201 protein-coding genes, 1 other RNA gene and 2 pseudogenes are annotated in these 226,691 nt (G+C 62.9%); 115 read left to right on the top strand and 89 right to left on the bottom strand.

What is annotated here, in order from left to right; all coding sequences use genetic code 11:
- Positions 1-61: 61 nt before the first annotated feature.
- The gene (locus AC3RCM_RS26840) at positions 62-1,492 is read right to left on the bottom strand and encodes an aminotransferase-like domain-containing protein (protein ID WP_162497232.1); all 1,431 of its coding nucleotides are present in this window, start codon (positions 1,490-1,492) and stop codon (positions 62-64) included.
- A 178-nt stretch (positions 1,493-1,670) separates the two neighbouring features.
- Between AC3RCM_RS26840 and AC3RCM_RS26835 the strand changes: the two genes are divergently transcribed.
- On the top strand, positions 1,671-1,901 hold the full coding sequence (locus tag AC3RCM_RS26835; protein WP_017148026.1) for a DUF1127 domain-containing protein: 231 nt from the start codon (positions 1,671-1,673) through the stop codon (positions 1,899-1,901).
- Between the two features lie 200 nt (positions 1,902-2,101).
- On the opposite strand, the gene AC3RCM_RS26830 is transcribed toward AC3RCM_RS26835, so the two are convergent.
- Positions 2,102-3,394, bottom strand: a complete 1,293-nt coding sequence (locus tag AC3RCM_RS26830) for an NAD(P)/FAD-dependent oxidoreductase (RefSeq protein ID WP_104886907.1) — start codon at positions 3,392-3,394, stop codon at positions 2,102-2,104.
- Positions 3,395-3,537: 143 nt separating this feature from the next.
- Between AC3RCM_RS26830 and AC3RCM_RS26825 the strand changes: the two genes are divergently transcribed.
- Entirely contained in the window at positions 3,538-3,891 is a 354-nt protein-coding gene (locus AC3RCM_RS26825; RefSeq protein WP_003253518.1) for a YkgJ family cysteine cluster protein, read from the top strand.
- 2 nt (positions 3,892-3,893) lie between these two features.
- Here the strand turns inward: AC3RCM_RS26825 and AC3RCM_RS26820 are convergent, their stop codons facing one another.
- The gene (locus AC3RCM_RS26820; protein WP_003253520.1) at positions 3,894-4,382 is read right to left on the bottom strand and encodes an Lrp/AsnC ligand binding domain-containing protein; all 489 of its coding nucleotides are present in this window, start codon (positions 4,380-4,382) and stop codon (positions 3,894-3,896) included.
- Positions 4,383-4,538: 156 nt separating this feature from the next.
- Here AC3RCM_RS26820 and dadA point away from each other — a divergent pair, with 156 nt between their 5' ends.
- The 5 genes from dadA (at position 4,539) to AC3RCM_RS26795 (ending at position 10,362) form a co-directional block, all read left to right on the top strand.
- The gene (gene dadA / locus AC3RCM_RS26815) at positions 4,539-5,843 is read left to right on the top strand and encodes a D-amino acid dehydrogenase (protein WP_064493073.1); all 1,305 of its coding nucleotides are present in this window, start codon (positions 4,539-4,541) and stop codon (positions 5,841-5,843) included.
- A gap of 144 nt (positions 5,844-5,987) precedes the next feature.
- A complete protein-coding gene (gene alr, locus AC3RCM_RS26810) occupies positions 5,988-7,061 on the top strand; it encodes an alanine racemase (RefSeq protein ID WP_064493072.1) in 1,074 nt (357 codons plus the stop codon).
- Between the two features lie 107 nt (positions 7,062-7,168).
- Positions 7,169-7,717, top strand: coding sequence for a cupin domain-containing protein (locus AC3RCM_RS26805; RefSeq protein ID WP_003253526.1), 549 nt, complete (start codon positions 7,169-7,171; stop codon positions 7,715-7,717).
- Positions 7,718-7,871: 154 nt separating this feature from the next.
- Positions 7,872-8,276 (top strand): c-type cytochrome, encoded by a 405-nt coding sequence (locus tag AC3RCM_RS26800; protein WP_033723760.1) that lies wholly within the window; start codon positions 7,872-7,874, stop codon positions 8,274-8,276.
- Between the two features lie 226 nt (positions 8,277-8,502).
- Positions 8,503-10,362 carry an acetyl-CoA hydrolase/transferase C-terminal domain-containing protein gene (locus AC3RCM_RS26795; protein WP_064493071.1) on the top strand — a complete coding sequence of 620 codons (1,860 nt, stop codon included), beginning with the start codon at positions 8,503-8,505 and terminating at the stop codon, positions 10,360-10,362.
- Positions 10,363-10,472: 110 nt separating this feature from the next.
- Here AC3RCM_RS26795 and AC3RCM_RS26790 read toward each other — a convergent pair whose 3' ends face one another.
- Entirely contained in the window at positions 10,473-11,045 is a 573-nt protein-coding gene (locus tag AC3RCM_RS26790; protein ID WP_003253535.1) for a xanthine phosphoribosyltransferase, read from the bottom strand.
- Between the two features lie 111 nt (positions 11,046-11,156).
- Positions 11,157-13,166, bottom strand: coding sequence for a DNA helicase Rep (gene rep / locus AC3RCM_RS26785; protein ID WP_003253537.1), 2,010 nt, complete (start codon positions 13,164-13,166; stop codon positions 11,157-11,159).
- A gap of 296 nt (positions 13,167-13,462) precedes the next feature.
- Here rep and AC3RCM_RS26780 point away from each other — a divergent pair, with 296 nt between their 5' ends.
- Positions 13,463-15,130 (top strand): putative bifunctional diguanylate cyclase/phosphodiesterase, encoded by a 1,668-nt coding sequence (locus AC3RCM_RS26780; protein ID WP_014592838.1) that lies wholly within the window; start codon positions 13,463-13,465, stop codon positions 15,128-15,130.
- 152 nt (positions 15,131-15,282) lie between these two features.
- Here the strand turns inward: AC3RCM_RS26780 and AC3RCM_RS26775 are convergent, their stop codons facing one another.
- Complete coding sequence (locus tag AC3RCM_RS26775; RefSeq protein WP_003253541.1) at positions 15,283-16,671, bottom strand: NorM family multidrug efflux MATE transporter; 1,389 nt, start codon at positions 16,669-16,671, stop codon at positions 15,283-15,285.
- A 157-nt stretch (positions 16,672-16,828) separates the two neighbouring features.
- Here AC3RCM_RS26775 and AC3RCM_RS26770 point away from each other — a divergent pair, with 157 nt between their 5' ends.
- Positions 16,829-17,755 (top strand): LysR substrate-binding domain-containing protein, encoded by a 927-nt coding sequence (locus AC3RCM_RS26770; RefSeq protein WP_014592836.1) that lies wholly within the window; start codon positions 16,829-16,831, stop codon positions 17,753-17,755.
- Positions 17,756-17,853: 98 nt separating this feature from the next.
- Here the strand turns inward: AC3RCM_RS26770 and hglS are convergent, their stop codons facing one another.
- Together hglS and AC3RCM_RS26760 are read right to left on the bottom strand one after the other, a co-directional pair.
- Positions 17,854-19,248 carry a 2-oxoadipate dioxygenase/decarboxylase HglS gene (gene hglS, locus AC3RCM_RS26765; RefSeq protein ID WP_019436536.1) on the bottom strand — a complete coding sequence of 465 codons (1,395 nt, stop codon included), beginning with the start codon at positions 19,246-19,248 and terminating at the stop codon, positions 17,854-17,856.
- A gap of 175 nt (positions 19,249-19,423) precedes the next feature.
- A complete protein-coding gene (locus AC3RCM_RS26760; RefSeq protein WP_010955772.1) occupies positions 19,424-20,314 on the bottom strand; it encodes a LysR family transcriptional regulator in 891 nt (296 codons plus the stop codon).
- 135 nt (positions 20,315-20,449) lie between these two features.
- Here AC3RCM_RS26760 and amaB point away from each other — a divergent pair, with 135 nt between their 5' ends.
- Together amaB and amaA are read left to right on the top strand one after the other, a co-directional pair.
- On the top strand, positions 20,450-21,940 hold the full coding sequence (gene amaB, locus AC3RCM_RS26755; RefSeq protein ID WP_003253547.1) for an L-piperidine-6-carboxylate dehydrogenase: 1,491 nt from the start codon (positions 20,450-20,452) through the stop codon (positions 21,938-21,940).
- Between the two features lie 157 nt (positions 21,941-22,097).
- Complete coding sequence (amaA, locus tag AC3RCM_RS26750) at positions 22,098-23,384, top strand: L-pipecolate oxidase (RefSeq protein WP_014860498.1); 1,287 nt, start codon at positions 22,098-22,100, stop codon at positions 23,382-23,384.
- A 108-nt stretch (positions 23,385-23,492) separates the two neighbouring features.
- Here the strand turns inward: amaA and AC3RCM_RS26745 are convergent, their stop codons facing one another.
- Complete coding sequence (locus AC3RCM_RS26745) at positions 23,493-24,920, bottom strand: mechanosensitive ion channel domain-containing protein (protein WP_409314253.1); 1,428 nt, start codon at positions 24,918-24,920, stop codon at positions 23,493-23,495.
- 320 nt (positions 24,921-25,240) lie between these two features.
- Between AC3RCM_RS26745 and ycaC (AC3RCM_RS26740) the strand changes: the two genes are divergently transcribed.
- The 4 genes from ycaC (AC3RCM_RS26740) (at position 25,241) to AC3RCM_RS26725 (ending at position 29,337) form a co-directional block, all read left to right on the top strand.
- Entirely contained in the window at positions 25,241-25,870 is a 630-nt protein-coding gene (gene ycaC / locus AC3RCM_RS26740; RefSeq protein WP_003253552.1) for an isochorismate family cysteine hydrolase YcaC, read from the top strand.
- Positions 25,871-25,987: 117 nt separating this feature from the next.
- Positions 25,988-26,296 (top strand): putative antibiotic biosynthesis monooxygenase, encoded by a 309-nt coding sequence (locus AC3RCM_RS26735; RefSeq protein WP_409263509.1) that lies wholly within the window; start codon positions 25,988-25,990, stop codon positions 26,294-26,296.
- A gap of 40 nt (positions 26,297-26,336) precedes the next feature.
- The gene (locus AC3RCM_RS26730; protein ID WP_492629281.1) at positions 26,337-27,155 is read left to right on the top strand and encodes an alpha/beta fold hydrolase; all 819 of its coding nucleotides are present in this window, start codon (positions 26,337-26,339) and stop codon (positions 27,153-27,155) included.
- Between the two features lie 199 nt (positions 27,156-27,354).
- Positions 27,355-29,337, top strand: coding sequence for an amidohydrolase (locus AC3RCM_RS26725; protein WP_492629280.1), 1,983 nt, complete (start codon positions 27,355-27,357; stop codon positions 29,335-29,337).
- A 178-nt stretch (positions 29,338-29,515) separates the two neighbouring features.
- On the opposite strand, the gene AC3RCM_RS26720 is transcribed toward AC3RCM_RS26725, so the two are convergent.
- The 3 genes from AC3RCM_RS26720 to AC3RCM_RS26710 form a co-directional block, all read right to left on the bottom strand.
- Entirely contained in the window at positions 29,516-31,114 is a 1,599-nt protein-coding gene (locus tag AC3RCM_RS26720) for an MFS transporter (protein ID WP_180689087.1), read from the bottom strand.
- 1 nt (position 31,115) lies between these two features.
- Positions 31,116-32,378 carry an OprD family porin gene (locus AC3RCM_RS26715; protein ID WP_492629279.1) on the bottom strand — a complete coding sequence of 421 codons (1,263 nt, stop codon included), beginning with the start codon at positions 32,376-32,378 and terminating at the stop codon, positions 31,116-31,118.
- Between the two features lie 203 nt (positions 32,379-32,581).
- Complete coding sequence (locus AC3RCM_RS26710; protein WP_010955764.1) at positions 32,582-33,493, bottom strand: LysR substrate-binding domain-containing protein; 912 nt, start codon at positions 33,491-33,493, stop codon at positions 32,582-32,584.
- Between the two features lie 229 nt (positions 33,494-33,722).
- Between AC3RCM_RS26710 and ycaC (AC3RCM_RS26705) the strand changes: the two genes are divergently transcribed.
- Positions 33,723-34,352, top strand: a complete 630-nt coding sequence (ycaC, locus tag AC3RCM_RS26705) for an isochorismate family cysteine hydrolase YcaC (RefSeq protein ID WP_064491280.1) — start codon at positions 33,723-33,725, stop codon at positions 34,350-34,352.
- A gap of 176 nt (positions 34,353-34,528) precedes the next feature.
- On the opposite strand, the gene AC3RCM_RS26700 is transcribed toward ycaC (AC3RCM_RS26705), so the two are convergent.
- The 3 genes from AC3RCM_RS26700 to AC3RCM_RS26690 form a co-directional block, all read right to left on the bottom strand.
- Complete coding sequence (locus AC3RCM_RS26700; protein WP_019437354.1) at positions 34,529-34,822, bottom strand: hypothetical protein; 294 nt, start codon at positions 34,820-34,822, stop codon at positions 34,529-34,531.
- 689 nt (positions 34,823-35,511) lie between these two features.
- The gene (locus AC3RCM_RS26695; protein WP_492629278.1) at positions 35,512-37,299 is read right to left on the bottom strand and encodes a monovalent cation:proton antiporter-2 (CPA2) family protein; all 1,788 of its coding nucleotides are present in this window, start codon (positions 37,297-37,299) and stop codon (positions 35,512-35,514) included.
- Between the two features lie 198 nt (positions 37,300-37,497).
- Entirely contained in the window at positions 37,498-38,484 is a 987-nt protein-coding gene (locus tag AC3RCM_RS26690) for a GlxA family transcriptional regulator (RefSeq protein ID WP_014592824.1), read from the bottom strand.
- A 180-nt stretch (positions 38,485-38,664) separates the two neighbouring features.
- Between AC3RCM_RS26690 and AC3RCM_RS26685 the strand changes: the two genes are divergently transcribed.
- The gene (locus AC3RCM_RS26685; protein WP_020192890.1) at positions 38,665-39,027 is read left to right on the top strand and encodes a helix-turn-helix domain-containing protein; all 363 of its coding nucleotides are present in this window, start codon (positions 38,665-38,667) and stop codon (positions 39,025-39,027) included.
- Positions 39,028-39,098: 71 nt separating this feature from the next.
- Positions 39,099-39,725 carry an isochorismate family cysteine hydrolase YcaC gene (gene ycaC / locus AC3RCM_RS26680; protein ID WP_003253573.1) on the top strand — a complete coding sequence of 209 codons (627 nt, stop codon included), beginning with the start codon at positions 39,099-39,101 and terminating at the stop codon, positions 39,723-39,725.
- Between the two features lie 93 nt (positions 39,726-39,818).
- Here the strand turns inward: ycaC (AC3RCM_RS26680) and AC3RCM_RS26675 are convergent, their stop codons facing one another.
- Entirely contained in the window at positions 39,819-44,867 is a 5,049-nt protein-coding gene (locus tag AC3RCM_RS26675; RefSeq protein WP_064491277.1) for a trifunctional serine/threonine-protein kinase/ATP-binding protein/sensor histidine kinase, read from the bottom strand.
- 239 nt (positions 44,868-45,106) lie between these two features.
- Between AC3RCM_RS26675 and AC3RCM_RS26670 the strand changes: the two genes are divergently transcribed.
- Both AC3RCM_RS26670 and AC3RCM_RS26665 read left to right on the top strand, forming a co-directional pair.
- On the top strand, positions 45,107-46,099 hold the full coding sequence (locus tag AC3RCM_RS26670; RefSeq protein ID WP_104886913.1) for a response regulator: 993 nt from the start codon (positions 45,107-45,109) through the stop codon (positions 46,097-46,099).
- Positions 46,096-46,464: a response regulator transcription factor gene (locus AC3RCM_RS26665; RefSeq protein WP_177410005.1), complete on the top strand. Its 369-nt coding sequence runs from the start codon at positions 46,096-46,098 to the stop codon at positions 46,462-46,464. The genes AC3RCM_RS26670 and AC3RCM_RS26665 overlap by 4 nt, the downstream gene beginning before the upstream one ends.
- 68 nt (positions 46,465-46,532) lie before the next feature.
- Here the strand turns inward: AC3RCM_RS26665 and AC3RCM_RS26660 are convergent, their stop codons facing one another.
- Entirely contained in the window at positions 46,533-48,023 is a 1,491-nt protein-coding gene (locus AC3RCM_RS26660; protein ID WP_064491287.1) for a YifB family Mg chelatase-like AAA ATPase, read from the bottom strand.
- A 262-nt stretch (positions 48,024-48,285) separates the two neighbouring features.
- On the opposite strand from AC3RCM_RS26660, the gene AC3RCM_RS26655 reads away from it, so the two are divergent.
- The gene (locus AC3RCM_RS26655; RefSeq protein ID WP_409322505.1) at positions 48,286-50,355 is read left to right on the top strand and encodes a DUF4034 domain-containing protein; all 2,070 of its coding nucleotides are present in this window, start codon (positions 48,286-48,288) and stop codon (positions 50,353-50,355) included.
- Here the strand turns inward: AC3RCM_RS26655 and AC3RCM_RS26650 are convergent.
- Both AC3RCM_RS26650 and AC3RCM_RS26645 read right to left on the bottom strand, forming a co-directional pair.
- On the bottom strand, positions 50,309-50,662 hold the full coding sequence (locus tag AC3RCM_RS26650; RefSeq protein ID WP_020190994.1) for a gamma-glutamylcyclotransferase family protein: 354 nt from the start codon (positions 50,660-50,662) through the stop codon (positions 50,309-50,311). The two genes, AC3RCM_RS26655 and AC3RCM_RS26650, sit on opposite strands and share 47 nt — an antisense overlap.
- Entirely contained in the window at positions 50,663-50,929 is a 267-nt protein-coding gene (locus AC3RCM_RS26645) for an accessory factor UbiK family protein (RefSeq protein ID WP_014592818.1), read from the bottom strand.
- A gap of 536 nt (positions 50,930-51,465) precedes the next feature.
- Between AC3RCM_RS26645 and glnK the strand changes: the two genes are divergently transcribed.
- The 3 genes from glnK (at position 51,466) to sutA (ending at position 53,941) form a co-directional block, all read left to right on the top strand.
- Entirely contained in the window at positions 51,466-51,804 is a 339-nt protein-coding gene (gene glnK, locus AC3RCM_RS26640) for a P-II family nitrogen regulator (protein ID WP_002555808.1), read from the top strand.
- A 46-nt stretch (positions 51,805-51,850) separates the two neighbouring features.
- Positions 51,851-53,182, top strand: a complete 1,332-nt coding sequence (locus tag AC3RCM_RS26635) for an ammonium transporter (protein ID WP_010955751.1) — start codon at positions 51,851-51,853, stop codon at positions 53,180-53,182.
- Positions 53,183-53,611: 429 nt separating this feature from the next.
- A complete protein-coding gene (gene sutA / locus AC3RCM_RS26630; RefSeq protein WP_003253643.1) occupies positions 53,612-53,941 on the top strand; it encodes a dormancy-specific transcriptional regulator SutA in 330 nt (109 codons plus the stop codon).
- A gap of 181 nt (positions 53,942-54,122) precedes the next feature.
- Here sutA and AC3RCM_RS26625 read toward each other — a convergent pair whose 3' ends face one another.
- From AC3RCM_RS26625 to lptM, 6 genes are read right to left on the bottom strand one after another with little or no spacing between them, the layout of a single operon-like run.
- On the bottom strand, positions 54,123-54,818 hold the full coding sequence (locus AC3RCM_RS26625) for an HAD family hydrolase (protein WP_010955750.1): 696 nt from the start codon (positions 54,816-54,818) through the stop codon (positions 54,123-54,125).
- A complete protein-coding gene (xerC, locus tag AC3RCM_RS26620; RefSeq protein ID WP_064491273.1) occupies positions 54,815-55,714 on the bottom strand; it encodes a tyrosine recombinase XerC in 900 nt (299 codons plus the stop codon). The genes AC3RCM_RS26625 and xerC overlap by 4 nt, the downstream gene beginning before the upstream one ends.
- Positions 55,714-56,424, bottom strand: coding sequence for a DUF484 family protein (locus tag AC3RCM_RS26615; protein ID WP_014592815.1), 711 nt, complete (start codon positions 56,422-56,424; stop codon positions 55,714-55,716). The genes xerC and AC3RCM_RS26615 overlap by 1 nt, the downstream gene beginning before the upstream one ends.
- Positions 56,425-56,437: 13 nt before the next feature.
- On the bottom strand, positions 56,438-57,268 hold the full coding sequence (gene dapF, locus AC3RCM_RS26610) for a diaminopimelate epimerase (protein WP_014592814.1): 831 nt from the start codon (positions 57,266-57,268) through the stop codon (positions 56,438-56,440).
- A gap of 4 nt (positions 57,269-57,272) precedes the next feature.
- Positions 57,273-58,520: a diaminopimelate decarboxylase gene (gene lysA, locus AC3RCM_RS26605; RefSeq protein WP_010955746.1), complete on the bottom strand. Its 1,248-nt coding sequence runs from the start codon at positions 58,518-58,520 to the stop codon at positions 57,273-57,275.
- 9 nt (positions 58,521-58,529) lie between these two features.
- Positions 58,530-58,748: an LPS translocon maturation chaperone LptM gene (gene lptM / locus AC3RCM_RS26600; RefSeq protein ID WP_010955745.1), complete on the bottom strand. Its 219-nt coding sequence runs from the start codon at positions 58,746-58,748 to the stop codon at positions 58,530-58,532.
- 239 nt (positions 58,749-58,987) lie between these two features.
- Between lptM and cyaY the strand changes: the two genes are divergently transcribed.
- The 3 genes from cyaY (at position 58,988) to rnk (ending at position 60,103) form a co-directional block, all read left to right on the top strand.
- On the top strand, positions 58,988-59,320 hold the full coding sequence (gene cyaY, locus AC3RCM_RS26595; protein ID WP_004575827.1) for an iron donor protein CyaY: 333 nt from the start codon (positions 58,988-58,990) through the stop codon (positions 59,318-59,320).
- A 1-nt stretch (position 59,321) separates the two neighbouring features.
- On the top strand, positions 59,322-59,546 hold the full coding sequence (locus AC3RCM_RS26590) for a DUF1289 domain-containing protein (protein ID WP_064491272.1): 225 nt from the start codon (positions 59,322-59,324) through the stop codon (positions 59,544-59,546).
- A gap of 146 nt (positions 59,547-59,692) precedes the next feature.
- Entirely contained in the window at positions 59,693-60,103 is a 411-nt protein-coding gene (gene rnk, locus AC3RCM_RS26585; RefSeq protein ID WP_003253652.1) for a nucleoside diphosphate kinase regulator, read from the top strand.
- Between the two features lie 69 nt (positions 60,104-60,172).
- Here the strand turns inward: rnk and AC3RCM_RS26580 are convergent, their stop codons facing one another.
- Positions 60,173-63,028 carry a class I adenylate cyclase gene (locus AC3RCM_RS26580; protein WP_104886914.1) on the bottom strand — a complete coding sequence of 952 codons (2,856 nt, stop codon included), beginning with the start codon at positions 63,026-63,028 and terminating at the stop codon, positions 60,173-60,175.
- A 166-nt stretch (positions 63,029-63,194) separates the two neighbouring features.
- Here AC3RCM_RS26580 and AC3RCM_RS26575 point away from each other — a divergent pair, with 166 nt between their 5' ends.
- Complete coding sequence (locus AC3RCM_RS26575; RefSeq protein ID WP_014592810.1) at positions 63,195-63,647, top strand: YaiI/YqxD family protein; 453 nt, start codon at positions 63,195-63,197, stop codon at positions 63,645-63,647.
- A 203-nt stretch (positions 63,648-63,850) separates the two neighbouring features.
- Here AC3RCM_RS26575 and elbB read toward each other — a convergent pair whose 3' ends face one another.
- Positions 63,851-64,510, bottom strand: coding sequence for an isoprenoid biosynthesis glyoxalase ElbB (gene elbB, locus AC3RCM_RS26570; RefSeq protein WP_104886915.1), 660 nt, complete (start codon positions 64,508-64,510; stop codon positions 63,851-63,853).
- Positions 64,511-64,622: 112 nt separating this feature from the next.
- On the opposite strand from elbB, the pseudogene AC3RCM_RS26565 reads away from it, so the two are divergent.
- Positions 64,623-65,201 (top strand): annotated as a pseudogene (locus tag AC3RCM_RS26565) (sterol desaturase family protein); the annotation flags it as partial.
- 549 nt (positions 65,202-65,750) lie between these two features.
- On the opposite strand, the gene AC3RCM_RS26560 reads toward AC3RCM_RS26565, so the two are convergent.
- Positions 65,751-66,395, bottom strand: coding sequence for a DedA family protein (locus AC3RCM_RS26560; RefSeq protein WP_177410006.1), 645 nt, complete (start codon positions 66,393-66,395; stop codon positions 65,751-65,753).
- Positions 66,396-66,608: 213 nt separating this feature from the next.
- Between AC3RCM_RS26560 and ppk1 the strand changes: the two genes are divergently transcribed.
- Positions 66,609-68,852, top strand: a complete 2,244-nt coding sequence (gene ppk1, locus AC3RCM_RS26555) for a polyphosphate kinase 1 (RefSeq protein ID WP_014754802.1) — start codon at positions 66,609-66,611, stop codon at positions 68,850-68,852.
- Here the strand turns inward: ppk1 and ppx are convergent.
- Positions 68,839-70,341, bottom strand: a complete 1,503-nt coding sequence (gene ppx / locus AC3RCM_RS26550; protein ID WP_198748052.1) for an exopolyphosphatase — start codon at positions 70,339-70,341, stop codon at positions 68,839-68,841. The two genes, ppk1 and ppx, sit on opposite strands and share 14 nt — an antisense overlap.
- A gap of 253 nt (positions 70,342-70,594) precedes the next feature.
- Between ppx and trxA the strand changes: the two genes are divergently transcribed.
- The 5 genes from trxA to AC3RCM_RS26525 all read left to right on the top strand — a co-directional run bounded on the left by trxA (position 70,595) and on the right by AC3RCM_RS26525 (position 75,946).
- Positions 70,595-70,924 carry a thioredoxin TrxA gene (trxA, locus tag AC3RCM_RS26545; protein WP_003253660.1) on the top strand — a complete coding sequence of 110 codons (330 nt, stop codon included), beginning with the start codon at positions 70,595-70,597 and terminating at the stop codon, positions 70,922-70,924.
- 227 nt (positions 70,925-71,151) lie between these two features.
- A complete protein-coding gene (gene rho, locus AC3RCM_RS26540; RefSeq protein WP_003253661.1) occupies positions 71,152-72,411 on the top strand; it encodes a transcription termination factor Rho in 1,260 nt (419 codons plus the stop codon).
- Positions 72,412-72,614: 203 nt separating this feature from the next.
- Positions 72,615-74,081 (top strand): 4-hydroxy-3-polyprenylbenzoate decarboxylase, encoded by a 1,467-nt coding sequence (gene ubiD, locus AC3RCM_RS26535; RefSeq protein WP_020192776.1) that lies wholly within the window; start codon positions 72,615-72,617, stop codon positions 74,079-74,081.
- On the top strand, positions 74,081-75,049 hold the full coding sequence (locus tag AC3RCM_RS26530) for a CDP-6-deoxy-delta-3,4-glucoseen reductase (protein WP_003253665.1): 969 nt from the start codon (positions 74,081-74,083) through the stop codon (positions 75,047-75,049). Before ubiD ends, AC3RCM_RS26530 begins: the two co-directional genes overlap by 1 nt.
- Before the next feature lie 246 nt (positions 75,050-75,295).
- Entirely contained in the window at positions 75,296-75,946 is a 651-nt protein-coding gene (locus tag AC3RCM_RS26525; protein WP_012054059.1) for a gamma-glutamylcyclotransferase, read from the top strand.
- Between the two features lie 165 nt (positions 75,947-76,111).
- Here the strand turns inward: AC3RCM_RS26525 and AC3RCM_RS26520 are convergent, their stop codons facing one another.
- A complete protein-coding gene (locus AC3RCM_RS26520; RefSeq protein WP_198748051.1) occupies positions 76,112-77,089 on the bottom strand; it encodes an NADPH:quinone oxidoreductase family protein in 978 nt (325 codons plus the stop codon).
- A gap of 157 nt (positions 77,090-77,246) precedes the next feature.
- Here AC3RCM_RS26520 and AC3RCM_RS26515 point away from each other — a divergent pair, with 157 nt between their 5' ends.
- Positions 77,247-77,651: a flagellar basal body-associated protein FliL gene (locus AC3RCM_RS26515; RefSeq protein ID WP_003253671.1), complete on the top strand. Its 405-nt coding sequence runs from the start codon at positions 77,247-77,249 to the stop codon at positions 77,649-77,651.
- 55 nt (positions 77,652-77,706) lie between these two features.
- On the opposite strand, the gene AC3RCM_RS26510 is transcribed toward AC3RCM_RS26515, so the two are convergent.
- The 4 genes from AC3RCM_RS26510 to AC3RCM_RS26495 form a co-directional block, all read right to left on the bottom strand.
- Positions 77,707-78,819, bottom strand: coding sequence for an ABC transporter permease (locus AC3RCM_RS26510; protein WP_492629277.1), 1,113 nt, complete (start codon positions 78,817-78,819; stop codon positions 77,707-77,709).
- Between the two features lies 1 nt (position 78,820).
- Complete coding sequence (rbbA, locus tag AC3RCM_RS26505; RefSeq protein WP_492629276.1) at positions 78,821-81,541, bottom strand: ribosome-associated ATPase/putative transporter RbbA; 2,721 nt, start codon at positions 81,539-81,541, stop codon at positions 78,821-78,823.
- The gene (locus AC3RCM_RS26500) at positions 81,538-82,497 is read right to left on the bottom strand and encodes an HlyD family secretion protein (protein WP_492629275.1); all 960 of its coding nucleotides are present in this window, start codon (positions 82,495-82,497) and stop codon (positions 81,538-81,540) included. The genes rbbA and AC3RCM_RS26500 overlap by 4 nt, the downstream gene beginning before the upstream one ends.
- A 95-nt stretch (positions 82,498-82,592) precedes the next feature.
- Entirely contained in the window at positions 82,593-83,042 is a 450-nt protein-coding gene (locus tag AC3RCM_RS26495; protein ID WP_003253680.1) for an EVE domain-containing protein, read from the bottom strand.
- A gap of 178 nt (positions 83,043-83,220) precedes the next feature.
- On the opposite strand from AC3RCM_RS26495, the gene AC3RCM_RS26490 reads away from it, so the two are divergent.
- Positions 83,221-83,373 (top strand): hypothetical protein, encoded by a 153-nt coding sequence (locus AC3RCM_RS26490; protein WP_003253683.1) that lies wholly within the window; start codon positions 83,221-83,223, stop codon positions 83,371-83,373.
- Positions 83,374-83,393: 20 nt separating this feature from the next.
- Here the strand turns inward: AC3RCM_RS26490 and AC3RCM_RS26485 are convergent, their stop codons facing one another.
- The 4 genes from AC3RCM_RS26485 to AC3RCM_RS26470 form a co-directional block, all read right to left on the bottom strand.
- Entirely contained in the window at positions 83,394-84,002 is a 609-nt protein-coding gene (locus tag AC3RCM_RS26485; RefSeq protein ID WP_010955727.1) for a 5-formyltetrahydrofolate cyclo-ligase, read from the bottom strand.
- A gap of 124 nt (positions 84,003-84,126) precedes the next feature.
- Positions 84,127-84,306, bottom strand: a non-coding RNA gene (gene ssrS, locus AC3RCM_RS26480) — 6S RNA.
- Between the two features lie 17 nt (positions 84,307-84,323).
- Positions 84,324-84,644, bottom strand: a complete 321-nt coding sequence (locus tag AC3RCM_RS26475) for a cell division protein ZapA (RefSeq protein ID WP_010955726.1) — start codon at positions 84,642-84,644, stop codon at positions 84,324-84,326.
- Complete coding sequence (locus tag AC3RCM_RS26470) at positions 84,641-84,823, bottom strand: TIGR02449 family protein (RefSeq protein WP_029886233.1); 183 nt, start codon at positions 84,821-84,823, stop codon at positions 84,641-84,643. Before AC3RCM_RS26470 ends, AC3RCM_RS26475 begins: the two co-directional genes overlap by 4 nt.
- A 181-nt stretch (positions 84,824-85,004) precedes the next feature.
- Here AC3RCM_RS26470 and AC3RCM_RS26465 point away from each other — a divergent pair, with 181 nt between their 5' ends.
- The 10 genes from AC3RCM_RS26465 to gcvP all read left to right on the top strand — a co-directional run bounded on the left by AC3RCM_RS26465 (position 85,005) and on the right by gcvP (position 97,425).
- Positions 85,005-85,559, top strand: coding sequence for a YecA/YgfB family protein (locus AC3RCM_RS26465; protein WP_010955725.1), 555 nt, complete (start codon positions 85,005-85,007; stop codon positions 85,557-85,559).
- A 21-nt stretch (positions 85,560-85,580) separates the two neighbouring features.
- On the top strand, positions 85,581-86,915 hold the full coding sequence (gene pepP / locus AC3RCM_RS26460; protein WP_003253692.1) for a Xaa-Pro aminopeptidase: 1,335 nt from the start codon (positions 85,581-85,583) through the stop codon (positions 86,913-86,915).
- A complete protein-coding gene (gene ubiH / locus AC3RCM_RS26455) occupies positions 86,912-88,111 on the top strand; it encodes a 2-octaprenyl-6-methoxyphenyl hydroxylase (protein WP_014592796.1) in 1,200 nt (399 codons plus the stop codon). The genes pepP and ubiH overlap by 4 nt, the downstream gene beginning before the upstream one ends.
- Positions 88,108-88,590: a DUF4442 domain-containing protein gene (locus AC3RCM_RS26450; RefSeq protein ID WP_010955722.1), complete on the top strand. Its 483-nt coding sequence runs from the start codon at positions 88,108-88,110 to the stop codon at positions 88,588-88,590. Before ubiH ends, AC3RCM_RS26450 begins: the two co-directional genes overlap by 4 nt.
- 9 nt (positions 88,591-88,599) lie before the next feature.
- A complete protein-coding gene (locus tag AC3RCM_RS26445; protein ID WP_177410038.1) occupies positions 88,600-89,817 on the top strand; it encodes a 2-octaprenyl-3-methyl-6-methoxy-1,4-benzoquinol hydroxylase in 1,218 nt (405 codons plus the stop codon).
- Between the two features lie 115 nt (positions 89,818-89,932).
- Positions 89,933-90,934 (top strand): extracellular solute-binding protein, encoded by a 1,002-nt coding sequence (locus AC3RCM_RS26440; protein WP_064491263.1) that lies wholly within the window; start codon positions 89,933-89,935, stop codon positions 90,932-90,934.
- Between the two features lie 153 nt (positions 90,935-91,087).
- Positions 91,088-92,710: an ABC transporter permease gene (locus AC3RCM_RS26435; protein ID WP_129931909.1), complete on the top strand. Its 1,623-nt coding sequence runs from the start codon at positions 91,088-91,090 to the stop codon at positions 92,708-92,710.
- A 127-nt stretch (positions 92,711-92,837) separates the two neighbouring features.
- On the top strand, positions 92,838-93,920 hold the full coding sequence (gcvT, locus tag AC3RCM_RS26430) for a glycine cleavage system aminomethyltransferase GcvT (protein ID WP_020191592.1): 1,083 nt from the start codon (positions 92,838-92,840) through the stop codon (positions 93,918-93,920).
- Positions 93,921-93,971: 51 nt separating this feature from the next.
- Entirely contained in the window at positions 93,972-94,355 is a 384-nt protein-coding gene (gene gcvH, locus AC3RCM_RS26425; protein WP_020191591.1) for a glycine cleavage system protein GcvH, read from the top strand.
- Between the two features lie 196 nt (positions 94,356-94,551).
- Positions 94,552-97,425, top strand: coding sequence for an aminomethyl-transferring glycine dehydrogenase (gcvP, locus tag AC3RCM_RS26420; RefSeq protein WP_492629274.1), 2,874 nt, complete (start codon positions 94,552-94,554; stop codon positions 97,423-97,425).
- Positions 97,426-97,490: 65 nt separating this feature from the next.
- Here gcvP and AC3RCM_RS26415 read toward each other — a convergent pair whose 3' ends face one another.
- The 3 genes from AC3RCM_RS26415 to AC3RCM_RS26405 form a co-directional block, all read right to left on the bottom strand.
- Positions 97,491-97,805, bottom strand: coding sequence for a DUF2388 domain-containing protein (locus tag AC3RCM_RS26415; RefSeq protein WP_004575834.1), 315 nt, complete (start codon positions 97,803-97,805; stop codon positions 97,491-97,493).
- Positions 97,806-97,893: 88 nt separating this feature from the next.
- On the bottom strand, positions 97,894-99,567 hold the full coding sequence (locus tag AC3RCM_RS26410; RefSeq protein ID WP_457251874.1) for a GspE/PulE family protein: 1,674 nt from the start codon (positions 99,565-99,567) through the stop codon (positions 97,894-97,896).
- A 158-nt stretch (positions 99,568-99,725) separates the two neighbouring features.
- Entirely contained in the window at positions 99,726-100,031 is a 306-nt protein-coding gene (locus AC3RCM_RS26405; protein ID WP_064491258.1) for an ACT-like domain-containing protein, read from the bottom strand.
- Positions 100,032-100,157: 126 nt separating this feature from the next.
- Between AC3RCM_RS26405 and AC3RCM_RS26400 the strand changes: the two genes are divergently transcribed.
- The gene (locus AC3RCM_RS26400; RefSeq protein ID WP_003253717.1) at positions 100,158-100,628 is read left to right on the top strand and encodes an Lrp/AsnC family transcriptional regulator; all 471 of its coding nucleotides are present in this window, start codon (positions 100,158-100,160) and stop codon (positions 100,626-100,628) included.
- A 114-nt stretch (positions 100,629-100,742) separates the two neighbouring features.
- On the opposite strand, the gene AC3RCM_RS26395 is transcribed toward AC3RCM_RS26400, so the two are convergent.
- Positions 100,743-102,110 carry a CYTH domain-containing protein gene (locus tag AC3RCM_RS26395; protein WP_064491257.1) on the bottom strand — a complete coding sequence of 456 codons (1,368 nt, stop codon included), beginning with the start codon at positions 102,108-102,110 and terminating at the stop codon, positions 100,743-100,745.
- Positions 102,111-102,226: 116 nt separating this feature from the next.
- Between AC3RCM_RS26395 and argE the strand changes: the two genes are divergently transcribed.
- Together argE and argA are read left to right on the top strand one after the other, a co-directional pair.
- On the top strand, positions 102,227-103,369 hold the full coding sequence (gene argE, locus AC3RCM_RS26390) for an acetylornithine deacetylase (RefSeq protein WP_020193884.1): 1,143 nt from the start codon (positions 102,227-102,229) through the stop codon (positions 103,367-103,369).
- Positions 103,370-103,493: 124 nt separating this feature from the next.
- On the top strand, positions 103,494-104,792 hold the full coding sequence (gene argA, locus AC3RCM_RS26385; protein ID WP_003253723.1) for an amino-acid N-acetyltransferase: 1,299 nt from the start codon (positions 103,494-103,496) through the stop codon (positions 104,790-104,792).
- 136 nt (positions 104,793-104,928) lie between these two features.
- On the opposite strand, the gene AC3RCM_RS26380 is transcribed toward argA, so the two are convergent.
- Both AC3RCM_RS26380 and AC3RCM_RS26375 read right to left on the bottom strand, forming a co-directional pair.
- Entirely contained in the window at positions 104,929-106,305 is a 1,377-nt protein-coding gene (locus tag AC3RCM_RS26380) for a glutamine synthetase family protein (protein ID WP_010955711.1), read from the bottom strand.
- A 272-nt stretch (positions 106,306-106,577) separates the two neighbouring features.
- A complete protein-coding gene (locus AC3RCM_RS26375; protein WP_020193883.1) occupies positions 106,578-106,838 on the bottom strand; it encodes a hypothetical protein in 261 nt (86 codons plus the stop codon).
- Between the two features lie 41 nt (positions 106,839-106,879).
- Between AC3RCM_RS26375 and AC3RCM_RS26370 the strand changes: the two genes are divergently transcribed.
- The 7 genes from AC3RCM_RS26370 (at position 106,880) to AC3RCM_RS26340 (ending at position 115,186) form a co-directional block, all read left to right on the top strand.
- Positions 106,880-108,238 carry a glutamine synthetase family protein gene (locus tag AC3RCM_RS26370; RefSeq protein WP_492629273.1) on the top strand — a complete coding sequence of 453 codons (1,359 nt, stop codon included), beginning with the start codon at positions 106,880-106,882 and terminating at the stop codon, positions 108,236-108,238.
- A 48-nt stretch (positions 108,239-108,286) separates the two neighbouring features.
- Positions 108,287-109,648: an aspartate aminotransferase family protein gene (locus AC3RCM_RS26365; protein ID WP_010955709.1), complete on the top strand. Its 1,362-nt coding sequence runs from the start codon at positions 108,287-108,289 to the stop codon at positions 109,646-109,648.
- 168 nt (positions 109,649-109,816) lie between these two features.
- A complete protein-coding gene (locus AC3RCM_RS26360; protein ID WP_014592782.1) occupies positions 109,817-110,914 on the top strand; it encodes a polyamine ABC transporter substrate-binding protein in 1,098 nt (365 codons plus the stop codon).
- A gap of 156 nt (positions 110,915-111,070) precedes the next feature.
- Positions 111,071-112,165 (top strand): polyamine ABC transporter substrate-binding protein, encoded by a 1,095-nt coding sequence (locus tag AC3RCM_RS26355; RefSeq protein ID WP_492629272.1) that lies wholly within the window; start codon positions 111,071-111,073, stop codon positions 112,163-112,165.
- A 71-nt stretch (positions 112,166-112,236) separates the two neighbouring features.
- A complete protein-coding gene (gene potA, locus AC3RCM_RS26350) occupies positions 112,237-113,379 on the top strand; it encodes a polyamine ABC transporter ATP-binding protein (protein ID WP_010955706.1) in 1,143 nt (380 codons plus the stop codon).
- Positions 113,376-114,296: an ABC transporter permease subunit gene (locus AC3RCM_RS26345; RefSeq protein WP_003253736.1), complete on the top strand. Its 921-nt coding sequence runs from the start codon at positions 113,376-113,378 to the stop codon at positions 114,294-114,296. Before potA ends, AC3RCM_RS26345 begins: the two co-directional genes overlap by 4 nt.
- The gene (locus AC3RCM_RS26340) at positions 114,293-115,186 is read left to right on the top strand and encodes an ABC transporter permease subunit (protein WP_010955705.1); all 894 of its coding nucleotides are present in this window, start codon (positions 114,293-114,295) and stop codon (positions 115,184-115,186) included. Before AC3RCM_RS26345 ends, AC3RCM_RS26340 begins: the two co-directional genes overlap by 4 nt.
- Positions 115,187-115,292: 106 nt before the next feature.
- On the opposite strand, the gene AC3RCM_RS26335 is transcribed toward AC3RCM_RS26340, so the two are convergent.
- Together AC3RCM_RS26335 and AC3RCM_RS26330 are read right to left on the bottom strand one after the other, a co-directional pair.
- Positions 115,293-115,748 (bottom strand): REP-associated tyrosine transposase, encoded by a 456-nt coding sequence (locus AC3RCM_RS26335; protein ID WP_492629271.1) that lies wholly within the window; start codon positions 115,746-115,748, stop codon positions 115,293-115,295.
- 303 nt (positions 115,749-116,051) lie between these two features.
- Positions 116,052-116,816 (bottom strand): RHS repeat-associated core domain-containing protein, encoded by a 765-nt coding sequence (locus tag AC3RCM_RS26330; protein ID WP_081273158.1) that lies wholly within the window; start codon positions 116,814-116,816, stop codon positions 116,052-116,054.
- Between the two features lie 318 nt (positions 116,817-117,134).
- On the opposite strand from AC3RCM_RS26330, the gene AC3RCM_RS26325 reads away from it, so the two are divergent.
- The 11 genes from AC3RCM_RS26325 (at position 117,135) to AC3RCM_RS26275 (ending at position 129,340) form a co-directional block, all read left to right on the top strand.
- Positions 117,135-118,223, top strand: a complete 1,089-nt coding sequence (locus tag AC3RCM_RS26325; protein WP_014592777.1) for an efflux RND transporter periplasmic adaptor subunit — start codon at positions 117,135-117,137, stop codon at positions 118,221-118,223.
- The gene (locus tag AC3RCM_RS26320) at positions 118,220-119,287 is read left to right on the top strand and encodes an efflux RND transporter periplasmic adaptor subunit (protein WP_020192410.1); all 1,068 of its coding nucleotides are present in this window, start codon (positions 118,220-118,222) and stop codon (positions 119,285-119,287) included. Before AC3RCM_RS26325 ends, AC3RCM_RS26320 begins: the two co-directional genes overlap by 4 nt.
- Positions 119,284-122,337, top strand: a complete 3,054-nt coding sequence (locus tag AC3RCM_RS26315) for an efflux RND transporter permease subunit (protein ID WP_492629270.1) — start codon at positions 119,284-119,286, stop codon at positions 122,335-122,337. Before AC3RCM_RS26320 ends, AC3RCM_RS26315 begins: the two co-directional genes overlap by 4 nt.
- Before the next feature lie 233 nt (positions 122,338-122,570).
- Complete coding sequence (gene oscA / locus AC3RCM_RS26310) at positions 122,571-122,753, top strand: sulfur starvation response protein OscA (RefSeq protein ID WP_003248957.1); 183 nt, start codon at positions 122,571-122,573, stop codon at positions 122,751-122,753.
- Positions 122,754-122,803: 50 nt separating this feature from the next.
- Positions 122,804-123,811 carry a sulfate ABC transporter substrate-binding protein gene (locus tag AC3RCM_RS26305; protein ID WP_064491250.1) on the top strand — a complete coding sequence of 336 codons (1,008 nt, stop codon included), beginning with the start codon at positions 122,804-122,806 and terminating at the stop codon, positions 123,809-123,811.
- A 185-nt stretch (positions 123,812-123,996) separates the two neighbouring features.
- Entirely contained in the window at positions 123,997-124,815 is an 819-nt protein-coding gene (cysT, locus tag AC3RCM_RS26300) for a sulfate ABC transporter permease subunit CysT (RefSeq protein ID WP_010955699.1), read from the top strand.
- An 11-nt stretch (positions 124,816-124,826) separates the two neighbouring features.
- A complete protein-coding gene (cysW, locus tag AC3RCM_RS26295) occupies positions 124,827-125,699 on the top strand; it encodes a sulfate ABC transporter permease subunit CysW (protein WP_010955698.1) in 873 nt (290 codons plus the stop codon).
- 3 nt (positions 125,700-125,702) lie between these two features.
- Positions 125,703-126,692 carry a sulfate/molybdate ABC transporter ATP-binding protein gene (locus tag AC3RCM_RS26290; RefSeq protein WP_003248965.1) on the top strand — a complete coding sequence of 330 codons (990 nt, stop codon included), beginning with the start codon at positions 125,703-125,705 and terminating at the stop codon, positions 126,690-126,692.
- 210 nt (positions 126,693-126,902) lie between these two features.
- Positions 126,903-127,484, top strand: a complete 582-nt coding sequence (locus AC3RCM_RS26285; RefSeq protein WP_020191300.1) for an alpha/beta hydrolase — start codon at positions 126,903-126,905, stop codon at positions 127,482-127,484.
- A gap of 64 nt (positions 127,485-127,548) precedes the next feature.
- Positions 127,549-128,379 carry a sigma 54-interacting transcriptional regulator gene (locus AC3RCM_RS26280; RefSeq protein ID WP_010955696.1) on the top strand — a complete coding sequence of 277 codons (831 nt, stop codon included), beginning with the start codon at positions 127,549-127,551 and terminating at the stop codon, positions 128,377-128,379.
- Positions 128,380-128,554: 175 nt separating this feature from the next.
- A complete protein-coding gene (locus AC3RCM_RS26275; protein ID WP_010955695.1) occupies positions 128,555-129,340 on the top strand; it encodes a MetQ/NlpA family ABC transporter substrate-binding protein in 786 nt (261 codons plus the stop codon).
- 209 nt (positions 129,341-129,549) lie between these two features.
- Here the strand turns inward: AC3RCM_RS26275 and AC3RCM_RS26270 are convergent, their stop codons facing one another.
- On the bottom strand, positions 129,550-131,916 hold the full coding sequence (locus AC3RCM_RS26270; protein WP_064491249.1) for a penicillin acylase family protein: 2,367 nt from the start codon (positions 131,914-131,916) through the stop codon (positions 129,550-129,552).
- A gap of 86 nt (positions 131,917-132,002) precedes the next feature.
- Here AC3RCM_RS26270 and AC3RCM_RS26265 point away from each other — a divergent pair, with 86 nt between their 5' ends.
- Positions 132,003-132,554 carry a sugar O-acetyltransferase gene (locus AC3RCM_RS26265; protein WP_492629269.1) on the top strand — a complete coding sequence of 184 codons (552 nt, stop codon included), beginning with the start codon at positions 132,003-132,005 and terminating at the stop codon, positions 132,552-132,554.
- Positions 132,555-132,592: 38 nt separating this feature from the next.
- Here the strand turns inward: AC3RCM_RS26265 and AC3RCM_RS26260 are convergent, their stop codons facing one another.
- The 4 genes from AC3RCM_RS26260 to AC3RCM_RS26245 all read right to left on the bottom strand — a co-directional run bounded on the left by AC3RCM_RS26260 (position 132,593) and on the right by AC3RCM_RS26245 (position 136,113).
- Entirely contained in the window at positions 132,593-132,868 is a 276-nt protein-coding gene (locus tag AC3RCM_RS26260) for a bacteriocin immunity protein (RefSeq protein ID WP_492629268.1), read from the bottom strand.
- Positions 132,869-132,993: 125 nt separating this feature from the next.
- Positions 132,994-133,269, bottom strand: a complete 276-nt coding sequence (locus AC3RCM_RS26255; RefSeq protein ID WP_409313298.1) for a bacteriocin immunity protein — start codon at positions 133,267-133,269, stop codon at positions 132,994-132,996.
- On the bottom strand, positions 133,266-135,464 hold the full coding sequence (locus tag AC3RCM_RS26250) for a pyocin-S2/colicin E7-DNase domain-containing protein (RefSeq protein WP_492629267.1): 2,199 nt from the start codon (positions 135,462-135,464) through the stop codon (positions 133,266-133,268). Before AC3RCM_RS26250 ends, AC3RCM_RS26255 begins: the two co-directional genes overlap by 4 nt.
- Positions 135,465-135,549: 85 nt before the next feature.
- Positions 135,550-136,113 (bottom strand): DUF6436 domain-containing protein, encoded by a 564-nt coding sequence (locus tag AC3RCM_RS26245; RefSeq protein ID WP_492629266.1) that lies wholly within the window; start codon positions 136,111-136,113, stop codon positions 135,550-135,552.
- Between the two features lie 280 nt (positions 136,114-136,393).
- Here AC3RCM_RS26245 and bipL point away from each other — a divergent pair, with 280 nt between their 5' ends.
- Complete coding sequence (bipL, locus tag AC3RCM_RS26240; RefSeq protein WP_492629265.1) at positions 136,394-137,320, top strand: phospholipase BipL; 927 nt, start codon at positions 136,394-136,396, stop codon at positions 137,318-137,320.
- Here the strand turns inward: bipL and AC3RCM_RS26235 are convergent, their stop codons facing one another.
- Positions 137,321-138,073 (bottom strand): DUF2059 domain-containing protein, encoded by a 753-nt coding sequence (locus tag AC3RCM_RS26235; protein ID WP_409319905.1) that lies wholly within the window; start codon positions 138,071-138,073, stop codon positions 137,321-137,323.
- A 113-nt stretch (positions 138,074-138,186) separates the two neighbouring features.
- Between AC3RCM_RS26235 and AC3RCM_RS26230 the strand changes: the two genes are divergently transcribed.
- Both AC3RCM_RS26230 and AC3RCM_RS26225 read left to right on the top strand, forming a co-directional pair.
- A complete protein-coding gene (locus AC3RCM_RS26230; protein WP_049588366.1) occupies positions 138,187-138,819 on the top strand; it encodes a 2OG-Fe(II) oxygenase in 633 nt (210 codons plus the stop codon).
- Positions 138,806-139,309 carry a 2-thiouracil desulfurase family protein gene (locus AC3RCM_RS26225; RefSeq protein ID WP_198748344.1) on the top strand — a complete coding sequence of 168 codons (504 nt, stop codon included), beginning with the start codon at positions 138,806-138,808 and terminating at the stop codon, positions 139,307-139,309. Before AC3RCM_RS26230 ends, AC3RCM_RS26225 begins: the two co-directional genes overlap by 14 nt.
- A 270-nt stretch (positions 139,310-139,579) precedes the next feature.
- Here AC3RCM_RS26225 and AC3RCM_RS26220 read toward each other — a convergent pair whose 3' ends face one another.
- Positions 139,580-140,068 (bottom strand): transporter substrate-binding domain-containing protein, encoded by a 489-nt coding sequence (locus AC3RCM_RS26220; RefSeq protein ID WP_104886929.1) that lies wholly within the window; start codon positions 140,066-140,068, stop codon positions 139,580-139,582.
- 222 nt (positions 140,069-140,290) lie between these two features.
- Here AC3RCM_RS26220 and AC3RCM_RS26215 point away from each other — a divergent pair, with 222 nt between their 5' ends.
- On the top strand, positions 140,291-140,767 hold the full coding sequence (locus AC3RCM_RS26215) for a DUF4399 domain-containing protein (RefSeq protein WP_010955687.1): 477 nt from the start codon (positions 140,291-140,293) through the stop codon (positions 140,765-140,767).
- A gap of 47 nt (positions 140,768-140,814) precedes the next feature.
- Here the strand turns inward: AC3RCM_RS26215 and serA are convergent, their stop codons facing one another.
- The gene (gene serA / locus AC3RCM_RS26210) at positions 140,815-142,044 is read right to left on the bottom strand and encodes a phosphoglycerate dehydrogenase (protein ID WP_020189953.1); all 1,230 of its coding nucleotides are present in this window, start codon (positions 142,042-142,044) and stop codon (positions 140,815-140,817) included.
- Positions 142,045-142,215: 171 nt separating this feature from the next.
- Here serA and AC3RCM_RS26205 point away from each other — a divergent pair, with 171 nt between their 5' ends.
- The 4 genes from AC3RCM_RS26205 (at position 142,216) to AC3RCM_RS26190 (ending at position 146,401) form a co-directional block, all read left to right on the top strand.
- Positions 142,216-143,613, top strand: coding sequence for an FAD-binding oxidoreductase (locus AC3RCM_RS26205; RefSeq protein ID WP_336091359.1), 1,398 nt, complete (start codon positions 142,216-142,218; stop codon positions 143,611-143,613).
- Between the two features lie 26 nt (positions 143,614-143,639).
- Positions 143,640-144,305 (top strand): fumarylacetoacetate hydrolase family protein, encoded by a 666-nt coding sequence (locus AC3RCM_RS26200; protein ID WP_010955685.1) that lies wholly within the window; start codon positions 143,640-143,642, stop codon positions 144,303-144,305.
- A gap of 182 nt (positions 144,306-144,487) precedes the next feature.
- Complete coding sequence (locus tag AC3RCM_RS26195) at positions 144,488-145,408, top strand: SdiA-regulated domain-containing protein (RefSeq protein WP_492629264.1); 921 nt, start codon at positions 144,488-144,490, stop codon at positions 145,406-145,408.
- 90 nt (positions 145,409-145,498) lie between these two features.
- Entirely contained in the window at positions 145,499-146,401 is a 903-nt protein-coding gene (locus AC3RCM_RS26190) for an SdiA-regulated domain-containing protein (RefSeq protein WP_104886931.1), read from the top strand.
- Positions 146,402-146,505: 104 nt separating this feature from the next.
- Here the strand turns inward: AC3RCM_RS26190 and rpiA are convergent, their stop codons facing one another.
- A complete protein-coding gene (gene rpiA, locus AC3RCM_RS26185; protein WP_003249004.1) occupies positions 146,506-147,180 on the bottom strand; it encodes a ribose-5-phosphate isomerase RpiA in 675 nt (224 codons plus the stop codon).
- Positions 147,181-147,313: 133 nt separating this feature from the next.
- Between rpiA and ilvA the strand changes: the two genes are divergently transcribed.
- Together ilvA and AC3RCM_RS26175 are read left to right on the top strand one after the other, a co-directional pair.
- Positions 147,314-148,828 carry a threonine ammonia-lyase, biosynthetic gene (gene ilvA, locus AC3RCM_RS26180; RefSeq protein WP_012054019.1) on the top strand — a complete coding sequence of 505 codons (1,515 nt, stop codon included), beginning with the start codon at positions 147,314-147,316 and terminating at the stop codon, positions 148,826-148,828.
- A gap of 147 nt (positions 148,829-148,975) precedes the next feature.
- A complete protein-coding gene (locus AC3RCM_RS26175; RefSeq protein ID WP_409263517.1) occupies positions 148,976-149,401 on the top strand; it encodes a DUF2269 domain-containing protein in 426 nt (141 codons plus the stop codon).
- Positions 149,402-149,531: 130 nt separating this feature from the next.
- On the opposite strand, the gene AC3RCM_RS26170 is transcribed toward AC3RCM_RS26175, so the two are convergent.
- Complete coding sequence (locus AC3RCM_RS26170; protein ID WP_010955680.1) at positions 149,532-150,188, bottom strand: histidinol-phosphatase; 657 nt, start codon at positions 150,186-150,188, stop codon at positions 149,532-149,534.
- 141 nt (positions 150,189-150,329) lie between these two features.
- Between AC3RCM_RS26170 and AC3RCM_RS26165 the strand changes: the two genes are divergently transcribed.
- Positions 150,330-150,809: an RNA pyrophosphohydrolase gene (locus AC3RCM_RS26165; RefSeq protein WP_003249017.1), complete on the top strand. Its 480-nt coding sequence runs from the start codon at positions 150,330-150,332 to the stop codon at positions 150,807-150,809.
- Between the two features lie 22 nt (positions 150,810-150,831).
- Positions 150,832-153,111 (top strand): phosphoenolpyruvate--protein phosphotransferase, encoded by a 2,280-nt coding sequence (gene ptsP, locus AC3RCM_RS26160; RefSeq protein ID WP_003249020.1) that lies wholly within the window; start codon positions 150,832-150,834, stop codon positions 153,109-153,111.
- A gap of 281 nt (positions 153,112-153,392) precedes the next feature.
- Here ptsP and AC3RCM_RS26155 read toward each other — a convergent pair whose 3' ends face one another.
- A complete protein-coding gene (locus tag AC3RCM_RS26155) occupies positions 153,393-154,139 on the bottom strand; it encodes an NRDE family protein (RefSeq protein WP_409319903.1) in 747 nt (248 codons plus the stop codon).
- A 130-nt stretch (positions 154,140-154,269) separates the two neighbouring features.
- On the opposite strand from AC3RCM_RS26155, the gene AC3RCM_RS26150 reads away from it, so the two are divergent.
- Genes AC3RCM_RS26150 through AC3RCM_RS26140 form a run of 3 tightly spaced genes read left to right on the top strand, consistent with a single transcriptional unit; the run spans position 154,270 to position 156,898 of the window.
- Positions 154,270-155,052: a sulfite exporter TauE/SafE family protein gene (locus tag AC3RCM_RS26150; RefSeq protein ID WP_003249024.1), complete on the top strand. Its 783-nt coding sequence runs from the start codon at positions 154,270-154,272 to the stop codon at positions 155,050-155,052.
- A gap of 16 nt (positions 155,053-155,068) precedes the next feature.
- Positions 155,069-155,875 carry a prolipoprotein diacylglyceryl transferase gene (gene lgt / locus AC3RCM_RS26145; protein ID WP_003249027.1) on the top strand — a complete coding sequence of 269 codons (807 nt, stop codon included), beginning with the start codon at positions 155,069-155,071 and terminating at the stop codon, positions 155,873-155,875.
- 51 nt (positions 155,876-155,926) lie between these two features.
- Positions 155,927-156,898 carry a thymidylate synthase gene (locus AC3RCM_RS26140; RefSeq protein WP_064492972.1) on the top strand — a complete coding sequence of 324 codons (972 nt, stop codon included), beginning with the start codon at positions 155,927-155,929 and terminating at the stop codon, positions 156,896-156,898.
- A gap of 118 nt (positions 156,899-157,016) precedes the next feature.
- Here AC3RCM_RS26140 and cadR read toward each other — a convergent pair whose 3' ends face one another.
- Positions 157,017-157,460, bottom strand: coding sequence for a cadmium resistance transcriptional regulator CadR (cadR, locus tag AC3RCM_RS26135; RefSeq protein WP_019439122.1), 444 nt, complete (start codon positions 157,458-157,460; stop codon positions 157,017-157,019).
- 83 nt (positions 157,461-157,543) lie between these two features.
- Here cadR and AC3RCM_RS26130 point away from each other — a divergent pair, with 83 nt between their 5' ends.
- The 5 genes from AC3RCM_RS26130 to AC3RCM_RS26110 all read left to right on the top strand — a co-directional run bounded on the left by AC3RCM_RS26130 (position 157,544) and on the right by AC3RCM_RS26110 (position 164,735).
- Positions 157,544-159,796 (top strand): heavy metal translocating P-type ATPase, encoded by a 2,253-nt coding sequence (locus AC3RCM_RS26130; protein WP_409319902.1) that lies wholly within the window; start codon positions 157,544-157,546, stop codon positions 159,794-159,796.
- A gap of 9 nt (positions 159,797-159,805) precedes the next feature.
- Positions 159,806-160,675: a LysR family transcriptional regulator gene (locus AC3RCM_RS26125; protein WP_010955674.1), complete on the top strand. Its 870-nt coding sequence runs from the start codon at positions 159,806-159,808 to the stop codon at positions 160,673-160,675.
- 231 nt (positions 160,676-160,906) lie between these two features.
- Complete coding sequence (locus tag AC3RCM_RS26120) at positions 160,907-161,965, top strand: putative 2-aminoethylphosphonate ABC transporter ATP-binding protein (RefSeq protein ID WP_198748440.1); 1,059 nt, start codon at positions 160,907-160,909, stop codon at positions 161,963-161,965.
- 1 nt (position 161,966) lies between these two features.
- On the top strand, positions 161,967-163,691 hold the full coding sequence (locus AC3RCM_RS26115; protein ID WP_064492969.1) for a putative 2-aminoethylphosphonate ABC transporter permease subunit: 1,725 nt from the start codon (positions 161,967-161,969) through the stop codon (positions 163,689-163,691).
- Positions 163,692-163,709: 18 nt separating this feature from the next.
- A complete protein-coding gene (locus AC3RCM_RS26110) occupies positions 163,710-164,735 on the top strand; it encodes a putative 2-aminoethylphosphonate ABC transporter substrate-binding protein (RefSeq protein ID WP_492629263.1) in 1,026 nt (341 codons plus the stop codon).
- A gap of 1,242 nt (positions 164,736-165,977) precedes the next feature.
- Here the strand turns inward: AC3RCM_RS26110 and AC3RCM_RS26105 are convergent.
- Both AC3RCM_RS26105 and AC3RCM_RS26100 read right to left on the bottom strand, forming a co-directional pair.
- Positions 165,978-167,342: a GTPase/DUF3482 domain-containing protein gene (locus AC3RCM_RS26105; RefSeq protein WP_014592746.1), complete on the bottom strand. Its 1,365-nt coding sequence runs from the start codon at positions 167,340-167,342 to the stop codon at positions 165,978-165,980.
- Positions 167,335-168,726: a DUF2868 domain-containing protein gene (locus AC3RCM_RS26100; protein ID WP_081273315.1), complete on the bottom strand. Its 1,392-nt coding sequence runs from the start codon at positions 168,724-168,726 to the stop codon at positions 167,335-167,337. The genes AC3RCM_RS26105 and AC3RCM_RS26100 overlap by 8 nt, the downstream gene beginning before the upstream one ends.
- A gap of 54 nt (positions 168,727-168,780) precedes the next feature.
- On the opposite strand from AC3RCM_RS26100, the gene AC3RCM_RS26095 reads away from it, so the two are divergent.
- Entirely contained in the window at positions 168,781-169,296 is a 516-nt protein-coding gene (locus AC3RCM_RS26095) for a dihydrofolate reductase (protein WP_003249048.1), read from the top strand.
- Positions 169,297-169,570: 274 nt separating this feature from the next.
- Here AC3RCM_RS26095 and AC3RCM_RS26090 read toward each other — a convergent pair whose 3' ends face one another.
- Complete coding sequence (locus AC3RCM_RS26090; protein ID WP_267273550.1) at positions 169,571-170,962, bottom strand: L-cystine transporter; 1,392 nt, start codon at positions 170,960-170,962, stop codon at positions 169,571-169,573.
- Positions 170,963-171,206: 244 nt separating this feature from the next.
- On the opposite strand from AC3RCM_RS26090, the gene AC3RCM_RS26085 reads away from it, so the two are divergent.
- Positions 171,207-172,262 (top strand): HAD family hydrolase, encoded by a 1,056-nt coding sequence (locus AC3RCM_RS26085; RefSeq protein ID WP_492629262.1) that lies wholly within the window; start codon positions 171,207-171,209, stop codon positions 172,260-172,262.
- A 114-nt stretch (positions 172,263-172,376) separates the two neighbouring features.
- Here the strand turns inward: AC3RCM_RS26085 and ilvD are convergent, their stop codons facing one another.
- Positions 172,377-174,218, bottom strand: a complete 1,842-nt coding sequence (gene ilvD / locus AC3RCM_RS26080; protein ID WP_003249056.1) for a dihydroxy-acid dehydratase — start codon at positions 174,216-174,218, stop codon at positions 172,377-172,379.
- Positions 174,219-174,488: 270 nt separating this feature from the next.
- Positions 174,489-175,685 carry a class I SAM-dependent rRNA methyltransferase gene (locus AC3RCM_RS26075; protein ID WP_004575470.1) on the bottom strand — a complete coding sequence of 399 codons (1,197 nt, stop codon included), beginning with the start codon at positions 175,683-175,685 and terminating at the stop codon, positions 174,489-174,491.
- A 175-nt stretch (positions 175,686-175,860) separates the two neighbouring features.
- Between AC3RCM_RS26075 and AC3RCM_RS26070 the strand changes: the two genes are divergently transcribed.
- Positions 175,861-176,679 carry an HDOD domain-containing protein gene (locus tag AC3RCM_RS26070; RefSeq protein WP_172835041.1) on the top strand — a complete coding sequence of 273 codons (819 nt, stop codon included), beginning with the start codon at positions 175,861-175,863 and terminating at the stop codon, positions 176,677-176,679.
- A gap of 3 nt (positions 176,680-176,682) precedes the next feature.
- Entirely contained in the window at positions 176,683-177,495 is an 813-nt protein-coding gene (gene mutM / locus AC3RCM_RS26065) for a bifunctional DNA-formamidopyrimidine glycosylase/DNA-(apurinic or apyrimidinic site) lyase (RefSeq protein ID WP_492629261.1), read from the top strand.
- Between the two features lie 543 nt (positions 177,496-178,038).
- Here the strand turns inward: mutM and AC3RCM_RS26060 are convergent.
- From AC3RCM_RS26060 to AC3RCM_RS26040, 5 genes are all read right to left on the bottom strand, one after another.
- Positions 178,039-178,290, bottom strand: a complete 252-nt coding sequence (locus tag AC3RCM_RS26060; protein ID WP_003249063.1) for a YfhL family 4Fe-4S dicluster ferredoxin — start codon at positions 178,288-178,290, stop codon at positions 178,039-178,041.
- Between the two features lie 101 nt (positions 178,291-178,391).
- Complete coding sequence (coaD, locus tag AC3RCM_RS26055; protein WP_010955660.1) at positions 178,392-178,877, bottom strand: pantetheine-phosphate adenylyltransferase; 486 nt, start codon at positions 178,875-178,877, stop codon at positions 178,392-178,394.
- A gap of 112 nt (positions 178,878-178,989) precedes the next feature.
- A complete protein-coding gene (locus tag AC3RCM_RS26050) occupies positions 178,990-180,588 on the bottom strand; it encodes a GMC family oxidoreductase (protein ID WP_492629260.1) in 1,599 nt (532 codons plus the stop codon).
- 20 nt (positions 180,589-180,608) lie between these two features.
- Complete coding sequence (locus AC3RCM_RS26045; protein ID WP_104886941.1) at positions 180,609-181,094, bottom strand: twin-arginine translocation pathway signal protein; 486 nt, start codon at positions 181,092-181,094, stop codon at positions 180,609-180,611.
- Between the two features lie 10 nt (positions 181,095-181,104).
- Positions 181,105-182,535 carry a coniferyl aldehyde dehydrogenase gene (locus AC3RCM_RS26040; RefSeq protein WP_104886942.1) on the bottom strand — a complete coding sequence of 477 codons (1,431 nt, stop codon included), beginning with the start codon at positions 182,533-182,535 and terminating at the stop codon, positions 181,105-181,107.
- A gap of 150 nt (positions 182,536-182,685) precedes the next feature.
- Between AC3RCM_RS26040 and AC3RCM_RS26035 the strand changes: the two genes are divergently transcribed.
- Positions 182,686-183,351 (top strand): TetR/AcrR family transcriptional regulator, encoded by a 666-nt coding sequence (locus tag AC3RCM_RS26035; protein ID WP_020192222.1) that lies wholly within the window; start codon positions 182,686-182,688, stop codon positions 183,349-183,351.
- 35 nt (positions 183,352-183,386) lie between these two features.
- Entirely contained in the window at positions 183,387-184,241 is an 855-nt protein-coding gene (locus AC3RCM_RS26030; protein ID WP_492629259.1) for a sulfurtransferase, read from the top strand.
- A gap of 102 nt (positions 184,242-184,343) precedes the next feature.
- Here the strand turns inward: AC3RCM_RS26030 and AC3RCM_RS26025 are convergent, their stop codons facing one another.
- The 6 genes from AC3RCM_RS26025 to AC3RCM_RS26000 form a co-directional block, all read right to left on the bottom strand.
- Complete coding sequence (locus tag AC3RCM_RS26025) at positions 184,344-185,336, bottom strand: hydrolase (protein ID WP_010955654.1); 993 nt, start codon at positions 185,334-185,336, stop codon at positions 184,344-184,346.
- Positions 185,337-185,396: 60 nt separating this feature from the next.
- A complete protein-coding gene (locus tag AC3RCM_RS26020; RefSeq protein ID WP_409322381.1) occupies positions 185,397-186,767 on the bottom strand; it encodes a M16 family metallopeptidase in 1,371 nt (456 codons plus the stop codon).
- The gene (locus AC3RCM_RS26015; protein WP_492629258.1) at positions 186,760-188,061 is read right to left on the bottom strand and encodes a M16 family metallopeptidase; all 1,302 of its coding nucleotides are present in this window, start codon (positions 188,059-188,061) and stop codon (positions 186,760-186,762) included. The genes AC3RCM_RS26020 and AC3RCM_RS26015 overlap by 8 nt, the downstream gene beginning before the upstream one ends.
- A 90-nt stretch (positions 188,062-188,151) precedes the next feature.
- On the bottom strand, positions 188,152-188,754 hold the full coding sequence (rsmD, locus tag AC3RCM_RS26010) for a 16S rRNA (guanine(966)-N(2))-methyltransferase RsmD (RefSeq protein ID WP_010955651.1): 603 nt from the start codon (positions 188,752-188,754) through the stop codon (positions 188,152-188,154).
- Positions 188,754-190,244 carry a M16 family metallopeptidase gene (locus AC3RCM_RS26005; protein WP_457252247.1) on the bottom strand — a complete coding sequence of 497 codons (1,491 nt, stop codon included), beginning with the start codon at positions 190,242-190,244 and terminating at the stop codon, positions 188,754-188,756. Before AC3RCM_RS26005 ends, rsmD begins: the two co-directional genes overlap by 1 nt.
- Complete coding sequence (locus tag AC3RCM_RS26000; RefSeq protein WP_004575476.1) at positions 190,237-191,592, bottom strand: M16 family metallopeptidase; 1,356 nt, start codon at positions 191,590-191,592, stop codon at positions 190,237-190,239. Before AC3RCM_RS26000 ends, AC3RCM_RS26005 begins: the two co-directional genes overlap by 8 nt.
- Positions 191,593-191,823: 231 nt before the next feature.
- Between AC3RCM_RS26000 and ftsY the strand changes: the two genes are divergently transcribed.
- The 4 genes from ftsY to rpoH all read left to right on the top strand — a co-directional run bounded on the left by ftsY (position 191,824) and on the right by rpoH (position 195,970).
- Positions 191,824-193,308, top strand: coding sequence for a signal recognition particle-docking protein FtsY (gene ftsY / locus AC3RCM_RS25995; RefSeq protein WP_336087628.1), 1,485 nt, complete (start codon positions 191,824-191,826; stop codon positions 193,306-193,308).
- Positions 193,309-193,310: 2 nt separating this feature from the next.
- Complete coding sequence (gene ftsE / locus AC3RCM_RS25990) at positions 193,311-193,982, top strand: cell division ATP-binding protein FtsE (RefSeq protein ID WP_003249079.1); 672 nt, start codon at positions 193,311-193,313, stop codon at positions 193,980-193,982.
- A complete protein-coding gene (ftsX, locus tag AC3RCM_RS25985) occupies positions 193,979-195,004 on the top strand; it encodes a permease-like cell division protein FtsX (protein ID WP_010955647.1) in 1,026 nt (341 codons plus the stop codon). The genes ftsE and ftsX overlap by 4 nt, the downstream gene beginning before the upstream one ends.
- Before the next feature lie 111 nt (positions 195,005-195,115).
- Positions 195,116-195,970: an RNA polymerase sigma factor RpoH gene (rpoH, locus tag AC3RCM_RS25980; RefSeq protein WP_003249083.1), complete on the top strand. Its 855-nt coding sequence runs from the start codon at positions 195,116-195,118 to the stop codon at positions 195,968-195,970.
- 294 nt (positions 195,971-196,264) lie between these two features.
- Here rpoH and mtgA read toward each other — a convergent pair.
- A pseudogene (mtgA, locus tag AC3RCM_RS25975) lies at positions 196,265-197,010 on the bottom strand (monofunctional biosynthetic peptidoglycan transglycosylase).
- Positions 197,011-197,039: 29 nt separating this feature from the next.
- Between mtgA and AC3RCM_RS25970 the strand changes: the two are divergent.
- From AC3RCM_RS25970 to trmB, 4 genes are all read left to right on the top strand, one after another.
- The gene (locus AC3RCM_RS25970; protein WP_010955645.1) at positions 197,040-197,411 is read left to right on the top strand and encodes a DUF423 domain-containing protein; all 372 of its coding nucleotides are present in this window, start codon (positions 197,040-197,042) and stop codon (positions 197,409-197,411) included.
- Between the two features lie 102 nt (positions 197,412-197,513).
- Positions 197,514-197,714 (top strand): sulfur carrier protein ThiS, encoded by a 201-nt coding sequence (thiS, locus tag AC3RCM_RS25965; RefSeq protein ID WP_003249090.1) that lies wholly within the window; start codon positions 197,514-197,516, stop codon positions 197,712-197,714.
- Between the two features lie 54 nt (positions 197,715-197,768).
- Entirely contained in the window at positions 197,769-198,581 is an 813-nt protein-coding gene (locus AC3RCM_RS25960; protein WP_003249091.1) for a thiazole synthase, read from the top strand.
- A gap of 9 nt (positions 198,582-198,590) precedes the next feature.
- Complete coding sequence (trmB, locus tag AC3RCM_RS25955) at positions 198,591-199,313, top strand: tRNA (guanosine(46)-N7)-methyltransferase TrmB (RefSeq protein ID WP_004575478.1); 723 nt, start codon at positions 198,591-198,593, stop codon at positions 199,311-199,313.
- Between the two features lie 745 nt (positions 199,314-200,058).
- On the opposite strand, the gene AC3RCM_RS25950 is transcribed toward trmB, so the two are convergent.
- The 9 genes from AC3RCM_RS25950 to AC3RCM_RS25910 all read right to left on the bottom strand — a co-directional run bounded on the left by AC3RCM_RS25950 (position 200,059) and on the right by AC3RCM_RS25910 (position 206,628).
- Positions 200,059-200,385 (bottom strand): DUF3392 domain-containing protein, encoded by a 327-nt coding sequence (locus AC3RCM_RS25950; RefSeq protein ID WP_003249095.1) that lies wholly within the window; start codon positions 200,383-200,385, stop codon positions 200,059-200,061.
- 9 nt (positions 200,386-200,394) lie between these two features.
- A complete protein-coding gene (gene hemW / locus AC3RCM_RS25945; RefSeq protein ID WP_064490851.1) occupies positions 200,395-201,570 on the bottom strand; it encodes a radical SAM family heme chaperone HemW in 1,176 nt (391 codons plus the stop codon).
- Entirely contained in the window at positions 201,567-202,163 is a 597-nt protein-coding gene (gene rdgB, locus AC3RCM_RS25940) for an RdgB/HAM1 family non-canonical purine NTP pyrophosphatase (protein WP_064490852.1), read from the bottom strand. The genes hemW and rdgB overlap by 4 nt, the downstream gene beginning before the upstream one ends.
- A complete protein-coding gene (locus AC3RCM_RS25935; protein ID WP_020192921.1) occupies positions 202,160-202,594 on the bottom strand; it encodes a DUF4426 domain-containing protein in 435 nt (144 codons plus the stop codon). The genes rdgB and AC3RCM_RS25935 overlap by 4 nt, the downstream gene beginning before the upstream one ends.
- Before the next feature lie 22 nt (positions 202,595-202,616).
- Positions 202,617-203,237, bottom strand: coding sequence for a methionine biosynthesis protein MetW (gene metW, locus AC3RCM_RS25930; protein ID WP_003249106.1), 621 nt, complete (start codon positions 203,235-203,237; stop codon positions 202,617-202,619).
- Between the two features lie 7 nt (positions 203,238-203,244).
- Entirely contained in the window at positions 203,245-204,384 is a 1,140-nt protein-coding gene (gene metX, locus AC3RCM_RS25925; RefSeq protein ID WP_010955639.1) for a homoserine O-succinyltransferase MetX, read from the bottom strand.
- 99 nt (positions 204,385-204,483) lie between these two features.
- Positions 204,484-205,074: a YggT family protein gene (locus AC3RCM_RS25920; RefSeq protein ID WP_003249110.1), complete on the bottom strand. Its 591-nt coding sequence runs from the start codon at positions 205,072-205,074 to the stop codon at positions 204,484-204,486.
- A 10-nt stretch (positions 205,075-205,084) separates the two neighbouring features.
- On the bottom strand, positions 205,085-205,903 hold the full coding sequence (proC, locus tag AC3RCM_RS25915) for a pyrroline-5-carboxylate reductase (RefSeq protein ID WP_492629257.1): 819 nt from the start codon (positions 205,901-205,903) through the stop codon (positions 205,085-205,087).
- Between the two features lie 38 nt (positions 205,904-205,941).
- Positions 205,942-206,628, bottom strand: coding sequence for a YggS family pyridoxal phosphate-dependent enzyme (locus AC3RCM_RS25910; protein ID WP_010955637.1), 687 nt, complete (start codon positions 206,626-206,628; stop codon positions 205,942-205,944).
- Between the two features lie 65 nt (positions 206,629-206,693).
- On the opposite strand from AC3RCM_RS25910, the gene AC3RCM_RS25905 reads away from it, so the two are divergent.
- Positions 206,694-207,692: a type IV pilus twitching motility protein PilT gene (locus tag AC3RCM_RS25905; protein WP_104886948.1), complete on the top strand. Its 999-nt coding sequence runs from the start codon at positions 206,694-206,696 to the stop codon at positions 207,690-207,692.
- A 127-nt stretch (positions 207,693-207,819) separates the two neighbouring features.
- Here the strand turns inward: AC3RCM_RS25905 and AC3RCM_RS25900 are convergent, their stop codons facing one another.
- Positions 207,820-208,443 carry a C40 family peptidase gene (locus AC3RCM_RS25900; protein ID WP_020191289.1) on the bottom strand — a complete coding sequence of 208 codons (624 nt, stop codon included), beginning with the start codon at positions 208,441-208,443 and terminating at the stop codon, positions 207,820-207,822.
- A gap of 164 nt (positions 208,444-208,607) precedes the next feature.
- Here AC3RCM_RS25900 and AC3RCM_RS25895 point away from each other — a divergent pair, with 164 nt between their 5' ends.
- Positions 208,608-209,027: an NINE protein gene (locus AC3RCM_RS25895; protein ID WP_010955634.1), complete on the top strand. Its 420-nt coding sequence runs from the start codon at positions 208,608-208,610 to the stop codon at positions 209,025-209,027.
- Between the two features lie 90 nt (positions 209,028-209,117).
- Here the strand turns inward: AC3RCM_RS25895 and AC3RCM_RS25890 are convergent, their stop codons facing one another.
- The 3 genes from AC3RCM_RS25890 to AC3RCM_RS25880 all read right to left on the bottom strand — a co-directional run bounded on the left by AC3RCM_RS25890 (position 209,118) and on the right by AC3RCM_RS25880 (position 213,961).
- Positions 209,118-209,816 carry an SPOR domain-containing protein gene (locus AC3RCM_RS25890; RefSeq protein WP_014859104.1) on the bottom strand — a complete coding sequence of 233 codons (699 nt, stop codon included), beginning with the start codon at positions 209,814-209,816 and terminating at the stop codon, positions 209,118-209,120.
- Position 209,817: 1 nt separating this feature from the next.
- Positions 209,818-211,554 carry an arginine--tRNA ligase gene (argS, locus tag AC3RCM_RS25885; RefSeq protein WP_104962718.1) on the bottom strand — a complete coding sequence of 579 codons (1,737 nt, stop codon included), beginning with the start codon at positions 211,552-211,554 and terminating at the stop codon, positions 209,818-209,820.
- Positions 211,555-211,741: 187 nt separating this feature from the next.
- A complete protein-coding gene (locus AC3RCM_RS25880) occupies positions 211,742-213,961 on the bottom strand; it encodes a primosomal protein N' (protein ID WP_010955632.1) in 2,220 nt (739 codons plus the stop codon).
- Between the two features lie 167 nt (positions 213,962-214,128).
- Here AC3RCM_RS25880 and rpmE point away from each other — a divergent pair, with 167 nt between their 5' ends.
- The 3 genes from rpmE to AC3RCM_RS25865 all read left to right on the top strand — a co-directional run bounded on the left by rpmE (position 214,129) and on the right by AC3RCM_RS25865 (position 216,614).
- A complete protein-coding gene (rpmE, locus tag AC3RCM_RS25875; RefSeq protein ID WP_003249127.1) occupies positions 214,129-214,344 on the top strand; it encodes a 50S ribosomal protein L31 in 216 nt (71 codons plus the stop codon).
- Positions 214,345-214,346: 2 nt separating this feature from the next.
- Positions 214,347-215,168: a thermonuclease family protein gene (locus tag AC3RCM_RS25870; RefSeq protein WP_198747877.1), complete on the top strand. Its 822-nt coding sequence runs from the start codon at positions 214,347-214,349 to the stop codon at positions 215,166-215,168.
- A gap of 177 nt (positions 215,169-215,345) precedes the next feature.
- Positions 215,346-216,614, top strand: a complete 1,269-nt coding sequence (locus AC3RCM_RS25865) for a malic enzyme-like NAD(P)-binding protein (protein WP_004575488.1) — start codon at positions 215,346-215,348, stop codon at positions 216,612-216,614.
- Between the two features lie 154 nt (positions 216,615-216,768).
- Here AC3RCM_RS25865 and AC3RCM_RS25860 read toward each other — a convergent pair whose 3' ends face one another.
- Positions 216,769-219,219 (bottom strand): penicillin-binding protein 1A, encoded by a 2,451-nt coding sequence (locus AC3RCM_RS25860; RefSeq protein WP_371919370.1) that lies wholly within the window; start codon positions 219,217-219,219, stop codon positions 216,769-216,771.
- Between the two features lie 206 nt (positions 219,220-219,425).
- Here AC3RCM_RS25860 and pilM point away from each other — a divergent pair, with 206 nt between their 5' ends.
- The 7 genes from pilM (at position 219,426) to AC3RCM_RS25825 (ending at position 226,361) form a co-directional block, all read left to right on the top strand.
- Positions 219,426-220,307 carry a type IV pilus biogenesis protein PilM gene (gene pilM / locus AC3RCM_RS25855; protein ID WP_010955629.1) on the top strand — a complete coding sequence of 294 codons (882 nt, stop codon included), beginning with the start codon at positions 219,426-219,428 and terminating at the stop codon, positions 220,305-220,307.
- A complete protein-coding gene (locus AC3RCM_RS25850; protein WP_409320382.1) occupies positions 220,304-220,840 on the top strand; it encodes a PilN domain-containing protein in 537 nt (178 codons plus the stop codon). Before pilM ends, AC3RCM_RS25850 begins: the two co-directional genes overlap by 4 nt.
- 11 nt (positions 220,841-220,851) lie before the next feature.
- Positions 220,852-221,853 (top strand): pilus assembly protein PilP, encoded by a 1,002-nt coding sequence (locus AC3RCM_RS25845; RefSeq protein WP_492629256.1) that lies wholly within the window; start codon positions 220,852-220,854, stop codon positions 221,851-221,853.
- On the top strand, positions 221,777-223,039 hold the full coding sequence (locus AC3RCM_RS25840; protein WP_010955626.1) for a type IV pilus secretin PilQ: 1,263 nt from the start codon (positions 221,777-221,779) through the stop codon (positions 223,037-223,039). Before AC3RCM_RS25845 ends, AC3RCM_RS25840 begins: the two co-directional genes overlap by 77 nt.
- A 4-nt stretch (positions 223,040-223,043) precedes the next feature.
- Positions 223,044-223,562 carry a shikimate kinase AroK gene (gene aroK / locus AC3RCM_RS25835; protein ID WP_010955625.1) on the top strand — a complete coding sequence of 173 codons (519 nt, stop codon included), beginning with the start codon at positions 223,044-223,046 and terminating at the stop codon, positions 223,560-223,562.
- Between the two features lie 96 nt (positions 223,563-223,658).
- Positions 223,659-224,756: a 3-dehydroquinate synthase gene (gene aroB, locus AC3RCM_RS25830; RefSeq protein WP_104886949.1), complete on the top strand. Its 1,098-nt coding sequence runs from the start codon at positions 223,659-223,661 to the stop codon at positions 224,754-224,756.
- A 15-nt stretch (positions 224,757-224,771) separates the two neighbouring features.
- Positions 224,772-226,361, top strand: a complete 1,590-nt coding sequence (locus AC3RCM_RS25825; protein WP_020191281.1) for an SPOR domain-containing protein — start codon at positions 224,772-224,774, stop codon at positions 226,359-226,361.
- The last annotated feature ends 330 nt before the right edge of the window (positions 226,362-226,691 follow it).

Below are 226,691 nucleotides of genomic sequence, written 5' to 3'. Positions count from 1 at the left end.
GGGTGGACCGTCCTGTTACAGCAAGGGCTTTAGGGGTTTGACCGTGACGGGCGGCGCAAAGTTACGCGTCGGCGCTTTCGTCATCCAGTAGACGAAGGGCGGTTTCACCAACCTTGCGCACGGAGGCTTCGATTTGCGGCGTTGGCCTGGCGGCGAAATTCATGCGCAGGCAGTGGCGAAACTTGCCCGAGGCCGAAAAGATGCTGCCCACGGCAACCTGCACGCCCTGCTCCAGTAAAGCGCGGTTCAGCCGAAGCGTATCGAGATGTTCGGGTAATTCCACCCACAGCATGAAGCCGCCCTGGGGCCGGCTGACCCGGGTGCCCGCCGGGAAGTAGCGGGTCACCCAGTCGCCCATCAGGTCGCGGCCACGCTGGTACTGGCTGCGCATGCGCCGTACATGGGGCTGGTAGTGCCCGGCGGCGATGAAGTCAGCGATGGCCAGCTGAGGCTGGCTGGCGGTGCTGCCGGTGCTGATGTATTTCATGTGCAGCACGCGCTCCAGGTAGCGCCCAGGCGCCACCCAGCCGATCCGCAGGCCGGGCGCGAGGGTTTTGGAGAACGAACTGCAGAGCAGCACGCGGCCATCGTCGTCGAACGACTTCAGGGTGCGTGGGCGTGGGTAGGTATAGGCCAGGTCGCCGTACACATCGTCTTCCAGAATCGCCACGTCATAGCGTTGGGCGAGGCTCAGCAGGGCCTTCTTGCGTGCCTCAGGCATGATGTAGCCCAGCGGGTTGTTGCAGCTGGGGGTGATCTGGATGAGCTTGATCGGCCACTGCTCCAGGGCCAGCTCCAGCGCCTCCAGGCTGATGCCGGTGACCGGGTCGGTGGGGATTTCCAGCGCTTTCATGCCCAAGCCCTTGAGGGTTTGCATGGCGCCGTGGAAGCTGGGCGAGTCGACCGCGACGATGTCGCCTGGCTCGCAGACTGCGCGGATGCTGCATGACAGCGCCTCATGGCAGCCGGTGGTGATCACCAGGTCGGCCGGCCCCAGGCGGCAGCCGGAGTCGAGCATCAGCCGGGCCACCTGTTCGCGCAGGGCCAGGTTACCGTGGATGTTGTCGTAGTACAGGCCAGGCATGTCCTGGCGCCGGCTCAACTGGGCAAGGCTGCGCAGCAGCGGCTTCAGGGTAGGGCTGTCGATGTCGGGCATGCCGCGGCCGAGTTGCACCACATCATGGCGCGGCGTACTGCGCACCAGCTCCAGCACCTGTTCCCACTGCGAGATGTCCACCGGGCGCTGGGCCGGGCGGCTGACTGCGGGCAGTGCCGGCAACTGCCGTTGGTCGCTGACGAAGTAGCCGGACTTGGGCCGCGGCGAGACCATGCCGCTGTCTTCGAGCATGCGATAGGCCTGCTGCACGGTGCTCAGGCTGACCCCGTGCTCCTCACTCAGTGCGCGTACAGACGGCAGGCGCTGGCCAGGGCGATAGAGGCCCTGCTCGATGCGGGCGCCGAGTATTTCGGCGAGATTCAGGTAGAGGGTCAAGGCATACTCCTGCGCTGCATTGGCATAGCGACCGGTACAGTTGGGCTGAAAATACAGCATTCAGTCGGCCAACGGCCAATTCTGTATGGGAATAATAAGGCTGTATTGGATCTGTATTGTCGAGGGTGCCGACGCGCATGCTTTCTCCACGGTAGCAACTGAACGGGAGGATGCGGTGATGGGTGGCATGAGCGATGTGCGCTTGCAACTGTTGGCCAAGGAACTGGAAGCCGGGCAGCAGGCCAAGGTGTTCAACGCGCCAGAGGGTTTGGGGCGTTGGGGGCTGATGCTGCATCGCTGGCATACCCGCAGGGCGTTGCTGCAGCTGACCGATGACGAGTTGCGCGATGTCGGGCTGAGCTGGGAGCAGGCCCGGATCGAAGGGCGGAAACCCTTCTGGAAGGAATGACACGATGGTCGCAGGAGGGCCTGTTGTGCCCCAGACTTAAAACTTGCACCGACCCTGTGGGAGCGGGCATGCCCGCGAAGCAGAAGTCGCGGAGGATGGCACGGGCTTCGCCCGTGTTCGCGGGCACGCCCGCTCCCACAGGGGGCGCGTCAGCTTTTAGATTTTAAGCAAGACAGTTGCTGCCACAAGGATGGGGACTTTCAGGCCAGCTCTTTCAGGCGATGCCACAGCATCCCCAGCGCCAGCAGTGGCGAGCGCAGGTGCTTGCCGCCAGGGAAGGTGATGTGCGGCACCTTGTTGAAAAGGTCGAAGCGCCCGCTTTCCTGGCCACTGATGGCTTCACCCAGCAGGCGCGCGGCCAGGTGGGTGGCGTTGAGCCCATGGCCCGAGTAGGCCTGGGCGTAATACACGTTTGGCTGGCTGGCCAGGCGGCCAACCTGCGGCAGGCGATTGGCACCAATGCCGATCATGCCGCCCCACTGGTAGTCGATGCGCACGTCGGCAAGCTGCGGGAACACCTTGAGCATCTTCGGCCGCATATAGGCTGCGATGTCCTTCGGGTCGCGGCCTGAATAGTGGCAGGCACCGCCAAACAGCAGGCGGTGGTCGGCGGACAGGCGGTAGTAGTCCAGCGCCACGCGCTGGTCACACACCGCCATATTCTGTGGCAGCAATGCGCGTGCGCGTTCTTCGCCCAGCGGCTCGGTGGCGATGATGTAGCTGCCGGCCGGCAGCACCTTGCCGCCCAGCTCGCGATTGAGGTCGTTGTGGTAGGCGTTGCAGCACAGTACCAGGGTTTTGGCGCGTACCCGGCCTTGGGCAGTATGCACCTGCACTTCAGTGCCGTAGTCGATGCGGGTGACTTCGGATTGCTCGAACAACTTCACGCCCAGGCGGGCGGCTGCGGCGGCTTCACCCAGTGCCAGATTGAGCGGATGCAGATGCCCGGAGCCCATGTCGACCAGCCCCCCCACATAGCAGTCGGCACCCACCACGCTGTGGATATCGTCCTTGCCGACCAGCCGCAGCTCATGTGCATAGCCCAGACTGCGCAGCTCCTCAGCGTCTTCGGCAAAGCCCAGCAGCTCGGCGGGTTTGTTGGCCAGGTCGCAGTAGCCCCAGGCCAGGTCGCAGGCGATAGCATGCTTTTCTACCCGCTCGCGCACGATCTGTACGGCCTCCAGGCCCATCAGCTTCATGGTGCGCACGCCTTCTTCGCCGATGACCGGGAGGAACTGCTCCAGACCATGGCCGACCCCTCGGATCAATTGCCCGCCATTGCGCCCACTGGCGCCCCAGCCAAGTTTGCGCGCTTCCAGCAGGATGACCGAGAAACCACGCTCTGCCAGCTCGATGGCGGTGTTCAGGCCCGAGTAGCCGCCGCCGATGATGCACACGTCGGCGTTGTGTTCGCCTTGCAGGTAGGCGTGGTCGGGGTGTGGCGCGCTGCTGGCGGCGTAATAGGAGGCGGCGTGCTGCGCGCTGTGGATCATTGGGGCGGCCCTGAAAAATGGAGGGGGGACGAGGATAAGCTGTGCCATCGCGGCCGGGCAACCAGCGAGGGCTTCATACTCGTTCGCGGGTGAACCCGCGAATAAGCCTATAATCCAATCACTTTGTCAGCTTGTATCCCGTCATGTCCTGCAACCGCCACAAGATCCACTTCCTGCGCGAACTCATCCCCTCTTTCGAGTGCGAGCCCGGCTGCCACGACTGCTGCGGCCCGGTCACCACCTCGGCGGAGGAAATGGCCCGCCTGCCGCGCAAGTCCCAGGCCGAGCAGGACGCTGCTCTGGAGCGTCTGGACTGCGTGCACCTGGGCCCCAACGGCTGCACGGTGTATGAAGAGCGGCCGATGATCTGCCGGCTGTTCGGCACCACCCCGCGCATGGCCTGCCCGCGTGGTCGTGGCCCTGAACCGATGATCGACCCCGCCGCTGAACAGTTGGTCCACCAGTTCATTGCCACCACCCGCCAGGTGCTGGTCTAGCCTCAGTCCGGGATCGGCAGGCAGAGGCTCTCCTTCACCTCTTCCATCACGATGTAGCTCTTCGATTCGCGCACGTGCGGCAGTTTCAGCAGGATGTCGCCGAGCAGCTTGCGGTATGAGGCCATTTCCGAAATACGCGCTTTAACCAGGTAGTCGAAATCACCCGACACCAGGTGGCATTCCAGCACGTGGGGCAGCTTCAAGACCGCGCGGCGGAACTCCTCGAAGGTGTCGCCCGACTTGTAGTCCAGGCTGATTTCCACGAACACCAGCAGGCTGCCCTTGAGGTGCTGCGGGTTCAGGCGGGCGTTGTAGCCCATGATGATGCCCTCGCGCTCCAGGCGGCGAACCCGCTCGGTACAAGGGGTGGTGGACAGCCCAACTTTCTCGCCCAGTTCGGTGAAGGAGATACGCCCGTCATTCTGCAGGATACGCAGGATGTTGCGGTCGATCTTGTCCAGTTCACGCTTGGTCTGGTGCTGGGTTCTCATAGGGGATGCCCCTCCGTGAAAGGCGATTTTGCCGAGAATTCTCGCCAATAATAGGCTTTTATATAGTGAATTGCACTGGTCTCAAATTCCTATACTGCGCCCATTCATGCCATTTCAATAAAAGTGTGCGGCGCGCCGCGTGTGAGGGATAAAACGATGCGAGTTCTGGTACTTGGTAGCGGTGTAATCGGAACCGCCAGTGCCTATTACCTGGCCCGGCAAGGTTTCGAAGTCACGGTGGTCGACCGCCAGCCGGCGGTGGCCATGGAAACCAGCTTTGCCAACGCCGGCCAGATCTCGCCCGGCTATGCCTCGCCCTGGGCTGCCCCTGGTGTACCGCTCAAAGCCATCAAGTGGCTGCTGGAACGTCACGCTCCCCTGGCCATCAAGCTCACGGGCGATGTCGACCAGTACCTGTGGATGGCACAGATGCTGCGCAACTGCACTGCCAGCCGCTACGCGGTGAACAAGGAGCGTATGGTGCGCCTGTCCGAGTACAGCCGTGACTGCCTCGACGAACTGCGCGCCGAAACCGGCATCAACTACGAAAACCGCAGCCTGGGCACCACCCAGCTGTTCCGCACCCAGGCCCAGGTCGATGCTGCGGCCAAGGACATTGCCGTACTCGAACAGTCCGGTGTGCCCTACGAGCTGCTCGACCGCGACGGCATTGCCCGCGTCGAACCCGCCCTGGCCGGCGTGAAAGATATCCTGGCCGGCGCCCTGCGCCTGCCGAACGACCAGACTGGCGACTGCCAGCTGTTTACCACCAAGCTTGCCGACATGGCGTTGAAGCTGGGCGTGGAGTTCCGCTTCGGCCAGGATATCCAGCGCCTGGACTTCGCGGGTGACCGCATCAATGGCGTGTGGATCGACGGCAAGCTGGAAACGGCAGACCGCTACGTGCTGGCGCTGGGCAGCTACTCGCCACAGATGCTCAAGCCGCTGGGCATCAAGGCTCCGGTGTATCCGCTGAAAGGCTATTCGCTGACCGTGCCGATCACCAACAGCGACATGGCCCCGACTTCGACCATTCTCGACGAGACCTACAAGGTTGCCATCACCCGTTTCGACAATCGCATCCGCGTAGGGGGCATGGCTGAAATCGCTGGTTTTGACCTGTCGCTGAACCCGCGTCGGCGCGAAACGCTGGAGATGATCGTCAACGACCTTTATCCTCGCGGCGGTGACCTGAGCCAGGCCAGCTTCTGGACCGGCTTGCGCCCGGCGACCCCGGACGGCACACCGATCGTGGGTGCCACGGCGTTCCGCAACCTGTTCCTGAACACCGGTCACGGTACCTTGGGCTGGACCATGGCGTGCGGTTCCGGTCGCCTGCTGGCCGACCTGATTGCGCGCAAGAAGCCGCAGATCAGTGCCGAAGGCCTGGATATCTCCCGTTATGGCAACAGCCGGGAAGTGACCAAGCACGGGCAAAGCGCGCCGGTTCACCAGCAGTAATAGCCTGTGCCGGCCCATTCGCGGGCTTGCCCGCTCCCACAGGAACACCACCGCTTTTGAAAGCTGTGCACGACCTGTGGGAGCGGGCAAGCCCGCGAAGAATCCACCACCGATTTCAACCCGAACCACCATAAGGCAGCCGCCATGCGTCCCGCCCGCGCCCTGATCGACCTCCAGGCCCTGCGCCACAACTACCGTCTGGCCCGTGAACTGACGGGTGCCAAAGCCCTCGCCGTGATCAAGGCCGATGCCTACGGCCACGGCGCCGTGCGCTGCGCCCTGGCCCTGGAGGCCGAAGCCGACGGCTTTGCCGTGGCCTGCATCGAAGAGGCGCTGGAACTGCGCGCCGCCGGTATCAAAGCCCCGGTACTGCTGCTGGAAGGTTTTTTCGAAGCCAGCGAACTGGCGCTGATCGCCGAGCACGACCTGTGGTGCGTGGTGCACTCGCTGTGGCAACTGGAAGCCATCGAGAAAACCCCGCTGCACAAACCGCTCAACGTCTGGCTGAAGCTGGACAGTGGCATGCACCGCGTTGGCCTGCACCCCAAGGACTACCAAGATGCCTACCAGCGACTGCTGGCCAGCGGCAAGGTTTCGCGCATCGTGTTGATGAGCCACTTCGCTCGCGCCGACGAACTGGACGCTGACGCTACCTCCCAGCAAATCGCCGTGTTCGAAGCTGCCCGACAGGGCCTGGCCGCCGAATGCAGCCTGCGTAACTCGCCCGGCGTGCTGGGCTGGCCGCAAGCGCCCAGCGACTGGGTGCGCCCAGGCCTGATGCTGTACGGCGCCACGCCGTTCGAAGTGGCGCAGGCCGAGGCCGCACGCCTGCAACCGGTGATGACCCTGCAATCGCGGGTGATCAGCGTGCGCGAGCTGCCTGCCGGCGAGCCGGTTGGCTATGGTGCCAAGTTCGTCAGCCCTCGGCCGACCCGCGTGGGTGTGGTCGCCATGGGCTATGCCGATGGCTACCCGCGCCAGGCGCCTAACGGCACCCCGGTGCTGGTCGCTGGCAAGCGCACCCAGCTGATCGGGCGGGTGTCGATGGACATGCTCAGCATCGACCTCACCGACGTACCGCAAGCCACTGTCGGCAGCCCGGTCGAATTCTGGGGCAAGCAGGTGCTGGCCAGTGAAGTGGCCGCACATGCGGGCACTATTCCCTATCAGATCTTCTGTAACCTGAAGCGGGTACCACGGGACTACATCGGCGAATGAGACGCTGAAGCGGACAGGTTGGGGGCGGTGTGTTGTAAATACTGAACGGCATTGCCATGATATCGTTCACATCCACCCCCCTTTCACCGTTTCAGGAGGCTCCAGCTTTGGACGTCGGCGAACGACTGCAAGCCATCCGCAAGCTCAAGGGCCTGTCGCAGCGCGAACTCGCCAAGCGTGCTGGCGTGACCAACAGCACCATCTCGATGATCGAGAAGAACAGCGTAAGCCCCTCTATCAGCTCGCTGCGCAAAGTGCTGAGCGGCATTCCCATGTCCATGGTCGAATTCTTTTCGGTCGAGCTGGAGCCCCAAAGCCCCACTCAGATCGTCTACAAGGCCCATGAGCTGATCGATATCTCGGACGGTGCGGTGACCATGAAGCTGGTGGGCAAGTCGCACCCCAACCGTGCCATCGCTTTTCTGACCGAGGTGTACCCGCCAGGTGCGGACACCGGTGCCGAGATGCTCACCCACGACGGCGAGGAGACCGGTATCCTGCTTGAAGGCCGCCTGGAGCTGGTGGTCGGCAACGAGATTTTCGTTCTCGAAGAAGGCGACAGCTACTACTTCGAAAGCACCCGCCCGCACCGCTTCCGCAACCCATTCGACCAGCCGGCGCGGCTGATCAGTGCGGCGACGCCTTCAAACTTTTGATCCAGCGCAGTGCATTGATTCGGCAATACCCCTTTCCTGTGTGGGGTCGTTTCACGGCCTCTGGGTTCCCGCTATACTTTTCAACGCTCGCCGATCCGTGGCCGCGAGCGTGATTAGCCACCATGAGGGTGTTCGCGTGAATCAAATCAAGAAGATGCTGGCCGTACCAGCAGCCGTATTCGCCCTCTGGGCAATGAGCGCAACCGCTGCGACCAATGACGACATTGCCAAACGCCTGGAGCCGGTTGGCCAGGTGTGCGTCCAGGGCCAGGAGTGCAAAGGCATGGAAGTGGCCGCTGCAGCAGGTGGCGGGGGAGCCAAGACACCGGATGAAATCATCGCCAAGCACTGCAATGCCTGCCATGGCAGCGGCTTGCTCGGCGCGCCTAAAATTGGTGACACCGCCGCGTGGAAAGAACGCGCCGACCACCAGGGCGGTCTGGACGGCATTCTGGCCAAGGCCATTACTGGCATCAACGCCATGCCGCCAAAGGGCACCTGTGCAGACTGCTCGGATGAAGACCTGAAAGGGGCGATCAAGAAAATGTCCGGGCTGTGATTTACAGCTGAATTGCATGAGGCCCGCCGTTGATGGCGGGCTTTGTTTTTTTGTTGCCTGGGCCGGCCTCTTCGCGGGCAAGCCCGCTCCCACAGGTACCCCACAGGACCTGAAGGTTGTGTTAATCCTGTGGGAGCGGGCTTGCCCGCGAAAGGGCCGGTACAGGCAACCAATTACTTCAGCCCTATGTCCAACTCCTGAACCAATGGATGATTCAGGAGGCCCCATGCACCTCTGCTCCATCGACCAGGCTGTCGAGCAGGTCTTGTCCCGGCTGCCAGCCCATATCCATATGGGCCTGCCTTTGGGCCTGGGGAAACCCAACGCCTTCGTCAACGCACTTTACGCCCGCGTACGCGAGCTGCCCGAACGGCGCCTGACCATCTACACCGCACTTTCCCTCGGCCGCCCGCCACTGGGCGATGGCCTGCAGCGGCGCTTTCTCGAACCCTTCGTCGAGCGAGTGTTCGCTGACTACGAAGAGCTCAGTTACCTCGCAGACCTGCGCAACGACACGTTGCCACCCAATATTCGGGTCGAACAGTTCTTCATGCAGCCCGGTAGCCTGCTGCACAGCGAATCGGCGCAGCAGGACTACGTCAGCAGCAACTACAGCCACGCCGCACGGGATATCAACGCCAAAGGCCTGAACCTGATCGCCCAGTTGGTGGCCGCCACCCCCGAAAAGCCCGTGCACTTGAGCCTAGCCTGCAACCCAGACATCACCCTCGACCTGCTGCCGATGATCGCCAAGCGCCGCGCGGCTGGCGAAACCATCCTTATGCTGGGCCAGGTGCATGCCGAACTGCCCTACATGCCGGGTGATGCGGAGCTGCCTATCGATGCGTTCGACCTGCTGCTCGATGAAGCCGAGCAACGTCGGCTGTTTTCCACGCCAAACATGCCGGTCGGCATCCAGGACCACTGCATCGGCCTGCACGCCAGCAGCCTGGTACGCGATGGCGGTACGCTGCAGATCGGCATTGGTGCCATGGGCGATGCGGTTGCCGCGGCATTGCTGGCACGTCAGGGCGACAACGCCGGTTACCGTGCGGTGCTCAAGGCGCTGGATGTCGGACCGTGGCAGACATTGATCGAGCGAGAAGGGGGCCTGGACACCTTTGCCCATGGCTTGTACGGCTGCAGCGAGATGTTCGTCAACGGCCTGCTGGTGCTGGCTGAAGCAGGGCTGCTACGACGCCCGGCGGACGAGCAGGGCGCAATACTGCATGGCGGCTTTTTCCTCGGCCCGCAAGCGTTCTACCAGCGCTTGCGCGAGATGCCGCTGGAGCAGCGCGCGCAGTTTGCCATGACCCGTATCAGCTTCATCAACGAGCTATATGGGCAGGAGGCACTCAAGCGCCGACAACGTCGTGATGCGCGCTTCATCAACACCGCGTTCGGCATGACCCTGCTCGGTGCCGGGGTGGCTGACCAGCTTGAAGACGGCCGCGTGCTCAGTGGCGTGGGCGGGCAGTACAACTTCGTTGCCCAGGGCCATGCGCTGGAGGGCGGGCGTTCGATCCTGCTATTGCGCAGTTGGCGCGAGGCAGGCGGGGAGGTGACCTCGAACCTGTTCTGGACCTATGGCCACTGCACCATTCCCCGGCACCTGCGCGATATCGTGGTGACCGAGTACGGCATTGCGGACTTGCGTGGGCAGACTGACAGCGAAGTGATAGCGCGGTTGTTGGCGGTGAGCGATTCGCGGTTCCAGCCGGGCCTGATCAAGCAGGCAAAAGAAGCTGGCAAGCTTGCCGACGACTTTCAGCTGGAGGCGCGCTTTACCGACAATACCCCGCAACGCCTGGAGGCGATCAGGGCACAGCATGCGCGGCTGTTCCCGGAGTATCCGATGGGCACCGACTTTACGGCCGAGGAGCGGGATCTGTTGCGGGCGCTGAACTGGTTGAAGAGCAAGTTCAAGCTGAGCGAGGTGTTGGAGCTGGGCAAGGCAGCGTTGGATGCACCGGGCCCGGAAGGGTATGAGCGGCATCTGGCGCGGATGGGGCTGGAGGTTCCGCAAGGGTTGAAAGAGGAGCTTTATCAGCGGCTACTGCTGGCAGGCTTACAGGCTACAAGTTAATCGCTTGCGCACACTGGCCCCGTGTAGGAGCGGGTTTACCCGCGAATGCGATATTGAATCTGCGATCGCATTCGCAGGTAAATCTGCTCCTACGCCGGGACGGTGAGGCCTTACTCGATGAAGCTGACCACACCACCTTCCAGCGACTTCACCCGGGCCAGCGATTCAACGCGGTAGCCCTGGCTGTCCAGTTCGGCACGGCCGCCCTGGAACGACTTCTCGATCACGATACCCAGGCCCGCCACGGTGGCACCTGCCTGCTTGATGATCGAAATCAGCGCCTGCGAGGCCTTGCCGTTGGCCAGGAAGTCGTCGATCACCAGCACGCGGTCGCTGCTGTTGAGGTGACGCGGCGAAATGGCTACGGTGTTCTCGGTCTGCTTGGTGAAGGAATACACCGAGGCGGTCAGCAGGTTCTCGGTCAGGGTCAGCGACTGGTGCTTGCGAGCGAAGATGACCGGCACACCCAGTTTCAGACCGGTCATCACCGCCGGGGCAATGCCCGAGGCTTCGATGGTGACGATCTTGGTCACGCCGGCATCGGCGAACAGGCGAGCGAACTCGTCACCGATCAGCTGCATCAGCGCCGGATCGATCTGGTGGTTGAGAAACGCGTCGACTTTGAGAACCTGATCGGAAAGCACGATGCCTTCTTCGCGAATCTTCTGATGCAGTGCTTCCACTGTGATTTCCTCGATGTAGATAGTGGTCTGTATGGCCGATCTGTGAGCTCAAATCGGCCATACAAACCACCGTGGCCGCTAAAAGCGGCAAAGTTAAAGAGTAATGGTTGATCAGCGTTTGAGCATTGCCCGGATATCGGCCAGGGCGTTGTTGCCGCGAGCGGCCTTCACCTCGACCGGCGCGTCGTCCAGGCCCTCCCAGGCCAGGTCGTCCGGAGGCAGTTCGTCGAGGAACCGGCTGGGCGTGCAGTCGATGATTTCACCGTACTGCTTGCGCTTGGCGGCGAAGGTGAAGGCCAGGGTCTGGCGCGCGCGGGTGATGCCCACGTAGGCCAGGCGGCGTTCCTCTTCGATGGTGTCGGCCTCGATGCTGGAGCGGTGCGGGAGGATTTCCTCTTCCATGCCCATGATGAACACGTAGGGAAATTCCAGGCCCTTGGAGGCATGCAGGGTCATCATCTGCACACCTTCGGCGTTCTCTTCTTCTTCCTGCTGGCGCTCGAGCATGTCGCGCAGCACCAACTTGCCGATGGCGTCTTCGATGGTCATGTCACCCTCTTCGTCCTTCTCGAGGGTGTTTTTCAGCGCTTCCACCAGGAACCAGACGTTGCTGATGCGGAATTCTGCAGCCTTGTCGCTGGCGGTCTGCTGGCGGATCCAGTTCTCGTAGTCGATGTCGCGGATCATCTCGTGCAGCGCGGCAATCGGGTCTTCCAGGGCGACCTTGTGGCGCACCCCATCCAGCCAATGCTTGAAGCGCTGCAAACGCTCGGTGTAGCGCGCGTCCAGGTGCTCGCCCAGGCCCAGTTCCTCGCTGGCGGCGTACATCGAAATGCCGCGCTCGGTGGCGTAGTTGCCGAGCTTTTCCAGGGTGGTGGAGCCGATTTCCCGGCGCGGTACGTTGATTACCCGCAAATAGGCGTTGTCGTCGTCCGGGTTCACCAGCAAGCGCAGGTAGGCCATCAGGTCCTTGACCTCCTGGCGGCCGAAGAAACTGTTGCCACCCGACAGGCGATACGGCACCTGGTGATGCTGCAGCTTCAGCTCGATCAGCTTGGCCTGGTAGTTGCCGCGGTAGAGGATGGCGAAGTCGCTGTACGGGCGGTTGGTGCGCAGGTGCAAGGTGAGGATTTCCATGGCCACGCGTTCGGCCTCGGCTTCCTCGTTCTTGCAGCGGATCACGCGGATCTCGTCGCCCACGCCCATTTCGCTCCACAGCTGCTTTTCGAACGCATGCGGATTGTTGGCGATCAACACGTTGGCGCAGCGCAGGATGCGGCTGGTGGAGCGGTAGTTCTGCTCGAGCATGACGATCTTCAGGGAGGGGTAGTCCTCCTTGAGCAGCATCAGGTTCTCAGGGCGTGCGCCGCGCCAGGCGTAGATCGACTGGTCGTCGTCGCCCACCACGGTGAACTGGTTGCGCATGCCGATCAGCATCTTCACCAGCAGGTACTGGCTGGCGTTGGTGTCCTGGTATTCGTCCACCAGCAGGTAGCGCACGCGGTTCTGCCAACGCTCCAGCACCTCGGGGTGCTCCTGGAACAGTTTGACCGGCTGCAGGATCAGGTCGTCGAAGTCCACCGCGTTGAACGCCTTGAGCGTGCGCTGATAGTGGGTGTAGACGATGGCGGCGGTCTGCTCGCGTGGGTTGCGCGCCTTTTCCAGGGCCTCTGGTGGCAGGACGAGGTCGTTCTTCCAGGCACCGATCATGTTCTTGATCTCGTCGATGCCGTCGTCGCCGGAGTATTCCTTCTGCATGATGTCCGACAGCAACGCCTTGATGTCGGACTCGTCGAAGATCGAGAAACCCGGCTTGTAGCCCAGGCGCTCGTGTTCCTTGCGGATGATGTTCAGGCCCAGGTTGTGGAACGTACACACGGTCAGGCCACGGCCTTCCCCCGGGCGCAGCAAGGTGGCGACCCGCTCCTTCATCTCGCGCGCGGCCTTGTTGGTGAAGGTCATCGCCACGATGTACTGGGCGCGGATGCCGCAGTTCTGGATGAGGTGGGCAATCTTGCGCGTGATCACGCTGGTCTTGCCCGAACCTGCACCGGCGAGCACCAAAAGAGGGCCGCCGACATAGTCACGGGCTTCCTGCTGCCGGGGATTGAGTCGGGACATGCTAGAAACCGGGGGTCGCCAGAAAATAGCCGCGCATTCTAACAGGCATGGGGCCGTTGTGGCGCGACCGTCTGACGTCTGAGTCAGACTTTTGTCCGTCTAATTATTAGTGTCACTAATGCTAGTAGCTGAAAAAATCATATTTGCCGGTTTGATTCGTTTCGCGCAGGATGCACGACAAAATACGTCGGAATGCTGCGGTCGAAAAAACATGCATAAAAGTGAAAATCATTTTCATTGAATGCAGTAGCATGCCCACCAGATCTCGTTGCACCGTCAAGCCCTAAGGAGCCCGCTTGTCCACGCCTGTCGAACCTCTGCGTTTGCTGCTGTTGGCCGATGAGCCGGAATGGGCTGCCTCGTTGCACGCGTGCATGCCTGCACTGGGTGGCAGCGCCGTGCTATTGACTGCGCCAAACTGGGAGGCGGTCGACAGCCTGTTCAGCCATGATCGCCAGGCCGTCGTGCTGGCAACGCCAGGCTTGCAGCCTGCCCCCGGGCGTTGCGAGCTGCCGACCATCCTGCTGCTTGACCACGAGCCTGAGGCCGCGCCCAGCGCTGTCAGCGACTGGCTGGTGCGCGACCAGCTCAACGCCGATACCCTGCGCCGCTCACTGCGCCATGTGCGAGAGCGCGGGGTGCTGGTCGCCACCTTGCAGCGCCTTGCCGAGCAGGACCCGCTGACCGGCATCGCCAACCGCCAGGGCTTCCAGGCTTTGCTCAATGCACGCCTGGCCGAAAACGAAGGCCGTGGTGTTGCGCTTGGCCACCTGGACCTGGACAACTTCCGCCACGTCAACGACGCCCTGGGCCACCAGAGCGGTGACCGGTTGATCCTGCAGGTGGTGGCACGGCTGAAGCATCAGCTGGAGGCGGGTGACCAGCTGGCACGTCTGGGTAGCGACGAGTTCGCCCTGCTGATCGACACCCGTCGCGATGCCAATCGCGCCGAATGGATTGCCGAACGCATCGTCGAGGCCTTGGCCGAGCCCTACTGGATCGACGGCGAGAGCCTGCTGCTGGGCTGCAGCCTGGGCCTTGCACATGCTCGCGCGCAGAGCGGCGCCGATCCGCTGATGTGGCACGCGCACATCGCCATGCGTCAGGCCAAGGGCAGCCAGGGCTGCACCTTCCATGTGTTCAACGAACGCATCAACCGCAACGCCCGCAGCCTTGCCGACCTGGAAAGCGAGTTGCGCCGCGCCCTGCGCCGCGACGAACTGGAGCTGCACTATCAGCCCCGGCTGAACCTGGCTGACGGGCGCATTGTAGGCCTGGAGGCGCTGGTGCGCTGGCGCCATGCCGAGCGCGGGCTGCTGCCGCCCAGCGAGTTCGTGCCACTGGCCGAGCAGAGCGGCCTGATCGTGCCCTTGGGTTATTGGGTTATTTCCCGTGCCCTGCGTGACATGCAGGCATTGTGCGAGCGTGGCCTGGAACCGCTGCACATGGCGGTCAACCTGAGTTTCCGCCAGTTCCAGGACAGCCAGCTACTGGCCACGTTGAGTCGCCTGATCCTTGAGCACGGTGTGGATGCCCGCTGGCTTGAGTTCGAGCTGACCGAGACGGCGGTGATGCGCCGCAACGAGGTGGTGCGCCAGACCATGGACGCGCTGGGCCGCCTGGGCGTGCGCTTCTCGCTCGATGATTTCGGCACCGGGTTTTCTTCGTTCGTGCACCTCAACAGCCTGCCGATCACCTTGCTCAAGGTGGACCGCAGCTTTGTTGCGGAAATGGAAATGCGCGAAGAGAACCGCAAGCTGGTGCACGCCATGATCAACCTGGCGCACAACCTCAACCTCGAGGTGGTGGCCGAGGGTGTGGAGAGTGAAGAGCAGCTGGCGTTGTTGCGCGGGTTTGGCTGCGACCAGGTGCAAGGCTTCCTGGTCAGCAAACCGCTACCGATAGGGGAATTGATGGCGTATTTGCTGCAGGCGCCCGGACGCCAGTTGGAGGCCGTCCTGTAGGAGCGGGTTTACCCGCGAATGGGCCGGGCCTGCTGGCCAATCTCCACCAGACGTTCACTGTTGCCGCCACCACCGTATTCGCGGGTAAACCCGCTCCTACAAGGGCCGCGCAATCCTGTAGGAGCGGGTTTACCCGCGAAGAGGCCCTCACGTCAGGCCGAAGCCGTCGCCTTCCCGGCAGCCCAAGCCTTCCCCAACAACCGCTTCATCCGCCACTCAAAGCCAAACGTCAGCGCCACCGCCGCACATGCCAGCCCCAGCGCCAGCCCCCACCAGATCCCTACTGCACCACCGCCCAGGGTAAAGGTGAACAACCAGGCGCTCGGCGCCCCCACCAGCCAGTAGCACACCAGCCCGATCAGGAAGGTGGTCTTGGCGTCTTTCAGGCCACGGATCGAGCCCATGGCAATCGTCTGCATGCCGTCGAACAGTTCGAACCACGCCGCCACCATCAACAACTGCACGGCCACCTGGAAGATCGCGGCAAAGGCCGGGTCATTACGGTCGATGAACAGCCCTACCAGTGCTTCGGGCAGCAGCAGGAACAGCGCGGCGAAGGCAAACATGATCATGGCCCCAAACCCGATGCCCACCCGCCCGGCGCTGCGCGCCGCCAGCAGGTTGCCAGCGCCGTAGTACAGGCCGACGCGCATGGTCACCGCATAGGACAAGCCAGTCGGCACCATGAATGCCGTGGACACGATCTGCAGGGCAATCTGGTGCGCCGCCAGTTCGGTGCTGCCCAGCACGCCCATGCACAGCGCGGCGAAGGCGAACAGGCCCACTTCCACCATGTAGGTACCGCCAATCGGCAGGCCCAGCCGCCACAGCTCGCGCAGGGCCGCCAGTGATGGGCGTGACAGGCCCTTGCGCAGCGGGTAGGCGGTATAGGCCGGATGCCAGCGGATATACAACGCCAAGGCAGCGGCCATGCCCATCGACACCACTGCAGTGACCAGACCGATACCCATCAGGCCCAGCTTGGGCAGACCGAACATGCCTTCGATCAGTGCCACGTTGAACAGGTAGTTGAGCACCGTGCCGAACAAACTGATGACCATCACCGGGGTCGAGCGGCCCAGCGCGCTGGTGAAGCCACGCAAGGCCATGAAGGTCAGATAGCCGGGCAGGGCCAGTGGCAGCAGGGTGAGAAACTCGGCGGCCGAGGCCACGTTCTCGGGCTTCTGCCCGAAAAGCAGCAGCACAGGTTCAAGATTCCACAGCACCAGCGCAGCGAACAGCGCCAAGGCCCAGGCCAGCCACAGGCCGTTCTGCGCCAGTCGGGTGGCGCCTTCGATGTCGTTGGCACCCTTGCGAATGGCCACCAACGTGCCGACGGCGGCGATCACGCCTAGGCAGAAGATCGATACGAACGAATAGCTGGCTGCCCCCAGGCCACCACCCGCCAAAGCCTGAGGGCTGATGCGGGCCATCATCAGGGTGTCGGTCAGCACCATCAGCATGTGCGCCAACTGCGAGGCAATCAGCGGCCCGGCCAGGCGCAGCAAAGCCTTGAGTTCTGTGGTGGGCGCGACGTGCATGGGGGCAGTCCTTCATTCTGGGGTGATCAACGAAGGGCGATTCTGAGGCTTCGGTCAACTTTGCACAAAAGGATAAATGCGATAGTTGGCATGAGTTGAACTCATGTATATAGGTTTCTCGGGGATTTGCCCCACACGCCCATATTGCAGGTGCCTCATGCCACGCCAGCTACCACCGCTGTATGCCTTGCGCGCATTCGAAGCTGCCGCGCGGCTAAGTTCTTTCACCCGTGCAGGCGAAGAGCTGTCCATCACCCAAAGCGCCATCAGCCGGCATATCCGTACGCTGGAGGAGCATTTTGCCTGTCGCCTGTTCGTGCGCAGTGGCCGCAGCCTGCAACTTACCGAAGCGGGGCGGGTACTGCTGCCGGGCGTGCGCGAGGGCTTCGCGGCGTTTGAGCGGGCCTGTGAAACCTTGTGTGGTGAAGACGACATACTGCGCATGAAAGCCCCCTCGACCCTGACCATGCGCTGGTTGCTGGCGTGCCTTAGCCGCTTTCGGCATCTGCAGCCGGGCAATGAAGTGCAGCTGACCAGCGCCTGGATGGATGTCGACCATGTGGATTTCAACCAGGAGCCGTTCGATTGCGCGGTGTTGCTCAGCGACGGGGTATTCCCGCCGGAGTGGGAGGTGCGCAAGCTGTTCCCTGAGCTTCTGATCCCGGTCGGCGCGCCGGACCTGCTCGACGAGGAGCCCTGGGATGTGTGCAGGCTGGCCTCTGTCGAACTGCTGCACCCCACGGTGGACAAGCGTGACTGGCGGGAATGGCTGGAGCGTATGGGGCTTGGCGACCAGGTGTCGCTCAAGGGCGGCCAGGTGTTCGATACCCTGGAGCTGGGCATGATTGCCGCAGCGCGTGGCTACGGGATATCCATGGGCGACCTGCTGATGGTGGCCGAAGATGTGGCGCAGAAGCGCTTGAGCCTGCCATGGCCGACAGCGGTGCCCAGCGGCATGGATTACTACCTGGTGTGGCCGCGCACCCGGCGAGGCGGCGAGCGGTTGCGGCGGTTGAGTGCGTTCCTGGAAGGCGAGGTGGCGGCAATGGATTTGCCGGATGTGGAAATCCTGCCGCCTCTTTGATCACCTGCACCGGCCTCTTCGCGGGCTCGCCCGCTCCCACAGGTCGTATGCCCTGTACCTGTGGGAGCGGGCGAGCCCGCGAAGAGGCCGGTACAGATTTACATCGAACCCAGGTTCAACGCCTGTGCACAGGCCTGCAGCGACCGGCGCTCGCTTTGCGCATACAGCGCCAGCTCATCCTGTACCTGCAACCCCAGCGCAGCTTCGAACGCTTCGCGGTTGGCGTTGCTGCCGTATTCGGCCTGCGCATCGTCGCCCAGGTTGGACTGGAAGATCCCCGCCGCACTCACCGGCAGGAAGTCCTCGTACACCAGCGCCTCGAAGTGCACGTGGCCCGCGTCGATCAAGCCTTGCAGGGTGGTCGGGCGGCCTTCCTGGTCGCGTGCGGCCAGGCCTTTCTCGGTGGCGAAGTAGCGGAAGTACGCCAAGCCCTGTTCACGCATCTGCGCCAGGTCATCCGGGAACTCGGCAAAGTTTGCCTGTAGCAGCGCCATGTAACGCTCGGCATTGGCTTCGGCTGGAGCGCCACCCAGCGCAGCGCGGGTAGCGTCGAGCAACTTGTCGTAAAGCTGGCGACCTTTCGGGGTCAGCGCCGCGCCGCGTTGCTCGATTTCGCCAAAGCGCGCGGTGTGGCTGCCTTCGCGGCCTTGCTGGTCGCGGAAGGCGACCGTTTCCTGCAGGGCCTTGAAGCTGGTCTGGCGCAGCAGGATCGGGTGGCGGCGGGTGGGCGGGCCTTCAACCACGGCCTTCGGTGGGATGCCCTTGGCAGGCATGCCGAGCTGGATTGCATCGATATCCAGGGTACGCGGGGTCAGGTGGTTGATGTGCGGGCCCTTGAAGGCCACCACATCGGCGATCAGGCGGTGTTGGTCGTGCAGCTGCTGGTATTGCTCGGCCGTGACGGTAGCGTCCTGGTGCCAGCGGAAGGTGTGCAGCGCTTCCTGCACGAACGTCTCTGCATCCGCGGCGTCAAGGCCACCTTCGCGCTCACACTGGGCGATCAGTTCGAGGGCGCGGGAGGTGAAGATCTGGCGCTTGGCCAGGATGCCCTGTGCCAGCTCGCGCAACTGTGGGTTGTCGATCAATTCCAGGCGCAGCAGCGAGGTGAACACACGGAACGGGCTGACATGCAGCGATTGCTCGTGCACCGCGCGGAAGGCAGTGGAATGCACCGGTACGCCAGCGGAGCTGAGGTCATAGTAGCCGACCGGCTGCATGCCCATGACGGCGAACAGGCGGGCGATGGTGGCCAGTTCTTCGGCGGTGCCGACGCGGATGGCGCCGTGACGTTCCTGGTCCAGGCGCTCGATTTCGCCGGTCCAGCGCAGGGCCTCGGCCACTTCGGGTTGCTGGGCCATCACCTGCTGGTTGATTTCGCTCACCAGCTCCAGCAGCGTGCCGTACAGCGGCACTTCCTGTTTGTACATGAGCGACATGGCGGCAGAGAACTGCGCGCGGATGCTGTCTGGGCTGACGAAATCGTTGGCGGGCATCGCTAGCTTCCTGGTTGGGTTCGGACGCTTACATGAAAGCTGGGAATGCACTTTGCTCACAAGCGAAAAAAAGTGAGTGTGTCATTCCTTTTTTGATCGACCTCGACGGCCCTTTCGCGGCTAAAACCGCTTCTACGCGGTCCCCGTAGGAGCGGCTTTAGCCGCGAAGAGGCCGTCAAACCTGCAACTGCTCGCCAATCCATTCCACCAGCGCCCGCACCTTTGGCACCTCCGCCGCATGCTCGGCATACGCCAGGTAATGCGCCCCGGCACTGCGCATCGCATGGTTCCACGGCACCACCAGGCTACCGTCGGCCAGTTCCTTCGCCGCCAGGTAGCGCGGCACCAGCGCTACCCCGCACCCGGCCTGTGCTGCGCTCAACGCCATATAGAACGTATCGAAGCGCGGCCCGTGGTAGGCGCTGACGCTCTGCAGGTCCTGCTCCAGGAACCACTCATGCCAGGCCTCCGGCCGCGAGGTGCTTTGCAGCAGCACCAGCTCGGCCAGCTCCTCGGCACCGGCCAGCTTGCGCCCGGCCAGCAGCTCTGGCGCACACACCGGCACCACCTCTTCGCGGAACAACTCCACGCAAGTGGCCCCCGGCCAAGTGCCCTGGCCATAGAAGAACACCACGTCAGCCGAGCCTTGCAGCAGGGCGAACGGCTCCATCTCGTTGCGAATGTCCAGGTGGATATTGCCGTGCCGTTTGCCAAAACCTTTCAGATGCGGGATCAACCAGCGCACGCCAAAACTCGGTTGAGTGGCTACCTTCAATATCTCGGTCTGCTCGCCGTAGGTGAGTACGTAGCGGCTGGACATGTCCACCTGGGTGAGGATTTTGTTGACCTCGGCCAGGTACAGGCTGCCGGCCGGGGTCAGCTGCAAGCGCCGGCGGATGCGCAGGAACAGGTGGTGGCGCAGCATGTCTTCCAGCTGCGCCACCTGCTTGCTGACCGCGCTCTGGGTCAGGTGCAGTTCTTCAGCGGCACGGGTAAAACTCAGATGGCGGGCTGCAGCTTCAAAGCACTGCAGGGCGGTCATGGAGGGTACCAGGCGTTTTGACATAGCGGTCTCTGCGGCTCAAATCATTACCTGACGGAATGATATGCGGAATAAAGGTCGTTTGTTGTACCTATGTGATCGGATTAATACTGATCCACATCATTTTTCCACCCCATCACCGATGTAGGAGATGCACAAATGGTTGCTGGATTGCTCGAGCGCCTTGGCGTTGCCGCCGAGGCTTACACCCAGGGCGACTACCCTGTTCACACGCCGATCGACGGCAGCCAGATCGCCTCGGTGAAACTGCTCGGCAAGGCCGAGACCATCGCCCGCATCGATCAGGCCCAGAGCGCCTTCGAAGCCTGGCGCAGTGTGCCTGCTCCGCGCCGTGGCGAACTGGTGCGCCTGTTCGGCGAAGTGCTGCGTGAGCACAAGGCCGACCTCGGCGAGTTGGTCTCGATCGAAGCCGGCAAGATCACCCAGGAAGGCCTGGGCGAAGTGCAGGAAATGATCGACATCTGCGACTTCGCCGTTGGCCTGTCGCGCCAGCTGTACGGCCTGACCATCGCTTCCGAGCGCCCGGGCCACCACATGCGTGAAACCTGGCACCCGCTGGGTGTGGTCGGCGTGATCAGCGCCTTCAACTTCCCGGTTGCCGTGTGGGCCTGGAACACCGCCCTGGCCCTGGTGGCCGGCAACTCGGTGGTATGGAAACCGTCCGAGAAGACTCCGCTGACCGCCCTGGCCTGCCAGGCGCTGTTCGAAAAAGCCCTGAAAGCCTTCGGCGATGCTCCGGCTGGCTTGGCACAACTGGTGATCGGCGGTCGTGAAGCTGGCGAAGCCATGGTCGACGACCCGCGCGTACCGCTGGTCAGCGCCACCGGCAGCACCCGCATGGGTCGCGAAGTCGGCCCACGCGTTGCTGCCCGCTTCGGCCGCAGCATCCTGGAACTGGGCGGCAACAACGCCATGATCCTGGCCCCGAGCGCCGACCTGGACCTGGCCGTGCGCGGCATCCTGTTCTCGGCTGTCGGCACTGCCGGCCAGCGTTGCACCACCCTGCGCCGCCTGATCGTGCACCGTTCGATCAAGGACGAAGTGGTTGCCCGCGTCAAAGCCGCCTACGGCAAAGTGCGCATCGGCGACCCACGTAAAGACAACCTGGTCGGCCCGCTGATCGACAAGCAGTCGTTCGACGCCATGCAGGGTGCACTGGCCAAGGCCCGCGACGAAGGTGGCCAGGTATTTGGTGGCGAGCGTCAGCTGGCCGACCAGTACCCGAACGCCTACTACGTTTCGCCAGCCATTGCTGAAATGCCGGCGCAAAGTGACGTGGTGCGCCACGAAACCTTCGCACCGATCCTGTACGTGCTGGCCTACGACGACTTCGAGGAGGCCCTGCGCCTGAACAACGAAGTGCCACAAGGCCTGTCGTCGTGCATTTTCACCACCGACATCCGTGAAGCCGAGCGCTTCCAGAGCGCCTCGGGCAGCGACTGCGGCATCGCCAACGTCAACATCGGTACCAGCGGCGCCGAGATTGGTGGTGCGTTTGGTGGCGAGAAGGAAACCGGCGGTGGCCGTGAGTCGGGCTCGGATGCCTGGAAAGGCTACATGCGTCGCCAGACCAACACCGTGAACTACTCGCGCGAGCTGCCACTGGCGCAGGGCATTGTGTTCGACTGATGGATTGATGCTGCATGGCCGGGGGCCTGGCCCCCGGTTCGCGGGTAGACCCGCTCCTACAGGGTTCGTCAAAGCGACACCGACCCCTGTAGGAGCGGGTTTACCCGCGAAAGGGCCGCCCTGCGGCCCCAACAAGAACAAATTGCTGGAGCCGGCCATGTCCGAACTGCGTCAACAATGCTTGTGGGAACACGTCAGCAAACCGACCGTCGCCGCCCAGGCCCTGGCCGGTGAGCACAAGGCCGATGTCTGTGTGATCGGCGGCGGCATTACCGGCCTGTCGGCGGCCATCCACCTGCTCGAACAGGGCAAGTCGGTGATCGTGCTGGAGGCCTGGAAGATCGGCCACGGTGGCTCCGGGCGCAACGTCGGCCTGGTCAACGCCGGCACGTGGATCCGCCCCGACGACGTCGAGGCCACCCTTGGCCAGAAGCAGGGCAGCCGCCTGAACAAGGTGCTTGGCGAAGCCCCGGCTGAAGTGTTCGCCATGATCGAGCGCCTCGGCATCGACTGCCAGGCCCAGCACAAAGGCACGCTGCACATGGCGCACAACGCCACCGGTATCGCCGACCTCGAAGCGCGTCACGAACAATGGCGCCGCCGAGGTGCCGACGTCGAGCTGCTGACCGGTGCCCAGTGCCAGGAATACTGCGGTACCGACAAGATTTCCGCTGCGCTGCTTGATCGCCGTGCCGGCACTATCAACCCCATGGGCTACACCCAGGGCCTGGCGGCTGCCGTGGCGCGCCTGGGCGGCAAAATTTTCCAGCAGTCTTCGGTCGAAGGCCTGGAGCGTGAAGGTGATGGCTGGCGGGTGAAGACCGCGCGTGGCGCTGTGCGCGCCGAAAAAGTGGTGATTTCCACCGGCGCCTACACCGAAGGCGACTGGAGCAACCTGCAGAAGCAGTTCTTCCGCGGTTATTACTATCAGGTAGCCTCCAAACCGCTGCAGGGCATCGCAGCCGACAAGGTACTGCCACATGGCCAAGGTTCGTGGGACACCCGCACCGTGCTTAGCAGCATCCGCCGCGACGATCAGGGCCGCCTGCTGCTCGGCAGCCTGGGCCGGGTCGACAACAAGCCAGCCTGGTTCGTGCGCAGCTGGGCCGATCGCATCCAGAGCCACTATTACCCGGAGCTGGGCAAGGTCGAGTGGGAAATGCACTGGACTGGCTGCATCGACTTCACCCCTGATCACCTGATGCGCCTGTTCGAGCCAGCGCCTGGGTTGGTGGCGGTGACTGGGTACAACGGGCGCGGTAACACAACCGGCACCGTGATCGGGCGTGCGTTTGCCGAGTTCCTGCTCAAGGGCGAGGCGGACAGCCTGCCGATTCCGTTTTCGCCGATGAGCGGTGTGAGCGCGCCTTCGCTGCGCACGGCGTTCTATGAGTCCGGTTTTTCGCTGTACCACGCGGGGCAGTGCCTGAGGGTTGTGTTGTAAGTACTGGCCTCTTCGCGGGTAAACCCGCTCCTACAGGTTCACCACAGCCCTCTCAGGCGGTGAACAACTTGTAGGAGCGGGTTTACCCGCGAAGAGGCCGGCACAGTCTCACTTGTGCAACCAACTCAGGAAGCCACCCTTCTTGATTGAAGCCGGCTTCTGCAACAACAACGACTCCCGGCTCTGCCGCCGGAACCGCTGCAATTTGCTCAACGCCGTCTGCACTTCGCCACGCTGCTGCAAACAGCTCTTCACCTGTTCCTTGTCGATCCGGTACAGCACGCAACTGGTCAGCGTGCGGAATTCGGCCAGCGAATCTTCTTCGTCGATGATCCCCTCGATCCCCAGCACCTCACCCGGCCCCATGCGCCCGGCTTCCAACAGTTTGTCTCCGTCGCGCACCGAGGCCGATACCACACCGCTGCCAATCACCAGCAGATGATCGGAATGCTCGCCCACCCCCAGGATCACCTGGTCCGCCAGGTACTCGACTGCAGTCATGCGCTGGCTCAACGCATCGCGCTCTTCGTCACTCAGCGAGCGGAACACTCGCACCTCATCCAGCACCTCGCGCTGGCGGCTGCGCGGCGGCACGGCCAGGTCGACGTTCCACATCACCCCGCTGGCTTCCAGGTGCCGGTGCGCCAGGTCGAACAGCTGGTTACGTGCATCGCCCTTGGCGCCCGCATCGGCCACGAAGCCGCTGGCCTCGTACTCCACCGACTCCAGAGTCGAGGCCTTTACCGTCACCTTCGGCTTCGGGGTCGCAAGGATGGCACTGACGCCCTGCAAGGCTTTTTCCAGCGCATCGAACACACGCTTTGGCCGCACCTTGGCCGGGACCACCACGCTGATCGATACCCCGTGCACATCGGCCGGGCGACTGTGGTTGAGCAGCCGCGCCTTGGCCGCTACCGAGTTGGGGATCACCGCCAGGCTGCCGGTACCGGTCAGCAGGCGCGTGGCGCGCCAGTCGATATCCAGGACCTTGCCTTCGGTACCGTCGATGGAGATTGAGTCGCCAATCTGATAGGGCCGCGTGGTGTTCAGCACGATGCCGCTGAAGACGTCAGCCAGTGTGCTCTGCAGCGCCAGGCCGATGACGATGGCCATTACCCCGGAGGTGGCCAGCAGGCCCTTCACCGGCAGTTGCAGCACATAGCCTGCGGCCGCGACCACGGCGGCGAGAAAGATCAACGCCCCCAGCACATCCTGCAGCAAGCGCCCGCCATGGCTGCCACGGGCCACCAGCAACAGGCCGAATACCACGGTTACCGTGCGCGCACCGAACAGCCACCAGCCGATGGCCAATACCGTGGCCATCAGGTTGCGCGAGACATCGTCGGGCCACGGCGGTGGTTGCAGCGGGCTCATGCCAGCGGCCATCAGCACTGAGCTGAACAGCAGGAAGATCACCAGGCGCGCGCTGATGCGCCAGGCATGGCGCTGAATGGGGATCAGTTGCCAAAGCACGAGGTCGAGCAGGATCAGGGCGCAACCGAGCAACAACGGGGACGACTGGATGAACGCCAGCATGGTGATCTCGGGGGTGAGGAGAGGGCTGTGGGTAGTAATAGAGCAGGTTTGCCGGGCAGGCAATGCAAGCCTGTGCTGGCCCCTTCGCGACTTGCCCGTTCCCACAGGTAAAGCGCTGGTTTTGAATCTTGTGCGATCCCTGTGGGAGCGGGCGAGCCCGCGAAGAGGCCAGCAAAACCAACGCCAATCTATCGTTCCTAAAACAGAACGCTAAAGGCAAAAACCGCTATCTACCGCTCCAAAGGTGGTGGTTTTAATCTTCTCCCATCAACGCGAAACACCCAACTTACTGAACATCAAAACCCTTAGGAGCTACCCCCATGACCCACTTCAAATACAACCGCCTGAACAAAGACGACGCCGCCGTACTGCTGGTCGACCACCAGGCGGGCCTGCTGTCCCTGGTGCGCGACATCGAGCCGGACGCGTTCAAGAACAACGTGCTGGCCCTGGCCGACCTGGCCAAGTTCTTCAACCTGCCGACCATTCTTACCACCAGCTTCGAGCAAGGCCCCAACGGCCCACTGGTGCCAGAGCTGAAAGCCCTGTTCCCGGACGCCCCGTACATTGCCCGCCCTGGCCAGATCAACGCCTGGGACAACGAAGACTTCGTCAAGGCAGTGAAGGCCACTGGCAAGAAGCAACTGATCATCGCCGGCGTTGTGACTGAAGTGTGCGTAGCGTTCCCGGCCCTGTCGGCCCTGGAAGAAGAGTTCGACGTGTTCGTGGTCACTGATGCCTCCGGTACCTTCAACGCCATGACCCGCGACGCCGCCCACGACCGCATGAGCCAGGCAGGTGCGCAACTGATGACCTGGTTCGGCGTGGCCTGTGAGCTGCACCGCGACTGGCGCAACGACATCGAAGGCCTGGCCGCGCTGTGCTCCAACCACATCCCCGACTACCGCAACCTGATGACCAGCTACAACGCCTTCAACGCCAACAAGTAAGCCCAATCGCCGCGGGCACCGCCAAACGGTGCCCGCCCAGGGCAGCACACCTATCCAATCCAGCGCCCGTCCGCCGTTGCACAGTGGATGCGGGCAAGCTCATCCCAAGGAACGCCGATGAACACCGCACTCCATGACAACCGCGAAGTGGTGACCGTATGCCTGCAACACAAGGTGCTTGATGGCTCGCCGGGCACCCCGGCAGCGCAACCGCCGCGCTGGAAGCAGGCACTGCTGACCTACCTGGTGATCTGCCCGATGACCATGGTCATCCCGCAACTGCTGGCGCCGCTGTTTGCGCGCTTCCCGCAGCTGGGTGGCGTGATTATCGGCAACCTGATCGTCAACCTGTTCGTCATCCTGCCCGTGGTGTTCTACATCATGCCTTGGGTAACCCGCCGCTGCGCCAACTGGCTGCGCGGCTGAGCCGACGCCTTCATCTCGACACTTTCAAGGAGATACCGCTATGAGCACGTTCGTTACCCGCGATGGCACTTCGATCTATTTCAAGGACTGGGGCAGCGGCAAGCCCGTGCTGTTCAGCCACGGCTGGCCGCTGGATGCCGACATGTGGGATTCGCAGATGGAGTTCCTGGCCAGCCGCGGTTACCGCGCCATCGCCTTCGACCGCCGGGGTTTCGGCCGCTCGAGCCAGCCGTGGAACGGTTACGACTACGACACCTTCGCCGATGACATTGCCCAGCTGATCGAGCACCTCGACCTGCGCGACGTCACCCTGGTGGGCTTCTCGATGGGGGGCGGTGATGTCAGCCGCTACATCGCCCGCCACGGCAGCGAGCGGGTGGCCCGGCTGGTGTTGCTGGGCGCGGTGACGCCAGTGTTCGGCAAGCGTGACGATAATCCTGACGGTGTCGACCTGTCGGTGTTCGAGGGCATCCGGGCCGGCCTGCGTGCTGACCGCGCGCAGTTCCTCGCCGATTTCGCCACGCCGTTCTACGGCCTGAACCATGGGCAGCAGGTGTCCCAGGGTGTGCAGACGCAGACCCTGAACATTGCGCTGATGGCGTCCATCAAAGGCACCCTGGATTGTGTGACGGCCTTCTCGGAGACCGATTTCCGTCCCGACATGGCCAAGGTCGATGTGCCGACGTTGGTGATCCATGGCGATGACGACCAGATCGTGCCGTTCGAGACCACTGGCAAGCAGGCGGCGGAGCTGATTCGCGGTGCCGAGCTGAAGGTGTATGCCGGGGCGCCGCACGGGTTTGCGGTGACCCATGCGCAGCAGCTGAATGAGGACTTGCTGGCGTTCCTTCAGCGGTAATTGTGGGAAACATTCGCGGGTAAACCCGCCCCTACAGACGTTGTAGGAGCGGGTTTACCCGCGAAGAGGCCGGCCCAGGCAGCAAAAAGCTTGACCAGGGCTAACCTTCTTCAACCCACCGCACATCCATTCAAGCCCAGGCCTTGCATCAACCGGCATGCTTCGCAGTCCCCCTGCCGGCCCCTAGTCGGAGAAGCCCATGTCCCAGGATCGCAACGACAAGACCCGTCGCCAGTTCCTCGCCACCAGCACTGTGCTCGGTGCCGCTGGCGCGCTCTGGTCCGCATTGCCCTTCACCGGCCAAGCCGGTTCCGCTCACGCATCCAGCCAAGGAGGTTCCATGACCGCCGACCTGATTCTGTTCAACGGCAAACTGCACACCGTTGACCGCGAAAAGCCCACCGCGACCGCCGTCGCCATCAAGGACGGCCGCTTCATCGCCGTGGGCAGCGACGCCGAGGCCATGGCCTACAAGGGCGCCGCCACGCAAATCATCGACCTCAAGCAGCGCACGGTGATCCCGGGCCTCAATGACTCGCACCTGCACCTGATCCGCGGTGGCCTGAACTACAACCTCGAGCTGCGCTGGGAAGGGGTACCGTCGGTGGCCGATGCCCTGCGCATGCTCAAGGACCAGGCTGCGCGCACGCCAACCCCGCAGTGGGTGCGGGTAGTCGGTGGCTGGAACGAATTCCAGTTCGCCGAAAAACGCATGCCCACCCTGGAAGAAATCAACCAGGCTGCGCCCGATACCCCGGTATTCCTGTTGCACCTGTACGACCGCGCGTTGCTCAACCGCGCCGCGCTCAAGGCCGTCGGCTACACCAAGGAAACGCCGAACCCGCCGGGTGGCGAGATCCAGCGCGACAAGTTCGGTAACCCCACCGGCATGCTGATCGCCCGCCCGAACGCGATGATCCTCTACGCCACGCTGGCCAAGGGGCCTAAGCTGCCGCTGGAGTATCAGGTCAACTCCACTCGCCAGTTCATGCGTGAGCTCAACCGGCTGGGCCTGACCAGCGCCATCGACGCCGGTGGCGGCTACCAGAACTTCCCCGACGACTACTCCGTGATCCAGGAGCTGGCCGACAACGATCAGCTGACCGTACGCATCGCCTACAACCTGTTCACCCAGAAACCCAAGGAAGAACTGGACGACTTCAAGAAGTGGACCTCCAGCGTCAAGCTGCACAGCGGCACCGATTTCTTGCGCCACAATGGCGCGGGCGAAATGCTGGTGTTCTCTGCCGCCGACTTCGAGGACTTCCTCGAGCCGCGCCCGGACCTGCCGCAGACCATGGAAGAGGAACTGGAGCCGGTGGTGCGCCACCTGGTCGAGCAGCGCTGGCCATTCCGCCTGCACGCCACCTACAACGAATCGATCACGCGCATGCTCGACGTGTTCGAGAAGGTCAACCGCGACATTCCATTCAACGGCCTGCCCTGGTTCTTCGACCACGCCGAAACCATCACCCCGCAGAACATCGAGCGTGTGCGTGCGCTGGGCGGTGGTATTGCCATCCAGGACCGCATGGCCTTCCAGGGTGAGTACTTCGTCGACCGCTACGGCGCCAAGGCCGCCGAGCAGACCCCGCCGATCAAACGCATGCTCGAAATGGGCGTGCCGGTGGGCGCGGGTACCGATGCCACTCGGGTGTCCAGCTACAACCCATGGACCTCACTGTACTGGTTGGTCAGCGGCAAGACGGTCGGTGGCATGGAGCTGTACCCGGAAGGCCTGAGCCGTGACACCGCGCTGCAACTGTTCACCCAGGGCAGCGCCTGGTTCTCCAGTGAGCAAGGCAAGAAAGGCCAGATCAAGGTGGGCCAGCTGGCTGACCTGGCAGCATTGTCGCTGGACTTCTTCAGTGTCGATGAAGAAGCGATCAAGGGCATCGAGTCGGTGCTGACCATCGTTGATGGCAAGGTGGTGTACGGTGCTGGCGAGTTCGACAAGCTTGGCCCGCCGCAGGTGCCGGTGCTGCCAGAGTGGTCGCCGGTGACCAAGGTGCCGGGGCACTGGCGCGCTGGTACGCCATCGTTGGCAGCCGCCGTGCACCAGTGCTCGGGGCCGTGCGGGGTGCATGCACACAGCCATGACAAGGCGCGCAAATCGAGTGTCCCGGTCAATGACTTCCAGGGCTTCTGGGGGGCGCTGGGCTGTTCGTGCTTCGCTTTCTAAGGTGAGCTGATGTGAAGAACGGGGGGCCAATAACTGGCCCCTTTTTTGTGTTTTCAGTGCCGGCCCTTTCGCGGGTAAACCCGCTCCTACAACGGCCTGTTTCCAACGTCTGGTGTGTGTCTACCGCAGATCATGTGTAGGAGCGGGTTCACCCGCGAATGGGCCGTAAGGGCCGGCATCAATGGTGTGCCTTATGCTCCCCACCAGCCAATAGGTGCCGAATCCGCACCTCAACCCCATCGGTCTGCAGCATCCTGACCCGCGCCTCGATCTTCAGTTCACCACGGGTCACCCGGTGGTGATGCCGCAGATGCTCCAGCCACGATTCCTCGAAGAAGAACTCCAGCCACAATGCCGGATCAGCACTGTCCCGCATCAACCCCCACGACAATGCGCCATTGCGCTTGCGCATCGCTTCCAGCTCCCGCGCCGCCTGCTGGAAGGCCTCGGCCTTGGTGGGGGCGATGTGGTACTCGATGGTGACCATCACCGGTCCGGCGTCCTTGTCCATGTCATCGCTCAACACCGGCACCGGCCAATGCAGCGACGGCGTCAGCTCCTCTGCTTCGGTTTCCGGCAGCGCCACCTTGCAGGTCAGCAAGGTACCCAGCGCCAGGCCGCCTGCGGCCACCAGCAGGCTGAAGGTGAGCGTTGCATGGCTGGCCAGCGTGCCCCACAGCAGGCCACCACAGGCCATGGCGCCGAAGAAAATCAGAATGTATACCGACAAAGCCCGCGCCCTTACCCAGGCTGGCACCGAAGTCTGTGCAGCCACCTGCAGGTTGGACAGCACCGCGATCCACGCCGCGCCGCTGAGCAGCATCGCTGGCAGCAGCGCATAGAAATTGCGCACCAACGCCAGGGCCAGCAGGAACAGGGCATACAGCAGGCTGGCCAGTAACACCAGGCGGTCACGGCTGATGCGCTCACGCAGGCGCGGCAGCAAGGTGGCGCCCGCCACTGCGCCAATACCGATGGCCGCCAGCAGCAGGCCGAAGTCCGCTGCAGTGCCGTGCATCTCGCCACGCACGATCAGTGGCAGCAGCGAAGTGCCGGCGCTGGCGCAGAAAAAGAACGCCAACGCGCGTAGCATCACGGCCTGCAAAGGCTTGGCACTGCGGGCAAAGCGCAACCCGGTGCGCATGGCGCCAACGAAGCGTTCGGCGGGCAGCAGTGGTTCCTTCACCTCGCGCTTCCACAGGAACAACACCAGGATCACACCCGCGAACGAGATGGCATTCAGGGCAAAGGTCAGCCACGGGCCGACCATGCTCACCACCACCCCCGCCAGTGCCGGGCCGATGGCCCGTGACACGTTGATGCCGACACTGGAGAGCGCCACCGCGTTGGCCAGGTCCTCCTTGCCCACCAGTTCCGGTGTCAGTGCGCTCCACGCCGGCATCATCAGCGCTGTACCAATGCCCAGTGCCAGGGTCAGCACCAGCAGCAAGGTGACGTTCATCATCCCGAGCAGGGTCAGGGCCGCCAGCACGACCGCTACGCAAGACATCCACAGCTGCACCAGCAACAGGTAGCGGCGTTTGTCGACGATGTCCGCCGCTGCGCCCGCCGGCAGGGCCAGGAAGAACATCGGCAACGAGCCGGCTACCTGGATCAACGCCACGTGCAGCGGGCTGGCCGACAGCGTGGTCATCAGCCAGCCGGCGCCCACCTCGTGCATCCAGGTGCCGATGTTGGAGGCGATGGTGGCGATCCACAGCATGCGGAAGGTGGTGTTACGCAACGGGCTCCAGGCACCTGAAGGTGATGTGCTCATGTCAGAAGCTGCCTTTGAGTGGGTATTCGATGATCAGGTAGATGCGGTCGATATCATCGCCCGCCTGGGCCTGGTTGGCGCGGTGGCTGACGTGGGAGAGCGACAGGCTCAGGTCCCTGGCAGCCCCCGACTGCACCACGTATTTCAGGTCGATGTCGCGTTCCCAGTGCTTGCCGCCGTCGCCGTACTGGTTCACATAGGCGCCGCCCGCAGGCGCATGGCTGCCGTCGATGCCGCGGCCGCTGACATAGCGGCCCATCAGGCTCAGGCCAGGTGCGCCGAGGGTGGCGAAATTCAGGTCATAGCGCAGTTGCCACGAGTGCTCGCCAGGGCCGTTGAAGTCGGCGTACTTGATCGCGTTGGCCAGATAGATGGAGTCGCCGCCGACGAAGTCGAACGGGGTGTCGCCCTCGACCTTCTGGTAGGCCACGCTCAGCGCCTGGGCGCCGAAGCTGTACTTGGCCAGCAGGCTATAGGCGAGGGTGTCGATCGCCCCGGCGCTGGCGTTGCCGGTGTCGCGGGTTTTGTACAGGTTGCCGTCCAGGCGCCAGTTGCCTTGGGCCAGGTTCAGGTTGAGGTAGGCCTGGCGCCAGGTGTTTTCCAGTTGCCCGGCATACAGTGCGGCGCCGAACGGCCCGTTGGGTGCGAAGGTGGCACCGGCCAGGCTGATGGCCCGGTTGTGGGTGGTCGCGCCGTAGCCACTGAAGTCGTCGTGGGTGGAGCTGTTGTCCTGGTTGTTGAAGGCAGTGAAACGCCCGGCCTGCACGCGCCAGTCGGGCTGGTCGGTGTTTTCCACCCACCAGCCGGTGGCGTATTCCGGGTGCAGGCGTTTGTCACCGGTGTCGAATACCGGGGTTTCCACCATCATCTCGCCATAGCGCAGTTGGGTGTTGCCTAACTGCATTTTGAGCGCGGCACCGGCACTGGAGTACTCGGGCTCGGCGCGGCTGTCGCTGTCGCGTGGCAGCAGGCCGGTGCCGCTGTGGCCGCGGCCGCCGTCGAGCTTGAGGCCAAGAAAGCCATGGGCATCGATGCCGACGCCGACAGTGCCTTCGGTGAAACCGGAACGCACCTCGCCGATGAAGCCTTGGGCCCATTCCTGGCGGTAGTTCTGGCCGCTGCCGGAGGGCGAGCGGAAGTCACTGTGCAGGAAATAGTTGCGGCTGAGCAGCGACCAGCCGGGCGCTTCGGCGTGGCTCAGCGCCGGCCAGAGGGCGAGGGTGGCGAGCAGGGCGCGGCCTGGTCCGTGTGTGGCGCGGATCATGGGGAGCTCCGGGGGATGATCCGGGACTGTGGAGCAAGGATAGGCCAGGGGTCTTGTAAGGGTGTGCTGGGGGATCGGTTTACCTATGCCGGCCTTTTCGCGGGTGCGCCCGTTCCCACGGGTTTGCCACTGGCCCCGAGCCTTGTGCAATACCTATGGGAGCGGGCATGCCCGCGAAGAGGCCGGCTCAGCCAGCCAGGCACTCAAGCCATGTCGCTGATGGCGAACTCCTCAGCCAGATGATCGATCAGCGCTCGCACCGAAGGCAGCAACCCACGTCGCGATGGGAAGATCGCATGCACGATGCCGCAACGCGGGTGCCAGTCCGGAATCAGCTCAACCAGACGTCCCGCCGCCAGGTCCTCACGCACCGCCACCCGCGGCAAGTGTGCAATCCCCACTCCGGCTACCACGAAGTGGCGCAAGGCAAACAGGTCATCAGTCACCATGCGTGGTGTATGCGGGATGACGATGCTGCGGCTGTTGTCCTCACCCTGGAACAGTTCCCACTGGTACTCGCGCTGTGCACTGCCCCAATGCACGCTGGGTAGTGTGCCCAGCAGCTGTGGGTCAAACCCTTTGGGCAGTTGCGCCAGGTATTGAGGCTGGCCGACCAGGCACTGGGTGCTGTTGCTCAGCACCTTCATCACCATGTCAGTGTTCTCCAGCGGCGGAAAGCGCACCCGCAGAGCAATATCGAAGCCCTCGTGCAACAGGTCGACACGGCGGTTGGTACTTTCGATGAACAGCTCCACCTGCGGGTACTTGAGCATGTAGCGGGTCAGCATCGGCCCGACCCAGGAGTTGAGCAGGGTGGTCGGGCAACTGATGCGCACCAGGCCGCGCGGTTCGCTGCGGTTGCGCTCGATGATTTCCGCTGCGCCCTCGGCCTCCACGCGCATGGCCAGGCAGCGGTTGTAATAGGCCTGGCCGATTTCGGTCAGCGAGCAGTGGCGGCTGGTGCGGTTCAACAGTCGCACACCCAGGCGGTCTTCAAGGTCGGCGATTCGCCGGCTGAGCTTCGACTTGGGCATGTCCAGCGCCCGCCCGGCCGGGGCGAAGCCGCCATGTTCGACGACCTGGGTGAAGTAGTAGAGGGAGTTGAGGTCTTCCAATGGTCGGTCTCCGGGTATTTGGTTGCCTGTGCCGGCCTCTTCGCTTGTAGGAGCGGCTTTAGCCGCGAAGAGGCCGGCACAGCCCCCTACAAATCCATCGTTCATAAATCAGAACGCTAAAGCCAGATTCTGCTAACTACCGCCGCAAAGGTGATGATTTTAATCTGTGCCCATCAACGCGAAACACCCCGGATTGCTGAAAAATTCATAACCCTTAGGAGCACAGACCATGAGCAAATTCACCTACAACCGCCTGAACAAAGACGACGCTGCCGTACTGCTGGTCGACCACCAGGCTGGCCTGCTGTCCCTGGTGCGCGATATCGAGCCGGACAAGTTCAAGAACAACGTGCTGGCGCTGGCTGACCTGGCCAAGTTCTTCAACCTGCCGACCATCCTCACCACCAGCTTCGAGCAAGGCCCCAACGGCCCGCTGGTGCCGGAACTGAAAGCCCTGTTCCCGAACGCGCCGTACATTGCCCGCCCTGGCCAGATCAACGCCTGGGACAACGAAGACTTCGTCAAGGCCGTGAAAGCCACTGGCAAGAAGCAACTGATCATCGCCGGCGTTGTGACTGAAGTGTGCGTAGCTTTCCCGGCCCTGTCTGCCCTGGAAGAAGAGTTTGACGTGTTCGTGGTGACCGATGCTTCCGGCACCTTCAACGAAATGACCCGTGATGCCGCGCATGACCGCATGAGTCAGGCGGGCGCCCAACTGATGACCTGGTTCGGCGTGGCCTGCGAGCTGCACCGCGACTGGCGCAACGATGTCGAAGGGCTGGCTGCACTCTGCTCCAACCACATTCCGGATTATCGCAACCTGATGACCAGCTATAACGCGCTGACTGCGGGTAAGTAATCAACCATCAGCAACGCGCACAAAGGCCGGCTCTCTCTATAGGGAGCCGGCCTTTTTTGTTTGCTGTACCGGCCTCTTCGCGGGCAAGCCCGGTCCCACAGGGATCGCGCAAGATTCAACGCCAGTGCAGTACCTGTGGGAGCGGGCATGCCCGCGAAAGGGCCGGTGCAGGCGACTCAGTTCATGGGCTGTGACTCAATCCCATCCAGCAATGCCTCAACCAACCCTTCTGCCATTTCGAGTGCGTTCAGGTTGCTCCAGAACAGGCTCTTGCCTGTGTCATCCAGATGCTCCAAGGCTTTGTAGCCACAGTCGTAGGCACCGCGCAGGTATTGGGCGACATGCACCAGGGCATCGTGGGCGGAAACGCCTGGGTTTACGGTGAACAATGGGGGATGGCCGGCATCGCAGCGGCTGAAAGAGCGTTGTGTGGTGTTGGGGAGGGGTGGATCGGGGACAATCTTTTTCATAGCCAAACTCCGATAGAGGTTGGCCGGCACCATCCGTTTCCACGCGAAGGGTGGCGGCTGCACGCGGGGTGGAAAGCCGGGCTATCGGAACCCCGGCAGGCCATTCGGCCTCCCGCGCGCAGCTGCCATGACAACTGCCATTCCGATTACCTGCCGGGTTTCCACACCCGATCGCTGAACCGACAGCGACCTGGTCAGCCTAGAGAGCTGGCCTTCCCCGGACAATCAGACGGGCGTCGACACGGTGTGTAGGATAATTCCTTGGGATTGGCGTGAACGTAGGAAATGGTTCGCGGGGAAGTAGGACCCAGCTGAGAATTAGACGATTTGTGATGGTTTTTGTGAGTTCGCGTAATGGCGGCGAGGTGATCGTCAGGAAATTGCATGATGGCTTCCAGGTGCCTGGCGATAGTTTTTGGGCGCCCGTGAGATCGAGCGCCGCCCGCGCGGCGCTTCGCGGGTAAACCCGCTCCTACGTCTGTTTCGGGCCAGTTATTCCTGTGGGACGCGCACGCGAGCCCCCTGGCGCACGCCTCGATATCGCGTCGTACAAACAAGGCGGTCGCGCGCGCCTGGCACAGGAGGGACTGGCCCGAAACAGCGTAGGAGCGGGTTTACCCGCGAAGCGCCGCGCGGGCGGCGCTCGATCTCACAGGCACTACAACCCTCGAGGCATGCGCCAAAAGGCCTCAGTCCGCATCCGAATCAAACAACCGCTCCAGCTCCACCCGCGCCTCCTTGGCCGTCTGCATCACCTTGGCCCGGTCATCACGCACTTGCCCCTGGGCCTCCAGCACCTCTTCGTCATGTTGGGTAAACCGTGCAATGCGGTCCGCCGCCTGTTCATCGCTCAGGCCCAATCCCACCAGTGCCCGGCGGGTCATTTCCAGGCTGGAGTAAAACGTCTCGCGAATCGGCTCGGCGCCCACATCCGCCAGTTTGTGCACATGCTGGCGGTTGCGCGCCCGGGCCAGCACCTTCAGGTGTGGGTACAGGCGCTTCACCCGTGCGGCGGTATGAATGGCGGCTTCAGGGTCATCAATGGTGATGATGAAATACTCCGCTTCACCCACCTTGGCGGCGTGCAACACCTCCGGGCGCAGCGGGTCGCCGTAGAACACCGGTACCTGTTCGAACATGCGGGTCATCTCGATGGTGTCCACCGAGGTTTCCAGGGCAATGAACGGGATCTTCTGCGCCCGCAGGATGCGCGCGACGATCTGGCCCATGCGGCCCATGCCGACGATCACCACCCGCGGCGTATCAGTCTGGATCTGCTTGTACTGCTCGGGCACTTCACGCGCCGGCTGCGGGCGCTTGAGGACGCGGGCGCAACCCAGCATCAGCAGCGGGGTGATGGCCATCGACAGGGTAATGGTCATCAGCAGCAGGTCGTAGGTCTGGGTATCGAACAGGCCTTGGTCCTTGCCCAGCTTGAACACCACGAAGGCGAACTCGCCACCGGCCGCCAATACCATGCCCAGGCGCAGGGCGCTGGCGCTGTTCAGGCCACCGACCAGGCGGCCGACGCCTATCAGCAACAGCAGCTTAACGGCCACCAGCAACAGGGTCAGGCCCAGCACCACCAGCGGCATTTCCAGTAACAGGTGCAGGTTGGCGCCCATGCCCACGCTGATGAAGAACAGCCCCAGCAGCAGGCCCTTGAAGGGTTCGATCTGCGATTCCAGCTCGTGACGGTATTCCGAGTCGGCCAGCAGCAGGCCGGCGAGGAAAGCGCCAAGGGCCATGGAGATACCCGCTTCTTCCATCAGCCAGGCGGTGCCGATCACCACCAGCAGTGCGGTGGCAGTAGACACTTCCGGCAGGCCGGTGCGAGCCACGGTGCGGAACACCGGGCGCAACAGGTAGCGACCGCCGATGATCACCACGGCGATGCTGGCGAATACCTTCAGGCCGTGTTGCAGGCTGTCGCCTTGGCTGGTGTCCGGGCCAGTGGCGGCCAGCAGCGGTACCAAGGCGATCAGCGGAATCGCGGCGATATCCTGGAACAACAGGATGGCGAACGCCAGACGGCCGTGCGGTGCATTGAGCTGCTTGCTCTCGGCCAGGCTCTGCAGGCCAAGGGCGGTGGACGAAAGCGCCAGGCCCAGACCGAGCACGATGGCTGCTGGTAGCGTCTGGCTGAAGCCGAACAGGGCGATGGCGCCGATTACTGCGCCGGTCAGCACCACTTGGGCAGTGCCGACACCAAACACCGACTTGCGCATCAGCCACAAGCGTTTGGGCGACAGTTCCAGCCCGATGATGAACAGCAGCAAGACCACGCCCAGTTCGGAAATGTGCGCCACGCTTTCTGTGTCGCGGATCAGGCCAAGTGCTTGCGGGCCGATGACCACACCGGCGAGCAGGTAGCCGAGCACGGCACCCAGTTGCAGGCGCTTGGCCAGGGGGACGGCGAGGACGGCGGCAAGCAGGAAGATCACCGCGGTTTGCAGAAGGCTGCCTTCGTGTGGCATTGGCTCTTACTCCATGAGCTGCCGGGGCAGCGTTCGAACAGTTTGACGGCCAATTCTGAGAGGTAGGGTGGCGTCAGACAATCATCTCACGGGAAGAAACATTGTCCTGTTCAGGGTGACAATCGGTGCCGGCGCTTACCTGGGCTCAAGGCCTGTGCTATCTCTGTGGGTGCGGGCGCGCCCGCGAAGAAGGCAGCGCTAATCCGACTGTTCACCGCCACCAAACTGTGCCCGATACTGCGCCGGCGTCATGCCAATTCGCTCAAAGAATACCTTGCGCATGTGTCGGTCACTGCCAAACCCGCACTGCGCCGCCACCACCTTCATCGGCAGGTCACCGCATTCGAGCAGCTTGCGTGCACGATCGATGCGCGCATTCTGCAGGTACTGCAGCGGCGTAATGCCCACCTCGCGCAGAAATGTCCGGGCAAAGTTACGCCCGCTCATGGCCACCAGTTCGGCCATTTTCTGCACGGTGAACGCCTGCTCGATGTGATCGACGATATAAGCTTGCACCCGGGCAATCGGCGAGTCATCGCGCGGTACCGCAGCCAGCAGCGGCCCGTAGGGTGTCTGCCCGCCCTGACGGTGGCGGGCAACCAGCAGTACCTTGGCTACTTCCAGGGCCAGCGCCTTGCCATGGTCCTCGGCGACCACCGCCAGTGCCAGGTCGATCCCTGCAGTGATACCGCCCGAGGTGATCAGGCAGCGGTCCATCACGTAAATCTGCTCGGTCTCCACCTTGGCTTCGGGAAACGCCTGTGCCAGGCGCTCCACGTAGTTCCAGTGGGTGGTGCAGCGATAGCCATTCAGTAACCCGGCCCGCCCCAGCAGGAACACCCCGGTGCAGATGGCACCGAAGCGCTTTGCCTGGCGCACGGCCTTGGGCAGCCAGCGCTCGATCCCTGGCAGGGCGATGTCATAGGCCCCAGGGCCGCCCGGCACCAGCAATAGGTCGACGGCCTCCGGCAAGTCTTCCAGGCGCCGGTCGGCCACTACCTTCAGGCCGCATGAGCCGCGTACCACTGCTTGCCCCTCGGCCAAGGTCAGCAGCCGATATTGCCGTGCTGCAGGCAAGAACCGGTTGGCGATGGCGAATGCATCCATGGGACCGGTGACATCCAGCAGTAGCACATCATTGAACAGCACCATGGCCACGGTGCGGTGGGCGGGTTTTTCCTGCATACCTCTTTCGCCTTGAATGCCGGCCGCGGGTAGCGGCCAGAAGCTGAATACGAAACGCATCTTAAGGTATCGGCAAAACGCCCAGGGCCAGCAGCACACAATTAACAACAATTCAGGTTTGGCTCAGGACTTCGTCATGTGCCGGGGGCGAGACTTTCCGTATTGAACAGGAGAGTCGCCATGTACCCTGGGACGCCCGAAGCGCCGCTGCAAACCCCCGGCGCACTCACGCCCGCGCGGCTGCGCCGGGCCAAGGAGCTGATGTTGCATAGCCCGTTGTCGATCATCGAGATCGCCGCGGTATGCAACCTTACCCGCAGCCATTTTTCCCGCGCCTTCAAAGTCAACACCGGCCTTTCGCCGCAGGCCTGGCGCCTGCTGGCGCGCATGGAAAAGGCCAAGCGCTTGCTTGCCACCGAGGCGCCTATCACCCACGTGAGCCTGGAATGCGGCTTTTGTGACCAGGCCCATTTCACCCGTGCTTTCAGCCGCCTGGTCGGCCAGCCACCCAAGGCCTGGCGGCAGGCGCAGACACTTTCTTAAGCCAAAGCTATCCACCGGTATAACCCCTGCGGACAGTGCCGGCCCGTTATCCCAACCCAAGGAGTCACCCCATGAGCCAACCCGATTACAAGCGCCTGAACAAAGACGACGCCGTGGTGCTGCTGGTCGACCACCAGACCGGTCTGATCTCGCTGGTGCAGGATTTTTCGCCCAACGAATTCAAGAACAACGTGCTGGCCTTGGGCGACCTGGCCAAGTTCTTTGGTCTGCCGACCATCCTCACCACCAGCTTCGAGCAAGGCCCGAATGGCCCGCTGGTGCCCGAGCTGAAAGAGATGTTCCCGGATGCGCCGTACATTGCCCGTCCCGGCCAGATCAACGCCTGGGACAACGAAGACTTCGTCAAGGCAATCAAGGCCACGGGCCGCAAGCAACTGATCATCGCCGGTGTGGTGACCGATGTGTGCGTGGCCTTCCCGACCCTGTCGGCGCTGGCGGAAGGTTTTGAAGTGTTCGTGGTGACCGATGCCTCGGGCACCTTCAACGAAACCGTGCAGCAAGCGGCTTGGGTACGCATGACCCAGGCGGGTGCGCAGATGATGAACTGGTTCTCGGTGGCCTGCGAACTGCACCGCGACTGGCGCAACGACATCGAAGGGCTGGGTAACCTGCTGTCGCAGCGTATCCCCAACTACCGCAACCTGATGAACAGCTACGCAGCGCTGGCCTCGCGTTGATGTAAACCTGTACTGGCCTCTTCGCGGGTAAACCCGCTCCTACAGCCGCGCCGACCGTAGGAGCGGGTTTACCCGCGAAGAGGCCGGCACAGGCTATGCGTGATTCAAAGGCAGACTGACACGAATCCGGCATCCACCCAACTGCGACACCAGCGCCTGCAGCTGCCCGCCGTGGGCCTGAGCGACCGAACTGCAGATTGCCAAGCCCATCCCCATGCCACCGGTCTTGGTGGTATGAAACGCATCGAATACGCGCTCACGCTCGTCCGCCGCGATCCCCGGCCCGTTGTCGTCCACGCAGATCTCCACCTCGTCCTCGACTACCGCCGACGTAATCTTCAGCACCCCGTCACAGCGATACCCCGCCAACGCTTCCAGGGCATTGGTAATCAGGTTGAACACCAACTGCTGCAACTGCACCGGGTCGGCTGTCACGCACACCCCGGCCTTCAACCGTGTCTGCACATCCACCTTGCCCTTGGCGGCGTCGGCCGAGGTCAGGCGCACCACCTCGCGGATCAACTCGTCCAGCTTCACCGCCTTGAGTTGCATGGGTGACTGCTTGGCCAGGGACCGCAGCGCCCGCACGATGTTGCCGGCCCGTTCGCTGTCGTTGCGGATGTCTTCCAGGCCGGCAATCGCTTCTTCCAGGTCGGGTTTGGCGCGTTTCAGCCAGCGCAGGCTGGCCGCGGCATTGGAGGCGATGCCCAGGAGCGGCTGGCTGATCTCGTGGGCGATGGACGCTGACAGCTCATTCATCGCCTGCAAGTGCGCACTGCGCGCCAGTTCCGCACGCGAGCGGCGCAACTCAGCCTCCATCTGGGTGCGGATCTGGTTTTCCTCGGCCAGGCGCGTGTAGAACTTGGCCGTTTGTAGCGACACGGCTGCCTGCGAGGCGAGGATTTCCAGCATGGCCAGGCGCTGACTGCCGAACAGGTTCGGCACGAGGCGGTTTTCCAGGTACACCAGGCCGATCAGCACGCCCTGGATAACCAGCGGCAGGCACAGCACCGAGCGGGCGTTGCGCGCCTGCAGCTGTTGGCGGAAGGCCTCCGGGCACTCACTGAGGGCATCGTTGAGCACCAGCGGTTTGCGGGTGCGCATGGTGGTGTTGATGACCGACAACGGTGCCTGGGTCATGAACTTCTGGCAGTTGTCCATGCTCACGTGCAGCCCGGCATCGTCGATGTAGGCCAGGGCGGCCATCTGGAATTCGGCGCCGCTCACAATCAGCAGCGCGCCATGGTCGGCACCGGAGTGCTGGGTCAGGTGGCCCATCAGGGTTTCGATCAGGCCTTCGAGCAGCACTTCCTCGGACAGCGCCCGCGCGGCTTCGATGCCGGCTTCGAGGTCCAGCCTGGCCTGGTGGGTGGCGCGATAGGTCTCCTGAATCGGCTGGGTGCGCAAAAACGGATGCAACGTCTCTAGCTGGTGCACCTTGCCGGTCGCGCCCCAGATGTGGAAGCAGTCGCGGGCAATGCGTAGGTGCAGGTTGGCGCCCGAGATCAGGCCGCTGGGGATGCACACCTCAGCCAGCTGTTCATGGGCCAGCGCCTGCTCGTGGATGAAGCCGGCAGCGGTGGCGGCGATTTGCGCCTGGTCGAAGCAGCGGATCGCGGCCAGGCCGTCGCCTTCGAGCTTGGCGATGACGCCCTCGATCAGCAACTGCTTGCTGCGGAAGGTGGCCGGGTTGAAGCCGTCCCAGCGGCTGAAGCGCTCGCGCAGGGCCTGCAGCTCGCGCAGCTTGTCGACAAGGCTGCCGTGGGCCTCGGGGCTGCCCAGGGCCAGGCCGCGGAACAGGTGATAGTCGGCCAGGTTGATGTGCGCGGGTGCGGCCCAGGTATTGTCGCCGGCCAATGCCAGGTCGCGCATGGCCTTCGGGATATTGCCCATGTAGAAGGCGCACATGGCGGCGAACAGGTGTTGGAAGAACCGCGTGGTGGGCGACTTCGAGGCGGTGGCCGGGGCGGGGCAGGGCGTGCCGCTCAGGTTGGCGACGAACGCTTGCTGGGCCAGCAGGATCTGCTCGATATCGCCGTAGCCGTGACGACGCACAGTGGCCAGGCCTTGCGCCACTTCCTCGACCACGTCCGGCAGGTAGCGGCCCATGAACAGCGAATCTGAAACCAGGTGGTTGCAGGCATAGCAGCTCATCGCCAGGTCACCGCTCAGGCGCGCCGAGTCGACCGCGTCCAGCGCGGTACGTCGGGCGAATTCCATGGGCGAGGTCCAGGCGCTGACCTGGTCCAGGGCCAGCAACGCGCTGGTCAGATCAGCGTCGAAACCGTGCCGTTCGATCAGCTTGAGCGCGGCCAGGCAACAGGCATGGCCATCATGGTAAGCGCCAAAACGCTCGGCAATCATCACGCCGTACCAGGCCATGCCGTAGGTGCTGCCCGGGGCAACGCCGTGCAGTAGCGACATCTCCATGAGCTTGGCCAGGTGCAGGAAGCAGATGTCGTCCTTCACGAAGAATGATGATGACAGAGTGGCCAGCAGGCTGATGGCAACCGTCACTTCCTCCGAATCGGTGCGCGGCAGTGACTCCAGGCAATGCCGGTCCTTCTGTTCGATCAACGCCTGCACATGGGCATGACTGGCCTCGACCTGTTGCCAGTCGAGGCCCCGCACCGGGCTGATGCCCAGCAAGTCCAGGCCGGCCAGGGCGCTGTCGATGGCCGCCTGATAGTCACCGCGCGAGGTGTACAGCAGTGCCTGCAGCCGGCACGCCCGCGCCTGGTCCAACACCGAGCGGGCACGCTGGCGGCATTCAGTGAGGCGGGCCTCGGCCGCGATCGTGCGTGACAGTTGCATGTCGCACTCCGTCGCCATGCAGGCGATGGCAAAGCCATGCGTGGCGCGGCTTTCCAGCGTGGCGCTGTGCTGCAGCAACTGCTCGGCGGTGTGCAGGTAGCCAGCGGCCTGCTCGAAGGTGCCGACGTCGCGTGCGCATGATGCGGCTTCGCGTAAAAGCTGCAGGAACGCTTCGCAGTCATCCGCTGCAAACCCGCAGGGGCTGGCGCGTTGTAGCTGGCTGGCGAGCTCGAACAACACCTCGTGCGTTCGCCCTGGCCAAGCCTGGCGCATGGCCAGGGCGATACGTGCATGCAGCGAGGCGCGCTGGTGCACGGGCGTGAGTGCATAAGCGGCCTCCATCACCCGGTCATGAGTGAAGCCCAAGCCGTTCTGGCCCGGTTGCAGGAAGCCAGCCCCAATCAAGGCTTTCAAGGGTTCGCCTGGCGGTTGGGCGAGCACTTGCCGAAGCAGGTGTTCATCGCAGTGGCTGCCCGCCGCGCTGACGACCCGCAACAGGTCGCGTTGCGGTGCCGGCAGGCGCTCCAGACGGTGGACCATCAGGTCGGCGACATTGTCGGAGTAGCAGTGCCGGGCCACGGCCTGCAGGCACCAAGACCAGCGCATGGCCTGGGTGTCGAAGATGAACAGCTGGTCTTCGACCATGGCCCTGAGGATCTGGTTGATGAAAAACGGGTTGCCCGCCGTCTTGCCATGCACCCGTTCGGCCAGTTGAAATGCGGCCTCGGGGGCAACATGGAAGCGCTCGCCAATCAGCTCGGCCACCGCCCCAACGGCCAGCGGCCGCAGGTTCAGCGTGGTGCTGCGCACCGCTGCGGGTATGGCCAGCGGTGCGCTGGTGGTGGGCGTATCGTTGCACCGAGTGAAAATCAGCAGCAGGTTGGCCGGCGCTTCAGCCAGCAGTTGGGCCAATAGTTGCCGGGTGGCGTCGTCGGCCCATTGCAGGTCGTCGAAGAACAGCACCAGCGGTTGGCCAGGCCGGCTGAAAACCTGCAGGAATTCAATGATCGCGTGCAGTTCCTTCTGCAACGCAAGGCGCGTGGGCTTGGCGGGTAATTGGGGCAGGGGGCCGAGAATCAGTTGCAGGTCCGGGGCCAGCTTGCCGAGCAGACGACCATGACTTTTGATGCGGCGCTGGATTTCGCGGCGCAGGGTGACGAGGTCCTGACTGTTCTTGGCCAGCAACTGGGTAGTCAGGGCACCGAGTATTTCGATCCAGGGCGTGTAGGGCACTGCTTGGGTGTGGCTGTTGCATTTGCCGACGGCCCAGTAACCTTCGGCGTTGGCCTTGAGAGCGGCTTCGACCAGGCTCGACTTGCCCATGCCAGCAGCGCCGTTGATGACCAGGGCTTGTGGTTTGCTATCGCGATGCAAGGCCTTGAGCAGCAGGGTGATAGCCTTTTGCTCGGCGCCGCGGCCAAACAGGCGCGCGTGGCCGGGCGCTACCGGGTCGGCGCAGCCTGGGGTGAAGGGCGCCATGGATTTGTGGGCGGCCCACTGCCGCTGGCAGTGAGCCAAGTCCACTGCAAGGGCGCGCGCGCTCTGGTAGCGGGCGTCCGGCTCTTTGGCCAAGGCCTTTGCCAGGACCAGGCTGAGGGGGGGCGGCACCTTGCTGTCCGCTTCGCTGGCCGCCCGCGGCTGCACACCAGCATGCAGCTGTCGCCAGTGCTGGGTGTCGCGCCCGGCCAGCGGCAGTTCGCCTACCAGTAACTGGTAGAGGATTGCCCCCAGGGCATAGATGTCACTGCGTCGGTCGCTGCTGCTACCGTGCGGGCAAACCTGCTCCGGCGCCAGGTAGGCCCAGTTGCCGAGCGGGGTGCCCTGTTCGCTGATCCGCTCTGCTGGGTCGGCACGAAAGAAGCCCAGGCGCACCCGCTGGTGGGCGCGCAGGTATACATGTTCAGGCTGCAATGTACCGTGCAGCACATTGCGTTCGTGCGCTTGCGCCAACGCATGGGCAGCGTTCACCGCGATGTCGAGAAACGGCTCCAGTGCAGCAGGGCCTTCAGCGATCAGGTCGGCGACTGAGCGCCCGGCCGGGTACACCAGCAACGGGCCTTCGGCCGAGCGCACGAACGCCGAGGGGATCACCGCCCACTGCGGGTCCAGTTGCAGGCGGTAGTCACGTTCCAGGCGCTGACAGGCGGAAGGAGCCTCGAGCGGCGCGCGCACGGCGATCCAGGCCTGATTTGTGGCTGGGTCGCGCAGGCGGAAATAGCTGAGTTCACCTTCCTGGCCCAGCGCGCTGATCTCGCACCGCTTCAGCCAGCCCTCGTCGATTGACTGGTCGTAATCGATGGGCCTGTGGGCAAGGCGTTCATCGAGCATAAAGCACCCCCGCTAGCGACATCCTGAGGCGCGAGTATACGCAGCGGGCCCAGCATGGATGCGGGTTACAGCCTGCTTGGCAGGAACGGGCACGCTGTTGTCCGTTATCGTCCCCTTGGGGCAGGCGGGCTTTTGTATAGTCCTTGGGCCAACCTATCCCTCGGGATAATTGTCTGAACGCCAACGCTGGCCTAGGCTGCCCAGGGCAGCGAAAACGCCCGTGCCCGCGCGAGGAAGCCATGATCCGAATAGGCAATGCCCAGGTGTCGCTGGAGCGGCGCGAAGTCTTTGTCGATGGCAAGCCGATCCTGTTGGGTGGGCGTGCTTTCGACGTGCTGGCCACGCTGATCAGGGCCAAGGGCCGCGTGGTCGGCAAGGACGAGTTGTTCAGCCAGGTGTGGTCCGGCACGGTGGTCGAGGACAATAACTTGCAGGTTCAGGTGTCCTTGCTGCGCAAGGCCTTTGGCGACCGTGGCCTGATCCAGACCGTGCCGCGCCGGGGCTATCGCCTGGCCGCGCAGATCAGCCTCGAGGAGCCTGGTGAGGCATTGGGCAGGTCGTTGCTGCGCAGCCTGGCCGAGACTGTCGAGCCGCTCGATGAGCGCGTGAATGTGCCGGTGTTGGTGGTGGATGACGACTCGTCGGTGCGCACCGCGTTGGGCCGGCTGTTGCGCTCGCAGGACATCCCGCACCACTTGTTTGCCAGTGCCGAGGCGCTGTTCGAGGCTCGCCTGGAAACCCCCTGTGCCTGCCTGCTGCTGGACATGCACTTGCCTGGCACAAGTGGCCTGGAGGTACAGGATGCGCTGTGCCGGCTGGCGCTGCCCTGGCCGATCGTGTTCATGACTGGTTTCGGCACCATCCCGATGACCGTCCAGGCCATGCGCGCCGGGGCGGTGGAGTTTCTGACCAAGCCGTTCGATGAAGACCAGTTGCTGACCCTGTTGCAGACAGTGCGCGCCCGGGCCGTGGCCGAAGGCCGCAAGTGGCTGCAGGCGCGGCAGGTCGAGGAAAAGTACCAGCGCCTGACTCAGCGTGAGCGCCAGGTCTTCTCGCTGGTGGTAGGCGGCTTGTCGCACAAGCAGATCGCCAGGCAGATCGGCACCAGCGAGGTGACGACCAAGGTGCACAAGAAGAACATCATGAACAAGATGCAGTCCCGCTCGCTGCTGGAGCTTGCGGCCATGCACAACCTCCTCGGAGCGCGGTCTGCGAGCCTGGGCGGCGCATGAGCAGAGAGGTGTGCATCGTCGACGACGATGCCTCGGTGCGCAAAAGCCTGGCCAACCTGCTGCGCTCGGCGGGGTTCGAGACCTTGTCGTTTTCCGCCGGGCACGCATTCCTGGCTTCGCCACTGGCGGGCGAGGCGGGCTGTGTGTTGCTGGACCTGAAAATGCCGGGGATGAGCGGGCTGGAGGTACAGCGTGAGCTGGCACAGCGGGGGTGGCGCTTGCCGGTGATCTGCATGTCGGCACATTGGGACGATGGCTCGGTACGGGCAGCGATGGGCCTTGGGGCACTGGCCTGCCTGGGCAAGCCGTTTTCTGAAGAGGTGCTGCTGAAGGTGGTTGAAGAGGCTTTGGCTGGCGGTCAGTGAGGTATGGCTGTGCCGGCCTCTTCGCGGGTGAACCCGCTCCTGCAGGGGGGCATCACAACCCTGGCAATCTAACTGCTCCCCGGTCGGTACTGCAGGGCCTCGGCCAGGTGCGCCCGGCCAATCGTCTCGCATCCCTCCAGGTCCGCCAGTGTCCGCGCCACCTTCAACAACCGGTGCGCCGCCCGTAGCGACAAGGTCAGCCGCTCGCAGGCCCCTTCCAGCCAGACCTGATCCGCCGCTACCAACCCACAGTGGTGCCTTAAACCTTCAAGGTCGAGAAATGCATTCGCACAGCCTTGTCGCCTGTGCTGCAGCTCCCGCGCTTCAGCCACCCTGACGGCGACATCGGCACTGGTTTCACCACAAGGCTGGTTGTTCAACGTAGTGCTCTCGCGAGCCACGGTCAGGTGCAGGTCGATGCGGTCCAGCAGTGGCCCGGACAGCTTGTTGCGATAGCGCGCGATCTGCTCGGTGCTGCAGCGGCAGCGGCCAGTGGGGTCGCCCAGGTAGCCGCAAGGGCAGGGGTTCATCGCTGCCACCAGCTGGAAGCGCGCGGGGAAACGCACTTTGTCGCGGGCACGGGCAATCACGATTTCACCTGACTCCAGTGGCTCGCGAAGCACTTCCAGTACGCGCCGCTCAAACTCCGGAAGTTCGTCGAGAAACAACACGCCGTGATGGGCTAGCGTGATCTCACCTGGTTGCGGTCGGCTACCGCCACCGACCAGCGCCGGGCCGGACGCAGAGTGATGGGGGTGGCGAAAGGGTCGCTGTGGCCAGCTGTTCAGCGGCGCTTTCCCGCTGACCGACTGGATTGCCGCCACTTCCAGCGCTTCGTGCTCGTCCAGCGGTGGCAGCAGCCCGGGCAGGCGGCTGGCGAGCAAGGTCTTGCCGGTGCCGGGCGGCCCGGTGAACAGCAGGTTGTGCGCACCGGCCGCAGCCAGCAGCAAGGCACGCTTGGCTGCCAGTTGGCCCTGCACTTCGCTCAAATCCGGGTAGGGGCGTTGCTGCAGGATCAGGCCGTTGGCAGCGTAGGGCGGCAGCGGCACCTGGCCGTTCAGGTGGGCGACCAACTCCAGCAGGTGGCCCACCGCATACACCACCAACCCGCCGGCCAGGCTGGCTTCCTCGGCATTTTCCCGTGGTACTACCAGCGCCCGGCCTGCTTCGCGTGCCGCGAGTGCCGCAGGCAGCACGCCCTGCACTGGGCGCAATTTCCCCGACAGCGCCAGTTCGCCCAGGCATTCCATATCGGTCAGGGTGGCAATCGGCACCTGGCCGTCGGCGGCGAGGATGCCCAGGGCGATGGCCAGGTCATATCGGCCGCCATCCTTGGGCAGGTCGGCGGGGGCGAGGTTCTGGGTAATGCGCCGCTGTGGGTACTTCAGCCCGGAGTTGACGATGGCGCTGCGCACCCGGTCCTTGCTTTCCTTGACCGTGGTTTCCGGCAGGCCGACCAGGGTGAGATGAGGCAGGCCGTTGGCCAGGTGGGTTTCGACGCTGACCGCCGGTGCCTGCACGCCTACCTGGGCGCGGCTGTGGACGAGGGCTAGGGACATGAACACTCCGTTGTTGCTGGAAAATGCCGCTTCCTGCGGCTGGGCAAAGAATAGCCAGTGCTGCCACGGCAGGCGCAACAAGTGTGCGTCGTGGTTTTTCAGGGCAGGGGTTTTCCCTGCGTTTTCATGCGGTTCGGCAAAAATGGATCCAATAGGCTTTGCGCAGGCGTCAGGTATGACTTAGTGTTGTTGGGCAACCGCAGTTGCCATGGGATGGCACTGCGTCTTCTTTCAAATGGACTTGAGGTATTGCACCGTGCAAATGCTCACCCGCACGCACCAGGTAATGCGCGAACTGGTGCAGGCCAGTGCATTCGTTGAACTCAACCGCTTTTTCGACAGGCTTGAGGCTCAGTGGCGTCAGGCCCCGCCCGGCGAGTTCCCGGCCTACCTGGCGGCCATTGACGGGCACATGCTGCTCGACCAGGAAAACCAGGGCGACAGGGCCCTGAGCCAAGTGCTCAGAGCCTGGATTGACGCGTGCCCCAGGGCTTACCACCCACAAGTGGTAATGGGTATGCACTGCTTCCACCGAGCCTGCCAGGTGCAGGTTGATGGCCCACGCAACGCTGCACGCTTGCTGGCGGTCGCGCAAATTTGTGAATCCGCCACCGCGCACCTGTTGCGTGCAATGGACCGCTCTGCGCACCCCGTGGCAGCGGCCATTGGCATGCTGCGCATCAGTGCGCAGTTCCATGAGCCTGGTTGGTTGCTCCAACTGTTCCAGGGGGAGCCTGCACGCTTCAGGCCCAGTGCCCATGCCGATGTAGAGGTACAGGAAGCTGCAGCGCCGTTGCTGGTGAGGCATGGGCTTTTGCCCTTGGCCGAGCTGCCACAGGCGCTGCCGCGCTACCTGGGCAAGCGGGTCGACCATGAAAACGAGGACCCTCGCTATTACTGGCTGCGCCATGCGCTGATCGCCCGCCCCGGCTGCTTCGAAGCGATCCAGGCCCTTGCTGTGTACCTGCTGCCACGCTGGGGCGGCAGCCTCGATGCGTACGAGCTGTTGATCAATGGCCCGTTGTGCGCAACCTGGGACGAGCCTTTGCGTAATGCGCTGCACTGGATGGCCGTCGAAGGCCGGCTGATGCTGCCACAGGCTGATCCGTTGCAAGCCGTCGCCGACTGGCAGCACGTGTTCGAAGACTGGTCACAACGCCCGTTGAGGCCCAGGGAACGTGCTGTCGTTCTGGCATGGCGGGGGGCGCTGCGCAGCGGGGCATCGGGCGACCATGCTGGCGCTATGCGCGACTTTGCCGCGAGCTTGGCGTGCAATGCCGATCTCGGCGCCATCCGCGCCATGGGCGTGCCGTTTCGCTGTTTGGCCGAGCTGATACTGCGCAATGGCATGGCAGATGAGAGGCAACTGTTACACAGCGCCATTGAGCGCCTGTGTGACGGCCGTTCACATGCTGCTGCCTGTGCATTACGCGCTGTCGGGCACCGTTTCGGGCTGTGGGCGCTGCCACGCTCGGCCGAGCAGGCAAGGCTATGGTTGCAACGGGCGGTGAGTCGCCAGTTCGCGGGCCAGGCACCGGGGTTCGAAGTGCTTGAAGTGGCGCGATTGCTGTGGGCAGCCAACCGGCATGAAGTGGCCTGCTACCTGTATGAACGCTGCGCCGAACTGAACCTGCCGGGTGCTGCCCTGGCCTTGTATGAGCTGCACCATGGCGGCCTGGCCAACACCCCGGCGCATTACCTAGACGACGAAGCAGCCGGGTACTGGCTGCAGCGTGCGGTGGAGGCGGGCAGCAGGCAGGCCAAGTACAACCTGGCCTGCCTGCGCATGGACGGCGATGAGGATCTGAACGAGCGCAGTGCCATGCTGGCGGTCAGGCGCCTGCTTGTCGACGCGCTGGGCAACGGGCAGACCAATGCGTGTGCGCGGTTGCACCTGGGGATTTTGTTACGCCGGTTTGGTGAGGCGCAGGAGCGAAGTGAGGCGGTTGCTTACCTGCTGAGCCTGGTCGAGCACCCGGACCCGTGGCTTGCAGGGCGTGCCAGCGCCGAACTGGGGCTGGCCTGGATGCAGGGGCGTGGCACCCGCAAGCAAAGCCGCTTTGCCGCCATCCAATGGGTCAACCGAGCGGCCAGCTTGCAACCAAGGGATTCGGCCATTGGTGATATCCAGGCCCAGATCCTCAATTCGCACAGCCGGGTGAAGACGTTGTTTACTCAGTGCGGGGCGGCATTGTTCCGCGGCACACTGCATGCAAGTGAGCTACCACCGAAACAGGCCTTTACCCACGCCGAGTCGTTGCGGGTTCAACCTGCATCGGACGGGCTCAGGCGCGCACATAAACCCAGGCTGTCAGGCCCGATGCAAGGGTGACTGCGACGCGCTTGTAGTCGGCAACTTCATAGCGGTCCGCCGCTGCCAGTTCGTCTTCGCTGATCTGGAAGACCATGCCGGCCACGCTGTCGTTGGCCTGGCTGCTGGGGGAAACGATGGGGTGATGAGACTTGCCGCTGGTCGCCAGTACGCCCGGGTCGGTGATCTCGACCCAGTCCAGGCGGTAGCCCGGCATACGGTCGGCCTGGCCGTTCAGCTCACGGCCAAAGTTGGCCAACTGCACGGCTTTATCCTGCAAGGTGCCGTAGGAAAACAACAGTACCGGGTATGCGCTGGAGGGCTGCATTCATTCATCCTGTGAAGTTGGGTTCAGCCGGGCTTCCAGCTCGGCTACCTGTTTTTCCAAGGCCTCAAGGCGTGCGCGGGTACGCGCCAGTACAACCATCTGGCTGTCGAACTCATCGCGGCTGACCAGGTCCAGCTTGCTGAAGGCGCCTTGCATCAACACTTTGAACTGGCTTTCGAGTTCCGCACGGGGCTGGGCGGCATCGCTGCTGAACAGGCGCGAGGCCTGTTCGCTCAGGGCATCGAGAAGGGCTTTGGGCGGGAGCATGGGGCTGTCCACTGAAACGGAGAAATGGCCGCCAGTGTAGCACGCACAAACCTGGCGCCTGAGTGCACATTGGCCTTCGTAGGAGCGGGTTTACCCGCGAAGAAAACACCGCGGTGGATGGCAAGGGCTTCGCCCGTGTTCGCGGGCAAGCCCGCTCCCACAGCGATCGCGCCAACTTTTAGAAATTGAGCAAGACAGTTGCTCACGAAAAAGAATGATCTGCGGTTTCTAATCCGTTGCACATTTTTCGCGCAACCTGCCCCGCTGCTGCGCACCGAAATTGTGCATGTTTCCCATGCTGGCGACTGGCCAATCCCGACCAAATCACATAACGCTCTGTTTTTCGGCGCTTTGTCGGAACTGGCAAGGTTTCTGCAAAGACCTGTACGAGCCATGCACTGAAGCAGTTCCTTGTGACCAGGCAGTGCGCACGCGGAGCCGGATGCCGACGACGCGTTACAAAGCCAACCGCTGCGCTTAGACTTGAGACGGGTTTGTTTTCCTGGGGCAAGTCCACCAAATCGGGAGAGAGTTTCATGAAGCTAGTCACAGCCATCATCAAGCCGTTCAAGCTGGACGACGTGCGCGAGTCGCTGTCGGAAATCGGCGTGCAGGGCATCACCGTCACCGAAGTCAAAGGTTTCGGTCGGCAGAAGGGCCACACCGAGCTGTATCGCGGTGCTGAATATGTGGTCGATTTCCTGCCCAAGGTGAAGATCGATGTCGCCATCGATGACAAAGACCTTGATCGGGTAATCGAAGCCATCACCAAGGCAGCCAACACCGGCAAGATCGGTGACGGCAAGATTTTCGTGGTGAATCTGGAGCAGGCGATCCGCATCCGTACCGGCGAAACCGATACCGACGCGATCTAAGCAGCAAAAAAGCCTCACCAAACCCAACGCCCCAGGAGAAAACAACATGACTCTGCGTAAGATCGCAGGGCTAGGAGCCCTATTGTCCCTCGTAATGCCCGGGCTTGCCCTGGCAGAGGAAGCTGCCCCAGCGCTTAATTCCGGCGACACCGCCTGGATGCTGACCGCAACGGCGCTGGTGCTGTTCATGACCATTCCGGGCCTGGCCCTGTTCTATGGCGGCATGGTGCGATCCAAGAACGTGCTGTCGGTGATGATGCAGTGCTTTGCAATCACCGGCCTGATGAGCATTCTCTGGGTCGTCTACGGCTACAGCATGGCCTTCGATACCGCCGGTATGGAAAAGGGCGTGCTCAACTTCAACTCCTTCGTTGGCGGCTTCTCCAAGGCCTTCCTCAGCGGCGTCACGCCCGACAGCCTGACCTCGGCCACCGCGCTGTTCCCTGAAGCGGTGTTCATCACCTTCCAGATGACGTTCGCCATCATCACCCCGGCGTTGATCGTCGGTGCCTTTGCCGAGCGCATGAAGTTCTCGGCGATGCTCGTATTCATGGGTATCTGGTTCACCCTGGTGTATGCGCCGATCGCCCACATGGTGTGGAGCGGTGACGGTGCCCTGATGTGGGACTGGGGCGTACTGGACTTCGCCGGCGGCACCGTGGTGCACATCAACGCCGGTATCGCAGGCCTGGTCTGCTGCCTGGTACTGGGCAAGCGCAAGGGCTACCCGACCACGCCGATGGCCCCGCACAACCTCGGCTATACCCTGATGGGTGCAGCGATGCTGTGGATCGGCTGGTTCGGTTTCAACGCAGGCTCTGCTGCCGCCGCCAACGGTACTGCCGGCATGGCCATGCTGGTCACTCAGATCGCTACCGCCGCCGCCGCCCTGGGCTGGATGTTCGCCGAGTGGGTCGGTCACGGTAAGCCAAGTGCTCTGGGCATCGCTTCGGGCGTGGTTGCTGGCCTGGTCGCCATCACCCCGGCTGCGGGCACCGTCGGGCCGATTGGCGCGCTGATCATCGGCCTGGTTTCGGGTGTGCTCTGCTACTTCTGCGCCACCACGCTCAAGCGCAAGCTCGGCTATGACGATTCGCTGGATGCCTTCGGCGTGCACGGTGTTGGCGGCATCATCGGCGCCATCCTCACGGGTGTATTCGCGGCTCCGGCGCTGGGCGGCTTCGGTACCGTCACCGACATCGGCATGCAAGTCTGGATCCAGGCCAAAGGTGTGATTTTCACCGTGGTCTACACCGCCATCGTCACCTACGTGATTCTCAAGGTGCTGGATGTGGTGATGGGCCTGCGGGTCAACGAAGAAGAAGAGTCGGTCGGCCTCGACCTGGCTCAGCACAACGAGCGCGGCTACAACCTGTAACTGCGACGCGGTAAAAACTTGCCCGGCTTGCCGGGCATTTTTTTGCCAGTTTTTCAGCATTTCCCGCACGGCAAACGGTTTATTCGACACGTTCGTGACGTAGGTAAAAAACTTACAAGCCGCAGGGCGTTTATGGTGCTTTGCTTTTTCCACGGGCGCGCTAGAATGCGCGCCGAAGGGTGTTTGACGAGTAGTCCACACACTTCGCCAGCCTTTGCTAGGCTTGCCAATAGCGTGTGGCCAGCAGGGGCTAATGGATTTGTCAGGTCCTGCCAGGAGCAGGGCCTGCTGGGTGCCGCCTCCCATCAGGAGTGCCGACCCAAGGGCAGTGGCCTAACCCACGGCCAGTTGAATTTTCACTGGTGGCTGCCGGTCTACGGCTGCACTGGTCTATAACCAACCTGCTTTTCGCAAGTCATGAGGTAGAACATGAGCGACGACGATCTGGAAAATGATGACCTCGAAGTAGGCGACGAAGACGAGGGTGATGAGGTCCTTGAAGGGGCGGCTGACGACGGCGTGGAAGACGCTGGCGATGACGACAGCAGCCCGGCACCCGTTGCCAAGGGCAAATCCAAGGCAGCAGTCTCGGTAGACGAGATGCCGAGCATGGAAGCCAAGCAGAAAGAGCGTGATGCACTGGCCAAGGCGATGGAAGAATTCCTTTCTCGCGGTGGCAAGGTGCAGGAAGTCGAGGCCAACGTGGTCGCTGACCCGCCCAAGAAGCCAGACAACAAGTACGGCAGCCGCCCTATCTGAGTGGCTGATCGCAAAAAAGCCCGCCGTCGCTGCGGGCTTTTTTATGCCTGTGGGTTTTGTGTTGCCTGTGCCGGCCTCTTCGCGGGCATGCCCGCTCCCACAGGTTCACCACAGGGTCCAGGGCCTGCGCGGTCCCTGTGGGAGCGGGCGTGCCCGCGAATGGGCCGCAAAGCGGCCTCCGTCAGCGCCAGCGCGCGAGCACGTCGGGCAGCTGCGACAGGCGCTGGATTTCGGCATCCGGCGCCTGATCGCCAGTCCAGGCCTTGCCCTGCGGGTTGAACCACACCGCGCGCAAACCGGCGCGCTGGGCACCGGCAATATCATCGCCAGGGTGATCGCCAATATGAACCGCCGCACCCGCGTCCACCTCGCCGCGGCGCAACGCTTCAAGGAATGGTGCAGGGTCTGGCTTGCCAATGCCCAGGTCCTCGGCGCACAGGGCAAAGCGGAAGTAATCGGCCAGCCCCAGCCGGCTGACGTCGGCATTGCCGTTGGTGACCACCCCCAGGATGTATTGATGGCGCAAGATCTCAAGCACCGGTTGTACCTCTGGGAAGATCTCCACCTGGTGGCGCGCATGCAGGAACACTTCGAAGCCTTCGTTGGCCAGCGCCTGTGCGTGCTGCTCGCTGTAGCCGACCTCTTCCAGGGCATGGAACAGCACGCGCCTGCGCAGGGCGCTGATGCGGTGCTTGAGGCCGGGCTCTGCTTGCACCAGGCGCTCGCGGATGGCGAACAGGTGTTCCACCGGCACGCTGCCGAGGGTTGGTGCGTTGGCTTCGAGCCAGTCGCGCAGCACGACTTCCGCGGTGGCAATCACCGGCGCGGTGTCCCACAGGGTATCGTCGAGGTCGAAGGTGATCAGCTTGATGCTCATGAGTCTGTGCCTTTGCTGCGTTTGGCCCGAGGGTGGGCGCTGTCGTACACCGCGGCCAGGTGCTGGAAGTCCAGGTGGGTGTAGATTTGCGTCGTGCTGATGTCGGCATGGCCGAGCATCTCCTGCACCGCGCGCAGGTCCTGGGATGATTCCAGCACATGGCTGGCGAAGGAATGGCGAAGCATGTGCGGGTGCAGGTGTTGGCCCAGCTCACGCTCACCGGCAACCTTTACCCGCAGCCTCACTGCCCGGGGGCTGATGCGATTGCCCTGGCGGGTAATGAACACTGCACGGTCGCGTGGGTTGCCGATGCCGCGCAAACGGTACCAGGCCTGCAACGCCTCGCGAGCCTTGCGACCCACCGGTAGTACGCGGGCTTTTCCACCCTTGCCCAGTACCTGCACCAGGCCGGCGGCGAGGTCGAGGTGATCAAGATCGAGGTTGGTCAGTTCCGATAGGCGTAGGCCCGAGGAATAGAACAGTTCGAGGATCGCCTGGTCCCGCCGGGCGATGAAGTCGTCGTCGACGCCACCATCGAGCAGCTGCAGTGCGCGGTCGGTATCCAGTACCTTGGGCAGCCGCCGCTCACCTTTGGGCGCGCTCAGGCCGTTGGCCGGGTCGTGCTGGCACAGGCCTTCGCGGTTGAGGTAGCGGTACAGGCCGCGCACTGCCGACAGCAGGCGTGCCAGGCTGCGCGGAGATTGGCCATGGTGGTGCAAGCGGGCGATCAGCTGGCGCAGCTGCTGGATTTGCAGCGCCTGCCAATCGGCAATGCCGTGTTCTGCGCAGTAGGCGATGACTTTTTCCAGGTCGCGACGGTAGCCCTGCGAGGTGTGCTCCGACACCTGGCGCTCGTTGCGCAGGTGTGCGCAATAAGCCTCCAGCTGGCGTTTCATCAGCGTACCGGGCGCAGGGTCTGGGTAACGCGTGGCACAACGCGGCCAAGCACCTCGGCGATATAGCCGAGGAAAAGGGTACCGACGCTGCTCTTGTAGTGTTGCGGGTCGCGGCTGCCGATGGCCAGAACCCCATGCAGCCCTTGGTACTCAAGAGCTGCCACGGCGCTGGAGCCTACTTCCCGGCGCTGTTCTTCACCGAACAGGAACGCCAGCTCGTGCTCGCGCAGGTTGCCACTGACGGTCTTGCCACCGCCCAGCAGGGCACCGATGGCTTGCTGCGCCTCGGCATTGCTGACCCAGCGCCCGACCGGCGCGACGTTGTCGCCGAACAGGATCAGGCTGACGAAGGGCACCTGGAATTCCTGGCGCAGGCTGTCTTCGACCGCCATTACCACTTCTTCCAGGCTACCGGCATCGAGCAGGTCAAGGATCAGCCGGCGGGTCTTGTCGAACAGCCGGTCGTTGTCGCGGGCCACGTCCATCAGTTGCGACAGGCGATGGCGCATTTCGATGTTGCGGTCACGCAGCAGCTTGAGCTGGCGTTCCACCAGCGACACGCTGTCTCCTCGCTGATGCGGGATGTGCTGTTCGATCAGCAGCTCGTCGTGCTCGGCGAAGAAGGTGGGGTGGGCGCGCAGGTAGGCGACCACCGCTTCGGCATCGAGCTCGGCGGACTGCTTGGGTACAACCTTGGGCTGATCGGTCATGGCGGTTACTCGTTTAGAGACGAACCTGTCCTTCATAGACGCGTACGGCCGGGCCAGTCATCATCACGGGCTTGCCGGGGCCGGCCCATTCGATGTGCAGGCGGCCACCGGGCAGGTCGAGGGACACCGGGGAGTCCATCCAGCCCTGGCTGATCGCCGCCACGGCCGCGGCGCAGGCGCCGGTGCCGCAAGCCTGGGTTTCGCCGGCGCCGCGTTCCCACACGCGCAGGTTGGCGCGGTGGCGGTCGATGACTTGAATGAAGCCGGCATTCACCCGCTGTGGGAAGCGTGGGTGGTTTTCGATCTTCGGGCCCAGCTCGTGCACGGGGGCAGTATGCACGTCGTCGACACGCAGCACGGCGTGCGGGTTACCCATGGACACGGCGGCTATGGAATGCAGCTGGCCGTCGACCTCCAGTGGGTAGCTCAGCGCCTGCGCGTCAGCAACGAAGGGGATTTCGGCAGGGATGAAGCGGGGTGGGCCCATGTCGACACTCACCTGGCCGTCGTTCTGCACGTCCAGCACGATGATGCCGCTCTTGGTTTCCACGCGGATGCGCTTTTTCGCGGTCAGGCGCTTGTCCAGCACGAAGCGGGCAAAGCAGCGCGCACCGTTGCCGCATTGCTCGACCTCGGAGCCGTCGGCGTTGAAGATGCGGTAGCGGAAGTCCACTTCCGGGTTGTTCGGCGCCTCGACGATCAGCAACTGGTCGAAGCCGACACCGGTATGGCGGTCACCCCATTGCTTGGCGTGCTTGGGCTGGATGTGCGCGTGCTGGCTGACCAGGTCCAGGACCATGAAGTCGTTGCCCAGCCCATGCATCTTGGTAAAACGCAGCAGCATGGGCTTACTCCGGCAGCAGGCTTTCGCCAGCATACAGTTCGGCGACGGTCTCGCGGCGGCGTACTTCGAACGCCTGGTCGCCGTCGACCAGGATTTCAGCGCAACGGCCGCGGGTGTTGTAGTTGGAGCTCATGACAAAACCATAGGCGCCCGCGGACTCTACGGCCAGCAGGTCACCTTCGGCCAGGTTGAGTACGCGGTCCTTGCCGAGGAAGTCGCCAGTCTCGCAGATAGGGCCGACCAGGTCATAGGCACGGCCTTCGCCTGCACGTGGCTTGACCGCGCTGACACCCATCCAGGCCTGGTACAGGGCCGGGCGGATCAGGTCGTTCATCGCTGCATCGATGATGGCGAAGTCCTTGTGTTCGGTGTGCTTGAGGTATTCCACGCGGGTCAGCAGAACGCCAGCGTTGGCGACGATGTAGCGGCCTGGTTCGAACACCAGGGCCAGGTCGCGCTCGCCCACGCGCTCGCGGATGGCCTTGATGTAGTCGGCCACCCGTGGTGGCTGTTCGTCGCGGTAGCGCACGCCGACACCGCCACCCAGGTCCAGGTGGCGCAGGTGTATGCCGCACTCGGCCAGGCGGTCGACCAGCACCAGCAGGCGGTCGAGGGCGTCGAGGAATGGCTCGACGGTGGTCAGCTGCGAGCCGATGTGGCAGTCGACACCGACCACTTCCAGGTTCGGTAGCTGTGCGGCGCGTACGTAGATGGCCTCGGCATCGGCAATGGCGATGCCGAACTTGTTTTCTTTGAGGCCAGTGGAGATGTACGGGTGGGTACCGGCATCGACGTCCGGGTTGACCCGCAGCGACACCGGGGCAACCTTGCCCATTTCGGCGGCGACTACTTGCAGGCGCTCCAGCTCGTCGGTGGATTCGACGTTGAAGCAGTGCACGCCAACTTCCAGGGCGCGGCGCATGTCTTCACGGGTTTTGCCGACGCCGGAGAACACCACGCGGTCGGCACGCCCGCCAGCGGCCAGCACACGTTCCAGTTCACCACCGGAGACGATGTCGAAGCCTGCGCCCAGGCGCGCCAGCACGTTCAGCACGCCAAGGTTGGAGTTGGCCTTGACCGCGAAGCACACCAGGTGCTCGGTGCCTTGCAGGGCGTCTGCGTAGCTACGGTACTGGGCCTCGATGTGGGCGCGCGAGTACACGTAGGTGGGGGTGCCGTAACGTTCAGCAATGGCCGACAGGGCCACGCCTTCCGCGAACAGCTCACCGTCGCGGTAGTTGAAAGCGTTCATCTGGTTTCCTTACTGCGCTGGCGACTGCTCGGGCTCGGACTCGGACTGCAGCTCGGGCTGCTGTTCTTGTGCCGGGGCCGGCTTGGCTTTTGGCTGGTGCTGGTGCGACGTGTGCGCTTTGCCGTTATCGCCATCTTCAGGCAGATACAGCGGGCCTTTCTGGCCACAGGCCGAAACGAGGCAGGCAACAGCGACCAGCGCCGCGAAGGAGGAAATCAGGCGCTTCATGGGTGAAATCCTTAGAAAAATGCAGTATTGCGCCCGAGTATACCGAGCGACCGGCGGCTTGCCTATGCAAGGACCGGTCCGCCGGGCGGGCTATGCTTAGCCTCTGCGCAGCCCCCTGTAGGAGCGGGCTTGCCCGCGAAGAGGCCGGTGAAGGCAACGGCTAAACCTTTGCATTCGGCGGCAAGCGCCCGTATCTTGCCCGGCTTGCCTGTAACGCAGCCAATTTCGAGGTTCCTGCAATGAGTTTGAGTGAAGCGCGTTTCCATGATCTGGTCGACGCGACCCAACAGGCCCTGGAAGATCTGTTCGACGAGAGCGGTCTGGACCTGGACATGGAGAACTCAGCCGGTGTCCTGACCGTCAAGTTCGAGGGCGGTGCCCAGCTGATCTTCAGCCGTCAGGAGCCACTGCGCCAGCTGTGGCTTGCCGACCGCTCCGGTGGTTTCCACTTCGATTACGACGAAGACAGTGGCAAGTGGGTGTGCGAAAAGAGCGAAGAGTTGCTGGGTGAAATGCTCGAGCGTATCGTCTGGGAGCGGGCCGGCGAGAAGCTGGACTTCGACGAAATCTGACATGAGTAACGCCCAGGCCCGGCCGCCCAAGCCGCTTTACAGCAACGTCAGCCCTGCAGTGCCGTCACCGTGCATCAGCGTATGCCGGCTGGACGAACAGCGGGTGTGTACCGGTTGCCATCGGCATGTCGAGCACATTCGCGAATGGCGCTCGGCCGATGACGAACGGCGCCGGCAGATCTGCCGCGAGGCCCAGGTCTTGCGCGAGCAGGCTAAGGCACACTGAGCGCAGGGGCTTGAGTATTTGCCCGGCTGTGGTAGTGTCGGGTTCTGCGTCGGTGACGCCAAAGCCTTCTCAAACCCCGCCCTTGGGCGGGGTTTTGCTTTATTTGCACATTGAAAACTGCCTGTTCAAAGGAGTCTGACTGGATCATGAGCACCAAGCCTTCCCTCATCCTCACCCGATTGGACGTACAGCGTCTGGAGCGTCTGATCGACAGCCTCGACGAGAGTACGCCGGGTGTGCTCGCCCTGCAGGACGAGCTTGACCGCGCCGAGCAGGTGGTCGGTCACGAGGAAGTGCCGGCGGGCGTGGTGACCATGAACTCGCGGGTGCACTGCCGTGAGGAAGCCAGCGGCAAGGACTACCACCTGACACTGGTGTACCCCAAGGATGCCGGGCCGGAAGGCAAGGTCTCGATCCTGGCGCCGATTGGCTGCGCCTTGCTGGGGCTGTCGGTGGGCGAGCAGATCGACTGGCCGGCGCCGGGGGGCAAGACCCTCAAGCTGAAGCTGCTGGAAGTGGAGTACCAGCCGGAAGCAGCGGGCGATTACGACCTGTAAGGGCCAGGGGGCCGCTGCGCGGCCCGATTGCAGCACAAGGCTGTTCCACAGCAGTCTTGTGCTGCGAGTTCAGGCGCCCTGCGCCAAAACCTGTTCCAGCCCCTCATTCAAAGCCTGCTCCAGCACCCGCTTGTAGCTCAGGTAGATCTGCGTTGCCCCCAGCCGGTCATCCAGCAGCTCGGACAAATCCAGGTCGGTGATATAGCACCGGTACCGCTCTGCGCCACGGCGCTGACCGATGATCTGCCGGGCCACCACCGCGTACAGCTGCTCACCATGTTCCAGTTCGGAAAACTCCTGCTGGTCGCAGTACAACGTCACATGCGCCACACCCGCCACACCGGCCTGGATAATCGCCTGTACCTCATAGTAAGGCTGGTCGCTGCCCTCGGCCGGGGCCAGGCGCGGCTCGATGCTGCGTGCCTTGCCTGGGCCGGTGGGCAACAGCTGCGCGAAGTGGATATCCAGCGAGGCGGGCCGCAGGCTATCGAGGGGCAGGCGTGCATCGCGGCGCATCACCACCGAGCGCAGAAAGCGTTGCAGTGGCAACAGCAGATGCGCTTCGTCATGCAGCGGCAGGCGTTGTTGCCACAATGCGTTGTATTCATCCAGCACATACACGTCGGCCCAGCCGCCCTGCAGGCGGTAGAACACCTGAATGCAGGCTGGCCGGCCTTGCTCCAGCACCAGGCGCAGGTCGTGATCCTGCAGGGCATTGGCATCCAGGTACAGCGGGCTGTAGGCACTGCGTTCTTCGCCCAGGTAGGCCAGCAGCGCCTCATGCTCGGCCAGGGTCGTCAGGCTGACATGCTCGGGCAAAAGCTCCAGCACATGGGTGTGTTGGGCCACTTGTAGCAGGTAGCGGTGGTGGAGCCCTTGGTCCCGCAGCAGCTGCACAGTGTCGAAAATTTCCTCTACGCGCTGGCCGATAGGCTGGGCGCGGCTTTGGCAGAAGCAGCGTACCCGCACCCGTGGCCGGTGGCCGCGCTGCGCCGGGCTGTTGAGGAAGTCGCGCAGGCAGCGCACCAGCGCGTGTTCGCCGTCATAGCGCTGGACCAGCACCTCGTTCCAGCTGTTGACGGTGACCTGGTCCAGGGTCAGCACCAGGTTTTCGCGCACGCCAGCGTAGCTCAACGCGTCGGTGCGCTCTGTGGTCATCAGCACGTTCAGGTCGCGGTGGTGGCGCAGCGGGTCGACGCCGACGTTGACCAGCAACAACACCTCATCGGCAACGCTGGGCTGCAAAAGGCGCACTTCGCTGACGGTCGGCAAGGGCAGGGGGATACTTTGCCGCAGACAGCCCAGCAGGTTGAACAGCTCGAACTCCCCGAGGTCGCTGGCCCCTGGATGCAGCGCCATGCGGGTGCTGCTGTCGATCACCCCGTTGCGATGGGCCCAGGTCAGCAGTTCGAGTAGCTCGCGGCAGCGCTTCATCGGGCTGAAGTGCTGTACTTCATGGGTGCTCAGGTTGCCGCTGTACAGCTCCCAGTGGTAGCTGCCCGGCTCCTTGCGGTTGGGTGCCTGGACCAGCGTCAGGGTGTCTTCGGCGAGGTCAGGGGCGATGCCGGGGTTAATCACTTCGACCTTGCCGGCGCGGCGCTCGAAGGCGGCGTACAGGCGCCGGCCCAGCACATTGAGGTCGCGCTGGTCGGCGCGGCTGCTGGCGTTCTGGGTGCGGGCGAACTGGCTGAGGAAGCGATAACTGAGGTTAAGCTCGGCCACCAGCTCACGCCGCTCGACGGCGACCTGCTGCACTTTCCATCGGCTGCGGCTGTCCAGCAGGGCCAACTGGCGCTGGTCCCAGCCCCATTCGTCGGCCAGGCGCTGCAGCAGCCGACGTTGCCAGCCATGGCTGCGGCCCTGGTCGCTGAGCTTCTTGTTCACCTTCAGGTACAGGCTGCGTCTTACCAGCTCCAGGCGCGCGGTTTCGCCGCGTTGCAGCAGGTAACGTTCGATGCGCCGGTAGACCATCACGTAGGGGTCCAGCTCGTCGAGGTCGAGCTGGTTGGCAAACACTGCCTGCTTGTAGTCCAGGCTCAGGCAGCGCACCGCAGGGTGTTCGCTGGCGTAGGCTTCGGTCAGCAGCAGTTTGAGCAGCGATTTGTAGGGCGAGTCGATGCCTTTGAACAATTGCCACAGGCCTGCGCCGACGAACTCACCGGGCGGAATGTGCGCCAGGTTGCCGAGGTCAAGGGCTTCCTGGCTGCGGATGAAGCGCTTGGACAGCAACGTCTGGGTGTAGCTGTAGTAGTTGTGTTCCTCGTACACCGGTACCAGCCACCACAGCGGCGTACGCCCGGCCAGCCACAGGGTGGTGCGGTAGAACTCGTCCAGCAGCAGGTAGTGCTGGGTGGTGCCGCAGTCGTCGGAGCCGAGCTGGCCATCGCGCTGACCCTGGGCGAAGCCCTGTGTGTCGATCAGGAAAAAGTGTGCTTCGGCGCCCAGGCTTGCCGCCCAGGCCTCCAGCAGCTGGCACTTGCGGCGCAGCTCACCCAGCAGCTGTTCGGGCAAGCCGGGTGCATGGCACACCCACAGGTCCATGTCGCTGTGCTCGGCCTGCGCCAGCGAGCCCAGGCTGCCCATCAGGAACAGGCCGTGGATCGGGCGTGGCGGGTTGCCATGCTGGGCCTTGTAGGTGAACGAGCGGGCCAGGCGTTGGGCATCTGCCACCAGCTCGGCGCTTGGCTCGTAAGCCGATACGCCCGCGGGGGTGCTGCCGGAAACGTAACCCGGCAATAGCGGGTGGTTCACGTGAAACAGCAGCGGCAGCAATGACAGTACCTGTTGCTGGCGCGTTGACAGGCCTTCCTTTGCCCGCTGCAGTCGGCCCTGGTTCAGATGCAGGAAGCGCGCACGCAATGTCGCCAGGACCTTGCGGTCGATGCCTTCGTCCAGGTCAGGGCGGATTTCGTGAGGGTGGTTCATTGCGCGCTCGGGCAGGCCATTGAAGCTGTGGCGAGTTTAGCCTGAGTGGCGGGGTCGGATAAGCGGTAATTGAAATTTTGGCGCCATTTTTCCAGCGCGGGCCTGCTCCAGCTTTCGCTGCGCTTCAGGCATGATGGGCGCATTGAGTTCATGTAGAGAGTGTCCAATGCGTGTATGGATCGATGCCGACGCCTGCCCCAAGGCGGCCAAGGATCTGATCGTCAAGTTCGCCCTCAAGCGCAAGTTCGAGGTGGTGATGGTGGCGGGGCAGGCGGTGGCCAAGCCGGCGTTCGCGATCGTGCGCCTGATCGTGGTGCCCAGCGGCATGGATGCGGCCGACGATTACATTGTGGAGCACGCCGTGCCGGGCGAGCTGGTGATCTGCAGTGACGTGCCGCTGGCCGACCGCCTGGTGAAAAAGGGCGTGGCCGCGCTGGACCCGCGTGGGCGCGAGTTCGACGAGCGCAACATGGGCGACCGCCTGGCGGCGCGCAACCTGTTCACCGAGCTGCGTGAGCAGGGCCAGGTGGGGGGCGGGCAGGCGGCCTATGGCGAACGTGAGAAACAGGCGTTTGCCAATGCACTGGACCGGATCATTGCCCGGCTCTCGAAAGGCTGACAGATTCCTGTAGGCGACAGCCCAGGCTGGCGCGGTGGATGGCACCGGCTCTGCCGGTGTTCGCGGGTAAACCCGCTCCTACAAGCGATCGCGCAGTTGCCCCACAGGCTATCGCGCAGTTGCCCCACAGGTACCGCGTGGCCTTGAAGCCTGCGCTGGACCTGTGGGAGCGGGCATGCCCGCGAAGAAGCCAACGCAGTAACTTACTCGTGCGTCAGCTCCAGCACTCGGTCCACCAGCTTGTAGATCCCGCCCGCCGCCTCGCTGATCGACTTGGCCTCCATGTACGCCGGGGTAGTCACGAGCTTACGCTGGGTGTCTTCGACAATGTCGTGTACATCGCATTCTTCATGGGTGCCGCCCATCTTTTCGACAGCCGCCGCAGTGCCGGCATCGCGCCCGATGGTGCAGACCACGCCCGGCCCGTAGATCTTCGCCGCCAGCGCCGGCGAGATGCAGATCAGGCCTACGGGTTTGCAGGCGTCGGCAAAGGCTTCGGCCAAGGCCAGCACGTCTGGGTTCACGCTGCAGTTGGCGCCTTCCACGGCAAAGTTGGAGAGGTTTTTTGCTGCCCCGAAACCGCCCGGCACGATCAGCGCATCGAAGTCTTCGGCCTTGGCCTCACGGATATCCCTGACCTCGCCGCGGGCGATGCGCGCCGACTCCACCAGCACATTGCGCGATTCGGGCATTTCTTCGCCGGTCAGATGGTTGATTACATGCATCTGTGCGATGTTCGGCGCGAAGCACTGCACCTGCGCACCGCGCTGGTCGAGGCGCAGCAGCGTGATCACGCTTTCGTGGATTTCGGCGCCGTCATACACGCCACAGCCGGAAAGAATCACCGCTACTTTTTTTGTCATGCTCATTACTCCAGTGTCGAGGCGCTAAATGTCCTCTAGTTTGGCAGATGTCGCCATAGGGATTCCTGCGGGGGCGGCCTAATCTTGGTGGATAACACCTGAGGTCGCGCCCATGGACCTGATACTGCTGGCCGTGCCGTTCTTTTTTGTGCTGATAGCCGTTGAGCTGGTCGCCGACCGCGTGCGCGGCCAGCACAATTTCACCCTGGCCGACTCGATCAACAGCCTGAGTACCGGCGCACTGTCGACCAGTACCGGCCTGCTGACCAAAGGCGTAGGGTTGGTCACCTATGCCCTTGCCTTCGAGCACCTGGCGCTGCTGCAATTGCCGGTGCAGGCAGGGTGGGTCTGGTTGCTGGCCTTTGTCCTGTACGACTTCTGTTACTACTGGCTGCACCGCCTGGGGCATGAGCGCAACGTGCTGTGGGCTGCGCACTCGGTGCATCACCAGAGCGAGGAGTACAACCTCACCACGGCGCTGCGCCAGACCAGTAGTGGGTTCATCTTCTCGTGGCTGTTCTACCTGCCGCTGGCGCTGCTGGGCGTGCCGCCACTGGTGTTCATTACCGTGGCCTCGCTCAACCTGCTGTATCAGTTCTGGGTACATACCCGGCATATTCCCAAGCTTGGCTGGCTGGAGTGGGTGTTGATCACGCCGTCCAATCATCGCGTCCACCATGCGCAAAACCCTGCTTACTTGGATCGCAATTACGGTGGTGTGTTCATTCTCTGGGACCGTCTGTTCGGCACTTTCAAGGAGGAGGACCCGGCCGAGCCGGTGGTGTTCGGGGTGACCACGCCGCTGGCCAGCTGGAACCCGCTATGGGCCAACCTGCAGTTCTATGCCCAGCTCTGGCATGACGCCCGACGCACCACCAGCCTGTGGGACAAGCTGCGTATCTGGTTCATGCCTACCGGCTGGCGCCCGGCCGATGTGGCCGCACGCTACCCACAGGCCAAGCAGGACCTGGCGCTGTTTCGCAAGTTCGAGATTGCCCTGGGGCGCGGGCAGCAAGCCTATGTGGCGGCGCAGTTCGTGGTTTATGTGGCCTTGGGCAGCTACCTGATGGACGTGGCCGACCGCGTGCCGGCCGCCGCGCTGGTGCTCGGCTGGTCACTGATGGCGTTCGGTTTGTTCGTGCTGGGCGCGTTGCTGGAGAACCGGCCCTGGTCTGCACGCCTGGAGTTGGCGCGGTTGTGTCTGAATGCGCCGGCATTGTACCTGGCCGGCGCCTTGGGCTTAGCGGTGGTCGCGCCGCTGGCCTGGCTTCTGCTCGTGGCCTACAGCCTGCTCAGCCTCTGGGGGCTGGGCCTGGCTCGCCGCCCTGCGCTCCGCGCGCAGAGTACGGAAGCGCCGGCGCAGCCACAGCAGGCCGCCCAGCGCCACCAGGCCGCCAAGCACCCATAGCTCGTAACGTTTGACGTTGCCCAGCAAGCCTTCGAGGATGGCGCCGAAGTGGTAGGCGGCGGCGCCCAAGGCCACTGCCCAGATGCCCGCGCCAATCCCGTTCAACAGCAGGTAACGGCGTGGCGGGTAACCCGACAGGCCGATGGCCACAGGCATGACCGTGCGTAAACCATAGACAAAGCGGAAGCTCAGCACCCAGATATCGGGGTGGCGGCGGATGTGGTCCAGCGCCCGGTCACCCATTGCCTGCCAGCGCGGCTTGCGCGCCAGGATCCTGCGCCCGTGGCGTCGGCCCATGAAGTACCACAACTGGTCGCCCGCGTAGCTGCCGAAGAAGGCCACCAGGCATACCAGATTGATATCCATGTAACCGCGGAACGCAAGGAATCCCGCAAGCACCAGAATGGTCTCGCCTTCAAAGAAGGTGCCTAGAAAAAGGGCGAAGTAGCCGAAATCCTGCAGGAATTGTTGAAGCATTTTCTGAGGTGCTGGCGAAATGAACGCGCAGCCTACCCCTTCGCGCGCGTTCGTGAAAGTGTCCAAATGTGTCTCGACGTGAACATTTCCAGCGCAGACAATGCCAGAGGCCACTTGCCACGGCTTGCCCATGTGTGTAACACGGGCGTCATAATGAGCGCTTATCTTGCCGCTCAATAGATGATAGGGCGTTAACGTCCTCAGGAACGCCAGATGAATAATGAAGTGCTAAGCCCTGTCGCGATCAAGGATGCTCAGGAGCTTCCAGAAGAGATGCTGCAGACCCCGCCAGACCTGCCTCCGGTGGCCGAGCCTGTAGCGGAACAGGTGGTCGAACCTGTGGCTCCGGTGCCCGCGCCGTCCCCGGCCATCGCCGTCCCTGGCCTGGACGACAGCAGCCTGTACATTCATCGCGAACTCTCGCAACTGCAGTTCAATATCCGGGTGCTGGAGCAGGCACTGGACGAGAACTACCCGCTGCTGGAACGCCTCAAGTTCCTGTTGATCTTCTCCAGCAACCTCGACGAGTTCTTTGAGATTCGTGTCGCAGGCCTGAAGAAGCAGATCAACTTCGCCCGTGAACAGGCCGGCGCCGATGGCCTGCAGCCGCACCAGGCGCTGGCGCGTATCAGCGAACTGGTGCACATCGAGGTAGAGCGCCAGTACGCGATCCTCAACGACGTGCTGCTGCCAGAGCTGGAAAAGCACCAGATCCGCTTCATCCGCCGCCGCTACTGGACACCCAAGCTCAAGACCTGGGTACGCCGCTACTTCCGCGACGAAATTGCCCCGATCATTACCCCGATTGGCCTCGACCCGACTCACCCGTTCCCGCTGCTGGTGAACAAGAGCCTCAACTTCATCGTCGAGCTCGAGGGGGTGGACGCCTTCGGTCGCGACTCGGGCCTGGCGATCATTCCGGCGCCACGCCTGCTGCCGCGGGTTATTCGCGTGCCGGAAGAGGTGGGCGGCCCGGGCGCAAACTATGTGTTCCTGTCGTCGATGATCCACGCGCACGCCGACGACCTGTTCCAGGGCATGAAGGTGAAAGGCTGCTATCAGTTCCGTCTGACGCGCAACGCCGACCTGGCGCTTGACTCTGAAGAGGTCGACGACCTGGCCCGCGCGCTGCGCGGCGAGCTGTTCTCGCGCCGCTACGGTGACGCCGTGCGCCTGGAAGTGGCCGACACCTGCCCGAAACACCTGTCGGACTACCTGTTGAAGCAGTTCAGCCTCAGCGAAAGTGAGCTGTACCAGGTCAATGGCCCGGTCAACCTCACCCGCCTGTTCAGCATCACCGGCCTGGACAGCCACCCGGAGCTGCAATACACACCGTTCACCCCGGCGATCCCCAAGCTGCTGGCGAACGCTGACAACATTTTCAGTGTGATCAGCAAGCAGGACATCCTGCTGATGCACCCGTTCGAGTCCTTCACGCCAGTGGTCGACCTGCTGCGCCAGGCCGCCAAGGACCCGCACGTGCTCGCCGTGCGCCAGACCCTGTACCGCTCGGGGGCTAACTCGGAAATCGTCGACGCCCTGGTGGACGCAGCGCGTAACGGCAAGGAGGTCACTGCGGTGATCGAGTTGCGTGCGCGTTTTGACGAAGAGTCCAACCTGCAGATGGCCAGCCGCCTGCAAGCGGCTGGTGCGGTAGTGATCTACGGTGTGGTTGGCTTCAAGACCCACGCCAAGATGATGCTGATTCTGCGCCGCGAGCAGGGCGAGATCGTGCGTTACGCGCACCTGGGCACCGGTAACTACCACGCCGGCAACGCCCGCCTGTACACCGACTACAGCCTGCTGACTTCTGACGATGCGCTCACCGAAGACGTCGGCAAGCTGTTCAGCCAGCTGATCGGCATGGGCAAGACCCTGCGCATGAAGAAGCTGCTGCATGCGCCGTTCACCCTGAAAAAGGGCATGCTCGACATGATCGCGCGGGAAACCCAGTTTGCCCTCGAAGGCAAACCGGCGCACATCATCGCCAAGTTCAACTCGCTGACCGACGCCAAAGTCATCAAGGCGCTGTACAAGGCCAGCCAGTCGGGCGTGAAAATCGACTTGGTGGTGCGTGGCATGTGCTGCCTGCGCCCGGGCATTCCGGGGGTTTCGCACAACATCCAGGTGCGCTCGATCATTGGCCGCTTCCTCGAGCACACGCGGGTGTTCTACTTCCTCAATGGCGGCGAAGAGCAGATCTACCTGTCCAGCGCCGACTGGATGGAGCGCAACCTCGACAAACGTGTCGAGACCTGCTTCCCGGTGGAAGGCAAGAAACTGTTGCTGCGGGTGAAGAAGGAGCTGGAAGGCTACCTGACCGACAATACCCACGCCTGGACCTTGCAGCCAGACGGGCGCTATGTGCGCAGCACCCCGACCGGCAACCAGAACCCGCGCAGCGTTCAGGCGACCCTGCTGGAGCGCCTGAGCAACCCGGTCCTCAACGTACGCTGAGGACGAAGCCGACCCGGGCCAGCCACTCCGCCTCGTTGGCGAAGTCGGCCTGGGTCAGCTGGTTCTGCTGCAGCCAACCTTCAGGGAAGGCTACATCCAGGCTGTTGTCCCCGCCGTTCAGTTCTACCTTTGGCATTTGCTGAGTGCCGCGGATGTGGTGGAACAGGATGGCAAAGCGCAGCAGCACGCACAGGCGCAGCAGCTTGACCCCTTCATCACCCAGTTCGGCGTAACGGTCCTTGGGGATGTTGCGGCGGTGGCCACGCACCAGCAGGGCCATCATCTGCTGATCTTCCCGGGAAAAGCCTGCCAGGTCCGAGTGCTCGATCAGGTAGGCGCCGTGCTTGTGGTAGTGATAATGGGCAATGTCCAGCCCGATTTCGTGCACTTTCGCGGCCCAGCCCAGTAGATCGCGCCAGTTTCCGTCTTTCAGGTCCCAAGCGTCGGCCACCTGGTCGAATGCGTGCAACGCCTTGCGCTCGACGCGCGCAGCCTGGCCCTGGTCCACGTGATAGCGCTCCATCAGCGAGTTCAGGGTGCGTTCGCGCACGTCTTCGTGGTGGTGGCGGCCAAGCAGATCGAACAGCACACCTTCGCGCAGGGCGCCGTCGCAGTGGTCCATGCGGTTCAGTTCAAGGGCATCGAAGATGGCTTCGAGAATCGCCAAGCCCGCCGGGAAGATAGTGCGGCGGTCTGGCTTGACGCCGTCGAAGTCGATCTTGTCGACCTCGCCCAGCTTGAACAGCTTGCGTTTGACCCAGGCCAGCCCTTCGGCGTTGACCTCGCCATTGCCCAGGCCGCCGGCCTTGATGGCCGCGCCGATGGCGCGAATGGTGCCGGATGAGCCAATGGCCTCATCCCAGGTCAGGCGGTGCAGGGCATTTTCGATGCTCATCAGTTCCAGACGCGCGGCAGTGTAGGCCTGGGCATAGCGGGCCGGGGTGATCTTGCCGTCGCGGAAGTAGCGCTGGGTAAAGCTCACGCAACCCATCTGCAGGCTTTCGCGCAGCAGCGGCTCGAAGCGCTGGCCGATGATGAACTCGGTACTGCCGCCGCCGATGTCGGCCACCAGGCGCTTGCCGGGGGTGTCGGCCAGGGTGTGCGACACGCCCAGGTAGATCAGGCGCGCCTCTTCACGGCCAGAGATGACCTCCACCGGGTGGCCGAGGATGGCTTCGGCGCGCTGGATGAATTCGTTACGGTTGCGCGCTTCGCGCAAGGCGTTGGTGCCGACGATACGCACGGAGCCTGCCGGCATGCCGTTGATCAGCTGGGAAAAGCGCTTGAGGCAATCCAGGCCTCGTTCCATTGCCTCTTCACTGAGCATGCGCTCTTCGTCGATGCCTGCGGCCAGTTGAACCTTCTCGCCGAGCCGCTCAAGGATGCGGATTTCGGTATGGTGGGCCTTGGCCACGACCATGTGAAAACTGTTGGAGCCAAGGTCGATGGCGGCGATCAGGGACAGGTTCTTCGCGATGGTATGCGGCATGATCTGGTTGTTCTCGGTCGTTAACCTGGCAATCGTGCCACGATAGCAGGCTATCGCCAACGCGTGACACTCAGCCGTTGTACTGGCCTTGATGCAAGGCAATGTGCCATTCGATTCTATGACGGCCATATGACAGTTTCGATTCGCGGCGTCTTGCGCAACTATAGTTACACTCAATCGTCCGTGGCTTCCTGTCCGGCGTAGGTGCGGCTATCATGGGCCACGTTTTTTGCTTACGACCCTGGAGATATCCATGAGCAGCGATCTGATCAAACATGTCACCGACGCCTCCTTCGAAGCCGATGTCCTGAAGGCCGAAGGCGCGGTACTGGTCGACTACTGGGCTGAATGGTGCGGTCCATGCAAGATGATCGCTCCGGTTCTGGACGACATCGCTTCCACCTACGAGGGCAAACTGACCGTCGCCAAGCTGAACATCGACGAGAACCAGGAAACCCCGGCCAAGCACGGTGTGCGTGGTATCCCGACGCTGATGCTGTTCAAGAACGGCAACGTCGAAGCCACCAAGGTTGGTGCACTGTCCAAATCGCAGCTGGCCGCATTCCTCGACGCCCACCTGTGATGTGAAAAGGCCCCGCAAATGCGGGGCTTTTCTTTTTCAGAGCACTAGACGCAGAAAAAAGCAAGTGTTACATTCGGCCTCGCACTGCTTTTCCAGTGCCCTCTACATGCCGTCGCCGAAGCATCCCTAATTCGAATCAGTACGCGATCCTGTCGCCATCCAGCGGCGCGGCCTCATTAAGCCAGAAGCTTAATTCTCCCTTCTTACATGATTACGTCATTCCCCTTATGAACCTGACTGAACTCAAGCAAAAGCCGATTACCGATCTTTTGGAAATGGCCGAACAGATGGGCATCGAAAACATGGCCCGTTCGCGCAAACAGGACGTGATTTTCGCCCTGCTGAAGAAGCATGCGAAAAGCGGCGAAGAGATCTCGGGTGACGGCGTGCTGGAGATTCTCCAGGATGGTTTCGGTTTCCTGCGTTCGGCTGATGCGTCCTACCTGGCCGGCCCAGACGACATCTATGTCTCGCCCAGCCAGATCCGCCGTTTCAACCTGCGTACCGGCGACACCATCGTCGGCAAGATCCGCCCACCGAAGGAAGGGGAGCGTTACTTCGCCCTGCTGAAGGTCGATACCATCAACTTCGACCGCCCGGAAAACGCGAAGAACAAGATCCTGTTCGAAAACCTGACGCCGCTGTTCCCGAACAAGCGCCTGAAGATGGAGGCCGGTAACGGCTCCACCGAGGACTTGACCGGTCGCGTCATCGACCTGTGCGCCCCGATCGGCAAAGGCCAGCGCGGCCTGATCGTTGCCCCGCCGAAAGCCGGTAAGACGATCATGCTGCAGAACATTGCGGCCAACATCACCCGTAACAACCCTGAGTGCCACCTGATCGTCCTGCTGATCGACGAGCGCCCGGAAGAAGTGACCGAAATGCAGCGCACCGTGCGTGGCGAAGTGGTTGCTTCCACCTTCGACGAGCCGCCAACCCGCCACGTGCAGGTTGCCGAGATGGTGATCGAGAAGGCCAAGCGCCTGGTCGAGCACAAGAAAGATGTGGTTATCCTGCTGGACTCGATCACTCGACTGGCGCGTGCCTACAACACCGTGATCCCGAGCTCCGGCAAGGTGCTGACCGGTGGTGTCGACGCCCACGCCCTCGAGAAGCCCAAGCGCTTCTTCGGTGCTGCGCGTAACATCGAGGAAGGCGGTTCGCTTACCATTATCGCCACTGCGCTGGTTGAAACCGGCTCGAAGATGGACGAAGTGATCTACGAAGAGTTCAAGGGTACCGGCAACATGGAGCTGCCGCTGGACCGCCGCATCGCTGAGAAGCGTGTGTTCCCGGCCATCAACATCAACCGCTCCGGCACTCGCCGCGAAGAGTTGCTGACCGCTGACGACGAGCTGCAGCGTATGTGGATTCTGCGCAAGCTGCTGCACCCGATGGACGAAATCGCTGCCATCGAGTTCCTGGTCGACAAGCTCAAGCAGACCAAGACCAACGATGAGTTCTTCCTGTCGATGAAGCGCAAGTAAGCTTCCCGATCAGGCAGTAATTGGGGCCGCCTTGCGGCCCTTCGCGGGCACGCCCGCTCCCACAGGTTAAATACAATCCTTGTGGGGGCGGGCGTGCCTGCGAAGGGGCGCAAGGCGGCCCCAATGCATTTTCCCCCCCAAACAAGGCCCGAACGGCGCTACACTCTGCACCCCGACCGATACGGCCAACACGAGGCTCCTGCATGCAGTATCGCGACTTGCGCGACTTCATCCGTGGCCTGGAACAGCGCGGCGAGCTCAAGCGCATCCAGGTACCGATCTCCCCCGTCCTGGAAATGACCGAGGTCTGCGACCGCACCCTGCGCGCCAAGGGCCCGGCATTGTTGTTCGAAAAGCCCACCGGCTTCGACATCCCCGTGCTGGGCAACCTGTTCGGTACCCCGGAGCGGGTGGCCATGGGCATGGGCGCCGAGTCGGTCAGCGAACTGCGGGAAATCGGCAAGCTGCTGGCCTTCCTCAAGGAGCCCGAGCCGCCCAAGGGCCTGAAGGACGCCTGGTCGAAGTTGCCGATCTTCAAGAAGGTCGTGTCGATGGCGCCAAAAGTGGTCAAGGACGCGGTGTGCCAGGAAGTGGTGGTCGAGGGGGATGATGTCGACCTCGGCGCATTGCCGATTCAGCACTGCTGGCCTGGCGACGTGGCGCCGCTGATTACCTGGGGCCTCACCGTGACCCGTGGCCCGAACAAGGACCGCCAGAACCTGGGCATCTACCGCCAGCAGGTGATCGGCCGCAACAAGGTGATCATGCGCTGGCTCAGCCACCGTGGCGGCGCCCTCGACTACCGAGAGTGGTGCGAGAAGAACCCCGGCCAGCCGTTTCCGGTCGCCGTGGCGCTGGGCGCTGACCCGGCGACCATTCTCGGCGCCGTGACCCCGGTACCGGACACTCTTTCTGAGTACGCCTTCGCCGGCCTGCTGCGAGGCAATCGCACCGAGCTGGTCAAGTGCCGTGGCAGCAACCTGCAGGTACCGGCAACCGCCGAGATCATTCTGGAAGGGGTGATCCACCCGGGTGAAATGGCCCCGGAAGGCCCGTACGGCGATCACACGGGCTACTACAACGAAGTGGACAGTTTCCCGGTGTTCACCGTCGAGCGCATCACCCACCGGCAAAAACCGATCTACCACAGCACCTACACCGGCCGGCCGCCAGATGAGCCGGCCATTCTCGGCGTGGCGCTGAACGAAGTGTTCGTGCCGATCCTGCAGAAGCAGTTCCCGGAAATCACCGACTTCTACCTGCCGCCGGAAGGCTGCTCGTACCGCATGGCGGTGGTGACCATGAAGAAACAGTACCCCGGCCACGCCAAGCGCGTAATGCTGGGTGTGTGGTCGTTCCTGCGACAGTTCATGTACACCAAGTTCGTTATTGTCACCGATGACGATATCAACGCTCGTGACTGGAACGATGTGATCTGGGCCATTACCACGCGCATGGACCCCAAGCGTGATACGGTAATGATTGACAACACCCCGATCGACTACCTGGACTTTGCGTCACCGGTGTCGGGGCTGGGTTCGAAGATGGGCCTGGACGCTACTCACAAGTGGCCGGGCGAGACTACACGCGAATGGGGCCGGGTCATCGTCAAGGATGAGGCCGTCACCCGCCGTATCGATGAGCTGTGGGATCAGTTGGGAATAGATTGATGCAGGTAACGTTGCAGCCGTCCGGGGCGGTGCTGGCGCTTGAACCCGGGGAAAGGATCCTGGATGGAGCACGGCGGCTGGGCTATGACTGCCCAAACAGCTGCCGCAATGGCAATTGCCATGTTTGCGCCGCGTTGTTGGTTGAAGGACGGGTTCGCCAGGATGGTGAAGTCCGCGACCATGGCGAGTTGTTCACCTGCATTGCCGAACCGCTGGAGGACTGCGTGTTGCTCTGGGACGGTGTGCTTGCCTTGGGCGAGCTGCCAGTGCGCAAGCTGGCGTGCAGCGTCAGTGAGTGCGTCGACGTCGGCGGCGACGTCTGGCGGGTGCGCCTGCGTGCGCCTGCCGGTAAACCTCTGCGTTATCACGCGGGGCAATACCTGATGATCGAACGTGAGGGCGGCAAGCAGGCAGCTTTTTCGCTGGCGTCCGCGCCACATGCCGGGCGTGAACTGGAGCTGCATGTGCTGGCGCGTGAGCCCAGTGCGGTGCAACTGATCGACCAGCTGAGGCGAGATGGCCTGGCGCGCATTGAAATGCCGTTTGGCGACACCCACCTGGCCGAACTGCCCGACGGGCCGCTGGTGCTGATTGCCGCCGGCACTGGCATGGGCCAGATGCACAGCCTGGTCGAGCACTGCCGGGCTCAGGGCTTCAAGCACCCGGTACACCTGTACTGGGGGGTGCGCCGGCCGGAGGATTTCTATCAGATCGAGCACTGGGACGAATGGCAGCGTCTGCCTAACCTGTTCCTGCATCAAGTGGTCAGCGACCTGTGTGGCTGGGAAGGCCGCTGCGGCATGCTGCATGAAGCGGTCTGCGACGACATTGCCGACCTCAATAGCGTGCATGTGTATGCCAGCGGCTCACCGAACATGATCTATGCCACGCTCGACGCCTTGGTCGAAGCCGGTATGGATGCGCACCGCATGCGTGCCGATGTGTTCGCCTACGCGCCGCGCGGTTAATAACCGAAGTTTGAAAGTGTCGGTATAAGGCGGTAATTGTTACCGCCTTGGCCAATAACTTTCACCGCTGCTGAAACAGTACTTCCCAGTCGTCGGAGCCGTGTATGAAACGCGTGCTCAAGGGCTTGAGTATTCCTGCAATTCTGGCCTATGGTTACTGCAAGCGCCCTTGGTAAAGCGGCCTGGGGCCGCAGCGTAATCGAATCTCGCTACATCCGTAGTTCACAGGAATAATGGCGGCAGCTTATGTCGGCACTTGAAAGTATGTCTTGGGAAGTTTCATACCCTCCGGCACTTGATTTCGGTCAGCAACATACTCGCGAACAGTTGTTCAGCTCCATGAAAACAACCATGTCCAGGCATCAGGGTGGGCCGGTGTGGCTGTTTGCCTATGGTTCGTTGATCTGGCGCCCGGAGTGCAATTCGGTGGAGCGCCAGCGCGCGCGGGTACATGGTTATCACCGTGGCTTGTACCTGTGGTCCCATGAACATCGCGGTACCCCGGAAACGCCCGGCCTGGTGTTTGGCCTGGACCGCGGTGGTTCCTGCAGCGGCTTTGCCTACCGGCTGGATGAACGCAACCTGGACGACTCACTGATGGCCCTGTGGCAACGCGAGATGCCCTATCCGGCATACCGGCCGCACTGGCTCAACTGCCGCCTGGGCGACGGTAGCAAGGTGCAGGCCTTGGGCTTTGTACTGGAGCGTCATCTGCCGTGCTATGCCGGCAACTTGCCGGATACGTTGCTCAGCCAGATCCTGGCCAGTGCCAAGGGGCGTTATGGCACTACGCGTGACTATGTCGAGCAGACCTTGAATGCACTGCGCAGTCACCAGATGCCCGATCGCAACCTGGAAGCGCGATTCAGGCGTTGCCACAATCTGCGCGAAGTGTGAGCAACCTGTTCCGGCCTCTTCGCGGGTAATCCCTGCAGGCGCGGGTTTACCCGCGAATACGGTGGTGGCGACAACGGTGAACGGCGGGTGGAATTGGCCGGCAGGCCCGGCCCTTTCGCGGGTAAACCCGCTCCTACAGGCGACCGCGCAGAGGCCGGTACTGCCTTACCTGGCCAGCACCACCAACTTACCCACAGCCTGCCGTTGCCCCAGCTTCTCGATAGCAGCCCCGGCTTCTGCCAGTGGATAGGTATGCGACACCAGCGGCTTCAACTTGCCCTCGGCATGCCAGGCAAACAGCTGGTGGAAGTTGGCCGCGTTGTCCTCCGGCTGGCGCTGGGCAAATGCCCCCCAGAACACGCCCAGTACCGCCGCGCCCTTGAGCAGCACCAGGTTGGCCGCCAGCTGTGGAATGCTGCCACTGGCAAAACCCACCACCAGCAGCCTGCCATTCCAGGCCAACCCGCGCACCGCTTGTTCGAACAGCTCGCCACCGACCGGGTCATAGATCACGTCCACGCCCTGGCCGCCGGTCAGGCGTTTAATTTCTTCGCGCAGGTTGGCCTGGCTGTAGTCGATCAGCTCATCCGCCCCGGCAGCCTTGGCCACGGCCAGTTTCTCGGCACTGCTGGCCGCCGCGATCACTCGCGCGCCCATGGCCTTGCCGATCTCCACCGCCGCCAGGCCCACCCCGCCGGAAGCGCCCAGTACCAGCAGGGTCTCGCCGGCTTGCAACTGGCCACGCTGGCGCAGGGCGTGCATCGAGGTGCCGTAGGTCATGCCGAAGGCCGCTGCGGTGGTGAAGTCCATGCTCGCCGGGATCGGCAGAACGTTATAGAACGGCACCGCCACTTGCTCGGCGAACGCACCCCAGCCGGTGAGCGCCATGACCCGGTCGCCTACCTTGAACGCGCCGGCCTTTTCGCCGACGGCGGCCACCACGCCCGCTGCCTCGCCACCTGGAGAGAACGGCAGCGGTGGCTGGAACTGGTACTTGCCTTCGATGATCAAGGTGTCGGGGAAGTTGACCCCGGCAGCTTGCACGTCCAGCAGGATCTCGTTCTTCTTCGGCAGTGGGCTGGCCACCTCTTCCAGCACCAGGTTGCGCGCCGGACCCAGGGTTTTGCACAACACAGCTTTCATCGGGGCTATTCCTTTGCGGGTAGTGGCCGATAAGTGTAGGAGGGCCGCTTGGCAGGTCAACGAGCATGGCCCGCCCTGATGGGCCGGCATAAGCCCGGGCTTGGGTTTGAGCGGTGTGCTGGGTAAGCTGGCGCCAACTGTATTGAGGAGCGAATTCGTGAAAGCGTGGATCTTGATGGTGCTGGCGCTGCTGCTGCCGGCTGCGGCCATGGCCGAGGAAGCCAAGGAAGGGGTGCCCAAGGTCGCCTACATCAGTCTGAGCCCGCCCTTCGTTGGCAACTATGCGCTCGACGGCAGCCCGCGGCTGCGCGTGTACAAGGCTGACGTGGCCCTGCGCGTGACGGGCGACGAAGCGGCCAAGACGGTGAAGCACCACGAACCGCTGATCCGTAACCAGCTGGTGGCACTGTTCACCCAGCAGACGGTGGACAGCATGAGCAACGTCGAGGCCAAGGAGCATCTTCGCCAAGAGGCGCTGAAACAGGTGCAGCAGGTGCTGGAGGCGGAAGAGGGCAAGCCGATCGTTGAAGACTTGCTGTTCAACAACCTGATTGTGCAATAACCGCTGATAGTTGCCAGTCCGGCCCCGTGGGGATTGCGCAGGCCCTCGTCCTTGCTCAGGACGCCAGGGTACGGCGGAACCGCGCGAGGGCCACGCTGAAGAACACCAGGCCGATCAGCGTCAGCGCCAGGATATCCGGCCATACCACCGCCCACCCGGCATCCCTGAACAGGATTGCGGCACTCAGGCTGACAAAGTGCGTTGAGGGTGACCCTTGCATCACCCACTGCAGCCACTGCGGCATGCTGTCCAGTGGTGTGCTGCCGCCGGACAGCAACAGCATCGGGATGATCACCGGGATCGCCAGCAGGCCGAACTGCGGCGTCGAGCGCGCCAGGGTGGCGAGGAAAATGCCCAGCGATGTACTGGCGAACAGGTACAGCGCGGTCACGGCCAAAAACAGCCCCATCGAGCCAGACAGCGGCACGCCCAGTGCACCTTTGACGACTACCACCAACGAAATCCAGGTGCAGATCACCACCACCAGCGCGTTGCTGCCGATCTTGGCCAGCATGATCTCCAGCGCGGTCAGCGGCAGCACCAGCAGGTGGTCGAGGGTGCCATGCTCACGCTCGCGCAGCAGCGCGGTGCCAGTGAGGATGATCGCCAGGATGGTGATGTTGTTGACGATCTGGATCACGGCCAGAAACCAGCCCCCCTCCAGGTTGGGGTTGAACAGCGCCTTGGGGTTGATCAACACCGGGCTTTGCTCGTTACCACGCTGGCTGTAGTCGAGCAGCTCACGCTCGAAGATCCGGCCGATGTAGCCGGCGCCCATTAACGCTTGGCTCATGGCCGTAGCATCGACATTGATCTGCAGTTCCGGCGAGCGCCCGGCCAGCAGGTCGCTCTGGAAGTTCACCGGCACGTTGATGACGAAGGTGTACTGGCCGCTGTCCATGGCCTGGTCCAGGCGCTGCGGAGGCAGCGGCACGGCTGGCTGGAACTCGGGCGGTTGCAGGGCTTCGCTGAGCTTGCGCGAGAGCAGGCTATGGTCTTCATCCACCACCGCCACGCTGGCGTTGTGTACGCCGATCACCGAGCCGGCTGCCGGCATGTAGATCGCCACGCTGAAGGCATATAGCAGGAACAGCAGCAGGACGCTGTCATGGCGCAGGCTGGTCAGTTCTTTCAGGCCCAGGCGCAGGGTGTGGTTCAGGCGCGACATGTCAGGCCTCCTGCTTTTTCAGCATTGCCAGGCTCAGGCCGGTGAATGCGGCAAAGAAGCTCAGCAGGATCAGGCACTGCGGCCACAACTCGCGCAGGCCCAAGGCCTTGGTGAAGGTGCCGACTGCGATGTCGAGGAAGTAGCCCGCCGGGAACAACTGGCCCATCACCGCTGCCGCGCCGTCCAACGACGAGCGTGGCACGATCAGCCCGGAAAACTGGATGGTCGGCAGGCTGGTAATGATCATGGTGCCGAGAATGGCGGCGATCTGGGTGCGGGTGAATGCCGAAATCAGCAGGCCAAGGCTGGTGGTTGCCAACAGGTAGGCCACGCCGCCACATGCCAAAGCCAGTACGCTGCCCTTGAGCGGTACGGCGAACAGCCAGCGGTTCATCGCCACCAGCAGCGCCAGGTTGACCAGGCTCACAGCCAGGTAGGGCATCTGCTTGCCAAGCAGGAATTCCAGGCGGGTGAGGGGGGTGGCGTAGAAGTTGGTGATGGAGCCGAGCTCCTTCTCGCGCACGATGCCCAGTGCCGTGAGCATGGCCGGAATGAAGGCCAGTATCAGTGCCATCACGCCCGGGCCGATGGCGTTCACGCTGACCACATCCTGGTTGTAGCGGAAACGCGTTTCCAGGCGCACCGGGTCCTGGCGCGGCTGCGGTTGTGGGCTGACCTTTGCCAGTTGCTCCAGGTTGGCCTGGTGCACGGCTTCCACGTAGTTGCGGCTGGTTTCTGCGCGGAACGGCATGCCGCCGTCGAGCCAGGCAGCCACCACCGGCTGGCGCCCTGCGTACAGGTCGCGGCCAAAGCCGGGCGGAATCTCCAGTGCCAGTTTGATTTCCGAGCGTTGCAGGCGCTGGTGCAGCTCGCTGCTGTCGCGGATCGGTGCCTGTTCGGCAAAGTAGCGTGAGCCACGGAAGGCTTCGAGGTAGGCACGACTTTGCGGGCTCTGGTCCTGATCGTGCACGGCAAAGGCGAGGTTTTCCACATCCAGTGAAATGCCGTAGCCGAAGATCACCATCATGAACACTGCACCCAGTAAGGCGAAGGCCAGGCGCACCTTGTCGCGCAGCAGCTCCTTGCCCTCACGGCCGGCCACTGCCAGCAGGCGGCGCAGGCTGAAACCCTGGCGTAGCGGTAGGGTGGGGGTGGACGCCTGTTCCAGCACGCTGCTGTCGGTGGCGGCTGGTGCCAGTTCCTGGGCCTGTTCCAGGCAGCGGACGAACGCGTCCTCCAGCGTGTCGCCCTGGTACTGGTGCTGCAGGGCATCGGGCGTGTCGCAGGCCAGCACCCGCCCGGCGTGCATCAGCGAAATACGATCGCAGCGCTGGGCTTCGTTCATGAAGTGGGTGGAGAGGAAAATGGTCACGCCCTGCTCGCGGGACAGTTCTACCAGCAGGCGCCAGAAGTCGTCGCGGGCGGCGGGGTCGACGCCGGAGGTCGGTTCGTCGAGGATCAAGACTTCCGGGCGATGCAGAACCGCCACTGCCAGCGACAGGCGCTGGCGCAAACCAAGGGGCAGGGCGCCAGACGGTTGGTCGGCGATAGCGGCGAGGTCGAAGCGCTCGATCAGCTCATCGATGCGCTGGGCGCTCTCGGCTTTGGGCAAGTCGAACAGGCGGGCATGCAGGGCCAGGTTCTGCCGGGTGCTGAGCTCGCCATACAGAGAGAAACTCTGCGACATGAAGCCGACCCGCTTGCGTGTGGCTAGGTCGCTGGCGTCCACCGAGCGACCCAGCAGGCTGGCGCTGCCCTCGCTGGCCGGCATCAGGCCGGTAAGCACTTTCATGGTGGTGGTCTTGCCGCAACCGTTGGAACCCAGGAAGCCGAAGATCTCCCCGCGGCCAATGGCGAAACTGACCTTGTTCACCGCTGTGAAGTCGCCAAAGCGCAGGGTCAGGTCATGTGCCTCGATGGCGACCGGGCCGTCCGTGGCTTGGCGCGGCGGGATTGCCAGTGGTTGATGCTGCGCCTTGCCCGCGCCCTGGTAATGGGTAAAGGCGTCATCCAGTTTGCCGCTCGGGGTGACTGCAGCCAGTTCGTGGCTAGGGCCGGCGGCCAGCAGCCGGCCGCCATCGAGCATCAGGCAATGCTCGAACTGTTCGGCTTCTTCCATGTAGGCGGTAGCCACCAGCAGGGTCAGTTGCGGGCGTTGTGCGCGAACCTGTTCAACCAGCTCCCAGAAGCGCCGCCGCGACAGTGGGTCGACGCCGGTGGTCGGCTCGTCCAGGATAAGCAGGTCTGGCTCGTGGATCAGCGCGCAGCAAAGGCCCAGCTTCTGCTTCATGCCACCCGACAGCTTGCCGGCCGGGCGCTGGGCAAAGCGCTGCAGGTCGGTGGCCTGCAACAGATTGGCCATGCGCTGCTCACTCTCGCGGCGGCCCAGCCCGAACAGGGTGGCGAAAAAACGGATGTTCTCGCTGATCGACAGTTCCGGGTACAGGTTGTTGCCCAGCCCCTGCGGCATGAACGCCACTTTGGGGTAGAGCGCCGTGCGATGGCGGCGTTGGCGGATCGAGCCGCCCAGCACCTGCAGCTCTCCCTGCTGTAGGCGTTTCACGCCGGCGATCAGCCCCAGCAGGGTCGATTTGCCAGCCCCGTCAGGGCCGATCAGCGCGCAGCGGGTACCCACAGGGAGGCTGAAGCCTAGTGGGTGGAGGGCTATCAGGTCGCCGTAACGGTGGCTGATGCCTTCGGCCAGCAGTGCCGGGGCGTTCATTGCAGGTTGGCCGGCCAGTCCACCTCAGCCATGCGTACATAGCCGGCGCCTGGCATGCCTGGTTTGGCTTGCGGCACGGCGCCTGGGTCGCTCAGGCGCAGTTTGACCCGGAACACCAGCTTTTGCCGTTCGTCGCGGGTTTCCACCTGTTTGGGGGTGAACTGGGCCTTGGCTGCGACAAAGGCCACCTTGGCCGGCAGCGCGCGCTCGGGCAGGGCGTCGAGCACGATGCGCGCCTGGTCGCCTACGGTCAGCCGGCCGCTGGTAGAGGCCGGGAGGTACAGGTTCATGTACTGGTCGCTGGGGTCGATCAGCATCAGCACACGGCCGCCGGCACCCAGCACTTCACCGGGTTCGGCCAGGCGCAGCTGGATGATGCCGTTGATGGGCGCACGCAGGCTGCTGTCGTCGATTTCGCTGGTGAGCTGCGCCACTTGGGCTTCGGCGGCGCCAATGGCGGCCTTGATCGCTGCCAGTTGGGCGCGGGCAGCGACTACTGCTGCGTTGGCCGTGTCAAAGCGCGCCTGCTGTTGGTCGAGCAACTGCTGGCTGGCGAACTTGCGCTGGAAGATTTCGCGCACGCGCTTGAGCTCCTGGCTGGCCAACAGCAGTTCACTCTGGCGCAGTTGCACGGTGGCCTGGGCGGCGGCGTAGTTTTCCCGGGCGCGCAGCACTTCGGCTTCGGCCTGGCTGCGCTGGGCTTCCATGGTGCGTGTGTCGATGCGTGCCAGTAGCTGGCCACGGGTCACGTTGTCGCCTTCATCGACCAGTACTTCGGCCAGGCGACCGGGGATCTTGCTGGCGATCTGCACTTCGGTGGCTTCAAGGCGGCCGTTGCCCATGCTCAGGCCTTCGGGCAACTGGTCGTGAAGCGACTTCCAGTACCCCAGCCCGCCGGCTGCAGCGAGCAGTGCGATCAGTGCAGTGGCGAAGATTCTAGGGGCGTATCGGTTCATCGTTCTGCATCCTTGCGGTCATGCACAGTACATCATGCCTGGCGGCCATGTGTGGCGTGTTGATATCGGTCAAGCCCTTGACCTTAGCTGCGTATTCAGCGCAACGCGACAATCACCGCCCATTGCTCGGGCGTTACCGGCATGACCGACAGGCGGCTGCCTTTTTGCACCAGGGGCAACTCGACCAGACCGGCCTGCTGTTTCAGCCACCCCAGTTCCAGCACCCTTGGAAAGGTTTGTACGTGGGCCACATCCACCGCGCTCCACGGGTTCTTGTCGATCGTGGCCTTGGCATCGTGATAATGGCTTTCCGGGTCCAGCGCGGTCGGGTCCGGGTAGGCCGCGCGGGTGATTTTGGCAATGCCGGCGATGCCGGGTTGCGGGCAGCTGGAGTGGTAGAAGAAGAATTCGTCACCCACGCTCATGGCCCGCAGAAAATTACGCGCCTGATAGTTGCGCACGCCGTCCCAGCGCGCTTCGCCCAAGCGTGCGAGGGCTTCGATGGAGAGCTCGTCGGGCTCGGATTTCATCAGCCAGTAAGCCATGGATGCTGCTCCTGAAAAGGTTTGAAATAACCTGTTGCACGAAACCGACAGCCGGTTGGCGTCAAGGTTTGCGTGCGGACGCATGTTGTCGGAAAATGCGCCCCGTTTAAAGCGCGTGCGCCGGCGGTACCCAGAATATCGCCGAGTACTGAACAGTTTGCCTGGGGGGCAATCTTCGATGAATCAACGTAAAAAGCCGGATCTGCTGTGGATCCTGGTGTTCATTTTTGGCCTGGGTGTGGTCACTACCGGTTATGCGCAAGGCTTCTGGGAGCGCAAGCTGGACAACGCCTATCAGATGCCGGTCGACGCCAGCCAGCCACAACGTTGATACCCCCCCGCTGGCGCCGCTCAACGTGGCGCCAGGTACCAGCCACGGTCCGAGACCGTGCCCTGCAGCGGAACATCCCAACTGGCCTGCGCCAGCCGCTCGACCTTCTGGCATTCATGCGCCAGCCCCAGCAGCAAGGGTTTTTTCCAGGTTTGCCGACGCGCCTGGTAGGCCAGGCTGCGATCATAGAAGCCACCGCCCATACCCAGGCGGCCGCCCACTTCGTCAAACCCGACCAGCGGTAGCAGAATCAGATCCAGCGCCCAGATCGGCCGCTGGCGTTTGCGATCGATAATCGGCTCTGGAATACGGAAGCGGTTGGGCTTGAGCTTCTCACCCTGCTCAAAACGCTGGAACACCATGCGCGTGCGCGGCCAGGCATGCAGCACCGGCAGGTAGATGCACTTGCCGCGACGCTGGGCTTCGCGCATCAGCAGGCGAGGGTCGATTTCACCGTCGTTGGGCAGGTACAGGGCAATGTGGCGGGCGCGGCGGAACAAGGGGTGTTGCGCCAGCTGGCGGTACAGGCCGAGGGTGGCCTGGCGTTGCTGGGCAGGGGTAAGGGCGCGGCGGGCATTGCGAAGCAGGCGACGTAGCTGGGGGCGGGTGAGCGGCACGTTTTCGGTCATGGCACGGGCGATCCCAGATGTGCTGGCTTTAGTACGAACAGTGCCTGCGCGGTGAATCGTCGTACAAAGCTTGAATAAAGTCGGCCAAAACGAATTGCCCGCCGGGGGGCGGGCAAGAAAATTCAGGCTCCCCGATAAGACCGCTATCGGTGTAGCCCTTGAACCCGAAAGTTCAAGGTGGAGATTGCAGGGGGCGTTAAGGCTTTCCGTCGGGCGGACATGCACACCGGCCCCAGCGTGCAACCCCCGTGGTTGTGCGTATCGGCTCAGGGACATAACCGACTGGCGCATCCCCCAGGGAGTGGCGCCAGTATACCAATCTCAGCCGATTTTGGTATCCGTGTCGTCGGACAAAGCCTTATCTACCCGATCCAGCAGGTCGCGCACCTGTTCGCGGTTCGTGCCGGTGACCGGCGCATCGTTGCGGTCTTCCTGGCGGTGCAGCATTTCGTGGGTAATGTTCAACGCTGCCATGACCGCGATGCGGTCGGCACCGATCACCTTGCCGCTGCTGCGAATCTCGCGCATCTTGCCGTCCAGGTAGCGCGCAGCGCTGACCAGGTTGTTGCGCTCTTCGGGCGGGCAGATGATCGAGTATTCCTTGTCGAGGATCTGCACGGTGACGCTATTGCTTGAACTCATGAGTCTTGCTCCAGAGCCTTGAGGCGTAAAATCATCGACTCGACTTTGCGCTTGGCGATCTCGTTCTTTTCGATGAGGTGGGCGCGCTCTTCGCGCCAGGATTTTTCCTGAGCTACTAGGAGTGCATTTTGCCGTTTTAGTTGCTCGACGCGTTCGATCAGCAACTCGAATCGGCTCATCAGTGCCTGCAGGTCGTTCTCTTGCGTGGGTTGCACTCGATTCGCTCCGTCGTTGACTCACCTGGCGATGATGCCTCTCCCTGGGCGGCAACGGCCAGTGCCGATGGTCTTGGCGCGCCTGCCGGTGCTAGGATACAAGGTCTTCATTCTAGACATTGCGCCGTCTGGCGCCTAGCTGCCCATGCCCAATACTCAATCGCCCTACAACGCTTTCGCCATGCTGCTCTCGAGCAATGGCCATCCTGTCACCCCGGCCGAACTGCACGGCCTGCTGATTGGCCGCAGCTGCGCCGGCGCCGGCTTCGATGCCGATGCCTGGCTGGCCGATGCCGCCCAACTGCTGGAAATCGAGCCTGGTGACAGTGTCCGCAATGCCTTGGTCGGCTTGCAGGAAATGGTCAAGGGCGAGCTAACCAGCGACGACATGGCGATCGTCCTGCTGCTGCCTACCGATGATGCTGCACTGAGCGACCGCGCCACCGCGCTGGGCCAGTGGTGCCAAGGCTTCGTGACCGGTTTCGGCCTGAACGCTGGCGGTAAGGACTTGTCCGACGAGGCCAAGGAAGTGCTGCAGGACCTGGTGGCCATTTCGCAGGTCCAGGAAGCGCTCGAAGAGTCCGAGGACGGTGAGAGCGACTACATGGAAGTCATGGAATACCTGCGCGTGGCGCCCCTGCTGCTGTTCTCCGAACTGGCCAAGCCGGCCGCACCCGCGCCCAAGCCCTCGCTGCACTGATCAACCAAGGGTAGTCTGCCCATGAGCCACATTCCCAAGGCCGAGTATGCCCGTCGGCGCAAGGCGCTGATGGCGCAGATGGTCCCCAACAGCATCGCCATTCTGCCCGCCGCTGCGGTTGCCATCCGCAACCGCGACGTCGAGCACGTGTACCGCCAGGACAGCGATTTCCAGTACCTCAGCGGCTTCCCGGAGCCCGAGGCGGTGATTGCTTTGATTCCAGGGCGCGAGCATGGCGAGTACGTGCTGTTCTGCCGTGAACGCAATCCTGAGCGCGAGCTGTGGGACGGCCTGCGGGCCGGCCAGGAAGGGGCGGTGCGTGATTTCGGCGCCGACGATGCCTTCCCCATCACGGATATCGACGAGATCCTGCCAGGCCTGATCGAAGGCCGCGAGCGGGTCTACAGCGCCATGGGCAGCAACCCGGAGTTCGACCGCCGGCTGATGGACTGGATCAATGTGATCCGCTCCAAGGCACGCCTGGGCGCCCAGCCACCGAACGAGTTCGTTGCGCTGGATCATCTGCTGCACGATATGCGCCTGTATAAATCGGCGGCGGAAGTGAAGGTGATGCGTGCTGCCGCGGACATTTCTGCGCGGGCCCATGTGCGGGCCATGCAGGCCTGCCGCGCCGGGCTGCACGAGTACAGCCTGGAAGCCGAGCTGGACTACGAATTCCGCAAGGGCGGGGCGAAGATGCCGGCCTACGGCTCGATCGTTGCGGCCGGGCGCAATGGCTGCATCCTGCACTATCAACAGAACGACGCGCCGCTTAAGGATGGCGACCTGGTGCTGATCGACGCCGGCTGCGAAATCGACTGCTATGCCAGCGACATCACCCGCACCTTCCCGGTCAGTGGGCGGTTTTCGCCCGAGCAGAAGGCCATCTACGAGCTGGTGCTCAAGGCTCAGGCGGCGGCGTTTGCCGAAATAGCCCCCGGCAAGCACTGGAACCACGCCCATGAAGCGACCGTGCGGGTCATCACCGCGGGCCTGGTGGAGCTGGGCTTGCTCGAAGGTGATGTGCAGGCGCTGATCGACAGCGAAGCCTATCGCGCCTTCTACATGCACCGCGCCGGGCACTGGCTGGGCATGGATGTGCACGACGTGGGCGAGTACAAGGTGGGCGGCGAGTGGCGGGTACTGGAACCCGGCATGGCGCTGACCGTGGAGCCGGGTATCTACATTGGCGCCGACAATCAGGCCGTGGCCAAAAAGTGGCGCGGCATTGGGGTAAGGATCGAGGACGACGTGGTAGTGACCAGGCAAGGTTGTGAAATCCTGACTTCGGGCGTGCCGCGTACGGTCGCCGAGATCGAGGCGCTGATGCAGGCTGCCCGCAAGGCCGTGGCATGAGCCGGGTAAACCTGGCGATCATCGGCGGTGGCCTGGTTGGCGCAAGCCTGGCGTTGGCCCTGCAGGCCGGCGCCAAGGCGCGCGGCTGGAAGATCCTGCTGATCGAGCCGTTCGCCCCCGGCGACAGCTACCAGCCCAGCTACGATGCGCGCTCGTCGGCGTTGTCATTCGGTACCCAGCAGATTTATCAGCAACTGGGCCTGTGGCAGGCCATCGGCCGCCGCGCCGAGCCTATTCGCCAGATTCACGTATCCGACCGTGGTCGCTTTGGCGCGACCCGCCTGGATGCCCTGGAAGAGGGCGTACCGGCGCTGGGTTATGTGGTGGAAAACGCCTGGCTCGGCCAGTGCCTGTGGCAAGGGCTGGACAGCGAGGTGGTGAGCTGGCGCTGCCCGGCCGAAGTGACCTCGATGCAGGCCATCGAACGCGGTTACCGCCTGCGGCTGAACGACGACACCCAGCTGGAATGTGACCTGGCGGTACTGGCCGATGGTGGCCGCTCTGGCCTGCGCGAGCAGTTGGGCATCCATGTGCGCCACACGCCTTACCAGCAGAGCGCGTTGATCGCCAACATTACCCCGGGTGAGGCCCACGGCGGCCAGGCTTTCGAGCGCTTCACCGAAGAGGGCCCCATGGCCTTGCTGCCGTTGCCGGAAAACCGCTGCGCACTGGTGTGGACCCGCCAGGGCATGGATGCGCGGCGCCTGGCCGACATCGACGAGCGCAGCTTCCTGCGCGAACTGCAGGGTGTGTTCGGGTACCGCCTGGGCGCGCTGCGGCAGGTGGGCGCACGGCACCTCTACCCGCTGTCCTTGATCGAGGCCCAGGAGCAGGTGCGGCCGCACCTGGTGGTACTGGGCAACGCAGCACACAGCCTGCACCCCATCGCGGGCCAGGGTTTCAATCTGTCGTTGCGTGACGTGCAGGCCCTGGCCGAAGCGCTGCTGGCGGGCCCACAGCAGCCTGGCGACCTGACCACGTTGCAGGCCTATCACCAGCGCCAGCGCCTGGACCAGGCGATGACCATCGGCTTCTCCGACCAGGTCACCCGCCTGTTCGGCAGCAATCAGCCGTTGCTGACGGCCGGGCGCAACCTTGGCCTGCTCGGGCTCGACCTGTTGCCACCGGCAAAAAGCTGGTTCGCCCGCCAGGCGATGGGCCTGGGCACCCGCCCTGATCCGCGGGGCCAGGCATGAGCAACCCGCGTAAACTGGCGCGCCGGGCGCGCATGCTGCGCTGGATGCTGAACCTCTACCCACCATACCTGGGTGCCGGTATCCGTGTGCAGCACATCAGCCCGGACCTGCGTAGCGTCAAGGTGGCGATGAAACTGACTCGCTGGAACCGCAATTACGTCGGCACCCAGTTCGGTGGCAGCCTGTATGCCATGGTCGATCCGTTCTACATGCTGCTGTTGATCGAGCAACTGGGGCGTGACTACATCGTCTGGGACAAGGCCGCCAGCATCGATTTCATCTCGCCGGGCAAAGGCCCGGTTTATGCCGAATTCCACGTCGATGATGCGCTGCTGGACGAAATCCGCCAGCAGGCCGCCACCGGCAAGAAATGCCTGCCGCGTTTGCAGGTCGATATCCGCGATGGCGCCGGCGAGTTGGTGGCGCGGGTCGATAAAACCCTATACGTGCGGCTCAAGCCGCAAGCGAGGCAGGCGTAAGGCATGGAAATGCGCGCAGATCTGTTGATTGTCGGTGCCGGTATGGTGGGCAGCGCCCTGGCCTTGGCGTTGCGCCACAGTGGCCTGCAAATTTTGTTGCTCGATGGTGGCCCGCTGACGGTCGTACCCTTCGATGCCCAGGCCCCGTTCGAGCCGCGTGTCAGCGCGCTATCGGCGGCCAGCCAGCGCATCCTCGAGCGCCTTGGCGCCTGGGATGGCATTGCCCAGCGGCGCGCCACGCCGTATTCCGACATGCATGTGTGGGATGGCAGCGGCACCGGGCAGATTCACTTCTCGGCGGCCAGTGTGCATGCCCAGGTGCTCGGCCATATCGTCGAGAACCGGGTGGTGCAGGACGGCCTGCTGGAGCGCCTGCACGACAGCGACATCGGCCTGCTGGCCAATGCGCGGCTGGAGCAATTGCGTCGCTCCGGCGATGAGTGGCTGCTGACCCTGGCGGATGGCCGGCAACTGCGGGCACCGTTGGTGATCGCTGCCGACGGTGCCAATTCGGCGGTGCGGCGTCTGGCCGGCTGCGAAACCCGCGAGTGGGATTACCTGCACCATGCCATTGTCACCAGCGTGCGTTGCAGCGCCGGGCACCAGGCCACGGCCTGGCAGCGCTTCACTGACGAAGGTCCACTGGCATTCCTGCCGTTGACCCGCGATGGCCAGCAGGACTGGTGCTCGATCGTCTGGTCGACCACCCCGGAGCATGCCGAGCAGCTGATGGCGATGGATGAAGTGGCCTTCCTGCAGGCCCTGGAGCGGGCCTTCGAAGGGCGTCTGGGCGAGGTGCTTCAGGCCGACCCACGGGTGTGCGTGCCGCTGCGCCAGCGTCACGCCAAGCGCTACGTGGATGAAGGCCTGGCCTTGATCGGTGATGCTGCACACACCATTCACCCGCTGGCCGGGCAGGGTGTGAACCTCGGCTTCCTCGACGCGGCGGTGCTGGCTGAGGTGCTGGTCAATGCTTGCGAGCGCGGCGAGAGACTGGCCGATGTGAAGGTGCTGAGCCGTTACGAGCGCCGGCGCATGCCACACAACCTGGCGTTGATGGCGGCGATGGAGGGGTTCGAGAGGTTGTTCCAGGCCGATCCGCTGCCGTTGCGCTGGTTGCGCAACAGCGGGTTGAAGCTGGTGGAGCAGATGCCGGAGGCCAAGGCGCTGTTTGTGCGCCAGGCGTTGGGTTTGAGTGGTGACCTGCCGGATCTGGCCAAGGCTTGAGAGTGGCGGGGCTGCGTAGCAGTCCTTTGCAACATCCGGTAACGCCTAGGTAGGTGAGCCAGAAAATGGGATTCACTACCATTCGCACCTCTCATACGATCGAGGAGTGCTTCAAATGTTGCCACGCAAGCCCCTACTGGCCGCCTTGGCCCTGACCCTGTTCGGCGGCACTGCCCAGGCAGCGGACGAAGTGGTGGTGTACTCCTCGCGCATCGACGAGCTGATCAAGCCGGTGTTCGATGCCTATACCGCCAAGACCGGGGTCAAGATCAAGTTCATCACCGACAAGGAAGCCCCGCTGATGCAGCGCATCAAGGCCGAGGGCGACAACGGCGTGGCCGACCTCCTGCTGACCGTCGATGCAGGCAACCTGTGGCAGGCCGAGCAGATGGGCATTCTGCAGCCGATCGAGTCCGACGTCATCGACCAGAACATCCCGGCGCAGTTCCGCGCCTCGTCCCATGACTGGACCGGCCTGAGCCTGCGCGCGCGCACCATCATCTACTCCACCGAGCGGGTCAAACCCGAGGAGTTGAGCACCTACGAAGCCCTGGCTGACAAACAGTGGGAAGGCCGTCTGTGCCTGCGCACGGCCAAGAAGGTGTACAACCAGTCGCTGACCGCCACCCTGATCGAAACCCACGGTGAGGCCAAGACCGAGCAAATCGTCAAAGGGTGGGTCAACAACCTGTCCACCGATGTGTTCTCCGACGACAACGCGGTGATCCAGGCCATCGAGGCCGGGCAATGTGATGTGGGCGTGGTCAACACCTACTACTACGGCCGTCTGCACAAGCAGAACCCGAACCTGCCGGTGAAGATCTTCTGGCCCAACCAGGGTGACCGTGGCGTGCACGTGAACCTCTCGGGCATCGGCCTGACCAAGCATGCGCCACACCCGGAAGCCGCGAAGAAACTGGTGGAATGGATGACCGGCGAAGAAGCGCAAAAGCTGTTTGCTGATATCAACCAGGAGTTCCCGGCCAACCCGAAGGTGAAACCATCGGAGGAAGTGGCGGCGTGGGGTAGCTTCAAGGCTGACAGCATTCCGGTGGAAATTGCCGGCAAGCGCCAGGCTGAAGCCATTCGCCTGATGGATCGGGCTGGCTACAACTAAGCGCCAGGCTTTATCCTCTTTGGGCCCGTTAGGGCCCTTTCGCGGGTAAACCCGCTCCTCAGGATCGGCACTGCCTTGCGCGGTCCCCGTAGGAGCGGGTTTACCCGCGAACGACCGCAAAGCGGTCGCAAATCAGCCACAGAGACATTCAATTTGCCCCACACCCCCCAACGCCGCTGGTACCTCCCGGTCTCCCTGATCGCCGCCTTGGTGCTGCTGCCCCTGAGCGTGCTGCTGTTGTCCTGGCAATCCATCGACCTGCAGATCTGGTCCCACCTGCTCGACACCCAGATGGGGCGCCTGCTCGGCAATACCCTGACCCTGGTGGTGGGCGTGGGCATTGGTGTCACCGTGCTGGGCGTCAGCCTGGCCTGGCTTACCAGCCTCTGCGACTTCCCTGGTCGACGCTGGCTGGACTGGGCGCTGATGTTACCGTTCGCCATCCCGGCCTACGTGCTGGCGTTCGTCTTCGTCGGCCTGCTGGACTTTTCCGGCCCGGTGCAAGGCGCCCTGCGCGAGGTGTTCGGGCCAATGCGCCTGCCTCGGGTGCGTTCCACCGGTGGGGTAATCACCGTCCTGGTGCTGGTCTTCTATCCCTATGTCTACTTGTTGGCGCGCACGGCTTTCCTGGCTCAGGGCAAGGGCCTGATGGAGGCGGCGCGGGTACTCGGGTTATCGCCCCTGCAGGCGTTCTGGCGGGTGGCCTTACCCATGGCTCGGCCGGCGATCGGTGCCGGTATCGCCCTGGCGCTGATGGAAACCCTGGCCGACTTCGGTGCAGTGGCCGTATTCAACTTCGACACCTTCACCACGGCCATCTACAAGACCTGGTACGGCTTTTTCAGCTTGTCCAGTGCGGCCCAGTTGGCCAGCCTGCTGCTGCTGGCGGTGATGTTGGTGCTGTACGGCGAGCGCCGCGCCCGCGGTGCCAGCCGGAGCGGCAACGAACGGCCGCGCGCGCAGGCGCTGTATCACCTGCGTGGTCTCAAGGCGCTGTTGGCCAGTGGCTGGTGCCTGCTGGTGTTCGCCTGCGCTTTCGTCATCCCGCTGCTGCAGTTGCTGGTGTGGTTCTGGCAACGCGGTCGGCATGACCTGGATGAGCGTTATATCGGCCTGGTGCTGCACACCCTGTACCTGGGAAGCATGGCGGCGCTGGTCACGGTATGTGTGGCGCTGCTGCTGGCCTTTGCCCGGCGCCAGGCACCGACGGGCGGTATCCGCGCCGGGGTTGGCCTGGCCAATCTGGGGTATGCCCTGCCCGGCTCGGTGTTGGCGGTATCGATCATGCTGGCCTTCAGTTACCTCGACAACCACCTAGTCATCCCGTTGTCCAGCTGGCTGGGCGGCGCCGGCAAGCCGCTGCTGCTAGGTAGCCTCTCGGCGTTGCTGCTGGCCTACCTGGTGCGCTTCATCGCGGTGGCCTACGGGCCGCTGGAGAGCAGCCTGGAGCGCATCCGCCCGTCACTCCCTGAAGCCTCGCGCAGCCTGGGTGTTGGCGGCGCAAGATTGTTTTTCAAGGTGTATCTGCCGCTGCTGGTGCCGGGGGCACTTGGCGCCGCGCTGCTGGTGTTCGTCGATGTGCTCAAGGAAATGCCCGCCACCTTGCTGATGCGGCCGTTCGGCTGGGACACCCTCGCCGTGCGGGTGTTCGAGATGACCAGCGAGGGCGAGTGGGCGCGCGCCTCGCTGCCGGCATTGACCTTGGTATTGGTGGGCCTGCTGCCGGTCATCGGCCTGATTCGCCGTTCGGCCCGTCGACCCGGTCACAGTCACTGAGGATGTCAGTTTGCGACCTTGCGGCTACAATGCGCGGCATTCGCGCGGCGGGTGTGAGTAACAAGAAAAGCTGACGACCCAACGTCATCGACCGCCGCCGCTTCGCCACGCCCGGAAGGAGAAACCCATGGGACAGCGCACGCTTTTGTATGACCTGCACCTGGCGCTAGGCGCCAAGACGGTCGATTTCGGTGGCTGGGACATGCCCCTGCACTATGGCTCGCAGGTCGAGGAGCACCATCAGGTGCGCAGCGATTGCGGCGTCTTCGATGTTTCTCATATGACCGTGATCGATGTCGACGGCACTGATGCCACTGTTTGGCTGCAGCGCCTGCTGGCCAACGACGTGGCCCGCCTCGACGACACCGGCAAGGCGCTGTATAGCCCGCTGCTGAACGAACAGGGCGGGGTGATCGATGATCTGATTGTCTACCGCACTGAAACCGGCTATCGCCTGGTCACCAATGCCGCCACCCGTGCCAAGGTGCTCGATTGGCTGCAATTGCAACGTGCCGGGTTTTCCGTGGACTTCCAGGTCCGCCCTGATCTGGCCATCCTTGCCATCCAGGGGCCGCGTGCCCGCGAAAAGGTCGCGGCCCTGCTCAGCCCCGCGCGCGCTGCACTCATCCGCGAACTGCGCCCGTTCGAGGGCGTTGCCGACGGCGACTGGTTCATTGCCCGCACCGGCTATACCGGTGAGGACGGCCTGGAGATCATCTTCCCGGGCGATCAGGCGGTGGCCTTCTTCAACGACCTGGTCGGCGCCGGTATCGCCCCAAGCGGCCTGGGCGCCCGCGATACCCTGCGTCTGGAGGCCGGCATGAACCTGTACGGCCAGGACATCGACGAAAACCACACCCCGCTCACCTCCAACCTGGGCTGGAGCATCGCCTGGGAACCGGCCGAGCGCAACTTCATCGGCCGTGTCGGCCTGCTTGCGGAAATCGAGCACGGCGTGCAGGAAAAGCTGGTGGGTCTGGTGCTGGAAGAGCGCGGTGTACTGCGCGCCCATCAGGTCGTGCGTGTAGCCGGCATTGGCGAAGGGGAGATCACCAGTGGTAGTTTCTCGCCTACGCTGAGCAAGTCCATTGCGTTGGCGCGCGTGCCTATGGCTACCGGTGATCGGGCCGAGGTGGAAATTCGCGGCAAGTGGTACCCGGTGCGGGTGGTCAAACCGACCTTCGTGCGCCACGGCAAGATTCTGATCTGAACAATTTATAACCGGCGGGCGTACCGCTGAGCCAATCGAGGAATTCAAGACATGAGCAATATCCCCGCCGAACTGCGTTTTGCCGAAAGCCATGAGTGGGCTCGCCTGGAAGCCGACGGCAGTGTGACCGTGGGTATCAGCGATCACGCCCAGCAAGCCTTGGGTGATGTGGTGTTCGTCGAGCTGGCTGAAGTCGGCAAAGTGTTTGGCGCTGGCGACGCTGCGGGTGTGGTCGAGTCGGTCAAGGCCGCTTCGGACATCTATGCCCCGGTCGGTGGCGAAGTGATTGCGGTCAACGAAGAGCTGGCCGATAGCCCGGAACTGCTTAACGAAGAGCCTTACGGTTCGTGGATCTTCAAATTGAAGCCAAGCAACCCGGCCGAGCTGGACAAGTTGCTGGATGCGGCTGGCTACCAGGCGCTGATTGGCGAGTAAGACCGCGTCGCTTGCTTCGCGGCTAAAGCCGCTCCTACACAGGTACAGCGCTGCATTCGAGACGGGTGCAGCCCCTGTAGGAGCGGCTTTAGCCGCGAAGAGGCCGGGCCTGCAAACAAGTTTCCCCGCACAATCGGCAATCCCTTCCTAGACTTGTAAGTCTCCATGAGGCCTGGTCTAGGAAGAGAGCGTCGTCATGTCCCAGTCGCCATCCCTGCATCAACTGCAAGAGCTCAACCCATTTCTGCGCCGCCACCTGGGCCCCGATGCCACAGAGCAGCAGGCCATGCTCAACGCGCTGGGTATCGCCAGCCGCAACGAGCTGATCGAGCAGACCGTTCCCCCAGACATCCGCCTCAATCGCCCCCTCGACCTCCCAGCGGCACTGGACGAGCAAGCCGCCCTGGCCAAGCTCGCCGGTTACGCCGAACAGAACCAGGTCTGGACCAGCCTCATCGGCATGGGCTACCACGGCACCATCACCCCCACGGTCATCCTGCGCAACGTGCTGGAAAACCCTGGCTGGTACACCGCCTACACGCCCTACCAACCCGAAATTGCCCAAGGCCGGCTGGAGGCGCTGCTGAACTTCCAGCAAATGGTCATCGACCTCACTGGCCTGCCTCTGGCCAATGCCTCGCTGCTCGATGAAGCCACCGCTGCCGCCGAAGCCATGGCCCTGGCCAAGCGGGTGGCACGCAACAAGAGCAACGCCTTCTTTGCCGACGAGCACTGCCATCCGCAGACCCTTTCGGTACTCAAGACCCGCGCCGAGGGGTTCGGCTTCGAGCTGATCGTCGATTCTGTGGATAACCTTGCCAAACACTCGGTGTTCGGCGCTTTGCTGCAGTACCCCGACACCCACGGCGAAGTGCGCGATTTGCGCCCGCTGATCGACCAGTTGCACGGCCAGCAGGCCTTGGCCTGCGTAGCCGCTGACCTGCTGAGCCTGGTGGTGCTGGCACCGCCCGGAGAGCTGGGCGCCGATGTGGTGCTGGGCTCGACCCAGCGCTTCGGTGTGCCGATGGGCTATGGCGGGCCTCACGCGGCCTATTTCGCCTGTCGCGACGACTACAAGCGAGCCATGCCGGGGCGCATCATCGGCGTGTCGCGCGATGCCCGTGGCAACACCGCATTACGGATGGCCCTGCAAACCCGCGAGCAGCATATTCGCCGCGAAAAGGCCAACTCCAACATCTGCACGGCCCAGGTGCTGTTGGCCAACATTGCCGGCTTCTACGCGGTGTACCACGGCCCGGAAGGCCTGCAACGCATCGCGCAGCGTGTGCACCGGCTGACCTTCATCCTGGCTGCCGGCCTTGAGGCCAAAGGCATCAAACGCCTCAATCAGCACTTCTTCGACACCCTTACCCTGAATGTTGGTGGTGCCCAGGCGGCCATCATTGAAAGCGCCGAGGCCGCGCACATCAATTTGCGCATTCTCGGTCGCGGGCACCTGGGGGTGAGCCTGGACGAAACCTGCACCGAACAGACGGTGCTGCGCCTGCTCGACATCTTCCTGGGGGTGGATCATGGCCTGGAAATCACCGCCCTCGACCAGCTGGCCCTGCCTGAAGGCATCCCCGCCAGCCTGGTGCGACGCACGCCATTCCTCGCCCATCCGGTGTTCAACCTGCATCACAGCGAAACAGAGATGCTGCGCTACCTCAAGCAGCTAGAGAACAAGGACCTGGCGCTGAACCAGTCGATGATTCCACTGGGCTCGTGCACCATGAAGCTCAACGCCACCAGTGAGATGATCCCCATCACCTGGCCCGGTTTTGCCCAGCTGCACCCGTTCGCCCCGGCGGCCCAGGCGGCAGGCTACAAGGCGATGATCGACGAACTGGAAAGCTGGCTGTGCGCGATCACCGGCTTCGATGCGATCTGCATGCAGCCCAACTCCGGTGCTCAGGGTGAATACGCCGGCCTGATGGCCATTACCCGCTATCACTGCAGCCGCCACCAGCCGATGCGCACGTTGTGCCTGATCCCGTCGTCGGCCCACGGCACCAACCCAGCGTCGGCACAGATGGCCGGCATGGAAGTGGTGATCGTCGATTGCGACAACGATGGCAACGTCGACCTGGCTGACCTCAAAGCCAAGGCGCACGCGGCCGGGGAGCGTCTGTCGTGCCTGATGATCACCTACCCCTCGACCCACGGCGTGTACGAAGAGGGGATACGCGAAATCTGCGATGTGGTGCACCAGTACGGCGGCCAGGTTTACATGGACGGTGCCAACCTCAACGCCCAGGTGGGCCTGGCGCGCCCCGCAGACATTGGGGCCGATGTTTCACACATGAACCTGCACAAGACGTTCTGCATTCCCCACGGCGGCGGCGGCCCGGGTATGGGGCCGATCGGTATCCGCGCGCACCTCAAGCCGTTCGTCGCCAGCCACCCGGTGGTGCCGGTGCCTGGGTTGGACCCGAACAACAGCGCGGTCAGCGCCGCGCCCTGGGGCAGCGCTAGCATCTTGCCGATCAGCTGGATGTATATCGCCATGATGGGCCCGCAGCTGGCCGACGCCAGCGAGGTGGCTATCCTTTCGGCCAACTACCTGGCCAGCCAGTTGGGCGCGGCGTTCCCGGTGCTCTACCGTGGGCGCAACCAGCGCGTGGCGCATGAATGCATCCTCGACCTGCGGCCGTTGAAAGCGCTGACAGGCATCAGCGAAGAGGACGTGGCCAAGCGCCTGATGGACTATGGCTTCCACGCACCGACCATGTCGTTCCCGGTGCCGGGCACGCTGATGGTGGAGCCGACCGAGAGTGAGTCGAAGGCCGAGCTGGACCGGTTCGTCGAGGCGATGCTGGCGATTCGGGCGGAAATTGACGAGGTACAGCAGGGCAACTGGCCAGCGGAGAACAACCCGCTGAAGCATGCACCGCATACCTTGGCTGATGTGCTGGGGGGGTGGGACAGGCCGTATAGCCTGGAGCAGGCGGTGGCCCCCAGTGCTCACGTGCGCCAGCACAAATACTGGCCGGCGGTGAACCGGGTAGACAACGTGTATGGGGACAGGAACCTGTTCTGTGCGTGTGTGCCGGTGGAGGCTTATCGCTGAGGTAGGTGTTGGATGCTTCGCGGGTGCCTGTAGGAGCGGGTTTACCCGCGAAGCAGGCGACGCAGTTACTCGGCTACTGCATTCTTGGCCAGGATGGCATTGGCCAACTCCATGTCGGAAGCCTGCATCCCTGGGTTCTCTGCCCGTGCCTCGCGCATGGCCGCTTCCAGGAACGGCCCGCGGATCGCGCCTTCGCTGGCGACGAAGCTGCTGGCGTCATCCTGCGCGGCCACTACCAGCTTGTGATCCCGCGAGGTCAGGTAGCTCGATGCCGTGGTAGCACCGGAAGTCATCACGTTACGCCAGAAGGTATCGGCCATGGCCGAGCCAATAGGCAGCGAAAGCAAGGTAGCGGCGGCAATGGCGGTTTTGAGACGCATGTTGAAACACCTCGAAGGGTGATGGTTGAAGATGCGCGCTTGGATCTTTTCAGGCGAGGCAAGTTCCTTGAATACAAAGGACTTTTCGTCAGTTGCAGACACGCAGCACTTCCTCGGCACGGGTCTGCCCAGCGGCCACCTTGGCCTCGCCGCAACGGCGCAGGTCAACCAGGCCATCGGCCAGTGCCTGGCGCCGCAAACGGGTCAGGTCGGCATCAGGGCCGATCAATGCGCGCAAGGTGTCGCTGGGCTCGAGCAGTTCGAATAATCCTGTGCGCCCCTGAAAACCGGTGCCGCGGCAGGCTCGGCAGGTGGCTGATGAACCTGCCTGGCAGTCGGTGCAGACGGTTCGCACCAGGCGCTGGGCCATCACCCCGATAAGCGTCGCCTTGATCAGGTAGTCGGCCACACCCAGCTCTTGCAAGCGGGTAATTGCTGCACAGGCGTCGTTGGTATGCAGGGTCGACAGTACCAGGTGCCCAGTCAGCGCTGCCTGAACTGCCACCAGGGCGGTTTCGCGGTCGCGAATTTCGCCGATCATGATGATGTCGGGGTCTTGGCGCAGCATGGCCCTGACCGCGTTGGCAAACCCCAGGTCCAGCGCGGGCTGTACCTGCAGCTGGTTGAAGGCTGGCTCCAGGCGCTCGATCGGGTCTTCGATGGTGCACAGGTTGACCTGTGGGGTGGCCAGCAGTTTGAGGCTGGTGTACAGCGTGCTGGTCTTGCCGGAGCCGGTGGGGCCGGTGACCAGGATGATGCCTTGGCGCTGACGTAGCAGGCGCTGCCATTGGGCCAGTTGCTGGCCTTGCAAGCCAAGGCGTTCGAAGCCCTCTTGCAACTGTTGCGGGTCGAACAGGCGCAGCACCAGTTTCTCCCCAAACGGGGTGGGCAGGGTCGAAAGCCGCAGCTCCACCTCGCCACCACCGGGCAGGCGGCTTTGCAGCCGGCCGTCCTGCGGCCGACGCTTCTCGGCAACGTCCATGCGGCCCAGGTGTTTCAGGCGGCTGACGAGGGCCAGGGTGACCCCGGCGGGGAAGGCATAGACGGTGTGCAGCAGGCCATCGATGCGGTAGCGCAGCTGGCCCTGTTCGCGGCGTGGTTCCAGGTGGATATCACTGGCGCGTTGCTCGATGGCGTACTGCAACAGCCAGTCGACGATATGCACGATATGCGCGTCGTCTGCGCTGGCCTCGGCCTGGCGTTTGCCCAGCTCAAGCAATTGCTCAAGTTCCCCCAGGCTCGCCGACTGCTGGTATTGCGCGCCTTTTACCGACTGGGCCAGGCGGTGGAACGACTGCGCTGACTGACGGATCTGCTGCGGGCTGGCCAGTACGCGACGGATCGACCGGCCGAGGCTGCGGGCCAGGTCGGCCTGCCAGTCATCCTGGAAAGGCTGGGCGCTGGCGACGGTGACGCTGGAGGCATCAGCCGCGACGATGAGGATGCCGTGGCGCTGGGCGAAGGCTGGGGAGATCAGGCCGGAGACCTGGGGCAGGTCGAGTTGCATGGGGTCGATGCGCAGGTAGGGTTGGCCGACCTTGTCGGCCAGCCACTGGCAAAGGTGCTCCAAGTCCAGGGGCTGGCCGGGGTGCTGGCGGCTTTCCAGGCTGCAGGCGGCAATGTGCTCCAGCGGGTGGCTAGCGGGGTGGGCAGCGGCGTGTTCGAGTACTTGCAGGGTATCGCTGGCGTGCAGGTGCTGGTCAGCGAGCAGGGCCTGGAGCACGCGCTTGAGGTCGAGTGCGGGGTTGTCGGGGGTGTGCATGGTTGGCGTCCGTGCCTGATCGGGTAGTGCTGATCAAGGCTAGCCGGGCGGCTGGAGGCTATCGGAGGTGAAAGGTTTCGGGATTTTGCTGCGCCTGTACCGGACGCTTCGCGGGTGAACCCGCTCCTACAGGGATCGCACGGGCCTTGAAGGGTGGTTCAGACCACTGCCAACGCCACTCGCTGCAAGTTGGTCAGGCTCACCTCACCCACACACACCAGGTTACGCAGTTTCTGTGCAATGACTTCGGCCCGGTGCCAGCTCAACCCGCCAATGCCGATTTCGATATCCAGCCAGTCATCCTGCTGGCTGACCTGCACGCTATGCGGGGTCAGGAACTGCAAGGCGAACAGGTTGAGCACCCGGCACAGGCTATCGGGCTCGGCCTCGGCCTGCAGGCGATAGTGCACGGTGCTGTGGGCGTTGTTGGCGGCCCAGGCGTCGATACGGGGCTGTGCGTTCATACTGGTCTCCGCAAATGAGGGAGAAATTCTTGCACGTTGCTGGCGGTATTTTTTCGCTATGATTGGGTGATTTTGCCCTGTTGGCGAATTTTTTTATTCAAGAAAATATGGAGTGGGGAATAAATAATGCACAGCGAGCTGGACGCCTACGACCGTCGCATCCTCGAGCTGCTGCAGGAGGACGCTTCGCTGTCCAGTGCACAGATCGCCGAGCGCGTCGGGCTGTCGCAATCGCCGTGCTGGCGGCGCATTCAGCGCTTGAAGGAAGAGGGGGTGATTCGTGGGCAGGTGACCTTGCTGGACCGCAAGAAGGTCGGCCTGAACACGCAGATTTTCGCCGAAGTGAAACTGAACGCCCATGGGCGCTCCAACTTTACCGAGTTCACCGAGGCGATCCGCGGGTTCCCTGAGGTGCTGGAGTGTTATGTGCTGATGGGGGCCGTGGACTTTCTGCTGCGAATCGTCACGTCGGACATCGAGGCCTACGAGCGGTTCTTCTTCGAAAAACTGTCGAACGTGCCGGGGATTCAGGAGGTGAATTCGATTGTGGCGCTTTCCGAGATCAAGTCCACCACTAGCCTGCCGCTATCGCGTTGAGGCCATTCGCTCCTACACGGGTGTGCCATTCGCGGGTAAACCCGCTCCTACACCCCACGCCTGGCGCGGATCCTACGTAGGAGCGGGTTTGCCCGCGAAGCAGGCGACGCGGTATCACGCCTTGAGCAGGTGCTTCCAGCCGCGGCTCTGGTCCACCGCCCGAGCCTGTTCGATACGCGCTTCCAGCACTTCATCGCTGATGGGCTGCTCGGCCAGCTCGTGCAGCTTTTTCAGGTCGCCGTACAAGCGGTCCATTTGCGGCGCTTCCAGTACCTGGCGGGCGTGGTGCAGCCAGGCCAGAAGCTGCTCGATACGTGGCAGCTGCTCGGCCAGGTCTTCCGGGCGCTGGGTGTACAGCGGCAGCTTCAGCGCGCGGCCTTCCTCACCCAGCAGGTGCACCAGCCAGCTGGCCAACTGCGCCTTGCCCTGGCGTTCGCCGCGGCCCTTGCGCTCTGCGGTCCAGGTCCGGGCCATCAGCCAGCGTGAGGTTTCCAGCGAGAACTGGCCCCAGCGTACGTCTTCCAGTTCTTCGGTGAACTGCTCGGGCGCGGCGCGACGGATGTCTTCGTCATCGTTGCCGGCCTGCACCAGCGGGCGCCAGTCTTCAAGCAAGGCATCAAGGCTGGCGCGCAGGTCGCGGGTGGTGGCGCGCGGTGCTGCCTGGCCCAGGCTGGCGGTGAGCGCGCGCAGCTCGCTCAGGCACTCGACCCAGTCCTGGAGCAGGCGCCAGTGGCCGTTGTGGCGGTACTGCTCGGCCAGGCGCTGGCTGCTGCCCAGCAGTTGCCAGGCGAGGGCGGCATAGGCGTCGTCCAGGGCCATTTCGGCTTCCAGCGCAGTGTGCGGCAGGTCCAGCTCGTAGCTGTCCGGTTCCAGCAGGCGGTAACCGCGCTCAGCCTTGCTGATGTCACACGGCATCAGTGGCAGGCTGGCGGCCAGCTCTGCGGCCAGTTCCAGCAGGGCTTGCGGTTCACCTTCGCGCAGTTCCAGCTCCAGCTCGCAGATCTCTTCCTTGCGCTTGCCGGCGATCACGAAGCCTTGGTCCAGTGCAGCCTCGATCACCACCTTGCTCTTGCCACGGCCCCAGGCGATTTCGGCGTATTCACGGCTGAAGTCGGTGGTGAACAGCGGCTTGATGGTTTTCTTGTCCAGGTTGGCCAGTTGCTCGGGCCAGCAGGTGGCGTCCAGCTTCTTCAGGTCGAGCTTGACCTTGTCCAGGTTCCATTCGTACTCGTTGCGCTCGGACAGGCCGGCCACGCTCTGGCCGCGGCACTTGAGGGTTTGAATGACAGCGTCGCCATCGCGGCGCAGGCGCAGGGCGACACGGGCGGCGGACAGCTCACGCTCGGGGGTGTCGAAGTACTGGTTGAGCAGTTCACGGGTCTGCCAGCCGGACTTGTTGCGCTTTTTCAGCAGAGGGTGCTCGCGCAGGGCGGCAAGGGTCTCGCGGCTGGCGCGGAGCTTCAGTTCGGTTTCTTTGTGCATCACAGACTCGAAAGAGGGGGCGTGGTTGGCAGAGAGTCTACAGCAGTCAGCCCTCAACGGTTTATTCCAGACAGCGGATAGTCCTATGATGGGCAACGTTTCCGAGGAGTACGCGCATGCCGTTGCCGACGCTGAAAGACCAGTTTGCCGCCTTGATCGCCGCGCCTTCGGTCAGCTGTACCCAACCTGCGCTGGACCAGTCCAACCGCCAGGTTATCGACCTGCTGGCCGGTTGGCTGGGCGACCTGGGTTTCAAGTGCGATATCCAGCAGGTCAGCCCCGGCAAGTTCAACCTGCTGGCCAGCCGTGGCACCGGCCCGGGAGGGCTGGTGCTGGCCGGGCACAGCGATACCGTGCCCTATGACGAACAGCTGTGGGCCAGCGACCCGCTGAAGCTGACCGAGACCGATGGCCGTTGGGTCGGCCTGGGCAGCTGCGACATGAAGGGCTTCTTTGCCCTGGTCATCGAAGCGGTCATCCCGCTGCTGGAGCACGACTTCAAGGAGCCGCTGCTGATCCTTGCCACCTGCGATGAAGAAAGCTCCATGTCCGGCGCCCGTGCCCTGGCCGAGGCCGGCCAGCCACTGGGCCGTGCAGCGATCATCGGTGAGCCTACCGGGCTGCGGCCGATCCGCATGCACAAGGGCATCCTCATGGACCGCATCGACATCCTCGGTCGCAGCGGCCATTCGTCGGACCCAAGCCTGGGCCGCAGCGCCATGGAGGCCATGCATGCGGTCATGGGCGAGCTGATGGGCCTGCGCCAGCAGTGGCAACAAACCTATAGCAACCCGCAATTCACCGTGCCGACCCCGACCATGAACTTCGGCTGCATCCACGGCGGCGACAACCCCAACCGTATCTGCGGCCAGTGCGCCCTGGAGTTCGACCTGCGGCCGCTGCCGGGCATGGACGTGGACCAGCTGCGCGCGGCTATTCGCGAAAAGCTGGTGCCCGTGGCCGAGCGCCATGAGGTGCGCATCGACTACGCGCCGCTGTTCCCGGAGGTGCCGCCATTCGAGCAGGCTGCCGATGTCGAGCTGGTACAGGTCGCGGAGCGCCTGACCGGCCATCGCGCTGAAGCGGTGGCGTTCGGCACCGAAGCACCTTATCTTCAGCAACTGGGCTGCCAGACCATCGTGCTGGGCCCTGGCGACATTGCCTGTGCCCACCAGCCCGGCGAATACCTTGAAATGTCACGAATCGAGCCTACCGTGCGTCTATTGCGTGACTTGATCCGGCACTATTGCCTGCACTAAACGTCAATCGAACTGATTCGTTCCTGCCTAGAGGAGACCGCGCGTGACCGCAAGCCTGTTCCGACGATGATCCTGAACGCCCCCTGCATCGCCGTTCTCCGTCCACTTATCCACAGGCCCTGTCATGCCCGATTACGTCAACTGGCTGCGTCATGCATCCCCCTATATCAATGCCCATCGCGACTGCACCTTCGTGGTCATGCTTCCTGGCGATGGGGTGGAACACCCTAATTTCGGCAATATCGTCCACGACCTGGTGCTGCTGCACAGCCTCGGCGTGCGGCTGGTGCTGGTGCATGGCTCGCGCCCGCAGATCGAAAGCCGGCTGGCCGATCGCGGCCTGACCCCGCACTACCACCGGGGCATGCGTATTACTGATGCGGCCACCCTGGACTGCGTGATCGATGCCGTCGGCGCCCTGCGCCTGGCCATTGAAGCGCGGCTGTCGATGGACATCGCCGCTTCGCCGATGCAGGGCTCGCGCCTGCGCGTGGCCTCCGGCAACCTGGTCACCGCGCGGCCGATCGGCGTGCTCGAAGGCGTGGACTACCACCACACTGGCGAAGTGCGCCGGGTCGACCGCAAGGGCATCAGCCGCCTGCTCGACGAGCGTTCCATCGTGCTGTTGTCGCCCTTGGGCTACTCGCCTACCGGGGAAATCTTCAACCTGGCCTGCGAAGACGTGGCTACCCGCGCGGCCATCGAACTGGGCGCCGACAAGTTGCTGCTGTTCGGCGCCGAGCCGGGCCTGTTGGACGCTGACGGTAGGTTGGTGCGCGAACTGCGCCCGCAGCAGGTTGCTCCGCATCTGCAGCGTCTAGGCAGCGACTACCAGGGCGAACTGCTGGATGCTGCGGCCGAGGCTTGCAAAGGCGGTGTGGCGCGCAGCCATATCGTCAGCTATGCCGAGGACGGCGCGCTGCTCACCGAGCTGTTCACCCGGGGCGGTGGCGGTACGCTGGTGTCGCAGGAGCAGTTCGAAGTGGTGCGCGAGGCGACCATCGAGGACGTCGGTGGCCTGCTGGAGTTGATCAGCCCGCTGGAAGAGCAGGGCATCCTGGTGCGCCGCTCGCGCGAAGTGCTGGAGCGAGAGATCGAGCAGTTCAGTGTGGTCGAGCGCGAGGGCATGATCATCGCCTGTGCGGCGCTGTACCCGATTGCCGACTCCGAGGCCGGGGAGCTCGCTTGCCTGGCGGTGAACCCGGAGTACCGCCATGGCGGGCGTGGCGATGAGCTGCTGGAACGCATCGAGAGCCGGGCACGGCAGATGGGCTTGAGTACTTTGTTCGTGCTGACTACGCGCACTGCGCACTGGTTCCGCGAGCGCGGCTTTGCGCCGAGTGGCGTGGAGCGGCTGCCGGCGGCGCGGGCTTCGCTGTACAACTACCAGCGCAATTCGAAGATTTTCGAGAAGCCCCTGTAAGCCTGGGCCGCCCTCTTCGCGGGCACGCCCGCTCCCACAGGTAAGTCACAGGCTTCAGCCCTCGAAATTACCCTGTGGGAGCGGGCGACACCGGTCTCAAACAAAAAACGCCGCCCTTGAGGGGCGGCGTTTTCGTTTACACGGTATGCAGGTACCAGTTGTACTCGAGGTCGGAGATCGAGTGCTCGAACTCTTCCAGCTCGCTTTCCTTGCACGCGACAAAGATGTCGATGTACTTCGGATCGATGTACTTGTTCAGGATCTCGCTGTCGTCCAGCTCGCGCAGGGCATCGCGCAGGTTGTTCGGCAGGCTCTGCTCCAGCTGCTCGTACGAGTTGCCTTCGATCGGCGCGCCTGGCTCGATCTTGTTGGTCAGGCCATGGTGCACGCCAGCCAGTACGGCAGCCATCATCAGGTACGGGTTGGCGTCGGCACCGGCGACGCGGTGCTCGATGCGCACGGCATCGGCCGAGCCGGTCGGTACGCGCAGCGCTACGGTGCGGTTGTCCAGGCCCCAGCTTGGCGCGTTCGGCACGTAGAACTGCGCGCCAAAGCGGCGGTACGAGTTGACGTTCGGGCAAAGGAAGGCCATGGACGCGGGCAGGGTCTCGAGCACACCGCCGACAGCGTGACGTAGCGCGGCGTTCTGCTCGGGATCCTCGCTGGTGAAGATGTTGTTGCCATCTTTGTCCAGCACGGAAATGTGCACGTGCAGGCCGTTGCCTGCCTGGCCCGGGTAGGGCTTGGCCATGAAGGTGGTGTCCATTTCATGGTCGTAGGCGATGTTCTTGATCAACCGCTTGAGCAGTACCGCGTAGTCGCAGGCCTTGAGCGGGTCGGCCACGTGGTGCAGGTTGACTTCGAACTGCGCCGGGGCGCTTTCCTTGACGATGGCGTCGGCCGGAATGCCTTGTTCTTTCGCGCCTTCGAGGATGTCCTGCAGGCAGTCGGCATATTCGTCGAGGTCGTCGATCAGGTACACCTGGGTCGACTGCGGGCGTTTGCCCGAAATTGGCGAGCGTGGTGGCTGCGGGCGGCCGTTCACGTTCTCCTGGTCGATCAGGTAGAACTCCAGCTCGAATGCGGCGCAGATAGTCAGGCCCAGTTCGTCGAACTTGGTCACCACCTGACGCAGCACTTCGCGCGGGTCGGCGAAGAAGGGCTCGCCTTCCAGCTCGTGCATGGTCATCAGCAGCTGGGCGGTGGGGCGCTTTTGCCATGGCTCGTTACAGAGCGTGTCGGGGATTGGATAGCAGATGCGGTCAGCATCGCCGATGTCCAGGCCCAGCCCGGTGCTTTCGACGGTGGAACCGTTGATGTCCAGGGCAAAGAGGGAGGCCGGCAGATTGATGCCTTTCTCGTAAACCTTGTGGAGGCTGGTGCGCTCTATGCGCTTGCCACGCACCACACCATTCATATCTGCAATCAGAAGGTCAACGTAGAGAACCTCAGGATGTTCCTTAAGGAACGCGTTCGCTTCGTTAAGCTGAACGGCACGCGGGGGTACCGACATGATGCAACACCTTTGTTGTTAAAAATATCAATCAAGGGGGGCTTGCAAGACCAGTCAATCGAAAAGAGATACTGATGTCAAGCCGACCCCATGATGCCCTGAAATGGCACATCTACGGCAGATTTGCTGCATATCGGGGCAATCCATTATCCGCTATTTCCCGGGTAAAGGGCTATCTCCGGTGCGCCGTGTTTTATTTTTTACGGAGGTGTTGTGTAAAAAAATGAACAAGGCTAAGCTCGGTTTCAACCCAAAACACAATAATACGAGGGTCACATGGTCCGCTTGCCGCGACCTGAAAGCATTGCCTGCGCAGTGCCATCGGGTACATCCGTCGTTTTTGCAAGCTTCGTCAATGGCGTGGTCGCCCTGGCCGCAATAATTGACGTTTCGCGTTCCCGGACCGGTCCTCGCAGCGGCTTGCCGCCTTTCGCTTCACCTTCCTGCCTTTTGAACTCATTACGGACACAGCTGATTTCAGTGTATCCACTGTGGCTCTGCGCGTGGGTTTTTGCTTTAGCAATCGACTCCATCCAGAATCAAGTCGCGGACCACCTTACCTCCTGAGGTATTTATGAGTAACAACCTCGACCAGCTCACCGATTGGTTGAAAGAGCACAAGATCACCGAAGTCGAATGCATGATCAGCGACCTGACCGGCATCACACGCGGCAAGATTTCGCCAACCAACAAATTCATCGCTGAAAAAGGCATGCGGCTGCCCGAGAGCGTGCTGCTGCAGACCGTGACCGGCGACTACGTCGACGACGACATCTATTACGAACTGCTCGACCCGGCAGACATCGACATGATCTGCCGCCCTGACGAGAACGCCGTGTTCCTCGTGCCGTGGGCCATCGAGCCGACCGCACAGGTCATCCACGACACCTACGACAAGAAGGGCAACCCGGTCGAACTGTCGCCGCGCAACGTGCTGAAGAAAGTGCTCAAGCTATACGCTGACAAGGGCTGGCAGCCGATCGTCGCCCCCGAGATGGAGTTCTACCTGACCAAGCGCAGCGAAGACCCGGACTTTCCGCTGCAGCCCCCGGTAGGCCGTTCCGGTCGCCCGGAAACCGGTCGTCAGTCGTTCTCGATCGAAGCTGCCAACGAATTCGACCCGCTGTTCGAAGACGTCTACGACTGGTGCGAGCTGCAGCAGCTGGACCTCGACACGCTGATCCACGAAGACGGCACGGCGCAGATGGAAATCAACTTCCGTCACGGCGACGCCCTGCACCTGGCCGACCAGATCCTGGTGTTCAAGCGCACCATGCGCGAGGCGGCGCTCAAGCACAACGTGGCTGCCACCTTCATGGCCAAACCGATGACCGGCGAGCCGGGCAGTGCCATGCACCTGCACCAGAGTGTGGTCGACGTGGCCACCGGCAAGAACATCTTCAGCAATGAAGACGGCAGCATGAGCGCGCTGTTCCTCAACCATATTGGCGGCCTGCAGAAGTTCATCCCCGAGGCGCTGCCGCTGTTCGCTCCCAACGTCAACTCGTTCCGCCGCTTCCTGCCCGACACTTCGGCGCCGGTGAACGTGGAGTGGGGCGAAGAAAACCGCACCGTCGGCCTGCGTGTACCGGATGCCGGCCCGCAAAGCCGGCGCGTCGAAAACCGCCTGCCGGGCGCCGACGCCAACCCGTACCTTGCCATCGCCGCCAGCCTGCTGTGTGGCTACATCGGCATGGTCGAAAGTATCGAGGCCAGCGCGCCAGTGCAGGGCCGTGGTTACGAACGCCGCAACCTGCGCCTGCCCCTGACCATCGAAGACGCCTTGGAACGCATGGAAAACAGCCGTGCGCTGGTGCAGTACCTGGGCAAGAAATTCATCACCGGGTATGTCGCTACCAAGCGCGCCGAGCACGAAAACTTCAAGCGTGTCATCAGTTCGTGGGAGCGTGAGTTCCTGCTGTTCGCTGTCTGATCAACCCTGGTGCCGCAGGAGCGCGGCGGTCCAATAACGGAGAAGCACATGAGCGTCAACAACCCGCAAACCCGTGAATGGCAAACCCTGAGCGGGGAGCATCACCTCGCACCTTTCAGTGACTACAAGCAGCTGAAGGAGAAGGGGCCGCGCATCATCACCAAGGCCCAGGGTGTGCATTTGTGGGATAGCGAGGGGCACAAGATCCTCGACGGCATGGCCGGTCTATGGTGCGTGGCGGTCGGCTACGGACGTGAAGAGCTGGTGCAGGCGGCGGAAAAACAGATGCGCGAGCTGCCGTACTACAACCTGTTCTTCCAGACCGCTCACCCGCCTGCGCTCGAGCTGGCCAAGGCGATCACCGACGTGGCGCCGAAAGGTATGACCCATGTGTTCTTCACCGGCTCCGGCTCCGAAGGCAACGACACTGTGCTGCGCATGGTGCGTCACTACTGGGCGCTGAAGGGCAAACCGCACAAGCAGACCATCATCGGCCGCATCAACGGTTACCACGGCTCCACCTTCGCCGGTGCATGCCTGGGCGGCATGAGCGGCATGCACGAGCAGGGTGGCCTGCCGATCCCGGGCATCGTGCACATCCCTCAGCCGTACTGGTTCGGCGAGGGTGGCGACATGACCCCTGATGAATTCGGTGTCTGGGCCGCCGAGCAGTTGGAGAAGAAGATCCTCGAAGTCGGCGAAGACAACGTCGCTGCCTTCATCGCCGAGCCGATCCAGGGCGCTGGTGGCGTGATCATCCCGCCGGAAACCTACTGGCCGAAGGTGAAGGAGATCCTCGCCAGGTACGACATCCTGTTCGTCGCCGACGAGGTGATCTGCGGCTTCGGCCGTACCGGCGAGTGGTTCGGCTCGGACTACTACGACCTCAAGCCCGACCTGATGACCATCGCGAAAGGCCTGACCTCCGGTTACATCCCCATGGGCGGTGTGATCGTGCGTGACACCGTGGCCAAGGTGATCAGCGAAGGCGGCGACTTCAACCACGGTTTCACCTACTCCGGCCACCCGGTGGCGGCCGCGGTGGGCCTGGAAAACCTGCGCATTCTGCGTGACGAGAAAATTGTCGAGAAGGCGCGCACGGAAGCGGCACCGTATTTGCAAAAGCGTTTGCGCGAGCTGCAGGACCATCCACTGGTGGGTGAAGTGCGCGGCCTGGGCATGCTGGGTGCGATCGAGCTGGTCAAGGACAAGGCCACCCGCAGCCGTTACGAGGGCAAGGGCGTTGGCATGATCTGTCGCACCTTCTGCTTCGAGAACGGCCTGATCATGCGTGCGGTGGGTGACACCATGATCATCGCGCCGCCGCTGGTAATCAGCCATGCGGAGATCGACGAACTGGTGGAAAAGGCGCGCAAGTGCCTGGACCTGACCCTTGAGGCGATTCAATAAGCGTTTGCTAGGCTAGCGTTGTGACATTAAGTCGTTACATGGCCCTGCTTTCCTTGATACAGGGCCTTGTAACTTGCCAGACTAGCGACTGTTTCAGTCGCCGCGCGCTCTGCACCGTGGGTTCTGGCTGCTGGACAGTTGCTAAATAAAAATTCTGGAGCATTACGCATGAATAAAATGGGCAAGACGTTGCTGGCCGCCGCCCTGATGGGTGCCATGGCCTCCGCTGTTCAGGCTGAAGACAAAGTGTTGAACGTCTATAACTGGTCGGACTACATCGCTCCGGACACCATCGCCAAGTTCGAGAAGCAGACGGGGATCAAGGTCAAGTACGACGTCTTCGACAGCAACGAAACCCTGGAAGCCAAGCTGCTGGCAGGCAAGTCGGGCTATGACATCGTCGTGCCTTCGAACAATTTCCTGGCCAAGCAGATCAAGGCGGGCGTGTACGAGGAGCTGGACCGTTCCAAGCTGCCGAACTGGAAGAACCTCGATCCTGACCTGCTCAAGGCCGTTGGCGATGCCAGCGACAAGGACAACAAGCATGCCTTCCCTTATATGTGGGGCTCGATCGGCATCGGCTACAACCCGGAGAAGGTCAAGGCTGCGCTGGGCGTGGACAAGATCGATTCGTGGGACGTGGTGTTCAAGCCTGAGAACATCGCCAAGCTCAAGAGCTGCGGCGTGAGCTTCCTCGACGCCCCGACCGAAATGCTCCCGGCTGCGCTGCACTACCTCGGCAAACCGACCGACAGCACCAAGAAAGAAGACCTGAAGGCCGCCGAGGACCTGTTCCTCAAGATCCGTCCTTCGATCACCTACTTCCACTCGTCCAAGTACATCGGCGACATGGCCAACGGCAACATCTGTGTAGCCGTCGGTTACTCGGGTGACCTGGAGCAGTCCAAGGCCCGTGCCCATGAAGCGGGCGACAAGGTCAAAGTGGACTACGTCATTCCGAAGGAAGGTGCCGGTACTTTCTACGACATGGTCGCCATCCCGAAAGATGCCGAACATAAAGACGCTGCCTACCAGTTCATGAACTTCCTGATGCAGCCGGAAATCATGGCTGAAATCACCAACGCCGTACGCTTCCCGAACGGTAACGCTGCTGCCACCCCGTTCGTGGACAAAGACATCACCAGCGACCCAAGCATCTACCCGCCTGCCGAAGTGAAGAAGCAGCTGTACGCGATCGCTGCGCCTGACGCTTCTGTGCAGCGAGTGATCACCCGCAGCTGGACGAAGATCAAGTCGGGCAAGTAAGCCCGATGCGACAGCTCTGGGCCGGGTTTTTCGGCCCAGAGCCATTGAAAGGTAATTGATGATTGCGGCATCGAAGCTGCGAAGTTAAGTTGCGCGCCGGTTTTGCGTGTGCGGCAGCATTGTCGCTACCCAGGCACTGATTGTGAGGACCCCCACTTGTCTATTTCTGTATTCCGCAAGGCCTTGATGGCTGGCGCGGGCCTGACGCTGGCATGCAGCGTCCAAGCGGCGCCGACGGTGCACTTCTATAACTGGTCCGACTACATCGGCCCGACCACACTCGCGGACTTCGAGAAAGCCACGGGCATCAAGCCTGTGCAAGACGTGTTCGACTCCAACGAAACCCTGGAAGGCAAGCTGCTGGCCGGTAACACCGGCTATGACGTGGTGGTGCCGTCCAACCATTTCCTCGGCAAGCAGATCAAGGCGGGCGCCTTCCAGAAGCTCGACAAGAACCTGCTGCCCAACTATTCCAATCTCGACCCGGCGTTGATGAAGCGCCTGGAAAAGAACGACCCGGGCAACCAATACGCGGTGCCTTACCTGTGGGGTACCAACGGCATCGGTTACAACGTCGACAAGGTCAAGGCCGCGCTGGGCGTGGACACCATCGACTCCTGGGCCGTGCTGTTCGAACCCGAAAACATGAAGAAGCTCTCCAAGTGCGGTGTGGCCTTCCTCGACTCGGCGGACGAAATGCTGCCAGCGGTGCTCAACTACATGGGCCTCAACCCGAACAGCACCGACCCCAAGGATTACGCCAAGGCCGAGCAGAAGCTGCTGGCGGTGCGCCCGTACGTAACCTACTTCCACTCGTCCAAGTACATCACCGACCTGGCCAATGGCGACATCTGCGTCGCGGCAGGTTTCTCGGGTGATGTATTCCAGGCCAAGGCCCGCGCTGAAGAAGCGAAGAAGGGTGTGAACCTGGCCTACGCCATTCCCAAGGAAGGCGGCAACCTCTGGTTCGACGTGCTGGCGATCCCCAGGGACGCCAAGAACGTCAAAGAGGCGCATGCCTTCATCAACTATTTGCTGAAACCTGAGGTTATCGCCCAGGTCAGTGATTACGTCGGTTACGCCAACCCGAACCCCAAGGCTGGCGCCCTGATGGACCAGGCCGTAAGGACTGACGCCGCGGTTTACCCACCGCAGGAAGTACTGGACAAGATGTTCGTGAACTCAGAGTTGCCACCCAAGGTGCAACGGCTGATGACCCGCAGCTGGACCAAGGTCAAGTCGGGCAAGTAAAAAATCCAGACCCGCGACGGCGCCGTAGAACTGGCCACGCGGGCACAAAAATCTTGTTGGGAGTTTCACTCATGGCAGTTGCCTCCGGTGCCTATAAAAAAGCCCTCGAGGGTGGCCAGCAACCCAAGCAGGTGCTGGTCAAGATCGACCGGGTCACGAAAAAGTTCGACGAAACGGTAGCCGTGGACGATGTGTCCCTGGAAATCCGCAAGGGTGAGATCTTCGCCCTGCTGGGCGGCTCCGGTTCCGGCAAGTCCACCTTGCTGCGCATGCTGGCCGGCTTCGAGCGCCCGTCCGAAGGGCGGATCTTCCTCGATGGCGTCGACATCACCGACATGCCGCCCTACGAGCGGCCGATCAACATGATGTTCCAGTCCTACGCACTGTTCCCGCACATGACCGTGGCGCAGAACATCGCCTTCGGCCTGCAGCAGGACAAGATGCCCAAGGCCGAGATCGATGCCCGCGTGGCCGAGATGCTCAAGCTGGTGCACATGACCCAGTACGCCAAGCGCAAGCCGCACCAGTTGTCGGGCGGCCAGCGTCAGCGTGTGGCGTTGGCCCGCTCGCTGGCCAAGCGCCCCAAACTGCTGCTGCTCGACGAGCCGATGGGTGCACTGGACAAGAAACTGCGTTCGCAGATGCAGCTGGAGCTGGTCGAGATCATCGAGCGCGTGGGTGTAACCTGCGTGATGGTGACCCACGACCAGGAAGAGGCCATGACCATGGCCCAGCGCATCGCCATCATGCACCTGGGCTGGATCGCCCAGATCGGCTCGCCAGTGGACATCTACGAGACACCTACCAGCCGCCTGGTGTGCGAGTTCATCGGTAACGTCAACCTGTTCGAAGGTGACGTGGTCGACGACGCCGAAGGCTACGCGATCATTGCCAGCCCGGAGCTGGAGCGCAAGATCTACGTGGGCCACGGCATCACCACCTCGGTGGAAGACAAGCACATCACCTACGCCCTGCGCCCGGAAAAGATGCTGGTCACCACCCAGCAGCCAACCTGCGAGCACAACTGGTCGCGCGGCAAGATCCACGACATCGCCTACCTGGGCGGCCACTCGGTGTTCTATGTGGAGCTGCCGAGCGGCAAGGTCGTCCAGTCGTTCGTTGCCAACGCCGAGCGCCAAGGTACCCGTCCTACCTGGGGCGATGAAGTGTACGTATGGTGGGAAGACGACAGCGGCGTGGTACTGCGGTCATGAAACTGCGCAAGCTCAAGCGAGCCTTCCAGCGTCTGGTCCCGGAGGGGCGGCACTTGGTGATCGGCGTGCCGTTCATCTGGCTGTTCCTGTTCTTCATGCTGCCGTTCTTCATCGTCCTGAAGATCAGTTTTGCCGAAGCTGACGTGGCAATTCCGCCGTATACCGAGATCTACACCTACGTCGAAGACAAGATCCAGCTGGTCCTCAACCTGGCCAACTACGGGCTGTTGACCGAGGATGAGCTGTACCTCTCGGCCTATCTGGGTTCGTTGAAGATGGCGTTTTTCAGCACCCTGCTGTGCCTGCTGATCGGCTTCCCGATGGCCTACGCCATTGCCAACGCCAAGAAGGAGACCCAGACGGTCCTGCTGTTGCTGATCATGATGCCAACCTGGACGGCGATCCTGATCCGCGTCTATGCCTGGATGGGTATTCTCAGCAACAACGGCCTGCTCAACGGTTTCCTCCTGTGGACCGGCTTGATCGACCAGCCGTTGCAGATCCTCAACACCAACCTGGCGGTGTACATCGGCGTGGTCTATTCGTACCTGCCGTTCATGATCCTGCCGCTGTTCGCCAACCTGGTTAAGCATGATCCGAGCCTGCTCGAAGCTGCCTCCGACCTGGGTTCGAGCACCTTCAACAGCTTCTGGAAGATCACGGTACCGTTGTCGAAGAACGGCATCATCGCCGGCTGCATGCTGGTGTTCATCCCGGTGGTGGGCGAGTTCGTGATCCCGGAACTGCTGGGTGGCCCGGAAACCCTGATGATCGGTAAAGTGCTGTGGCAGGAGTTCTTCAACAACCGTGACTGGCCGGTGGCATCCGCCCTGGCGGTGGTGATGCTGGCGATCCTGATCGTGCCGATCCTGCTGTTCAACCGTAGCCAGGCCAAAGAGATGGAGGGCCGCGCATGAAACGCTTCAGTTTCTCCAAGCTGATGCTGGTGCTCGGCTTGCTGTTCATCTACCTGCCGATGCTGATCCTGGTGATCTACTCGTTCAACGCCTCCAAACTGGTGACGGTGTGGGGCGGCTGGTCGATCAAATGGTACGTCGGCCTGCTCGACAACTCCCAGCTGATGGGTTCGGTGATGCGCTCGCTGGAAATCGCTTGCTACACGGCGGTGGCGGCAGTGGCGCTGGGTACCCTGGCGGCCTTCGTGCTGACCCGGGTCACCCGCTTCAAGGGCCGCACGCTGTTCGGTGGCCTGGTCACTGCGCCGCTGGTAATGCCCGAAGTGATCACCGGTCTGTCGCTGTTGCTGCTGTTCGTGGCCATGGCGCAGATGATCGGCTGGCCGCAGGAGCGGGGTATCGTCACCATCTGGATCGCCCATACAACGTTCTGTGCGGCGTATGTGGCGGTGGTGGTGTCGGCTCGCCTGCGTGAGCTGGACCTGTCGATCGAGGAAGCGGCGATGGACCTGGGTGCCAAGCCGTGGAAGGTGTTCTTCCTGATCACCATCCCGATGATCGCGCCATCGCTGGCGGCGGGCGGCATGATGTCGTTTGCCCTGTCGCTGGACGACCTGGTATTGGCCAGCTTCGTCTCCGGGCCTGGCTCGACCACCTTGCCGATGGAAGTGTTCTCGGCGGTGCGTCTGGGTGTGAAACCGGAGATCAACGCCGTGGCCAGCCTGATCTTGCTGTCGGTATCGCTGGTGACCTTCTTCGTCTGGTACTTCAGCCGCCAGGCCGAAGAGCGTCGTCGCAAGGCGATTCAGCAGGCGATCGAAGAGGGTGCTGCAGCCAACGCTTCGCAGCCGCAGGTCAAGCGCCCGGCGCAGGTGGCTGCGTCGGCCTGACCTGGCCCTTTCGCGGGTACGCCCGCTCCCACAGGGACCTCACAGCCTTCAGGGTTGCGCTGAGCCCTGTGGGAGCGGGCATGCCCGCGAAGGCTCCAGCACCGATTCAAAGCCATACCGCATCCCAATGTGGATAGTCCCTGATACTTCTGACCAATCCAGCCCTCAAGGGATTGGCAACAATGTACCGGGCTACATGAACCACACACTCTTCCCGCCGCAGCGCATGGTCCTGGTAACCCGGTTGCCATATCGGCTTGTGCCCGACACCGGCCTTGCGCAAGGCAATCGCTGTGCGTGATTTGAACTTGCGCATCAACGTTCCCAATGTCACTTCTTTCAGCTCAATCAGCCAATGCAGATGGTCCGGCATCACTACCCAGGCCAACGATCGGTAGTCCTGAATGTCATCTGAGACCCGAAGGTGTTTGACCACCAGGCGGGCATGGTGGAAGTCGCGGAACAGTGGTTTGCGTTGATGCGTGATGGTGGCCAGCATGTAGAGCCTGCCAGGCTCGGAGAAGCGCCCACGGCGCAATCGGTGGGATTCGGCTAACGGCATTTTGATCTTCCTTGAATGTGAACCTCCCTGTGAAAGGTAGCGGTTGGAGCGGGGATGGCCGATGCCTGATGGTTTCTGGATATGGCAGATACTGATGCATGGCTGTGGAGGCCTCTTCGCGGGCTCGCCCGCTCCCACAGGTACCGCGCAAGCCTCAGATAGTGCGCTCTCTCTGTGGGAGCGGGCGTGCCCGCGAAGAGGCCCTGAAGGTGTATGACTTTCATGAACTCACGTCGCTGCGTTGCGAGTACTGGCGACGAGATACTACTTTCCTTTAGCCGCAGGGCTATCTTTGAGTACGCTTCACAGCCTGACGCGGAGAACGGTAGACAGCAAATTACGTTCAAATTCATCGAAAGTGGTTCTGTAGATTTCTTTCAAGGCAGTGCGTAGGCGCCTGGCTTCACCGAAATTTTGAATGAAATCCTTGACTATTGGCGAATCTGAAGGAAGGTGCCGAACGTTCTGAGCTTTGAAGTCGTTGTGCTGATTTGCAGTGCGAATATAACCTCTTAAAGAAATGCGAGTGCTGTCAGGAAGCCTAGCGATTGCTTGAGGGGCTACGTTAATGTATTCGGGAGCTCGTCGTGAGGGTAGTATGCTATGTGAAGATTCATGGAGTTGTTGTTTGGATGGTGGCGTAGTTGATAGCGTAGCTGGGCTCTCATCTGAATTGAAGATTTTAGCGCTCGAGTTTCCCCAGCGAAGCTGTTTTTGCACATAGTCAGGTCTGGATTTCAATGTCCAGTTTGTATCGAGTGTTATTGTCTTGGGGCGAAGTAATAGGGGTGAGCGGCCTGTTGGGTCGGATAGGTTTATGGGGTCACTTAAGCAATAGGTATATGAGTTGATACCGCCAAGCGAAAAAGGACTCAAGCTATCGCTGGAGTGGAAACGAAAAATTCTGGGGTTGTATGTTCGGGCGCCAAGACCAAGAAAGTATAAGCCCACTGTGCTGTGTAGAAATTCGCCGTGAAACTGTAAAGAGTTGGTAGGGTTACGGGGCGTCTTTGAGTGCCCGTAGGGGGTGAATGTATGGTTTCGATTGGTATCGCTCAGCTTCGTCATTTTTAGGTCCTCCTTTACAGGTTGACTCTCTACTTTTCTGGCCGTTTGGCAACTATTAGAAATATCAGGTCTCAGCGAGTGCTTTTGTGAATTAGCTGCGCTTTTCCTGCTGCTTGGATGCGGCTAAAAGCATTCAGGTTCATGACGTTCAATGAACCCTGATCGACGCTTTCCCTCGCATCCCACGATTCATTTGTGCGAGGCCCGCACCGGCTGTGAAAATGTCGGAATGATCCCCCGCCAGTGATGTTTATCGAACCCTGAACTACGCTCACAGTCGCATCCCACAAATCATTTGTGCACAAGCAAGGAGCCAGCATGGCGTTGATGCGTCCGCTGTCGGTCGTCTGCCTGGGGCTGTTGTACATGCTCACCGGCTGTAGCAAGGAAGAGGTCCCCGAGACACTGCCTCGGGTGGGTGTGCAGCAGGTACAACCCACCGATTTCGCTGCCAGGGTCACTTTGACCGGCGACGTGCAGGCGCGGGTGCAGACCGATTTGTCATTCCGCGTCGGCGGCAAGATCATTTCGCGTAGCGTCGACGTGGGCGATCACGTCAAGGCCAACCAGGTGCTCGCCCGGCTTGACCCGAAAGACCTGCAGAACAATGTCGACTCGGCCAAGGCCGAGGTATTCGCCGCGCAGGCGCGGGTCACCCAGACCAGTGCGGCCTTCGTGCGCCAGCAAAAACTGCTGCCCAAGGGCTACACCAGCCAGAGCGAGTACGATGCTGCCGAGGCCGCGCTGCGCAGCAATCAGAGCGCACTCAAGGCCGCCCAGGCGCAACTGGCCAATGCCAACGAGCAACTCAGCTACACCGCACTGGTCTCCGAGGCCGCCGGGGTGATCACCGAGCGTCAGGCCGAGGTTGGCCAGGTGGTGCAGGCGACCATGCCGATCTTTAGCCTGGCCGTCGATGGCGACCGCGATGCGGTGTTCAACGTCTACGAGTCGCTGCTGGTGGCGCCGCCCAGCGATGCCGGGGTAGTCGTGAGCCTGCTGGACGATCCCAAGGTCCAGGCCCATGGCTTCGTACGTGAAATCACCCCCACCGTATCGGCGCAAAGCGGCACCGTGCAGGTCAAGGTAGGGCTCAAGGACGTGCCGCCCGGGATGCAGTTGGGGGCACCGGTTACTGCCACCACCAACGCCCAGGGCCGGCCCAGCATCGAGCTGCCTTGGTCGGCACTGACCAAGGCCTTGCATGAGCCTGCCGTGTGGGTGGTGGGCGAGGGCGACAAGGTGGAACTGCGCAAGGTCGAAATCCGCCGTTACCTCACCGGCAAGATCGTGGTCGCCAGCGGCCTGAAAGGCGGCGAGACCGTAGTGGTCAACGGCGGCCAGTTGCTGCACCCCGGCATGCAGGTACAGAAGGTCGATGCCAAGGGCCCAGGGGGTGAGCTATGAAGCGTCTGTTGCTGATGCTCTCGGCCGCTGTGCTGCTGGTCGGTTGCAGTAGCGAAGAAGAGGCACCCGAGGCGATCCGGCCCGTGCTGTCGGTCAAGGTCGAACCTCAGGTGCAGTCGCAGCTGGGCCGCTTCGCCGGCAGTATCCAGGCGCGCTTCGAAAGCACCTTGGGCTTCCGGGTTTCCGGGCGCATTGCCCGGCGGTGGCTGGACGTGGGCGCCCAGGTGAAGCCGGGCGACACCTTGGCCACCCTGGACCCGACCGACCAGCAGAACCAGCTGCGCGCCGCCGAAGGCGATCTGGCCAAGGTGCAGGCACAGTGGATCAACGCCCAGGCCGATGCCCGTCGCCAGCAGCAGTTGTATGACCGTGGGGTTGGCGCCCAGGCACAGCTGGATATCGCCCAGACCAACCTGAAAACCACCAGTGCGGCGTTGGAGCAGGCGCGCTCCGCCGTCAGCCAGGCCCGTGACCAGCTCGACTACAGCACCCTGCGTGCAGACCACGCTGCCGTGATTACCGCGTGGCAGGCCGAAGCCGGGCAAACCGTTACCGCCGGGCAAGCCGTGGTGACCCTGGCCCGCCCGGACGTGAAGGAGGCGGTAATCGACCTGCCGATCGGCCTGGCCGAGCAGTTGAGCAAAGGCCTGACCTTCACCGTTGCCTCGCAACTGGACCCGACCATCAACACCACGGCCAGCCTGCGTGAACTGGAGCCCCAGGCCGATGCCACCACCCGTACCCGCCGCGCTCGCCTGACCCTGGCCAGCACACCGGCGGCCTTTCACCTCGGCACCGCCATCAGTGTGACCCTTAGCTCGGAAGTGTCCCCGCGCAGCGAACTGCCCTTGAGTGCCTTGCTCGAGCGCGATGGCAAGACCCAGGTGTGGGTGATCGATACGCAGAACAAGACCGTGGCCACCCGTGACGTGGCGCTGATCGACCGCACCGCTGACAGCATCGTGCTGAGCGCCGGTGTGCAGCCCGGTGAGCGTGTGGTCACCGCCGGCGTCAACAGCCTCAAGCCTGGCCAGAAGGTCACCTTCGACGAGGATGCGCAATGAAAGGAAGCTTCAACCTGTCCGAATGGGCACTCAAGCATCAATCGTTCGTCTGGTACCTGATGTTCGTTAGCCTGTTGATGGGGATTTTTTCCTACTTCAACCTGGGCCGCGAGGAAGACCCGTCGTTCACCATCAAGACCATGGTCATCCAGACCCGGTGGCCCGGTGCGACCCAGGACGAAACCCTGTACCAGGTTACCGACCGCATCGAGAAGAAGCTCGAAGAACTCGACTCGCTCGACTACACCAAAAGCTACACCCGCCCCGGCGAATCCACGGTCTACGTGTACCTTCGCGATACCACCAAGGCCAAGGACATTCCGGATATCTGGTACCAGGTGCGCAAGAAAATCCAGGATATTCGTGGCGAATTTCCCGCCGGTATCCAGGGGCCGGGCTTCAACGACGAATTCGGTGATGTATTCGGCTCGATCTATGCCTTTACCGCTGACGGCCTGACCCTGCGCCAACTGCGGGACTACGTGGAACAGGCACGGGCCGAGGTCCGCGATGTACCCAACATCGGCAAGATCGAGCTGGTCGGCACCCAGGACGAAGTGCTGTACCTGAACTTCTCCACCCGCAAGCTGGCAGCCCTGGGCATTGACCAGCGCCAGGTGATGCAGGCACTTCAAGCGCAGAACGCGGTAACGCCGGCCGGCATGATCGAGGCCGGCCCGGAGCGTATCTCGGTGCGTACGTCCGGGCAGTTTGCCTCGGAAAAAGACCTGCAAACCGTCAACTTGAGGATCAACGACCGCTTCTTCCGCCTGGCTGATATCGCCGACATCGAGCGCGGCTACGTCGACCCGCCTTCGCCAATGTTCCGTTACAACGGCCAGACAGCCATTGGCCTCGCCATCGGCATGAAGGCCGGCGGCAACATCCAGGTGTTCGGTGCGGCGTTGAAAAAGCGCATGGACCAGGTGGTCCAGGACCTGCCGGTGGGTGTCGGTGTACACACCGTTTCTGACCAGGCCGTGGTGGTCAAGCAGGCGGTCGGCGGTTTCACCAGCGCGCTGTTCGAGGCGGTGGTGATCGTGCTGGCCGTGAGCTTTGTCAGTCTTGGCGTGCGCGCCGGGCTGGTGGTGGCTTGCTCGATCCCACTGGTGCTGGCCATGGTGTTCGTGTTCATGGAGTACAGCGGCATCACCATGCAGCGGATTTCGCTGGGTGCGCTGATCATTGCACTAGGCCTGCTGGTGGACGATGCGATGATTACCGTGGAGGTGATGGTCACGCGGCTGGAAATGGGTGAAAGCAAGGAGCAGGCGGCGACGTTCGCCTACACCTCCACAGCCTTCCCCATGCTTACCGGCACCTTGGTGACCGTGGCCGGGTTCGTGCCTATCGGCCTCAACGCCAGCTCTGCGGGTGAATACACCTTCACCCTGTTCGCGGTGATTGCCGTGGCCCTGATCGTGTCGTGGGTGGTGGCTGTGTTCTTCGCGCCGGTGCTTGGCGTGCATATTCTCAAAGGCGACAAGCTCAAGGCTCACGAGGCTGAGCCTGGCCGGGTCGGGCGGGCATTTGAAGGCGGGTTGCTGTGGTGCATGCGCAACCGCTGGTTGACCATCATCGGCACCGTGGTGCTGTTTGCCCTGGCGATCTTCTGCATGCGTTTTGTGCAGAACCAGTTTTTCCCGTCCTCGGACCGCCCGGAAATTCTCGTCGACCTCAACCTGCCGCAGAACGCCTCGATCGAGGAGACGCGCAAGGTGGTCGACCGCTTCGAGGCACGGATCAAGGACGACCCGGACCTGGTGCACTGGAGTACCTACATCGGCCAGGGCGCGATCCGCTTCTACCTGCCCCTCGATCAGCAGTTGCAGAACCCTTACTACGCGCAGCTGGTGATTGTCAGCAAGGGCTTCGAAGAGCGTGAGGCCATGATGGACCGCCTGCGGAAGATCCTGCACGAAGAGTTCGTCGGCGTCGGCACCAACGTGCAATCGCTGGAGATGGGCCCGCCGGTAGGCCGGCCGATCCAGTACCGGGTCAGCGGTGCCGACATCGACCAGGTGCGCAAACACGCCATCGAGCTGGCCACCTTGCTCGACCAGAACGAGCACATCGGCGAGATGATCTACGACTGGAACGAGCCGGGTAAGGTGCTGCGCGTGGAAATTGCCCAGGACAAGGCACGCCAGCTGGGGCTGTCGTCCGAAGATGTTGCCAATGTGATGAACAGCATCGTCAGTGGCGTGCAGATCACCCAGGTCAACGACAACATCTACCTGGTCGATGTGGTCGCGCGCGCCGAAGACAGCGAGCGTGGCTCGCCTGATACCCTGCAGAACCTGCAAATTCTCACCCCTAACGGCACGTCGATCCCGCTGCTGTCGTTCGCCACCGTGCGCTACGAACTGGAACAGCCGCTGGTGTGGCGCCGCGACCGCAAGCCGACCATCACCATCAAGGCCTCGGTCAATGGCGAGATCCAGCCCACTGACCTGGTGGCCCAGCTGAAGCCGAAGATCGACGAATTCGCCAGCAAGTTGCCGGTAGGCTTCGAAGTGGCTACCGGCGGTACGGTGGAGGAGAGTGCCAAGGCGCAAGGGCCGATCCGCAAGGTTATTCCGCTGATGCTGTTCCTGATGGCGACCTTCCTGATGATCCAGCTGCACAGCGTGCAGAAGCTGTTTCTGGTGGTCAGCGTGGCGCCGCTGGGGCTGATCGGGGTGGTGCTGGCGCTGGTGCCTACGGGTACGCCGATGGGCTTTGTGGCGATCCTCGGCATCCTCGCGCTGGCGGGTATCATCATTCGTAACTCGGTGATTCTGGTGACCCAGATAGACGAGTTCGAAGCCCAGGGCTTGTCGCCGTGGGATGCGGTGGTGGAGGCCACCAACCACCGGCGCCGGCCGATCCTGCTGACCGCGGCGGCGGCGAGCCTGGGCATGATCCCGATTGCACGCGAGGTGTTCTGGGGCCCCATGGCCTACGCCATGATTGGCGGGATCATCGTGGCGACCTTGCTGACGCTGCTGTTCCTGCCGGCGCTGTACGTGGCCTGGTACAAGATCCGCGAGCCGCAGAAACACGCCTGAAGGCCCATATGGCCCCTTGTAGGAGCGGGTTTACCCGCGAATGCGATGGTGCATCGACCACCGTATTCGCGGGTAAACCCGCTCCTACAAGGGGCGTGTGCTTTTAAATGGTTATATAAAAATTCTTAAACAGTATTTTTAAGAATAATCCCGCCTCATTACTATTGCCCTCAAGCCAGGCGCAAACCCCCTTCAAACCTCTGCCCGGCGCCCTCACTCCAAGGAGAACGAGCATGAGTGCATCTCTGCGTAGCATCGACGGTCAGGACGAAGCCACCATCTTGCGTGAAATCCAGAGCGCCCTGCGCGACCTGCGTTTCGGTGCGGTGGAGATTACCGTGCACAACGCTCAGGTCGTACAGATCGAGCGCAAGGAGAAGTTCCGCCTGCAACAGCCCGGCAACAAGCCCGGCTGATCGGCGCCACAACATTTAAAACTAGAAAAATGCCAATCGGGAGCTTCACCATGTCCATCCGCCGTTATGCGCTCGCCGCCGTGGCCAGTGCTGTTTTTGCCGGTTCCGCCATCGCCAAGGACTACGAACTGCTCAACGTGTCCTACGACCCGACCCGCGAGCTGTACCAGCAGTACAACGCCGAGTTCATCAAACACTGGCAACAGGCCCACCCGGGTGACAAGGTGAAAATCCAGCAATCCCATGGGGGTTCGGGCAAGCAGGCCCGTGCGGTGATCGACGGCCTGCGCGCCGACGTGGTGACCCTGGCCCTGGCCGGTGACATCGACGAAGTGGCCAAGCTTGGCAAGACCCTGCCCGAGAACTGGCAGACCCGCCTGCCTGACGCCAGCACCCCGTACACCTCGACCATCGTGTTCCTGGTGCGCAAGGGCAACCCGAAAGGCATCAAGGACTGGGGCGACCTGATCAAGAAGGACGTGTCGGTCATCACCCCGAACCCTAAAACCTCCGGCGGTGCGCGCTGGAACTTCCTCGCAGCGTGGGCGTACGGCCTGAAGGCCGGCGGTAGCGAAGAGAAGGCCAAGGCCTATGTGCAGGAGCTGTTCAAGCATGTACCGGTGCTGGATACCGGCGCCCGCGGTTCGACCATCACCTTCGTCAACAATGGCCAGGGCGACGTGTTGCTGGCCTGGGAAAACGAAGCCTTCCTGGCCCTGAAGGAAGACGGGGGTGCCGACAAGTTCGAGATCGTCGTGCCGTCGCTGTCGATCCTGGCCGAGCCGCCAGTGGCCGTGGTCGACAAGAACGCCGAGAAGAAGGGCAATACCGAGATTGCCACCGAATACCTCAAGCACCTGTACAGCCCGGCCGGGCAGAAGATTGCCGCCGAGAACTTCTACCGCCCGCGTGACGAGAAAGTCGCTGCGGAGTTCGGCAAGCAGTTCCCGAAACTGGACCTGGTGACCATCGACAAGGACTTTGGTGGGTGGAAGACTGCACAACCGAAATTCTTCAATGATGGCGGTGTGTTCGACCAGATCTATCAGGCACAGTAAGGGCCAAAGGAAAGCGGGGCCGCGTTGCGGCCCATTCGCGGCACAAGGCCGCTTCCACAAGGAACCATGATCTCCTGTGGGAGCGGCCTTGTGTCGCGAATGGGCTGCCAAGCAGCCCCAGGATTCAAAAGCTTGCACCGGCCCGGGATTGTTTCCGGGCTTAGTGCGTTCAACCAGGGATATTTATGTCGCGTCGTATCTCCCCCGTCATACCCGGCTTCGGGCTGACGCTGGGCTACACCTTGGTGTACCTCAGCCTGATCGTGCTGATACCGCTGGCGGCCATGTTCATCCATGCCTCGCAGCTGACCTTCGAGCAGTTCTGGAACATCATCAGTGCGCCGCGAGTGATCGCTGCGCTCAAGCTGAGCTTCGGCACCGCCCTGTTCGCCGCCATCATCAACGGTGTGATCGGTACCCTGCTGGCCTGGGTGCTGGTGCGTTACACCTTCCCCGGGCGCAAGATCATCGATGCGATGATCGACCTGCCGTTTGCCTTGCCCACCGCGGTTGCCGGTATCGCCCTGACGGCCCTGTACGCGCCGCAGGGCTGGGTCGGCCAGTTCGCCACCGACCTTGGCTTCAAGATCGCCTACACCCCGCTGGGCATCACCCTGGCACTGACCTTCGTGACCTTGCCGTTCGTGGTGCGCACGGTGCAGCCGGTGCTGGCCGACATCCCACGTGAAGTGGAAGAGGCCGCAGCCTGCCTGGGGGCCAAGCCACTGCAGGTGTTCCGCCACATCCTGGCGCCGGCCCTGCTGCCGGCATGGCTCACCGGCTTTGCCCTGGCCTTCGCCCGTGGCGTGGGCGAGTATGGTTCGGTGATCTTCATTGCCGGCAACATGCCGATGAAGACCGAGATCCTGCCGCTGCTGATCATGGTCAAGCTCGACCAGTACGACTACACCGGCGCGACCGCCATCGGCGTGTTGATGCTGGTGGTTTCCTTCATCCTGCTGCTGCTGATCAACCTGCTGCAGCGCCGCATCGAAACCCCCTGAAGGAGGCCGGCATGTCCAGTTCATCCCTGAGTGCAAGTGCCGCAGCCAACGCCGCCCGCCGTGGCAGCGCCACGTCACGGCGTATCCTGATCGGCCTTGGCTGGCTGGTGTTCGCCCTGTTCCTGCTGCTGCCGCTGGTGATCGTGGTATCGCAGGCGCTGAAGAACGGTTTTGGCACCTTCTTCGAGGCGATATTCGAACCCGATGCGTTGTCGGCGCTGAAGCTGACCCTGCTCGCCGTGGTTATCTCGGTGCCGCTCAACCTGGTATTTGGCGTAAGCGCCGCCTGGTGCGTGAGCAAGTACACCTTCCGTGGCAAGAGCATCCTGGTCACCCTGATCGACCTGCCGTTCTCGGTGTCCCCCGTGATCGCCGGCCTGGTCTACGTGCTGATGTTCGGCGCGCAAGGCCTGCTCGGGCCGTGGCTGCAGGACCACGATATCCAGATCGTGTTCGCCCTGCCGGGCATTGTCCTGGCGACCATTTTCGTGACCGTGCCGTTCGTGGCCCGTGAGCTGATCCCGCTGATGCAGGAGCAAGGCACGCAAGAGGAGGAGGCTGCACGGCTGCTCGGTGCCAACGGCTGGCAGATGTTCTGGCACGTGACCCTGCCGAACATCAAATGGGGCCTGATTTACGGCGTGGTGCTGTGTACCGCGCGGGCCATGGGCGAGTTCGGCGCGGTGTCGGTGGTGTCGGGCCACATCCGTGGCGTGACCAACACCTTGCCGCTGCATGTGGAGATCCTCTACAACGAGTACAACCACGTCGCGGCCTTCAGCGTGGCCAGCCTGTTGCTGATCCTGGCGCTCTTCATCCTGCTGCTCAAGCAGTGGAGCGAGAACCGTATTAACCGCCTGCGCCACAGCGCCGCGGAGGAATGATTCATGTCGATCGAAGTTCGTAACGTCAGCAAGCGCTTCAACAGCTTCCAGGCCCTGAACGCTATCAACCTGGACATCAACAGCGGCGAGCTGGTGGCTTTGCTCGGCCCGTCCGGCTGTGGCAAGACCACCCTGCTGCGCATCATTGCCGGCCTGGAAACCCCGGACCAGGGCAACATCGTGTTCCATGGCGAGGACGTTTCCGGCCATGATGTGCGTGACCGTAACGTCGGGTTCGTGTTCCAGCACTACGCGCTGTTCCGCCACATGAGCGTGTTCGACAACGTTGCCTTCGGCCTGCGCATGAAGCCCAAGGGCGAGCGCCCGAGCGAGAGCAAGATTGCCGAGAAGGTGCATGAGCTGCTGAACATGGTGCAACTGGACTGGCTGTCCGACCGCTACCCCGAGCAGCTTTCCGGTGGCCAGCGTCAGCGTATCGCCCTGGCCCGCGCCCTGGCGGTGGAGCCGAAGGTGCTGCTGCTGGACGAGCCATTCGGTGCGCTGGATGCCAAGGTGCGCAAGGAGCTGCGTCGCTGGCTGGCGCGGCTGCACGAGGATATCAACCTGACGTCGGTGTTCGTTACCCACGACCAGGAAGAAGCCATGGAAGTAGCCGACCGCATCGTGGTAATGAACAAGGGCGTGATCGAGCAGATCGGCTCGCCGGGTGAAGTGTACGATCAGCCGGCCAACGATTTCGTCTACCACTTCCTCGGTGACTCCAACCGCCTGGCCTTGAGCGAAGGGCATCACGTGCTGTTTCGCCCGCACGAGGTGTCGCTGTCGCGGCACGAGACCGAAGGGCACCATGCGGCCGAGGTGCGCGACATTCGGCCGTTGGGTGCAACCACGCGGGTGACCTTGAAGGTGGAAGGTCAGAGTGAGCTGATCGAGGCCGAAGTGGTGAAAGACCATGACAGCCTGACCGGGTTGGCGCGGGGAGAGACGTTGTTCTTCCGGCCGAAGGTGTGGCAGAAGGTGGCGGATATCTAAATCGCACAAGGCAAAGAGAGCCCGGGCATGGTCCCGGGTTTTTCTTGCCTGAACGCGTGACAGGGCAGCTTTGCAGCCTTTCTCAAGCGAGTGGCTGTAGCCTGCTTGTTATGCAATATGGGTATTAATAAATATCTTCTTATTCCTTTACGAATATTCCCCCCTCCCTATACTTGTCTCCAAGCACGCAAACTTACTGGAGGCGTCCCCATGCGCAATGAGTCGATTCGCTACCTGATTGTGCCGGGTTGGCAAGGATCGCCAGACAACCATTGGCAGAGTCACTGGCAGCGCACCCTGCCCAACAGTGCACGGGTTGAACAGCAAGACTGGCTCACCCCGCAGCGGCAGGACTGGGTGCACGCGCTGGAGCAGGCGATTGCCGCCGACCGCTCGCCGGTGATCCTGATTGCCCACAGCCTTGGTTGCATCACTGTCGCCCATTGGGCAGCGCAGGCAAGCTCGGCCTTGCTACGGCAGGTGCGTGGTGCACTGCTGGTGGCGCCGGCAGATGTCGAACGGCCCACTTGCGCACCCGTGCTGCGCAACTTTGCGCCGATCCCTACCGAGGTGCTGCCGTTCCCTAGCCAGGTCGTCAGCTCGGACAACGACCCAGCCGTGAACGTGCCACGGGCGCTGTACCTGGCCCAGGCATGGGGCGCCGAAGCGGGTTTGCTGAGCAATGCCGGGCACATCAACGTCAAGTCCGGTCATGAGCGCTGGGAACAAGGTTTCGCCTACCTGTATCGCTTGCAGAGCCGGATTGAGCAGCGCGCACTGCGCCGCGCCTGATCGGCCTTATTGTTCACCCTTTGCCTGACGCCTGGCCATTACGGGCCTGGGGCGGGAGTTCGTCATGACTTTTCAAAACCCGTTCGGCCAGCCGCTGTTGACCTTCCCCGAGCTGGACAAGAGCCCGCTGAGCATTCGTGCCAAGGCGCTGGTGTTTATCGACCCGCGCTCGCAGCAGCTGCGCGAGGACCTTGAGCGCCTGGCGCCACAACCTTTGCCGGTGCTGATCCGTGGCGAGACCGGCACGGGCAAGGAGCTGCTGGCCCGGCAGATCCACCGTACCAGCGACCGTGGAGGGTTGTTCGTGTCCGTCAACTGCGCGGCCATCAGCCCCACCTACGCCGATGCCGAGCTGTTTGGCTATAGCGCCGGCAGCCATGGCGGTACGGCCAGCAGCCGCGCCGGCTGGTTCGGTTCGGCCAGCGGCGGCACCTTGTACCTGGACGAGATTGCCGACTTGCCACTGGCGATCCAGGGCAAGCTGCTGGCGGCTCTGGAAAACCGCGAGGTCACTCGGGTGGGCGCGCAGCAGCCACAGCCGGTGGATGTGCGTCTGGTAGCCGCCACCAGCATCGACCTGGCCCGTGTGGTGCGTGCAGGGCGCTTCAACGAGCGCCTGTACCAGTATTTGCGCGAGGGCGCGCTGGAACTGCCGCCGCTGCGCGAGCGGCCGGGCGATATCCTGCCGCTGGCCGAGTACTTCGCGGGTATCTACAGCGTGCGCCTGCAGCGGCCTGTGCCCTTGGTGAGCGAGGCGGCGCAGCGGGTTCTGGAGGGGCATTTCTGGCCCGGCAATACCCGCGAACTGGAGAACGTCATCCACTTTGCCTTGCTGGTCAATGACGGCGAAGAGATCCTGCCCGAAGACCTCGACCTGCCTGACCCCGCGCGTTAGATATCGCTCCTGGGTAAAGAGGCTGATGCCATTCTGTTTTTGGAATAAGCAGCTAAGCAAAAGATATTGTTGCGGAATAAAAAATTTGGGTATCGTCCGCCTCACGCCCACTGGTGAACCGGTTGGGCACCCGATTCGCCATCGTCGATGGCCCAGATTCAGAACAAGGACCACCATGAAGAAGACCCTGCTGACCACTGCCCTGGCTGCTGCCCTGTCGTTCTCCGGCCTGGCCGCTGCTGCCGAGAAACTGGTGGTTGCCGCTACCCCGGTACCGCACGCCGAAATCCTCGAATTGATCAAGCCGACACTGGCAAAAGAAGGCGTGGACCTTCAGATCAAGGTCTTCACCGATTACGTGCAGCCGAACGTGCAGGTGGACCAGAAGCGTCTGGACGCCAACTACTTCCAGACCCTGCCGTACCTGCAGAACTTCAACGAAGGCAAGGGCACCCACCTGGAAACCGTGGTGGGTGTACACGTAGAGCCCTTCGGTGGCTACTCGAAGAAGGTCAAGGCCCTGAGCGAGCTGAAAGAAGGCGCAACCGTTGCCATCCCTAACGAGGGCAGCAACAGCGGCCGCGCGCTGCTGCTGCTGCAGAAGGCCGGCCTGATTACCCTGAAAGACCCGAAGAATGCCCTGGCCACCCCCAAGGATATCGCCGAGAACCCGAAGAAGCTGAAGTTCCGCGAGCTTGAGTCGGCCATGCTGCCCCGTGTGCTGGACCAGGTCGACCTGGACATGATCAACACCAACTACGCCCTGGAAGCTGGCCTGAACCCGGCTAAAGATGCACTGGTGATCGAAGGTGCCGACTCGCCTTACGTGAACTTCCTGGTCGCCCGTCCGGACAACAAGGACAGTGAGGCCATCCAGAAACTGGCCAAGGCCCTGACCAGCCCTGAAGTGAAGGCATTCATTGCCAAGAAGTACCAAGGTGCGGTGCTGCCGGCGTTCTGATGCGCTTGCTTCACCTTGCATGACCCAACGCCGACACCTTTGTGTCGGCGTTTTCATTGCTGGGATCTCTGAAAGCTGGCGCGATCCCTGTGGGAGCGGGTTTACCCGCGAAGAATCCAACGCGGTGCATGGCACCGGCTGCGCCGGTGTTCGCGGCTAAAGCCCCACAGTGCTCGCGCAAGCTTTTGGGTTTTGAGCAAGGCAGCCCCTTACGGCCCTGGCACCAATCGCAAGGTACTCTGCGCCGGTATTACCCCCATCTGTGCCTTCTGATACTGCCCCTGCACATACCCTTCGGCCTGGTCCGCGTAATGGCGGTCATACGGCACGCCACTCTGCCCAACCGGGTTGCTGGTCAGCGCCTGCCCGGCATCGGCAAAGTCGATCAGCCGCCGCGTCGACGGCCCATAGGTCACCGGCCATGGCGCAGAGCTGATCTTCGCCGAGAGGTTGTTCGGCACTTCATGGGTACCAGGTGCGGCGAAAGGCCCAACGTTGAACAGCAGGTTCAGCGGCTTTTTCACCCCAAGCGGATGGTTGTGGGTCAGGGTATGGGCCTTGCCCCATTGCCAGCTGGCTGGGTCCTTGCCGAGGGTGTCGCGCAAGTGGCCAAGGCTCTTCTGCCAGGCTTCGCGCACGATCGAGCTGCGGTCAGTGCGCTGGTTGGCGCCGCGGGTGTTCCACCAGGGCGACTCGGCATCGGCGGCCAGGCGTGGCAGCGCGGCATCGATGGCACGGGTGCTGATCAGCACCGGGAACCAGGTGTCGCCCAATTCGTCATGCAACGCGGCATAGGCCAGCTCGTAGAGGAACTGGTTGAACAGGGTGGCGCTGGTTGAGTCCAGTGGATAGTCGCCGCGCCAGGCAGCCAGCTGCTCGACCAGTTCCTCTTCCTCGTCACCCTGGGCGATCTGACGCAACGTCGCTAGCAGCGGTGCCAAGGTGCGCGGGCCGTAATCGCTGGCCGTATCGAGTTGCAGCGCCTGGCTGTTCTGCATGTCCCATTTCACCTCCGGGTTGGCCAGCTGGCGATCGAGCTGGCGGCCGCGGTCGGCGAGGTTGTAGTAGCCGGGTATCGGCACCACGGCGGGTGGCTGGTAGTTGGCCGAGACGATATAACCGCTGGCCGGATTCTCCTGTTGCGGGTTGACGCTGAAGGGGTAAAAGCCGGGTTTGTCGCCCTGGCTGCTGGCGCCGTCGAGGATGAACGCCGGGTTCACACCGTCCGGGCGAATCGGCAGTTTCGCCGCCGCCCACCAGCCGATATCGCCACGGGCATTGGCCCAGACGAAGTTCAGCCCCGGCGCCTGCACCTTGGCAGCCGCTTCGCGCATCTTGCCCAGGGTGTCGGCGCGATTGAGCTGGTAGAAGCCTTCGAGGATCGGGTTCTCGGTTTCGAGGAACGCCCACCACATGGCAATCGGCGTGGCCCCTGCCGTGGCGCCGAGGACTTCGTTGACGATTGGCCCGTGGGGTGAGCGGCGCAGGTTGATGGTGACCGGTTGCTCGCCTTTGATTGCAATCTGCTGCTCGGTCTTTTCCAGTGTGCGCCACTGGCCATCGACCATGACCTGGTCAGCGTTGGCAGGGTTGGTCTTTTCTGCGATCAGGTCGACGTCGTCGTTCTGGAACATGGTCAGGCTCCAGCCGAAGTCACGGTTGTGGCCGAGCAGAGCGAACGGGTTAAGTGCCTGAAAATAGCCGTAGAGGTTGAATCCGGGCGCTGACAGCTCGGCCTCGTACCACACCGCAGGTACGGCAAAGCTGATGTGCGGGTCGCCAGCCAGCAACGGCTTGCCACTGCGGGTGCGGCTACCCGCGACCGCCCAGGCGTTGCTGCCTTCGAACTGCGGGATGCCGGCGTCGCCCAGCGCCTCATCGCTTAAGCGCGCAAGTGTTTCCAGGCTTTGCCAGTCGGCAGCGGCCAGTGGCGTGCCCAGTGCGCCCTCGGGTTGCCAGTCAAGGTCGAATATTTTCAGGTAGTCAGGCCCCAGCTGGTCGCGGATGTAGGTCAGAGCAGGCTCGGTGCGGAACGCGGCGGCAAAACTGTAGGCCAGGTAGCCGGCGATGCTCAGCGTGTCCTCGGCGGTGAACGGGCTCGGGGTGATGCCGAGCAGGTCGAATTCCGTGGGCTTGGGGTGGCTGGCCTGCCAACTGTTGACCCCGTCGAGGTAGGCTTGCAGGGCCTGCCATGCCGGCGCCTGCGGATCCTGCCGCTTGGCCATCAGCGCGGCCTGCTCGCGTATGCGCAGGCTACGGAACAGGGTGTCGGTGGGCAGCAGCTTGTCGCCGAGCACTTCGGCCAGCTCGCCACGGGCCAGGCGGCGCATGATCTCCATCTGGAACAATCGGTCCTGGGCATGCACGTAGCCCAGTGCGCGGTAAAGGTCCGGCTCGCTCTGTGCCTGCAGGTGGGGCACGCCGCGTGCGTCGTAGCGCACGCTGACCGGCGCTTGCAGGCCGGCAACGGCGACCTCGCCCTCGCGCTGCGGCAGCTTGCCCTGAACGTACCAGTACCCGGAGGCGCCAGCGGCCACGGTGACTACCACCGCCAGCAGGGTCAGGCTGCGCTTCATTCAGACTCCTTGTGCATTCAAACGAAAAATGTGGTCCGATCATCGGCGGATTCGCGAACAGAGCATAGCCCCAGGAAGGAGTTTCCATGTCCCTCAGCGAAAAACACAAAATGCTCACCGGCCAGCTCTACCACGCTGGCTGCCCTGAACTGCAGGCCGAGCAGATCGCCAACAAGCACTGGATGCATCGCTACAACAACAGTGTCAAACTGCTCAACGACGCACGCCACGGGCTGCTTGTGGAGCACTTTGGCCAGGTTGGCGAAGGCGCGGTGATTCGCCCGCCGTTCTATTGCGACTACGGCTACAACATCAGCGTTGGCCGTAATACTTTCATGAACTTCAACTGCGTGATCCTCGACGTGGTGCCGGTGCGTATAGGCGACGACTGCCAGATCGGTCCCAACGTGCAGATCTATACCGCCGACCATCCGCTCGATCCTGAAGTGCGGCGCAGCGGGCTGGAGAGCGGGCGGCCGGTGACCATCGGCGACAACGTGTGGATTGGCGGTGCGGCGATCATCCTGCCGGGGGTGACTATCGGTGATAACGCCATCGTCGGTGCAGGCAGTGTGGTGACCCGTGATGTGCCAGCGGGGGTGACGGTGGTGGGTAACCCGGCGCGGGTGCGCACATGAAGTAAAAAGCCCTGCGGTAACAGCCGCAGGGTTTGGGGTCAGGCGGGTTTGAAACCGGGTTTACCGTTGGCGTCGCGCCAGGCTTTGACACGGTTGACGACGCCTTCGGGGCTGTCATCCGCTCCTTCTGGAGGGTAATAAATTACGTCGGCGCCCTCCGGGTGCTCAGTTATCTTTCGGAAATTTGAAACTATAAAGTCTCGTCTTTCTTCGATTTGATCGCTGCTGAGGTCAGGCGGATTTTCATATAACTCCGTTATCAGCATAAGAAACTCCGATTCTGTGTAGTCCTCAAGCTTTTCTTTCAGAGTCATTGGTTGCTCCTCTTATGATGATCTATGTGCACTCTTCCCATCATGAATACAAGATTGTCGAAGTCATAAACAGCACCTCCTTTGGAAATCAAGAAGCCCTGCGGCGTTGGCCGCAGGGCTTTGGCTCAGACGGGTTTGAAGCCGGGTTTGCCGTTGGCGGCGCGCCATTCTTTAATACGGTTGATCACGCCCTGCGGACTGACATCTGCCCCCTCGGGTGGGTAATAGATAACGTCGGAACCGTCAGGATGTTCGGTCAACTTCTCGAAAAGAAGAACCGTATCTATACGGTGTTTTTCCAGTTCAGCACCCCTAAGGCCCGTCCGATCCTCATATAGATCAGAGATTAGCGCGAGAAATTCAGGCTCTGTGTACTCTGCCAAGCTCTGCTTCTGGGTCATTGCTTGCTACCTCTGTGGTGATCGATGTGGACTCGGGGTGTCATGAGTACGAGGTTATCGAAGTCATAAACTGCACCACCTTGCGAAACTTCGTGTTTGTGATGGATCTCCAGCTTGACTCGTTTTCCCACTCGGTGATCGCGTTTAGCGAATGGAGCAAGCCCTTTTCTCATATCGTCTAAGATTGCGGGCACGATGTGCCGACTAAAGGTCTCATCTGCAGCAATCTCAATCCAGATAGCCTCTTTCAGCTTATCGAATCTCGTAAACCGTCGCCCCCTCAATTTTTCCGCAATTCTTGCAGGAATCGGCGCCCCCGCCGCGGTGGTGGCTGCATCCAGCACCCTGTCCGGTGTGCTAACACCATTCCCACTGGCAACCCCCGGCAAATTGCGCGGGTTGCGCAACATCACATAGATCGGCGCCAGTCCCGAGTCCGCAGGGAAGACGATGACGTAGTCATCAATGTGCAGGTCGGGCAACCCGGGGAATGTGCGGATATCCGGTTCCGGAGGAACGATGATGTTGCCCGGCAGGTGCGTCTGCAGGTCCTCGACAATGGTCGCGCCCGGGATGTAGGTGCCCCTCTCGTCGTCGTACTGGCCCAAGGTCGAGGGCGGTGTTGCGGGGTGCCAAAGCAGCGTGGCACCACCCGGGCCTTCAGCGGTAAAGCGATAGGCGCCGTGAGTGGGATCCCACTGAGCCTGGCGCACACGTACGTCACGCAGCACGCCGCTGCCATCAGTGGCTGCCAGGTACAGCTCGGTCTGGTTGCCTTGCGGGATGGCGTTCATCCGCAGCGGCAGCTCAAGGTTCTGGCCGACCTTGCGGTTTGCCTCCAGGGTCAGGTCCGCACCGGGCGTCATCATGGCCAGCGGGACGGTGACGCCCATGCGCTCGCCATCGCCCAGGCGCGTGGCGTAGAGCATCAGTGACGCATACCGAATGGCCGTCAGTGCAGCGCCCGTCAGCAGGCGCTGTGCAGTCTTGCCAATTGACTCGGCGAGGCTCTCCCAGATCAGTTCGAATTCGGCCGTGCCACCGCGCGAGGAACTCAATATCACCGGGTGGCGAGTGCTTGCAGTCCAGGCGTTGAAGGTAATCGGGGTATTGCTGGGTGTGTGACCCGAGAGCGCCGCGAGTACTGCCTGCTCGTCGAAAGCCGCTTGCAGGGCGATGTCCGCCTGGTCTCGCAGCTGCCTCACAGTCGTTGCATCGGTAGATGACGTACTTGCATGCTCGGCCGCTTGAGCTTGCACTTGAGCTTGCAGGGCGAGCAACTCTGGCCGTCGATCTGCAGAGGTGCCAACTGCTATGACTCGCAGGGCGAAATCGATGCGGTGAGCTTCGACCTCTAACAGGCTATGAAGCCTGCCCCAGGTAGAGTAGGCCTGCACCAGCCGCGCTCGCGCCCTGAGCAGGCCGGAGGTTTCCTGTACCAGTTCGCGGCTGTGCTCCAGTGCCGCTTCCTCGGCAATGTCCTCATGCAGGTGGCGGGTGAAGGCAGTGAGCAAGTCCTGCAGTGCACTGCGCGCTATTTGGAACTCATGGCTGGCAGCAAGGATGCGGACCAGTGCTTGCTCGGTCTGATAGAGCGTTTGATCGATCTTCCGGTTGTTACCTTCTTTGAGTCTGGCTGCGGACAACGCACTTCGAAGTCGATGCTGGCGCTGTATCAACTCGCTGCTTTGCTGCTCTAGCAACTTGGCCTCGAACGCGGCCCGGTAGGATGCGAGCCACGCGGTGCGTGGATCTGCTGGCCCGTTGGGGGCGCGGGTGACAGCCAGGAACTCCTGAAAGGAGCGATGCTCCGGGGCTTTGCCATAGAAGCTGTTGGCTTGTTGGCGGGCAGCTTCCAGGCGTTGCCCAAGCTGCGTCTGAAGCTGGCTGATCGCCGCGATTCTTCGCTCGATTGCCTGGACCTCGCTCAGGCCGGCCAGTGAGCCGGCTTGAGCGAGAATGGCCTGGTCGAGATCCTGGTCAAGTGCGGCCTGGCGCTGCTCATGGGCTTGCTTGACCTGCCGCTTGTCGTTTTCGATCTGTGGAATCAGATCGATGACGAGGCTGCCTGGACGGAAGCTGGATACCAGCTGATAAGGTATGCGGTTGTGGCCCCAGAAAACGCCAGGGACGAAGATTGGGCGCGTACCGTGGACATGGCTATCGGGCAGCTCGGTGAAGCCTTGTGGTGACATACAGTTTCTCCATTGATCTGTATGTCGCTACGGTAAAAATCCTCCCATGGGTCGAAGCTGTAGATATCTATGGGGTACCCACTATCTACCAAGGGCAGTAGCACCCTATTGCCAAGGTATTGGTTGCCTGCACCGGCCGGCCTTCAAGCAAGGCCTTGATGATGGGCTCCACGAAACTGTTGCTGGCGTTGCACACCGCACCTTCGCTGTAGGGGCCGAAGTAGGCCAGGTTGCCTTGCCGGTCCCAGATGGCCACGGCCGGAGAGGCAGGCAGGTGCTCGCTGCCGGGCATGTGGGTGATGGGTTGCAAGCTGCCGATATTGGCCGGCAGCTGGCCGTGGCTGCCGGGTTTTTGCAGCACATGGAAGGTAACGTCGTGGCCAGCGAACTGGCTGATAAGGTCGCCCAGGTGCTGTTGGTTGCCAACGTTGCATGGGCAGGCCGGGTCCCAGAAATGCACCACGCGGATCGGGCCAGTACCGGCCAGCTCGGCAGGTAGCTGTAACTGGCTGCCGTCGAACAGCGTGGCCTGGTTGTCGAACGGGCGCAGGTAGCGAGCCTGAAAGGCGCTATAGGCCTGCCAGAGGATTACGGCGCCGACCAACAAGGCGATGACCGTGCACAGCGGTTTGATGATTCGGCTATTCATGAAGAGTCGGTGGCCCTTGTGGTAGCAACTGTCTTGCTCAGTTTCTAAAAGCTGGCGCGATCCCTGTGGGAGCGGCCTTGCGTCGCGAAAGGGCCGCGCAGCGGCCCCAGGATCTCGGCATCATGCATAGATCGCTGGGGCCGCTTTGCGGCCCTTTCGCGACACAAGGCCGCTCCCACAATTAGTTCGATGCTGGTTGTTCGAGGTGAGCAAGCTTGCCATGGCGCCGGCCAGAGCTGAAGATTCCAGATCAATACTTGCATCAATGTGGATGTACCCGATGCCCCCTGCCTTTCACCCCGACCGCCTGCGCACCAGCCTGGCGCCGTTCACCACTCGCCAGCCACTGTCGGCACAAGCGCAGGACTACCAGCGCTTCTATGGCCTGGACCTGCCGGCACACAGCTGGCTGGGCGGCTTCCAGGCGGCGGGGTTCGACCTGGTCGGGCAGGCCTGGCTACCCGAGCAGCCAAGCGCGACGTTGTTCCTGCTGCACGGCTATTACGACCACATGGGCCTCTACCGGCATGTGATTACGTGGGCACTCAAGCAAGGTTTTGCGGTGATCAGTTGCGACCTGCCCGGCCACGGCCTGTCCAGCGGCGAGCGGGCCAGCATCAATGACTTTGCGGTGTACCAGCAGGTGCTGGAGGCCTTGTTCGAACAGGCGCACACGCTGCAACTGCCGCACCCGTGGCACCTTTGTGGGCAGAGCACGGGGGGGGCGATTGCCGTGGACCATCTGCTGCACCAGGGCGCACGCAGCCCCGTCGATGGCCAGGTCATCCTGCTGGCCCCGTTGGTGCGGCCATGTTCCTGGCGCTGGTCGAAGTTCAGTTATTGCGTGCTGCGCCACTTCGTCAATGGCATAGAACGGCGCTTCAGCGAGAACACCAACGACCCGGCCTTCCTGCCGTTCCTGGAGGCCGACCCGCTGCAACCGCGTCGCCTGCCAACGGCCTGGGTGGGCGCACTGATCGCCTGGGTCAAACGCATCGAGGCCGCGCCGCGCAGTGCGCGTCGGCCATTGATCGTGCAGGGGGAGGCGGATGGCACGGTGGACTGGCCCCACAACCTCGAAGTGCTCAAGGCCAAGTTTGCCGAGCCACAGATCCTGATGCTGCCCGAGGCCCGTCACCACCTGGCCAACGAGTTGCCGGGCATCCGCCAGCGCTACTTCGACTTCATCGACCAGCGCCTGGGCTGATCACTTCAGGTCGTTGGTGCTCTGGCCAACCGCCAGGCCGGCACGTACAGCGGCCAGGGCCGCCTGGTAGTAAGCCTTGCCCTCGGGCGACTCGGCAAAGGTGGCGAACGCTTCCAGCTCGGCATCGGACAGGTCGCGGTAGACGTACAGCAGGGTGTTGTTCAGGTCTTCGCCAATCTGCCCCATCAACCGCTGGCGCTGGCCATCCAGCAGGCTCTGGGCCTGACTACCGCCGAACAGGCCGGGGATCATCGAGCTGAGGCTGTCGGCGGCTACACCCGCGATGGCCAGGCTGACTTCGGCGCCGGCTTCCCGCGCAGGCAGGGCTTGGGCCAGGTGGCCGATGATCAGCAGACGATCGTCGCTGGCCTGGATCTTGGGCAGGCCTTTGGCGTTCTTGGCCAGTTCGTCCTTGCGGGTGGCCTTGAGCTCGGCCGCCACCACTTTGCGCCCCAGCGGCGACTGGAAGAAGGCCAGGGCTGGTGCCGGGTCGGCCAGGGTGGCGCGCAGCTTTGCCTGGGCGCGACGGTCCACCGCCTGCGCCTGGAAGCGCTGGTTGCTGTTGTTGACCAGCGCCTGGTACACGGCGGGTGGCAAACTGTTGCGGTAGCGCTCCTGGGCAGCGGTCAGGGCATCGTTGAAGTGGGCGCGCTGGTCGGGCCAGCCGGCAGCCTTGTACAGTTGATCCAGGTTGTCTGCCCAGACAGGCATGGTGCAGATCATCAGCAGAATCAGGGAAAACAGACGGCGCATTCAGGACTCCTGTCGGCAGGTGGCTATTGTCCTTGGCCCGGCGCCGGTTTGTCGAGATATCCGCGTGTTTCTCGGCCAAGTGGCGCTGTGCGGCGACAGGGCGAATGGATATGATGCGCGCCATGCACATATCCCCTGAACACCCGATGCTTGCGGCCGTCGTAGACGATCTGGCCACCCATGGCTGGTCCCAGCAGGCGCACTTTCTGCCTGCCGACCTGGTGCGCGCACTTGCAGCCGAGTGCCGGCGCCGTGATGCCGAAGGCGAACTCAACCCCGCAGGGGTTGGGCGGGGAGCTACCCAGGAGGTGCGCGAAACCATTCGCGGTGACCAGATCCAGTGGATCGACCCGGGGCAGGCCGAGGCCTGCGACCAGTACCTGGCGGCCATGGATCAGCTGCGCCTGGCAATCAACCAAGGCCTTTTCCTGGGCCTGGAAGACTTTGAATGCCACTTTGCCCTGTATCCACCGGGGGCGTTCTATCGCCGGCACCTGGATCGTTTTCGCGACGATGACCGGCGCATGGTCTCGGCGGTGCTTTACCTCAATGAAGGCTGGCAACCGCATGACGGTGGCCAGTTGCGCATGTTCCTGGCCGACGGTGTCGAGCACGATGTCGAGCCAGTGGCCGGTTGCCTGGTGGTATTCCTGTCGGGCGAAGTGCCTCACGAAGTACTGCCGGCCGGGCGTGAGCGGCTGTCATTGACCGGCTGGTTCAGGCGGCGTGGCAATGACCCGTTCTGATAGGCCCAAGGTGCTGGTGAGCGCCTGTCTGTTGGGGCAGCCAGTTCGCTATGACGGCCGGGCCAGCGGCCATCCCGATTTGTTGCAGCAGTGGCAGGCCGAAGGGCGCGTAGTGCCGTTGTGCCCCGAGGTAGCAGGCGGCTTGCCGACACCGCGGCCGCCAGCGGAGATCCCGGGAGGGCAGGGCAGCGCAGTGCTCGAGGGTGACACACAGGTGCTGACAGTGACGGGTGAAGATGTCAGTGCCGCGTTTCTGGCCGGAGCGCAGATGGCGCTGGAACTGGTGCGGCGGCATGGCATTCGTGTAGCGGTGCTGAAGTCTGGCAGCCCTTCGTGTGGCAACCGGTTGACCTATGATGGCACCTTCAGTGGTGTGAAAGTGGCGGGGGAAGGGGTAACCACGGCGCTGCTGCGGCGGGCGGGAGTGCAGGTGTTCAGCGAGCTGGAACTGGACCAGGCGCAGCGGGCTTTGGCTGATATATCTGTTTGAACCTGTGCCGGCCCTTTCGCGGGTGAACCCGCTGATGGACACACATCGAGGGTTGGACCCAGGCCGCCGTGTAGGAGCGGGTTTACCCGCGAAAGGGCCAGGCCTGCTGGCCAATTTTCACCCGCCGTTCACCGTTGCCGCCGCTACCGTATTCGCGGGTAAACCCGCTCCAACACAGATTGGTGGTGGACACACGTCGAGGGTTGGACCCAGGCCGCCGTAGGAGCGGGTTTACCCGCGAAGAGGCCGGCATAGGTTGCAAACAAGACCTCACTGCCCGCCTGCAGTCTCCTGCACACCCTTGAACCACTTCTGCTCAAGTTCGGCAGTCCGGCCACTGTCTTTCAAACGTTGCAACGCATTGTTTACAGCACTTTCAAAAGCCGGGTTGTCCTTCTGGAACGGGATCACCAGCTTCTTCTCGCCAATCGGCAGGCTTACATCGAGCGGGCCGTCGCCTGTGAGCGATTCACTCGACGGGGTGAATGTGATGTCGTACTTGCCACTCTCGACACCCGCCAGCACTTCGGTAGCCGGGGCTTCGACGAACTCGGCGCGCAAATCCAGTTCCTTGGCCAGGGCCTGGCCAAATTCGATGTCGAAACCTGTCAGGTGGTCGTCTTGCTTGAAGGCGTATGGCGAGTTCTCGGCCTGTACGGCAATGCGCAGTTCGCCCCGGTCGGCGATTTCGTCGATCAGCTCCGCCTGAGCCAATGGACTGATCAGTACTGCCAGCAGTACCCCTATGGTCGAACGCATGTATGCCCCTTTTCTTTTAGCAGTTTGAAATCGATCGCCACGGCTTTCTTCCTCGCCGTGATCGAGCGCAGCCTATGACCTTCAAGCCTCGGCATTGTTTAACCCTGACGGAAATATTTCTATCAGGCAATGTGAACACCTTGGCGGTTATTTCAACTAAGGTGAACTACCGCCGCTTTTGGATGACAGCTGCGGTCAATAAGTGAACCACAGGAGAAGTGAATGAACAGCCTATTTTCGCGTGCTGCCGTTGCCGGTCTGCTGATGGGAGCGTCGGTGTTCGCCAGTGCCGCAGACGCCCTGAAGAGCCAGGAGCCGCCCAAGGAGGCGAAGGTCTTCATCGTTTCCCCCGCCGATGGTGCCACGGTCGACAAGACCTTCACCGTCAAGTTCGGTATCGAGGGTATGGGCCTCAAACCTGCGGGTGACCAAACCCCGCACACCGGGCACCACCATCTGCTGGTGGATGTCGACAAAGAGCCGGTGGCTGACATGCCGCTGCCGACCAGCCTGATGCCAGAGGCCGGCGTCGCACTGCCGAAGGGGCCGCAAGTGCTGCACTTCGGCAAGGCACAGACCGAAACCAGCATTACCCTGACCCCGGGCAAGCACACCCTGCAACTGATTCTGGGTGACCAGTATCATGTGCCGTTCAAGCCTAGCGTCGAGTCGAAGAAGATCACGGTTGAAGTGAAATAAAAAAAGGGAGGCCACCAGGGCCTCCCTTTTTCATACCTCCAGCGACCTTAGAACAGGACGCGCGAACGGATGGTGCCTTTGACCTGTTGCAGTTTTTCCTGCGCCAGGTCCGAGTACTCGGCGTCAACATCGATTACCACGTAACCGACTTTCTCGTTGGTCTGCAGGAACTGACCGGAGATGTTGATACCGTTCTCGGCGAAGACCTTGTTGATCTCGCTGAGCACGCCCGGGATGTTTTCGTGAATGTGCAGCAGACGGTGTTTGCCTGGGTGCGCTGGCAGGGCCACTTCCGGGAAGTTGACCGAGGACACCGAAGTACCGTTGTCGCTGTACTTGACCAGTTTCTCGGCCACTTCCAGGCCGATGTTGGCCTGGGCTTCGGCGGTGGAACCACCGATGTGCGGGGTCAGGATCACGTTGTCGAGGCCGCGCAGCGGGCTCTCGAACTCTTCGTCGTTGGAGCGTGGCTCGACCGGGAACACGTCGATGGCGGCGCCGATCAGGTGCTTGTCCTTGATGGCAGCGGCCAGGTGGTCCAGCTCGACCACGGTGCCACGGGCGGCGTTGATCAGGATCGCGCCCTTCTTCATCGAGCGGATTTCCTTCTCGCCGATCATCCACTGGGTGGATGGCAGCTCAGGCACGTGCAGCGAGACGATGTCGGCCAGGCTCAGCAGCTCGTTCAGGCTGGTGACCTGCACGGCGTTGCCCAGTGGCAGCTTGGTCAGCGGGTCGAAGAAGTACACCTGCATGCCCATGTTCTCAGCCAGTACCGAAAGCTGGGTACCAATCGAGCCGTAGCCGACGATGCCCAGTTTCTTGCCGCGGATTTCGAACGAGTTGGCCGCGCTCTTGATCCAGCCGCCACGGTGGCAGGAGGCGTTCTTCTCTGGGATGCCGCGCAGCAGCAGGATGGCTTCGGCCAGTACCAGCTCGGCGACCGAGCGGGTGTTGGAGTATGGCGCGTTGAACACGGCGATACCGCGCTCGCGGGCAGCTTCCAGGTCAACCTGGTTGGTACCGATGCAGAAGCAGCCAACTGCGACCAGTTTCTTCGCGCAGTCGAAGATCTCTTCGGTGAGCTGGGTACGCGAACGGATGCCGATGAAGTGGGCATCGGCGATCTTTTCCTTCAGCTCGGCTTCCGGCAACGAACCAGTGAGGTATTCGATGTTGGTGTAGCCGGCGGCCTTGAGGGTATCGACCGCGTTCTGGTGCACACCTTCAAGAAGAAGGAACCGGATCTTGCTCTTGTCGAGAGAAGTCTTGCTCATCTGCGTAAACCTGTATCCCGGAGATAAATTGGCGAGGGGTGATGCCAGGCGCGAGGGCAGCCTTAGCATGAACAGCGGGAGGGCTATGCTAGCATACGCGACACAATCTGAGCTTATCCCGACAGGTGAAGAGTGCTCAGGGTGACCATGAATAAGTCGAGAGTTCCAGCGATGACCCATCCCGCTGTTATTGAAGAACTGATGACCCTTGTCGACCCTGGCAAGGTCCTGACTGACCCGGTTTCCCTCGAAGCGTATGGCAAGGACTGGACCAAGCATTACCCGCCTGCGCCCAGCGCCATCGTCTTTCCCAAAACGATAGAACAGGTGCAAGCCATTGTGCACTGGGCCAATGCGCACAAGGTGGCGCTGGTGCCCTCTGGCGGGCGCACCGGGCTTTCTGCCGGCGCCGTGGCGGCCAATGGCGAGGTTGTCGTCGCCTTCGACTACATGAACCAGATCCTTGGCTTCAATGCTTTCGACCGTACTGTGGTTTGCCAGCCAGGGGTCGTCACCCGCCAGCTGCAAACCTACGCCGAAGAGCAAGGCCTTTATTATCCGGTGGACTTCGCTTCCAGCGGTTCCAGCCAGATTGGCGGCAATATCGGCACCAATGCCGGCGGGATCAAGGTGATTCGTTACGGTATGACCCGCAACTGGGTGGCCGGGCTGAAAGTGATCACCGGCAAGGGCGAGTTGCTGGAGCTGAACAAAGACCTGATCAAGAACGCCACCGGCTACGACCTGCGCCAGCTGTTCATTGGTGCCGAGGGTACGTTGGGCTTCGTGGTCGAGGCCACCATGCGCCTGGACCGCGCACCGCGCAACCTCACCGCCATGGTGCTGGGCACACCGGACTTCGACTCGATCATGCCGGTGCTGCACGCCTTCCAGGGCAAGCTGGACCTGACCGCTTTCGAGTTCTTCTCCGACAAGGGGTTGGCCAAGATCCTCGCCCGCGGCGATGTGCCTGCGCCCTTCGCGACGGATTGCCCGTTCTATGCGCTGCTGGAGTTCGAGGCCAGCACTGAAGACGTGGCCAACGAAGCATTGGCTACCTTCGAGCATTGCGTCGAGCAGGGTTGGGTGCTGGATGGGGTGATGAGCCAGAGCGAAACCCAGCTGAAAAACCTGTGGAAGCTGCGCGAGTACCTGTCGGAAACCATTTCGCACTGGACACCGTACAAGAACGACATTTCCGTCACCGTCTCGAAAGTGCCTGCGTTCCTGCGCGATATCGACGCCATCGTCTCAGCGCATTACCCGGACTATGAAGTGGTGTGGTACGGCCATATTGGTGACGGCAACCTGCACCTGAACATCCTCAAGCCTGAGCATATGAGCAAGGACGACTTCTTCGCTTCGTGTGCCAAGGTCAACAAGTGGGTGTTCGAGATCGTCGAGCGTTACAACGGGTCGATTTCTGCCGAGCATGGCGTGGGCATGACCAAGCGCGACTACCTGGGCTACAGCCGTTCCCCCGAAGAAATCGCCTGCATGAAGGCAATAAAGGCCGTGTTCGACCCTAACGGCATCATGAATCCGGGTAAGATCTTCGCACCTGAATAAAAAGCAGTATCCAGAAGGAGTCGGCCATGAGTTACCAGCACCAGTACGTAGACGGCACGCGCATTCACTTCCCCCTGGGCAAGGTGGTGTGCATCGGCCGTAACTATGCCGAGCATGCCAAGGAACTGGACAACCCGATCCCCACCGAGCCGCTGCTGTTCATCAAGCCAGGCAGCTGCGTGGTGCCGGCCGAAGGTGGCTTCAAGATCCCGGCCGAGCGTGGGTCGGTGCACTATGAGGTTGAAATTGCCGTGCTGCTGGGCAAGCCGCTGTCGACCCACCCGAGCGAGGAAGAGGTGCTGGACGCCATTTCCGGTTACGCACCGGCTCTGGACCTGACCCTGCGCGACGTGCAGGCCAAACTGAAGGAAAAGGGCCTGCCTTGGGAGCTGGCCAAGTGCTTTGACGGCGCTTGCGTGCTGCCACCGTTCGTCTCGGCCGCCAGCTTCGAGGACGTGACAGACATCCCGGTGCGCCTGACCGTGAACGGCGAAGTACGCCAGGATGGTAATAGCGCGATGATGCTGAACCCGATCGTGCCGATGATTCAGTACATGGCAGCGCATTTCTCGCTACAAGCGGGGGATGTGATCCTCACCGGTACCCCGGCTGGCGTCGGGCCGTTCAATGTCGGTGACGAGCTGGTGCTGGAGCTGCCGGGTGTGAGCCGCTTCGAAAGCCGGGTGCTTTGACTCGAAACCGCGTCGCTTTCTTCGCGGGTAAACCCGCTCCTACAGGGGTTGCACAGGGCCTTGAACACTGTGCAGTACCTTGGGCACGGGTTTACCGGCGAAGAGGCCGGCCCTGTTTACCGATTTTTCACACCCAATCCGGATAATGCGCGCACCTACGCCCATTTTCCCAGGATCACCGCATGCCATCCTCCTCCAGCGCCCCGGCAACTCCCAAGCGTCGCTTCTACCTGCGCTGGCCCTTCGGCCTGGCCGTGGCGGCGGTGATTGGCTATGGCGTGGCCGTGGCCATGCACTGGGATGACCGCGGTGCACTGTGGGTAAAAGAAAGCTTCGAAAGCACCGCCGAGCGCAGCGAAAGCGTGTGGCTGCCGGATTACCAGGTGGACATCGACGCCAAACCGCTGCCGGGCATGGACGATGATGAAGCCTCGGATGTGGCCTTCAACCCGCAGACCCGCACGCTGTTCGCGGTCATGGGCAAGAACCCGTTCCTGGTCGAGCTGAGCCTGGAGGGCGATGTACTGCGCAAGATCCTGCTCAACGGCTGGAACAACCCCGAGGGCGTCGCGGTGCTGGAAGACGGCAACCTGGCCATCACCGACGAGCGCCTGCACGATCTGACCGTGGTCAAGGTGGACGCGCAGACCACCGCACTGAATCACGACGACTTCCCGAGCTACGACCTGGGCCCGTCGGTCAAGAGCAACAAGGGCTTCGAGGCCATCGCCTGGGACCCGCTGCGCCAGCGCCTGATCATTGGCGAGGAGCGCCCGCCCAAGCTGTACACCTGGAACACCGATGGCCGCAGCCCGCTCAAGGGTGAGAAGCAGCCGTTGCCTAGCGATGAACTCGACTTGCGCAACCTGTCTGCGCTGGGTGTCGACCCGCGTACTGGCCACTTGCTGGTGCTTTCGGCCGACTCCAACATGCTGCTGGAGCTGGACGAGCAGGGCCAGCAAGTCAGCTTCATGACGCTGCTGGGCGGCTTCAACGGGCTTGAAGGCACCATTCCGCGGGCGGAAGGGGTGGCCATGGACGACAAGGGCACCTTGTACATGGTCAGCGAGCCGGCGCTTTTCTATCGATTCCAAAAAAACTGACAACATCATCAGATTTGCCTGACGCTTGCATTAAGCTTTGCTTCAGCCATTCATGATTAGATTCGCCATCCTTGTGTCGAGTCTGTCCCTATGCGTCGTTTTGTTCGCCTGTTCCTTGTTCTGGCTGCCCTTGGTCTGCTGCTGCTTGGCTGGGCCGGGCAGGAGTTTCGCCTGTTCGAGCGTGGCTGGTTCAATCTCAAGACCTGGTGGCAGCCTGTGGAGCGCAGCATTGGCCTGGATCGCTACCGGGTGGTGCTGGAGGCGCAACCGATCGAAGGGCTGGATGATGACATTTCGGCGCTGACCTACGACCCCGACCGCAAAACCCTCTTCACGGTCACCAACGCCCGTTCGGAGCTGATCGAGCTGTCGCTGGATGGCCGTATCCTGCGCCGTGTGCCGCTGACTGGCTTCGGCGACCCGGAGGCTGTGGAGTACGTTGGGCCAAACAGCTATGTGATCACCGACGAGCGTCAGCAACGGCTGATTCGCGTACGTTTGGAAGACGACACGATGTTTCTCGATGCCGGTGATGCCGAACAGCTGACGTTGGGTATTGGCCTCAATGGCAACAAAGGCTTCGAGGGCCTGGCGTACGATTCGGCGGGCAAGCGCCTGTTCGTGGCGAAGGAGCGTGACCCGATGCTGATCTATGAGGTGCATGGCTTCCCGCATGACAATCCGGAAAAGCCCTACGCCGTGCATGTGGTGCAGGACCGCAAGCGCGATTCACGGTTGTTTGTGCGGGACTTGTCGAGCTTGCAGTTCGATGAACGCAGCGGGCATTTGCTGGCGTTGTCGGACGAGTCGCGGTTGGTGCTGGAGCTGGATGTACAGGGCCAGCCGCTGAGTACCTTGTCGTTGCGCAAGGGTTTCCAGGGGTTGCAGGCGACGGTGCCGCAGGCGGAGGGGATTGCGATGGATGAAGCGGGGACCATTTACCTGGTCAGTGAGCCGAACCTGTTCTATGTGTTCAAGCAGCCGGCTGACTGATCGCCTGTCAGGGCCTGTTCGCGGGTAAACCCGCTCCTACAGGGATCGCCACGGTTCCAGGCCTGTGGGGTACCTTGTAGGAGCGGGTTTACCCGCGAAGGGTTTTACTCGGCCTTCAGGCTCTTCACGCCCTCAGCGGTGCCCAGCAGCAGCAGATCCGCCGGCCGCGCCGCGAACAGGCCGTTGGTCACCACGCCGACGATGGCGTTGATCTGCGCTTCCAGCTCCACCGGGTTGGTGATCTGCAGGTTGTACACATCCAGGATCACGTTGCCGTTGTCGGTGACCACGCCTTCACGGTACACCGGGTCGCCACCCAGCTTCACCAGCTGACGCGCCACGTGGCTGCGGGCCATGGGGATCACTTCGACCGGCAGCGGGAAGGCCCCCAGTACCGGCACCAGCTTGCTGCCGTCGGCGATGCAGATGAAGGTCTTGGCCACGGCCGCGACGATCTTTTCGCGGGTCAGCGCTGCGCCGCCGCCCTTGATCAGGTGCAGGTGTGCGTCGCTCTCGTCAGCACCGTCCACGTAAAACTCAAGCTCGCTGACGCTGTTCAGTTCGTAGACCGGGATGCCATGGCCCTTCAGGCGCTGGGCAGTGGCTTCGGAGCTGGCGACTGCGCCGTCGAACGCGGTCTTGTGCTGAGCCAGGGCATCGATGAAGAAGTTGGCGGTCGAACCGGTACCGACGCCTACGACGCTCTTTTCATCCAGCTTGGGCAGAATGAAGTCGACAGCGGCCTGGGCGACGGCCTGTTTGAGTTGGTCCTGGGTCATGCGGGCTCCGGAAGGGGCAGGGCGGTTTCAAAGTTGCCTAGTATAACGGCTCGCACGGCTTTGCTGTGGTCGCCCGACGTAGCGCTGGGGTAGACTCCCAGCCCTCGTCCCGCGGCCCAGTGATGCTTTCCCGATGCTCGAACAGTACGTCAAGAAGATCCTCACCTCGCGCGTCTATGACGTTGCCGTCGAAACCCCGTTGCAGAGCGCCGGGCAGCTGAGCAAGCGCCTGGGCAACCAGATTCTGCTCAAGCGCGAAGACCTGCAGCCAGTATTCTCGTTCAAGATCCGCGGCGCCTATAACAAACTGGCCCAGCTGAGCCCGGAAGAACTGGCCCGTGGCGTGGTCACCGCCTCGGCCGGCAACCACGCCCAAGGCCTGGCCCTGGCCGCGCGCGAAATGGGCATCAAGGCCACCATCGTGATGCCCAAGACTACTCCGGAGATCAAGGTCGAAGGCGTGCGCTCGCGCGGTGGCAAGGTGGTGCTGCATGGCGACTCGTTCCCTGAGGCACTGGCCTACTCGCTGAAACTGGTCGATGAAAAGGGCTTCGTCTACGTTCACCCTTACGACGATCCGCACACCATCGCCGGGCAGGGCACCGTCGCCATGGAAATCCTGCGCCAACACCCTGGCCGGCTGGATGCGATCTTCGTGCCGGTGGGCGGTGGCGGCCTGATCGCCGGCATTGCTGCCTACGTGAAGTACCTGCGCCCGGAAATCAAGGTAATCGGTGTCGAGCCGGACGATTCCAACTGCCTGCAGGCGGCCATGGCTGCCGGTGAGCGTGTGGTGCTGCCGCAGGTCGGGCTGTTCGCCGATGGCGTGGCGGTGGCGCAGATTGGCCAGCACACGTTCGATATCTGCCGCCACCATGTGGACGAAGTCGTCACTGTCAGTACCGATGAAATCTGTGCAGCAATCAAGGATATCTACGACGATACCCGCTCGATCACCGAGCCTGCTGGCGCGCTGGGTGTGGCGGGTATCAAGAAGTACGTCGAGCTATACGGCGTCAGCGGCCAGACCCTGGTGGCCATCGACTCCGGTGCCAACGTCAATTTCGATCGCCTGCGCCATGTGGCCGAGCGTGCCGAGCTGGGCGAGAAGCGCGAGGCGATCATCGCCGTGACCATCCCTGAGCGCCCGGGTAGCTTCAAGGCCTTCTGCGAGGCTATCGGCAAGCGTCAGATCACCGAGTTCAACTACCGCAAGCACACCTCTGACGAAGCGCATATCTTCGTTGGGGTGCAGACCCACCCGGAAAACGACCCGCGCGCGGCGCTGGTGCAGCAACTGACCGAGCAGGGCTTCCCGGTTACCGATCTGACCGACAACGAACTGGCCAAGCTGCATATTCGTCATATGGTCGGCGGCCACTCGGCCGGTGCCAGCGACGAAATGGTGCTGCGCTTCGAATTCCCCGAGCGGCCAGGGGCACTGTTCAACTTCCTCAACAAGCTGGGCGGGCGCTGGAACATCTCGATGTTCCACTACCGCAACCACGGTGCGGCTGACGGGCGCGTAGTGGCGGGGCTGCAGGTGCCGGAGGACGAACGTCACCTGGTGCCGGCAGCGCTGGCCAAGATCGGTTACCCGTACTGGGACGAGACCGAAAACCCGGCCTACAAACTGTTCCTGGGCTGAGCGGCTAAGCTAGGGCTGATGGCCCTTTCGCGGGCTTGCCCGCTCCCACAGGTACTGCGCAGGCCTCAAGGCCTGAAATACCTTGGCAGGAGCGGGTAAGCCCGCGAAGAAGCTACCGCAAAATGCCAGTTTAAGGACGACCGAGAGATGGAACACCTGACCACGCTCAAGACCGTGCACATCATCGCCACCGCGCTGCTGCTTCTGGGCGCCCTGGGCCTGGCGATCTGGACCTGGCGCGCTCGCCGTCAGGGCGATGCCGAAGCCTACGCCAAGCTGCTGCGCCGGCCGTTGGTGTTTGTCTGGCTGGTGATGGGCCTGTGCCTGGTGAGCATGCCGTTCACCGGCTGGTGGCTGGTACATCTGGTGGGCTGGCCACTGGGGCAGACCTGGGTGTTGGCATCCAGTGTCATCTATACCTTTGGTGCGTTTGCCGTGTGGTGGCTACTGGTGCGGCTGAACCGGCTGCGCAAGGCCGAGGTGGTGGGGTTGCGGTTTACCTTGGCGCTGGCGGTATTCAGTGGGGTTTGCTTCCTGTCCATTGCCGGGCTGATGGGGGCCAAGCCGGTCTGACAGCCTTGTGCTGATTGTGCCGGCCTATTCGCGGGTGAACCCGCTCCTACAGGTACAGCGCAGCCCTCAAGGCCTGTGGTGATTCCTGTGGGAGCGGGCGTGCCCGCGAAAAGACCGGCACGGGAAAACCTCAATCCCGCAGCGAGATCACCGGCCACCCACGCTTATCCGCCTCGGCCCGCAGGTCCGGGGCCGGGTCCACTGCCACTGCATGCGTCACCCGCTGCAACAACGGCAGGTCATTCATCGAGTCGCTATAGAAGTAGCTGTCCTCAAGATCAAAGCCGTTCTCCAGCATCCAGCGCTCCAGCCGCGTCACTTTGCCTTCACGGAAACACGGTATATCGGTACTACGCCCGGTATAGCGGCCGTCGCGCACCTCGCATTCGGTTGCCAGCAACACCCGCACCCCCAGGCGCCGGGCGATCGGTGCGGTGACGAAGCGGTTGGTAGCGGTGATGATCACCAGCTGGTCGCCCGCCTCGCGGTGCTGCTGCAGTAAGGCCAGGGCCTTGGGCAGGACGATGGGCTCGATGCAGTCGCGCATGAAGTCGCGGTGCCATTCGTCGAGCCGGGCCATGGGTGTTGCCGCCAGGATCTCCATGGAAAAGGCCAGGTAGGCCTGCAGGTCCAGGGTGCCATTGAGGTAATCCTGGTAGAAGCTGTCGTTGCGTTGCTTGTAGGCGACCGGGTCGAGAATGCCGCGCTCGCAAAGATAGTCACCCCAGGCATGGTCGCTGTCGCCACCGAGGAGGGTATTGTCCAGGTCGAATAAAGCCAGGCGCATCGCGGTCACTCGCATCAGCCACAGGGTAGGCCCGCAGAATACGCAGTTTTCACGCAGCTGCACATAAGCTTGGCGGGCGCGTTGCTGCGCTCGCAAGCTTTGTGGAACAATGCGTTGACATGCGTTTGCGAGGTTGCTGCCGTGATCGACCCGGATGGTTTTCGCCCCAATGTCGGGATCATTCTCACGAATGATGCCGGGCAGGTGCTATGGGCTCGACGGATCAACCAGGATGCCTGGCAATTCCCCCAGGGTGGTATCAACCCTGACGAGACGCCGGAAGACGCCCTGTACCGCGAGCTGAACGAAGAAGTTGGCCTTGAACGCGACGATGTAGAAATTCTTGCCTGCACCCGTGGCTGGTTGCGTTATCGTTTACCCCAGCGATTGGTACGTACCCACAGCCAGCCGCTGTGCATCGGCCAGAAGCAGAAGTGGTTCCTGCTGCGCCTGGTTAGCAACGAACAACGGGTGCGGATGGACCTGACCGGCAAGCCGGAATTCGACGGCTGGCGCTGGGTGAGCTATTGGTATCCGCTGGGCCAGGTTGTGACATTCAAGCGCGAGGTGTACCGGCGCGCCCTGAAAGAGCTAGCACCGCGTCTGTTGACGCGCGACTGACGACGGAGTTCGACCCCGAGCCATGCTCAATACGCTGCGCAAGATCGTCCAGGAAGTAAACTCCGCCAAAGATCTCAAGTCGGCGTTGGGGATCATTGTCTTGCGCGTCAAGGAAGCCATGGGCAGCCAGGTCTGCTCGGTCTACCTGCTCGACCCGGAAACCAACCGCTTCGTGCTGATGGCTACCGAAGGCCTGAACAAGCGCTCCATCGGCAAGGTCAGCATGGCCCCCAACGAAGGCCTGGTTGGCCTGGTCGGTACCCGGGAAGAGCCGCTGAACCTGGAAAACGCCGCCGACCACCCGCGTTACCGCTACTTTGCCGAAACCGGCGAAGAGAAATTCGCCTCCTTCCTGGGTGCGCCGATCATTCACCACCGCCGTGTGGTCGGGGTACTGGTCATCCAGCAAAAGGAGCGCCGTCAGTTCGACGAGGGCGAGGAAGCCTTCCTGGTCACCATGAGCGCCCAGCTTGCCGGGGTTATCGCCCACGCCGAGGCTACCGGCTCGATCCGTGGCCTGGGCCGTCAGGGCAAAGGTATTCAGGAAGCGCGCTTCGTGGGTGTGCCGGGTTCGCCTGGTGCCGCGGTGGGGCGCGCGGTGGTGATGTTGCCGCCGGCCGACCTGGAAGTGGTCCCGGACAAGACAGTCGATGACATCGACGCCGAACTCAAGCTGTTCCAGAACGCCCTGGAAGGTGTGCGCGACGACATGCGCAAGCTTTCGGCCAAACTGGCCACCCAGCTGCGCCCGGAAGAGCGTGCGCTGTTCGACGTCTATCTGATGATGCTTGAAGACGCAGCCCTGGGCGGTGAGGTGACCGAGGTCATCAAGACCGGCCAGTGGGCCCAGGGCGCCCTGCGCCAGGTGGTTGGTGAGCACGTCAACCGCTTCGAGCTGATGGACGACGACTACCTGCGTGAGCGTGCCTCCGACGTCAAGGACCTGGGGCGCCGCCTTTTGGCCTACCTGCAGGAAGCGCGCTCGCAGTCGCTGGTGTATGCCGACAACACCATCCTGGTCAGTGAGGAACTGACACCGGCCATGCTCGGTGAAGTGCCGGAAGGCAAGCTGGTCGGCCTGGTCTCGGTACTCGGCTCGGGCAACTCCCACGTCGCCATTCTCGCGCGGGCCATGGGCATCCCCACGGTGATGGGCCTGGTCGACCTGCCATACTCCAAGGTCGACGGTATTGAACTGATCGTCGACGGCTACAAGGGCGAGGTGTTCACCAACCCCAGCGAAGTGTTGCGCAAGCAGTACAGCGAAGTGGTCGAGGAGGAACGCCAGCTGGCCCAAGGGCTGGATGCACTGCGCGAACTTCCGTGCGTCACCCCCGACGGCCATCGCATGCCCCTGTGGGTCAACACCGGCCTGCTCGCTGACGTGGCCCGTGCCCAGCAGCGCGGTGCCGAAGGGGTAGGCCTGTACCGCACTGAAGTGCCGTTCATGATCAACCAGCGCTTCCCCAGTGAGAAAGAGCAGCTGGCCATCTACCGTGAGCAGCTGGCGGCCTTCCACCCGCTGCCGGTGACCATGCGTACCCTCGACATCGGTGGTGACAAGGCACTGTCGTACTTCCCCATCAAGGAAGAAAACCCGTTCCTTGGCTGGCGCGGCATCCGCGTCACCCTCGACCACCCGGAAATCTTCCTGGTGCAGACCCGCGCCATGCTCAAGGCCAGCGAGGGCCTGAACAACCTGCGCATCCTGCTGCCGATGATTTCCGGCATTCACGAGCTGGAAGAGGCGCTGCACCTGATCCACCGAGCCTGGGGTGAAGTGCGTGACGAAGGTACCGATGTACCGATGCCACCAGTGGGTGTGATGGTGGAAATTCCAGCGGCTGTGTACCAGACCAAGGAATTGGCGCGGCAGGTGGACTTCCTGTCGGTAGGCTCCAACGACCTGACCCAGTACCTGCTGGCGGTGGACCGCAACAACCCGCGGGTCGCCGACCTGTACGATTACCTGCACCCGGCGGTACTGCAGGCGCTGAACACGGTGGTGCGCGACGCCCATGGCGAAGGCAAGCCGGTGAGCATCTGCGGCGAGATGGCCGGTGACCCGGCGGCGGCGGTCCTGTTGATGGCCATGGGCTTCGACAGCCTGTCGATGAACGCCACCAACCTGCCGAAGGTGAAGTGGATGCTGCGCCAGATCAATATGGGCAAGGCCAAGGAACTGCTGGCCGAGGCCTTGAGCCATGACAACCCGCAGGTTATCCACAGCTCGCTGCAACTGGCGCTGAAGAACCTTGGGTTGGCGCGGATGATTGGGCCTGGGGCTAATAAAACCCTGTGAGGGTGATGCTGCCTGTGCCGGCCTCTTCGCGGGTGAACCCGCTCCTACAACCGACCAGCGCCTAAACCCCCGATGTGTGTCACCCGATTATTGTAGGAGCGGGTTTACCCGCGAATACGATGGCGGCGGCAACGGTGAACGGGTGGTGGAGATTGGCCAGCAGGTCCGGCCTCTTCGCGGGTGAACCCGCTCCTACAACGGCCTGTGTCCAACCTCAGATGTGTGTACGTGGTAGGAGCGGGTTTACCCGCGAAGAGGCCCGAACAGACAACATCAAATACTCAGACCAACAACTCAATTTCCCCCAAATGCCCGCCAAAAGGCCCGAAACTGCGCTCAACCAGCCGCCTTTGCCCCTGATCATCCACAATCAGCACTGTACTCGCCCGGGTCCCGTAATTCTGGCTGGCGATGAAGACGCTCGACAGCAACTTCTCGGTCGCCAACCCCACGCCTGTCTCGGGTAGGTCTCCATCAGCCGCGGGCTCGTTATCCGCGAGTAAAGCCAGCAGCCTGTGCGGCTCCGGCGTGTCCAGCAGGTTTTCCAGCCCGTCACGTGCCTTCACCAGCTTCGGCCACGGTGTATCCAGCCCGGCGTTCGAAAGCCCGTAAACCCCAGCCTTCAGCAGGCGCGGCGTGGCCTCACGGGCATGCAGATAACCCAGTTGCTGCCCATCACCCACCAGCAGGTTGAACCCCGAGTACTGCCCGCTACGGCTGGCCACCTGGTCCAGGTAAGCCTCGACCCCTAGCTCGCCCTGCAGAAACGCCGCCACCAGCTCACCCCGCGAGCGGGGCCCCTGCGCCTGGGCCGGGTCGCGGATGTTGGTCAGCGCGGCAAAGCGCCCCTGTGGTCCTACGCCCAGCCAGGTACCGCCTGCCTCCAGGTCGCGCCCGGCATGCACCCCAGGTGCATCCTCCCAGGCCGCCAGGGGCTGAGTGGGGCGGGCATAGAATTCGTCGCGGTTGGCCGCCACGATCAGCGGCAGGGTGTGCCCCGGCCGCCAGGCAAATACGATCAGGCACATAGGTTGGGCCTCTGTGTTTTTTGGTCACTGTACCCACAGCAACGATGCGGATCCATCCTGACACAGAGTTCACTAGAGCCCCGAGCCCGGCTTCCGTTACCATGCCGGATTGATTTCTAGGGGACGCCGAATGGAATTCGTGCTCTATCTGTTGTTGGGCGCCTGTGCCGGTGTGCTGGCCGGGCTGTTCGGCGTGGGCGGCGGCATCATCATCGTGCCGGTGCTGGTGTTCAGCTTTACCCTGCAGGGTTTCGACGCTTCGGTGCTGACCCACCTGGCCGTCGGCACGTCACTGGCCACCATCGTCTTCACCTCGATCAACGCCGTGCGGGAGCACCACCGCAAGCGCGCGGTGCAATGGCCGATCTTCATCTGGATGACCATCGGCATCCTCCTGGGGGCCGGTGTCGGTGCCAAGACCGCTTCGCTGATCCAGGGCCCACTGCTGCAGAAGATCATCGGTGTGTTCGCCCTGGTCATCGCCGCCCAGATGGCCCTTGACCTCAAACCCAAGGCCAGCCGTGGCGTCCCCGGTAAACCTGGGCTGATCGGTGCAGGTGGCGTGATTGGCTGGGCCTCGGCCATTTTCGGCATTGGCGGTGGTTCGCTGACGGTGCCGTTCCTCACCTGGCGTAGCCTGCCCATGCAGCAAGCAGTGGCCACGTCATCGGCCTGCGGCCTGCCGATTGCTGTGGCCAGTGCCCTGAGCTTCATGCTGCTGGGTTGGCACGAGGAGCACCTGCCGCCCCACAGCCTGGGTTACGTGTACCTGCCGGCGCTGGTCGGCATTGCCGTGACCAGCATGTTCTTCGCCCGCTTCGGCGCGCGCCTGGCGCACAAGCTGTCGCCCCGTTTGTTGAAACGCCTGTTCGCAGCCCTGCTGTTCTGTGTCGGCCTCAGCTTTTTGATTTGAATCGAGAGGAAGTTCCATGCTGCCTTACCCGCAGATAGACCCCGTGGCCTTGGCCATCGGGCCGCTGAAAATCCATTGGTACGGCCTGATGTACCTGATCGGCATCGGCGGTGCCTGGCTGCTGGCCTCACGCCGGCTGAACCGCTTCGACCCCACCTGGAGCCGCGAGAAGCTGTCCGACCTGGTGTTCTGGCTGTCGATGGGGGTGATTGTCGGCGGGCGCCTGGGCTATGTGCTGTTCTACGACTTGCACGCCTACCTGGCCAATCCGACGCTGATCTTCGAGGTATGGAAAGGCGGTATGTCGTTCCACGGCGGCTTCATCGGCGTGATGCTGGCGGCCTTGTGGTTCGGCAAGCGCAACAACAAGTCGTTCTTCGAGCTGATGGACTTCGTCGCCCCGCTGGTACCGATTGGCCTGGGTGCCGGGCGTATCGGCAACTTCATCAACGCCGAACTGTGGGGCAAACCCACCGACGTGCCATGGGCGATGATCTTCCCGCCGTTCAGCGATCCGGCCCAGTTGCCGCGCCACCCGTCGCAGCTCTACCAGTTCGCCCTTGAGGGCGTGGCGCTGTTCGTCATCCTGTGGCTGTTCTCGCGCAAGCCACGGCCGACCATGGCGGTGTCAGGCATGTTTGCGCTGTTCTACGGTATCTTCCGCTTCATCGTCGAATTCGTGCGGGTGCCGGATGCCCAACTGGGTTACATCGCCTGGGGCTGGCTGACCATGGGTCAGATTCTCTGTGTGCCGATGATCCTGGCTGGCCTCGGTCTGATCTGGTGGGCTTATAATCGCAAGCCCACGGCGAAACCCGCCTGATTAATCCCACGGCAGGGGCGATCCCCCTGCCGTTTTTGCTACAGGTAAGCCATGAAACAGTATCTGGACCTGGTCCGCGACGTCATTGAGAACGGCACGTTGCAGGGAAACCGCACCGGCATCCGCACCATCAGCCTGCCGGGCGCGATGCTGCGTTTCGACCTGCAGAAGGGCTTTCCGGCCATTACCACGCGCAAGCTGGCGTTCAAGTCGGCGATCGGTGAAATGGTCGGTTTCCTGCGTGGCGTGAAGAACGCCGGTGAGTTCCGCGAGCTGGGTTGCAAGGTCTGGGACCAGAACGCCAACGAAAACGCCCAGTGGCTGGCCAACCCGTTCCGCCAGGGCCATGACGACCTGGGCGAGATCTATGGCGTGCAATGGCGCCAGTGGCCGGGCTACAAGCGCATCCCGCTGAGCAACCCGGCGGCCATCGAAATGGCCGAGCAAGCCGGTTTCCGCCGCATTGCCCAGGACGAAGAGGACGGCGTCGCGTTCGTCATCCTGTACAAGGCGATCGACCAGGTGCGCCAGTGCCTGGACACCATCGCCAACGACCCGGGTAGCCGCCGCATCCTGTTCCACGGCTGGAACTGCGCGCAACTGGACGAAATGGCACTGCCACCGTGTCACTTGCTGTACCAGTTCCACCCGAATGTCGAGACCAGGGAAATTTCCCTGACCCTCTACATCCGCTCCAATGACCTGGGGCTGGGCACGCCGTTCAACCTCACCGAAGGCGCGGCGCTGCTGTCGCTGTTTGGCCGCCTGACCGGCTATACACCGCGCTGGTTCACCTACTTCATCGGCGATGCCCATGTGTATGAAAACCACCTGGACATGCTCAACGAGCAGCTCAAGCGCGAGCCGCTGGAAGCGCCGAAGCTGGTCATCAGCGACCGTGTGCCGTCGTTTGCCGAGACTGGTAAATACGAGCCGGAGTGGCTAGAGAAGATCGAACCGAGTGATTTCTGGCTGGAAGGCTATGAGCACCATGCGCCGATGACAGCGCCGATGGCGGTCTGATAGATCTTCATTGTTCGAACTGGCCTCTTCGCGGGTGAACCCGCTCCTACGGGGTACTGCACAGGCCTAAGTCCTGCGCGGTCCATGTAGGAGCGGGTTCACCCGCGAAGCTTCTGGCTTAATGCCCATGACTCCGCCCCACATGCGAATGCTCGGTATCCGGCACCGATACCGCCCCGTTCGTCTCCAGTTGCTGCAAGATCGCGCATTCACTCCCCTGCGCGTTGCAGCGCCGCCGCAGCTCCACCAGCTGCTCCTGCAATGCCACCAGGCCATCGATCCGCGCCTGAACATGCTCGATATGCTCGTCGATCAGCGCATTGACGCTGCCGCACGCGTCGGCGGGGCTGTCGCGCAGGCGTAGCAGGCTGCGAATTTCGTCCAGGGTCATGTCCAGCGTGCGACAGTTGCGGATGAAGGTCAGCCGCTCCACATGGGCCTGGGTGTACAACCGGTAGTTGCCCTCGCTGCGCGCCGGCTCCGGCAGCAGGTTTTCACGCTCGTAGTAGCGGATGGTTTCCACCGCGCAGTCGGTGGCTTTGGCCAGTTCTCCGATCTTCATCGCGAAATCTCCAGCAAGTGGCTTGACCCTATAGTGGCTACAGGGTGTTCACTTGGCAACAGGCTCAATTTAAGGATGACCCCATGAACCAGCCTGTCAGCCACGAACACAAGCATCCGCACGATCACGCTCATGGTGATGACGACCATGGCCATGCTGCCCACGGCCACAGCTGCTGCGGCGCCAAAGCCGCGCCGCCGCTGGTGCAACTGAGCGAAACGGCCAGTGCCCAGGCACAACTCAGCCGTTTCCGCATCGAGGCCATGGACTGCCCCACCGAGCAGACCCTGATTCAGGACAAACTGAGCAAGCTGGCCGGTATCGAACAGCTGGAATTCAACCTGATCAACCGCGTGCTTGGCGTGCGCCACACCTTGGACGGCACCGCCGATATCGAGCGGGCTATCGACAGCCTGGGCATGAAGGCCGAGCCGATTGCCGCCCAGGACGACGGCAGCGCCAGCGTGCCACAACCGGCCAAGGCCCGCTGGTGGCCACTGGCATTGTCGGGCGTCGCCGCGATCGCCGCCGAAATCGTGCACTTTGCTGCACTGGCCCCTGAGTGGGTGGTAGCGGGACTGGCGCTTGCCGCGATCCTCGGTTGCGGCCTGGGTACCTACAAGAAGGGCTGGATTGCCCTGAAAAACCGTAACCTCAACATCAATGCGCTGATGAGTATCGCCGTAACGGGGGCCGTATTGATCGGCCAGTGGCCGGAAGCGGCTATGGTGATGGTGCTGTTCACCGTTGCCGAACTGATCGAAGCGCGCTCGCTGGACCGTGCGCGCAATGCCATCGGCGGGTTGATGCAACTGACCCCGGACATGGCTACGGTGCAGCAGGCCGATGGCCAGTGGCGCGAGCTGGAAGTGCGTGAGGTGGCCATCGGCGCACTGGTGCGGGTGCGCCCCGGTGAGCGCATCGGCCTGGACGGTGAAGTGACCAGCGGGCAATCCAGCGTCGATCAGGCGCCGATTACCGGCGAAAGCCTGCCTGTGGAGAAGGGGGTGGGCGACAAGCTGTTCGCTGGCACCATCAACCAGGCGGGGGCGCTGGAGTTTCGCGTCACCGCCGCTGCCGGGCAGTCGACCCTGGCGCGGATCATCAAGGCTGTGGAGGAAGCGCAGGGCGCGCGGGCGCCTACCCAACGCTTCGTCGACCGTTTCTCGCGTATCTACACCCCGGTGGTATTCGCCATTGCCCTGGCCGTGGCGCTGTTACCCCCGCTGTTCATGGCTGGCGCCTGGTTCGACTGGGTTTACCGCGCCTTGGTGCTGCTGGTGGTGGCCTGCCCCTGCGCGCTGGTGATCTCGACCCCGGTGACCATCGTCAGTGGCCTGGCCGCCGCTGCGCGCAAAGGCATCCTGATCAAGGGTGGCGTGTACCTGGAGGGTGGCCGCCACCTGGATTTCCTGGCCCTGGACAAGACCGGCACCATCACCCATGGCAAGCCGGTGCAGACCGACGCCAAGGTGCTGGCGCCGCTGTTCGAAGACCGTGCGCAAGCCTTGGCGGCCAGCCTGGGCGAGCGTTCGGACCACCCGGTGTCCCGCGCCATTGCCGAGTTCGGCAAGCAGCAAGGCCTGGCCTTGAGCGAGGTCAGTGACTTCGCCGCCCTGGCCGGGCGTGGCGTGCGTGGTGTCATCGCCGGTGAGGTCTACCACTTGGGCAACCACCGCCTGGTCGAGGAACTGGGGCTGTGTTCGCCAGCGCTGGAGGCCCAACTGGATGCGCTGGAGCGCCAGGGCAAGACCGTGGTCCTGCTGCTCGACCGATCCGGCCCTCTGGCACTGTTCGCCGTGGCCGACACGGTCAAGGACAGCAGCCGTCAGGCGATCGCCGAATTGCATCAACTGGGTATCAAGACTGTCATGCTGACCGGTGACAATCCGCATACTGCGCAGGCCATTGCCGCCGTGGTGGGGATCGACCGCGCCGAGGGCAACCTGTTGCCGGCCGACAAGCTGAGAACCATTGAGGCGTTGTACGCCCAGGGCCATCGGGTGGGCATGGTCGGTGACGGCATCAACGACGCCCCAGCGCTGGCCCGCGCCGAAATCGGTTTTGCCATGGCTGCTGCCGGCACCGACACCGCCATCGAGACGGCCGATGTGGCGCTGATGGACGATGACTTGCGCAAAATCCCGGCCTTCGTCAGGCTGTCGCGCCAAAGTGCGGCGATTCTCATGCAGAACATCGTCCTGGCGTTGGGCATCAAGGCGATATTTCTGGCGATCACCTTCGCCGGCATGGCCACGATGTGGATGGCGGTGTTCGCTGATATGGGCGTGAGCTTGCTGGTGGTGTTCAACGGCTTGCGCCTTTTGCGCAAATAGAGGACGTACATGCTGAGTTCCGAGCTGAAGGCCTTCTACATGGTGGCCCGTCTGGGCAGCATCACCCAGGCGGCGAAGAAGCTTGGCCTCAGCCAGCCCACGGTGACCACGCAGATCCGCAGCCTGGAAGGCCAGTACGCCGTGGAGCTGTTCTACCGCGGCGGGCGGCGCCTGGTGTTGAGCGAGGAGGGCTTACGCTTGCTGCCGATGGTCAAGGCGCTGCTGCAGCAGGAAGCCGACATCGAGTTCGAACTGCGCAACAGTGGCCAGGCCCAGGGCAGCCTGCGCATTGCTGCCACTGCGCCTTACTACATTCTCGACCTGGTCAAGATCTATCGCGAACGCCTGCCGCAGGTTGAAGTGGCGGTGGAGATCGGCAACTCGCAGCAGGTGCTGGAAATGCTCGAGGATTACCGGGTGGACATTGCCGCGTCGTCGCAATGGGTGGAGGACGCACGGTTGGTGCGGCGGATACTGGGCACTGACCCTTTGGTGGTGGCGGTGCACCGCAACCATCCGCTGGCCCATCGCCAGACGGTGTCGATCGAGGTGGTGTCGGGGCATTGCCTGCTGATGCGCGAGAAGGGCTCGACCACACGCAAGCTGACCGAGCAGATGATGCAGGAGGCTGGGGTCAAGGCCAGCGCCATGATGGAAATCGGCAGCCGCGAGTCGATCCGCGAAGCGGTGCTGCGCAATATCGGCATCAGCGTGATTGCCCGCCATGAGGTGCCGCACAATCCCGAACTCCGGGTGCTGGCGCTGGAAAATGCGCCGGTGATGCATGAGTACCTGTATTGCCTGAAGGAGCGGCGCCAGGCCCGGTTGCCGGCGGCATTCCTGGGGGTGGCGCAGGAAGTGGCCGGTTCGCAGTTCTAGATTCGTGTTGGCTTGTTCGCGGGTAAACCCGCTCCTGCATTTCTGCGAACACGCATGCCTGCATTTTCCGCAAACACGCATTCCGTTGTAGGAGCGGGTTTACCCGCGAAGAGGCCGGTACAGGCCACTACTAAATCTACCTATACCACTATCACCGGCTTTTGCCTTAAAGCCACAGAACCTTCGCACAGCCTGCCTAGCATGGCCCCATCTCTTCGATGAGGCCATGCCATGAACCACACCACCCCCGGCGCACAGATTAAAGTGCGCAACATCCACAAGCGCTTCGGTGCCTTTACGGCGCTCAACGATGTCTCGCTGGACATCGCCGCGGGCGAACTGGTGTGCCTGCTCGGCCCATCCGGCTGTGGCAAGACCACGCTGCTGCGTTGCATTGCCGGCCTGGAGCGCCAGGATCGCGGTACGCTGTACATCGGCGAACGCGATATCTCCGATCTGTCCCCCCAGGCGCGGGACTACGGCATCCTGTTCCAGTCCTACGCGCTGTTTCCCAACCTTACCGTCGAAGCCAATATCGCCTATGGCCTGACGGGCAGTGGTCGCGAGCAGGCCCGTCAGCGGGTGGCCGAAATGCTCGAACTGGTTGGCCTGTCTGGCAGCGAGAAGAAGTACCCAGGCCAGCTCTCCGGTGGCCAGCAGCAACGTGTGGCCCTGGCCCGCGCGCTGGCACCGTCGCCATCGCTGCTGCTGCTCGATGAGCCGATGTCGGCGCTGGACGCCCGGGTGCGCGAGCACTTGTGCACCGAACTGCGTCAGCTGCAGCGCCAACTGGGCATCACCACGTTGATGGTTACCCACAACCAGGACGAGGCCATGTTGATGGCCGACCGCATTGCGGTGATGAACAACGGTCAGGTCGAGCAGTACGCCACCCCGCAGGAAATCTACGACCACCCGGCCACGCCGTTCGTGGCCGAGTTCGTCGGCCAGGGCAACTGGCTGCCGTTCCAGCGCCGCAGCGACAGCCATGCCCTGGTCGGCGACATGAACATGCGCCTGGCGCCGGGTTCAGCCCAGGCCAGCAGTGGCCGGCTGTTCTGCCGCCCGGAAGCAATCACGGTCAACCCGGTGGTGCACGAAGAGAACCTGTTCCCGGCCATGGTCCGCGAAATCACCTTCCTCGGTAACCGCTGCCGCATGAGCTTTGAACTCAAGGCCCTGCCAGGCCATGCCCTGCTGGCCGAGCTGGCCCCTGAGGCCATGCCGCGCCTGGGCTCGCAGGACATCTGGGTGGCGTTGCCGCCGCAGAGCCTGCAGGTGTTTGCCTGAGATGGCCGCGCCAATGTCCCTGCCGTTGAGCCAGGCCAAAGCCGCGCCGCGTGCTGGCATCGCCCTGGGTGACCGGCTGTTCGTCGTCGGCGGCAAGAGCCTGCTGCTGATCCTGTTGGTGCTGGCCGTGCTGATGCCGTTGCTGGCGATCTTCTGGCGTGGTTTCAGCGGTGAAGCGGGCCAGGGCGGTGGCTTGCTGGCGGCCCGTGAACTGTTCACCAGCGCCAGCTTCCATTGGCTGCTTGGCAACAGCCTGTCGGTGGCCTTCACCGTCGCGGCCATTGTGGTACCGCTGGCCTATTTGTTCGCCTTTGCCCTGCAACGCACGTTGATTCCGGCCAAGGGCCTGTGGCGGGGGATTTCGCTGCTGCCATTGCTGGCACCGTCGATGCTGCCGGCCATCGCCCTGGTCTACCTGTTTGGCAACCAGGGCCTGCTGCGTGGGTTGCTCAGCGACAATATCTACGGCTTCTGGGGCATCGTGCTGGGCGAGGCCATCTACACCTTCCCGCATGCGCTGATGATTCTGATGTCGGCACTGTCACTGGCCGATGCTCGCCTGTTCGATGCGGCCTCCAGTATGGGGGCAGGCTCGTGGCGTGCGTTCACCAGCATCACCTGGCCGGCCTCGCGCCAGGCGGTATTCGCGGCGTTTTGCCTGGTATTCACGCTGACTATCACAGACTTCGGTGTACCGGTCGTGGTGGGGGGCGACTATCAAGTGCTGGCGCTGGAAGCCTACAAGGCGGTGGTGGGCCAGCAACAGTTCGGCCGTGGCGCGCTGATCGGCATGGTGCTGCTGTTGCCGGCCCTGTTCAGCTTTACCGTCGACGCCTGGCTGCGTAGACGCCAGGGCGAGGCCATGGGTGGCCGTGCCCAGGTGTTCGAACCCAAGCCATCACGCGGCCGCGATGCCTGCTTCCTGACCATTGTGCTGCTGGTGTGCGCGGCGTTGCTGATGGTGATCGGTATGGCGGTGTACTCCTCGCTGGTCACTTTCTGGCCCTACAACCTGTCGTTGTCGCTGCGCCACTACATGTTCGAAGACACTGCCGGTGGCGGCTGGCTGGCCTACCGCAATAGCGTGACCATGGCCATTGGCACCGCGCTGATCGGCAGCATCGTGATCTTCACCGGTGCCTACCTGATGGAGAAGACCCAGGGCCAAGGCCTGCTCAACCATGCGCTGCGCCTGCTCAGCTTCATCCCCATGGCCGTGCCGGGCCTGGTACTGGGCCTGGGCTACGTATTCTTCTTCAACCTGAACGGCAACCCGCTGCATGTGCTGTACGGCGGCATGGGGTTGCTGGTGGTGTGCACCATTGCCCATTACCTGACCACCGCGCAGATGACCGCGACCACCGCCCTGCGCCAGCTCGACGGCGAGTTCGAGGCCGCCGCGCTGTCGCTGAAAGCGCCGTTGTACAAGCACTTCCTGCGCGTGACCGTGCCGATTTGCCTGCCGGCGCTGCTGGACATCATCCGCTACCTGTTCGTATCGGCAATGACCACCGTGTCGGCAGCGATTTTCCTGTACAGCCCCGACACCCTCCTGGCTGCCGTTGCCGTGCTGAACATGGACGACGCCGGCAACGTTGGCGGTGCCGCCGCCATGTCCACCTTGATCCTGCTGACCAGTGCCGGCGCTTCACTGTTGCTGGCTGCAGCCTCGCGCGGCCTGCTGCGCCGCTCCCAAGCCTGGCGCCAACGCGCCGCGACCGTCTGACCTGATAGGAACCTACCCATGCACAAGCACCTTGCCCTTGCCGCTGCCGTTTCCGCTGTGTTCAGCCTGCAGGCTTCGGCCGCTGCTACCCAGCTGACGGTCTACACCGCTCTGGAAGCCGAGCAGCTGAAAACCTACAAACAGGCCTTCGAGAAAGCCAACCCGGATATCGAGATCAAGTGGGTGCGTGATTCCACCGGCATCATCACTGCCAAGCTGCTGGCGGAGAAAGAGCGCCCGCAAGCCGACGCTGTGTGGGGGCTGGCGGCATCGAGCCTGGCCATCCTCGATCAGAACGGCATGCTCGAAGCTTATGCGCCCAAGGACCTGGGCAAGATTTCCGGCAATTATCGTGACGCCGCCAACCCGCCAGCCTGGGTCGGCATGGACGTGTGGGCCGCCACCCTTTGCTTCAACACCATCGAGGCCGAGAAACAGGGCCTGAGCAAACCGGTGAGCTGGCAGGACCTGACCAAGCCTGAGTACAAAGGCAAGATCGTCATGCCCAACCCGGCCTCGTCCGGCACCGGCTTCCTGGATGTCAGTGCCTGGTTGCAGACCTTTGGCGAGCCGCAGGGCTGGGCCTACATGGATGCGCTGCACCAGAACATCGGCCAGTACGTCCATTCCGGCTCCAAACCGTGCAAGCTGGCGGCGGCGGGCGAGTTCCCCATCGGTATTTCGTTCGAATACCCGGCCGTTCAGCTCAAGCGCCAAGGCGCGCCGTTGGACATCGTGCTGCCAAAGGAGGGTTTGGGCTGGGAGATCGAGGCAACCGCAGTGATCAAAGGCTCGCCCAAGGCGGATGCAGCCAAGCGCCTGGCCGATTTCTCCGCCAGCCCGGCGGCCATGGAACTGTACAAGGAAAACTTCGCCGTACTGGCCGCGCCGGGCATCGCCAAGCCGCAGACCGAGCTACCGGCGGATTATGAGCAGCGGTTGATCAAGAACGACTTTGCCTGGGCCTCGAAGAACCGCGACCAGATTCTGGCCGAATGGCGCAAGCGCTATGACGGCAAGTCGGAGAGGGTGGCCCAGCAGTAACGCTTCACTATTGCAGGGCCGGCCTCTTCGCGGGTAAACCGCGAAAGGGCCGGCCCTGCTGGCCAATTTCCGCCCGCCGTTCACTGTTGCTGCCGCTACCGTATTCGCGGGTAAACCCGCTCCTACACCGGATTGGTGGTGGACACACATCGGTGGTTGTACACAGGCCGCCGTGTAGGAGCGGGTTTACCCGCCGGCCCTGCTGGCCAATTTCTACCCGCCGGCCGCCACCGTATTCGCGGGTAAACCCGCTCCTACACCGGATTGGTGGGGCGCACATCCGCGAACACAGGCCGCCGTGTAGGAGCCCGCGAAGAGGCCGGCCCTGCTGGCCAATTTCCACCCGCCGCTCACCGTTGCCGCCGCCACCGTATTCGCGGGTAAACCCGCTCCTACACCGGATTGGTGGTGGACACACATCGGTGGTTGTACACAGGCCGCCCGTAGGAGCGGGTTTACCCGCGAAAGGGCCGGCCCTGCTGGCCAATTTCTACCCGCCGCTCACCGTTGCCGCCGCCACCATATTCGCGGGTAAACCCGCTCCTACGCCGGATTGGTGGTGGACACACATCGGTGGTTGTACACAGGCCGCCGTGTAGGAGCGGGTTTACCCGCGAAGAGGCCGGCCCTGCTGGCCAATTTCTACCCGCCGCTCACCGTTGCCGCCGCCACCGTATTCGCGGGTAAACCCGCTCCTACACCGGATTGGTGGTGGGCGCACATCGGGGATTGGACACAGGCCGCCGTGTAGGAGCGGGTTTACCCGCGAAGAGGCCGGCCCTGCTGGCCAATTTCCACCCGCCGCTCATCGTTGCCGCCGCCACCGTATTCGCGGGTAAACCCGCTCCTACACCGGATTGGCGGTGGACACACATCGGTGGTTGTACACAGGCCGCCGTGTAGGAGCGGGTTTACCCGCGAAGAGGCCGGCCCTGCAGGCCAATTTCCACCCGCCGTTCACTGTTGCTGCCGCTACCGTATTCGCGGATAAACCCGCTCCTACGCCGGATTGGTGGTGGGCGCACATCGGTGGTTGTACACAGGCCGCCCGTAGGAGCGGGTTTACCCGCGAAAGGGCCGGCCCTGCTGGCCAATTTCTACCCGCCGCTCACCGTTGCCGCCGCCACCATATTCGCGGGTAAACCCGCTCCTACGCCGGATTGGTGGTGGACACACATCGGTGGTTGTACACAGGCCGCCCGTAGGAGCGGGTTTACTCGCGAAGAGGCCAACCCTGCTGGCTCAAATCTGTGAAACCAGCGCCTCCAACTGCTCCTGCCGCTCAGCCTGATTCAGCTTGGCCCCGGGATTCAGGGTGGACCACTGCGGGTGCGCCCGCGCTTTGACCAACGCCTCCGGCAACTTGCCCTCACGCCAGGCCTTTTCATCCAGCTCACCCAGCCTGATGCTGTCCTGCGCCGCATGCCCGCGGTTATCCAGCGCCACCATCAACTGCTGCTGACGCAAGGCCAGCAAACGCAATACCGTGTCGTCCACGGTCAGCTCGCGCTTGCCCTTGAGCTTGCCCATCAACCGCGAACCATAGTTGCGTGCCGTCTGCAGCGCACCGCCGGCAATCGCCCCGGCCAGCGCCGCCGCGCCGAGGGTAAGGCCACCAACCAGCAAATCGACCCCGGCCCCCGCTGCCGCGCCCGCCGCCACGCCACTACCCAGGCGCACGCCCAGCAGTTTCAACGTCTCTGGATTGAACAAATCATCGCCCCAGCGGCCGTCCAGCAATGGCAGGTCGCTGGCATGGGCATCCTCGCGGCGGAAGGCATACAGCTTGAGCAAGGCTTCGACGCAGCGTTGTTCTCGTTGGCGTATGTCCTGGCGCAGCGCCTCGATGGCCCGGGCTTCTGCCGCTGGTTCGGCCTCGACACTGCGTCTGCATGCAGCGCAATCGAGCAGCAGTTCGGCGATCAGGCGCTTGCCGCTGTGCCGGCGTGCCAAACGCTGTGCCTGCTGGTCGTCGATCAGCCGTTGCAGCGCCGGGCGGGCGTTTTCCAGCAGTAGCGCCAGGCTTTCGTACAAACGGCGCTCGCCATCCTCTGGCGGGGCCACGCTGTCGAACCGTACCAATGCGTGAAGCCCAAGCCGGGCAAGGGCTTCACGCCATTCCGGCTCACGGTGCTGGCTGCTGGCGACGAAGTTGAGCACCGGCAGCAACGGCTTGCCGCAGTTTGCCAGTACTTCCAGTTCGTCGCGGTACTTGGCCAGCACCGGCTCGCGCGCATCGATCACATACAGCCCGGCATTACTGGCCAGCAGTTGGCGCAATACCTTGGCCTCCTGCTCGAAGCGTTGGCGCGCTTCGCTGCCCTGCAGAAAGCGCTCCAGCCGGGCCGGGCCGTCCAGGCGCTCGCCCGGGCGTTCCAGACGTTCAAGGTAGTCGAGCAGGGCGATGGCATCTTCCAGGCCGGGCGTGTCGTACAGCTCCAGCAAGGGTTCACCGTCCACAGACAGCCGCGCACCTTCCACATGGCGGGTAGTGCTGGGGCGGTGGGACACTTCGCCAAAACCGACGTCGCGGGTCAGGGTGCGCAGTAGCGAGGTTTTGCCAACATTGGTATGGCCGACCACGGCCAGTTTCAGTGGCTCAGTCATGGCCATGCTCCAACCAGGTCAGCGGTGAGGTGTCGGCATGTTGCAGGCCAAGGCGGTCAAGGGCTTCGTGCCAATCGCCCAGGCGCTCGGCATCGAGGGGCTGGCCCGGTGCAGCCTGCAGCAGCCAGATACGGGTTGCGCCGGCATTGCGCGCCAGTTCGGCGAGCAGCGCCAAGCTGCCGCGGTCCGGCGAGCGGCGTGGGTCGCAGGCGATGGCCAGGCGTGCCGGTGGGAAGCGGCTGAGCTGCTCCAACAACCGGTTGCGTGATTCGCGGCTGTCGAGCACGCCGGCATCGGTCACGCTTTTGGGCAGGACCGGTGGCCAAGGGCGCTGGTCGTCCAGCTCCAGGCCCACCAGGAGGGCACCGCTGCTGCCGCTTTCCAGCTGCCCGGCGGCAAACTGTGGCAAGGCTTGCGGGGCAGCATCCTGCACGCCGATGCGCTCGCTGCGCGGCATCAGTGCCTCGCGCAGTTGCGCGTAGCCGGGCAGGCCCAGGTCCAGCGTCAGGCGTTCACGGCCCTGGCGCCAGCGCCACAGGCATAGCCCGGCCAGCAGCAGGCGGGGCAGCAGGCCGTATACCAGCACCACGCCGAGCAGCCAGCTGGCCCAGGCCTGGCGGGCCACGTCCAGGGCTGGCAGGCTGTCGCCGCTGGCGCGGATCATGGCTTCGTCGGGCACGGCGAAGCCCAGCAACGAGGGGAGGGCGCCCAGCGCTTGGGTCAGGTGAATGAACGGGTCGGCGGCGAGCAAGGTGGTTTCCCAGACAAAGCCATAGCGCCGGGTCGCCAGCAAAACCAGCAGCATGCCCAGCGCGGTGAGCATCGCCAGCAGCCACAGGCCGTGTACCAACAGGCCGAGCAGCCACCGGTTGAGGCGTTGACGTTGCAGCAGCACCAGCAGCGCTGGCGCCAGGTGCGCGGCCTTGGCATCGCGGGCAAAGCGTTCGCTTAGCCACAGCCACAAGCGGCCCAGCCCTGCGCCATGCTCGCCGCTCAGGGCAAAACCCATGCCCCAGCCAAGTAGCATCAGCAGGTTCAGCCCGAGTAGGCTGCCCAGCGCCCAGAACACATTCACCGGGCGCTGCCCGTCACCGAGGGCGGCCAGCCCCAGGCCCACGCCGCTGAGCACGGCCATCAGCAACAAGGCCAGCAGCGCCAGGCGCGCGCCCTGCTTCCAATGGCGCAGGGCGCCGGTCATGTCATCGCGCTCGGCCAGGAACAGCGCACGTGTTTCGATGCGCGTGGCCAGGTCGCCACCTAGCTGGCGGGCGTAGCGGTTGGCTTCCTGGTCTTCCAGCGGGCCGGCATGTTCTTCGCGCAGGCGTACCGCTTCGGTGAGCCAGCGCTTGTCCAGTGGCGTGGGTGCAGTCACAAGGTCTTCCATTGCACAGGTCAAGGCAGAAGCATAACCCACACGCCCGGTGCTATCCTCGCTGGCATGAATACATCACTCCCCCTCAGCCTGATCGCGGCTTATGCCGAGAACCGCGTGATCGGCATCGACAACTCCATGCCCTGGCATTTGCCGGGGGACTTCAAGTACTTCAAGGCCACCACCCTGGGCAAGCCGATCATCATGGGGCGCAAGACCTGGGACTCGCTGGGGCGGCCGCTGCCTGGGCGGCTGAACATCGTGGTCAGCCGCCAGCCGGGGCTTGAATTGGCGGGTGCCGAGGTGTTCGCCTCGCTTGAAGAGGCGTTGGTGCGGGCCGAGCAGTGGGCGCGCGAGCAGGGCGTCGGTGAGCTGATGCTGATTGGTGGCGCGCAGCTGTATGGGCAGGCGCTGGAGAAGGGGCTGGTCAGCCGCATGTACCTGACGCGGGTTGAGTTGGCGCCAGAGGGGGATGCGTGGTTCCCGGCGTTTGATGAAGGGCAGTGGAGGCTGACTTCTAGCGAGGCACAGGCTGAGGAAGGTAAGCCGGTGTATCACTTCGAGGTTTGGGATAAGGGTTGAGATTGTTGGGGGCTGCTTTGCAGCCCTTCGCGGGTGAACCCGCTCCTACAGCGGCCTGCGGCCAATCACCAATGTGTGTCCACCACCCTGTAGGAGCGGGTTTACCCGCGAATACGGTAGCGGCGGCAACGGTGAACGGCTGGTGAAATTGGCCAGCAGGCCTGGCCCTTTCGCGGGTAAACCCGTTCCTACGGGGGGGGCGCAGGGGTTCAGGTTTTGAGCAAGACACGAGCGGCTTTGTCGCGATAGGGGCGCAATGCGCCCCGGCGACCTGTCAGGTGTGGCTCAGCTCGGCATGTTCATCACCGGCCAGCACTTCCTTGTCAGTCTCTTTCAACAGCTGGCTGGTGACAACGCCCGCCGTCATCGAACCGTTCACGTTCAACGCCGTACGGCCCATGTCGATCAGCGGCTCCACCGAAATCAGCAACGCCACCAGTTCCACCGGCAACCCCATGGCTGGCAGCACGATCAGCGCGGCGAAGGTGGCACCGCCGCCCACGCCGGCCACCCCTGCCGAACTCAGCGTGACGATGGCCACCAGGGTGGCGATCCACAGTGGGTCGAAGGTGTCGATGCCCACCGCTGGCGCGACCATCACCGCCAGCATGGCCGGATAGAGCCCGGCACAGCCGTTCTGGCCAATGGTGGTGCCGAACGATGCGCTGAAGCTGGCGATCGATTGCGGCACGCCCAGACGGCGGGTTTGTGCCTCGATGTTCAGCGGAATGCTGGCGGCGCTGGAGCGGCTGGTGAAGGCGAAGGTCAACACCGGCCACACCTTGCGGAAGAAGCGCAGCGGGCTCACACCGGTGGCGGCGAGGATGATGCCATGCACCACGAACATCAACCCCAGGCCCAGGTACGACACCACCACGAAGCTGCCCAGCTTGAGGATGTCCTCCGTGTTGGAGCTGGCCACGACTTTGGTCATCAACGCCAGCACGCCATAGGGGGTCAGCTTCATCACCACCCGCACCAGGCGCATCACCCAGGCCTGCAGGGTGTCGATGGCCGACAGGGCGCGCTCACCCTTCTCGGCGTCGTCCTTGATCAACTGCAGCGCGGCCAGGCCGAGGAACACGGCAAAGATCACCACGCTGATGATCGAGGTCGGCTTGGCCCGCGCCAGGTCGCCTACCGGGTTGCTGGGGATGAACGACAGCAGCAGTTGCGGGATGTTGAGGTCGGCGACCTTGCCCGCGTAGTCACTGTGGATAACCTGCATGCGTGCGCTTTCCTGGGCGCCGGCCACCAGGCCCTCGGCACTGAGGCCGAACAGGTTGGTCAACACAATGCCGATCAGGGCGGCAATGGCCGTGGTCAGCAGCAGGGTGCCGATGCTCAGCACGCTGATGCGGCCCAGTGAAGAGGCATTGTGCAAACGTGCCACGGCACTGAGGATCGAGGCGAAGATCAGCGGCATGACGATCATCTGCAACAGGCCGACATAGCCATTGCCGACCAGGTCGAGCCAAGCGATGGTTGCCTTGAGCACGGGGTGGCCAGCGCCATAGATCGTGTGCAGCACAAGGCCGAAGACCACGCCCAGCACCAGGCCAAGCAGTACCTTCTTGGCCAGGCTCCAGTCGGTGCGGCGGGTTTGTGCCAGACCCAGCAACAGGGCCAGGAACGCCAGCAGGTTGAGTGACAGCGGCAGGTTCATTGAAGCTCCAGCAGAAAAAAGCAGAAGTGGCATCGCCTCTGTGAGCGATTGCGAACGGAAATGCTAACAGCCTGAAAACAAACGAATTTATACCCAAATGGAATTTACATAGTCGTTTATGGAATAACGGGATGTCGCAGATTGCAATGAACAAGGCGTTTGCAGCTGCCTGGAGGTCGTTATCGGGGGCTTGCAGTGGGGATTGTTGCACTAGCGTTTCTGGGTCATTTCAGGAGATTCGTACATGAAAGTCGCTGTGAAAGCCGCCGCCATCGGCCTGTCCCTGCTGTTCAGTATCGAAACCTTCGCCACGGAGCTCAAACACTGGCCTGCCGACGCGGCCAAACAGCTCGACGCCATGATCGCCGCCAATGCCAACAAGGGTAACTACGCGGTGTTTGACATGGACAACACCAGTTATCGCTATGACCTGGAAGAAGCCTTGCTTCCGTTTATGGAAAACAAGGGCCTGCTAAGCCGCGACAAGCTCGACCCTTCGTTGAAGCTGATGCCGTTCAAGGACACTGCCGAGCACAAGGAAAGCCTGTTCAGTTATTACTACCGGCTGTGTGAAATCGATGACATGGTCTGCTACCCGTGGGTAGCCCAGGTGTTCTCGGGCTTTACCTTGCAGGAGCTGAAGGTGCAGGTGGATGAGCTGATGGCTTCGACCAAGCCGATCCCCAGCACCTATTACGAAGGCGACCAGGTCAAGGCCATCGAGGTTCAGCCGCCCAAGGTCTTCAAGGGCCAGGCCGAGCTGTACAACAAGCTGATGGAGAATGGCATCGAGGTCTATGTGGTTTCGGCGGCCTCCGAAGAGCTGGTGCGCATGGTCGCCTCGGACCCCAAGTATGGATACAACGTGAAGCCCCAGAACGTGATTGGCGTGAGCCTGCTGCTCAAGGACCGCGCCAGCGGCCAGCTGACCACTGCGCGCAAGCAGATCAGCGCCGGGCAATACGATGCCAAGGCTAACGAGGGCCTGGAGCTGACCCCTTACCTGTGGACCCCGGCCACCTGGATGGCGGGCAAGCAGGCGGCGATCCTTACCTACATCGATGAGTGGAAGAAACCGGTGCTGGTGGGCGGCGACACGCCGACCAGCGATGGCTACATGCAGTTCCACGGGGTGGATGTGGGCAAAGGCGGTATCCACCTGTGGATAAACCGCAAGGCCAAGTACATGGACCAGCTCAACGGGATGATTGCCAAAAATGCGGCGGCACAGGCCAAGGAAGGGTTGCCGGTGACGGCCGACAAGAACTGGGTGATTGTCACGCCGGAGCAGATCCAGTAAATCTTGCCCTACCTGTGCGGCCCCTGTGGGAGCGGGCGTGCCCGCGAAGGGGCCGGTGCAGGCATAAAAAACCGGCGCCCAGGGCGCCGGTTCTTATTTCACGCCAAAAGCACCTCAGAGGCCTTCCAGCATCGCCTTGTTACGCACAGCGCCTTTGTCGGCACTGGTGGCCAGCAGGGCATAGGCCTTGAGCGCGGTGGTCACCTTGCGTGGACGGACCTCGGCTGGCTTCCAGCCCTTCTTGTCCTGTTCGACACGGCGTTCCGCCAGCTCTTCATCGCTGACCAGCAGGTTGATCGAACGGTTAGGGATGTCGATCAGTACCTTGTCGCCGTCGCGCACCAGGCCGATGGCGCCGCCCGCCGCGGCCTCTGGCGAGGCGTGGCCGATCGACAGGCCCGAGGTACCGCCCGAGAAGCGACCGTCGGTGAGCAGGGCGCAGGCCTTGCCCAGGCCTTTGGACTTGAGGTACGAGGTCGGGTAGAGCATTTCTTGCATGCCCGGGCCGCCTTTCGGGCCTTCGTAGCGGATGATCACGATGTCGCCGGCTTTCACCTCGTCGGCGAGGATGCCGCGCACGGCGCTGTCCTGGCTTTCGAAGATCTTCGCGGTGCCCTCGAACACGTGGATCGATTCGTCGACACCGGCGGTTTTGACCACGCAGCCATCCAGCGCGATGTTGCCGTACAGCACGGCCAGGCCGCCCTCTTGCGAGTAGGCGTGTTCGAAGCTGCGGATACAGCCGTTTTCACGGTCGTCGTCGAGGGTTTCCCAACGGGTCGACTGGCTGAATGCGGTCTGGGTCGGGATACCGGCAGGGCCAGCCTTGAAGAAGGTGTGCACGGCTTCGTCATCGGTCTGGGTGATGTCCCATTTGGCGATGGCTTCTTCCATGCTGCGGCTGTGCACGGTCGGCAGGTCGGTGTGCAGCAGGCCGCCACGGGCCAGCGAACCGAGGATGCTGAAGATGCCGCCGGCGCGGTGGACGTCTTCCATGTGGTACTTCTGGATGTTCGGCGCCACTTTGCACAGCTGCGGCACTTTGCGTGACAGGCGGTCGATGTCGCGCAGGTCGAACGCCACTTCGCCTTCCTGTGCTGCTGCCAGCAGGTGCAGGATGGTGTTGGTCGAACCGCCCATGGCGATGTCCAGCATCATGGCGTTTTCGAACGCTTTGAAGTTGGCGATGCTGCGTGGCAGTACCGACTCGTCATTCTCGCCGTAGTAGCGCTTGCACAGCTCGACGATGGTGCGGCCGGCCGTGAGGAACAGCTGCTCGCGGTCGGAGTGGGTGGCCAGGGTCGAACCGTTGCCCGGCAAGGCCAGGCCCAGGGCTTCGGTCAGGCAGTTCATCGAGTTGGCGGTGAACATGCCGGAGCACGAACCGCAGGTCGGGCAGGCGCTGCGCTCGTATTCGGCGACTTTCTCGTCGGAGGCCGTGGAGTCGGCCGCGATGACCATGGCATCGACCAGGTCCAGGCCGTGGCTGGCCAGCTTGGTCTTGCCGGCTTCCATCGGGCCGCCGGAAACGAAGATCACCGGGATGTTCAGGCGCAGGGCGGCCATCAGCATGCCGGGGGTGATCTTGTCGCAGTTGGAGATACAGACGATGGCGTCGGCGCAGTGCGCATTGACCATGTATTCCACCGCGTCGGCAATGATTTCGCGGCTTGGCAGCGAGTACAGCATGCCGTCGTGGCCCATGGCGATGCCGTCATCGACCGCGATGGTGTTGAATTCCTTGGCCACGCCACCGGCGCGTTCGATTTCGCGGGCCACCAGCTGGCCCAGGTCCTTCAGGTGCACATGGCCCGGGACGAACTGGGTGAACGAGTTGGCGATGGCGATGATCGGTTTCTTGAAGTCTTCGTCCTTCATCCCGGTGGCGCGCCACAGGGCACGGGCGCCGGCCATGTTGCGGCCTTGGGTGGAAGTCTTGGAACGATAATCAGGCATGAAACACTCCTGGCGGCTTAATCAGGTCACAAATAGGGGAGTGAGCTTCTCTTGTCCTTTGCGCCGCAGGCCGGTTGCCACTGGCACGGATGGGGCCAAGACCGCGCGGGATCGCCGCGTGCTTGACCAGAGCTCATAAACCCGCCGGGGATGACTGGCGATGAATAGGCCGATTCTACACCGCTGGCGCGGTGAGGGAATGCAGATGTGGATGGTTGGCGGGGGGATTGCGGCAGGAAAGGGCCGCTGGGCGGCCCTTTTTGGCAGATATCAGCTGTTTGGCAGTAACCGGCAGGTGATGCTTTTGATGTAGCGGGTTTCGGCGATGGCCGGGTGTACCGGGTGATCCGGGCCCTGACCGCCTCGCTCAAGCAGCTGCATGTTGCGGTCCAGGTGGCGGGCACTGGTCAGCAGGATGTTGTTCAGGTCGTCCTCGGGCAGGTGCATTGAACACGAGGCGCTGACGAGGATGCCGTCTTTGTTCAACATGCGCATGGCCTGTTCGTTCAGGCGGCGGTAGGCCGCTTCGCCGTTTTTCAGGTCCTTCTTGCGCTTGATGAAGGCAGGTGGGTCGGCAATGATCACGTCGAAGCGTTCTTCGGCCGCCTTGAGCTCGCGCAGGGCTTCGAACACGTCGCCTTCGATGCAGGTCAGCTTCTCGCTGATGCCGTTCAGTGCAGCGTTACGCTCCACGCCGTCCAGGGCAAAACCCGAGGCATCGACACAGAACACTTCGCTGGCGCCAAAGGCACCGGCCTGCACGCCCCAGCCGCCGATGTAGCTGAACAGGTCGAGTACACGCTTGCCCTTCACGTACGGTGCCAGGCGGGCGCGGTTCATGCGGTGGTCGTAGAACCAGCCCGTCTTCTGGCCTTCGCGCACCGGAGCTTCGAACTTGACGCCGTTCTCTTCCAGCGGCACCCAGTCCGGCACTTCGCCGTAGACGGTCTCGACATAGCGCTGCAGGCCTTCGGCGTCGCGCGCGGCCGAATCGTTCTTGAACAGGATGCCGCTGGGCTTGAGCACCTGCACCAGTGCGGCGATCACATCATCCTTGTGCGCTTCCATGGTGGCCGAGGCCAGCTGCACCACGAGGATATCGAAGAAGCGGTCGACCACCAGGCCCGGGAGCAGGTCGGAGTCACCGTAGACCAGGCGGTAGCACGGCTGGTCGAACAGGCGCTCGCGCAGCGACAGGGCGACGTTCAGGCGGTGTACCAGCAGCGACTTGTCCAGCGGCAGCTTGATGTCGCGTGACAGCAGGCGGGCGCAGATCAGGTTGTTCGGACTCAGCGCGACGATGCCCAGCGGCTTGCCGTTGGCTGCCTCGAGAATGGCCTGCTGACCCGCCTGGAAGCCTTGCAAAGGGGTCGCGCTGACATCGACTTCGTTGCTGTAGACCCACAGGTGGCCGGCGCGCAGGCGGCGGTCGGCATTGGCTTTGAGGCGAAGGCTGGGCAGGGACATGACGTCGCTCCGGGAAAAAGAGCGGGATTATAGCGTGTCTGCTGTGCTTTCGCCTTTAGAGGTGTGGTAACTGGGAGCGCTTAGAGGGTTAAAATGCCGCGTCCTAAACGAGTGTGCACGTATGTCCCAAGAACTCAGCGCCGAACAGATCCAGCAAGCCTTGCAAGGCATCACCATCCCGCCTCAACCGCAGATCATGGTCGATCTGCAGTTCGAGCAGTACATGCCTGACCCAGACCTGGAAACCATCGCCAAGCTGATTTCCCAGGACCCGGGCCTCTCTGGCGCCTTGCTCAAGCTGGTCAACTCTCCGCACTTCGGCTTGTCGAACAAGATCGGTTCGATCCAGCGTGCGGTGAACCTGCTGGGTAGCCGTTCGATCATCAACCTGATCAACGCCCAGTCGATCAAGGGCGAGATGAGTGACGAGACCATCGTTACCCTCAACCGCTTCTGGGATACCGCCCAGGACGTCGCGATGACCTGTCTGACGCTGGCCAAGCGTACCGGCATACAGGCGGCGGACGAGGCCTATACCCTTGGCCTCTTCCATGACTGTGGCGTGCCGTTGATGCTCAAGCGCTTCCCCGATTACATGGACGTGCTGGAAGAGGCATACGCCAAGGCCGACGAAGAAACACGCGTGGTCGATACCGAAAACCGCACGTTCAACACCAACCATTCAGTGGTCGGCTACTTCACAGCCAAATCCTGGCGCTTGCCCGAGCACCTCAGTGCGGCCATCGCCAACCACCACAATGCCTTGGCCGTGTTCCGCGACGATACCTCGCGCAATACTCAGAGCCAGCTGAAAAACCTGCTGGCTGTGCTGAAGATGGCTGAGCATATCTGCGCGTCCTACCGGGTGCTGGGCAACCAGGCGGTGGACCACGAATGGAATGTGGTGGGCCCCTTGGTGCTCGATTACATTGGTTTGTCGGAATACGATTTCGAAAACCTCAAGCAGAACATTCGCGAGTTGGGCGGACACTGACACATGCCGGAATTGCCAGAAGTAGAAACCACCCGACGCGGTATTGCGCCACACCTGGAAGGCCAGCGGGTCAGCCGTGTGGTGGTTCGCGACCGGCGGCTGCGCTGGCCGATCCCGGAAGACCTCGATGTGCGCCTGTCGGGGCAGCGCATCGTCAGCGTGGAGCGACGCGCCAAGTACCTGTTGATCAATGCCGAAGTGGGGACGCTGATCAGCCACTTGGGCATGTCGGGCAACCTGCGGCTGGTCGAGCTGGGCTTGCCGGCGGCCAAGCATGAGCATGTCGACATCGAGCTGGAGTCCGGGCTGATGCTGCGCTACACCGACCCACGCCGCTTTGGTGCCATGCTGTGGAGCCTGGACCCTCTGAACCATGAGTTACTGCTGCGCCTGGGGCCTGAGCCGCTGACCGACCTGTTCGATGGTGAACGGCTGTTCCAGCTGTCCCGCGGGCGGTCGATGGCGGTCAAGCCGTTCATCATGGACAACACGGTGGTGGTAGGGGTGGGCAACATCTACGCCACCGAGGCGTTGTTTGCCGCCGGTATCGACCCACGCCGGGAGGCGGGTGGGATTTCCCGGGCGCGCTACCTGAAACTGGCGATCGAGATCAAACGGGTGCTGGCGGCGGCGATTGAGCAGGGCGGTACAACCCTGCGTGACTTCATCGGTGGCGATGGGCAGCCGGGCTACTTCCAGCAGGAACTGTTTGTGTACGGGCGTGGCGGGCAGCCGTGCAAGGTATGCGGCACTGAGTTGCGCGAAGTGAAGCTGGGTCAGAGGGCGAGCGTGTACTGCCCGCGCTGCCAACGATGAAACGTTCGCTGCGAACCTGTTGAAGCGAAACCTGAACGTTGGCGCGGTAACTGTGGGAGCGGGCAAGCCCGCGAAACAGGCGACGCGATGAATGGCACCGGCTGCGCCGGTGTTCGCGGGCATGCCCGCTCCCACTGGGACCGTGCAGGGAAGGGCAGTGATCAGCCCTTGCCAGGCACAGGTAAGGGGGCGATCACGCAGATCTCTTCGCCTGAAGCAAAACCTGAACGTTGGCGCGGTAACTGGGAGCGGGCAAGCCCGCGAAACAGGCGACGCGATGAATGGCACCGGCTACGCCGGTGTTCGCGGGCATGCCCGCTCCCACAGGGGCCGTGCAGGAAAGGGCAGTGATCAGCCCTTGCCAGGCACAGGTAAGGGGGCGATCACGCAGATCTCTTCGCCTGAAGCGAAACCTGAATGTTGGCGCGGTAACTGTGGGAGCGGGCAAGCCCGCGAAACAGGCGACGCGATGAATGGCACCGGCTACGCCGGTGTTCGCGGGCATGCCCGCTCCCACAGGGACCGTGCAGGGAAGGGCAGTGATCAGCCCTTGCCAGTGATCCGACGATACTTGGCCATCAGCTGTTCTTCGGTTTCCGGGTGCGCTTCATCCAGCGGGATGCAGTCGACCGGGCAGACCTGCTGGCACTGCGGCTCGTCGTAATGGCCTACGCACTGGGTGCACAGGTTAGGGTCGATCACGTAGATCTCTTCGCCTTGGGAGATAGCCTCGTTCGGGCACTCGGGTTCGCAGACGTCGCAATTGATGCAATCGTCGGTGATGATCAGGGACATGGGGACTCCGGCCGGGGCTCACAGCCCGGGCATGTTCAACGCAATGGGCACAATTGTGCCGCATTCGCGCCCGCAGTGCACGCGGGCGCGACAATCAGGCGTCAGGCTTGCTTCTTGAAGCGTTCAGTCAGTGCGTCGGCCACCACCGGGTGGACGAACTTGCTGATATCACCGCCCAGCGCCGCAATCTCCCGGACCAGGGTCGAGGAAATGAACGAATAACGCTCCGACGGCGTCAGGAACAGGCTCTCGACGTCGGGGGCCAGTTGCCGGTTCATGTTCGCCAGCTGGAACTCGTACTCGAAGTCGGACACCGCACGCAGGCCACGCAGGAAGACGTTGGCGCCCTGTTCCTTGGCGAAATGCGCCAACAGGGAAGAGAAGCCGATGACTTCGACATTGGGCAGGTGCTTGGTGACCTCACGGGCGAGCTCAACCCGTTGCTCCAGGGGGAACAAAGGGTTTTTCTTGGGGCTGGCCGCCACCGCGATGATCACGTGGTCGAATAGCCGCGAAGCGCGCTCGACCAGATCGCCATGGCCTTTGGTAATGGGGTCGAAAGTACCCGGGTACAACACTCGGTTCATCGCGTCATCCTGGCTGGAGTGCGTTGGGGAGTCGGATGGTAGCGCAGCGACGGCGCCCCGGCCAAGTCATGCGGCCGACTGATGGCACTATAGACAGGGGCCATGTTCGTTGTCATGCGCTGTGTGCCAGGCGGCTGACCAGTGCTTCGCTGAGCCTGGCGCTGATGGCATACACCGACAATTGCGGGTTGGCGCCGATGCTGGTGGGGAACAGTGAACCGTCGTGAATCGACAGGTTTTCCAGCTGGTGATGGCGGCCCAGGCTGTCGCACACCGCGTGGCGCGGGTCTTCGCCGAGGGCGCAGCCGCCCATCACATGGGCGCTGCCCAAGCGCGTGCGGAAGGGCTCCAGGCGCAGTTTGTCGATCATGGTCAGGGCCTGTTCCAGGCTAGAGGCGGCGCTGGCGTCGCTGTGCACCGGGGTTACCTGGGTGGCGCCAGCGGCAAACTGGACGTGTGCCATGCTGCGGTAGGCGCGCCGCAAGCCGTCACGCAGGTAGTCGGTGACCGGATAATCGAGCACGGGTGAACCATCGCCGCGCAGCTCCACGGACCCGCCCTGGCTTTCGGGGTGAAAACCATCGCGTAGCAGCGCCAGCATCACATGGGTATGGGGCAGCTCGGCCATGCGCTGGGCATTCTCGTGGCCGTGCCCGCCCAGCAGGGTGCTGGCCAGGGCCGGGTGCAGTGGCGGCACTTCCAGCTTGTAGCCAACCGGACCGTCTGCGCCGTCTTGCCACTGAAAGTGATCGCTGTAGATCGACTGCGGGGCGCCATAGTAGGGGTCGATACGCTCGCTGAAGCGTGCCGCACTGAAGTTGACCAGGTGCAGGAAGGTTCGCTTGCCCAGGCGACCATGCGGGTCGGGCGCGGCAGAGCGCAGCAGCAGGGCCGGGCTGTTGATACCGCCACCGGCCAGGAGGTAATGGCGTGCCTGCACGCTGACCTGCCTGCCGGTAGGGTGTATGCCCTGGGCGTCCAGGGCCTGGCATGTCAGGCTCTGAATGCGTTCGCCGTTGTGAGCGAAGCGCTCGGCCCGCGCCAGGTACAGCAGTTCGCCGCCTTGCTCGAGGGTGGCAGGTATACGGGTCACCAGCATCGATTGTTTGGCATTCACCGGGCAGCCCATGCCGCAGTAGCCCAGGTTCCAGCAGCCGCGCACATTGCGCGGGATCACCCCCCAGCGGTAGCCCAGCTGTTCGCAGCCCCGGCGCAGCACATCGTTGTTGGCATTCGGCGGCAAGGCCCAAGGGCTGATGCCCAGTTCCTGCTCCATGCGCTCGAACCAGGGGCGCAGTTCATCCTCGCCCAAACCGTTCACGCCATGGGCCGAGGCCCAGTGCGCCAGGGTTTGCGGCGGGGTACGAAAGCTCGAGGTCCAGTTCACCAGCGTGGTGCCGCCCACGGCGCGGCCCTGCAGGATGGTAATGGCGCCATCCTTGCTCATGCGCCCCAGCCCTTCCTGGTACAGGCTGGCGTAGGCTTCGCTCTCCAGCAGGTGGAAATCGCTGCTGGTCTTCAGTTGGCCTTCTTCGATCAGCAGTACCTTGAAACCGGCAGCGCTGAGCATCTGCGCACTGGTGGCGCCGCCGGCACCACTGCCGATCACGGCAATGTCGGCCTCCAGAAACAGGTCGTGCTCCAGGCGCGAGGCGTCGTGGGTGATCCAGCCGCGTTCGAGGCCTTGGCGAAACGGGTCGGGGACAGGCATTGGCGATGCTCTTGTTGTTTTCAGATTTTCGGTGGGCCCGGGTAACCGCAGCCTGCCCAGGATTCGGGGCGTTCGTACCAGGCCATTTGCAGCAGTTGCAGCAACGAGGCGTGCCCCATGCGTAGCAGGTTCAGCGAGCTGTCCTGCCAGCGTTGCAGGAACGCCGTGACCTGCGTGGCGCCAGCTTGGCCCCAGCTGCCCCAGACGCCGGTCAGCGGGCCGCGAGTCAGCGGCAGGCTGAGCACGTCGAACAATTGCCGGGTGAGCTTGAGCATTTCCGGCGACAACGCCGCCAGCTTGTTGTCGAGGCTGCGCAACACCGGCGCCTCGGTGGCCTGTGTACCGGTCAGGACCACCGGGATCAGCGCACGCAGCAGGGGCAGGTCGTCGTCACGAAGTACCTGATAGCCGGTCGCGGCGGTTTGCACGCTGCACCCCACCAGGCTGGCACCCGCCAGAAAAGCACTGGCGCCGAGGCTGAAACGCAGCAGGTCGCGGCGGTGCATGGCGCGGCCCTCAGCGGATGAACAGTTTGTAGACCAGGCGCTGCAAGGCTTTGCCATAAGGCGGGTAGATCAGCCGTGCGGCGTTGAAGCGTTGCTTGGCAAGTACCGCCTTGGCCTTGCTGAAGGTGAGGAAACCGTCATGACCATGGTAGTGGCCCATGCCTGAAGGGCCGATGCCGCCGAAGGGCAGATCGTCCTGGGCGACATGCAGCAAGGTATCGTTCAGGCACACACCGCCGGAGTGGGTGTGACGCAGCACATGCTCCTGGGTGCGGCGGTCATAGCCAAAGAAGTACAGCGCCAATGGGCGTGGGCGCTGGTTGATGTAGGCCAACGCCTGGTCGATGCCGTCATAAGGCACTAACGGCAATAGCGGGCCGAAGATTTCGTCTTGCATCACCTGCATGCTGTCGTTCACGTCCAGCAGCAGGTGTGGCGGCAGGCGTCGGCCCTGCGGGGTTTCGCCTGGGTACAAGTCGAGTACTTGCGCGCCTTTGGCGCGGGCATCGTCCAGCAGGTGCTGCAAGCGCTGCAACTGGCGCGGGTTGATGATGGCGGTGTAGTCGGGGTTGTCGGCGATGCGCGGGTACAGTCGGTGCACGGCGCGCTGGTAGGCGTCGCTGAAGGCGGGCAGCCGTTCGCGCGGCACCAGTACGTAGTCGGGGGCGACGCAGGTCTGGCCGGCGTTTAGGGTCTTGCCGAAGGCGATGCGCTCGGCGGCGCTGTCCAGCGGCACATCGTCAGAAACAATAGCGGGGGATTTGCCACCCAGCTCCAGGGTGACCGGGGTCAGGTTGTGCGCGGCAGCCTGCATCACCTGGCGGCCCACGCTGGTGGCACCGGTGAACAGCAGGTGGTCGAAGGGCAGGCGGGCGAAGGCCTGGCCCACCTCGACCTCACCGAGCACAACGCTGACCAGGTCTGTGGGGAACACACGCTCGAGCAGTTGCTGCAGGGCCAGGCCCGTCGCGGGCGTGGCCTCGCTAAGCTTGAGCATGACCCGGTTGCCGGCGGCCAGGGCGCAGGTCAACGGGCCGATGGCGAGGAACAACGGGTAGTTCCACGGCACGATGACGCCGACCACGCCCAAGGGTTGATAGCGCACCTGTGCGCTGGCCGGCTGGAACGCCAGGCCGACGCGGCGTCGGCGGCTGCGCATCCAGCGTTGCAAGTGCTTTTCGGCGTGGCGCAGGCCTTGCACCGACGGTAGCAGTTCGGCCAGCAAGGTCTCGTCGGCGCTGCGCCCGGTAAAATCCTGGCTGATGGCTTCGATCAGTTCTGCCTGGCTGCTCAGCAAGGCTTCACGCAGGCTCTTCAGCCACTGGCGCCGCTGCGCCGCTGGTGGCAGCGGGTTACCGGCAAAGGCCAGGCGCTGGGCCGCGAACGTCGTCGCGAGGTCGAGGTCGAATTGCACAGGGGGCAAGGCACTGGGCGAGTTCATGGTGATGTCGAGTCCGGGCCGGGGTTGCCTAGAGCCTATACTCTAATTTGTACCATGGTGCGAATTTTTACATGCCGTTCAACGGTGCATTCCATCTGTAATACGCCGTAAGATAAACCTTTGATGAAGGCCCGCAGACTGGGAGCGAGCATGGCCCCGCGCATGAAGACCCGAGAGCGCATCGTGCAGAACAGCCTGGAGCTGTTCAACCAGCAGGGCGAACGCAGCGTCAGTACCAACCACATTGCCGCGCACATGGAAATCTCGCCCGGCAACCTGTATTACCACTTTCCCAACAAGCAGGCGATCATTGCCCTGTTGTTCAGCCAGTACGAAGCGCTGGTGGACAGTTTTCTGCGCCCGCCACAGGGCCGCGCGGCAACCGTGGAAGACAAGCGCTTCTACCTCAAGGCCTTGCTGGCGGCGATGTGGAACTACCGCTTCCTGCACCGTGACCTGGAGCATCTGCTGGACAGCGATGCCGAACTGGCCGCCCGTTACCGGCGTTTTTCCGAGCGCTGCCTGCGCCAGGGCCAGGCGATCTACCGCGGCTTCGTCGAGGCTGGCATCCTGGCCATGGTGCCGGCGCAGATCGAGTCACTGACCATCAACGCCTGGATCGTGCTGACATCATGGGTACGTTTTCTCAGCACCACGCGTGAACATTCTGCGCACTTGGGTGAAGAAGCCTTCAAGCGCGGCGTCTATCAGGTGCTGGTGCTGGAGCTCGGTTTCGTCACCGACAATGCCCGTACTGCCGTAGACGCGCTGTGTCAGGAATTCCATGTACCGTTCAACCAGGCCCTGGAGCACTAGCCCAGGGCTCTCGTGCCATCGATCAGGAGATTGTCATGCCCCTTGCGCAATTGATCACCCCGCAGCAGTTGGCCGAGCGTCTGGGCTCGCCCAAGTTGGTGATCCTCGACTGCCGCTTTGCCCTCGAGGATGTGGACTATGGCCAGCGCAGCTATGCCCTGGGGCATATTGAGGGGGCGCATTTTGCCGACCTGGACCGGGATCTCAGCGGGCCGGTGAGCAAGGGGCGCACCGGGCGCCACCCATTGCCCGATCCGCAGCGGCTGGTCGAGCGCCTGCGAGAGTGGGGCCTGAACAACGACAGCGAGGTGGTGCTGTACGACGACGGCCCCGGCGCCTTTGCCGCCCGCGCCTGGTGGCTACTGGTCTGGCTGGGCAAGCGCAGTGGTGTGGCGATTCTCGACGGTGGCTTGAAGGCCTGGCACGCAGCGAGCCTGCCGTTGAGCCTGGACCCTCCACCCAAACGTGAGGGCACTTTCAGTGGTGAACCTGACGCGAAGCTGCTGATCGATGCCGACCATCTGTGCAAGCGCCTTGGTAGCACAGACCTGACTTTGATCGATGCGCGTGCCTTGCCGCGTTTTCGTGGTGAAGTGGAACCGATCGACCCGGTGGCGGGGCATATTCCCGGTGCCCAGTGTGCGGCGTTTACCGACAACCTGGGGGATGACGGGCGTTTTCTGCCGGCGGATGAGCTAAAGCAGCGTTTTGCCGAAAAGCTGGCTGGACGGGCGCCGGAGCAGTTGGTGTCTTATTGTGGGTCTGGGGTAACCGCTTGCCATAACCTGTTTGCGCTGGCGCTGGCGGGGTACCCGCTGGGCAAGCTGTATGCGGGGTCGTGGAGTGAGTGGATCAACAACCCGCAGCATGCTGTGGCCACCGGCGAGTAAGCAGACCGGGTTGAACCCCCGCGGTGGGTGGCACCGGCAATGCCGGTGTTCGCGGGCATGCCCGCTCCCACAGGGGGCGCGCAGCCTTTACCAATTCGCGGGCTAGCTACCGTCCACCAGCCACTGCGGAATCCGTCGTTCCAGGTAGTACCCCGGATTTCGCAGGCTACCATCGACAAATCCCACATGCCCACCGCGGTCATGCAGTTCGAAGCGGGTTTGTGGTGACAGTTCACGGGCCGTCGGCAGGCTGTGGCTGGACACGAACGGGTCATCGCTGGAATGGATGATCAGCGTAGGTGTGCGGTTCTGGCCAAGGAAGAAGTGGCTCGATGAGCGGCGATAGTAGTCGTGCGCATCGCGAAAGCCATTGAGCGGTGCAGTGACTTTACCGTCGAAGTCCCAGAATGTGCGCAAATTGGTGAGTTGGCCCAAGCGTTCCAGTGTCGCCAGCTGTTCATGCTGGCCCCGGGCGTGGAAGTGCCGCTGCTTGAGCTGAACATACGCCAGCATCTCGCGCATGAAATGCGCCTGATACACCTTGGAGAACCCTTGGCCGATACGGTCGGCACAGTGGTCCAGGCGAAAGGGCACCGAAACTGCAGCCGCTGCCTCCAGTTGGCTGGCGACGCCGCTCTCTCCCAGGTATTTCAACAGTACATTGCCACCCAGCGAATAACCCACTGCATACAGCGGCGCCAGCGGGCGCTGGGCGCGAAGATGGCTGACAATTTCCGCCAGGTCTTCGCTGGCGCCGGAATGGTAGCTGCGCGGCAACAGGTTGGGCTCGCCTGAACAACCCCGCCAGTTCACGGCCACACTGGCCCAGCCGCGATCTTGCAGCGCTTGCTGCAAGCCTTTCACGTAGGGCGAGTGAGACGAGCCGGTCAGCCCATGCAGCACAATGACCAGTGGCGCATGGGGTTGGTGCGGGCCGTGCCAGTCCAGGTCGATGAAGTCGCCGTCGGCCAGCCACAGCCGCTCTCGGTCACGCTGCAGCTCAGGCAGCTTGCGCCAGAGCGGCCCCCACAGGGTCTGCAGGTGGGGATTGGATAGGCCGATGGCCGGACGGAATGTGGCGTTGTGGCTGGGCATGCTGGGTGGCTCATGATGTGCCCTGCTAGCTTGCCATGAAACAGCGCCACAATACCTGCGCTATTGGTCGGGGGCTGGCAGCGGCTGTTGCTGAACGCCTGGTCCGACACTGACAAGCACCTTGCGGCTCAGGGCCAGCCGGCGCTGCATGACGGCTCGGACATCTGCCGGGGTAAGTTCGGCAATACGGGCGCTGTACGTGTCGAGATGATCGGCAGGTTGCCGTTGATGGGTTACTTCCGTCAGCAGTGTTGCCAGTTGCCTGTTCTGCGCGATCCCTCGCAGCAACTGCCCTTCCAGCTGTTTGCGTGCCAGTTGCAGCTCCAGCTGGGTGGGCCCTTCGTCGATGAACGCCTGTAGCAGGGTTTCTACCAGTGCCTGCGTGCCCTGCACATGCTGGGGCGCAACCTCCCATTCCACGGTGAACAGGCCGCCTGCACTCAATGGCAATACATGCGTGTGCACGCCGTAGGTCAGGCCGCGTCGTTGGCGCAACTCCACCATCAAGCGCGACTCGAGGCCCTCTCCCAGAACAGCACTTGCCAAGGTCAGGGCCAGAAACTCCGGATCGTTGGCGGGTACGTTCATTGGCAGTGCCAGCAGGATCGCACTGCTGGCACCAGCCTGCTCGACGGCTATCGTCGCGCTGGGAGCTGATGGGGCCGCCGGTAGTTCAGTGGCCGACCAGCCTTGCGGCAGGGCCTGGCTGATCTGTTGTGAGATGGCTTGGGCTTGTCCAGGCGAAAGGTCGCCTACCACGACCATCTCAAGGTTGCTGGCGCTGTAGGCGCGTTGGTGGAATGCCCGCAAGTCCTCAGGGGTAATGGCCTCGATACCTTGAGCGGTGCTGCCCAGAGGGTTGCCGTAAGGATGCCCGTTGAACAGGTGGCGGAAGGCTTCGCTACGTGCTCTGAGGATGGGTAGCCGCTCGCGCGATGCATGGTTTTGCAGCAACTGGCGCTTGATCCTGGTCAGGGCCATTGGGTGGAAGACTGGGTGGGCCACGAGGTCGGTGAACACCGCCAAGGCCGGGTCGAGCAAAGAAGGGGGGCTAAGGCTGCGAAGGCGCAGCGTCGCATGTTCCAGACGTACTTGTTTTTCCATGACCGCGCCCAGGCGCTCCAGGTGCTCAGCCTGCTGGGCGGCCGTGTAGGCTTGGCTACCCTCATCGAGCATGGAGAGCGTCAAGGCTGCCAGGCCAGGGTACAGAGTGTCCTGCGTGGTGCCGGCCTTGAACCGTAGTATCACGTCAACGATTGGCAGTTCCCGTGCTTCAACGAATTTGACGTCCGTGCCCGCAGTCGTCTTCCACGCTTGAACCTGTGTATGGATGGTTTCGAACTGGTCCAGGTCAAGTCCCTGGGCAGAGAGCAGCCCGCCGTAGAGGTTGTTGGCTCCGGCAGGCTGTTGCAGGGTCGTTGAGTCAGTCATGAGCGCTTTCCTTGTGGTGCGTGAACGTGAAGGCTGCACGGGAATGGGTGAGGAATTCATAGGCAGCCAGGCCTACCTGCTCGGCTGTCACGGTCTCGATGGCCTGTTGTTCTTCCTCGAGCGAAATGACCGGCAAGCCACAGGCGGCCTGTTTACCCATGGTTTGGGCCTGCTCGGCAATGTCGTCCCGTTCGAACAGCAGCCTGGCCAGCAGACGAGCCTTGGCACGTTGCAGGTGTTCCTTGGCTGGCGCCGACTGGCGAAACGCTTCGATCTCCTGCATCAGTCGTTCGGCGGCGGTCTGCGGGGTTACGTGTGGGCTGCAGAACGCGTAAAGGGTCAGCAAGCTGTCACCGCGCTGCCAGGGTTCATAGGTCGCTTTGATGTATTGCAGGATTGGTTCGTCCAGCAGCAGCCTGCGCTGGAGGATGCTGCTGTAGCCGTTGGCAAGCAGATCGGGAAGCAGACGCAGCGCGTAGGCCTGCCTGGCAGACCGCGCGGTACGCTGGCTGGGTAGTTTGAAGCTTATGATCACGCCGTTGTGCAAGCCTGGCAGGCGCAGCGTCTGAAAACGCCGGCCCTGGGAGGAGGGCCCTGTGGGTAAGGGCCGCATCGGCAAGCGATGGGCGGGGATCGCCGCAAAGTGGCACGTCACCAAGGTTTGCAGTTGTAGCAGGCTGATGTCGCCGGCCACGGCGAGGGTGGCATTGTTGGGGTGGTACCAGGTCTTGTACCAGGTACGTGCTGCGGCTGGAGTGAGGCTCTCCAGATCTGACATGTGGCCAATGACAGGCGTGCCATGGCCACTATTGCCGTAAGCCAGCAAGTCGTGATGCTCCAGCGCCAATGCCCAAGGGTTGTTGTCCACTGCCTCGCGTCGCTCAGCCATGACCACTGCCAGTTCCCGAGCAAAGGGCGTATCGCCGAGGGTGGCACTGGCCATTCCATCAGCCATGGCCTCCAGGGCAATTTCCAGGTGGCGGGTTGGCAAGGTGAGCGGAAATACCGTGGCATCCGCATAGGTGAATGCATTCGGGTCGCCGCCCAAGCGGGTCATCAGGGTTGAGTACTGGCCAGGCGCCAGTTTGCTGCTGCCCTCGAACAGTAGATGTTCCAAGGCATGGGACAGGCCGGTGTGGCCTTCAGGTTCGTAGCTGGAGCCTACGTGGTACCACAGCTGCACGCTGACCAGTGGCGCACGGTGGTCTTCACGCAGGCAGACGTGCAGGCCATTGGCGAGGGTAAAAGAACCTTTCGAGGCTGCCATTAGCGGCGGGGAGGGGTGTTCGGCCATGGTTGAACTGCTCCTTCAGGAAATGAAGGTGCAGCTTCAACCATGGCGCAGGTGGGGTGCGGTAACTAAGTACACCCAACCCGCGGGTAATCAGCCCCGCTGCCAGAGTGCGTAGTGCACCTGGCCGGTCTTCTTCTCGCGGTGCAGCCGCCAGTTGCCCGGCAGCTGCAAGGTCGAGGGTGCCGCTTCGCTTTCGGTGTAGACCCATGCCTGCTCGCCCAGCCACTGATTCTGCTCCAGCATGTTGCAGGTGTTGGCCAGCAGGTCCTGATGGAACGGCGGGTCGAGGAACACGACATCGAACTGCTGCTTGGCCGGGCCTTGCAGGTAGCGCAGGGCGTCGGTTTGCAGGATTTGCCCGCGAGGGCAGCGCAGGATTTCGAGGTTGTTCTTCAGGTTGGCGATGGCCGCAGGGTTACTGTCCAGCGCCACGGCGTCCTCGGCCCCACGGGACAGGGCTTCGAGCACCAGGGCACCACTGCCGGTGAAGGCGTCCAGCACGCGGGCGCCCTCGATGTAGGGGGCCAGCCAGTTGAATACGGTTTCCCGCACGCGGTCAGGCGTTGGCCGCAGGCCTTCGCCTTCCGGCACCGCCAGGCGGCGGCTGCGCCACTCGCCGGCGATGATGCGCAGGTGGCCCTGGCCCTTGCTTTGGCCCGCTTGCGGGCGGGCGGGAGGGGTGGATCTTGGCATTAGTGCTCCGGTACCCCGAGCGGTTGCTCGGAGGGCTTGTCAGTGGGTGCTGGCAGCGGTTTTTGTGGCACTTTCGGGCCAACGGTGACGATCACCAGTTTATCGGCTGACAGGTGTTTGTTCATGGCTGCCTTGACCTGTTCGACGGTAAGGGCCTGGGACTGTTGCATGAAGTCCTCAAGCCAGGTCAGCGGCAAGTTGTAGAAGCCGATCGCGCCCAGTTGGCCGACGATACTGGCATTACTGGCGTTGGACAGCGGGAAGCTGCCGGCCAGTTCGCGCTTGGCATCGTCCAGTTCCTGTTGGGTCGGGCCCGTCTTCAGGTAGTCGGCGAGAATGCCTTGCACCAGCTTGAGCGTACCTTCGCTGAGCTCGGCACGGGTTTGCAGGTTGATCATGAACGGGCCGCGTACCTGCATCGGGCTGAATACCGAGTAAACGCCGTAGGTCAGGCCGCGCTTCTCTCTCACCTCGCTCATCAGCCGGGTACCGAAGGCGCCACCGCCAAGGATCTGGTTGCCCATGGACAGGGCTGGCCAGTCCGGGTCCTGGCGGTCGATCCCCAGTTCGGCCAGCATCAGGTGGGTCTGCTTGGACGGGAAGTCGATGTGGGTCAGGCCGGCCTTGGCGTCTGCGGGTTGGGCCGGTGCGGCCAGCGCAGGGCCCTTGGGCAGGCCGGCAGACACCTGTGCGGCGATGGCTTCGGCCTCTGCACGGCTGAGGTCGCCGACCAGGGCGATTACCGCATTGCCGCCGGTATAAGCCTTTGCGTGGAACGCGCGCAGTTGGGCAAGGCTTATGCCCGTGATGCTCTCGGCAGTGCCGTCGCTTGGGTGGGCATAGGGGTGGTCACCATAGAGCTTGCCGAAAAGGGCCTTGCCGGCGATCTTGCCGGGGTTCTGTTTGTCATATTCGAAGCCAGCCAGCATCTGGTTCTTGATGCGCTTGAGGGCATCCTCGGGGAATGTCGGCTTGCCCGCCACCTCTGTAAACAGTTTGAGGGCCGGTTCGCGCTTGTCCTTGGCACTGAGGCTGCGCAGCGATGCGACGGCCATGTCGCGGTAGGAGCCGTTGCCAAAGTCTGCGCCCAGGCCTTCGAAGCCCTCGGCGATGGCGGTGACGTCCTTGCCGGCCACGCCCTCGTTGAGCATGGCGTTGGTCAGAGCGGCCAGGCCTGGCGTGCCACCATCCTGGCTGCTGCCGGCAGCGAAGGTGACGCGCAGGTCGAACATGGGCAGTTCGCGGGCTTCGACGAACAGCACCCGGGCACCTTCGGCGGTGTTCCAGTGCTGGATGTTCAACTGACGCCGGCTGGGTGCCTTACCATTCAGTTCGGCCAGCGACTGCAGGGTGTTGGCCGGGCGGGCCGCGCTGCTGTCGGCCTTGGCAGCGTTATCGGCCATGGCCGGAGCGGCCAGCACTGCCGCCAGCGTCAGGGCACGAATGCCCGTGGCCAGCAGGGTTGGGCGTGGTGCGCGGCGATCACTCATGGGCGGACTCCTCGGGCAGTACATGGGCAACGCTCAGGCGTTCGCGGGTGAAGTAGGTGCGCGCGGCGTTCTGGATGTCCTGCGGGGTGACGCGCTTGAGCTCGTCCAGTTCGCTGTCGATCAGCTTCCAGGACAGGCCGACGGTTTCCAGCTGGCCGATGGTGGTGGCCTGGCTGCTGATGGAGTCGCGGTCGTAGACCAGGCCGGCGATGACCTGGGCGCGTACGCGTTCCAGCTCTTCTGCGCTGGGCGGCGTGCTCTTGAGTTCTTCAAGCAACTGCCAGATGCCTTTTTCGACGTCGGCGAGGGTTTTCTGCTTCTGCACATTCGGCGTCGCCGAGATCAGGAACAGGCTGTCGCCGCGGGTGAAGGCGTTGTAGCTGGACGACGCGCCGGCCACCAGTTCCTGGCCACGCTCCAGGCGGGCCGGCATGCGGGCGCTGTAGCCACCGTCGAGCAGTGCCGAGATCAGGCGCAGGGCGTGCACCGTCCGAGGGTCCTTGGCGGTGGGCAGGCCGGGCACGTTGAAGCCGTAGATCAGGCTTGGCAGCTGGGTGCGTACGTGCAGGGTCAACTGGCGCCACCCTGGTTCAGCCAGCTCCAGAGGCAGCTTGGCTGGCGGCACGGCGCGTTTGGGAATATTGCCGAAATACTTCTGCGCCAGGCCCTTGACCTCGTCGGCGGTGACATCACCGACCACCACCAGGGTGGCGTTGTTGGGGGCGTACCAGGACTCGTACCAGTGGCGCAGTTCCTCGACCTTCATGCGTTCCAGGTCGGCCATCCAGCCAATGGTCGGCGTGTGATAGCCGCTGGCCGGGTAGGCCATGGCGCGGAACAGCTCGAATGCCTTGGCATTGGGCTGGTCGTCGGTGCGCAGGCGGCGTTCTTCCTTGATGACCTCGATTTCGCGGCTGAACTCGTCGGCAGGCAGGCGCAGGCTGGCAAGGCGGTCGGCCTCCAGCTCCAGGGCTACCGGCAGGCGGTCGCGGGCCAGCACTTGGTAATAGGCGGTGTAATCGTCGCTGGTGAAGGCGTTTTCATCGGCGCCGAGGTCACGCAGAATGCGCGAGGCCTCGCCGGGGCCGACCTTGGCGCTGCCCTTGAACATCATGTGTTCCAGCGCATGGGACAAGCCGGTCTGGCCCGGGGTCTCGTAGCTGGAGCCGACCTTGTACCAGATCTGCGAGACCACCACGGGGGCGCGATGGTCTTCGCGGACCACGACCTTCAGGCCATTGTCGAGGATGAATTCGTGGGTGGGTTGCACATCGGCGGCGAAGGCCGCGAGCGGCAGGCAGAGCGTGCCGAGCAACAGGCCAGCGGCGCGGCGGGCTAGAGCATTCATACGGTGTTTAACCTGTTCGGCGGCCCGCTGGGTTTAGCGTCGGCGGGCCAGGAGGTGCTAGGATACTGATCCGGTTGCCTGGCGACCATGCCTGTCGCCGTTCTGGCCCACAGGACACTAAGTCAAAACGTTGCGCATGAACCAGCCGGCTTCAAGATAGTCTGTTCTGCGTAGAGAGAATTCCCGATTGGCCGTAGCTGGCCTATCGCTACCCTGAGATAGCCGTCTTCCATGTTTGGTTCCAACGACGACAAAAAAGCGCCGGCCGAGGCTGGTGAGAAGAAAGGCCTGTTCAGCTGGTTTCGCAAGAAGCCGCAGCCACCTGCGGGAGCGGGCGTGCCCGCGCATGAACCCCCCGCTGTCGAGCAGTCTGCAGCCGCTCCGGTCGAGGGATCTGCCGCCGAAGCGCCACAGGCCCCCGAACCCGTTCAGGCCGTTGCGGCCCCACAGCTAGCTGAGCCGCAGCCGCTCGCGGCCCCCCCCCGGCCCCCGGTAGTCGAGGCCCCCGTCCCTGAACCGGTTGCGTCCCAGCCGTTGCAGGCGCCTGAGCCAGAGCCGGTCGCATCCCAGCCGCTGGTGGCACCTGCACCGCAGCCGGTTGCGTCCATGCCCTTGCAGGCGGCCCCTGTCGAGTCTGCCCCTGTCGAGGCCGCAGCGCCGGTCAGCAACCTGGTGCTGCCGGTTGCCGAAGAGCCCGTGGCCCTGGTGCCGGACCTGGAGCCGAAGGCACCGCCCGCAATCCCGGAACGCGCGGCACCAGCCCCTGTTGCTGCACCCGTTGAACAGGCCAAGCCCGGCTTCTTCGCGCGCCTCAAGCAAGGCCTGTCCAAGACCAGTGCCAGCATCGGCGAGGGCATGGCCAGCCTGTTCCTCGGCAAGAAGGTCATCGACGACGACCTGCTCGACGAAATCGAGACGCGCCTGCTGACTGCCGACGTGGGTGTGGAGGCTACATCGGCCATTGTCCAGAACCTGACCCAGAAGGTCGCGCGCAAGCAGTTGGCCGATGCCGATGCCCTGTACAAATCGTTGCAGGAAGAACTGGCTGCGCTGCTGCGCCCGGTCGAGCAGCCGCTGAATGTGCAGGCCCAGAACAAACCCTATGTGATCCTTGTGGTTGGCGTGAACGGCGCCGGCAAGACCACCACCATTGGCAAACTGGCGAAAAAGCTGCAACTGGAAGGCAAGAAGGTCATGCTGGCTGCCGGTGATACCTTCCGCGCAGCGGCGGTCGAGCAGTTGCAGGTGTGGGGTGAGCGTAACCAGATTCCGGTGATCGCCCAGCACACGGGTGCCGACTCTGCTTCGGTAATCTTCGATGCCGTGCAGGCCGCCAAGGCACGTGGCGTTGACGTGCTGATCGCCGACACTGCCGGCCGCCTGCACACCAAAGACAACCTGATGGAAGAGCTGAAGAAGGTCCGCCGGGTCATCGGCAAGCTCGACGTTGAGGCGCCGCACGAGGTGCTGCTGGTGCTTGACGCCGGCACCGGCCAGAACGCCATCAGTCAGGCCAAGTACTTCAACCAGAGCGTCGAGCTGACCGGCCTGGCCCTGACCAAGCTGGACGGCACTGCCAAGGGCGGGGTGATCTTCGCCCTGGCCAAGCAGTTCAACATCCCGATCCGTTTCATCGGCGTCGGTGAAGGCATCGACGACCTGCGTACCTTCGAAGCCGAGCCGTTCGTCAAGGCTCTGTTCGCCGAGCGAGATTGACCATGATCCGATTCGAGCAGGTTGCCAAGCGCTATCCCAACGGTCATGTGGGTTTGCATGAGCTGAGTTTCCGGGCGCGCCGGGGCGAATTCCTGTTCGTCACCGGCCATTCGGGCGCTGGCAAGAGCACCTTGCTGCGCCTGTTGCTGGCCATGGAGCGCCCGACCAGCGGCAAGCTGATGCTGGCAGGGCAGGACCTGGGCCAGATCAGCAATGCGCAAATCCCGTTCCTGCGCCGGCAAATCGGCGTGGTGTTCCAGAACCATCAGCTGTTGTTCGACCGCACCGTGTTCAACAACATTGCCTTGCCGCTGCAGATTCTCGGCCTGTCCAAGGTCGAGATCGCCAAGCGCGTGGACTCGGCTCTGGAGCGTGTATCGCTGTCCGACAAAGGCGAGCTGTTCCCGGCCGACCTGTCCACCGGGCAGCAGCAGCGAGTGGGTATCGCCCGCGCCATCGTTCACCAGCCGGCTCTGCTGCTGGCCGACGAGCCCACCGGTAACCTCGACCCGCGCCTGGCTGCAGAGATCATGGGCGTGTTCGAGGACATCAACCGCCTGGGCACGACGGTATTGATCGCCAGCCACGACCTGGCGCTGATTGCGCGCATGCGTCACCGCATGCTGACCTTGCAACGCGGCCGCTTGATCGGCGATGGGGAGGCCGGGCAATGAACACAACACGTACGCCGAAGGTTTCTGAGCGGGTCGCACCGAAACCGGCAGATCCGCAACCTGCGAAGAAAAAACGCGGTGAAGACGATGATGGCCCGGACTTCCGCACCCTGCTGCATGCCTGGCTGGAAAGCCACCGTGCCAGCTTGGCCGACAGCCTGCGCCGCCTGGGCAAGCAGCCGATCGGCAGCTTCTTCACTTGCCTGGTCATGGCCGTGGCGCTGAGCATGCCGATGGGCCTGTCCTTGTTGCTGAAGAACGTCGAGCAGCTTGGCGGTTCGTGGCAACGCGCTGCGCAGATTTCGCTGTACCTCAAGCTCGATGCCGGCAGCCGCGATGGCGAAGCGCTGCGCGACGAGATCAAGGGCATGCCTGGCGTGGCGGACGCCCAGTATGTCAGCCGCGAGCAGGCCCTGGAGGAGTTCCAGCAGCAGTCCGGGCTGGGCGAGGCCTTGCGCGAACTGCCAGACAACCCACTGCCGGGTGTGGTGGTGGTAACCCCGACCGAGGTCGACAAACCGGCCCTGGACGCCTTGCGTCAGCGCCTGTCGGAGCTGCCGCGGGTGGACGTGGCGCAACTGGACCTGGTCTGGGTCGAGCGCCTGGCAGCCATCCTCAAGCTGGGTGACCGCTTCGTCTTCGGCCTGGCCGTGATGCTGATTTCTGCCCTGTTGTTAGTAATCGGTAACACAATTCGTCTACACATTGAAAACCGTCGTATCGAGATCGAAGTGATCAAGCTGGTCGGCGGCACCGACGCCTACGTGCGCCGGCCTTTCCTGTACATGGGCGCCCTGTATGGCCTGGGCGCAGGCCTGCTGGCGTGGGGCATCCTGGCGTTTGGCCTGAACTGGCTGAACGAGGCGGTGGTAGGGCTTTCCGGGCTGTATGGCAGTGACTTCGCCCTGGGCGGCGTTCCGGCTTCCGATGGTCTGTCGCTCTTGATCGGAGCAGTGTTGTTGGGGTATATCGGTGCATGGATTGCAGTCGCCCGCCACTTGAACGAGCTGGCGCCGCGATAGTTTTTACGTGCCAGCATTGACATTTTCTTCACTGCGGAACTTGTACCGTCGTTCCAGGTCAATGTTGGCAGCGCCCACAAGGTGCGAGTTTTGTAAGTCGGAGGTTCTTGAATGACCACATCGTTGCAACCTGCCTATGCCCTGGTACCCGGTGCAAACCTGGAAGCCTATGTGCACACGGTCAACAGCATCCCGCTGCTGACGGTCGAGCAGGAGCGTGATCTGGGCGAGCGTCTCTATTATGAGCAGGATGTCGAGGCCGCTCGTCAGATGGTGATGGCCCACCTGCGTTTCGTCGTACATATCGCCCGTAGTTACGCCGGCTACGGGTTGGCCCAGGCTGACCTGATCCAGGAAGGCAATGTCGGCCTGATGAAAGCCGTCAAGCGCTTCAACCCGGAAATGGGCGTGCGCCTGGTGTCGTTCGCCGTGCACTGGATCAAGGCAGAGATCCACGAGTTCATTCTGCGCAACTGGCGCATCGTCAAAGTGGCTACCACCAAGGCTCAGCGCAAGCTGTTCTTCAACCTGCGTAGCCAGAAGAAGCGCCTGGCGTGGCTGAACAACGACGAAGTGCATCGCGTGGCGGAAAGCCTTGGCGTCGAGCCGCGCGAAGTGCGCGAGATGGAAAGCCGCCTCAGCGGCCAGGACATGGCCTTTGACCCGGCAGCGGAAGCTGACGACGACAGCGCCTTCCAGTCGCCTGCGCATTACCTGGAAGATCACCGTTACGATCCGGCGGTGCAGCTTGAGGATGCCGACTGGAGTGACAACTCCACCAGCAACCTGCACGAAGCGCTGCAGGGCCTGGACGAGCGTAGCCGCGACATTCTCTACCAGCGTTGGCTGGCGGAAGAGAAGGCCACGCTGCATGAACTGGCAGACAAGTACAGCGTATCGGCTGAGCGTATTCGCCAGTTGGAGAAGAATGCGATGAACAAGGTCAAGGCCCTGATCGCTGCCTGATCGAGTCTGGGTTGTAAAGAAAAGCCGCTGGCCCTGATGGGGTGAGCGGCTTTTTTGTTTGTGCTGGCTTTGCCGGCCTCTTCGCGGGTAAACCCGCTCCTACAGGGGATGCGGTTGCCCGTAGGCGCGGGTTTGCCCGCGAGGAGGCCGGGGGGGCGGTTGCCCGTAGGCGCGGGTTTGCCCGCGAGGAGGCCGGGGATGTGGTTGCCCGTAGGAGCGGGTTTACCCGCGAAGAGGCCGGGTATGCGGTTGCCCGTAGGAGCGGGTTTACCCGCGAAAGGGCCGGGCCTGCATTCAAAGCTTTCTGGAGGAGTCCAGCTGCATCAGGTAGCTGGGCCCACCCAACTGGCTCATCTGCCGGCGAATCCAGCCGGCCCGGCTGGCCACGTAGGCACTCGGTCGGCTGGCACTCCACTTGATTGGGCTTGGCAGCACCGCAGCCAGCTGCGCTGCCTGCTGGCGGCTGAGCCTGCTGGCGTCGACGCCAAAGTGATAGCGCGCCGCTGCCTGGGCACCAAACACGCCCTTGCCCCACTCGGCGCTGTTCAAATAGACCTCGAGAATCCGTTCCTTCGACCAGAACAGCTCGATCAGGGCGGTGAACCAGGCCTCCAGCCCCTTGCGAAACCAGCTGCGGCCTGACCACAGAAACAGGTTCTTGGCCACTTGTTGGGTCAGGGTGCTGGCGCCGCGAATGTTGCCGCCACGCTCGTTGTGGGCCAGCGCCGCCTGAATGGCCGGGAGGTCGAAGCCCCAGTGGTTGGCGAACTTCTGGTCCTCGCCAGCAATGACCGCAACCTTGAGCTCATCGGAGATGTTCTCCCATGGCTCCCAGTCGCGCTGCAGGTCGATCGGTTCACCATTCACCCATGACTGTACCTTGCGCTCGACCATCAGCGCCGTGCCGGGCGGTGGTACCCAGCGGAACACCAGCACCAGCACGATGCTGCCGGCAACGAACCAGAGCAGGGCGCGGGAGAGGCGACGGATAAGCGTTGACAGCATGTCGATGGCTTGGCCCTAAGGGTGGAAGGGGCCATTATACAGACCCGATACAAGGAGTCGTCCCATGCTTCGCAGCTTCCTGATGCTTGCCGCCTTTTTTGGCTTTACCGGTGTCGCCCTGGGCGCCTTCGCCGCTCATGGCCTGAAAAACCGGCTGACGGCTGACTACCTGGCGATCTTCCATACCGGCGTGACTTACCAACTGGTCCATGCCTTGGCGATCTTCGGCGTTGCGGTGCTCTCGGCGCACCTGCCCGGGCGCCTGGTCGGGTGGGCTGGCGGCCTGTTTGCGTTGGGCATCGTGCTGTTCTCCGGCAGCCTGTACCTGCTGACCCTCAGTGGCCTTGGCAAGCTTGGCATCATCACCCCGATTGGTGGCTTGTGCTTCCTTGTCGGCTGGCTGTGCCTGGGCCTGGCAGCCTGGCGGCTGGGCTGACCGAGTGGTCCACAATCACGACTAATGGCGCGCACCGCCCTTGGGTTGCAGGGCGGTTCGGCGCTAGAATGCTGGCCCCAAAGAACAATGGTGGCCGTGCGCATGCGCATTAAATTGAACGGTGAACCTTACGAACTGCCTGCCGGCGAAAGCGTTGCAGCCCTGCTGGCGCGCCTGGAACTGACCGGGCGCCGTGTTGCAGTGGAACTGAACCTGGATATCGTGCCGCGTAGCCAGCACGACAGCACGCTGCTGAATGACGGCGACCAGGTCGAAGTGGTCCACGCCATCGGTGGCGGCTGACAGCAGCCCGGCGGTTCACAAGCAAGCCCTGCAACCTTTTCCCGAGGAACAACGATGAGCAACGTTCGTAGCGACAAGCCCTTCACCCTGGCCGGGCGTACTTTCCAGTCGCGCCTGCTGGTCGGTACCGGCAAGTACCGTGACATGGAAGAAACCCGCCTGGCCACCGAGGCCTCGGGTGCCGAAATCGTCACTGTCGCTGTGCGCCGCACCAACCTTGGCCAGAACGCGGGCGAGCCGAACCTGCTCGATGTACTGTCGCCCGACAAGTACACCATCCTGCCGAACACTGCAGGCTGCTTTGACGCGGTGGAAGCGGTACGCACTTGCCGTCTGGCCCGCGAACTGCTCGATGGGCGCAAATCGCACGAGTCCCGGACGCTGGTGAAGCTGGAAGTGCTGGCCGACCAGAAAACCCTGTTCCCCAACGTGATCGAAACCCTCAAGGCCGCCGAAGTGCTGGTCAAGGAAGGTTTCGATGTCATGGTCTACACCAGCGACGACCCGATCATCGCCCGTCAGCTGGCCGAAGTCGGCTGTATTGCTGTCATGCCGTTGGCCGGCCTGATTGGCACCGGCCTGGGTATCTGCAACCCCTACAACCTGCAGATCATCCTGGAAGAATCCAAGGTGCCGGTGCTGGTCGATGCTGGCGTGGGTACCGCATCCGACGCCACCATCGCCATGGAAATGGGCTGTGAGGCAGTGCTGATGAACTCGGCCATCGCCCACGCCCAGCAGCCGGTGCTGATGGCTGAGGCCATGAAACACGCCATTGTCGCGGGTCGCATGGCCTACCTGGCCGGCCGTATGCCGAAGAAACTCTATGCCAGCGCCTCTTCGCCGCTGGATGGTCTGATCAAGTAAGAGCAACTGATGACTGAATCGCACGATACGCCGATCACCCCCGACGGCGAAGCCCGCCCACACCGCCGCATCAAGAGCTTCGTGATGCGTGCCGGGCGCATGACCGAAGGCCAGCAACGCGGCCTGGATCAAGGCGGCCCGCTGTACATCCTGCCACTGGCTGATAGCCCGGTGGACTACGACCAGGTGTTCGGCCGTTCGGCCCCGCGCACCTTGGAGATCGGCTTCGGCATGGGCCATTCCCTGTTGGAAATGGCGGCCGCCGCCCCTGAGCAGGACTTCATCGGTGTGGAAGTGCACCGCCCGGGTGTTGGCGCGCTGCTCAATGGCGTGCTGACCCAGGGGCTGAAAAACCTGCGGGTGTATGACTGCGATGCCATCGAAGTGCTGAACCGCTGCGTGGCGGATAACAGCCTCGATCGGTTGATGCTGTTCTTCCCAGACCCTTGGCACAAGGCACGTCACCACAAGCGCCGCATTGTCCAGCTGGAGTTTGCCGAGCTGGTACGTCGCAAGCTCAAGCCCGGTGGTGTGTTCCACATGGCCACCGATTGGGAGCCGTATGCCGAGTACATGCTGGAAGTGATGAGCGCAGCTCCTGGCTATCGCAACCGTGCGGCAGACGGCACCTATGTGCCGCGCCCCGAAGAGCGCCCGATCACCAAGTTCGAACGCCGCGGTGAGCGGCTGGGGCATGGGGTGTGGGACTTGAAGTTCGAGAAGGTGGATTGAGCGGCTGATACGGCTTTTCGATGTGCTGATGCCGGCAGGAATGCAGGCGAAAATAACCGCCTTGAGAAGGGCGGTTTTTTTTCGGTAATACACAACACCTCAGGGCATGCCCGCGAAGAAACCAACGCGGTGGATGGCACCGGCTTTGCCGGTGTTCGCGGGCGGCTGCGACGGTGAGCGGCGGGTGGAGATTGGCCAGCAGGGCCGGCCCTTTCGCGGGTGAACCCGCTCCTACGGGCGGCCTGTGTACAACCACCGAGGTGTGTCCACCACCAATCTGTGTAGGAGCGGGTTTACCCGCGAATACGGTGGCGGGGGCAACGGTGAACGGCGGGTGGAAATTGGCCAGCAGGGCCGGCCCTTTCGCAGGTAAACCCGCTCCTACGGGCGGCCTGTGTACAACCACCGATGTGCGCCCACCACCAATCCGGTGTAGGCGCGGGTTTACCCGCGAATACGGTGGCGGCGGCAAAGGTGAACGGCGGGTGGAAATTGGCCAGCAGGGCCGGCCCTTTCGCGGGTAAACCCGCTCCTACGGGTGGGCTGTGTCCAGCCACCGATGTGTGTCCACCACCAATCTGTGTAGGAGCGGGTTTACCCGCGAATACGGTGGCGGCGGCAACGGTGAACGGCGGGTGGAAATTGGCCAGCAGGGCCGGCCTCTTCGCGGGTAAACCCGCTCCTACGGGCGGCCGCGCAGGTCTTTCAAATGTTGAGCAAGACAGTTGACCCAGGGGCCATTAGCTCAGCCGCGGCGATCCGCCACCACGCCAATCAACACCAGTACCACCAGCAACACAGGCGCCAACGCATAGTTGTTGAACTGGCTCAGGCCTTTCACCACCCATGGCGTGGCATAGATCAGCGCAGCACCGCTGCCGATCATCACCATCAGCGCCATGAACGGCACGCGCAGGGCGCCGGCGAGGCCGCCCAGGCGTTGCTCGGCCCAGGCTTTGACATCGGTGCCGAACAACACCAGCAGGCAGCCTACCAAGGCCAGTGAAATCTCCGACAGGTTGCTGCGGCTCCAGCGGGAAACCGTCGCGAGCAGATCAAGTACCAGATCCATGGGTCATCCTCAGGTCAAGAAATACTGCAGCAGGTCATTGAGGAACAGCTGGCCCCTTGGGGTGGCCACCAGTCGATCCGGTTCGACCTGCAAAAGGCCCTTTTGTTCGGCGGCACGGCGTGCTTCCTGCAGCTGTGCCAGTGGCAAGCCGGTGCGCTGGGTGAACAGTTCGGCTTCCACGCCATCGGTCAGGCGCAGGGCGTTCATCAGGAACTCGAACGGCAGTTCATCGACTGGCAGCAGCTTCTCGCCGGCCCTGAACGGCTTGGCCAGGTTCAGGTAGTCCTTGGGCAGGCGGGTCTTCCAGGTACGCAGGATGCGCCCGTCGGCAAAGGTGAGCTTGCCGTGAGCGCCAGCGCCAATGCCGATGAAGTCACCGAAGCGCCAGTAGTTGAGGTTGTGCCGGGCGGCGCGGCCTGCCTGGGCGTAGGCCGATACCTCGTACTGGCGGTAGCCGTGCTCGGCCATCAGCGCTTGGCCGGCTTCCTGAATATCCCAGAGGATGTCGTCTTCGGGCAGCTCTGGCGGCTGGTTCCAGAACACCGTGTTCGGCTCCACGGTCAGCTGATACCACGACAGGTGGGTCGGCCCCAGGTCGATGGCCTGGCGCAGGTCACCCAGCGCGTCGTCCAGCGACTGGTCGGGCAGGCCGTGCATCAGGTCCATGTTGAAATTGTCGAAACCGGCCGCGCGCGCCATGCCGGCGGCTCGAACCGCTTCGTCGCCATTGTGGATGCGCCCCAGTGCCTCCAGCTTGGCTGGCTGGAAGCTCTGCACACCGATCGAAAGACGGTTGATGCCGGTCTGCCGGTAGGCCTTGAACTTGTCCTGCTCGAAGGTGCCCGGGTTGGCTTCCAGGGTAATTTCGATGTCTGGCGCGAACGGAATACGTTGCTCTACGCCACGCAGTAGCCGGCCAAGGGCGTTGGCACTGAACAGGCTTGGCGTACCGCCACCGAAGAAGATCGAGCTGATCGGGCGGCCTTGTACGGCAGCCAGTTCCTGGTCGAGGTCGTCGAGCAGGGCTGTGACGTAGGCATCTTCCGGTAGCTCAGGCCCGGCAGCGTGGGAGTTGAAGTCGCAATAAGGGCATTTGCGTACGCACCACGGAATGTGGATGTACAGCGCCAGCGGCGGCAGGCTGCTAAAGCCTGCTGCGCCGGGGGGCGACAGCATTTCGATCATGCCAGGCCCAGACGTGTGCGCAGCAGGGCCATGGCACGGGCGCGGTGGCTGAGCTGGTTCTTGTCTGCGGGGGCTAGATCGGCGCTGGAGCAGTTGCGCTCCGGTACCCAGAACAGCGGGTCGTAGCCAAAGCCCTGGTCGCCGCTGGCCTCGAACAGGATGCGCCCGTGCCACAGGCCTTCGCACAGGATCGGCAACGGGTCGTCGGCGTGGCGCACCAGCGCCAGCACGCAGACGAACTGTGCACTGCGCTCAGCTTCAGGCACGTCTTTCAAGGCTTCGAGCAGCTTGGCGTTGTTTGCCGCGTCGCCTTTGCCATCGGCATAGCGCGCCGAGTAGATGCCCGGCGCGCCACCGAGGAAGTCCACCGCCAGGCCAGAGTCATCGGCCAGGGCCGGCAGGCCGGAAATGCGGGCGGCGTTGCGCGCTTTGAGGATGGCGTTCTCGACGAACGACAGGCCGGTTTCTTCCGGCTCCACCTGGCTGAACTCACCAATCGAGCGCAGTTGCACGGAATGGCCGAGCATGGCCTGGAGTTCCTTGAGTTTGCCGGCGTTGTGGCTGGCCAATACGAGTTGCTGGAAATTCATCATTCGCCTGGGAACACTTCCTGGTTGAAGCGGAGAGAGTTGCTGATGCCGCCGGTTTCGATGTTGAGGTCGAAGGTGACGGTTTCTGGCTGGTCGATCTTGAACTGGGCGATGTAGTACACCGCGCCCTGTTCGGTAATCTGCTTGAACGACAGCGGGCTGCTGCGCCCGGTCAGGTCCTTGACCGTGCCGCTGATCACCGCCGTGGCAGGTTTGCTGGCCTTGAGGACGGTAATGTTGAGCACGCCCTGGTTCTTGCTGCGCACCAGGCCGGTGGCCGCGGCCACCTCGGGTGTGAGCATGCTCGAGGTGAATGCACTGTAGTGCACCGTCACGTCGCCAAATACCTCCTTGCGCTCGGGGCGTGCGGCATCGGCAGCCAGTACTGGCAGGGCCAGGCACAGGCTGATCAGGAACAGGGCTAGGCGACGCATGGGGCGATTCCTCCGGTGGGCGTCAGACCGCGAGCTGGTGCTCTTGCAGGCCCGGACTGCTGACGCGGTAGATGCCGATCTCACCTAGAAGATTAGGCCATAGCCGGCCACCCCACCCGTTGCGGTGCAAGTGGTCGACCGCCAGGCGGTCCAGTACCTTGGCTCGGCGTTCGTGCACAAGTTCTTCGAAGTCGGCGAAGGTGCAGAAGTGGATGTTCGGCGTGTTGTACCAGGTATACGGCATGAAGTCCGATACCGGCATGCGGCCTTTGGTCGCCAGGTACCAGCGGCAGCGCCAGTGGCCGAAGTTTGGGAAGGTGATGATGCACTGACGGCCCACCCGCAGCATTTCGTCGAGGATGCGGTCGGGGTATTCCACGGCCTGCAGGGCTTGGGTCATGATCACCACGTCGAAGCTGTTGCTGGCGAAGTTGCCCAGGCCTTTGTCCAGGTCTTGTTCGATGACGTTGACGCCCTTGGCCACGCAGGCGGCGATATTGTCGGCGTCGATTTCCAGGCCATAGCCGGTGACCTGTTTGCGGTCACGCAGCGAGGCCAGCAGTTCGCCGCTACCGCAGCCCAGGTCGAGTACCCGGCTGCCGGCGGGGATCCAGTCGTGGATGATTTCCAGATCGGCTCTCATGCTGTCCTCAGATGGCAATGCGGTTCATGTAGTTCGAGAAACCCTGCATGTAGCGAGGTGTGGGAATCAGGAAAGCATCGTGCCCGTAGGGCGAATCGATCTCCAGGTAGCAGACGTTCTTGCGCGCGGCCATCAGCGCGTCGACGATCTCGCGCGAACGGGCCGGAGAGAAGCGCCAGTCGGTGGTGAACGACATGATGCAGTAGTCCGCCGTGACGTGGGCCAGGGTGGCGGCCAGATCACCACCGTGCGTGGCGGCCGGGTCGAAATAGTCCAGTGCCTTGGTCATCAGCAGGTAGGTGTTGGCGTCGAAACGGCCGGAAAACTCCTCGCCCTGATAGCGCAGGTAGCTTTCGACCTGGAACTCGACGCTGTGGAAGTCGTAGTTGAGCTTGTCGCTTTTCAGCTCACGGCCGAATTTTTCACCCATCGAATCATCGGACAGATAGGTAATGTGGCCTACCATGCGCGCCAGCATCAGGCCGCGCTTGGGGATCACGCCCTGGTCCTGGAACGAACCGCCATGGAACTCAGGGTCGGTGAGAATGGCCTGGCGCGCCACCTCGTTGAAGGCGATGTTCTGCGCCGACAGCTTGGGCGCCGAGGCAATGTCGACGCAATGACGCACACGCTCGGGGTAGCTGATGGTCCATTGCAGTGCCTGCATGCCGCCAAGGCTGCCGCCGACGACAGCGGCCCATTGCTGGATGCCCAGGCGCTCGCCCAGGCGCACCTGGCTGTGTACCCAGTCCTCTACGGTCAGTACAGGGAAGTCGGCGCCATACGGTTTGCCGGTGGCAGGGTTGACGCTGCTGGGGCCGGTACTGCCGTTGCAGCCGCCGAGGTTGTTCAGGCTGACCACGAAGAAGCGGTTGGTATCGATCGGCTTGCCGGGGCCGATGCAGCTGTCCCACCAGCCCGGCTTGCGGTCGGTGGCGGCATGGTAGCCAGCGGCATGGTGATGGCCGGACAGGGCATGGCAGATCAGCACGGCGTTGCTCGCGCTGGCGTTCAGGGTGCCATAGGTCTCGTAGACCAGTTCGTAACTGGCCAGTGAACGGCCACAGGCCAGTGCCAGCGGTTCATCGAACCGGGCGGTTTGCGGTACTACCAGACCGACGGAATCTTCGGGAAAGACAGTTGACATCGACCCTGCTCACGCTTGACGGAGGCGTAAGTCTAAAGAGCGCTACCCCCAGCGGCAAGCAAAGGCTTGCGACTGGGGGCAAGCTGGCGCTGGCGAGCCTCAGATCATTCGCCACAGCTCTTGAGGCATGCCGGCGTAGGCGGCCAGCGGGGGCATGACAAACGACTGGACCACCTGGATCGCCAGGAAGGCGAAGATCGGCGAGATGTCCATGCCACCCAGATTTGGCACCAGGCGGCGGAACGGCGCCAGCACCGGCTCGCTGATCTGGTAGGCCAGTTCGGCCGCCGGGTTGTGGCTGTTGGGTGCAACCCAGGAAACGATCACCATGACGATCATCGCCACCCAGAAAATCTTCAGGAACAGCGAGGTGATGCCGATGATCGCCCACATCAGCAGGTGCAGGACGTCGCCGAAGGTACCGTAGGTGACCATCAGCACAAAGCCCATCAGCAAGGCCTGGATGACCACCGCCAGCAGTAGCGACGAGGTATCCAGCCCGCCAACGCTAGGGATGATCCGGCGGATCGGCTTGAGCAGCGGTTGGGTGGCACGAACGGCGAACTGGCACAGCGGGTTGTAGAAGTTGGCCTTGACCAGTTGCAGCACGAAGCGCAGCAGGACGATTACCAGGTAAAGGCTGACCAGGGTTTGCACCACGAAAATCGCGGCGCCTGACAGTGCATTCATCTAAGGCTCCTTATTTGCCCAGTTGTTCGGCCAGCTCGGCAGAGCGCGTGGCTGCAGCCTGCAGCGCCTGCTCGACGATGGCTTCGAAGCCGCTGGCCTGGAACGACTTGATCGCCGCTTCCGTGGTGCCGGCGGGCGAAGTGACGCGGCGGCGCAGTTCAGCGGCATCGACGTCGCTTGCAACTGCCATGCGCGCGGCGCCCAGGGCCGTCTGCAAGGTCAGTTGGGAGGCTGTTTCGCGTGGCAGGCCGAGTTTTTCGCCTGCCGCGGTCATGGCCTCGATCAGCAGGAAGAAGTACGCCGGGCCACTGCCGGACACAGCTGTCACGGCGTCCAGTTGCTGCTCCTGCTCCAGCCACAGGGCGGTGCCCACGGCCGACAGCAGTTGTTCGGCATGCTGACGCTGTTCGCCGGACACTTCAGCGGTGGCGTACAGGCCGCTCACGCCTTGGCGCAGCAATGCCGGGGTATTGGGCATGCAGCGCACCACCGGGCGAGCGCCCACCCAGCTTTGCAGGCTGGCGCACGTGATGCCGGCGGCGATGGAAACGATCAGCTGGCCATCCTGCAGGTTGGGTTGCAGTGCCTGACATACGGTTTTCATGACTTGTGGCTTGACCGCCAGCACGATGACGTCAGCGCCATCGATGGCCTGGGCGTTGTCCTCGAAGGCTTCAATGCCGTGCTCGGCCTGGATGCGACTGCGGGTCTCGGCGCCCGGGTCGCTGGCGCGGATCTGCGAGGCGTCCAGGCCCTGGGCACGCAGACCACCGATCAGGCTGGCGGCCATGTTGCCGGCGCCGATAAAGGCAATACGTGTCTTGCTCATGTCAGGTCCTTGTGGAAAAGAGTGAGTGAAGCATGGAATCAGGTGTTGCCGTAGTCGCGGGCTCCGAACAGGGCCGTGCCAATCCGTACCCACGTCGCGCCCTGGGCGATGGCCGCTTCCAGGTCGTGGCTCATGCCCATGGACAGGGTGTCCAGGCCAAGCCCCAGGCCTTCCTGCAACTTGCGCAGGCTGGCGAAGGCGGCCTCCTGGGTGGCGCGGTCTTCGGTGGGTTCCGGGATTGCCATCAGCCCGCGCAGGCGCAGGTTGGGCAGTGCGGCTACGGCTTTGGCCAACGCGGGTAGGTCGGCCGGGGTGCAGCCGGATTTACTGTCTTCGCCGCTGACGTTTACCTGCAGGCAGATGTTCAGCGGCGCCAACCCGGCGGGGCGCTGTTCCGACAGGCGTTGGGCAATTTTCAGGCGGTCCACGGAATGCACCCAGTCGAAATGCTCGGCGATGGCTTTGGTCTTGTTCGACTGAATGGGGCCGATGAAGTGCCAGATCAAGGGCAAGTCGCTGAGGGCCTGCTGCTTTGTCAGTGCTTCCTGTAGGTAATTCTCCCCGAAGTCGTGCACACCGGCGGCATGGATCTCGCGGATAGCGCTGGCGGGCTTGGTCTTGCTCACGGCCAGCAACTGGACGCTGGCCGGATCACGCCCGACTGCCTGGGCAGCACTGGCGATACGGGCGGAAATCGCGGAAAGGTTGTCTGCTAGGGTGGACATGGATCGATGCCGGCAGCTGTGGGGTCTGCGGCATTCTACCTGCTTGAAGGCCTTTGGGGAGTCTTATGGATGTGACCGACCTGTTGGCCCGAGCTGTGGATGCGGGGGCTTCAGACCTGCACCTGGCGACGGGCCAGATTCCGATGCTGCGCCTGGATGGCGAGTTGCAGCGTATGGGCTTGCCGCCGTTGAATCAGGGTGCCTTGATCGAGGGCATGGCCAGCGTGCTGGATGACGATCAGCGCCGGCAGTGGGCCCAAGGCGATGAAATGGACCTTGCGCTGGAGTTGCCGGCGCTTGGGCGCTTTCGGCTGAACCTGTTTCGCCAGTTGAATGGCCCGGCGATTACCTTTCGGCTGATCCCGGGGCGCATTGCGACGGTGAGTGAGCTGGACCTTGCGGATGTGTTTCAAGCTGTTGCGCATTGCCGGGATGGCTTGATCCTCGTGGGCGGGCCGACCGGTAGTGGCAAGTCCAGCACCCTGGCAACGCTGCTCGACCAGCTGAACCGCGAGCGGGCGCTGCACATCATTACCCTGGAAGACCCTGTCGAGGTCATCCATGCCAGCCAGCGCAGCCTGGTCAACCAGCGTGAGATGGGGCGCCATAGTCGCGGCTTTGCTCAGGGGCTGCGCAGTGCGCTGCGCCAGGACCCGGACGTGATCATGATCGGCGAGTTGCGCGACCTGGAAACCATTCGCCTGGCCCTGCGCGCGGCCGAAACCGGGCACCTGGTGCTGGCAACCGTGCATGCGCGTTCGGCGACCAGCAGCATCGACAGGTTGGTGGAGGTGTTTGCTGCCGAGGAAAAGCCGTTGGTGCGGGCGATGCTGGCCGAGTCGCTGCGCCTGGTGGTCGCGCAGGTGCTGGTCAGGCGCGTAGGGGGTGGGCGGGTGGCGGCGCGGGAAGTGCTGGTGGCGACGCCGGCGGTGCGTAACCTGGTTCGGGAGGGGCGGTTGGCGCAGTTGTCTTCAGTGATGCAGGGCGGGGCGGCGGAGGGGATGCTGACGATGGAGGGGGCGTTGCGGAGGCTGAGGGAGCGAGGGTTGATCAAAGGCTTGTAGTACCTGCAAAGGCCCTTTCGCGGGCGCGCCCGCTCCCACAGGTATGGCGCTGCCCGCGAGAGCGACGCGCTACGTGTGGGAGCGGGCGTGCCCGCGAAGGGGCCGGTACCGGATAGCGCCGATCAGATTAACGCTTGGCCAGACTCAGCTGCTGCTCTTTCGGCAGCACCCGCTTGGCCACCACGTAGTGCTTCTGCCAGTAAGGCTTGCTCAAGGTGTCGATACTCACCCGCTTGCCACGACGTGGAGCGTGGATGAAGCGGTCGTTACCCAGATAGATGGCTACGTGATTGACCCGACGGCTCTTGATGTTGAAGAAGATCAGGTCGCCAGGCTTCAGATCACCCTTGGCCACCTTCACCCCGTGGCCCCGGGCCATGGCATTGGAGGTGCGCGGCAGGTCGACGTCGGCGACGTCGTTGAAGGCGTATTTGACCAGCCCGCTGCAGTCAAAGCCTTTTTTCGGGCTGCTGCCGCCCCAAACATAAGGGGTACCGAGCACATTTACCGCACGGCTCAGCACATCGCTGCTTTGCTTAGGCGACATGGCGGCGACATTCGCACCGCGGCTGCTGGCGGCATTGCTCGGGCGGGCGCGTAGCGCGGTCTGTTTGACTGGTGCGCGTTTCACCGAGGCGTTGGTCGTGTAGCCGGTGAAACCATTGGGAAGACGTTGCTCACGATTGGTGGCGTGGGCGGCCAGGGGCAATAATAGGCAGAGGGTCAGCCATGTCTTGATCAAAGGCGGCATAGATGAAGCTCTTATGAATAGTTATGTGTTGGCGCGCAACTTTATAACAGCTTTTTGATCAGTTATTGATCCGTTGGTCGATTGCCAGGCGCCGTATGTCGGCTTGCGACGAAAAAGTCACATTTTTTCTTAGAAAATTTTCGGATAACCCACAGGGGCTATGAATGAACAGTTATCAACAGGGGGTGCCCTTTCACGACACCCACAGCAAAACCATCGGCTACCTGCTGTGGATTTTCGGCTTCACCGGTTCCCATCGTTTCTATTACGGCAAGCCGATTACCGGGACCATCTGGTTCTTCACCTTGGGCTTGCTGGGCATTGGCTGGTTGATCGACCTGTTCCTGATCCCGTCCATGGACCGTGAAGCCGACCTGAGGTTTCAGTCCGGGCGTATCGACTACAACATCGCCTGGATCCTGCTGACCTTCCTGGGGGTGTTTGGCCTGCACCGGCTGTATCAGGGCAAGTGGATCACCGCGATCATCTACTTCTTTACCGGCGGGTTGTTCCTGGTGGGGGTGCTGTATGACTTCTGGACGTTGAACAGCCAGGTGTCCGAAAGGAATGCGGGGCGGGGCTGACGGTAGCGGGGCTGCTTTACAGCCCCTTCACGGGCAATGCTGTCCATATAAAGAAGGCCTTGTCGCACCGCTGCGGCAAGGCCTTCTTCGTTACTGACGGGTCTGCCGCTGTTGCAGCAACAGGTTGCTGAACCCGGCCCCAGCCAGCTGCTTCTGTGCCCCGGTCAACTGCTCGCGGTTGCTGAACGGCCCGACCAGCACGCGGTACCAGGTTTCATCCTTGACCGTGCCCGACTCCACTTTCACGGACTGGCCCAGCAGGATGATCTGTGCCCGTACCTTGTCGGCATCGGCCTGCTTGCGGAACGAGCCGGCCTGAAGGAAGTACTGCGTGGTCGCCGCCGGTTTGATCACGGGTGGTGGCGGTGGCGGGGTCTGGCCGAGCAACGCTGCCTGGGCCCTCGCCGTGTCGATTTTCGCCGCTTCTGCTGGTGTCACCGGGGTTACCGGCTGGGCCGGCACCGGTGGGGTTTTCTCCGGTACGGCTTCCGGCGGCACGATCACCTCAGACTCCGGCAGCAGGGTGTAGAAGTCGTACTTCGGCTTCACCGGCTGTTGCGGGGTGGCTTGCGCGGGCTTGCCGGCTTCGGCCGCTTTCGCCGGTTTCTCCTGCTCGGGCTTGGTGCGCTTGATGTCATCGCCACCGGGTTCGAGCTTCATCAGGAACACGATGAACGCGCCTACGGTCAGGCCGACCGCCAGCCATACCCAGCCGGGGATCGGCTGTTTGGCCGGTGCCGTCTGGCGGCTGGCGCCGCGTTTCGGGGCAGGTTTTTTCTTGGCAGCCAACTTACATGCGCTCCAGGGTTTCCAGGCCGAGCAGTTCCAGACCTTGTTTGAGGGTGCGGCCAGTCAGGGCGGCCAGGCGCAGCCGGCTCTGCTGCTGCGAAGGGGTTTCGGCTGCGAGGATCGGGCAGTTCTCGTAGAAGCTGGAGAACAGGCCGGCCAAGTCGTACAGGTAGCTGCACAGCACGTGCGGCGTGCCTTTTTCGGCGACGTTGTTGAGGATTTCGCCAAACTGCGCCAGGCGCGCGGCCAAGTCCTGCTCGTGGGCAGCTTGCAGCAGGATTTTGCCGTCGACTTCGTCAAAGCCTTTGCCCAGCTTGCGGAACACGCCGGCTACGCGGGTGTAAGCGTACAGCAGGTAAGGCGCGGTGTTGCCTTCGAAGTTGAGCATCAACTCGAAGTTGAAGCTGTAGTCGCTGGTGCGGTGCTTGGACAGGTCGGCGTATTTCACCGCGCCAATGCCCACCACCTCGCCGATGTGGCGCAGTTCGTCGTCGGCCAGGCTCGGGTTTTTTTCCTTGACCAGCGCGTAGGCGCGCTCCTTGGCCTCGGTGAGCAGGTCGATCAGCTTCACGGTGCCGCCGTCACGGGTCTTGAACGGGCGGCCGTCGGCGCCGTTCATGGTGCCGAAGCCCATGTGCTCCATTTGCATCGGGTGGCCGACGAAGCCAGCGCGGCGGGCCACTTCGAACACCTGATTGAAGTGCAGGGCCTGGCGCTGGTCGACGAAGTACAGTGCGCGGTCAGCCTTCAACACGTTGCTGCGGTAACGCACGGCAGCCAGGTCGGTGGTGGCGTACAGATAGCCGCCGTCAGCCTTCTGCACGATCACCGGCAGGGGGTCGCCGTCGCTGTTCTTGAACTCTTCGAGGAACACGCATTGGGCGCCCTGGTCTTCGACCAGCAGGCCCTTGGCCTTGAGGTCGGCCACCACGTTGGCCAAGTCGTCGTTGTAGGCACTTTCGCCCATCACGTCGGCCATGGTCAGCTTGACGTTGAGCAGCTCATAGGTCTTCTGGCAGTGCGACAGCGAGATGTCCTTGAAGCGTGTCCAAAGGGCCAGACACTCGGGGTCACCGGCTTGCAGCTTGACCACCAGGCCGCGAGCGCGAGTGGCGAACTCTTCCGATTCATCGAAGCGTTTCTTCGCCGCGCGGTAGAAGTTTTCCAGGTCCGACAGCTCGTCGCTGGTGATCGGGTTTTCCTGCAGGTAGGCCATCAGCATGCCGAACTGGGTACCCCAGTCGCCGACGTGGTTCTGGCGGATGACGTTGTCGCCCAGGAACTCCAGCACGCGCGCAACGCTGTCACCGATGATGGTCGAGCGCAGGTGGCCGACGTGCATTTCCTTGGCCAGGTTGGGTGCCGACATGTCGATCACCACCTTTTGCGCCGGGCCGGCTTTGCGCGCACCCAGGTGGGCGTCGGCCAGGGCGGCATCCAGGCGGTTGGCCAGGGCGTCGGTGTTCTGGAAGAAGTTGAGGAAGCCGGGGCCTGCAATCTCGACCTTGCTGATGTCGGCGCTGGCCGGCAGGGCGTTGATCAGTTTTTCGGCGAGGTCGCGCGGCTTCATGCCGGCCGGCTTGGCCAGCATCATGGCGATGTTGCTGGCGAAGTCGCCGTGGGTCTTGTCCCGGGCGTTTTCCACCTGGATCGCCGGCGACAGCCCTTCAGGCAGCACACCGTCGGTGACGAGTTGGGTGAGGGCTTGCTGGATCAGCTGGCGAATGGTGTCTTTCATGGGGATCTCTTTTCGACCGCAAGCGCGGTGAGCGCCTGGATGCGCAGGTGGAAAAACTGGGCATTATCCGTTGCCGGGAGCAGGTTGCCAACCTTTGGGCGGCAAGCTGGGGGCCACAAGCGGCAAGAAAAAGCGGCATCGCACCCGCCCGGCGCTTGCTTGCGGCTGGCAACTCGCAGCTTGCAGCTCAATACAGGTCTACCGGGTCGACATCCAGCGACCAGCGCACCTGGCGCCCGCTCGGCAACTGCTCCAACACTAGCAACCAGGCGCTGATCAGTCGATGCAACGGCGCCCGGGTATTGGCCTGTATCAACAATTGTGCGCGGAATCGTCCGGCGCGGCGCTCCATGGGCGCCGGTACCGGGCCCAGCAGTTCGATACCCGGCAGGCGCTGTTCGGCCACCAGACGCTCGGCGGCGGCACAGGCTTCGTCGAGGAAACCTTCGGCCTGCCCCGGCTTGTGTGCTTCGGCACGCAGCAAGGCCAGGTGCGAGTAGGGCGGCAGCCCGGCGGCTCGGCGTTCGTCCAGGGCCTGTTCGGCGAAGGCGAAGTAGCCTTGCTCGGTTAGCTGGACCAGCAGTGGGTGGTCGGCCAGGTGGGTTTGGATGATGACCTTGCCGGGCTCTTCGGCCCGTCCGGCCCGTCCGGCCACCTGTACGATAAGTTGTGCCATGCGCTCGCTGGCGCGGAAGTCACCGGAAAACAGCCCGCCATCGGCATCAAGGATGGCCACCAGGGTCACCCGCGGGAAGTGGTGGCCCTTGGCGAGCATCTGGGTGCCGACGAGGATGCTCGGCTGGCCGCGCTGGATGGTGCTGAACAGGTTGTGCATGGCGTCCTTGCGCGCCGTGCTGTCGCGGTCCACGCGCAGGATCGGGTAATCCGGGAACAGCACCTTCAGGCGCTCTTCGGCGCGCTCGGTACCGGCACCGACCGGGCGCAGGTCGACGTGGTTGCATTGCGGGCACTGGTGCGGCAGGCGTTCGTCATAGCCACAGTGGTGGCAGCGCAGCACGCCGGAGCGCTGGTGCACGGTCATGCGCGCATCGCAGCGTGGGCATTCGGACAGCCAGCCGCAATCGTGGCACAGCAGGGTTGGAGCAAAGCCGCGGCGGTTGAGAAACACCAGCACTTGTTGGCCGGCCTCCAGCGTCTGTCGGATAGCCTGCTGCAGCGGGCCGCTGATACCGCTGTCCAGTGGCAGGCTCTTCACATCCAGGCGCAGCATGCGCGGCGGGCGTGCCCCCCCGGCGCGTTGGTTCATACGCAGCAGGCGGTAGCGGCCGGTCAGGGCGTTATGCAGGGTTTCCAGCGAGGGTGTGGCGGAACCGAGCAGGATCGGGATGTTCTCCTGGTGAGCGCGTACCAGCGCCAGGTCGCGGGCGTGGTACCGCAGGCCTTCCTGCTGTTTATAGGAGCCGTCGTGCTCTTCGTCGATGATGATCAGGCCGGGGTTTTTCATCGGCGTGAACAATGCCGAGCGGGTGCCGATGATGATATCGGCCTCGCCGTCCCGTGCCGCCAGCCAGGCATCCAGGCGTTCGCGGTCGTTCACCGCAGAGTGCAGCAGGGCAATGCGCGCGTTGAAGCGTTGCTCGAAGCGGGCCAGGGTTTGCGGGCCGAGGTTGATCTCCGGGATCAGCACCAGCGCCTGCTTGCCGGCTTCCAGGGTTTCACGGATCAGTTGCAGGTAGACCTCGGTCTTGCCACTGCCGGTGACGCCGGCCAGCAAGAACGCGCCGAAACCGCCAAAACCCTCGCACACGGCGTCGAAGGCTTCGCGTTGCTCTTCGTTGAGCGGCAGTTCCGGCTGTGCCAGCCAGTGCTCATGGCGTAGTGCCGGCAAGTGGCGGCGCGTCTCGATCTGCACCAGATCCTTGGCCAGCAGCAGGTCGAGGCTGTCCTTGTTCAGGTTGAGTTTGGCCAGCAGGCTGTGGGCCACGCCATGCGGGTGCTGAGCCAGGGTCTTGAGGGCGTCGCGCTGGCGCGGCGCGCGGGCGATGCGCGGGTCTTCCAGGCGGGCGCCAGGGGCTATGTGCCAGAAGCGTTCCTGGCGCATCTCGGCGGCCTCGCCCTGGCGCAGTAGCGTGGGCAGCGCCCAGCTCAGGGTATCGCCCAGACTGTGCTGGTAGTACTGGGCGGTCCACAGGCACAACTTGAACAGCGACGCGGGGATGGGGGACACCGGGTCGAGCAGGGCGCTGGCAGGCTTCAGTTTGTCGGCGGGCACTTCGCTCTGCGTGCACACCTCTATCAGCACGCCGATCATTTCGCGGCGGCCAAAGGGCACGCGGATGCGCATGCCAGGGGTCAAGGTCAGGCGCGCCATGCTCGCCGGCGCCTTGTAGTCGAACAGGCGCCGCAGCGGAGAGGGCAGGGCAAGGCGCAGGATGACGTCGGACACGCGGAAAGTCTCGGAGGGCGTTACAAGGACTGGCGAGCCTAGCAGACGACGGTCGGTGCAAGCGACATCTTGCGCTGACGGTGTGCTCTGGTATTATTCGCCGCCTAATTACGTGCGGTATTCAACAATTGGTGTTGGGTGGCGGCACGCAGCTCGAGGAAGTGACCATGAAAGAAGGTATCCACCCGAACTACGAAGTAGTTGCAGTCACCTGCAGCTGCGGTAACAAGTTCGAAACTCGTTCGACCCTGGGCAACGTCCTGTCGATCGACGTTTGCAACCTGTGCCACCCGTTCTACACCGGTAAGCAGAAAGTTCTGGACACCGGTGGTCGCGTACAGAAGTTCGCCGATCGCTTCGGCATGTTCGGTGCCAAGAAGTAATCATGCGCATGGCGAATCCTTCGGGTTTCGCATTGTTGCTGAAGAAGGCGTCCCTTGTGGGCGCCTTTTTTGTGGGCGTTATCTGGCATTTCCCGGTCCTGGCGTTCTGCCCACAGCCGGACAAGCCCCAATGGGTAGCGGTACGACAGGTGGTTGATGGCGACACCTTGCGTCTGGTCGATGGCCGCAGTGTGCGGCTGATCGGTATCAATGCCCCGGAAATAGGCCGCAAGGGGCGTACCAGTGAGCCCTATGCCGAAGCTGCCAGGCGGCGATTGCAGGCCTTGGTAAAGGCCAATGACGATCGTGTCGGGCTGGTGCCTGGTGTTGAAGGTAAGGACAAGTATGGTCGCACACTGGCGCACATCTACAGCCGCAATGGCGACAATCTGGAAGCACAATTGCTTAGCGAGGGCTTGGGCTACCGCGTGGCCATTGCCCCCAATGTGCGTTTCAGTGGTTGTCAGCAGCTTGCCGAACAAGCTGCGCGCCAGGCTGGCGTTGGCCTGTGGCGGCATTCGCCCGTAGTGGCTGCAGGCAATGTCAGGCAGTCAGGTTTCGCTGTTGTGCGTGGTCGTATCGAAGGTATCGAGCGAAATCGTGGTGGGGTCTGGCTGACCCTGGGCAGTACCCTGGTGCTGCAGGTTCCCGCTCGTCTGCAGCGCAACTTCCCCGCCAGCTTCTTCGATAACCTCAAGGGACGCCAGGTCGAAGCGCGCGGGTGGGTGCTGGATCGTTCCCGCAGGGGTGGCCTCAAGCCCGGGCAGCGACGCTGGGTGTTGCCATTGACCGATCCGAGCATGTTGGAGCGCATTTCAGGCTAAAAGATGTAGACATTTCGCTACTGGATTGTACACACTGTTGGTCGTATGCCCCGTGGGTTGTAGCGTAAAGTCGTAGGCTAAAGGCCTTGACACAAGTGACCGGCCAGTCTTGTGGCTCCCCGGCTCTTTGCGTATCCTCGGCGGTCCGTCAGAACAGTAAATAGCGGAATGCCCACCATGTCAGACCTGAAAACCGCCGCTCTCGAATATCACGCTCAACCTCGTCCGGGGAAACTGAGCGTTGAACTCTCCAAGCCCACTGCCACCGCCCGTGACCTCGCCCTGGCCTACAGCCCAGGTGTTGCAGAGCCGGTGCGCGAAATTGGACGTGATCCAGAGCTGGCTTACAAATACACCGGCAAAGGCAACCTGGTTGCGGTGATTTCCGATGGCACTGCCATCCTCGGTCTGGGTGACCTCGGCCCACTGGCTTCCAAGCCGGTCATGGAAGGCAAGGGTGTTCTGTTCAAGCGTTTCGCCGGTATCGATGTGTTCGACATCGAAGTCGAATCGGAAAGCCCGCAAGCGTTCATCGACACCGTTCGCCGCATTTCGATCACCTTCGGTGGCATCAACCTTGAAGACATCAAGGCACCTGAGTGCTTTGAAATCGAACGTACCCTGATCGAACAGTGCGACATCCCGGTGTTCCACGATGACCAGCACGGTACTGCCATCGTGACTGCCGCTGGCATGATCAACGCCCTGGAAATCGCCGGCAAGAAACTGGAAGAAGCCAAGATCGTCTGCCTGGGCGCCGGCGCTGCTGCCATTTCCTGCATGAAGCTGCTGGTAAGCATGGGTGCGAAGGTCGAGAACATCTTCATGATCGACCGTAGTGGCGTGATCCACGCTGGCCGTGACGACCTGAACCAGTACAAGGCGCAGTTCGCCCACGCGACCGACAAGCGCACCCTGGCCGACGCCCTTGACGGTGCCGACGTGTTCGTAGGTCTGTCTGGCCCGAACCTGCTGAGCCCGGAAGGCCTGAAGTCGATGGCTGCCAACCCGATCGTGTTCGCCTGCTCGAACCCGGACCCGGAAATCTCGCCAGAGCTGGCGCATGCCACTCGCAACGACGTGATCATGGCTACCGGTCGTTCCGACTACCCGAACCAGGTCAACAACGTACTGGGCTTCCCGTTCATCTTCCGTGGTGCTCTGGACGTTCGCGCCAAGCGTATCAACGAAGAGATGAAGATCGCTGCCGCTATCGCCCTGAAAGACCTGGCCAAGCTGCCAGTGCCGAAGGAAGTTTGCGAAGCCTATGGCGTTGAAGGCCTGGAGTTCGGCCGTGAGTACATCATTCCGAAGCCGCTGGATGCACGCTTGATCACCGTCGTTTCCGATGCTGTGGCCAAGGCTGCCATCGAATCCGGCGTGGCTACCCTGCCTTATCCGAAGCACTACCCGCTGACCAGCGTGGATGAAGTGTTCAACGGCTGATTGCAGCAAGCGACATAAAAAAGCCCCGGCTCGCATGAGCCGGGGCTTTTTGTTGGGGCTTGGGAATGTGTCAGGGCTGCAAGGTGTTGGTCAGGGCACTTGTGGCGCCTATCAGATCGATCGCCCACGCAAAACCTGAGTCAGGCGCCCTGCCTTAGAACAGATCCATCGGCGTCGCTTCATCGGCTGGCAGCGGGCTGCCCGGTGCCGCGCCATTGCCCAGCTCGTCCACCGACGGCGGAGAATCTTCGGCCTTGAACAGCTCGAAGTAGGCATTCGGTGTGCTCGGCGATGCAGCGCGCCCGCTGATCGGGTCGACGCGCAAGCTGAGAATGCCTTCCGGTTCTGCCGGGGCATGCGCAGGCTTGTCCTTGAGCGCCGCGCCCATGAAGTTCATCCAGATCGGCAGTGCCGCAGTCCCACCATATTCGCGGCGGCCGAGGGTTTCCGGTTGGTCGAAGCCGACCCAAACGGTAGTCACGTAATCGGCGTTGTAACCGGAGAACCAGGCGTCCTTGGATTCGTTGGTCGTACCCGTCTTGCCCGCCAGGTCGGTGCGGCCCAAGGCCAGCGCCCGGCGGCCGGTGCCGCGCTTGATCACGTCCTGCAGCATGCTGGTGAGGATGTAGGTGGTACGCCCGTCGATGATCTGTTCGGCCACTGCCGGCGCTTGCGATGCCGCGCCCACCTGGCTGAAGGCAGAAGGTGCCTCGCCTGGCATGGCCGCAGTGCTGATTGGCTGCTCGGGTGCGGCCAGGCCCGCCTGGTCTTCGGCACCTTGCGGTACGCGGGCCGGGTTGGCGGTGAACAGTGTCTCGCCGCTGCGGCTCTCGATGCGCTCGATCAGGTACGGGGTGATCTTGTACCCACCGTTGGCAAAGGTGCTCCAGCCGGTGGCGATTTCCATCGGGGTCAGGGTGGCGGTGCCCAGGGCCAGCGACAGGTTGCGCGGCAGGTCCTGCTTGTTGAAGCCGAACTTGGCGATGTAGTCGATGGTGCGGTCCACGCCCATGGCTTGCAGCAGGCGGATCGACACCAGGTTACGTGACTTGTACAGCGCCTCACGCATGCGGATAGGGCCGAGGAAGGTGTTGGTATCGTTCTTCGGTCGCCACACTTTATCCACCGACTCGTCAACGAACACGATCGGCGCATCGTTGACCAGGCTGGAGGCGGTGTAGCCGCTGTCCAGCGCGGCGCTGTAGATGAATGGTTTGAAACTTGAGCCCGGTTGGCGCTTGGCCTGCACGGCGCGGTTGTAGTTGCTCTGCTCGAACGAGAAACCGCCGACCAGGGCGCGGATGGCGCCGCTGTTCGGGTCGAGGGTGACCAGGGCGCTCTGCGCAACGGGCACCTGGCTGAACTTCAATGTGCCATCGTCAAGGCGTTGCAGGCGCACCAGGTCACCGACCTGGGCCACGTCGGCCGGCGATTGCGGCGAACGGCCCTGGGCGTTGTTGTTGATGAACGGGCGCGCCCATTTCATGGTGTCCCAGGCAACCTGCGCCTCTTGGCCGTCACGGGTCAGCACCTTAAGGCCGGTGTGTTCCACCTGGGTGACAATGGCTGGCTCCAGGCCGCCAAGGGTGCGTTGCTTGCCCAGCTCCTGCAGCCACGCTGCCTGGGTGCGGCCCGGGAAGCGTGCTTCAGGGCCACGGTAGCCGTGGCGCTCATCGTAATCGGAGAGACCCTTGAGGACGGCCTTGTTGGCCATTTCCTGCATGTCGCTAGGCACGGTGGTTGTGACGCGGAAGCCTTCGGTGTAGGCGTCGCTGCCGTAGCGGCCGACCATTTCCGCGCGGGCCATTTCGGCGATGTAGGGGGCATTCACCTCAGGCGTCGGCACGTGATAGCTGGCGTTGAGCGGCTCGGCCAGGGCGGCCTCGTAGCTGGCCTGGTCGATCTTGCCCAGCTTGTACATGCGCCCGAGGATCCAGTCGCGGCGCTCTTTGGCGCGCACCGGGTTGGCCAGCGGGTTGAAGCGCGACGGTGCCTTGGGCAGGCCGGCGATCATCGCCATCTGCGCCAGGCTCACGTCACGGATGGACTTGCCATAGTACACCTGCGCAGCTGCATCGATACCGTAGGCGCGGTTGCCCAGGTAGATCTTGTTCACGTACAGCTCGAGGATTTCGTCCTTGGTCAGCTCACGCTCGATCTGCAGGGCCAGCAGGATTTCGTTGGTCTTGCGTGAGAAGCTGCGCTCGCTGGTGAGGAAGAAGTTCTTCGCTACCTGCATGGTGATGGTGCTGCCGCCGGTCTGGATATGACCGGTTTTCACCAGCTGGGTTGCTGCGCGCATCAGGCTGCTGGGGTCGACGCCGTAGTGGTTGAGGAAATTGTCGTCCTCGGCTGACAGCAGCGCCTGAATGAATTGTGGGGGAATTTCCGCGAAGCGGATCGGCGAGCGGCGCATTTCGCCGAATTCGGCAATCAGCTTGCCATCGCTGCTGTACACCCTGAGGGGGATCTGCAACTGGATGCTTCTGAGGGACTCGACCGAGGGCAGGCTGGGACTAAGATACAGAAACGCACCGCTCACACCGAGTACGAGCGCGCAGATGACTGCGACGGAAGACCACCAGAAGAACTTCAGCAGACGTATCAAGGCTTTTCGGTGTCCAGGTTGGGAGTGGATTGCACGCAGGTCCGGTGGACCAAAAAACGCTGGGCATTATAAGCATTTTTCGCCTTTCCGGGTGACCGGCCAGGCTACTCGTCGACTCGATGGGTAGCCCTGGCCCAGTGTTGCCGCGGGGTTGCGACAGGTGACTGCGCTTGGCAGCTGTAACAGACAGCAAAGGAGTCGCGATGTTTGGACGCTTCGGCAAGGATGCCGGTTCACTCGTGGGGGTGGAAATTACGCCCGACGCCGTTCGGATCATGCAACTGCAGCAGCGCAATCGACGCTGCCGTGTGATGGGGTCGGCACAAGAGCTGTTTCAGGCGCCGCTGGCCGATGACTGGGCTCAGGCGCCTGGGGTGGTGGTGGCTGCGCTGCAGCGAGCTTACCGGCGCAGCGGCCTCAGGCAACGCCGGGTAGCGCTGGCATTGCCGGCCAGTCAGGTTATCTGCAAGTTGTGCCATCTGCCGGTGGAGCAGAGCGGGGCGCAGTTAGAGGCACAGCTGCTTGCCGATGCAGAGCGGCTGTTTCCGTTTCCGCTGGAAGACCTGGCCTTGGATTTTCAGGTCATGGGGGCTTCCCATGACCAGCCAGGTTGCTCCGAGGTAATGGTTGCAGCCTGTCGGCAGAGTGCGCTGGCGTCACTCGAAGCCGTCGTCGAGGAGGCGGGCTTGCAGTTGGAAGCCGTCGAGGTCGACAACATTGCCTTGTGCCGCATGTTGCCACAGGGTGGCCTTGAGGGAGCAGCGCTGCTGCGTGTCGAAAACCGCAGCGTAACCCTTCATGACTGGCAGCCGGGCAGGGCGTACCAGCGCTGTGAGCTGCAAACGACTGGCCCGGACATGAACGGACAATGGCCAGAGCGTCTCCAGGCTTTACTGGTCGGGCAGAGCCGGCCTGCGGGGTTGTGGGTTGCCAGCAGCTCATCGATCAATCCGGGCTGGCTACAAGCCTTGGGCAGCCGGCTGAATGTGCCGTGCACCTACCTGCCTGGGCTGGCAGGGCTGGAACATGTTGATGGGGCGATGCTGCTGGCCTGCGCCTTGGCCTTGGGAGGGCTGCGCCCATGATGCGGCTGAACCTTCTGCCCTGGCGCGAACGGCAGCGTCAGGCGGCGCTGCGGCGCTTTCGAGGACAGTTGATTGCTGGCGCACTCCTGGCTTTGTGCGCCGTGATGCTGGTCGATCAGCTGGCCCGCCAACGCGGGCAGCAGCAGGTGCTGGCCAATACCCAGCGCCAAGCGACCCTTGATATACAGGATGAGCAGTTGCAGCCGCTGGCCGAAGTGCGTGCACAGCATGAAGCGCTACTTGCCCGTGTGGTGGCCCTGGAGGGCCTGCGCGCCCATCAGGGTGTATTGGCCGGTGTCTTCGCCGACGTTGAAGGGGCGTTGCCTGAAGGTGTGCAGCTAGTCGGCCTGAGCCTTGATAGTGGTCGCCTGCAGGTGACAGGGTTGGCTGCGTCCGGTGCTGTGGTGGCGCAGTTCATGCGCGACTTGAACCGCTCGAACGTTTTGCTCGATCTGGAGCTCAAGCGCATCAAGAGCCTGCCGGACGGCGATGAGTTTCTGCTCACCGCTCGCGTTGCGGCGTTCTGGTCGTGAGTCCAGCGCAGATGCTCGCTTGGCTGGCGGTGGTCGAGGGCTCAGGCCGCTTCCGACGGTTGGCGCCAGCGCTGGTGGCTGTGGTGGTGTTCAGCCTGGGCTGCGCGATGCGCCTGCCTGCCCTGTTACAGCAGCAGGCGCGTGAGGATGCCAGGCATGTCGAGTTGAACCAGCTGCAGGCAGCCAATGCAGCGCAGTTGGCCGAACTGGAGCGGCTGAAGGCTTTAGTGGTGATTGCCGAGCAGCAGTTGCAAGAGGCGCACTGGTATCTGGCCGCCGGGGAGAGCATGAGCGACCTGCTTGAACGGCTGGCAGTGTCGGGGCATGCACATGGCTTGCTTGTCGAACGCCTCGATGTAGAGGCGGGTGAGCAACAGGCCGGATTCAGCAAGGTACCGCTGGTGGTGCAAGTGGTGGGGCGTTATCCGGCCTTGCGGCTGTGGCTGGACGACTGGTTAGGGCAGGCACGGATTCTGCGCAGCGGTGACATGAGCCTGGCAACCGTTGATCGCCAGCCTGGACTGTTGCGCCTGCAGTTGCGGGTTGATGCCTATCACGCGGCTACGCCCGTGAAGGCACCTGCAATGCTGGCGCACCTGCCGGCAAGGGCCGCGATGGCTGCGCCTGAAGTGGACCCGTTTGCGCCCGCTGCGGCGCGAGTGGCCAGCGCCGGGCTGGTCGGCGTGCCGTTGGCGCAGCTGGAAATGGTCGGCAGCCTGGCGCGCGGGGCGGCACGCGAGGCACTGCTGATGGCGGCTGGCAAGCTCTATCGCGTACGCCCGGGCGACCGGGTAGGGCGTGATCAGGGGGTAGTGATGCATATAGACCAACGTCAGGTCGAAGTGCGTGAGCGGCTGTTCATGGCGGGGGTATGGCACGAGCGCACGGCGTTCATCACCCTCACCAAGCGCCTGGGCAAGGAGGCCTCGGACCCGAATGAAAACGTGGATGAAATACCTGTTGGCGACCCTGCTGTCGATCCCGCTGGCTTCGGCGACGCCTTACCAGGGTGAACCCCTGTCGCTGAACTTCCAGGATGTTGAGGTGCGTGCGGTGCTGCAAGTGCTGGCTGACTACGCTGGCGTCAACCTGGTCGCCAGTGATGCGGTACAAGGCAGTGTCACTTTGCGTTTGCAGGACGTGCCGTGGGATCAGGCGCTTGACCTGGTGCTGCGCAGCAAGGGCCTGTCCCGGCGCCAGGAGGGCAATGTGCTGTTGGTGGCACCTGCAGCCGAGTTTGCCGCGCAATCAGCAGACGCCCGGGTGAGTCAGGCGCTGGATGCGCACCTGCAGCCATTGCGTCGGGAGCTGCTGCCCATTCACCACGCCAAGGCCGCCGATCTGGCGCAGTTGCTGCTGGCAGGCCTGGAGGGTGACGGCATCCCTCCGGCTAGCTTGAGTGTCGATGAGCGCACCAATACGTTGGTGGTGCATCTGCCCGCTGACCGCCTGGCCGAGATGCGCCAGCTGGTGGCGCAGTTGGATGTGCCGGTGCGCCAGGTAGCGATCGAGGCGCGTATCGTCGAGGCCAACGTCGATTATGAGAAAAGCCTGGGGGTACGCTGGGGTGGGCCGCTGTACGGCGAAAAACTGCGGCCCGGCAAGGAGCTGTTCGTCGACCTCGGTCTGGAGCGTGCCGGCAGCAGTATCGGCCTGGGTTTGTTGCGCGGTGACGTGCTGCTGGACCTGGAGCTCAGTGCCATGGAAAAAAGCGGCAACGGCGAAATCATTTCGCAGCCCAAGGTGGTCACGGCTGACAAGGAAACGGCGAGGATCCTCAAGGGTACCGAGGTGCCTTACCAGGAAACGAGCCAAAGCGGCGCTACCTCGGTATCGTTTCGCGAAGCCTCGCTGTCGCTGGAAGTAACGCCACAGATCACCCCGGACAACAAGGTGATCATGACCGTCAGGGTGACCAAGGACGAGCCGGATTACGTCAATGCCTTGAACAACGTACCGCCGATCCGCAAGAACGAGGTCAATGCCAAGGTTCGTGTGGCTGACGGCGAAACGATCGTGATCGGGGGCGTCTACTCGACTTCGCAAAACAATGTGGTCGACAAGGTGCCATTTTTCGGCGATCTGCCGTATGTTGGGCGGCTGTTTCGACGCGATGCATTACAAGAGAAAAAATCCGAGCTGCTGGTCTTCCTGACTCCGCGTATCATGAGTGACCAGGCGATTGCTGTGAGTCGTTGATTCTGTGCGAAATTTGATACTTGTGGGGCCCATGGGCGCTGGTAAAAGCACCATCGGACGCCTGTTGGCCAAAGAGCTGCGCCTGCTGTTCAAGGATTCCGACAAGGAAATCGAACTGCGATGCGGCGCGAACATCCCGTGGATATTCGACAAGGAAGGCGAGCCGGGTTTCCGTGATCGCGAGCAAGCGATGATTGCCGAGTTGTGCGCGCTCGACGGTGTGGTGCTGGCCACCGGCGGTGGCGCGGTGATGCGCGAAGCCAACCGGCAGGCGCTGCATCAGGGTGGCCGGGTGATCTACCTGCATGCTTCGGTCGAGCAGCAAGTCGGCCGCACCGCGCGCGACCGCAATCGCCCGCTGCTGCGCACGGCCAATCCTGAGGCGACCTTGCGCACCTTGCTGGAAACCCGCGACCCGCTCTACCGCGAGATCGCCGACCTGGTGGTTGAAACCGACGAGCGGCCACCACGCATGGTGGTGATCGATATTCTCGAGCGCTTGCAGCAGTTGCCGCCCCGTTAACCCGGGACTATTCTCGGCCTCCAGCGCCGAGGCGAGGCTCAACGTTACCGCGCAGGTCGCCGGATGGCGCCGCGCCCAAGTACATTGTGGGGATACATGCAGACACTAAAGGTCGACCTGGGCGAGCGTAGCTACCCGATCTACATTGGCGAAGGCCTGCTGGACCAGCCTGAGCTGCTGGCGCCGCACATTGCGGGTCGGCAGGTTGCCATCGTTTCCAACGAGACCGTCGCGCCGCTGTATCTCGAACGCCTGAGCAAGGCCCTTGGTGCCTACTCGGTACTGCCCGTTGTGTTGCCCGATGGTGAAGCCCACAAGAACTGGGAAACATTGCAGCTGATCTTCGATGGCCTACTGACAGCTCGGCATGATCGTCGTACTACTGTGGTCGCTCTGGGTGGTGGCGTGATTGGTGACATGGCAGGTTTCGCAGCCGCCTGCTACCAGCGCGGTGTCGATTTCATCCAGGTGCCGACTACCCTGTTGTCCCAGGTCGACTCTTCCGTAGGTGGCAAGACCGGCATCAATCATCCGCTGGGCAAGAACATGGTCGGTGCGTTCTATCAGCCCAAGGCGGTGCTGATCGATACCACCAGCCTCAAGACCCTGCCAGCGCGCGAGCTGTCTGCAGGTCTGGCCGAAGTGATCAAGTACGGCCTGATTTGCGACAAGCCGTTCCTCGCCTGGCTCGAAGACAATATGCAGGCACTGCGTGCCCTCGATTCGACAGCCCTGACCGAGGCCATCCGCCGCTCCTGCGCGGCCAAGGCCGCAGTGGTGGGTGCCGACGAGCGCGAGTCCGGCCTACGGGCCACGCTGAACCTGGGGCATACCTTCGGGCATGCTATCGAAACCCATATGGGCTATGGCGTGTGGCTGCACGGCGAAGCCGTCGCGGCGGGCACAGTGATGGCCCTGGAAATGTCCATGCGCCTTGGCTGGATCGACCAGGCTGAGCGCGATCGTGGAATCCGCCTGTTGCAGGACGCAGGTTTGCCGGTGGTGCCACCACAGGAAATGACCCCGGCGCATTTCATGGAGCACATGGCGGTCGACAAGAAGGTGCTCGACGGTCGTTTGCGTCTGGTGCTGCTGCGCCAGATGGGCGAGGCCGTGGTGACCGACGACTATTCGAAAGAGATTCTCCAGGCCACGCTGTCGGCGGACTACCGCGCGATCGTGGCCCAGCTTTGAGGTTGTGACAGCGCAATGACAAGTTTGCATGCCGATGAGGCCTTTCTCGACCATTACCAGTTGAGCCATGATCCGTTCGCGCCCCGTGTACCTGGCTTCAAGTTCTTCCCGGCCCAGCGCAAGCCCGTGCTTGGCCAACTGCACCACCTGGCGCGCTATAGCCAGTTGATGCTGGTGGTCAGTGGCCCATTGGGCAGCGGCAAGTCGCTGCTGCGCCAGGCCCTGGTGGCCAGCACCAACAAGCAGGCTGTGCAAAGTGTGGTGGTGTCGGCCCGCAGCGCCAGCGATGCCTCCAGTATGCTCGCGCAGGTTGCGCAGGAGCTGGGTGTCGCCCAGCCCGAGGTGCAGGCGATCCTGTCGAAGGTGGTGCAGCTGGCACTGACCGGGCAGGAAGTGTATTTGCTGGTGGACGATGCGGAACAACTCGACGAGTCGGCACTCCAAGCGTTGCTGGAGTTGGCGGCGGGGGTTCCTGAAGGGCGTCCGCACGTGTTTCTGTTCGGTGAGCCATCGCTGATTGCCGGGCTGGATGAGCTCAATGTCGAGGAAGAACGTTTTCACATCATCGAGCTTGCGCCCTACAGTGAAGAAGAAACCCGCGAGTACCTGGAACAGCGCCTGGAAGGGGCTGGTCGGGGCATCGAGGTGTTCAGCCGTGAACAGATCGCCGATATCCATGAAAACTCCGACGGCTGGCCTGGCAACATCAATCAGGTCGCCCGTGACACTTTGATCGAAGCCATGATCGCCAGCCGCTCGACGGCCAAGCGACCAACCATGGGGTTCAAGATGCCTAAAAAACATGTGCTCGCACTGTCCGCTGTGGTCGTGGTTGCCGTTGCGGCCGCGGTATTGATGCCCAAGAAAGGCGACAAGGCCCCTGCCGAAGCGCCGGCTGCCCAGGCCCAGTTGCCACTGGGCGACGGCAAGCAGGGTGCTGCCATCGAGTTCTCTGGCTCGTCCCAGCCAATGCCGCTGCCACTGGTTGGCCAGTCGCAGCCGGTGATGCGCGAGCCGCTGGCCCAAGCCGCAGGCATGGGCGAGGGTGAAGAGGGAGGCCCGGCTGTCGACACCGCGCTGCAGCCTGGCAACCCGCCACCTACCGTGACCACCATCGCTCCGCCACAAGGTGTGCCGGCTGGCCCGGCGCCTGCGCCTGCCCAGCCCGTGCAGTCGGTTGCGCCTGCGCCCAAGCCTGTTGCAACCCAGCCCGCCAAGCCGGTTGCGCCGGCCAAGCCAGCACCGGCGCCGACCCAGGTCGCCGTGGCCAAGCCGGCTGCCAAAGCTGCGGAAAAACCAGCCGCCGCTGGCGCTGGCAACAGTGGCTGGTATGCCGGACAGAAGCCGGGCAATTATGTGGTGCAGATCCTTGGTACCAGCTCCGAGGCGTCGGCCCAGGCTTACGTCAAGGCCCAGGGTGGCGACTATCGCTACTTCAAGAAAAACCTACAGGGCAAGCCTCTGTACGTCGTGACTTACGGCAGTTTCGCCAACCGCGACGCAGCAGTTGCGGCAATCAAGAACTTGCCAGCGAAGGTCCAGGCTGGTAAACCTTGGCCACGTACCGTCGGCAGCGTCCAACAAGAGCTGGCCACGGCCCGCTGATACCTTCCGGGCGGCATCACCCCGCCGCCCAGTAGCTAAGCGAATTCTAGCTTTCGACTAGCCTGCTGCGCCCGAGCGCGGCAGGCTTTTCTGTCCCGGACTGCCGGCCACAAGCCCTTAGTTGCAGTCATGGCTGAAACGCTTCAGACTCGAGTCAAGCCGCTATCACGGCGCATGGCGCAAAAACATTCAAAATTGCGACATAAATTTTCAATGACGAGACATGAAAATTTGTGGGCGTCGCTGTCGCTGTGCAACAATGGTTTTCCATGACCACCGCAAAAAAGCTGGCGTTTGATCGGCGTGGATGGTAAGTGGTTGTTAAAAAAG

Source organism: Pseudomonas sp. GW823-FHT05G12, assembly GCF_058795575.1.
The sequence above is the reverse complement of the archived record's forward strand: the minus strand, read 5'-3'. Positions and strand labels throughout refer to the sequence as shown.

Bases quoted from the DNA above. Each gene is read 5' to 3' on its own strand.
- AC3RCM_RS26835 (WP_017148026.1), top strand. From the start codon at position 1,671: ATGGGTGGCATGAGCGATGTGCGCTTGCAACTGTTGGCCAAGGAACTG.
- AC3RCM_RS26830 (WP_104886907.1), bottom strand. From the start codon at position 3,394: ATGATCCACAGCGCGCAGCACGCCGCCTCCTATTACGCCGCCAGCAGC.
- AC3RCM_RS26825 (WP_003253518.1), top strand. From the start codon at position 3,538: ATGTCCTGCAACCGCCACAAGATCCACTTCCTGCGCGAACTCATCCCC.
- AC3RCM_RS26820 (WP_003253520.1), bottom strand. From the start codon at position 4,382: ATGAGAACCCAGCACCAGACCAAGCGTGAACTGGACAAGATCGACCGC.
- dadA (WP_064493073.1), top strand. From the start codon at position 4,539: ATGCGAGTTCTGGTACTTGGTAGCGGTGTAATCGGAACCGCCAGTGCC.
- alr (WP_064493072.1), top strand. From the start codon at position 5,988: ATGCGTCCCGCCCGCGCCCTGATCGACCTCCAGGCCCTGCGCCACAAC.
- AC3RCM_RS26800 (WP_033723760.1), top strand. From the start codon at position 7,872: ATGCTGGCCGTACCAGCAGCCGTATTCGCCCTCTGGGCAATGAGCGCA.
- AC3RCM_RS26795 (WP_064493071.1), top strand. From the start codon at position 8,503: ATGCACCTCTGCTCCATCGACCAGGCTGTCGAGCAGGTCTTGTCCCGG.
- rep (WP_003253537.1), bottom strand. From the start codon at position 13,166: ATGTCCCGACTCAATCCCCGGCAGCAGGAAGCCCGTGACTATGTCGGC.
- AC3RCM_RS26775 (WP_003253541.1), bottom strand. From the start codon at position 16,671: ATGCACGTCGCGCCCACCACAGAACTCAAGGCTTTGCTGCGCCTGGCC.
- AC3RCM_RS26770 (WP_014592836.1), top strand. From the start codon at position 16,829: ATGCCACGCCAGCTACCACCGCTGTATGCCTTGCGCGCATTCGAAGCT.
- hglS (WP_019436536.1), bottom strand. From the start codon at position 19,248: ATGCCCGCCAACGATTTCGTCAGCCCAGACAGCATCCGCGCGCAGTTC.
- AC3RCM_RS26760 (WP_010955772.1), bottom strand. From the start codon at position 20,314: ATGTCAAAACGCCTGGTACCCTCCATGACCGCCCTGCAGTGCTTTGAA.
- amaB (WP_003253547.1), top strand. From the start codon at position 20,450: ATGGTTGCTGGATTGCTCGAGCGCCTTGGCGTTGCCGCCGAGGCTTAC.
- amaA (WP_014860498.1), top strand. From the start codon at position 22,098: ATGTCCGAACTGCGTCAACAATGCTTGTGGGAACACGTCAGCAAACCG.
- AC3RCM_RS26745 (WP_409314253.1), bottom strand. From the start codon at position 24,920: ATGCTGGCGTTCATCCAGTCGTCCCCGTTGTTGCTCGGTTGCGCCCTG.
- ycaC (WP_003253552.1), top strand. From the start codon at position 25,241: ATGACCCACTTCAAATACAACCGCCTGAACAAAGACGACGCCGCCGTA.
- AC3RCM_RS26735 (WP_409263509.1), top strand. From the start codon at position 25,988: ATGAACACCGCACTCCATGACAACCGCGAAGTGGTGACCGTATGCCTG.
- AC3RCM_RS26730 (WP_492629281.1), top strand. From the start codon at position 26,337: ATGAGCACGTTCGTTACCCGCGATGGCACTTCGATCTATTTCAAGGAC.
- AC3RCM_RS26725 (WP_492629280.1), top strand. From the start codon at position 27,355: ATGTCCCAGGATCGCAACGACAAGACCCGTCGCCAGTTCCTCGCCACC.
- AC3RCM_RS26720 (WP_180689087.1), bottom strand. From the start codon at position 31,114: ATGAGCACATCACCTTCAGGTGCCTGGAGCCCGTTGCGTAACACCACC.
- AC3RCM_RS26715 (WP_492629279.1), bottom strand. From the start codon at position 32,378: ATGATCCGCGCCACACACGGACCAGGCCGCGCCCTGCTCGCCACCCTC.
- ycaC (WP_064491280.1), top strand. From the start codon at position 33,723: ATGAGCAAATTCACCTACAACCGCCTGAACAAAGACGACGCTGCCGTA.
- AC3RCM_RS26700 (WP_019437354.1), bottom strand. From the start codon at position 34,822: ATGAAAAAGATTGTCCCCGATCCACCCCTCCCCAACACCACACAACGC.
- AC3RCM_RS26695 (WP_492629278.1), bottom strand. From the start codon at position 37,299: ATGCCACACGAAGGCAGCCTTCTGCAAACCGCGGTGATCTTCCTGCTT.
- AC3RCM_RS26690 (WP_014592824.1), bottom strand. From the start codon at position 38,484: ATGCAGGAAAAACCCGCCCACCGCACCGTGGCCATGGTGCTGTTCAAT.
- AC3RCM_RS26685 (WP_020192890.1), top strand. From the start codon at position 38,665: ATGTACCCTGGGACGCCCGAAGCGCCGCTGCAAACCCCCGGCGCACTC.
- ycaC (WP_003253573.1), top strand. From the start codon at position 39,099: ATGAGCCAACCCGATTACAAGCGCCTGAACAAAGACGACGCCGTGGTG.
- AC3RCM_RS26675 (WP_064491277.1), bottom strand. From the start codon at position 44,867: ATGCTCGATGAACGCCTTGCCCACAGGCCCATCGATTACGACCAGTCA.
- AC3RCM_RS26670 (WP_104886913.1), top strand. From the start codon at position 45,107: ATGATCCGAATAGGCAATGCCCAGGTGTCGCTGGAGCGGCGCGAAGTC.
- AC3RCM_RS26665 (WP_177410005.1), top strand. From the start codon at position 46,096: ATGAGCAGAGAGGTGTGCATCGTCGACGACGATGCCTCGGTGCGCAAA.
- AC3RCM_RS26660 (WP_064491287.1), bottom strand. From the start codon at position 48,023: ATGTCCCTAGCCCTCGTCCACAGCCGCGCCCAGGTAGGCGTGCAGGCA.
- AC3RCM_RS26655 (WP_409322505.1), top strand. From the start codon at position 48,286: ATGCTCACCCGCACGCACCAGGTAATGCGCGAACTGGTGCAGGCCAGT.
- AC3RCM_RS26650 (WP_020190994.1), bottom strand. From the start codon at position 50,662: ATGCAGCCCTCCAGCGCATACCCGGTACTGTTGTTTTCCTACGGCACC.
- AC3RCM_RS26645 (WP_014592818.1), bottom strand. From the start codon at position 50,929: ATGCTCCCGCCCAAAGCCCTTCTCGATGCCCTGAGCGAACAGGCCTCG.
- glnK (WP_002555808.1), top strand. From the start codon at position 51,466: ATGAAGCTAGTCACAGCCATCATCAAGCCGTTCAAGCTGGACGACGTG.
- AC3RCM_RS26635 (WP_010955751.1), top strand. From the start codon at position 51,851: ATGACTCTGCGTAAGATCGCAGGGCTAGGAGCCCTATTGTCCCTCGTA.
- sutA (WP_003253643.1), top strand. From the start codon at position 53,612: ATGAGCGACGACGATCTGGAAAATGATGACCTCGAAGTAGGCGACGAA.
- AC3RCM_RS26625 (WP_010955750.1), bottom strand. From the start codon at position 54,818: ATGAGCATCAAGCTGATCACCTTCGACCTCGACGATACCCTGTGGGAC.
- xerC (WP_064491273.1), bottom strand. From the start codon at position 55,714: ATGAAACGCCAGCTGGAGGCTTATTGCGCACACCTGCGCAACGAGCGC.
- AC3RCM_RS26615 (WP_014592815.1), bottom strand. From the start codon at position 56,424: ATGACCGATCAGCCCAAGGTTGTACCCAAGCAGTCCGCCGAGCTCGAT.
- dapF (WP_014592814.1), bottom strand. From the start codon at position 57,268: ATGCTGCTGCGTTTTACCAAGATGCATGGGCTGGGCAACGACTTCATG.
- lysA (WP_010955746.1), bottom strand. From the start codon at position 58,520: ATGAACGCTTTCAACTACCGCGACGGTGAGCTGTTCGCGGAAGGCGTG.
- lptM (WP_010955745.1), bottom strand. From the start codon at position 58,748: ATGAAGCGCCTGATTTCCTCCTTCGCGGCGCTGGTCGCTGTTGCCTGC.
- cyaY (WP_004575827.1), top strand. From the start codon at position 58,988: ATGAGTTTGAGTGAAGCGCGTTTCCATGATCTGGTCGACGCGACCCAA.
- AC3RCM_RS26590 (WP_064491272.1), top strand. From the start codon at position 59,322: ATGAGTAACGCCCAGGCCCGGCCGCCCAAGCCGCTTTACAGCAACGTC.
- rnk (WP_003253652.1), top strand. From the start codon at position 59,693: ATGAGCACCAAGCCTTCCCTCATCCTCACCCGATTGGACGTACAGCGT.
- AC3RCM_RS26580 (WP_104886914.1), bottom strand. From the start codon at position 63,028: ATGAACCACCCTCACGAAATCCGCCCTGACCTGGACGAAGGCATCGAC.
- AC3RCM_RS26575 (WP_014592810.1), top strand. From the start codon at position 63,195: ATGCGTGTATGGATCGATGCCGACGCCTGCCCCAAGGCGGCCAAGGAT.
- elbB (WP_104886915.1), bottom strand. From the start codon at position 64,510: ATGACAAAAAAAGTAGCGGTGATTCTTTCCGGCTGTGGCGTGTATGAC.
- AC3RCM_RS26560 (WP_177410006.1), bottom strand. From the start codon at position 66,395: ATGCTTCAACAATTCCTGCAGGATTTCGGCTACTTCGCCCTTTTTCTA.
- ppk1 (WP_014754802.1), top strand. From the start codon at position 66,609: ATGAATAATGAAGTGCTAAGCCCTGTCGCGATCAAGGATGCTCAGGAG.
- ppx (WP_198748052.1), bottom strand. From the start codon at position 70,341: ATGCCGCATACCATCGCGAAGAACCTGTCCCTGATCGCCGCCATCGAC.
- trxA (WP_003253660.1), top strand. From the start codon at position 70,595: ATGAGCAGCGATCTGATCAAACATGTCACCGACGCCTCCTTCGAAGCC.
- rho (WP_003253661.1), top strand. From the start codon at position 71,152: ATGAACCTGACTGAACTCAAGCAAAAGCCGATTACCGATCTTTTGGAA.
- ubiD (WP_020192776.1), top strand. From the start codon at position 72,615: ATGCAGTATCGCGACTTGCGCGACTTCATCCGTGGCCTGGAACAGCGC.
- AC3RCM_RS26530 (WP_003253665.1), top strand. From the start codon at position 74,081: ATGCAGGTAACGTTGCAGCCGTCCGGGGCGGTGCTGGCGCTTGAACCC.
- AC3RCM_RS26525 (WP_012054059.1), top strand. From the start codon at position 75,296: ATGTCGGCACTTGAAAGTATGTCTTGGGAAGTTTCATACCCTCCGGCA.
- AC3RCM_RS26520 (WP_198748051.1), bottom strand. From the start codon at position 77,089: ATGAAAGCTGTGTTGTGCAAAACCCTGGGTCCGGCGCGCAACCTGGTG.
- AC3RCM_RS26510 (WP_492629277.1), bottom strand. From the start codon at position 78,819: ATGTCGCGCCTGAACCACACCCTGCGCCTGGGCCTGAAAGAACTGACC.
- rbbA (WP_492629276.1), bottom strand. From the start codon at position 81,541: ATGAACGCCCCGGCACTGCTGGCCGAAGGCATCAGCCACCGTTACGGC.
- AC3RCM_RS26500 (WP_492629275.1), bottom strand. From the start codon at position 82,497: ATGAACCGATACGCCCCTAGAATCTTCGCCACTGCACTGATCGCACTG.
- AC3RCM_RS26495 (WP_003253680.1), bottom strand. From the start codon at position 83,042: ATGGCTTACTGGCTGATGAAATCCGAGCCCGACGAGCTCTCCATCGAA.
- AC3RCM_RS26490 (WP_003253683.1), top strand. From the start codon at position 83,221: ATGAATCAACGTAAAAAGCCGGATCTGCTGTGGATCCTGGTGTTCATT.
- AC3RCM_RS26485 (WP_010955727.1), bottom strand. From the start codon at position 84,002: ATGACCGAAAACGTGCCGCTCACCCGCCCCCAGCTACGTCGCCTGCTT.
- AC3RCM_RS26475 (WP_010955726.1), bottom strand. From the start codon at position 84,644: ATGAGTTCAAGCAATAGCGTCACCGTGCAGATCCTCGACAAGGAATAC.
- AC3RCM_RS26470 (WP_029886233.1), bottom strand. From the start codon at position 84,823: ATGAGCCGATTCGAGTTGCTGATCGAACGCGTCGAGCAACTAAAACGG.
- AC3RCM_RS26465 (WP_010955725.1), top strand. From the start codon at position 85,005: ATGCCCAATACTCAATCGCCCTACAACGCTTTCGCCATGCTGCTCTCG.
- pepP (WP_003253692.1), top strand. From the start codon at position 85,581: ATGAGCCACATTCCCAAGGCCGAGTATGCCCGTCGGCGCAAGGCGCTG.
- ubiH (WP_014592796.1), top strand. From the start codon at position 86,912: ATGAGCCGGGTAAACCTGGCGATCATCGGCGGTGGCCTGGTTGGCGCA.
- AC3RCM_RS26450 (WP_010955722.1), top strand. From the start codon at position 88,108: ATGAGCAACCCGCGTAAACTGGCGCGCCGGGCGCGCATGCTGCGCTGG.
- AC3RCM_RS26445 (WP_177410038.1), top strand. From the start codon at position 88,600: ATGCGCGCAGATCTGTTGATTGTCGGTGCCGGTATGGTGGGCAGCGCC.
- AC3RCM_RS26440 (WP_064491263.1), top strand. From the start codon at position 89,933: ATGTTGCCACGCAAGCCCCTACTGGCCGCCTTGGCCCTGACCCTGTTC.
- gcvT (WP_020191592.1), top strand. From the start codon at position 92,838: ATGGGACAGCGCACGCTTTTGTATGACCTGCACCTGGCGCTAGGCGCC.
- gcvH (WP_020191591.1), top strand. From the start codon at position 93,972: ATGAGCAATATCCCCGCCGAACTGCGTTTTGCCGAAAGCCATGAGTGG.
- gcvP (WP_492629274.1), top strand. From the start codon at position 94,552: ATGTCCCAGTCGCCATCCCTGCATCAACTGCAAGAGCTCAACCCATTT.
- AC3RCM_RS26415 (WP_004575834.1), bottom strand. From the start codon at position 97,805: ATGCGTCTCAAAACCGCCATTGCCGCCGCTACCTTGCTTTCGCTGCCT.
- AC3RCM_RS26410 (WP_457251874.1), bottom strand. From the start codon at position 99,567: ATGCACACCCCCGACAACCCCGCACTCGACCTCAAGCGCGTGCTCCAG.
- AC3RCM_RS26405 (WP_064491258.1), bottom strand. From the start codon at position 100,031: ATGAACGCACAGCCCCGTATCGACGCCTGGGCCGCCAACAACGCCCAC.
- AC3RCM_RS26400 (WP_003253717.1), top strand. From the start codon at position 100,158: ATGCACAGCGAGCTGGACGCCTACGACCGTCGCATCCTCGAGCTGCTG.
- AC3RCM_RS26395 (WP_064491257.1), bottom strand. From the start codon at position 102,110: ATGCACAAAGAAACCGAACTGAAGCTCCGCGCCAGCCGCGAGACCCTT.
- argE (WP_020193884.1), top strand. From the start codon at position 102,227: ATGCCGTTGCCGACGCTGAAAGACCAGTTTGCCGCCTTGATCGCCGCG.
- argA (WP_003253723.1), top strand. From the start codon at position 103,494: ATGCCCGATTACGTCAACTGGCTGCGTCATGCATCCCCCTATATCAAT.
- AC3RCM_RS26380 (WP_010955711.1), bottom strand. From the start codon at position 106,305: ATGTCGGTACCCCCGCGTGCCGTTCAGCTTAACGAAGCGAACGCGTTC.
- AC3RCM_RS26375 (WP_020193883.1), bottom strand. From the start codon at position 106,838: ATGGAGTCGATTGCTAAAGCAAAAACCCACGCGCAGAGCCACAGTGGA.
- AC3RCM_RS26370 (WP_492629273.1), top strand. From the start codon at position 106,880: ATGAGTAACAACCTCGACCAGCTCACCGATTGGTTGAAAGAGCACAAG.
- AC3RCM_RS26365 (WP_010955709.1), top strand. From the start codon at position 108,287: ATGAGCGTCAACAACCCGCAAACCCGTGAATGGCAAACCCTGAGCGGG.
- AC3RCM_RS26360 (WP_014592782.1), top strand. From the start codon at position 109,817: ATGAATAAAATGGGCAAGACGTTGCTGGCCGCCGCCCTGATGGGTGCC.
- potA (WP_010955706.1), top strand. From the start codon at position 112,237: ATGGCAGTTGCCTCCGGTGCCTATAAAAAAGCCCTCGAGGGTGGCCAG.
- AC3RCM_RS26345 (WP_003253736.1), top strand. From the start codon at position 113,376: ATGAAACTGCGCAAGCTCAAGCGAGCCTTCCAGCGTCTGGTCCCGGAG.
- AC3RCM_RS26340 (WP_010955705.1), top strand. From the start codon at position 114,293: ATGAAACGCTTCAGTTTCTCCAAGCTGATGCTGGTGCTCGGCTTGCTG.
- AC3RCM_RS26335 (WP_492629271.1), bottom strand. From the start codon at position 115,748: ATGCCGTTAGCCGAATCCCACCGATTGCGCCGTGGGCGCTTCTCCGAG.
- AC3RCM_RS26330 (WP_081273158.1), bottom strand. From the start codon at position 116,816: ATGACGAAGCTGAGCGATACCAATCGAAACCATACATTCACCCCCTAC.
- AC3RCM_RS26325 (WP_014592777.1), top strand. From the start codon at position 117,135: ATGGCGTTGATGCGTCCGCTGTCGGTCGTCTGCCTGGGGCTGTTGTAC.
- AC3RCM_RS26320 (WP_020192410.1), top strand. From the start codon at position 118,220: ATGAAGCGTCTGTTGCTGATGCTCTCGGCCGCTGTGCTGCTGGTCGGT.
- AC3RCM_RS26315 (WP_492629270.1), top strand. From the start codon at position 119,284: ATGAAAGGAAGCTTCAACCTGTCCGAATGGGCACTCAAGCATCAATCG.
- oscA (WP_003248957.1), top strand. From the start codon at position 122,571: ATGAGTGCATCTCTGCGTAGCATCGACGGTCAGGACGAAGCCACCATC.
- AC3RCM_RS26305 (WP_064491250.1), top strand. From the start codon at position 122,804: ATGTCCATCCGCCGTTATGCGCTCGCCGCCGTGGCCAGTGCTGTTTTT.
- cysT (WP_010955699.1), top strand. From the start codon at position 123,997: ATGTCGCGTCGTATCTCCCCCGTCATACCCGGCTTCGGGCTGACGCTG.
- cysW (WP_010955698.1), top strand. From the start codon at position 124,827: ATGTCCAGTTCATCCCTGAGTGCAAGTGCCGCAGCCAACGCCGCCCGC.
- AC3RCM_RS26290 (WP_003248965.1), top strand. From the start codon at position 125,703: ATGTCGATCGAAGTTCGTAACGTCAGCAAGCGCTTCAACAGCTTCCAG.
- AC3RCM_RS26285 (WP_020191300.1), top strand. From the start codon at position 126,903: ATGCGCAATGAGTCGATTCGCTACCTGATTGTGCCGGGTTGGCAAGGA.
- AC3RCM_RS26280 (WP_010955696.1), top strand. From the start codon at position 127,549: ATGACTTTTCAAAACCCGTTCGGCCAGCCGCTGTTGACCTTCCCCGAG.
- AC3RCM_RS26275 (WP_010955695.1), top strand. From the start codon at position 128,555: ATGAAGAAGACCCTGCTGACCACTGCCCTGGCTGCTGCCCTGTCGTTC.
- AC3RCM_RS26270 (WP_064491249.1), bottom strand. From the start codon at position 131,916: ATGAAGCGCAGCCTGACCCTGCTGGCGGTGGTAGTCACCGTGGCCGCT.
- AC3RCM_RS26265 (WP_492629269.1), top strand. From the start codon at position 132,003: ATGTCCCTCAGCGAAAAACACAAAATGCTCACCGGCCAGCTCTACCAC.
- AC3RCM_RS26260 (WP_492629268.1), bottom strand. From the start codon at position 132,868: ATGACTCTGAAAGAAAAGCTTGAGGACTACACAGAATCGGAGTTTCTT.
- AC3RCM_RS26255 (WP_409313298.1), bottom strand. From the start codon at position 133,269: ATGACCCAGAAGCAGAGCTTGGCAGAGTACACAGAGCCTGAATTTCTC.
- AC3RCM_RS26250 (WP_492629267.1), bottom strand. From the start codon at position 135,464: ATGTCACCACAAGGCTTCACCGAGCTGCCCGATAGCCATGTCCACGGT.
- AC3RCM_RS26245 (WP_492629266.1), bottom strand. From the start codon at position 136,113: ATGAATAGCCGAATCATCAAACCGCTGTGCACGGTCATCGCCTTGTTG.
- bipL (WP_492629265.1), top strand. From the start codon at position 136,394: ATGCCCCCTGCCTTTCACCCCGACCGCCTGCGCACCAGCCTGGCGCCG.
- AC3RCM_RS26235 (WP_409319905.1), bottom strand. From the start codon at position 138,073: ATGCGCCGTCTGTTTTCCCTGATTCTGCTGATGATCTGCACCATGCCT.
- AC3RCM_RS26230 (WP_049588366.1), top strand. From the start codon at position 138,187: ATGCGCGCCATGCACATATCCCCTGAACACCCGATGCTTGCGGCCGTC.
- AC3RCM_RS26225 (WP_198748344.1), top strand. From the start codon at position 138,806: ATGACCCGTTCTGATAGGCCCAAGGTGCTGGTGAGCGCCTGTCTGTTG.
- AC3RCM_RS26220 (WP_104886929.1), bottom strand. From the start codon at position 140,068: ATGCGTTCGACCATAGGGGTACTGCTGGCAGTACTGATCAGTCCATTG.
- AC3RCM_RS26215 (WP_010955687.1), top strand. From the start codon at position 140,291: ATGAACAGCCTATTTTCGCGTGCTGCCGTTGCCGGTCTGCTGATGGGA.
- serA (WP_020189953.1), bottom strand. From the start codon at position 142,044: ATGAGCAAGACTTCTCTCGACAAGAGCAAGATCCGGTTCCTTCTTCTT.
- AC3RCM_RS26205 (WP_336091359.1), top strand. From the start codon at position 142,216: ATGACCCATCCCGCTGTTATTGAAGAACTGATGACCCTTGTCGACCCT.
- AC3RCM_RS26200 (WP_010955685.1), top strand. From the start codon at position 143,640: ATGAGTTACCAGCACCAGTACGTAGACGGCACGCGCATTCACTTCCCC.
- AC3RCM_RS26195 (WP_492629264.1), top strand. From the start codon at position 144,488: ATGCCATCCTCCTCCAGCGCCCCGGCAACTCCCAAGCGTCGCTTCTAC.
- AC3RCM_RS26190 (WP_104886931.1), top strand. From the start codon at position 145,499: ATGCGTCGTTTTGTTCGCCTGTTCCTTGTTCTGGCTGCCCTTGGTCTG.
- rpiA (WP_003249004.1), bottom strand. From the start codon at position 147,180: ATGACCCAGGACCAACTCAAACAGGCCGTCGCCCAGGCCGCTGTCGAC.
- ilvA (WP_012054019.1), top strand. From the start codon at position 147,314: ATGCTCGAACAGTACGTCAAGAAGATCCTCACCTCGCGCGTCTATGAC.
- AC3RCM_RS26175 (WP_409263517.1), top strand. From the start codon at position 148,976: ATGGAACACCTGACCACGCTCAAGACCGTGCACATCATCGCCACCGCG.
- AC3RCM_RS26170 (WP_010955680.1), bottom strand. From the start codon at position 150,188: ATGCGCCTGGCTTTATTCGACCTGGACAATACCCTCCTCGGTGGCGAC.
- ptsP (WP_003249020.1), top strand. From the start codon at position 150,832: ATGCTCAATACGCTGCGCAAGATCGTCCAGGAAGTAAACTCCGCCAAA.
- AC3RCM_RS26155 (WP_409319903.1), bottom strand. From the start codon at position 154,139: ATGTGCCTGATCGTATTTGCCTGGCGGCCGGGGCACACCCTGCCGCTG.
- AC3RCM_RS26150 (WP_003249024.1), top strand. From the start codon at position 154,270: ATGGAATTCGTGCTCTATCTGTTGTTGGGCGCCTGTGCCGGTGTGCTG.
- lgt (WP_003249027.1), top strand. From the start codon at position 155,069: ATGCTGCCTTACCCGCAGATAGACCCCGTGGCCTTGGCCATCGGGCCG.
- AC3RCM_RS26140 (WP_064492972.1), top strand. From the start codon at position 155,927: ATGAAACAGTATCTGGACCTGGTCCGCGACGTCATTGAGAACGGCACG.
- cadR (WP_019439122.1), bottom strand. From the start codon at position 157,460: ATGAAGATCGGAGAACTGGCCAAAGCCACCGACTGCGCGGTGGAAACC.
- AC3RCM_RS26130 (WP_409319902.1), top strand. From the start codon at position 157,544: ATGAACCAGCCTGTCAGCCACGAACACAAGCATCCGCACGATCACGCT.
- AC3RCM_RS26125 (WP_010955674.1), top strand. From the start codon at position 159,806: ATGCTGAGTTCCGAGCTGAAGGCCTTCTACATGGTGGCCCGTCTGGGC.
- AC3RCM_RS26120 (WP_198748440.1), top strand. From the start codon at position 160,907: ATGAACCACACCACCCCCGGCGCACAGATTAAAGTGCGCAACATCCAC.
- AC3RCM_RS26115 (WP_064492969.1), top strand. From the start codon at position 161,967: ATGGCCGCGCCAATGTCCCTGCCGTTGAGCCAGGCCAAAGCCGCGCCG.
- AC3RCM_RS26110 (WP_492629263.1), top strand. From the start codon at position 163,710: ATGCACAAGCACCTTGCCCTTGCCGCTGCCGTTTCCGCTGTGTTCAGC.
- AC3RCM_RS26105 (WP_014592746.1), bottom strand. From the start codon at position 167,342: ATGACTGAGCCACTGAAACTGGCCGTGGTCGGCCATACCAATGTTGGC.
- AC3RCM_RS26100 (WP_081273315.1), bottom strand. From the start codon at position 168,726: ATGGAAGACCTTGTGACTGCACCCACGCCACTGGACAAGCGCTGGCTC.
- AC3RCM_RS26095 (WP_003249048.1), top strand. From the start codon at position 168,781: ATGAATACATCACTCCCCCTCAGCCTGATCGCGGCTTATGCCGAGAAC.
- AC3RCM_RS26090 (WP_267273550.1), bottom strand. From the start codon at position 170,962: ATGAACCTGCCGCTGTCACTCAACCTGCTGGCGTTCCTGGCCCTGTTG.
- AC3RCM_RS26085 (WP_492629262.1), top strand. From the start codon at position 171,207: ATGAAAGTCGCTGTGAAAGCCGCCGCCATCGGCCTGTCCCTGCTGTTC.
- ilvD (WP_003249056.1), bottom strand. From the start codon at position 174,218: ATGCCTGATTATCGTTCCAAGACTTCCACCCAAGGCCGCAACATGGCC.
- AC3RCM_RS26075 (WP_004575470.1), bottom strand. From the start codon at position 175,685: ATGTCCCTGCCCAGCCTTCGCCTCAAAGCCAATGCCGACCGCCGCCTG.
- mutM (WP_492629261.1), top strand. From the start codon at position 176,683: ATGCCGGAATTGCCAGAAGTAGAAACCACCCGACGCGGTATTGCGCCA.
- AC3RCM_RS26060 (WP_003249063.1), bottom strand. From the start codon at position 178,290: ATGTCCCTGATCATCACCGACGATTGCATCAATTGCGACGTCTGCGAA.
- coaD (WP_010955660.1), bottom strand. From the start codon at position 178,877: ATGAACCGAGTGTTGTACCCGGGTACTTTCGACCCCATTACCAAAGGC.
- AC3RCM_RS26050 (WP_492629260.1), bottom strand. From the start codon at position 180,588: ATGCCTGTCCCCGACCCGTTTCGCCAAGGCCTCGAACGCGGCTGGATC.
- AC3RCM_RS26045 (WP_104886941.1), bottom strand. From the start codon at position 181,094: ATGCACCGCCGCGACCTGCTGCGTTTCAGCCTCGGCGCCAGTGCTTTT.
- AC3RCM_RS26040 (WP_104886942.1), bottom strand. From the start codon at position 182,535: ATGAACTCGCCCAGTGCCTTGCCCCCTGTGCAATTCGACCTCGACCTC.
- AC3RCM_RS26035 (WP_020192222.1), top strand. From the start codon at position 182,686: ATGGCCCCGCGCATGAAGACCCGAGAGCGCATCGTGCAGAACAGCCTG.
- AC3RCM_RS26030 (WP_492629259.1), top strand. From the start codon at position 183,387: ATGCCCCTTGCGCAATTGATCACCCCGCAGCAGTTGGCCGAGCGTCTG.
- AC3RCM_RS26025 (WP_010955654.1), bottom strand. From the start codon at position 185,336: ATGCCCAGCCACAACGCCACATTCCGTCCGGCCATCGGCCTATCCAAT.
- AC3RCM_RS26020 (WP_409322381.1), bottom strand. From the start codon at position 186,767: ATGACTGACTCAACGACCCTGCAACAGCCTGCCGGAGCCAACAACCTC.
- AC3RCM_RS26015 (WP_492629258.1), bottom strand. From the start codon at position 188,061: ATGGCCGAACACCCCTCCCCGCCGCTAATGGCAGCCTCGAAAGGTTCT.
- rsmD (WP_010955651.1), bottom strand. From the start codon at position 188,754: ATGCCAAGATCCACCCCTCCCGCCCGCCCGCAAGCGGGCCAAAGCAAG.
- AC3RCM_RS26005 (WP_457252247.1), bottom strand. From the start codon at position 190,244: ATGAGTGATCGCCGCGCACCACGCCCAACCCTGCTGGCCACGGGCATT.
- AC3RCM_RS26000 (WP_004575476.1), bottom strand. From the start codon at position 191,592: ATGAATGCTCTAGCCCGCCGCGCCGCTGGCCTGTTGCTCGGCACGCTC.
- ftsY (WP_336087628.1), top strand. From the start codon at position 191,824: ATGTTTGGTTCCAACGACGACAAAAAAGCGCCGGCCGAGGCTGGTGAG.
- ftsE (WP_003249079.1), top strand. From the start codon at position 193,311: ATGATCCGATTCGAGCAGGTTGCCAAGCGCTATCCCAACGGTCATGTG.
- ftsX (WP_010955647.1), top strand. From the start codon at position 193,979: ATGAACACAACACGTACGCCGAAGGTTTCTGAGCGGGTCGCACCGAAA.
- rpoH (WP_003249083.1), top strand. From the start codon at position 195,116: ATGACCACATCGTTGCAACCTGCCTATGCCCTGGTACCCGGTGCAAAC.
- AC3RCM_RS25970 (WP_010955645.1), top strand. From the start codon at position 197,040: ATGCTTCGCAGCTTCCTGATGCTTGCCGCCTTTTTTGGCTTTACCGGT.
- thiS (WP_003249090.1), top strand. From the start codon at position 197,514: ATGCGCATTAAATTGAACGGTGAACCTTACGAACTGCCTGCCGGCGAA.
- AC3RCM_RS25960 (WP_003249091.1), top strand. From the start codon at position 197,769: ATGAGCAACGTTCGTAGCGACAAGCCCTTCACCCTGGCCGGGCGTACT.
- trmB (WP_004575478.1), top strand. From the start codon at position 198,591: ATGACTGAATCGCACGATACGCCGATCACCCCCGACGGCGAAGCCCGC.
- AC3RCM_RS25950 (WP_003249095.1), bottom strand. From the start codon at position 200,385: ATGGATCTGGTACTTGATCTGCTCGCGACGGTTTCCCGCTGGAGCCGC.
- hemW (WP_064490851.1), bottom strand. From the start codon at position 201,570: ATGATCGAAATGCTGTCGCCCCCCGGCGCAGCAGGCTTTAGCAGCCTG.
- rdgB (WP_064490852.1), bottom strand. From the start codon at position 202,163: ATGATGAATTTCCAGCAACTCGTATTGGCCAGCCACAACGCCGGCAAA.
- AC3RCM_RS25935 (WP_020192921.1), bottom strand. From the start codon at position 202,594: ATGCGTCGCCTAGCCCTGTTCCTGATCAGCCTGTGCCTGGCCCTGCCA.
- metW (WP_003249106.1), bottom strand. From the start codon at position 203,237: ATGAGAGCCGATCTGGAAATCATCCACGACTGGATCCCCGCCGGCAGC.
- metX (WP_010955639.1), bottom strand. From the start codon at position 204,384: ATGTCAACTGTCTTTCCCGAAGATTCCGTCGGTCTGGTAGTACCGCAA.
- AC3RCM_RS25920 (WP_003249110.1), bottom strand. From the start codon at position 205,074: ATGAATGCACTGTCAGGCGCCGCGATTTTCGTGGTGCAAACCCTGGTC.
- proC (WP_492629257.1), bottom strand. From the start codon at position 205,903: ATGAGCAAGACACGTATTGCCTTTATCGGCGCCGGCAACATGGCCGCC.
- AC3RCM_RS25910 (WP_010955637.1), bottom strand. From the start codon at position 206,628: ATGTCCACCCTAGCAGACAACCTTTCCGCGATTTCCGCCCGTATCGCC.
- AC3RCM_RS25905 (WP_104886948.1), top strand. From the start codon at position 206,694: ATGGATGTGACCGACCTGTTGGCCCGAGCTGTGGATGCGGGGGCTTCA.
- AC3RCM_RS25900 (WP_020191289.1), bottom strand. From the start codon at position 208,443: ATGCCGCCTTTGATCAAGACATGGCTGACCCTCTGCCTATTATTGCCC.
- AC3RCM_RS25895 (WP_010955634.1), top strand. From the start codon at position 208,608: ATGAACAGTTATCAACAGGGGGTGCCCTTTCACGACACCCACAGCAAA.
- argS (WP_104962718.1), bottom strand. From the start codon at position 211,554: ATGAAAGACACCATTCGCCAGCTGATCCAGCAAGCCCTCACCCAACTC.
- rpmE (WP_003249127.1), top strand. From the start codon at position 214,129: ATGAAAGAAGGTATCCACCCGAACTACGAAGTAGTTGCAGTCACCTGC.
- AC3RCM_RS25870 (WP_198747877.1), top strand. From the start codon at position 214,347: ATGCGCATGGCGAATCCTTCGGGTTTCGCATTGTTGCTGAAGAAGGCG.
- AC3RCM_RS25865 (WP_004575488.1), top strand. From the start codon at position 215,346: ATGTCAGACCTGAAAACCGCCGCTCTCGAATATCACGCTCAACCTCGT.
- pilM (WP_010955629.1), top strand. From the start codon at position 219,426: ATGTTTGGACGCTTCGGCAAGGATGCCGGTTCACTCGTGGGGGTGGAA.
- AC3RCM_RS25850 (WP_409320382.1), top strand. From the start codon at position 220,304: ATGATGCGGCTGAACCTTCTGCCCTGGCGCGAACGGCAGCGTCAGGCG.
- AC3RCM_RS25845 (WP_492629256.1), top strand. From the start codon at position 220,852: ATGCTCGCTTGGCTGGCGGTGGTCGAGGGCTCAGGCCGCTTCCGACGG.
- AC3RCM_RS25840 (WP_010955626.1), top strand. From the start codon at position 221,777: ATGAAAACGTGGATGAAATACCTGTTGGCGACCCTGCTGTCGATCCCG.
- aroB (WP_104886949.1), top strand. From the start codon at position 223,659: ATGCAGACACTAAAGGTCGACCTGGGCGAGCGTAGCTACCCGATCTAC.
- AC3RCM_RS25825 (WP_020191281.1), top strand. From the start codon at position 224,772: ATGACAAGTTTGCATGCCGATGAGGCCTTTCTCGACCATTACCAGTTG.